The sequence below is a fragment of the Pseudomonas peradeniyensis genome (assembly GCF_014268935.2).
GTDB lineage: Bacteria > Pseudomonadota > Gammaproteobacteria > Pseudomonadales > Pseudomonadaceae > Aquipseudomonas > Aquipseudomonas peradeniyensis.
Genome location: NZ_JABWRJ020000002.1, coordinates 833,165 through 1,061,018 on the forward strand (window position 1 = coordinate 833,165; position 227,854 = coordinate 1,061,018).

Below are 227,854 nucleotides of genomic sequence, written 5' to 3' on the forward strand. Positions count from 1 at the left end.
GCCTTCGACGCAGCAAGCCAGCGCAGTACCCGCCAAGGGAGGGCGAGGTTGATGACGATGCCATTGAGCAAACTGTTCGCCCATGCCAGCCGCGATCCGTTGATCCGCGAGCTGACCCTGGACAGCCGCGCCGTGCGTCCAGGCGACCTGTTCCTGGCCGTGCCGGGGGCCAAGGTCGATGGTCGCGCGCACATCGCCGATGCCCTGGCCCGTGGCGCCGCCGCGGTGGCCTATGAAGAGCAGGGCGCCAGCGTGCTGCCGCTCACCGATGCGCCGCTGATTCCGGTCAAGGGTTTGATTGGCCAGTTGTCGCAGATCGCCGGGCGCTTCTATGGCGAGCCGAGCCGTCAGCTCGACCTGATCGGCGTGACCGGTACCAACGGCAAGACCAGCGTGACCCAGCTGCTGGGCCAGGCGCTCGACGCCTTGGGCAAGCGCTGTGGCCTGATCGGCACCCTCGGCACCGGCTTCTACGGTGAGCTGCAGAGTGGCCGCCTGACCACGCCCGACCCGATCGCCGTGCAGTCGACCCTCGCCGACCTGAAGAGTGCGGGTGCCAAGGCCGTGGCCATGGAGGTGTCGTCCCATGCGCTCGAGCAAGGCCGGGTGGCCGCGCTCGATTTCGATATCGCAGTGATGACCAATCTGTCCCGCGACCACCTGGACTACCATGGCAGCATGGAGGCCTACGAGGCCGCCAAGGCCAAGTTGTTCGCCTGGCCAAGCCTGCGCGCCCGGGTGGTCAACCTGGATGATGAGTTTGGGCGTCGCCTGGCAGACGCTCCAGCCACATCGCGCCTGATCAGCTACAGCCTGCAGGATTCGGCGGCGACGCTGTTCTGCAAAGAGGCTGTCTTCAACGATGATGGCGTGCGCGCCGTGATCGTCACCCCGCAGGGCGAGCATGTGCTGCGCAGCCGCCTGCTGGGGCGTTTCAACCTGAGCAACATGCTGGCGGCGGTAGCCACGCTGATGGCGCTGGATTACCCGCTGGACGAAATTCTCAAGGTCACCCCGCAACTGCATGGGCCGGTCGGCCGCATGCAGCGCCTGGGCGGCGGTGACAAACCGTTGGTGGTGGTCGATTACGCCCACACCCCGGATGCCCTGGAAAAAGTACTCGAAGCCCTGCGCCCGCACGCTCACGGCAAGCTGCTGTGCCTGTTCGGCTGTGGTGGCGATCGTGACGCCGGCAAGCGCCCGCTGATGGCCGAAGTGGCCGAACGCCTGGCCGATCGTGTGCTGGTAACCGACGACAACCCGCGTAGCGAAGATCCCCTGCGGATCTTCGACGATATTCGCCCCGGATTCGCTCAGCCTGCTGCCGTAGCGTTCGTCGCTGGCCGTGGCGCGGCCATTGCCCAACTGATCGCCAGTGCCAGTGTCGACGACGTGATCGTCCTGGCTGGCAAGGGGCACGAGGATTACCAGGAGATCAATGGCCAGCGCCATGACTTCTCCGACCTGGTCGAAGCCGACAAGGCACTTGCAGCCTGGGAGGCGCCACATGCTTAAGCCGATGATCCTCAGCCAACTGACCGGCGCCCTGAGTGCGCGCCTAGCAGGTGCCGACGCCAGCTTCACCGGCGTGAGCATCGACAGCCGCACCGTCGCTGCCGGCCAACTGTTCGTCGCCCTGACCGGCCCGCGCTTCGATGGTCACGACTACCTGGCCGACGTCAAGGCCAAGGGCGCGGTCGCCGCGCTGGTCGAGCGCGAAGTCGCCGGTGTCGACCTGCCGCAGCTGCTGGTCGCCGACTGTCGCGTCGCCCTCGGTCAGCTCGGCGCGTTGAACCGTGCCGCCTTCGACAAGCCGGTGGTGGCCATCACCGGTTCCAGTGGCAAGACCACGGTCAAGGAAATGCTCGCCGCGATCCTGCGTACCCGCGGGCCGGTGCATGCCACCCGGGGCAACCTGAACAACGACCTCGGCGCACCGCTGACCTTGCTGGAGATCGCTCCGGAGCACAGCGCCGCGGTGATCGAGCTGGGCGCCTCGCGCATTGGCGAGATCCGCTACACCGTCGGCCTGACCCGGCCGCAGGTGGTGATCATCAACAACGCCGGTACCGCCCACGTCGGCGAGTTCGGTGGTCCGGAGAAGATCGTCGAAGCCAAGGGCGAGATCCTCGAAGGCCTGGGCGAGGGCGGCACGGCCATCCTCAACCTGGCCGACAAGGCGTTCGAGATCTGGCGCAAGCGGGCGGGCGCTCACCGCATCTTCAGTTTCGCCCTGGACAACCCGCAAGCGGACTTCCACGCCAGCGACATCGGGCGCGACGCCCGTGGCTGCCCGTCGTTCACCCTGCACGGTCCGAGCGGCAGCGTCCCGGTGCAGTTGAACCTGCTCGGCACCCACAACGTCAGCAACGCCCTGGCCGCCGCCGCCGCCGCCCATGCCGTTGGTCTGAGCCTGAGCGGCATCGCTGCGGGCCTTGCCGCCGTGCAACCGGTCAAGGGCCGCACCGTGGCGCAGATTGCGCCCTGCGGCGTGCGGGTCATCGACGACAGCTACAACGCAAATCCCACCTCGATGTGCGCCGCCATTGATATACTCGCCGGCTTTTCCGGACGCACCGTCCTGGTGCTCGGGGATATCGGCGAACTGGGACAATGGGCCGAGGAAGGCCACCGCCAGGTGGGCGACTACGCCCGCGGCAAGGTCGACGCGTTGTACGCGGTGGGCACCAACATGGCCCATGCAGTCAAGGCGTTCGGCGCCAATGGCCGCCATTTCGCTACTCAAGCTGAGCTGATCGCTGCCGTTGGCGCCGAGAATACCAGCGATACCACTATCTTGATCAAGGGCTCGCGCAGCGCTGCGATGGAAAACGTCGTGGCCGCACTGTGTGGTGCCAGCGGGGAGAAACATTAATGCTGCTGCTGTTGGCTGAGTATCTGCAACAGTTCCACAAGGGCTTCGCGGTCTTCCAATACCTGACCCTGCGCGGGATCCTGGGTGTGCTGACCGCGTTGTCCCTGGCCCTGTGGTTGGGCCCGTGGATGATCCGTACCCTGCAGATCCGCCAGATCGGTCAGGCCGTGCGTAACGACGGCCCGCAATCGCACCTGTCCAAATCCGGCACCCCGACCATGGGCGGCGCGCTGATCCTGTCGGCCATCGCCATCAGCACCCTGCTGTGGGCCGACCTGACCAACCGCTACGTATGGGTGGTGCTGATCGTCACCCTGGCGTTCGGCGCCATCGGCTGGGTCGACGACTACCGCAAGGTGATCGAGAAGAACTCCCGTGGCCTGCCGAGCCGCTGGAAGTATTTCTGGCAGTCGGTGTTCGGCCTGGCCGCGGCGATCTTCCTGTACAAGACCGCGCCGACCAGCGTCGAGACCACGCTGATCATCCCGATGCTCAAGGACCTGGCAATTCCGTTGGGTGCCGGGTTCATCGTGCTGACCTATTTCGTCATCGTCGGTTCGAGCAACGCGGTCAACCTGACTGACGGCCTCGATGGCCTGGCGATCATGCCGACGGTGATGGTCGGCGGTGCCCTGGGCATCTTCTGCTACCTGTCGGGTAACGTGAAGTTCGCCGAATACCTGCTGATCCCGTACGTGCCGGGCGCGGGCGAGCTGATCGTGTTCTGCGGCGCGCTGATCGGCGCCGGCCTGGGCTTCCTGTGGTTCAACACCTATCCGGCCCAGGTGTTCATGGGCGACGTCGGCGCCCTGGCGCTGGGCGCGGCCCTGGGCACCATCGCGGTGATCGTCCGCCAGGAGATCGTCCTGTTCATCATGGGCGGCGTGTTCGTGATGGAAACCCTGTCGGTGGTCATCCAGGTGGCGTCGTTCAAGCTCACCGGCAAGCGCGTGTTCCGCATGGCGCCTATCCACCACCACTTTGAACTCAAGGGTTGGCCCGAGCCACGGGTGATCGTCCGCTTCTGGATCATCACCGTGATTCTGGTGCTGATTGGCCTTGCCACCCTGAAACTGAGGTAAACGAGCGTGTCACTGATCGCTTCCGACCAATTCCGCATCGTTGTCGGCCTCGGCAAGAGCGGCATGTCCCTGGTTCGCTTCCTGGCGAACCGGGGCATTGCCTTTGCGGTCGCCGACACCCGTGAGCAACCGCCGGAACTGGACACCCTGCGCCGAGATTACCCGCAGGTGGAAGTGCGCTGTGGCGAGCTGGACGTGGACTTCCTGTGCCGGGCCAACGAGCTCTACGTGAGCCCCGGCCTGGCCCTGGCCACGCCTGCCCTGCAGCAGGCCGCCGCGCGCGGCGTGAAGCTGTCCGGCGACATCGAACTGTTCGCCCGCCACGCCAAGGCACCGATCGTCGCCATCAGCGGCTCCAACGCCAAGAGCACCGTCACCACCCTGGTCGGCGAGATGGCCGCCAAGGCAGGCAAACGTGTGGCGGTCGGCGGCAACCTCGGCACCCCGGCCCTCGACCTGCTGGCCGACGACGTCGAGCTGTACGTGCTGGAGCTGTCGAGCTTCCAGCTGGAGACCACCGACCAGCTCAACGCCGAAGTGGCCACCGTGCTGAACATCAGTGAAGACCACATGGACCGCTACAGCGGCCTGCCGGCCTATCACCTGGCCAAGCACCGGATCTTCCGCGGCGCCCGCCAGGTGGTGGTGAACCGCCAGGATGCCCTGAGCCGTCCGTTGCCGGTCGAAGGCCGGCCGAGCTGGAGCTTCGGTCTCAATGCGCCGGATTTCAAAGCCTTTGGCCTGCGCGAGGTCGAGGGCGAGAAGTACCTGGCGTTCGAATTCCAGACCCTCATGCCGGTGCGTGAGCTGAAGATCCGTGGTGCCCACAACCACAGCAACGCCCTGGCCGCGCTGGCCCTCGGCCATGCCGCCGGCCTGCCCTTCGAGCCGATGCTCGAGGCGCTGCGTGAATTCAAGGGCCTGGCCCATCGCTGCCAGTGGGTGCGCGAGCGCAACGGGGTGAACTGGTACGACGACTCCAAGGCCACCAACGTCGGTGCCGCCCTGGCCGCCATCGAAGGCCTGGGCGCCGATATCGAAGGCAAGCTGGTGCTGATCGCCGGTGGCGATGGCAAGGGCGCCGATTTCGCCGCCCTGCGCGAGCCGATGGCTCAACACTGCCGTGCCGTGGTGCTGCTCGGCCGTGACGCCGAGCGTCTGGCCGAAACCCTGGGCGATGCCGTGGCGCAAGTCCGGGTCAAGACCCTCGACGAAGCCGTGCAGCGTTGCGCCGAGCTGGCCCAGCCGGGTGACGCGGTGCTGCTGTCGCCTGCCTGCGCCAGCCTCGACATGTTCAAGAACTTCGAAGAACGCGGACGCCTGTTCGCCCAGGCGGCGGAGGGGCTGGCATGATCTTCGGCATCCTCAAGCCGTACCCGTCGCCGCTGATCAGCGGCCGTGGCATCGACCTCGACTTCCCGCTGCTGGCCGGTTGCCTGGCGCTGCTCGGCCTGGGCCTGGTGATGATCACCTCGGCGTCCTCGGAAGTGGCCGCAGTGCAGTCGGGCAACCCGCTGTACCACATGTTCCGCCACCTGGTGTACGTCACTCTCGGCCTGGGCGCCGGGCTGATGACCATGCTGGTGCCGATCGCCACCTGGCAGCGCATGGGCTTCCTCATGCTGATCGGTGCCTTCGGCTTGCTGGTGCTGGTACTGGTACCGGGTATTGGCCGCGAAGTGAACGGTTCGATGCGCTGGATCGGCTTCAGCTTCTTCAACGTGCAGCCGTCGGAGATCGCCAAGGTCTTCGTGGTCATCTACCTCGCTGGCTACCTGGTGCGCCGGCAGACCGAGGTGCGCGAGAGCTGGATGGGCTTCTTCAAACCGTTCATCGTGCTGCTGCCGATGGCCGGCCTGCTGCTGATGGAGCCGGACTTCGGCGCCACGGTGGTGATGATGGGCGCCGCGGCGGCCATGCTGTTCCTTGGCGGGGTGGGGTTGTTCCGCTTCTCGCTGATGGTGGTGCTGGCGGTCATTTCGGTGGTGGTGCTGGTCCAGGCCCAGCCATACCGCATGGCGCGACTGATCACCTTCACCGACCCCTGGTCCGACCAGTTCGGTTCCGGCTACCAGCTGACCCAGGCGCTGATCGCCTTCGGCCGCGGCGAGTGGCTGGGCGTGGGCCTGGGCAACAGCGTGCAGAAGCAGTTCTACCTGCCCGAGGCGCATACCGACTTCGTGTTCTCGGTGCTGGCCGAAGAGCTCGGCGTGATCGGCTCGCTGCTGACCATCGCGCTGTTCGTCTTCATTACCGTGCGCGCGCTGTACATCGGCCTGTGGGCCGAGAAGGCCAAGCAGTTCTTCGCCGCCTACATGGCCTTTGGCCTGTCGTTCCTGTGGATCGGCCAGTTCCTGATCAACATCGGCGTGAACGTCGGCCTGCTGCCGACCAAGGGCCTGACCCTGCCGTTCCTCAGCTACGGCGGCAGCTCGCTGGTGATCTGCTGCGCCTGCGTCGGGCTGTTGCTGCGGATCGAGTGGGAGAGCCGCACGCACCTGGGCAGCGAGGAACACGAATTCAAGGAGAGCGATTTTGCCGAGGAGACCAGTCATGGCCGCTGACGGCAAGAACATCCTGATCATGGCCGGCGGTACCGGGGGCCACGTGTTCCCGGCCCTGGCCTGCGCCCGCGAGTTCCAGGCCCGTGGCTACAAGGTGCATTGGCTGGGCACCCCGCGTGGCATCGAGCACGAACTGGTACCCCAGGCCGGCCTGCCGTTGCACCTGATCCAGGTCACCGGCCTGCGCGGCAAGGGCAAGCTGTCGCTGCTCAAGGCGCCGTTCACCCTGATCAAGGCCGTGCTGCAGGCGCGGCGCATCGTGCGTGAGCTCAAGCCGGTCTGCGTGGTCGGCTTCGGTGGTTATGTGACCGGTCCCGGCGGTGTTGCCGCCCGCTTGTGCGGGGTGCCGCTGGTGATCCACGAGCAGAATGCCCGCGCCGGCACCACCAACCGCCTGCTGCTGCCGTTGGCCGCGCGTGTCTGCGAAGCCTTCCCGGACACCTTCGCCGCCAGCGACAAACTGCGCACCACCGGCAATCCGGTGCGCCCGGAGCTGTTCATGGACGCGGCGCGCGCGCCCCTGGCCGAGCGCCGTGCGCGCCTGCTGGTCATGGGCGGTAGCCTGGGTGCGGAACCATTGAACAAATTGTTGCCTAAGGCCCTGTCCGAAGTGCCGGAAAACCTGCGCCCCGAGGTGTTCCACCAGGCCGGGAAAAACCACGCCCCCGTCACCGCCGAGCGTTATCACGAGGCAGGTGTCGAGGCCCAGGTCGAACCGTTCATCAAGGACATGGCCCATGCCTATGGCTGGGCCGATATGGTGGTGTGCCGGGCCGGCGCCCTGACCGTCAGCGAACTCGCGGCGGCGGGCCTGCCCTCGATGCTGGTGCCCTTGCCCCATGCCATCGACGACCACCAGACCCACAACGCCCAATACCTGGCTCGTGAAGGCGCCGCCTTCCTGATGCCACAAGCGACTACTGGCGCAGCGCAGCTCGCTGAACGCCTGAACGAGGTGCTGATGCAACCCGAGAAACTCAACGCCATGGCCGGCACCGCCCGCCGCCTGGCCAAACCTGGCGCAACCAGCACCGTGGTCGATATCTGCCTGGAGGTGGCCCATGGTTGAGAGCCAGAAAGCCATGCCCCACCCGAAAATGGGCCGTATCCGTCGCATCCACTTCGTCGGTATCGGCGGCGTGGGCATGTGCGGCATCGCCGAAGTGCTGCTGAACCTGGGCTATGAAGTGTCCGGTTCCGACCTGAAAGAGTCGCCGGTGACCGAGCGCCTGCAGTCGTTCGGCGCGCAGATCTTCGTCGGCCACCGCGCCGAGAACGCCGCCAACGCCGATGTGCTGGTGGTGTCCAGTGCGATCAACCCGGCCAACCCGGAAGTCGCCACCGCCCTGGAGCGGCGTATTCCCGTGGTGCCGCGCGCCGAGATGCTCGCCGAGCTGATGCGCTATCGCCATGGCGTGGCGGTGGCCGGCACCCACGGCAAGACCACCACCACCAGCCTGCTGGCTTCGGTGTTCGCCGCCGGCGGCCTGGACCCGACTTTCGTCATCGGTGGCCGCCTGACCGCGGCCGGCACCAACGCGCAGCTGGGCACCAGCCGCTACCTGATCGCCGAGGCCGATGAGAGCGACGCCAGTTTCCTGCACCTGCAGCCGATGGTCGCCGTGGTCACCAACATCGACGCCGACCACATGGCCACCTACGAGGGCGACTTCAACAAGCTGAAGAAGACCTTCGTCGAGTTCCTGCACAACCTGCCGTTCTACGGGCTGGCGGTGATGTGCCTGGACGACCCGGTTGTGCGCGAGATCCTGCCGCAGGTCAAGCGTCCGACTGTCACCTACGGCTTCAGCGAAGAGGCCGACATCCGCGCCATCAACGTGCGCCAGCAGGGCATGCAGACTCACTTCACCGTGCTGCGCCGTGACTGCGAGCCGCTCGAGGTGTCGGTGAACATGCCGGGCAACCACAACGTGCTCAACGCCCTGGCCACCATCGCCATCGCCACCGACGAAGGCATCAGCGACGAGGCTATCGTTCAGGGGCTGTCGGGCTTCCAGGGCGTCGGTCGACGCTTCCAGGTGTATGGCGAGCTGCCGGTCGACGGCGGCAGCGTGATGCTGGTCGACGACTACGGCCACCACCCGACCGAAGTCGCCGCGGTGATCAAGGCCGTGCGTGGCGGCTGGCCGAGCCGACGCCTGGTGATCGTCTACCAGCCGCACCGCTACAGCCGCACCCGCGACCTGTACGACGATTTCGTGCAGGTACTGGGCGATGCCAACGTGCTGCTGCTGATGGAGGTCTACCCGGCCGGCGAAGAGCCGATCCCCGGCGCCGACAGCCGCCAGCTGTGCCACAGCATCCGTCAGCGCGGCAAGCTCGACCCGATCTACATCGAACGCGGCGCCGAGCTCGCGCCGCTGGTCAAGCCGCTGCTGCGCGCCGGCGACATCCTGATCTGCCAGGGTGCCGGTGATGTCGGCGGCCTGGCCCCGCAACTGATGAAAAGCCCGCTGTTCGCTGGCGCCAAGCAGGAGAAGTCGAAATGACCAGCGCCTACGACACGCTGCATTCCACCCTCGACGTCAAGGCCTTCGGCCGCGTCGCCGTGCTGTATGGCGGCAAGAGCGCCGAGCGCGAGGTCTCGCTCAAGTCGGGCAAGGCCGTGATCGAGGCGCTGACCAGCGCCGGTGTCGACGTGGTCGCCATCGACGTCGGTGACGACCTGCTGGATCGCCTGCAGCGCGAGAAGATCGACCGCGCCTTCATCATCCTCCACGGCCGTGGCGGCGAGGACGGCAGCATGCAGGGCCTGCTCGAGTGCCTGGGGATTCCCTACACCGGCAGCGGCATCCTTGCCTCGGCGCTGGCCATGGACAAGCTGCGCACCAAGCAGGTGTGGCAGAGCCTGGGCATCCCGACCCCGCGTCACGCGGTACTGGGCAGCGAGCAGGACTGCATTGGCGCCAGTGCGGAACTGGGCTTCCCGTTGATCGTCAAACCTGCCCATGAAGGTTCGAGCATCGGCATGGCCAAGGTGAACAGCGAGCAGGAGCTGGTCGCTGCCTGGAAAGACGCCGCCAAATACGATTCGCAAGTACTGGTCGAGCAGTGGATCCACGGTCCGGAGTTCACCGTCGCCGTGCTGCGTGGCCAGGTACTGCCGCCGATCGCGCTGGGCACCCCGCATGTGTTCTACGACTACGACGCCAAGTACATCGCCAATGACACCCAGTACCGCATCCCGTGCGGCCTGGACAGTGCCAAGGAACAAGAGCTGATCGACCTGACCGCGCGTGCCTGCGATGCCGTTGGCATCGAGGGCTGGGGCCGTCTGGACGTGATGCAGGACGAGCAGGGCCGATTCTGGCTGCTCGAGGTCAACACCGCACCGGGCATGACCGACCATAGCCTGGTGCCCATGGCGGCCCGCGCCGCCGGTCTGGACTTCCAGCAGCTGGTGCTGGCGATCCTGGCCGACAGCGTAGCGAAGCGAGGTTAACCAGCCATGCAAGGCGCGATGATACGTCAGCAACCACCCGTTACCGGCCGCAGCAAGCCGGTGCCACGTGGTGCCAGCCGACTGGTGGCCGACGAGCCCGTATCGGCGCGCCTGCCTCGGCCAAGCTTCGGCGGTCTCAAGCGCCTGTTGTGGCCGGTGCTGCTGGTGGCTGCGGGCTTTGGCGCCTATGAGGGCGCCATCCGCCTGATGCCCTACGCCGACCGGCCGATCACCAAGATCGACGTGCAGGGCGACCTCAGCTACATCAGCCAGCAGTCGGTGCAGCAGCGGATCGCCCCCTATGTGGCGGCGAGCTTCTTCACCGTCGACCTGGCGGCGATGCGCGTGGAACTGGAGCAGATGCCCTGGATCGCCCACGCCGAAGTGCGCCGGGTGTGGCCGGACGAGGTGGTGATCCGCCTGGAAGAACAGTTGCCGGTGGCGCGCTGGGGCGACGAGGCCTTGCTCAACAACCAGGGCCAGGCCTTCACCCCGCGCGAGCTGGCCAACTACGAGCACCTGCCGCAGCTGTTCGGGCCGCAGCGCGCTCAGCAACAAGTCATGCAGCAGTATCAGGTATTGAGCCAGATGCTGCGCCCCATGGGCTTTTCCATCGCTCGCCTGGAGCTGCGCGAGCGAGGCAGCTGGTTCCTGACCACCGGTGCGGGCAGCGCCGGTGCGGGCGTCGAGCTGCTGTTGGGGCGCGACCATCTGGTGGAGAAGATGCGCCGTTTCATTGCCATTTACGACAAATCGCTTAAAGACCAGATCACCAATATCGCCCGCATCGATCTGCGTTATTCCAACGGACTTGCCGTTGGTTGGCGGGAACCGAATGCACCGACGACGGCCCAACCCGCCGTTGCGAAGAATTAGAGAGAGGCAGGACCATGGCAAACGCGCATAGCGGCAAAATGATCGTCGGGCTGGACATCGGCACCTCCAAGGTGGTGGCGCTGGTGGGTGAGGTCGGCGAGGACGGCACCCTGGAGATCGTCGGGATCGGCACCCATCCGTCCCGCGGCCTGAAGAAGGGCGTGGTGGTGAACATCGAATCGACCGTGCAGTCGATTCAGCGCGCCGTCGAAGAGGCCCAGCTGATGGCCGGCTGCCGCATCCACTCGGCGTTCGTCGGCGTGGCCGGCAACCACATCCGCAGCCTGAACTCCCACGGCATCGTCGCCATCCGCGACCGCGAAGTCAGCACCGCCGACCTTGAGCGCGTGCTCGACGCAGCCCAGGCCGTGGCCATTCCGGCTGACCAGCGGGTGCTGCACACCCTGCCGCAGGACTACGTGATCGACAACCAGGAAGGCGTGCGCGAGCCCCTGGGCATGTCGGGCGTGCGCCTGGAAGCCAAGGTCCACGTGGTCACCTGCGCGGTCAACGCGGCGCAGAACATCGAGAAGTGCGTGCGCCGCTGCGGCCTGGAAATCGACGACATCATCCTCGAGCAGCTGGCCTCGGCCTACTCGGTGCTGACCGACGACGAGAAAGAGCTGGGCGTGTGCCTGGTGGACATCGGCGGCGGCACCACCGACATCGCCATCTTCACCGAAGGCGCGATCCGCCACACCGCAGTGATCCCGATCGCCGGTGATCAGGTCACCAACGACATTGCCATGGCCCTGCGCACCCCCACGCAGTACGCCGAGGAAATCAAGATCCGCTACGCCTGCGCCCTGGCCAAGCTGGCCGGCGCCGGCGAGACCATCAAGGTGCCGAGCGTTGGCGACCGCCCGCCGCGCGAGCTGTCGCGCCAGGCCCTGGCCGAAGTGGTGGAGCCGCGTTACGACGAGCTGTTCACCCTGATCCAGGCCGAACTGCGTCGCAGCGGCTTCGAGGACCTGGTGCCGGCCGGCATCGTCCTCACCGGTGGCACCGCGAAGATGGAAGGCGCCGTGGAACTGGCCGAGGAGATCTTCCACATGCCGGTACGCCTGGGCGTGCCGCACAGCGTTCGGGGCCTGAGCGACGTGGTGCGCAACCCGATCTATTCCACCGGCGTGGGCCTGCTCACCTACGGTCTGCAGAAGCAGTCCGAGGACCCGTCCCTGACCGGTATCAGCAACAGCAACAGCAGCAACAACAGCTATGGCGATGAACCGAAGGGCCCTGTGCTTGAACGACTCAAGCGTTGGGTCCAGAGCAACTTCTAAGTTTCAAAGCAGTAGTGGTAGGCGCGACAACTAGAGAACTGTAAGGAGAGGGAAAATGTTCGAGCTCGTAGACAACGTCCCGCAGAGTCCGGTCATCAAGGTGATCGGCGTTGGCGGTGGTGGCGGCAACGCCGTCAACCACATGGTCAAAAGCAACATCGAAGGCGTCGAGTTCATCTGCGCCAACACCGATGCCCAGGCGCTGAAGAACATCGGCGCGCGCACCATCCTGCAACTGGGCACCGGCGTGACCAAGGGCCTGGGTGCCGGCGCCAATCCGGAAGTCGGCCGTCAGGCCGCGCTGGAAGACCGTGAGCGCATCGCCGAAGTGCTGCAAGGCACCAACATGGTGTTCATCACCACCGGCATGGGCGGCGGTACCGGTACCGGCGCGGCGCCGATCATCGCCGAAGTGGCCAAGGAAATGGGCATCCTCACCGTTGCGGTGGTGACCCGTCCGTTCCCGTTCGAGGGCCGCAAGCGCATGCAGATCGCCGACGAAGGCATCCGCATGCTGGCTGAAAGCGTCGACTCGCTGATCACCATCCCCAACGAGAAGCTGCTGACCATCCTGGGCAAGGATGCAAGCCTCTTGTCCGCCTTCGCCAAGGCCGACGACGTGCTGGCCGGTGCCGTTCGCGGTATCTCCGACATCATCAAGCGTCCGGGCATGATCAACGTCGACTTCGCCGACGTGCGCACCGTGATGGGCGAGATGGGCATGGCGATGATGGGGACCGGTTGCGCCAGCGGCCCGAACCGTGCGCGCGAAGCCACCGAGGCGGCGATCCGCAACCCGCTGCTCGAAGACGTCAACCTGCAGGGTGCCCGCGGCATCCTGGTGAACATCACCGCAGGTCCAGACCTGTCGCTGGGCGAGTACTCCGATGTGGGTAGCATCATCGAGGCCTTCGCCTCCGACCACGCGATGGTCAAGGTCGGCACCGTGATCGACCCGGATATGCGTGACGAGCTGCACGTGACCGTGGTGGCCACCGGCCTGGGCGCGCGCATCGAGAAGCCGGTCAAGGTGGTCGACAACACCCTGCAGACCGCCCAGCAGGCGTACGAGGCTTCCAACCCGGCGCCGGTTCGCCAGGAGCAGTCGGCGGTCAACTACCGTGACCTGGAGCGTCCGACCGTGATGCGCAACCAGGCCCACGCGGGTGCCGCGGCGGCAGCTAAACTCAACCCTCAGGATGATCTGGACTACCTGGATATCCCGGCGTTCCTGCGTCGTCAGGCCGATTAATGGAATTTATCAGGGGTATTAGGGTGATTGGTGTTCAGCAAAGGCCGGGTCTGTTATCATCCCCAGCCTTTGTTGATACCTGTTCGCAATTTGCGCTGAAGCGGCCAATGCCATGATTAGACAACGCACCCTGAAGAATACCATCCGTGCCACAGGTGTCGGCCTGCACTCCGGGGAGAAGGTCTACCTGACCCTCAAGCCTGCGCCTGTCGACACCGGCATCGTCTTCCGTCGCGCCGACCTCGACCCTGTGGTCGAAATCCCGGCGCGCGCGGCCAACGTCGGTGAGACCACCATGTCCACGACATTGGTCAACGGTGACGTCAAAGTCGATACGGTCGAGCACCTGCTCTCCGCCATGGCGGGCCTGGGCATCGATAACGCCTACGTCGAGCTCTCCGCCTCGGAAGTGCCGATCATGGATGGCAGCGCCGGACCCTTCGTATTCCTGATCCAATCGGCCGGCCTGGAAGAACAGGACGCAGCCAAGAAGTTCATCCGCATCCTGCGCGAAGTAACAGTGGAAGAGGGCGACAAGCGCGCCACTTTCCTGCCTTTCGACGGGTTCAAGGTGAGCTTCGAGATCGACTTCGATCACCCGGTCCTCAAGGGCCAGACCCAGAGCGCGGTCGTCGATTTCTCCAGCACCTCGTTCGTCAAGGAAGTCAGCCGTGCCCGCACGTTCGGCTTCATGCGTGACATCGAGTACCTGCGCAAGCACAACCTTGCGTTGGGCGGCAGCGTGGAGAACGCCATCGTGGTCGACGAGACCGGCGTGCTTAACGAAGACGGCCTTCGTTCCGATGACGAATTCGTCAAGCACAAGATCCTCGACGCCATCGGCGACCTTTATCTGCTGGGCAACAGCCTGATCGGCGAGTTCAAGGGCTACAAGTCCGGACACGCGCTGAACAACCAGCTGCTGCGCAAGCTGATCGCTGAAACGGACGCTTGGGAAGTGGTCACCTTCGAAGATGCCAGCACGGCACCGATCTCGTACATGCGCCCTGTTGCGGCCGTGTAAGTTCGAACACTCTCTCTAGTGTGATTAAGGCCACCTTCGGGTGGCCTTTTTTATGCCTCGTGAAAACTACAGTGTGTCAGTTGGAGTTCCATAGGCCGTCGGCTGCAGAGGGTACGCTGTTTTACAAATGTTGTATGCGTCTCGTTGCGGACATAGTTTGAATCATGTTGTTTTGGCTGTTTCGGACGCATCCTACATACATTAAACATTTGGCTGTGCAGTCTAGTGAGGTCCATCTACAAGGAGTTTGCGAATGGCTTATCACGGATATATGGCTATCAAGGGGCGGTTCCGAGGGCTGCTTTCGGCAGGATGCTCAACTCAGGACTCTCTTGGCAATCGGTATCAGGCTGGGCACACAGATGAAATCATGGTGCTCTCGTTTTCGCACAATCTCTCGAATATAGATAACACTGATCGGGCGACACATCGTCCCGTTTTAATTACTAAGCATCTCGATAAGTCTACCCCGTTGCTCGCGGAAGCACTGGTCAGTCGTGAAATTGTAGACTGCAAGATTAATTTTTATCGGATAAACGCTAGTGGTAAGCAAGAGCGATTTCTTCACATTGAGCTCACTGGTGGGCTACTTGTTGATCAGCGTATAGAAATGCCGCACTCGGTCTTGCTCAATGATCAGGATCCGCAGGAGTACCTTGCCATTCGCTACAGCTCTATATGTTGGCAACATTTGATCTCTGGCACTAGCGGCTATGCAAACTGGGGTGGAGGAGATTGAACGGGGCGCGGAGAGGCGGCTCTTCGGGGGAACGCGAGCTCTGGGAGTTAAGCCATCTGGCTGGCAGACTTAACAGTTATGCGTGCGAGATTGGTGCTCGATATATCAGTGATGACGGTTTGAGGGTGCAGTTCACCCAAGAGGTCTCATCCAGCTCCAAGGCTGTTGTGGAGGGTGTTCGAAGGGGAGAGCTTACTGCTGAGCAAGCGTCAGTTGCGCTAAGACGTGAACATAGAGAGCTTTATGCGCAAGTTGATGAGTATTTAAAGCTTGTGGCGGGAGTTGCTGCTGGGGTGTTACAGGTAGGTACCGGCTTGGCAGTTTGTAAGCTGTCACTGGGTGTTGGCTGTGTTGCAGGAGGCATACCTCTGATACTGCATGGTGTCAATAATGTCTATGAGAATGGCAGGAATGTTATCAGTAGGCGAAACGACACGGTAGGTCCCATTCGCAGAGGCTATCAAAAGTTTGCGGAATTGTCCGGAGGGCGCGCTTCACATGGTAATGTCGCCTATGGGTCTGCTGATATCGCCTTGTCAGGCTTTGGACTGAGCCGTATGGTTCTGAAAGAGGGGGCTTGGCGACTTTTTAGATATATTCAGGCGGATAAGGTCAGGGCCTATAAGGAAATGGGTAAGGGCGCGATAATGTTCGAAGTTGGCGTTGACATGCTGACGGGGGAACAGGTGCTGATAGAGTTGGGCAAACGATGATGGCTCTGGTCTTTGTCTCGGCTGTCGTTTTGGGGGTGTGGAGTGCTTATGCACTGCGCTTCAAATGTTCGGGTGCGCGACTTGGCTATGGCCTGTTTTTCCTATGCTTTTTCTATAACATGTTTTTTATAACATATTATATGCGCGTGATTGATCGTTCCTATTTTCTGTTCTTTGGATATCATCCGGATTTCTTGAGCGCGAACCCCGTCGTAGGTTGGGGGTGCCTGATCGGGGCCATTCTGCACTGTGGCGCGATGCCCTCCAGGAATGAACCTCGAGGAAAACGGAAAAATGAATTACTTTGAGCAGCTTGGTTAGGGGCTGTTACTTGTGATCTGCAGGCAAAATGCGGATCTGGAGTTTTCAGCACCAAACCTGCTCTGCAAAAGACCGCGTGGGCAATGTAGAAATATACAGGACCTTTCAGCTCTTATCCTTTACCTGCGCATGCGCCGCTAGGCGCTCCAGTGCTGCGCGCAACTTCGGATCGCTGATGCCTTCGGCCGAACCTAGGATGCTGTCTGCGGCAGATTCCGACAGTTCAGGCCCGTGGCCTTCATGTTTTGCCGCCACCAGCGGCGGCTGTACCTTGAACTGGATGCGGCTCAGGTTGGCGAACGCCTCCATGGCTTGCAGCTGGCGTTGCAGGCGCTTCTGCTGGTAGCGCAGGCGGGTGGCCCAATGGCCGTCGGTAACCACCAGCAACAAAGTCCCTTCCTTCCAGGAGGCCACGTGGCAGTGCTCGCGGGCGGCCGGTTGCAGCTGGCTTTCCAGCAGGCGCTGCAGGTGCTCGAGGCGCTCGGCCTGGTTGAGCAGCAGGCGCAGTGGCCGGGCCTTGCGCAGCAGGTCGGCGGGGGGGCGGGCAGGGGTGGGTTTGTAGGCCATGGAGGTCTGCAGAGGGTTACAGGATCGACAGTCTACCAGTTGGGCATTCATCGCGGGGCAAGCCCGCTCCCACGCCAGCGTGTGGCCGGGCGTGGGAGCGGGCTTGCCCCGCGAGCGGTCGCCGGATCTTGATGCAAGTCATTCGCGATACGTTTCATCTTCGCGCACCTTGAACTTGCGCAAAAAGCCCCTATGTTAGTCAGGCCCCCTAAAAGCGCTGTGCCAGCATCGTGGAAATCCACCACTTTCCTCACCATCGTTTCCGGGTAGAATGCTCGTTCGCATGCGGCCTCAGGGCTGCACGGGCGACTCACGGGGCCGCCCTCCATCCCTACGTGTGGAAGATCCTGCCGATATGTTTGCGCCTTTGTTAAAAAAACTTTTTGGAAGCAAGAACGAGCGTGAAATCAAACGCATGCTCAAGACGGTGAGCACCGTCAATGCCTTCGAAGAGAAGATGGTGGCCCTCTCCGACGAGCAGCTGCGGGGCAAGACCGCAGAGTTCAAGGAGCGTCTGGCCAAAGGCGAGACTCTAGACCAGCTGCTGCCCGAAGCCTTCGCCGTGGCCCGCGAGGCCGGCAAGCGCGTGATGGGCATGCGTCACTTCGATGTCCAGCTGATCGGCGGCATGACCTTGCACGAAGGCATGATCGCAGAAATGCGCACCGGTGAAGGCAAGACCTTGGTCGGTACCCTGGCCGTGTACCTCAACGCATTGTCCGGCAAGGGCGTGCACGTGGTCACCGTCAACGACTACCTGGCCCGCCGCGACGCCAACTGGATGCGTCCGCTGTACGAGTTCCTCGGCCTCAACGTCGGCATCGTCTCGGCCTTCCAGCCGCCTGAAGAAAAGCGCGCCGCCTATGCCGCCGATATCACCTACGGCACCAACAACGAATTCGGTTTCGACTACCTGCGCGACAACATGGCGTTCAGCCAGGACGAGAAGTTCCAGCGTGAGCTGAACTTCGCCGTGATCGACGAAGTCGACTCGATCCTCATCGACGAGGCGCGCACCCCGCTGATCATCTCCGGCCAGGCCGAGGACAGCTCCAAGCTGTACATCGAGATCAACCGCCTGATCCCGCGTCTGACCCAGCACATCGAGGAAGTCGAAGGCCAGGTGACCCAAGAGGGCCACTACACCATCGACGAGAAGAGCCGCCAGGTCGAACTGAACGAGGCCGGCCACCAGTTCATCGAGGACATGCTGACCCAGTCCGGCCTGCTGGCCGAGGGCGAGAGCCTGTACTCGGCGCACAACCTGAGCCTGCTGACCCACGTCTACGCCGGCCTGCGCGCGCACAAGCTGTTCCACCGCAACGTCGAGTACATCGTCCAGGAAGGCCAGATCCTCCTGATCGACGAGCACACTGGCCGCACCATGCCGGGCCGCCGCCTGTCCGAAGGCCTGCACCAGGCCATCGAGGCCAAGGAAAACCTGAACATCCAGGCCGAGAGCCAGACCCTGGCCTCGACCACCTTCCAGAACTACTTCCGCCTCTACACCAAGCTGTCCGGCATGACCGGTACCGCCGACACCGAGGCGTTCGAGTTCGCCCAGATCTACAACCTCAACGTGATGGTCATCCCACCGAACAAGCCGTTGGCCCGCAAGGACTTCAACGACCTGGTGTACCTGACCGCCGACGAGAAGTACGCCGCGATCATCGCCGACATCAAGGAAAGCATGGCCCATGGCCGTCCGGTCCTGGTCGGTACCGCGACCATCGAAACCTCCGAGCACATGTCCAACCTGCTCAAGAAGGAAGGTATCGACCACAAGGTCCTGAACGCCAAGTACCACGAGAAAGAAGCCGAGATCATCGCGCAAGCCGGTGCTCCAGGCGCACTGACCATCGCCACCAACATGGCCGGTCGTGGTACCGACATCCTGCTGGGCGGTAACTGGGAGGCCGAAGTGGCCGCCCTGGACAACCCGACCGCCGAGCAGATCGCCCAGATCAAGGCCGACTGGCAGAAACGTCACCAGCAGGTACTGGAAGCCGGTGGCCTGCACGTGATCGCCTCCGAGCGCCATGAGTCGCGCCGTATCGACAACCAGCTGCGTGGCCGTGCCGGCCGTCAGGGTGACGCCGGTTCCAGCCGCTTCTACCTGTCGCTGGAAGACAGCCTGATGCGCATCTTCGCCTCCGACCGGGTGAAGAACTTCATGAAGGCGCTGGGGATGCAGTCCGGCGAGGCCATCGAGCATCGCATGGTGACCAACGCCATCGAGAAGGCACAGCGCAAGGTCGAAGGCCGCAACTTCGACATCCGCAAGCAACTGCTCGAATACGACGACGTGGCCAACGAGCAGCGCAAGGTGATCTACCACATGCGCAACAGCCTGCTGGCCGCCGAGAACATCGGCGACACCATCGCCGAGTTCCGCCAGGAAGTGCTCGATGCCACCATCAGTCAGCACATCCCGCCGCAATCGCTGCCCGAGCAGTGGGACGTGGCCGGCCTGGAAGCTTCGCTGGCCAGCGATTTCGCCATCAAGTTGCCGATCCAGCAGTGGCTCGACGAGGACGACCACCTCTATGAGGAAACCCTGCGCGAGCGGCTGATCAAGGAAATCACCGACGCCTACAACGAGAAGGAAGACCAGGCCGGTATCGACGCCCTGCGCACCTTCGAGAAGCAGATCCTGCTGCGCGTGCTGGACGACCTGTGGAAAGACCACCTGTCGACCATGGACCACCTGCGCCACGGTATCCACCTGCGCGGCTATGCGCAGAAGAACCCGAAGCAAGAGTACAAGCGCGAGTCGTTCACCCTGTTCCAGGAGCTGCTGGAGTCGATCAAGCGCGACACCATCCGCGTGCTCTCGCACGTCCAGGTGCGCCGCGAAGATCCGGCCGAGGAAGAGGCGCGCCTGCGCCGCGAGGCCGAGGAACTGGCCAGCCGCATGCAGTTCCAGCACGCCGCCGCCCCGGGCCTGGAAGGCGAGCAGCTGGCCGAGGAGGGCGCCGAAGTCGCCGTGGCCTCCGCGCCGGTTCGCAACGACATGAAGCTGGGCCGCAACGAGCCGTGCTGGTGTGGTTCGGGCAAGAAATTCAAGCATTGCCACGGTCAGATCGAGTAATCGATCCTGCGTGACATCCGAGGGGCCGCGTTGCGGCCCTTTCGCGACACAAGGCCGCTCCCACAGGTACAGCGCTCGGCTAAAGAGCAGCGCAGTCTCTGTGGGAGCGGCCTTGTGTCGCGATGGGCTGCGAAGCGGCCCCCGCTCTTCCCTCAGGTAACCGGCCGACATTAAGATCGTCCGACGTCGTCACATCCCTTGTTTTCCATAGGAGCGCTCTAATGGCTGTTGGTCTTGGTCCCCTGCCCACCCTGCACCCGGTTCCCGGTTTCGAACTCGGTATCGCCTCGGCGGGCATCAAGCGCCCAGGGCGCAAGGATGTGGTGGTGATGCGCTGCGCCGAAGGCTCCAGCGTCGCCGGCGTGTTCACCCTCAACGCCTTCTGCGCGGCCCCGGTGATCCTTTCCAAGCAGCGTGTGCAGGGCACCGTGCGTTACCTGCTGACCAACACCGGCAACGCCAACGCCGGCACCGGCGCGCCGGGCCTGGCCGCCGCCGAGCGCACCTGCGCCAAGCTGGCGGAGCTTGCCGGCGTGCCGGCTGAATCCGTGCTGCCGTTCTCCACCGGCGTGATCGGCGAGCCGCTGCCGGTCGAGAAGATCGAAGGCGCGCTGCAGGCCGCCCTGGACAACCTGTCGGAAAACCACTGGGCCGAAGCCGCCACCGGCATCATGACCACCGACACCCTGCCCAAGGGCGCCAGCCGCCAGTTCCAGTACGATGGCAAGACCATCACCGTTACTGGCATCAGCAAGGGCGCCGGCATGATCCGCCCGAACATGGCCACCATGCTCGGCTACATCGCCACCGACGCCAAGGTCGCCCCGGCGGTGCTCAAGGACCTGATGCTCGACGGCGCCAACAAGTCGTTCAACCGCATCACCATCGACGGCGACACTTCGACCAACGACTGCTGCATGCTGATCGCCACCGGCAAGGCCGATGTGCCGGAAGTCACCGAGGCCAGCGGCGCACTGTTCGAGGCGCTGAAAAAAGCGGTGTTCGAGGTGTGCATGGAGGTGGCCCAGGCCATCGTCCGTGACGGCGAAGGCGCCACTAAGTTCGTCACCGTGCAGGTCAACGGTGGTGGCAACCATCAGGAGTGCCTGGACGTCGGCTACGCCGTGGCCCACTCGCCGCTGATCAAGACCGCGCTGTTCGCCTCCGACCCCAACTGGGGCCGTATCCTTGCCGCAGTCGGTCGTGCCGGCGTGCCGGCGTTGGACGTCAGCCTGATCGATGTGTACCTGGACAGCGTGTGCATCGCCAGCAAGGGCGGACGCAGCCCGAGCTACACCGAGGACCAGGGCGCCAAGGTGATGGCCCAGGAGGAGATCACCATCCGCATCGAGCTGGGCCGTGGCCAGTGCAGCGAAACCATCTGGACCACTGACCTGTCCCACGAGTACGTGAAGATCAACGCCGAATACCGCACCTGATCCATCGCGGGGCAAGCCCGCTCCCACGCAGACTGTCGTGGGAGCGGGCTTGCCCCGCGACTACTGCACACTGCCCGCAACATGGAGCCGAACCATGAGCTATCACCTGATCATCGGCGACAAGCTGTATTCCTCCTGGTCGCTACGCGGCGCCCTGGCCCTCGAGCTGGCCGGCGTCCCCTACGAAGAAACCCTGGTCAAGCTCAACCAGCCTGACACCCGCCAGCGCCTGCTGGCTTTCTCGGCCACCGCCAAGGTGCCGCTGCTGCAGAGCGAGCACGGCGTGATCGCCGACTCCCTGGCCATCGCCGAATACCTCAACGAACGCCACCCCGAGGCCCGCCTGTGGCCCGAGGACGTCGCCGCCCGTGCCCAGGCCCGTTCGGCCTGCGCGCAGATGCACAGCGGCTTCTTCGCCCTGCGCGGCGCCATGCCGTTCGATATGTCCCGTGACGAAGCACTGGCCGAGGTGCCGCTGGACGTGCAGGTCGATATCGACCGCATCGTCGCCCTGTGGAACGAATGCCGCGTGGTCGCCAAGGACACCGGTCCGTTCCTGTTCGGCCGGCCAACCCTGGCCGATGCATTCTTCGCCCCGGTGGCCGTGCGCCTGCGCACCTACCGCGTCGCGGTGCCGGCCGAAGCGGCCGCCTACATCGAGACCATCTACCAATGGCCGGCCTTCCAGGCCTGGCAACAAGCTGGCCTGGCGGAGCGTGAAGGGTGAAACGGATTCATGTAGTCGCAGCGGTCATTCGTGGTGCCGACGGGCGGATCCTGATCGCCCGCCGCGCCGATACCCAGCACCAGGGCGGCCTGTGGGAGTTCCCCGGCGGCAAGCTGGAGGAGGGCGAGGGCGTCGAGGCGGCGCTGGCCCGCGAGCTGCGCGAGGAGCTGGGTATCGAGGTCGCGGCTTCACGGCCGTTGATCAAGGTCAGTCACGACTATCCGGACAAGCAGGTGCTGCTGGATGTGCGTGAAGTGCACGCCTTTACCGGCGAGCCCCACGGCGCCGAGGGGCAGCCCTTGGCCTGGGTGGCACCGCGTGACCTTGGCCAATATGAGTTCCCCGAGGCCAACAAGCCGATCGTCGCCGCAGCGCGCCTGCCAGACCAGTACCTGATCACGCCGGACGGGCTGGAAGTGCCAGAGCTGCTCAAGGGCATCCAGAAGGCTGTGGCCAGCGGCATCAAGCTGATCCAGCTGCGCGCCCCGGACATGTACGACCCCAAGTACCGCGATGTGGCGGTGGACGCGGTCGGCTTGTGCGCGGGCAAGGCTCAATTGATGCTCAAGGGGCCGTTGGAATGGCTGGGCGACTTCCCGTCGGCCGGCTGGCACCTGACCGCCGCGCAGTTGCGCAAGTACGCGGCCAAGGGGCGTCCATTCCCGAAGGAGCGCTGGCTGGCGGCGTCCTGCCACAGTGCCGAGGAACTGGCGCTGGCTGAGCAGATGGGGGTGGATTTCGTCACCCTGTCACCGGTGCAGGCGACCCAGACTCATCCCGAGGCGGTGCCGTTGGGGTGGGATGAAGCGCAGCGGTTGATCGGCGGGATCAGCCATCCGGTGTTTCTGCTCGGCGGGGTCGGGCCTGGCGAGCGGGAGCGGGCCTGGGAGGTTGGGGCGCAGGGTGTTGCGGGGATCCGGGCGTTCTGGCCTGAGAACTGAGTAATTGGGGCCGCTTTACGGCCTATCGCGACACAAGGCCGCTCCTACAGGGATCGCGCGGTCCTCTGTAGGAGCGGCCTTGTGCCGCGAATGGGCTGCGAAGCAGCCCCAGCAATCTCAAGCCTCAGGTTTAGGCGCAGGCTGCCACAATACCTCGTCCACACCCTGTCGCCGCCCAATGATCCGGGCCGCGACGAACAGCAGGTCCGACACCCGGTTGATATAGGCCAGCCCCACTCCCTCCAACGGTTCCAGCGCATTCAGCTGTTGGCAACGCCGTTCCGCCGCCCGCGCCGCACTGCGGCAGACATGGGCCTGGGCCACCAGCATCGAGCCCCCGGGCAGGATGAAATTCTTCAGCGGCCCCAACTCTTCGTTCCAGCGGTCGATGGCCGCCTCCAGGCGTTCCACCTCGGCAATGTTCAACGCCTGGTAGCTGGGCATCGCCAGCTCCCCGCCGAGGTCGAACAATCGGTGCTGACAAGGCGCCAGCACCTCGATCAGTTCGCCAAGTCCGGCCTCGGCCAGCCCGGCCAGCAGCACGCCCAACTGGCTGTTGAGGCTGTCCACCTCGCCGATCGCCTCGATCCGCGGATGGTCCTTGGGCACCCGGCGGCCGTCGCCCAGGCCGGTTTCGCCTTTGTCGCCGGTGCGGGTGTAGATCTTCGACAGGCGATAGCCCATGTCATGTCTCCGTCTGGATGGTGGTCGGCTGGGCCGGGTTCAGGGGCAGGCGCAGGGTGAAGCAGGTGCCCTGGCCGGGGGTGGACTGCACTTCCATCTGCCCCTTGTGGTTGTTAGTGATGATGAAGTACGACACCGACAGGCCCAGGCCGGTGCCCTGGCCGATTTCCTTGGTGGTGAAGAACGGCTCGAAGGTGCGCTTGCGCACGGTCTCGGGCATGCCGACGCCATTGTCCTCGACCTGGATTTCCGCCCACGGCGGGTTGAGCCGGGTGCGCAGGGTGATGCGCCCTGGTTCGCTGGGCTGCGGGCGCTGGTGGATGGCCTGGGCGGCGTTTTTCAGCAGGTTCAACAGCACCTGTTCGAGTTCGTTGGCGGTGCAGGGCACCGGGCCCAGTTGCGGGTCGAACTGGCGGACGATGGCCTGGCCCTTGAAGTCGAAGCCGATGGCCAGGTCGAAGTCGTTGCCGGCGATCTCCACGGCCTGGTCGATCAGCGCCGGTAGCTCGCAAGGGGCCAGTTGGCGGTTGCTGCGGCGGCTGAAGCTGAGCATGTGGGTGACGATCTTGGCCGCTCGGGCGCCGGCCTGCTGGATGCCGTCGAGCAGTTGCGGCACCTCGCGGCTTTCCAGGTAGCGGTTGACGGCCGGCAGGTCGATGCCCAGCTCGCCGGCCTGTTCCTGGTTGCGCGGCAGGTCCGGCGACAGGCGCCGGCGGATGTTCTGCACGTTGTGCAGGATGGCGCCCAACGGGTTGTTGATCTCGTGGGCCATGCCTGCGGCCAGGCCGCCGACCGAGAGCATCTTCTCCGATTGCACCATCATCTCTTCCAGGGACAGGCGCTGGGTGATGTCGTCGATGCGGATCACCACGCCACGGCCAGCGCCACCCATCAGCGGGTAGAAGGTCAGGGCATAGTGGCGCAGGTCTTCGCCCTTGGGCCAGGTGACCCGTTCGATCTTGGCCACCCGGTGTTTCTCCACGCTCTCCTTGAGCTGCGGCAGGAAGGGCTTGAGCGGCTCAAAGGCGAGGAACACCGGCTGGTTCAGTGCCTCGTCCAGCGGTGTGCCGGAGAGCACCGTGGCCTCGTGGTTCCACTGGGTGACGTAGAGCTGCTCGTCGAGGGCGATCAGCGCCGAAGGCATGGAATCGATAATGCTGTTCAGGTAGTTCTGAAAGCCTGTGAGCTTCTTCTCGATCTTGCTGCGCACCTGGACTTCAAGTTCCAGCTTGCGGTTGGTGTGGCGGGTTTCCTCGGCCAGGCCCTGGGCCTGGTCGTAGGCGTCCTGGAACTCGTCGCGGGTGCGCTTGAGCTGCTGCTCGCGGGCCTCGATGCGCGACAGCATGGTGTTGAACGCCTCGGCCAGGCTGCCGATCTCGTCGTCGTTGCCGCGCTGGGCGCGCAGGGCATAGCTCTCCTCGCGGGTGACCTGGCGGGTCAGCTCTTCGAGGCGATTGATCGGCACGGTGATCAGGCGCTTGATCTGCCGGGCGATGACCAGCCACAGCAGTATGCTGAACACCAGGATGGCCAGGCTGGCGGAGAGGGTGCCGGTGTAGAACGCGGTGGGCAGCTCGCTGCTGGCTACCAGCAGCAGGTGCGCGGGCGGGGCGGCGCTACGCGGCAGGCGGATCAGCTGGGTGCTGCGAAACTCCATCAGGCGCCAGCCGTCGATGTTGCGGTAGCGCTTGGGCAGGGTCAGCGGGTCGCCGTGCTGCAGCTGGGCCAGCATCTGCCCATCGCCGCCATAGATCGCGGCGGCGCGCAACGGCGAGTAGCTGTCGAGCTCCTTGAGCAGCGCCGTGGCGTTCTCCGTCGAGTCGCCGGCGCGCGCGGACAGCTGCGGGTTGGAGACCAGCCGACCGATGGTCTGCAGGGCCTGGGGCGCCATGCTTTCCTGGGTGATCCAGTAGGCGGCGCTGATGAAGGCGAGGTTGGCCACCAGCAGGATGGTCACCAGCAGCACCAGCAGGGCCGCCAGCAGTTTCTGCCCGACCGGGAGGTTTTCCAGGCGTTGACGCAGGGTCATGGGTGAAGAGGTGTCCTGTCCTGTGGATAAGGGGCGTCAGTCGCTGCGCAAGCCGCGTGCCTCGAGGTTTGCCATCAGGCGCCGGCGCAACTTTTCCAGATGCGGCACGCTGGCGCCATGCCGCGCAGCGACACGGCAGGCGTGGCCGAGCAGGTAGTGGACCTCGGTGCGCCGGCGATGGCGGACGTCCTGGTACATGGAAGAGTAGTTGGCCGCGGTGGCGAGGATCACCCGCTGCACTTCCTCGTGCAGGTCGTTGGCGGCCTCGGGCTGGCCGCAGCGGCGCAGCAGGCCGGCCAGTTCGTCGCACAGCTGGTCGACCTCGGCCAGGTGGCCGAGCAGGCCGCCGTTCTGGCAGTCGTGCAGCACGGTGAGCGGGTTGATCGCGCAGTTGAGCGCCAGCTTGCGCCACAGGCGGGTGGGGATATCGAGCGCCCACTGGGCCGGGATGCCGGCGTCGTGCAGATCCTCGAACCAGGATGGGACGTTGGGATTGGCCGGGTCGCCCAGCCAGTTGAAGCCGTGGCCGGCGAAGCGTACCTGCCAGTCGGCTTCGCGGAACGCGCCCTCGGTGCTGGAGGCGAAGATGCAGCGGGCGTGGGGCACCTGGTCGGCGACTTCGTCCTGGCTGCCCAGGCCGTTCTGCAACAGCACCAGCTCGGCGCCGTTGGCCAGCCGCGGGGCCAGGCGGGCCACGGCGGGCGCGGCGTCGTAGGCCTTGCAGGCGACCAGCAGGCGATGGATCGGGCCGGAGGCGTCGGCAGTCTCCGCAGGGATCGCGTAGTGCTGGGCGCCGTCCTGTTCGACCAGGGTCAGTCCGCCGCCGTGCTCATAGGCGGCCAGGCGCTGCTGGTCACGCAGGATCAGGCGGACCGCCTTGCCGGCGCGGGCCAGGCGACAGGCCCAGAGGCTGCCGAGGCTACCGGCGCCGAGAATATGCCAGGTGCTGCTCATCTGCGTTTCGCAACCCGTTATAATGAGTCCGCATTTTAACCATCAAACCCGACGCGCTCCATCTTCAGGCCGAGCGCGCTTTTTTTTCTGGAGATCATCCATGCCTTCGTTCGACGTGGTATCGGAACTGGACAAGCACGAAGTGCAGAACGCCGTCGACAACGCCATCAAGGACCTCGACCGCCGTTACGACCTCAAGGGCAAGGGCACCTTCGAGTTCAAGGACAAGGAGCAGACCGTGCTGCTGACCGCCGAGGAGGAGTTCCAACTCGAGGCGATGCTGGAAATCCTGCGCCTGGCGCTGGTCAAGCGCAAGATCGACGTCAAATGCCTGGAAACCAAGGACCCCTACGCATCCGGCAAGGAAAAGAAACAGGAAGCCAAGTTCCGCGAAGGCATCGACAAGGACCTGGCCAAGAAGATCGTCGCCACCATCAAGGACGGCAAGCTCAAGGTCCAGGCCGCCATCCAGGGCGAGCAGGTTCGCGTGACCGGCAAGAAGCGTGACGACCTGCAGGAAGCCATCGCCCTGCTGCGCACCAAGGAATTCGACATGCCGCTGCAGTTCAACAACTTCCGCGACTGATACTCGGCGGCCCGGAACCTTGATGGCGCAGTGATGTCCATCGGGGTCCGGGCCGCTTGCTTTGCGTTGCCCGCCTCATCGTGTACTTGCCGTTCGGCATCAGGAGATAAACATGGATTTGAACGCTGAAGTCGATCAGCTGGTCCGCCAATCGCAAACCTGGCTCCCCTTGATCATGGAGTACGGCAGCCGCCTGTTGCTGGCGCTGCTGACCCTGGCCATTGGCTGGTGGATCATCAACAAGGTCAGCGCCCGCCTGGGCAAGCTGGTCGGCCTGCGCGCCGACGCGGCGCTGCAGGGCTTCATCAGCACCCTGGCCAACATCGTGCTGAAGGTGCTGCTGATGGTCAGCGTGGCGTCGATGATCGGCATCGAGACCACCTCGTTCGTCGCCGCCATCGGTGCCGCGGGCCTGGCCATCGGCCTGGCCTTGCAGGGGAGCCTGGCGAACTTCGCCGGCGGCGTGCTGATCCTGATGTTCCGTCCGTTCCGCATCGGTGACTGGATCGAGGCGCAAGGTGTCGCGGGCACCGTGGACAGCATCCAGATCTTCCACACCGTGCTGCGCACCGGCGACAACAAGACGGTGATCATGCCCAACGGCAGCCTGTCCAACGGCATCATCACCAACACCAACCGCCAGCCGACCCGCAAGGTGGTGTTCGACGTGGGCGTGGACTACGACGCCGACCTGCAGAAGGCGCGCAACGTGCTGCTGGAGCTGGCCCAGGACCCGCGCGTGCTGCAGGATCCGGCGCCACAGGCGGTGATCTCGACCCTGGGTGACAGCTCGATCACCGTGTCGCTGCGCATCTGGGTCAAGACCGCCGACTACTGGGACGTGTTGTTCATGCTCAACGAGCATGCCCGCGACCGCCTCAAGGCCGAAGGGATCGACATTCCGTTTCCGCAGCGGGTGATCCGCGTGGTGCAGGAGGCGGCGGTCCAGTAACGCCGCGTCGCTTCCCATCGCGGGGCAAGCCCGTTCCCACATGGCCAGTGCCGGTCTTGTGGGAGCGGGCTTGCCCCGCGATGCTTTTCAAGACCCTTACACTTGTTCACAGCCGGGTACTGTCATTTCTGGCATATACCTTGATCCTGCCTACAAACCCGATGTCTGCCATGAAACCTTTGCTGTATATCACTCCCTTGCGCGCCTTGCTGTTCGGCCTGACCCTGGCGCTGTTCGAATTGCTGACCTATCTCGCCAGCGATGCGGTCATGCCCGCCATGCCGGTAGTCGTCGGCGATCTTCAGGCCAGCCCCGAGTACATTCCCCACGCCCTGAACTTGTACCTGCTGGGCGGGGTACTGCTGCAGTGGCTGATCGGCCCGCTGGCGGATCGCTACGGCCGACGCCCGTTGCTGCTGGGCGGCTGCATCTTCTTCGGCCTGGCTTGCCTGGCGACCTTCTGGGTGCAGGACATCGGCCTGTTCAACCTGTTGCGCCTGTTGCAGGGTATCGGCCTGGGTTTCGTGGTCACGGTCAGCTACCCGGCGCTCAACGAAGCGTTCAGCGAAGCAGACGCGGTGCGCATGATGGCGCTGCTGGCCAATATCGCCCTGCTGTCGCCGCTGCTCGGCCCGCTGGTGGGCACCCTGATGCTGCAATGGCTGGACTGGCGCTGGCTGTTCGTGGCGTTTGCCGCGGGCGCGGTGCTGTGCTGGCTGCTGCTCTACCGGCTGATGCCGGAAACCCTGGGTGTGGAGCGTCGCGACGGTTCGCGCCTGCCGTTCACGCCCATCCACCTGCTGCCGTTGCTGGCAGGCTACGGCCAGTTGCTGGGCAATCGGCGCTTCGTGGCCGGCAGTGCGGCGCTGGGGTTGGTGGGGCTGCCGCTGATCGGCTGGATCGGCCTGTCGCCGGTGCTGCTGATCCATGACGAAGGCCTGAGTACCCTGGAATACGCGCTGTGGCAGCTGCCGGTATTCGGTGGGCTGATCATGGGTAACCTGATCATCAACCGCATTGCCGATCGGTATCCGTTGCCGGCGCTGGTTCGCGGGGCCCTTTGGCCATACCTGGCGGGCCTGTCGCTGATGGTCGCGGCGACCTGGTATTGGCCGACGGTGCCCAGCGTGGTGGCCGGCATGTCGCTGTACGCGCTGGGGCTTGGAGTGGCCAACGCGGTGTTGTATCGCATGACGCTGTTCTCCAGCGAGCAGAGCAAGGGCCTGGTCTCGGCGATGCTGGGGATGATCACCATCGCCTTGCTGGGGCTGGGAGGCGCGGTGTTGGCGATGCTCGGAGCGGGTGCCAGCCTGATGCACTTTGCCGTGGCGGCAGGCATTGCAGGGGCGCTGGCGCTTTGGCCGTTGTGGTTCGTGGTGGGCAGGCGCTCCGGGGAAGGGGCTGTGACACAGTAGAAACATCGCGGGGCAAGCCCGCTCCCACGCAGTCAGTCATCATTTAGTCTGGATGCGTGGGAGCGGGCTTGCCCCGCGATAAGGCCGGTGAAGGCCTAGTTTTGTTCAGCCGCCGGACTCTCCACCGGCACCGGCTTTCCCCGACCAACCTCCTGCCGCCAGTGCAGGGCGATCAGCACCAGCGTCGGCACGCCCAGCAGCGCGGTGATCAGGAAGAAGTCGTGGTAGCCGAACTTCTCCACCATCACCCCGGAATAGCCACCGATCAAACGCGGCAGCAACAGCATGATCGAGCTCAGCAGCGCGTACTGGGTAGCCGAAAACTTCAGGTTGGTCAGGCTCGACAGGTAGGCGACGAAGGCTGACGTGGCCAACCCCGAGCTGAAGTTGTCCAGCGAAATGGTCACCACCAGCATTTCCAGGTTCGGGCCCATGTCGGCCAGCATCAGGAACAGGATGTTGGTCGCCGCCGAGGCCGCGCCGCCGATGAACAGGATCGGCAGGATGCCGAAACGCACGATCAGCAGGCCACCGGCACCGGCGCCCACCAGGGTCATGATCAGGCCGAAGATCTTGCTGACGCTGGCGATCTGGTCCTTGGTGAAGCCCATGTCGATGTAGAACACGTTGGCCATCACGCCCATCACTGTGTCGGACATGCGGTAGGTGGCGATCAGTCCGAGCAGCAGCAGGGCCTGCCAGCGGTAGCGCGCGATGAAGTCGTTGACCGGTGTGAGCACCGGCGCCAGGCCGCGACGGCCCAGGGACGACAGGCACGCCCAGGTCAGCAGCACGTAGAGGATCAGGCGCAGGAAGGCGCGGTCCTCGAGCAGCAGGTCGAGCATGGTCGAGTCGCCGAACACCACGCTGGCCCAGTCGGTGTTGAACAGCTGGGTGAAGCTGGCGGGCACCGAGACCAACAGGATGATCAGCACGAACACCGACGCCAGCTGGTGCATCAGGCCGTAGCGGGCCGCCGACAGCTGGGTGCGCAGGGGCACCGGCGGTTCGCGCATCACCAGGGTGGTGAACAGCGCGGGCAGCATCAGTACGCCGAACAGCACGTAGGTGCCGGTCCAGGCCTGGTGCAGGTAGCTGAATCCGGTGGAGCCGAACCACTCGGCGAAGAACAGCGCGCCGGCGGTGGCGAGCAGCGCGGCAACCCGGTATCCGGCCATGTAGCTGGCGGCCAGGGCGGCCTGGCGCTGGTCGTCGGCGATCTCCAGGCGGTAGGCGTCGACGGCGATGTCCTGGGTGGCCGAGGCGAAGGCCACCAGCACCGCCAGGGCGATCAGCCACGACAGGTGTTTCTGCGGGTCGCAGAAGCCCATGCCGACCAGCCCGAGCACCACCAGCACCTGGGACAACAGCAGCCACGAACGACGACGGCCCATGCCACCGAGCAGCGGCAGGCGCCATTGGTCGAGCAGCGGCGACCAGACCCACTTGAAGGCGTAGGCCAGGCCGATCAGGCTGGCATAGCCGATGGTCTCACGCGCCACACCCGCCTCGCGCAGCCAGACCGAAAGCGTCGAGAACACCAGCATGTACGGCAGGCCGGCGGCGAATCCGAGCAGCAAAAGCACCAAAGTTGACGGGCTGGCATAGGCAGCGAGCGCAGCGCGCCAGGTTTTACGGGGCATGGGCCAACATCTGCCTCAAGGTTTGCGAAAACAAAGCGCGCACTCTAACCGCTGTGCTCCATTGGACGCCAGCCATGGCGCGCCATATCCACACGATTATTGGCCACATTCACGCCTTCTGCGCGCAGACGGGCGCGTTGTTCGTCGCCCGACGGCGTGCCAAGGGCCAGGCTCAGCCGACCGCCGGCACCCAGCACCCGGTGCCAGGGTAGGCGAGTGTCCGCTGGCAACTGCCCCAGGGTACGCCCGACCCAGCGTGCGGCACGGCCGAGGCCGGCCAGCTCGGCCAGTTGTCCGTAGCTGACCACCTTGCCGGCGGGCACCTGGCCCAGCACCGAGTACAGTGCCATTCGTCGGGCCTCGGCGTCTTCCGGCGGGGAGGGTGGCGGCATGGACATCACGGAGTACCTGGCCTGCGGATGAAACCGGACAGGCGGTCCGGGCAAATGCGAGTGGAACTCATCGGCATGGTCTGGGTCTGTCCTTGCTCAGGTTGTCGGTATCTGGATAATGCCCGGCTTTTTCGTCGAATCGAACCCGTATTGCGCTTATGTCTTCTAGAACCCTGCTTTGCCTCATCGCCGCGTCCCTCTGTACCCCCGTGCTCGCCGACACCGTGTGGATGAAGAACGGTGACCGCCTGAGTGGCAAGATCAAGGTCTTCGACGGCGGCAAGCTGCTGCTGGAGACGCCCTATGGCGGTTCGATCGCCCTGGACTGGAAACAGGTGCAGACGCTGGAGAGCGACCAGGAACTGCTGGTCAAGCAGGACGCCTACTCCGGCGAGAAGGCCAAGTCGCTCAAGGCTGCCGAACCGGGCAAGGTGACCCTGGCCAACGGCGATGCGCCGAAGACCGTCGAGCTGGCCAGCATCGAGCAGATCATGAAGCCACGGCCGGTGGTCGAGGACTTCCTGTGGAAGGGCAATGTCGATGTGGCCATGGACTACAAGCGCGCCGAGAACAATACCGACGACTACGACGTCAGCTTCAAGACCACCGCCCGCCATGGCCGTTGGCGGCACAACGCCGAGGGCGAGTACAACCGCGAGACCAAGGACGACGTCACCACCACCAACAACTGGAGCGCCGAGTACGCCCTGGACCGCTTCATCACCGAGAAGTGGTTCTGGCAGGGGCGCCTGGAGTACAAGCGCGACCATATCGAAGACCTGGCGCGCCAGCGTACCGTCGGTACCGGCCCGGGCTACCAGTTCTGGGATGACGAACTGGGCGCGTTCTCGCTGGGTTCGCTGATCAACCGAACCGATTTCGAATACCGCGATGGCGGCAAGGACAACTTCTATGCCGCCGCCGTGAAGTGGGACTACAACCGCTACCTGATCGGCAAGAAGGTGGAGTTCTTCACCAATGGTGAGGTTGGCAAGCCGCTGGGTGGGGTGGCCGAGTACGCGCTGGATGCCGAGATGGGGCTGCGCTACAAGGTCACCGAGTGGGCTTCGCTCAACCTGAAGGCGGAGAAGGACCTGATCAAGGGCACCCGCGACAGCGACCTGGACAAGACCCGCTATACCGCCGGGTTTGGTGTTACCTGGTAAGTCGGCAGCGTGCTTTTTGTGTAGGAGCGGCCTTGTGTCGCGATAGGGCCGCAAAGCGGCCCCAGGATCTCGGCAACAAGGCAGACATTGCCGGGGCCGCGTTGCGGCCCTTTCGCGACACAAGGCCGCTCCTACAGGGATATGCATAGATCTACACGGCAGCAGACCCAGTGGCAGACGCAGGTGATAATGCTTATCTTGTCACCCATCCAGTCCGCCGCCAGGAGCCTCTCCAGTGAGTACCAACGCCCTTCGCCCCGCCCGGGAACTGCTGCTCAAGGAGTACCGTGGCGTTCTCTCGACCCACTCCAAGTCCATGCCCGGCTATCCCTTCGGCTCGGTGGTGCCTTATTGCCTGGACGCCGAGGGCCATCCGCTGATCCTCATCAGCCGTATCGCCCAGCACACCCACAACCTGCAGAAAGACCCCAAGTGTTCGCTATTGGTGGGCGAGCGCGACGCCGAGGACGTCCAGGCAGTCGGGCGCCTGACGGTGATGGCCGAGGCGCGCAAGCTGAGCGACGAGACAGCCATCGAGGCTGCCGCGGCCCGCTACTACCGGTACTTCCCTGAATCGGCCAATTACCACAAGGCCCACGACTTCGACTTCTGGGTGCTCGAGCCGGTACGCCACCGCTACATCGGCGGTTTCGGTGCGATCCACTGGCTCGACCAGGTGACCCTGGCCAATCCCTTCGCGGGCAAGGCCGAGGTCAGCATGATCGAGCATATGAACAGCGACCACGCCAATGCCATCGCCCATTACGTCGAACTGACCGATCTGCCGCGCACGGCGCCGGCCGAAATGGTCGGCATCGACAGCGAAGGCATGCACCTGCGTATCGGCCAGGGGGTGTACTGGCTGGCCTTCCCGAACATTTGCAACACGCCGACACAAGTCCGCGAAGCCTTGGTTTTGCTGGCCCGCGCTGACCAGTGGCCGGTTGCGGAAAGCGTCGAGGGTTGAAAACAGGCGTCGAGGCATCCATCTGATGGTCTTACAGGAAGATTCTCTTCCGTCGAGGAACCCTTGATGCGTGCTTTTCTACTGCTGTTACTGCTTTTTCCCGTGCTGGAGCTGTTCGTGTTCGTCAAGGTCAGCGCGGCCATCGGTTTCTTTCCGGCGCTGCTGCTGATCATCGCCGGTTCCGCTCTGGGTGTGCTGGTGATGCGTGTGGCCGGCCTGGCCACCGCCCTGCGTGCCCGGGAGAGCCTGCAGCGCGGCGAACTGCCAGCTGAGGACATGTTCCAAGGCCTGATGCTCACCGTTGGTGGTGGTCTGCTGCTGTTGCCTGGCTTCATCAGCGATGTGCTGGGCCTGCTGTGCCTGTTGCCGTTCACCCGCCGCCTGGTTGCCGGAAAGCTGCGTCGCCGCGCCGAGGAACAGGCCCTGCGCCAGCGTGCGTTCCAGGATGACCCATTCCAGGCCCAGCCCCGCGATGGTGGCCATCGTCCGAACGTGATCGAGGGCGAGTACGAGCGCCGCGACAAATAACACCGATTTTTCGTGGGAGCGGGCTTGCCCCGCGATGGCCTCTGGGTTGGGCTCATCGTGGGGCAGGCCCGCTTCCACGATGACCTTTTGAAAAATTTTCCGCTCAAGCCTTGTAATTGTTTTTAGCGGCCTCATGTATGTGTCACCGCAAGGTTTCTGGTGGCGACACCAGACATGACATAGGTGGTTCGCCCGGTGCGGGCCACGCCCGGCAACGCCGGATCGAATCAACCCGCCGGTGTCGACACCGGCCGATGAAAACCACAATTTGGGAGAGATCGACAATGAAGCTTCGTCCTCTGCATGACCGCGTCGTTATCCGTCGCAGCGAAGAAGAATCGAAAACCGCTGGCGGTATCGTCCTGCCGGGTTCGGCCGCTGAAAAACCAAACCGCGGCGAAGTCGTTGCCGTCGGCACCGGTCGTATCCTGGACAACGGCGAAGTACGCGCGCTGGCCGTGAAAGTGGGTGACAAAGTGGTTTTCGGCCCTTACTCGGGCAGCAACACCGTGAAAGTCGATGGCGAAGACCTGCTGGTCATGGCCGAGAACGAAATCCTGGCCGTTATCGAAGCCTGATTTCTCCCCGACTTCCCGTTATTCCAAAGAATTCCAAGGATTAAACGATCATGGCTGCTAAAGACGTAAAATTCGGCGATTCCGCCCGTAAGAAAATGCTGGTTGGTGTCAACGTTCTGGCTGACGCGGTAAAAGCGACCCTGGGCCCGAAAGGCCGCAATGTGGTCCTGGCCAAGAGCTTCGGCGCGCCGACCATCACCAAGGACGGCGTTTCCGTCGCCAAAGAGATCGAGCTCAAGGACGCTTTCGAGAACATGGGCGCCCAGCTGGTCAAGGAAGTCGCTTCCAAGGCCAACGACGCTGCCGGTGACGGCACCACCACCGCCACCGTCCTGGCCCAGGCCATCGTCAACGAAGGCCTGAAGGCCGTCGCTGCCGGCATGAACCCGATGGATCTGAAGCGCGGTATCGACAAGGCCACTGCTGCCGTTGTTGCCGAACTGAAAAACCTGTCCAAGCCATGCGCCGACTCCAAGGCCATCGCTCAGGTCGGCACCATCTCCGCCAACTCCGACAACTCCATCGGTGAAATCATCGCCGAAGCCATGGAAAAAGTCGGTAAAGAAGGCGTGATCACCGTTGAAGAAGGCTCGGGCCTGGAAAACGAACTGTCCGTCGTAGAAGGCATGCAGTTCGACCGTGGCTACCTGTCGCCGTACTTCGTCAACAAGCCGGACACCATGGTTGCCGAGCTGGAAGGCGCGCTGCTGCTGCTGGTCGACAAGAAGATCTCCAACATCCGCGAGCTACTGCCAGTACTGGAAGCCGTTGCCAAGGCCGGCCGTCCGCTGCTGATCGTTGCCGAGGACGTCGAGGGCGAGGCCCTGGCCACCCTGGTGGTCAACAACATGCGCGGCATCGTCAAGGTTGCCGCGGTCAAGGCCCCGGGCTTCGGCGACCGCCGCAAGGCCATGCTGCAGGACATCGCCGTCCTGACCGGCGGTACCGTAATCTCCGAAGAGATCGGCCTGTCCCTGGAAACCGCCACCCTGGAGCACCTGGGTAACGCCAAGCGCGTGATCCTGTCCAAGGAAAACACCACCATCATCGACGGTGCTGGCGAAGAAGCCGACATCCAGGCTCGCGTCACCCAGATCCGCGCCCAGGTTGCCGACACCACTTCGGACTACGACCGTGAGAAGCTGCAAGAGCGTCTGGCCAAGCTGGCTGGCGGTGTTGCCGTGATCAAGGTCGGTGCCGGTACCGAAGTTGAGATGAAAGAGAAGAAAGCCCGCGTCGAAGACGCCCTGCACGCTACCCGTGCAGCCGTCGAAGAAGGCGTGGTGCCTGGCGGTGGTGTTGCCCTGGTTCGCGCCCTGGCGGCCATTGTCAACCTGAAAGGCGACAACGAAGACCAGAACGTCGGTATCGCCCTGCTGCGTCGCGCCGTCGAAGCCCCGCTGCGTCAGATCACTGCCAACGCCGGCGACGAGCCAAGCGTTGTCGCTGACAAGGTCAAGCAAGGTTCGGGCAACTTCGGCTACAACGCCGCTACCGGCGAATACGGCGACATGATCGAGATGGGTATCCTGGACCCAGCCAAGGTCACCCGTTCGGCCCTGCAAGCCGCAGCTTCGATCGGTGGTCTGATGATCACCACCGAAGCCATGGTTGCCGACCTGCCGGAAGACAAGCCAGCTGCTGGCATGCCTGACATGGGCGGCATGGGTGGCATGGGCGGCATGATGTAAGCCAGCCTTACCCCCTGCACCAAGAAAAAGCCCCGCCTAATGCGGGGCTTTTTCGTTTGCCATGTCTGGCGTTGTCGCAAGCGTGGGAGCGGGCTTGCCCCGCGATTGCTCATCAGACGGCGCGGTGTTCGGCCACTGGTGCCCTGGCAACGCCTCTGCGATACAGCACCAGGTAGTACGACCCCAGCCCGATCAACCAGCAGAACACCGCCGTCCACACGTTATGCGACAGGAAGTGCGCGCCCTGCATCATTCGCCCGATCGAAAGCACCGAGCCGGCCACGAAGGCCATCGCCAGCGCCACCCGTGCCAGGCGCGGACGTCGGTCGCGCAGCATGAAGAACAGGCCGAACAGGCAGAACCCAGTGGCCGCATGGCCACCAGGCCAGCACAATCCGGGCTTGTCAGTGGCTGGGCGCGGTTCCAGCAGCTTGCTGTAGGTTTCCTTGCCGCCGAACTGGGTCAGACTCCACGGGCATTGCACCTGGGTCACCTTCTTCAGCGGCGTGACGAACGCCGTGGAAAGCCCCAGGGCCAGCACCAGGCAGCCCAGTTCGCGGCGCCAGCCGAACAGTCGAGGCCAGAAGAAGCTTGCAACGAATGCAAGGATGCTGAACACGCCAAGGACGATCACGCCCTGCTTGACCCGGTCATGCAGGATGGTCTCCAGCAGGTAGCTGTGACGGCCGATGAACTGACCAACTGCCGGGTCGTAAAACAGGTTGGCCACGTCCATGTCCAGAGAGGTCCATTCGAGCAGGATCAGGGCCACGGCAGTGATGAAAGGGATGCCTAGATACAGCCACGGGTTGATCGGGCGAGGGCGGACGAATACCTGCATGGTGACTCCAGAGGATGGAAAAGACCGCGCATTGTCAGGTGCCCGCTATCCTGTGTGCGTGAATGATCGGTGAAAAAACTGTCAAGTTCGGTGATTTCGAGCCAGGGCATGGCACCATGCAGGCATTGGCCGTAAGCTGCGCCTGCCGCGCCCGGCGAAGCGCCGCACAGGAGACCTCGATGCGCATTCTTTTGGTTGAAGACAACCGCGATATTCTGGCCAACCTGGCCGACTACCTCGGCATGAAGGGCTACACCGTCGACTGTGCCCAGGATGGCCTGTCCGGCCTGCACCTGGCAGCGACCGAACACTACGACCTGATCGTGCTCGACATCATGTTGCCGGGCATCGATGGCTATACGCTGTGCAAGCGCCTGCGCGAGGATGCCCGGCGCGACACGCCGGTGATCATGCTCACCGCCCGCGACCAGCTGGACGACCGTCTGCAGGGCTTCCGCTCGGGAGCGGACGATTACCTGCTCAAGCCGTTCGCGCTGTCCGAACTGGCGGCGCGCATCGAGGCGGTGCTGCGCCGCGCCCAGGGCGGAGGGCGGCGTACCCTGCAGGTCGCCGACCTGAGCTACGACCTCGATACCCTGGAGGTGACCCGCGAGGGGCGCCTGCTCAAGCTCAACCCGGTCGGCCTGAAGCTGCTGGCCGTGTTGATGCAGAAGAGCCCTCATGTGTTGCGTCGGGAAGTGCTCGAGGAAGCGCTGTGGGGCGACGACTGCCCGGACAGTGACAGCCTGCGCAGTCACGTCCACCAGTTGCGCCAGGTGATCGACAAACCGTTCGACAAGCCCCTGCTGCATACCGTCCATGGCGTCGGCTATCGCCTCGCCGAGGGCCGCGATGGAGTTTAAGCAGAGTCTTGCCCAGCGCATCATCATCGCTTTCGCGCTGATGAGCGCGCTGGTGGCCGGGGCCTTCGCCTTCGGCATCGTCGCCACGGTGCACCTGGTCGAGGAACGCTTGATCTCGTCGGTGCTCGGCGGTGACCTGCAGCGCCTGCTGCGCATGGACAGCGTCAGTGACTGGAGCCACCGGCCACGGCCCGACCAGTTGTTCTATTTCAGCGGCGGGCGCGATGACTTCGAGTTGCCCAAGGACCTGCGTCACCTGGATGCGGGCTTCCATGAGGTGTTTCGCGACCAGCTTTCGTACCATGCCATGGTCGAGATCGTCGACGGTCGGCGCTATGTGCTGTTGCAGGACCAGAGCGATTTCGAGGAGCGCGAGCGGGTGCTGTTCGCCGTGGTGGTGGTCGGCTTCGTGCTCAGCCTGGCCCTGGCGGTGATCCTAGGCTGGTTGCTGGCGCGGCGGGTGATGGCGCCGGTGATCCGCCTGGCGCGCCAGGTGCGCCACCGTGACCAGTTGCTGGGCCTGGCGCCGCCGTTGGCGCCGGACTACGCGGCGGACGAGGTCGGCCAGCTGGCCGTCGCCTTCGACGATACCTTGGGGCGCCTGCGTGATGCCCTGACCCGCGAGCGGCTGTTCACCAGCGATGTCAGTCATGAGCTGCGCACGCCGTTGATGGTCCTGGCGACCTCGTGCGAGCTATTGATGGAAAACCCTGGCCTCGATGGGCGGGCGCGCAGCCAGGTCGAACGCATTGCCCGGGCAACCGAGGAAATGCGCGAACTGGTGAAGACCTTCCTGATGCTTGCCCGTGCCCAGCGCGATGAAGGTGCCGTCGCTTCACGGGCAAGCTTGCGCGAGGTGGGCGACGATCTGATAGGGGTATGGCGTGACACCATCGAACAGAAGGGGCTGGCGCTTTACTACGATGGTCGGGTCAGTGCCAGCCCGGTGCTGTACAACGCCACGTTCCTGCAGTCGGTGATGGGTAACCTGCTGCGTAACGCGGCGCACTACACCGACAGCGGTTACATTCGCCTTAGCCTGGAGGCCAATGGCTTCAGTGTCGAGGACAGTGGCGTGGGGATTCCGGAGGAGCAGCGCGAGGCGATGTTCCGGCCGTTCGTGCGTGGCGACGAGCGCCGTGGCGAGGGCCTGGGCCTGGGCTTGTCGCTGGTGCAACGCATCTGTGACGACCAGGGCTGGCGCGTCACCCTGACCGCGACGCTGCCCCATGGCTGCCGCTTCCAGGTCGACCTGAGCCAGGGCACGAAAGTGGTGCAGGACGGTGAAGGCCGGGATGGGCTATTGGATCCTGATTAACGTCCTGTAACACCTGCATTTGACACTGACAGATTTTTCACATCGACATGACCTGATTCCAACGCTTGCCTACCTAAGGTGAGCGCACTGGAGTCAGGAGATGTCCAATGCGTAGTCCCATCAAACTCGAATTCTCGGACAAGTACGACCGCAATCACGCCCGGGAATACTTCCTCAAGCATCAGGATGGCCTGGCTCGACGCCTTTCCCACCAGCGTGACGAGCAACTGGCCCGCCGCGCCCTGGCGCTGGCCGGTGAGCCTGGCCTGGTGCTCGACCTGCCCTGCGGCGCCGGACGGTTCTGGCCACTGCTGGCCGAAAAGGCCAACCGCGTGATCATCGGTGCCGATAATTCGGCGGCGATGATCGAGACAGCCTGTGCGTCACAACCGCCAGAGGTGGTTGCACGGGTACGCCCCTTGCAAACTTCCGCGTTCGCTATCGACCTGCCGGACAACGCGGTCGACAGCATCTTCTGCATGCGCCTGTTTCACCATATCGGTGATCCGGCTCATCGAAAGACGATTCTTTCGGAGTTTCAACGTGTTAGCCGCGACAGCGTGATCCTTTCACTGTGGGTGGATGGCAATTTCAAGGCCTGGCGCCGCCGCAAGCTCGAAGCCAGGCGCAGTGCCCGGGCCGCGCAGGACAGCTACCAGAACCGCTTCGTGTTACCGGCGGCTACAGTTGAAGAAGAATTTGTGTCAGCGGGATTCAGAATCCAGGAACGACTCGACTTTCTGCCGTTCTATGCCATGTGGCGAGTGTACGTATTGCGCAAGGGGTAATGAGTGATGGCGGTAGCCCAGAATCAGTCCAGGCAGTTCGACTACTACTGGCAGCAGCAGGGGGAATGGGTCGAGGAGCCCAACCAGCGGCGTGGTGGCGAGAGTGGCGTGCAGCGCCTGAGCGACGGTGATGGGCATCTGCTGTATGCCAAACGTCAGGTCGGGCACATCTACCGCAGCCTGCTGCATCCGTTCGGGCGACCCACGGTGTTGCGCGAACTCGATGCGCTGAACAGTTTCGAGCAACTGGGCGTGCGGGTACCGCGGATCGTCTATGCCGGGGCCGAGCGGGACGCGGATCATCAGTGGCGGGCGTTGCTGGTCAGTGAGGCGCTGGAGGGCTTCGTCGAACTCGATGCCTGGCATGCCTCCGGGGCTCGTGAGCATTACCCGCAGGCGGTGCACGAACGGATGCTCAAGGACTTGGCCGACAACCTGGCGCGGATGCACCTGGGACATTGGCAGCATGGTTGCCTGTACGGCAAGCATGTGTTCGTCAAGGTGCTGGGCGAGGGCGAGCAGGCGCGGGTGGAGGTGGCGTTGCTGGACCTGGAGAAGTGCCGGCGGCGGATCAGTTGCCAGCGGGCGGCCTATAACGACCTGCGGCAGTTGCGCCGCCACTCGTCGTTCAACGAGGCGGAATGGCAGACCTTGCTCTATTTTTACCAAATGGCGTTTGGCAGCGCGGTCAAAGGTTTAGAGCAATGAAACTAGAAATCGCTCGAGCTTTATTCCTGGTCGCGGCGTTGGCGGTGACCACGGCGGCGGCGGCGGCCTGGGAGCAGCCGCGGCCTACGGTCTTCAGCAAGGCTGAGGTCGGTGGGGTATGTCCGTTGCCACGGGTGGCCAGGGAAGAGCGGGGGCGGGCTGAGCCGGATCATGATCTTCTGTTGTTCTTGTTTGGGATGAGGCAGGGGTTGCGGCCGTTTGGTTGACGTGGGTTTTGTGTTTTGCGCCAGGGGTTTGTTTATGGATCTCTGGCGTTTGTTTATTTTGGGTTCGTAGTTGGTTGGTGTTTGTTTTTGAAGTTTTATGCGCATTCATTTGCGATGTCGACGCTTATTCACCTTTCCGCCCTTACGGCAGGTAACTTTTTGAAGGATCAAAAAGTCACCAAAAAATCCTCGCTCCATTCATCCGGCCCTACGCTTCGCTCCGGGTCCCCTCACTCCGGCCTTGCTCCCGGGAGGACCGCGCTGCAGGGCCCATCCTGGGCCCCAGCGCTTGACGGGCATCCATGCCCGTCACCTCCCTCCGCAAGACCTGCGTTCGGCCTCCTGAAGTCGCGAAGTTACGAGCGGCGCCTGGACTGGCGCAGCTGTCGCTAGTTGGTTTTTAGTTGATCTCTCGATTGTTTCGCGGGGCAAGCCAGCTCCCGCGCAATAGTCGCCGTTATATATAGCCCTGTAGGAGCGGGCTCGTCCCGCGAAAGGGCCGGAACAGCCAATACATAACTAACTGTCAAACAACTAACTTCGCATCTCTTGCTCTTGCTTCTAAGCGCGCGATAGTCCAGGCAACATCAATTGCGACTTCAGGAGGCCGAGCGGAGTTCTTGCGGAGGGAGGTGACGGGCATGGATGCCCGTCAAGCGCTGCGCCCCAGGATGGGGCGTTCAGCGCGGTCCTCCCGGGAGCAAGAACGGAGCGAGGGAACCCCGAAGCGAAGCGTAGGGGCCGGATGAATGGAGCGAGGATTTTTTGGTTCCTTTTTGATCCTTCAAAAAGGGACCCGCCGTAAGGGCGGAAAGGTGACTATGCGTCACCATCGCCAATGAATGCGCATACAAAACCCAAAACAATCACCCACGAACACCAACCCCTCCCTTATGCGCCAAAACACTATAAATACAAGGCAAAACAAACAACGTAAACAACGTCCCAACCGACATCCCGGTAGCAATCACCATCCCGATATCAAACCGGCTGACCGCCCCGGCCCCAGAGGCCAAAATCAGGGGCACCATGCCAAACACCATGGCCGCCGTGGTCATCAGCACCGGCCGCAGGCGAATCGCGGCAGCTTCCTCAATCGCCTCCCGTACCCCAAGCCCCCGCTCGTCCCGTAGCTGATTGGCAAACTCGACAATCAGAATCCCATGCTTGGTGATCAGCCCGATCAGGGTCACCAACCCCACCTGGGTATAGATGTTCATGCTCGAAACTCCCAGGAACAGAGGCAACAACGCCCCGCAGATCGACAACGGCACCGTCACCAGAATCACCAGCGGATCCCGAAAACTCTCGAACTGCGCCGCCAGCACCAGGAAGATGATCGCCAGCGCCAGGCCGAAGGTCACCCACAACGCACTGCCTTCCTGGACGAACTGCCGCGCCGTCCCGGCATAGTCCAGCGAGAACCCCTCGGGCGCTTCCTCGCGAGCGATGGCGCGCACGGTCTCCAGCGCCTCGCCCATGCTCACCAGCGGCACCCCCTGGATGATCGCCGAGTTCAACTGCTGGAACTGGTTGAGCTGGCGCGGCCGGGCACGGTCGCTGAGGGTGATCAGGGTCGCGAGCGGCAGCAGCTGGCCCTGCTCGTTCTTCACGTAGTAGTTGTTCAGCCAGCCAGGGTTGGCCCGGTATGGGCGCTCGACCTGGGCGATGACCTTGTAGCTGCGGCCCTCCAGGGTGAAGCGGTTGATCTCGGCCTCGCCCAGCAAGGTCGCCAGGGTGCTGCCCAGGGTGTCCATCGACACCCCCATCTGCGCCGCCTTGGCGCGGTCGATGTCGATCACCACCTCAGGCTTGTCGAAGGCCAGGTCGATGTCGAGGAAGGCGAACTTGCCCGACGCCTGGGCGCGCTCCTTGACCCGCTGGGCCACCTCCAGCAGGGCCGGGTAGTCATCGGCGGTGTTGATCACCAGCTGGAACGGCAGGCCCTCGCCGGTGCCGGGCAGCGACGGCAGGTTGAAACCGAAGATCTGCAGGCCGCCGATCTGCTCAAGCTCGGCCTGCACCAGCGGCAACAACTGCATCTGCGTACGCCCGCGCTCGTTCCAGGGCTTGAGCAGGAAGCCGCCGATCCCGCTCTGCACACCGTTGAAACCGTTGATCTGGAACGACGAGTAGTACTCGGGGAAGCGCTTGAAGATCGGTGTGAACTGGTCGGTGTAGGCATTGAGGTAGTCCAGGTTGGCGGTCTGCGGCGAGCTGCTCATCATGAAGATCACCCCCTGGTCCTCCTCCGGCGCCAGTTCGTTGCGGGTGAACATCAGCAACACCGGGATCAGGCACAGGATCAGCACGGCGAACACCAGCACCACCGGGCGGCTGTTCAGGGTGCCGTGCAGCAGGCGCTGGTAGCGCACCTTGAGCGCGTCGAAGATCAGATCCAGGCGGTGGGCCAGGCCACTGGGGTTCTGTTCGTGGCGCAACAGCAGGGCGCACATCATCGGCGACAGGGTGAGGGCGACGATGCCGGAAATGACCACCGCCCCGGCCAGGGTCAGGGCGAACTCCTTGAACAAGGCACCGGTCAGCCCGGTGAGAAAACCGATGGGCGCATACACCGCGGCCAGGGTGATGGTCATCGACACCACCGGCAGGGCGATCTCGCGGGCGCCTTCCAGGGCTGCGTCGAAGGGTGTCTTGCCCTCCTCGATATGACGGTGGATGTTTTCCACCACGACGATCGCGTCGTCCACCACCAGACCGATGGCCAGCACCATGGCCAGCAGCGTCAGCAGGTTCAGCGAGTAGCCCATCATCTGCATGAAGAACAGCACGCCGATCATCGACAGCGGGATGGTCACCACCGGGATCACCACCGAGCGCAGGGCGCCGAGGAACAGGAACACCACGACGATGACGATCAGCACCGCTTCGCCGAGGGTCTTGATCACCTCGTCGATGGACGCCTGGATGAACAGGGTGGCGTCGTAGGCGATGGACACCTTGAGGCTCGAAGGCAGTTCCTCTTCCAGCTGCGGCATGATCCGTCGCACTTCCTTGATCACCTCCAGCGGGTTCGCCGCAGGCGTGGCCTTGATGCCGATGTACACCGATGGCGTGCCGTCGAACGAACTGACCGTGTCATAGTTTTCCGCGCCCATTTCCACCCGTGCCACGTCGCCCAGCAACACCCGGCTGTCGCCACTGGTCTTGACCGGCAGGGCGGCGAAGGCCTCGGCGGATTTCAGCTCGGTGGTGGCGTTGATGCTGGTGACCACGTACTCGCCCTTCACCTCGCCGGCGGCGGAAAGGAAGTTGTAGCGGCGCACGGCGTTGGTCACGTCCACCGCCGACAGGCCGAAGCCGGCCAGTTTCACCGGGTCGATCCAGATGCGCATGGCGAACACCTGGTTGCCGAGGATCTCGGCCTCGGCCATGCCGGGCAGGGTGGCCAGCTTGGGCTGGATGACCCGGGACAGGTAGTCGGTGATCTGCGGGTTGCTCATCTCGTTGCTGTAGAAGCTGATGTACATCAGCGCCGAGGCATCGGCGGCCTCCTTGCTCAGCACCGGGTCCTCGGAGTCTTGGGGCAGCTTGTTGCGCACCTCGTTGGCCTTGGCCAGCAACTGGGTGAACAGGCGGTCGGTGTCGGCGCCGATTCGCGCGTAGACCGAAATGATCGAGAAGTTCTGCCGGCTCACCGAGGTCATGTAGTCGATGCCGTCGGCGCTGGCCAGGCTCTGCTGCAAGGGCTGGGTGATGTAGCCCTGGATGGTCTCGGCATTGGCCCCGGGGTAGGCGGTGGTCACGGTGATCAGGGCGTTTTCCATCTGCGGGTACTGGCGGATCTGCAGCTTGCTCCAGGCCTGCAGGCCGAGCAGCAGGATCAGCAGGCTGACCACGCAGGCCAACACCGGGCGGCGGATGAACGGGTCGGTGAACGCCATGGCCGCCTCCCGTTCACTTCGCGCCGGGCGCGGCGGGCTTGAGGGCGGTGTCGGCGCTGATGCGGATCGCCGCGCCGGGGGTCAGTTTGAGCTGGCCGGCGGTGACCACCTGATCGCCGGCCTGCAGCCCCTTGAGCACCACGACCCAGCCCTCGCGGCGCTCGCCGGTCTGCACGGTGAGCTGCTCGGCGATCAGCTGCGGCTGGCCGTTGGCGTCACGCTGGGGCTGGCCGTCCTCGCCCTTTTTCTCGCTGACCCGGTACACCGAGTTGCCATAGAGGGTGTAGGTGATGGCGTTCTCCGGCACCACCACCTGCGGCTGCGGGTCGGGCAACAGCACTTGCAGGCTGGCGAACATGCCCGGCAGCAGCTTGCCATCGGGGTTGGCCAGGGTGGCACGGACCAGCAGGTTGCGGGTGCTTTCCTCGACCTTGGGGTTGATCGCGCTGAGGCTGGCGGGGAAGGTCTGGTCGGGGTAGGCGGCCACCTGTGCCAGCACCCGTTGTCCGAGGCTCAGGTGCGGCAGTGCCTGCTCGGGCACATTGAAATCGACGTAGAGGCTGGACAGGTCCTGCAGGGTGGCGATCACCGTGCCGCTGGCCAGGTAGGCACCGACGTCCACCTGGCGGATGCCGATGGTGCCGCTGAACGGGGCGCTGATGCTCTTTTTCGCCAGCGAGGCCTTGAGCTGTTCGACCACTGCCTGGTTACGCCGGTACTGGGTGGTGAGGCGGTCGAACTCGCCGCGGGAGATGGCTGAATCACCGACCAGCTGGCTGCCCCGGCCGAAGTCGACCTTGGCCAGCCCCAGGTCGGCCTGGGCGGTGCCGAGCAGGGCGGTTTCCTGGTCGCTGTCCAGTTGCAGCAACAACTGGCCGGCCTTCACCTGTTGCCCGGACTCGAAGTGCAGCGACTTCACCGTGCCGGCGACTTCCAGGCTCAGCTCCACGCCTTGATAGGCCTTGAGACTGCCGACCGCCGGCAGGCGCTCCTGCCACTGGCGCAGCTCGGCCTGGGCCGCGGCCACGCTTACCGGCGGCCGGGGCTGCGAGAACATCTGCACCTGCTGGTAGATGGAAAAGGCCTTGATGCCCCCCAGGATCAACACGATCAGCAGGACGACGGCCAACATGATCAGCATGCGGCGGCGCAACATGGTCCGGTTCCCTGGATGTGGGTTTGTTATTCACTGGGCACGACCACGGGCGATCCGGCCCACGTGCGGTGGGGGAAAGTATTGTCGGTTTTTGCGAAAAGGGGAGGGATAAACTTGCCCCGCGATAGCTTTTACGACAAATCAGACCAGATGCAGGTGGTTATCCCAGAAGCCCGAAGGCAGGTTCATCGGCTGGCCGATCAGCTCCGCCTTGCGGCAATCGTAGAACCGGCAACGCCCCTGCCCGGAGGTAACGACGAAGCCATCCTTCACTGCCCCGACCCCAGCGCAATCGGGCATCGGCGCGTCGAGCTTCACCGCGCCGCTGTCGAGGTCCCAGATGAACAGGCGATTGGCCCGTGGCGCGGTCAAGGCCACCAGGCGCAGGTCGCTGTGGATGGCGACGCTGGCGGTGTACTGGGCCATCGACTGGAGCTGGCGCTCCGGCACCGGGAAGGCCTTGAACGGCTCCCCCGGTCGCTTGATCGCCAGCAGCTCGGCGGTCTCTTCCGAGCCACCCATGAACTGCTGGCAGGCGGCGATGGTGCCATCGTCGCCCACCGCCAGGTGGCGCACGCTGTTCATCTGCTGGGCCAGCGTCTCCTTGCTCAGCAGGGTGCCGTCGCGCTGCATCAGCACCAGGCTCGGCTCCATCGCGTCAAGGTTCATTTCCACCCGGCTCTCGGCCTCGGTGCGGATACCGCCGTTGGCCACCACCAGGGTCTCGCCGTCGGGCAGCCAGGCCACCTCATGAGGGCCGATGCCGTGGGTGGAAAGCTCGCCGCTGTGCACCAGACGTTCGCCTTCGAACCGATAGACGCCCAGGACGCCGCGGCCGGGGTCGGTGGTGTCGTTCTCGGTGGTGTACAGCCACTCGCCGTCCTTGTGGATCACCGCATGGCCGTAGAAGTGCCGCTGCGCTTGCGAGGCGAGGGTCTGCAGCAGCCGGCCGTCGCGCAGGTCGACCAGGTAGCTCTCGGTACCGGGCCGGCGCGCGACGAACAAGGCGATCGGCAGCGTCGGGTGGTTGATGATCGCATGGCAACGCTGGGCCACCTGGGTGCTGAACACCTGGGTGCCGTCCAGGCGAAAGCCCACGGCGTAGTGCTTGCCGTCGCCGTCGTCGCGCGCCGACAGCAGCAAAGGTTCGCTGCCTTTGCCGCGGAACAGGCTCCAGCCGCCCAGGGTCAGGGCGCTGAGCAACACGCTACCGAGTTTCAGGGCCTGGCGTCGCAGCATGATCAGTCACCGTCGTTGGCATTGAAGCCCAGCTGGATGTTCAACGCCTTGGCCAGCTCGCCTTCGTGCAGGCGGTGGACGACGTTGAGCGCGTCGTAGATCTGGTTGAGGGTCTGCTTGCCGGCGTCGTCGACCAGCAGCTCGCCCAGGGTCTTCTGGTTGTCGGCCAGCAGCGTGATCGCCGCAGCGTAGGCGTCGTCGATCTTTTGCGCCAGTGCCGCCTGGTCCTTGCCCAGCAGGCCGCGCAGGCCCTGGTTGTCGACCCCGACCCAGACCGTCTGGGCGGCCTTGAGCGAGGCTTCCAGGCTCTTGATCGACGAGTGACTGCGCCAGGCTTCGGCCTGCAGCGGCTGCGCGATTCCCTTGCTCTGCCGGCCCATCGGCGCGCCGAGCTTCTTCTTCAGGGTGTCCAGGGCGGTGACCTGGGCCCGCAGCAGGTCGGCGATCGCCTCGTGGGAGTCGGCGTAGCGCTGGTTGGGGAACTTGGTCATCTGCGACAGCATGCCGTCGGTGCTGTTCCAGCCCTTGAGGATCTCCTCGGCCAGGGCCTTCTGGTGTTCACCGATGGCCACCAGCAGCGGGCAGTAGCGGGCCTTCTGCTCGGCGCTGGCGATGTCCGGCTTGCTGTCGAACAGGATGTATTCGTAGGCCGACAGGCCACGCACCACGACGCTGGCCTTGCCCAGCGACTCGGCGGTGACCGCCTGTTCGCCGTTGACCAGCTGCTCGACCTGGCGACCGACCAGGTTCTTCTTGTCTGGCCAGAACTGTACCTGCCACGGGCGGTTGCCCTCGGCCAGCGGGCCGACCAGCAACGGCTGCAGCTCGGCCCAGGCCTTCTGCGCGTTGAGGAAGTCGGCGCGGGCGGTCTCCAGGGACTGTTTGCCTTCGCAGTAGGCCAGGGCGCTGGCGGCCAGCTGCCGGTCGGCCTCGACCCAGCGGCTGTAGGTCGGCAGGATCACCTGCTTGGCGATGGCCGCGGAGGTCACAGCCTGCGGGTCTTGTGGCGAGCAGGCGCCGAGGGCGAGTGCGGCGAGGCTGGTGAACAACAGTTTGGGTCGGAACATGCCCGGCTCCTTGTGCGGTTTAAAGTGAATTCAGGAACGCCAGCAGCGCGGCGCGCTGCTCGGCATTGAAGGTCAGTACGTGATCGCGCGCCGCCTGGGCCTCGCCACCGTGCCAGAGCACGGCTTCGAGCAGGTTGCGGGCGCGACCGTCGTGGAGGAACTGGCTGTGGCCGCTGACGGTTTCGCTCAGACCGATGCCCCACAGTGGCGGGGTGCGCCAGTCCTGGCCATTGGCGGCGAACTCGGTGCGCTCGTCGCTCAGGCCCGGGCCCATGTCGTGCAGCAGCAGGTCGCTGTAGGGGCGGATCACCTGGCCGGCCAGTTCCGGCTCTGACGCATCGGCGGCGGTGGTGAACTGCGGCGTGTGGCAGCCCTGGCAGCCGGCCTGGTAGAACAGGTTCTTGCCCGCCAGCACCTGCGGCGCATCGACGTTACGTCGGGCCGGCACGGCGAGGTTGCGGGTGTAGAAGGTGACCAGGCGCAGGATGTTGTCGCTGACTTCCTTCTCGCCACCCTGGCCGTCGCCGCTGGGCGCTGCCAGGCAATCGACCTGCGCCGCGGTGCAGTCGTCCTTTGGCAGCAGGGTGGTGGTCAGGCCCATGTCGCCGGCAAAGGCGTGCACGTTCTGCTGGTTGACGTTGGGCTGCCCGGCCTTCCAGCCGAAGCGGCCGACCACGGTCTTGCCCTGGGCATCGTCCCAGACCCGGTTGGCGCGGCCGCGGATGCCGTCGCGGTTGAGGTCGTCCGGGTCCTCGTTGGCCAGCAGGTCGGCCTCGGGGATGGCTTCGAGCAGGCCCAGGCCGATCATCGGCGGGGCGACCCGGGCCGAGAAGCGGGTGTCCGGGTGCAGCGGGCCGTAGCCGAGCTGGGTGATCTGCAGGGTCGGGCGGCGCAGTTCGACCTGATGGCCGTCCTTGAAGGTGACGCTGTGGTTGTCGTAACTCACCCGCACCTTGCCTTCCGGGGCCACGCCGGGGATGGCCATGTCCTGCAGCTGGGTGCCGTAGACCGGTTCGGGGACCACGCCCAGGCGCTCGATCTCACGGGCGTAGTAGGGCTGGTCGGGGATCGACAGGCGCACCAGCATCGACACCGCGTTGCTGTCGTCCGGCTCCGGCGGATGGCCGCGCCCGTCGCGCACGTGGCAGTTCTGGCAGGCGTTGGTGTTGAACAACGGGCCGAGGCCATCGCGGGCGGTGGTGGTGGAGGGGGCGATCACCCAGGGGTTGCGAAAGAAGCTGTTGCCCACGGCGAAATCCAGGCGCCGCTCGGGGGTGAGGTTGGCCGAGGGCAGTGAATAGGCGTTGCGGTCGCTGCGTTGCACCGTGGCCTTGCCGCCGGAGAGGGCTTCGCCGGGCTCGGCCTGGGTGAAACGCGGAGCGTCGTCACAGGCGGCGAGGGCGAGGGCCAGCAGCAGGGGGCTTAGGCGGAGCAAGGACATCGAGGATCCTGGGCATGGGCGAAAAACCGGCGTGCAAGCTTATCAGGCCGGGGGTGATTGAATAAGAGCAATTTGCAATTGCTGGATGAAATCGATGTCAGCTGGCCTATTGGTAGGAGCGGCCTTGTGCCGCGAAAGGGCCGCGAAGCGGCCCCGGGGTTTCGGCGCTGATGCAGAAACTGCCGGGGCTGCGTTGCAGCCCTTTCGCGGCACAAGGCCGCTCCTACAGGGGGCGATGTAGCCCAGGAAATAAAAAAGGCGGCCCGAAGGCCGCCTCTGCTGAACCGCGACGCTGATCAGAACTCGTGATCGGCGGTATCCGGGTTCAGGTTGTCGATGCCCAGCTTGCCCGCGGCCTGCTCGATCGCGCCGGTCTGCTTGACCAGCGAGGCGATGGCGTCACGCACGATCTGGTTGCCGGCGGCGTTGTCGGCGGCGATCAGCTGGTCGTAGTGCTCGCCCTTGAGGGCGTGGTCGACGATCACCTGGATCTTGGCCTCGGTGGCTTCCAGGTCGGCCTTGAGGGTGGCGTCGGTGGCCGGGTCGGCCTTGGCCACCAGCGACGACAGGCTCGGGCCGCTCAGCTTGGTGCCGTCGACACGGGTGTACTCGCCCAGGTAGACGTTGCGGATGCCCTTGGCGTCGTAGAAGTGCGAGTAGTGGGTGTTGTCGCTGAAGCAGTCGTGCTCGTCTTCCGGCGAGTTGGCTTCCAGCGAGACCTTCATGCGCTCGCCGGCCAGTTCACCAAGGGACAGGCTGCCCATGCCGAACAGCATCTTGCGCAGGCCGTCGTTGGCCGGCTCGCCTTCGAGGGTGGCGCGGTAGTTGTCGGCGACGTTCGGCGCCCAGTTGCCGACCATCTCTTCGAGGTCCTTGACCAGCAGGTCGGTGACCGCTTTCAGGTAGGCACGACGACGGTCGTTGTGGCCGCCCGTGGCGCCCTTGCCCTCCAGGTAGTCGGAAGCCGGACGGTTGCCCGCGCCCGGGCCGGTGCCATTGAGGTCCTGGCCCCAGAGCAGGAACTCGATGGCGTGGTAACCGGTGGCGACGTTGGCCTCCGAGCCGCCCAGCTCGTTGAGGGTGGCGAGCTTCTCGGGGGTGATGTCCTTGACGTCGATCTTGTCTTCGCCGACCTGGATCTCGGTGTTGGCGATGATGTTGGCGTTGGCCGCCGGGTTGCCCAGGGCGTGCTCGTAGCTCTTGTCGACGTAGTCGATCAGGCCTTCGTCCAGGGGCCAGGCGTTCACCTGGCCTTCCCAGTCGTCGATGATGGTGTTGCCGAAGCGGAACACTTCGCTCTGCAGGTACGGCACGCGCGAGGCGACCCAGGCGTCACGGGCGGCCTTCAGGGTCTGGTCGTTGGGCTTGGCCAGGAACGCATCGACGGCGGTCTGCAGTTGCTTGGCGGTGCTCAGCGAGTCGCTGTACACGGCATGGACCATGTCGGCGTAGTGCTTGACCACGGCCTTGGCGGCCGCTTCATCGACAGCCCCTGGCGCCGCGGCGGTGCTGCTGGCGGCGGCAGGTGCCTGGGCTTGCGGTGCGGCGGCCTTGTCGTCCTTGCCTTCGCCGCAACCGGCGAGGGCGATGGCGATGGCCAGCAGACTGGCGGAGGCCAGAGGCATTCGAATCATTGTTGGTTTCCTGCGTCGTGTGGTTGGACCAAGGGTGGACCGTGCGCCGTGGCACGCGAAACCGCCACATCATGCGAAAGATTTGCATTTGCTGTAAAGAGCCGGGCGCGCATTTCATGCAAACGCCCGTTCGTCTTCACCGCCAAGGCCGGCGGGGCCTACAGGGCGGAAACCTGGTTGCGTTGCGCCTGTTTGAGGAAACTGGTCAGTTCGCGCGCGGACAACGGCTTGCTGTAGTGGTAGCCCTGACCCTCGTGGCAGCCCTGGGCGATGATGTAGCTCTCCTGTTCGGCGGTCTCGACGCCTTCGGCGATCACCTGCATGCCCAGGCTCTTGCCCAGCTGGATGATGGCGCGAACGATGGTGGCGTCGTCGTCATCGTCGAGCAGGTCCTGGACGAAGCTCTTGTCGATCTTGATCTTGTCCAGCGGCAGCGATTTCAGGTAGCTGAGCGAGGAATAACCGGTGCCGAAGTCGTCGATGGCGATCAAGGCGCCGGAGCGACGCAGGCTCAGCAGGTGCTGGGCGGCGGTGCTGATGTCTTCCATCAGGCCGGTCTCGGTGACTTCCAGTTCCAGGCTGCGCGGCGGCAGGCGGTAGGCCTGCAGCAGGTTGTTGACCACCCGCGGCAGCTCGTTGTGGTGCAGTTGCACGGTGGACAGGTTGACTGCCATGCGCAGCTCGCTGAAGCCCTGGTCGTGCCATTCGCGCAGTTGTCGGCAAGCCTGGTCGAGTACCCATTCGCCGATGCTGATGATGCTGCCGTTCTGCTCGGCCAGGGGGATGAACTGGTCGGGCGGGACCATGCCCAGCTCCGGGTGCTGCCAGCGCAGCAGCGCCTCGACGCCGACCACGCGGTGGTCGCGGTAGCTGATCTGCGGCTGGTACACCAGGTACAGCTGGTTGCGCGGCAGGGCTTCGCGCAGGTCTTTTTCCAGCTCGCGGCGGCGGCGCATCTCGCTGTCGACGCTGGCGATGTAGAACTGGTAGCGGTTGCGCGAGCGGGCCTTGGCCAGGGTCATGGTCTGCTCGGCCTTCTGCAGCAGCTTCTCGGTGCTGTCGCCGTCCTCGGGGAACAGGGTGATGCCGATGGTGGCGCGCAGGCGGATCTGCTGGTGGTCGAGGTCGAAGGGCGCCTCGAGGTCGTCGAGGATGCTCTGGGCCAGTTCGGCGGCTTCGTAGGGCTGTTCGATGTTGGCCTGGACCAGGGCGAACTGGTCGCCACCCAGCCGCGCCAGGGCGCCGAGGCGGCCGCTGTGGGCGCGCAGGCGGTCGGCCAGGGCCAGCAGCAGCTGGTCGCCGACCTGGTAGCTGAACTGCTCGTTGATGCCCTTGAAGTCGTCCAGACCCACGCACAAGACGGCGACGCGGCGTTGCAGGCGGCCACCGTCGTCCAGGATCTTGTCCAGTTGCTGCTGCAACTGCTGGCGGTTGGGCAGGCCGGTGAGGAAGTCGTACTGGGCCATGCGCTGCAGGCTGTTCTCGGCCTCGTGACGCAGGTGGGTGTTACGCTCGATGGAGGCCAGCAGCTGGTTGGCGGTGTTGACCCAGAGGCCCAGCTCGTTGCGCTCGTGGCCCTTGAGTTGCGGGATCTGGTGCTGGCTGGGGCGGTCTGGGTTTATCTGGGTCAGGTGGTCGATGATCTTCGACAGAGGCTTGGTCAGCAGCCAGTGGTACACCAGGTACAGCACCAGGCCCATGGCCAGTGCCCTGAGCACGCCGGAGATGAAGATGATCACGGCGTTGATCAGGAAGTCCTCGCCGTAGGAGGAGGTGTCGAGGGTGATGCTCAGGTCGCCGTAATACTCGCTGTACGGGCCGCGACCGACCAGTTGCGTGGTGTAGGTACGCTCCTGGCCGAGGATCAGGTCGGTCAGCCAGCGCATGGACATGTCCTGTAGCGGCCGGGATTTTTCCGCCAGCATGGTTTCGTTGGGGTGGCCGATGGAGGCCATGCGCACCGACTCGTCCTGGAACAGGCCTTCCATCACCTGCATGCCCATTTCCCGGTCGAGGCTGTACACCGCCTGGGTCGAGGGGTCGCGGAACATGTCGAGGATGCGCTGGGCATCGTTGTTCACGGACTGGCGGGTCTTGTAGGCGTCATAGACGATCTGCGCACAGCTGAGTACGACGCCGACAGCCAGCGCCGAGAGCAGTACGACCCTCAGCAGCTTGACCGATAAGCTGTTTCGAAATTCCAGCTTCAATGGGGTTTCCTTAATCCATGCGCATGCCATTATTTTGCCATCAACCATGGCGGGAGACTATCGACCTGATACCCCGGCAGGCAACCCGTCCGTCGACGGAATTGTCCTTGGCTCTGTATCGGTCGAACGGTCATGCGACTTGAGTGCGCTGCGTCAACTTTCCAGATGGTTGATGTTAGCGCGCTATGCGGTCTGAGCAAGAGCGCGCGGATCGGTTGCAAACATTTCTGTCAGGTATGTCGTTGCCGAATGCGACGGTGTCATGCCAGGCAACAAAAAACCCGGCACTCAGGCCGGGTCTTTTGCATTCAAGGCGAACAATCAGGCCTTGAAGGTCTTGCCTTCGAACTGCTCGGCAACGAAGGTCCAGTTGACCAGGTTCCAGAACGCCTCGACGTACTTCGGACGCAGGTTGCGGTAGTCGATGTAGTAGGCGTGTTCCCAGACGTCGCAGGTCAGCAGCGGGGTGTCGCCGCTGGTCAGCGGGCAGCCGGCGCCGATGGTGCTGGCCAGGGCCAGGGAGCCGTCGGCCTTCTTCACCAGCCAGCCCCAGCCGGAGCCGAAGGTGCCGACCGAAGTCTTGGTGAACTCTTCCTTGAACTTGTCGAACGAACCGAAGGCGGCGGTGATGGCCTCGGCCAGGGCGCCGGTCGGCTGGCCGCCGCCGTTTGGCGACAGGCAGTTCCAGTAGAAGGTGTGGTTCCAGACTTGGGCTGCGTTGTTGAAGATGCCGCCCGAAGAGCTCTTGACGATCTCTTCCAGGGTCTTGCCTTCGAATTCGGTGCCTGGGACCAGGTTGTTCAGGTTCACGACATAGGTGTTGTGGTGCTTGTCGTGGTGAAACTCCAGGGTTTCCTTGGAGATGTGCGGCTGCAGGGCATCGTGGGCGTACGGCAGCGGCGGCAATTCAAAAGCCATGGTGGATCTCCTGATTCAGGTCTGTTTGCGGTTTGCGCCAGGCCTCACGGGTGGCCTGATGAGCGTCGGCGAGTTTGTACCCTTTGCGACGCAAGGGCTGGATCATAGCACCGGCCTGGGCGCTTAACCACGCAACATCTGTGGGGAATAGAGGTTCCAGAGCGGTTGGCGGGGGCCGACCGGTGGTCAGCCAGGAGCATTGCCGCAGACGGTCATCAGTCCATCGGGATACGCATTCGAGCAGGAAGCAGAGTTGCAAGCATTACCAGCGTGGGAGCGGGCTTGCCCCGCGAACACCGGCACAGCCGGTGCCAGGCACCGCATCGCGGGGCAAGCCCGCTCCCACGCTGGTGATCTGGTGTATTCAGTTGAAGATCAACTGCGCCGCCACCGCGAACATCATTACCGCCACCATCAGGTCGAGCATGCGCCAGGTCGCCGGGCGTGCCAGCCACGGCGCCAGCCAGGCGGCGCCGATTGCCAGGGTCGAGAACCACACCAGCGAGGCACTGGCGGCGCCGGCTACATAGGCGCCGGGCACGGTCTGCTGGGCGCCGAGGGAGCCGATCAGCAGCACGGTGTCCAGGTACACATGTGGGTTGAGCAGGGTCACCGCCAGCGCGCTCAGCAACACCGCACGACGCGAGCGCATGCCCTGGCCTTCCCGGTGCTGCAGGCTCTGCTTGGAAAACGCGCTGCGCAGGGCCTTGGCGCCGTACCAGATCAGGAACACCGCGCCGCCCCACCGGGCCACGGCCAGCAGCGTGGGGTTGTGCGCCAGCACGGTGGCCAGGCCGAACACCCCGGCGGCGACCAGCAGCGCGTCGCAGACCACGCACAGCGCCGCCACCGGCAGGTGATGCTCGCGGCGCAAGCTCTGCGCCAGGACGAAGGCGTTCTGCGCGCCGATGGCCATGATCAGGCCGAAGGCCACCAGCATGCCGTTGAGATAGCTTTGCCACATAGCGGGAACACTCCACTGGCACCGATGCGGACATCGGCGCGGATCAACAAGAAAGATGTAGCCATTGTGGCGGCTGCGGCGGTATAAGAAAAACAAATAGAGCTGATCAGTCATTAGAGAAATCGATGTTCGACTACAAGCTGCTCGCCGCCCTCGCCGCGGTGATCGAACAAGGCGGTTTCGAGCGCGCCGCCCAGGTGCTGGGGCTGTCGCAATCGGCCATCTCGCAACGCATCAAGCTGCTCGAGGCGCGGGTCGGCCAGCCGGTGCTGGTGCGCGCCACGCCACCGAGCCCGACTGAGGTCGGGCGGCAGTTGCTCAACCATGTGCAGCAGGTGCGCCTGCTCGAGCGCGACCTGCAGCGCCAGGTGCCAGCGCTGGACGAGGAGGGCATGCCCGAGCGCCTGCGCATCGCCCTCAACGCCGACAGCCTGGCGACCTGGTGGGCAGGTGCCGTGGGCGCTTTCTGCGCGCAGCAGCAGGTCTTGCTCGATTTGGTGGTCGAGGACCAGGAAGTCGGCCTCAAGCGCATGCGCGCAGGCGAGGTGGCGGCGTGCCTGTGTGGCAGCGAACGTCCCGTGGCCGGAGCGCGCAGCCTGCCTCTGGGGTCGATGCGCTACCGGGCGCTGGCCAGCCCCGCGTTCATGGCGCGCTACTTCCCCCAGGGCTTCGCGGTCGAGCGGTTGGCCCGTGCTCCGGCGATCGTGTTCGGGCCGGACGATTTTCTCCAGCATCGCTACCTGGCGTCGCTGGGCGTGCAGGAGGGTTTCCTGCATCACCTGTGTCCCTCGTCCGAAGGTTTCCTGCGCATGACCGAGGCTGGCTTGGGCTGGGGGCTGGTGCCGGAGCGGCAGGTGGCCGAGCAGCTGGCCCGTGGCGAGCTGGTGGAAATCTGCGCCGATACTCCCATCGATGTACCGCTGTACTGGCATCATTGGCGCAATGGCGGGCAGTTGCTCGCCCAGCTGACCGACCACCTGCGCCATTCGGCGCGACAGTGGCTGGTGCCCTTGTAGGCACATCGGGCGTCAGTTGCATCCGAAATCTGGCAAGGCGGAGTCTTACATGCGAATTCTGGTCACCGGCGCGAGCGGCTTCATCGGCGGGCGCTTTGCGCGCTTTGCCCTGGAGCAGGGCCTGGAGGTGCGGGTCAATGGCCGGCGGGCGGAGGGCGTGGAACACCTGGTCAAGCGCGGGGCGCAGTTCATTCCGGGCGACCTGGGTGATGCCGAGCTGGCCCGGCGCCTGTGCCAGGGCGTGGACGCGGTGGTGCATTGCGCCGGCGCCGTGGGCACCTGGGGCCGCTACCAGGACTTCCACCAGGGCAACGTGGTGCTGACCGAAAACGTGGTCGAGGGCTGCATCAAGGAGCATGTGCGGCGCCTGGTGCACCTGTCGTCGCCGTCGATCTACTTCACCGGCCGTTCACGCCTGGATATCCGCGAGGACCAGGTACCGCGCCGCTTCCATGACCATTACGCGCTGACCAAGCACCTGGCCGAGCAGAAGGTATTCGGCGCCCAGGAGTTCGGCCTGGAAGTGTTGGCGCTGCGCCCGCGTTTCGTCACCGGTGCCGGCGACGCGAGCATTTTCCCACGGCTGATGCGCATGCAGGCCAAGGGGCGCGTGGCGATCATCGGCAATGGCCTGAACAAGGTCGACTTCACCAGTGTGCACAACCTCAACGAGGCGTTGCTCAGTGCGTTGTTCGCCGAGGAGCAGGCGCTCGGCCAGGCCTACAACATCAGCAACGGCCAGCCCTTGCCGCTGTGGGACGTGGTCAACTATGTAATGCGTCGCATGCAACTGCCGCAGGTTACCCGCTACCGCTCCCCAAGCCTGGTCTACGGTCTGGCCGCGCTCAACGAGGCCGCCTGCCTGCTCTGGCCCGGGCGCCCGCAGCCGACCCTGAGCCGCACGGCGGTGCAGGTGATGAGCAGCGATTTCACCCTGGATATCAGTCGCGCCCGGCAGTACCTGGACTACCGGCCCAAGGCCGATGTGTGGTCCGCGCTGGATGAATTCTGTGGCTGGTGGCAGGCGCAGGCGGGGCAACGCTGAACCTGTGGGCGGGATGATGGTCATCAGTGCGCCGCCCAGGCGGTTTATACTCATGTCTCTTTGCTACCACCGCGGTTGAATGCACCCATGCGTAATGACGCCCACGACGATTTTGACGATGTGCCCACCCTGCGTGCCGGCACCCCCGATGACGATGAACTGCTGCCCGCCCATGTAGCCCGCAGCCGCCAGAAGGCGGCGCGCCCACGCAGCAACGGCCCGCTGTGGGCCTTGCTCGGCGCCTCGTTCATCGCCCTGGGCGGATTGGGCTGGTGGAGCTTCCAGCAGATCACCCTGATGGAGCAGCAACTGGTCGCGACCCAGGAAAGCTTTGCCCGCATCAGCGAGGAGGCGGCCGGGCGTCTGCAGGCGATCAGCGGCAAGGTTGATGCCAGCGAGTCCAGCAACAGCACCGGCAGCGAGGCGTTGAAGCTGCAGATCCGTCAGTTGCAGGCCTCGCTGACCGAGCAGGGCAAGCAGCAACAGGGCGTTGCCGGGCAGGCGGGGGACCTGGGCAAGCGCCTGGAGCAGGTGCTGTCCGACACCCGCGAGCAGCAGAAGGCGGTGGCCGAGTTGCAGGGCCAGTTGCAGGCTCAGCTCAAGGCGGTCAACGCGGAGCTTGCGGCGCTCAAGTCGGGCCAGGTAGATGGCGGCAAGCTGGATGGTCAGCTCAAGAGCCTGAGCAATGAGGTGGCGGCGCTGAAGAAACAGGGCAACCCGAGCGCGGCCATCGAGAGCCTGGAGCAGGATGTGCTGGTGCTCAAGAGCCAGGTGGACAACCGCCCGGCCACATCGGCCGGCGGCGCCTCGGTACAGGAGTTCGATGCCTTCCGCGGGCAGGTAACGCGCAACATCAATACCCTGCAAAGCCAGATCCAGAACCTGCAGCAGCAGATCAACGCCCGGCCGTGAGCCTGGCAGCTGATTGCCTGTCGGCACGTCACTACTTGATGTGAGGGGGCCTGGCGGAGATTACCCAGTCTCCCGGGCAGCGCTTTCTCACAGGGAGTAGCATTGCAGGCACCACCCGCTCCCACGAAATATGGGGGCGTGCCCTGCACGCGACTCGCCACAGCCGCGACATGTTTGAGTGAAGGGTTCAAACGTGAAGCGGATCGAGCATCCTCCAATACGCACCTCATCTCAATTAAAAGCACGCGTAGTCTGCCACCTAGCATTTTTGCCAGGTGTTGAATGCTTCCAGGTTTGTTAAATCTATTGCATCAAGTCGACAGTGCTGCCAGTAAAGGTCAAGCCTGAAAGTTGATGCAGTCGACCGGCAAGCAGTACTTATCTAATGGCCATGTCTTATGGGGTACGGCCTTGTGCTTCATGAATTGTATTGGTTCGGGAGAGTGCTATGAACAAGCCTGTATCCGCTCACGACAGTGAACAAGTTCGCAAGTCATCAAAGACAACTGGCAAACGCTCTATCGCTATCTATCCCCACGGAGGGTTCCCGGCGGACACCTACAATCCGCTGGAAGTGGCCAGCCTGATCACGGAAGATCCCGATGCCATTCCCGGAACGCCCGGCGTAGTTCTGCCTGTTGCAGAACAGAGCAAGAACCTGGCAGTAGAAGTCCTTATCTGGGAAAACGCCGTGGCGGGTCAGACTATCGCCCTGACGTTGGATGGGGAGCTGTTGCTGGAGGATGAAGATGAGAACATCGCCTGGCACGATGTGCTTCCGGCAGAGGCCGCAGATGATACATTCAGGTTCCAGCTCTCGGTGCCCGTCAAGTACCTGGATGCCATTCTCCCTGGAGAGGATGAAGAGGTCATGCTGGGATATTCTGTCAGGCAAGTCGGCTCCGATGACTGGATCGCCGGCCCTGCTCGGCCCGTGCGTATCGACAAGCACGCCCCGGGGGGAAGCGCGGGTACCCTGGCGAAGATAACGTTCTCTGATGCGATCGAGGCCAGGGGATATATTCTAAAGTCGGACTTCATTTCTGACGTGTTGGAGGCAACCGTTCAGGGGTATACGGACCAGCGGAAATATGATGAAATTGCTGTGAAGATCACCGACGGCACTAACACCAGCCCGCCGGCGATGGCCAAGGTCATCAGCAGTGGTGATGCGACAGTCGTACAGTTGCCATTGACGGCATTTGATACTTTAGAAGATGAAGTGCTCATCACCACCTCATATGTCGTGACTGATCGGCCCGGGAATCCTTCATTCGAGTCCGTACCGCACAACACATTGAAACTCTTGCTGAAGGACATCCCGGTCGCGCTTGATAAACTGGAAGTGCCGAAGTTTGGCGATAACGAGTTAAAACCTCGGCTGCTACTCGACAAACATGCTCGAGCAGGGATCCTGGTTAAGATCCCCGGAATCACAGGCCTTCACGCCAACGACAAGATCGTCGTGCTGTGGAACGGACAACCGTCCGACGAACACAAAGTGCCGTTTCCACCACAGTCAGTCCAGCTGATGAAGATCATGTTGTTGTATGCGCTTACCAGCCGTGGCCCGCAGAACGGTCCTGTCAGTATCGGCTATCAACTGTGGCGCGCGGGCACCATGATCGCCGAAACGGTAACCCCGAACGTGGTCAATGTCGACCTGCAATTGCCTGGCGGGCCTGACCCCGATCCGGAGATTCCGGGGCACGGTAAGCTGAAACAGGCGGTTCTGACGGGCAAGATCTCGGGCAAGGTGGATGAAGTCGCGCCAGAGGATTTCAAGAGTTTCGAGGATGGCGGAGGGGCCACCTTGAGCATCCCTTGGGACGATTCGGATGGCAACCGTCTGTTGCTGGAAGGTGATCGGTTGTGGTTTGTCCTCGGGGACGAGATTGATCCCGTTACTAACAACTTTAAGATTGCCTACCCCCTCGACCCTGTAAGCCCAGGCGAAGCCACAAACGATCGTAACGTAGAGCGTGACCTGGACCCCGACTGGCTGGATGACTTGCCCAGTGGCCAGGTGCCAACGACCTATCTCGTCGCCCGTGATTTTGATGCAGATCCAGACACTGAAGACAACCCTGCGTTCCCGCGCTTCAAAGATGTCAAGGTCACCCTCCCCGGAGACCTGCCGGGCGGTGGCGGTGATCTGGATGTGCTCGAATTCACTCGCCTCAACAGTCAAGGCGCGATCGACCGAACCCAGGCGAAGAACGGCGTGCCGTATCGCATCGCGTTGTATGACGGAGCCGCTCAGGGTCACACGATCCAGATTCACCTTAGGGCGGATGACGGGATGGTGGGCAGTGAGGGCGCTCCGATTAGCGCAGCCACATACGATCTCCCAAAGATCGAGCTTAGTGACGATAACGCGCGCGACAAGGTAATCATTGGCACGATTGATGAGGAATGGGCCTACAAGGTCTGCTTTGGCACCGCGACGGTTGAATATACGGCGGACAACAAGATTGGGACCAAGAGATCCAGCCATGGTCGTGTCTTTGTGGCGATCAGAAAACCAAGCGAAGATTCCTGCCCGTTCCCTGAAAAGCAGCCCCGTGCCGAAGTGTGCCGCTGCTGCGGTCAGGCATTGCCACGTCCATAGGCCGAGAGAACCACGATCCGTGGAGGGTGAGCGCATGGCAGGATCCATTGACGTCACCGGGACGCTCGCACTCCCGGACCTGATTGTCGACTTGCGGGACGACGGTAAGGGAAACGCCGAACTCCTGCCAATTGAAAGGCAGGGCAAGCCACTTGAGGTGAGTGTGCCGTGGTGGGATCAACTTGTTGAGGGCATCGTCATCGCGCTGACATGGGATGGCGAGATCCTTGATCGCGTAACGGGGGCCTTTCATGAGGTAACCAGAGAGGAGGCGAATCCTCCTAGCGAGCCTGGCCCCGACTTCATGCTCGCCATTCCTTCCAGCTACTGGGGCAGCGTTGCTGAAGGGGAGGACAAGCGCTTCCCGCTTGGCTATGGGGCTCGGCTACCTGGAAGTGATGTCTGGGAGCGGCTCGAGGAGCGTAACGTTCGCATCGACAGGCAGGCTCCAGGCGGCTCGGAGGGGGCTCTGGGCAGAGTGGTGTTCCCAGCCGATGTGGAGGCGCGAGGGCACATCCTTGAGTCCGATTTCGTCGGCGGCAAGCTCACGATAAGCGTCAGTGGTTACGACGGGCGGAAGTTGGGTGATCAGATCAGCCTTGCCATGACCGACGGCGTCGAGTCGGTGACCGAAGGCCCGTTCAAGGTCGAGAGCGAGGCTGACCCCACCGAGGCCACTCTATCGTTGACGAACTTGCAGGCCTTGTTCGACAGGATACCAATCAGCTTCACCTACCAGGTGCAAGACCTGACAGGCAATGAGTCCGTGGTCTCCCTTGCCCATGATTCACTGACCCTGTGTCTGACCCAGACGCTGCCTGCGCCCAGGGTGGAGGGCGTCAATGACCGCGATGAGCTCGATTTCAATGCGCTGGGCGATAAGCCCGTCAAGGTCATCATCACGCCTGACCTCACCTGGGATGGCAAGACACTGGAGTTGATCTGGGTTGGGTTGACCGCCGATGGCACGTCACTGCCTCCGGTCTTCGACGGAATCGGAACGCTGGAGGCGGAGGATCTTGAGAAAGATCTGGAGTTCCCGCTGGACAACAGTCACGCGGCGCAGGCGCTGCAGGGCAGCGCCACGGTGCTCTATCGCATCAGCGGCGCGCCCTGGCGCACGTCTGACACCTATACGGTCAAGGTAACCGGAACCTTCGTACTCAAGGCGCCTGAGATCGTCGAGGCCCCCGACCAGTGGCTTGACCCCGAGGCGTTGCCGACTGAGGGGGCGACAGTACGCATCCAGCCTGACAAGCACATATTGGTCGGCGACCAGCTCCTGCTGGAGTGGCACGGGACCGATGCCGAGGGCAATCCTGTCGATGATCAATGGTTGCTGGAGGTAAAGGATGACGGACCTTTCGACCATATTGTCGGCAAGGACAAGGTAGAAGCACTACGGGGCGGGTCGCTCGAATTGTCCTGCACCTTGACCTCCGGGGGCGGTGCAGTCTCGCCTTCACCTTCGCGGGGCTGGCGAGTGCCCAATGTCTTGCGCCGGCCGGAAGTCGAGAAGGCATTCGGTGACGACAAGGACCAGCTGGATTTTCATCGGGACTTTATCGACGCAACCCATGTGAAGGTCACCGTGGCCCGCTACCCCGGAATGAAGGAGAACGAAGAGGTTGCCGTTCGCTGGGTGGGTGAGGAGGAGGAGAGCGGCGTTTGGGCGCGCGTTGTCAGGTGGGCGCGCAAGTGGATCCTCAAACGCACGGACTTCACTTATCAGTCGCCCTGGAAGAGGGTCGCAACACCGGGCGACCTGGTTTTCGAGGTGCCCATCGGCGTACTGATGGCCTTCATCGGCAAGACCGTGTCGGTCAGTTACCTGGTCAAGCCGGCTGGTGGCGGGGACGGAGAGTCCTCCGATGTACTCGCACTCAACGTGTTGGCGCAAGCTCGCGACGATCTGCAGGCGCCGCAGTACATGTCGTTCGGCGGTGATGTGCCCAAGTTCTCCTTGCGCTACGACGGCATCAAGGCCAAGGACAAGGTCGACATCCATTGGCAGGCTGAAGGTGGTGAGTACAGGAGAGCAATCTTCGAGGTCTACCAGGACGGTCGGTACTTCCTGATCCTCGTCGACAAGGCTTGGGCCGAGGCTGATCGCAGGAAAACCGTATTCGCCAACTACTCCTTCCTCGAGGACCCGAGCAAGCCCGAAACCAGGCAGTTTTCACCCGCCTCGAGCTTTCAACCTGATTAGGAAAATACGGCGTATTTCGCTCAATTGAAGAAAAGTCCTACAGAAGTTCCTTGGCTTCTTGCCGACACTGCGCGCTCTTTTTGGCGGTGCCGAGGTCAATCGACTACCCACCGCTCGGTTAACGAGGTCAAACGGGAGAGCAATGTGAAATCGAAGATTTCAGCGATGCCCTTGAGTGTTGTGGTGGGCCTGGTCAGCGCCATGGCCGGGACGGGGCTGGCCGAGGCCAAGGTACTTGATGGTCAGGATGAAACGGTCAGCACACCGGTAGCCGAGGATTATCACCTGATAAATGGGTCGAACCTGGAAGTCACTGCCGGCGGCAGTACCTTGATGATAATTGCTGAGAGCGGTTCGACTGTCACGGTGAACGGAGGGCAGGTAACAGCCTCCGGTGCGCAGACAGGTATCTCAATGCGCGAAGGTACCCAAGCGTCACTCGACGGGGCGACAGTTACAGCGGGAGCGTCCGGCTACGGTGTCGGTGCGGTCAATGCCTCAACCATTGTCGCGAAGGGCAGTACCATCAGTGGTGGCAGCGGGGCGGCACTCAGCCACGGCAGTGTGCTTGAACTCATCGGCGGCACGCTGACCGGCACCCGGCAGATGGGCGCGTACCTCAATGGCTCAACCCTGGTCGCCTCCGGCGGTACCGTCATAAGTGGCAAGACCAATGGCCTGAATGTCACCCAAGACCTGGCCGCCGACGGAGGTGGCGGCTCGCAGGTGAGGCTGGATGGTTCCATGGTCATGAGCGAAACCGCAAGCGCCATACTGGTTCGGGCGGCCGCTGACGGAACCACCGGCACGGCAACTATCGAGGTAAACAACGGCAGCCAGCTGATCGGCGGTAACGGCACGATCCTCGAGGTCACCGGCGGCATGACCGCCGATTTCGCCGCCGATAACAGCCAGTTGTCCGGCGATGTGGTGGTCGATGACATCAGCAGCGCCAACCTGGTCCTGCGTAACAATGCCTCGCTTCGGGGTAACCTGGTCAATGTCCAGAGCCTGGCCCTGCAAAGCGGTGGCCGCTGGACCCTGACCCAGGATGCCCAGGTGGGAGATCTCTCGCTGGACGACGGCACCGTCGATTTCACCGATCGGGATACCACGCCCGGTTTCAAGACGCTGACGCTCGACAGCCTCGAGGGCTCGGGCGTGTTCGTGATGGGCATCGACCTGGCCAGCGGCACCGGCGATCTGCTGAAGATCACGGGCACGGCAGAGGGCAATCATCAGTTGAGCATCGCCAGCACTGGTGTCGATCCGGTGGAAGGGCAGGCGCCGCATCGCATCGTCGAGACCGGTGGCGGCGATGCCACTTTTGGCCTGTTGCACGATATTGATTTCGGAACCTTCCTCTACACCCTGGAAAAAGGCGACGGCGAGGACAACTGGTACCTGAAGCAGAAGCCCGGCAACGTGCTGACCCCGAGCGCCCGTGCGGTGCTGGGCATGTTCAGCGCCGCGCCGACGGTGTGGTACGGCGAACTGTCGTCGTTACGCAGCCGCATGGGCGAGCTGCGCCTTGGCCAGGGCCAGGGCTTGTGGATGCGCGGCTATGGCAACCGCTATAACCTCTCTGCCAGTTCTGCCGTGGCCTACCAGCAGGACCAGAATGGCCTCAGCTTCGGTGCCGACGGCGCGCTGCCGGGCTACGATGGCCGTTGGCTGCTCGGGGTGATGGGCGGCTACAGCGAGTCGGACCTGGACTACAGCCTCGGTTCATCCGGCAAGATCAAGAGCTACTATGCAGGCGCCTACAGCACCTGGATGGCCGACAGTGGTTACTACATCGACGCGGTGCTCAAGTACAACCGCTTCCGTAACCGCAATGACGTGGTGATGAGCGATGGTCGCAAGACCAAGGGCGAGTATCACAACGACGGTCTCGGGGCATCGGTAGAGGTTGGCCGGCACATCAAGCTGGACGATGGCTGGTATGTCGAGCCATTCACCCAGCTGTCCACGCTGAGGGTCGATGGCGACAGCTACACCTTGGACAACGGCCTGCGGGCCGAGAGCAACGGCGCCAATTCGCTGCTGGGCAAGGTCGGGGCCCAGGTCGGGCGCAACCTGGCGCTGGACAGCGGGGCCCTCCTGCAGCCCTACCTGAAAGTCGCGGCCGCCCATGAGTTCATCAACGACAACCGCGTCAAGGTCAACGACAACCGCTTCACCAACGATCTGTCCGGCACCCGGGGCGAGGTGGCGGTGGGCGTGGTGGCGCAGGTGAGCGACGTGCTGCAGCTGCACGGTGAATTCCAGTACAGCAATGGCGAGCACATCGAGCAGCCGTACGGCGTCAACCTGGGCTTGCGTTACAACTTCTGATCGCTCGCAATCGCCTACAGGCGAGGGTAATCGATATACCCCACCGGCCCTTTGCCATAGAACGTCTCCGGACGCGGCGCATTGAGCGGCGCATCGGCGGCCAGGCGCGCGGGCAGGTCGGGGTTGGCGATGAACGGGATGCCGAAGGCCACCGCATCGGCCTTGCCGCTGGCCAGGGCCGCATTGGCGCTGGCCTTGTCGAAGCGCTCGTTGACGATGTAGGGGCCGCCGAACGCCGCCTTGATCAGCGGACCGATGCTGTCGTCGGCTTCCTTCTCCCGCGAGCAGATGAAGGCGATGCCGCGCTTGCCCAGCTCCCGGGCCACGTAGGTGAAGGTCTCGGCACGGTCGGCATCGCCCATGTCGTGGGCATCGGCCCGTGGTGCCAGGTGCACGCCCACGCGGCCCGGGCCCCACACCTCGATGGCGGCGTCGGTGACTTCCAGCAGCAACCGCGCGCGGTTCTCCAGCGAGCCGCCATAGCGGTCGCTGCGCTGGTTGGTGCTGCTCTGTAGGAACTGGTCAAGCAGGTAGCCGTTGGCGCCATGGATCTCCACGCCGTCGAAGCCGGCGGCCTTGGCGTTCTCGGCGCCGCTGCGATAGGCCTCGACGATATCGGCGATCTCCTCGGTTTCCAGGGCCCGTGGGGTCGGGTAGTCGCTCTGTGGGCGCACCAGGCTGACATGGCCCTTGGGCTGGATCGCGCTGGGGGCCACCGGCAGCTCGCCGTTCAGGTACGACGGGTGGGAGATGCGCCCGACATGCCACAGCTGCAGGAAGATTCGCCCGCCCGCGCCGTGGATGGCCTTGGTCACGTTGTGCCAGCCGCGCACCTGCTGGTCGTTCCAGATCCCGGGGGTATCCGGATAGCCGACACCCATCGGCGTGACCGAGGTTGCCTCGCTGAGGATCAGGCCGGCGCTGGCGCGCTGCACGTAGTACTCGGCCATCAGCGCGTTGGGCACGCGGCCTTCGTCGGCGCGGCAACGGGTCAGCGGGGCCATGATGATGCGGTTGGGCAGTTCCAGGTCGCCCAGGGTGATCGGGTCGAACAGCGTAGTCATGTGCAAAGCCTCGCTTGGATCAGGTCAGAGCTCTTGGCTCATTTGCTCGAGGAACGCCTTGATGGTCGCCTCGTTGCGTTTGAAGAAATGCCACTGGCCGATCTTCTGGCTGCTGATCAGGCCGGCGCGCTGCAGGGTGGCCAGGTGGGCGGAGACGGTCGACTGCGACAGGCCGCAGCGTTGGTCGATCTGCCCGGCACACACACCGTGCTCGGTGCTGTGGTGCTGCTCGGGGAACTGCGCGGCCGGGTCTTTCAGCCAGTTGAGGATGTCTCGCCGGACCGGGTGGGCCAGGGCTTTTATGATTTCGTCGAGATCGAGGGGCATGGTTGGCTCGTGGTGTGTAGCGGTATATCGCGATGGAGCGAAATATAAATCGCTGCATCGCGATAGACAAATATGAAAGGGTTCTGAGGCAAGCGTCATTGGCTATATCGGTTCATGACGATATGGGCGCCGGCGGTGCTAGACTGGCGCCATGAACTACCTCGCGCACCTTCACCTGGGCGGCCCCGCGCCGCAACAACTGCTTGGCAGCCTGTATGGCGACTTCGTCAAAGGCACGCTGGAAGGGCGTTTTCCGCCGGCGCTGGAGGCTTCGATCCGGCTGCACCGGCATATCGACAGCTACACCGACAGCCACCCGCTGGTGCTGGCGGCGCTGGCGCGTTTCCCGCGCGAGCGGCGACGCTTCGCCGGGATCGTGCTGGATGTGTTCTTCGATCATTGCCTGGCCAGGCACTGGGGGGAGTACGCAGAGCAGCCGCTGGCGCAGTTCACCGGCGACTTCTACAAAGTGCTGCTGGCCGAGCCGCAACTGCCGGGCCGGCTGGCGCGGATCGCGCCGTTCATGGCGGCGGATGACTGGCTCGGGGCTTATGGCAACTTCGCAACCCTGGAGCAGGTGTTTGGCGGTATTGCCCGGCGCTTGTCGCGGCCCGAGGGGATGGACGGGGTGATGGAAGAGCTGGAGCGCCTGTACGAGCTACTGCTGGCGGATTTTCGCGAGTTCTATCCGCAGTTGCAGGCATTTGCGGCAGCGCGACGAGGCCGGTCCAGCTGACGTCAACTGTTCAAGCTGCCTTGGCCTGGCGGCGCGGCTCGACATCCTCGATGCCGAACAACGCCAGACGCACCGCCTGCTGCGCCTGAAACGCCAGCGCCGCGCGCTCCTGGCCTTCGCTGCCGATCGGCGCTAACAGGTGGATCACCACCTCGCCCCGGTCTCGCCCGAACAGCCGCATCAGATGGGACACCAAATCGTCCTCGCCAATGAACGGCGCAATCGGATCGGGTTGGCCTGCGCGCAGATATTGAATCGCCACTGGCTGCAGCGGCGTGCCCTGGTCGATGGCCCCGGCCAGTAGACGCCCATGGAAGGTGCGCAGGGTGCGACCGTCGGTGGTGGTGCCCTCCGGGAAGATCAGCAGGGGGCGTTGCTCGCCTAATTGATCGCTGATCTGCTGGCGCAGGCGCTGGGCATCGCCACCGCCACGGCGGATGAACAGGGTCCCGGCCTTCTCGGCCAGCCAGCCGGCCACCGGCCAGTGCCGCACCTCGGCCTTGGACAGGAACGACAGCGGCGTGAGCATGCCGAGCAGCGGGATATCGGTCCACGAGACATGATTGCAGACCCAGAGCATCGGCCGTTGTGGCAGTTCACCCCTGACCTTTACGTCGAAGGGCAGGGCGGCAACCAGGCGGCCCATGAACAGGCGTGTCCAGCGCTGGCGGCGTTCGATCGAGGCCTTAAGGCCCAGGCGTTCGCCAAGGGCGATGATGCTGGCCATTGCCAGCCCCAGGGCCAGTACCAGGAGCAGCCGCAGCAGGCGGGCACTGGCCCGCAGGCGCGGCATCAGACCGCCGCCTTGAAGTGACGGGCGTAGCGCGGGCAGAGGTCGTCGCGCTTGAGCAGGATGAACACGTCGGCGACCTGGAAGTCCTCGTCCCAGCAAGGCTCGCCGCAGATCTTCGCGCCCAGGCGCATGTAGGCCTTGAGCAGCGGCGGCATCTCGGCGATGACGTTGTTCGGCAGCGGCAGGCTCGGCAGTGGGTTCTTCGGTTCGGCGCGCAGGTGCTCGGTGCACAGGTAGCGTTCGCGCAGGCGTTGCATGATCGCGTGGGCCTGCACGCCGCCGTCCTGCATGGGGATGCTGGCGCAACCCATCAGGTAGCTGTAGCGGCCTTCGTTGAGCACTTCGGCCAGCTCGCTCCAGAGCACGGCGATGGTGCCGCCGTTGCGGTAGGCCGGGTCGACGCAGGTACGGCCCAGCTCGAGGATCGGGCCTTGCAGCTGCAACAGCCCGTGCAGGCTGAATTCTTCTTCACTGTAGAAGCGGCCCAGGCTGCTGGCGGCCTGGTGGTCGAGCAGGCGGGTGGTGGCGACCAGCTGGCCGGTGGCCAGGTCGCGCACGCCGATGTGGCGGCAGTGGATGTCGTAGTCGTCCATGTCCAGGCCGTGTTCGGCGCCCTTGAGCTTGGCCTTGAATTCGGCGCTGAACACCTTGAAGCGCAGGGCCTGTGCTTCCTGCAGGGCCGCGGCGCCGACCAGGCGTTCGGCTTGCAGACGGCGTTCAGTGCTGTTGTCGCCAGAGCGAGCGATCCGAGTCATTGCGAGTCTCCATAAGCCAGCCAAAGGGTTGCGGCCGGTCGGCTTTGTTGTGCAAAGTCAGCCTAGGTACGCCCGGTGTCACCCCTGTGAATCTTTGGTGATGCTTGCGTGACACCCCTACAAGGAGCTTGCGATGGCCTGGTTGCAACGACTCAACGACCCCTTGCGCCACCCGCTGGCGGCGACCCTGGGTGAAACCTACGCGGCGGTGCTCGAGCACCTGGGCGCGGTCGCGCCGTTCGAGCTGGCGGTGCTGGGCGGGCGCGCCATGGCCACGCCGGGCCTGGCCTTCCTGCTCGGTTACCAGGCGGCGCTGCGCGTGCTCTGGCCCAGCGCGCCCGCCAGCCTGGGGGCGTTGTGCGCCACCGAGCGGCGCAGCGTGCGCCCGGCTGACATGCATACCCGCCTCGATGGCTTGCGCCTGAGCGGCAGCAAGGACTTCGTCACCGCCGGGCTGGACGCCGAATGGCTGTTGGTGGCGGCGCGCCATGAAGCGCCGGGCGAGACGCCGCGGTTGCAACTGGCGGTGGTCTATCCGGGGGAGCCCGGTGTCAGCCTCGAGGCCTTGCCGACCCTGCCGTTGATGCCCGAAGTCGGCCATGGCCGGCTGCTGCTCAAGGAGGCTGCGTGCGAGTTGCTTGCCGGCGATGGCTGGGACGCCTACGTCAAACCCTTCCGCTCCCTTGAAGACCTTTATGTGCTCGCCGCGCTGGTGGCCTGGCTGCACGGCGTGGCCCAGGAGTGCGCCTGGCCGCAGGATCTGCGGCTGCGATTGATCGGGCTGCTGGCCGGTTGTGCCGAGGGCAGCCGGCAATGCCCGGACAGCGTGGCCTGCCACTTGCTGCTGGGAGGCCTATTTGCCCAGTTCCAGGGCTTGCGGGGCGAGATCGACCAGGCGCTGGCAGCAGGTCCAGACCACTGGGCGCAACTCTGGCAGCGCGACCAGGGCCTGCTGGCGCTGGCCGGCGTGGCCCGTGACAAGCGACTGGCCAAGGCATGGAGTGCCGCCGGATTGTCATGAAAGCCTGAGAGGCTGGGGGCACCTTTGAACCTGGGCCGCTGTGCGCCCCATTGCGGGACCTGTGGGAGCGGGCTTGCCCCGCGATGGGCGCACAGCAGCCCTTTGCAGGTTGCTCCCCATGAAGGCACTGTTGCTTGCCCTGTCCATGACCGCCGCCCCGGCCTGGGCCGAAGACTGGCCCTCGGCGCAGTGGCCAGTCGATAACGCCGTTATCGACTGGCAGGCCGTCGACACCTACGCCTTCGCGCCGCGCGCTGCCGAACGCGGAGGCATTCGCACCGACGCGCTGTTGATCATCCGCGATGGCCGTATTCTCCATGAGCGCTATACCGAACCAACCCGCGTCGATACGCCGCACCTGACCTGGTCGGTGAGCAAGGGCGTGCTGGCCACGGTCATGGGAGTGGCCTACGGCGAGGGGCGCTTCAAGCTCGATGACCCGGCCGCCCGCTACTACCCGGCTCTGCAGCGACATCCCGGACTGCGCCTGATCGACCTGCTGCACTGGGCCAGCGGCCTGGCCTGGCAGGAGGATTATGAATACGCGCCCTTGAAGTCGTCGGTGGTGGCCATGCTCTATACCCGCGGCCGCGCCGACATGGCGGCCTACACGGCGGCCATGCCCGCTGTCAGTGCGCCCGGCACGCAATTCGCCTATTCCAGCGGCGACAGCAACCTGCTCGCCGCCAGCCTGCGCGGTATGCTCGACCCCGCGCGCTATGCCGACTACCCCTGGCAGGCCCTGTTCACTCCGCTGGGTATCAAAAGCGCGGTCTGGGAGCGGGATGGCGCGGGAACCTATGTCGGCTCATCCTACCTCTATCTCGACGCCCGCGACCTGGCGCGTATCGGCTTGCTGATGCAGCGCGATGGACGCTGGCGCGAGGGCCGGTTGCTGCCGGCCGAGTGGGTGGCGTTCAATCGAACCCTGTTCAGCGCCGCCCAGCCGGTGCCGGGCGAAGCCAACCCCGGCGGTCACTGGTGGCTCAACCAGCCGCTGCCCGGGCAGCCGGCGCCGTGGCCGGATGCGCCAACGGACACCTTCGCCGCGCTCGGCCATTGGGGCCAGGCGCTCTATGTGCTGCCCTCGCGCAAGCTGGTGATCGTGCGCTATGCCGATGACCGCGACGCCAGCTTCAGTCACAACGAACTGCTCAAGCGGGTGCTGGCCGCCGTGGCCGGGGAGGGGGCATGAAGCGGGTCGTACTCGTGCTGTTGCTGGCCGGGTTGGCCTGGGCCTGGCATGAGCGCCAGGCACTCGCGGACTTCCCGGGCATTCTTTCGGCCTATTCGGCGAAGGAGTACTGCTCGTGCCGCTTCGTCATGGGCTTTGCTGAAACCTACTGCCGAGGCTATGTGCAGCAGTACCTGCCCTTGAGCCTGCTGGAGGAGGACGGCGCCCGGCGCATGGTCACCGCCGAGGGCCTGGGCCGGCGCAACCAGGCCGCCTGGCAGGGCGTGCGCGAGGGTTGCCGCTTGCTGCCGTGAAACCGTGCGGGTAAGGTTGACGGCCTTGATTTACAGGATTTCACATGTTCAAGCCGTCCCGCCTGCTGCCCGCCCTTCTGCTCGCCCTGTGCCTGCCCGCTCATGCCAACTGGCACCTGGACGGCGAGTCCTCGCGCCTGTCCTTCGTCACCGGCAAGAACGGCAATATCGCCGAGGTCAACCGATTCCTGGTGCTGCACGGCAAGGTCGACCGCAAGGGCGCGGCCGAAGTGAGCATCGAGATGGACTCGATCAGCAGCGGTATCCCGCTGCGCGACGAGCGCATGCGTGACAACCTGTTCGCCTTCGAGCAGTTCCCCGAGGCCACGGTACAGGCGCAGATCGACCTGCGTCCGATCAACGACCTGGCCAATGGCGCGCAGCTGGAGCTGCGCCTGCCGGTCAGCGTCACCCTGCATGGCCAGACCCGCAGCTACAACACCCTGCTGCTGGCCACGCGCCTGGACGAGCGACGTTTCCAGGTGGTGACCCTCGAGCCGCTGATCCTGCGCGCCTCGGACTTCGGCCTGCTGCCGGGCCTGGAAAACCTGCGCAAGCTGGCCGGGCTCAAGTCGATCAACCCCTCGGTGCCGGTGAGCGCGGTGCTGATCTTCACCGCCCGCTGACATGCCGGGGCCGGTCTTCCCCTGGCGGGATGGCAACCAGTTCGAACTGCTGATCGACGGCCCCGAGTTCTTTCCGCGCATGCTGCTGGCGATCGTGCGCGCCGAGTTCCAGGTCGACCTGGAGCTGTATCTGGTCGAGGGCGGCGCCTGCGCCGAGGCGGTGGTCGAGGCCCTGGAGCAGGCGGCGCGACGCGGCGTGCGGGTGCGCTGCCTGTTCGACGACTATGGTTCGCTGGCCTTCCCCACGGCCCTGCGCGAGCGTCTGCTGGCGGCGGGTGTCTACCTGCGCTGGTACAATCGCCTGCGCTGGCGCCGGGGCCTGCGCAACCTCTATCGCGATCATCGCAAGCTGCTGCTGGTGGATGAACGGTTGGCGGTGGTCGGCGGCACCGGGGTGACCGATGAGTTCTGGACGCCGGGCGAGGAGGCCAGCGAATGGCACGAGGTGATGGTGCGCATGCAGGGGCCGATCGTCACAGACTGGCAGCTGTTGTTCGATCGCCAGTGGCACGCCAACCAGCGCCGCACCGCCTGGCGTCCACCCGAGGGCTTCGGCCTGCCGCGTCTGCCCCAGGTCCCGGCCCAGGGCCAGGGCATGGGCCGGGTGGCTTACGCCGACGCCCGCCAGCACAAGGACATCCTGCATGCGCTGGTGCGCGCCCTGAACAGCGGCCAGCGCCGTATCTGGCTGGCCACGCCGTACTTCCTGCCGACCTTCAGCGTGCGCCGCTCACTGCGCCGCGCCGCGCAGAAGGGCATCGATGTGCGCCTGCTGCTGACCGGGCCGCGTACCGACCACCCGGCGGTGCGTTATGCCGGGCACCGCTACTACCCGCGACTGCTGCGCGCCGGGGTGCGTATCTTCGAGTACCAGCCGTGCTTCCTGCACCTGAAGATGGTGCTGGTGGATGACTGGGTCAGCGTGGGGTCGTGCAACTTCGATCACTGGAACCTGCGCTTCAACCTCGAAGCCAACGTCGAGGCCCTCGACCCGCCGCTGACCACTGCCGTGGCCGCCAGTTTCGAACGTGATTTCGCCCAGAGCCTGGAAGTCGATCTGGCGCGCTGGCATGCGCGGCCGTTGTGGCGGCGGGTGCAGCAGCGCCTGTGGGGCTGGCTCGACCGGGTGGTGGCCAATCTGTTGGATCGCAGAAACTAGCGTCGTATATCGCCGTCGGGCAAAGCGGACTATCGTGCAGGGATTGTTCCCAGACAACGGAAGGAGTGGATGCGATGACGGCGAAGAAGATTCTCATGCTGGTGGGCGACTACGTCGAGGACTACGAGGTCATGGTGCCATTCCAGGCCCTGGCCATGGTCGGCCATACCGTCCATGCCGTGTGCCCGGAGAAGATTGCCGGGCAGACGGTGCGCACGGCGATCCACGATTTCGAGGGCGAGCAGACCTACAGTGAGAAGCCGGGGCACAACTTCGCCCTGAACTTCGACTTCGTCCAGGTGCGTGCCGAAAGCTATGACGCGTTGCTGATCCCCGGTGGCCGCGCCCCGGAATACCTGCGCCTGAACGACAGGGTACTGGAGCTGGTCAAGGCTTTCGACCAGGCCGGCAAGCCCATTGCGGCGGTGTGCCATGGGGCCCAGTTGCTGGCGGCGGCAGGCGTGCTCGAAGGGCGCGAGTGCAGCGCCTATCCCGCCTGTGCGCCCGAGGTACGGCTGGCGGGTGGGCGGTTCATCGATATCGCGGTGGACCAGGCCCACGTGGATGGCAACTTGGTTACCGCGCCGGCCTGGCCTGCGCATCCGGCGTGGCTGGCAGCGTTTCTGAAGGTGCTGGGCACTCGTATCTCCTGACTGACACGCTGAACTGTAGGAGCGGCACAAGGCCGCTCCTACAGGGATCGAACATTTGTAGCGGTCATGGAGAAATACCTGTCGCGCAGGGGAAAGGCCGTGGGGTAGGGGGGATGCTAGGGTGAACCTCAGTCATGCCCATCGACAGGACGACCGCCCCGCATGGAAATACGTCTGCTCCATGGCGCCGCCATCGCGCCTTACATCGATGACCTCGCGCGCCTGCGTCTGACGCTGTTTCGCGAGTTTCCCTATCTCCTGGACAGCTCCCTGAGCCACCAGGCCGATTACCTGTCCAGTTACGCCGAGTCCGGGCGCAGCCTGGTGGTGCTGGCGCTGGATGGCAGCCAGGTGGTGGGCGCTGCCACCGGCCTGCCGCTGGTGGATGTCGATCCCGAGCTGCAGCAACCGTTTCTCGCCCAGGGGCGTGATCCGGCTTCGGTCTACTACTTCGGCGAGTCGGTGCTGCTGCCGGCTTACCGTGGACAGGGGCTCGGCGTGCGCTTTTTCATCGAGCGCGAATCCTATGCGCACAAGCTGGCCGAGTTCGACTGCTGTGCGTTCTGTGCAGTGGAGCGGCCCTCCGGACATCCGCGGCGCCCGGCGGACTACAAGCCATTGCAGGGCTTCTGGCGAAACCGAGGCTTTCTGCACGAGCCGTCGTTGCGTACCGCCTACCGTTGGCGTGACCTGGATGAGCAGGCGAAGTCGGCCAAGATCATGTCGTTCTGGCTCAAGGCGCTGCCTGTTTGAGATTCAGGGGGCTGTGAAACGACGACGGCCCCGCGATGGGGCCGTCGTTGCTACAGCGGAAGGCTTACTTCACTTCCACTGCCAGGCTCTCGGCGATCTTGCTTTGCCACAGCGCGGGTCCGGTGATGTGCACCGACTCGCCCTTGCTGTCCACCGCGACGGTGACCGGCATGTCCTTTACTTCGAACTCGTAGATCGCTTCCATGCCCAGCTCGGCGAAGGCCAGGACCTTCGACTTGCGGATGGCCTGGGCCACCAGGTAGGCGGCACCGCCGACGGCCATCAGGTACACGGCCTTGTTGTCCTTGATCGCCTCGATGGCGGTCGGGCCGCGCTCGGACTTGCCGATCATGCCCAGCAGACCGGTCTGCTCGAGGATCTGGCGGGTGAACTTGTCCATGCGGGTTGCGGTGGTCGGACCGGCCGGGCCCACCACTTCGTCACCGACCGGGTCGACCGGGCCGACGTAGTAGATGAAGCGGCCCTTGAGGTCGACCGGCAGCTCTTCGCCACGGTTGAGCATCTCGACCATGCGCTTGTGCGCGGCGTCGCGGCCGGTGAGCATCTTGCCGTTGAGCAGGATGGTCTCGCCCGGCTTCCAGCTGGCGACTTCTTCCGGGGTGATGTCGTCGAGGTTGACGCGACGGGCGCTCGGGCCGGCTTCCCAGACGATTTCCGGGTAGGCGTCCAGCGACGGCGCTTCCAGCTCGGCCGGGCCGGAGCCGTCGAGCACGAAGTGGGCGTGACGGGTGGCGGCGCAGTTGGGGATCATGCACACCGGCAGCGAGGCGGCGTGGGTCGGGTAGTCCATGATCTTGACGTCGAGCACGGTGGTCAGGCCGCCCAGGCCCTGAGCGCCGATGCCCAGCTGGTTGACCTTGTCGAACAGCTCCAGGCGGATCTCTTCGAGGCGGTTCTGCGGGCCACGGGCCTTCAGTTCATGGATGTCGATGGATTCCATCAACACTTCCTTGGCCATGACCGCGGCTTTCTCGGCGGTGCCGCCGATGCCGATGCCGAGCATGCCAGGCGGGCACCAGCCGGCGCCCATGGTCGGGACGGTCTTCAGTACCCAGTCGACGATCGAGTCGGACGGGTTGAGCATGGCCATCTTCGACTTGTTCTCCGAGCCGCCGCCCTTGGCCGCGACATCGACCTCGACCTTGTCGCCGGGGACGATGGAGTAGTGGATGACGGCCGGGGTGTTGTCCTTGGTGTTCTTGCGGGCACCGGCCGGGTCGGCCAGGATCGAGGCGCGCAGGACGTTCTCGGGCAGGTTGTAGGCGCGGCGCACACCTTCGTTGATCATGTCGTCGACGCTCAGGGTGGCGCCGTCCCAGCGCACGTCCATGCCCACGCGGATGAACACGGTGACGATACCGGTATCCTGGCAGATCGGGCGGTGGCCGGTGGCGCACATGCGCGAGTTGATCAGGATCTGGGCGATCGAGTCGCGTGCAGCTGGCGATTCTTCACGCAGGTAGGCTTCGTGCATCGCCTGGATGAAATCGACGGGGTGGTAGTACGAGATGAATTGCAGGGCGTCGGCGACGCTCTGAATCAGGTCGTCTTGCTTGATCACGGTCATGCAGCGCGCTCCTCTTAAAGACGGGAACATTCATTACGGCGCTCGACGGTGCCGACCAGCGTGTCGAAGCGCCTGCAAGGCGCCGGCAGGTCAGGCCGACGGAAAAAGGCGCGGCAGTATAGCGCGGCTGACCGTGTGAAACACCTGCGACTGGTCTGGACCATGGTCGGGATGGGGTGGGCATTGATTTTGCCGGGCAGGTGACAGTGCACCTCATGAGGTTTGCAAAAATGACGCTCGGAAAAGCCGAAAAGCGCGGCTGCGCTGCCTTGGATGAGACGGGAGCGCAGCCTTGGAGCGTACACCTAAGTAACAGAGTCCTCAGACCTCTGTTTTACAGCGGAGCAAGTACCCGAAACGAGATAGGGGTGGGTTGTTCAAGAAGCCTGTTCCGTAAACGACGGTCTTACCGGATTCTTCGAGGCTTGAGCGAAAGGCAATATCGAAATTGCCCTTTAGGTCTACGCGTCCCCATCCATTTTTGTCGCCAAAGCTTTGATCGGGCGTGCCATCGAGCTCAAATCGACCTACTACGACGTCCACTTCGTCTGGGTTACCCACTGTCGAACCGGTCGTAATGATTTTCCCTCTGGCCTGGTCTACATGACCGCTAGTCCACTGACCACCACTGCCACCGAAATCGGTATTCTGATCTTTGAAGCCTGGAAGTTTATTACCTTCGAGGTTGAACGCAGTAAGGTGTCCTTTGGTCATGCCATCAGAGGCAATGCAAACAAACTGAGTTTGCTCCTTGTTAATATAGTCAAGATCATGGAAGAGTAGGGGGCTCCCCTGTCCGTACAGGAGGTAGCCGCCATTGCCGAATTTTTTGAATTCTTCTCCCGTACGTTTTACACAGGCAATGTAAGGGGTTAGGCCATTCTTCGTTGAAGTAAGCCCGCACAAGAATATTTCATTGTCGCCAACCAGTGTCACCATTCCGGTGCACTCTACAGTGTCTGGAGGGGTTATTAGTTTAAAGCCATCGCCGTTGAAGCTCCTGTCAAATTCGCCATTACTGTCGAGTTTGATCAGTGACACGAATGAAAAAGCGTACTGATAGGTGATCAGCAACCCATCTCCAGTCGATATGCTGGAAATACCTGAGTCTTTGTTTTTATCCCTTGGAATTGGCTCGAGTAGGGATGGCTGACTGGTGCTGTACATGGATTGAAGTGGAGGGATTTCGATGATTTTGTGCCCGTGATTGCCGAAGTCTGGGTCTAGTCCTCCACTTGCACTGAACCGAGCCAGTGCTGGATAAGTAGAAGACCCCTCGTAGTAAACACCCGTGATTATAATTTTGTCATCTTGTATGTGAATGCCATTGGCAAAAGAATCATGGCCATCAAGGAACGTGCCGACAATCATGCCTCCACTACCAAAGGTCTCATCCAGTACACCCTTGTTATCAACGCGCAATAGCACGTAGCCACGCCCGCCTTCAAATCGGGCCATGCCCACGCACAATCGTTTGTTTCCGATGCTGATTGACTGATTGATCGATATCAGGCTGTCGTCTAGGTAAGCGACTCCGTCCGTCCCGTAAGCAGGATCCAGTATGTTGGATTTAACACTCTCAAATTTCATGATTGAAACACCACGTGCTGGAAGAGATTTGATTGTTTATGGAATGGCAGGGGAGCGAAACTGACATTTATAATAGTTGACACGTAAGTGGCTGTTCAGGCGTGTGTAAATATCGCGTGTCGGTTGTTTTTCATGTTGATGGGCAGGTTGGCAACGTTGTCATGTCAATCCGGAGGCGACCTGCCATTTTCCGGATGGTGGTGGGCATCTTTTTTGCTGCCAGCGGACACTTGGCTTAAAGTGCAAGCCATACGCTTGGAGAATGACCGATCATGCCCGAACTCTGCGTGGGCCAACACCGCTGGACAGTGCCCACCGGCAGCAACTTGCTCGATGCCTTGAACGAAGCAGGCTTGAATGTGCCCTATAGCTGCCGCGCCGGCAGTTGCCACGCCTGCCTGGTGCATTGCCTGGAGGGGCAACCAGTGGATGTGCTTCCCGAAGCCTTGGCCTTTGAAAAGCACGCGCAGGGCTGGCGCCTGGCTTGCCAGTGTCGGGTGGTAAGTGACCTGCGCGTGGCGGTGTTCGATCCACAAGAAGACGGCTTGCCTGCGCAGGTCATATCGGCCGTCTGGATTGGCGATGTACTCCGGCTTCGCCTCAAGCCACAACGGGCGTTGCGTTACCAGGCAGGCCAGCACCTGGTGCTGTGGAACGGCACGGTGGCTCGCCCTTATTCACTGGCCAGTTTGCCGGGTGAGGATGATTTTCTGGAGTTTCACATCGACTGCAAGCGTGCGGGTGAATTCTGTGACAAGGCCCGGTTGTTGAGTGCTGGCGATGAGTTGCGCTTGGGTGAACTTCGCGGTGGGGCACTGCATTACGATGCGGACTGGCAGAACAGGCCGCTTTGGCTGCTGGCGGCAGGCACCGGGCTTGCGCCGCTGTGGGGCATTTTGCGTGAGGCGTTGAGGCAGGAGCACCAAGGCAGTATCAGGTTGATGCATGTGGGAGAACACTACCTCGTCAGCGAACTTGCAAAACTGCAAAATAACTGCCCGCAACTTCAAATCGAGTGGGTCAGTGCCACTGAATTCGAGCAAACCCTTGCCACGCTGCGTCCTGTTTCGCGAGAAACCATTACGCTTGTTTGCGGGGCGCCCAGTCGAGTCGAACAGTTTGCAAGGCGTCTGTTCATTGCTGGCTTGCCACGAAATCAAGTATTCGCTGATGTATTCACCGAGCATGTCTGAGCTTGGAGTTACTGAGTCGTGCGGTAAAACCGGTGAAGGCACCAGGGAGTTGAGTCTGGCCATGGAGCAGAAAATGGCCTTCTTCCGTGATCTCACACCCTGTGGGCATGGTAATCATCCGTGCGTTGAGGGTGTGAAGTGAGGATAAGTCCGGAGTACCGTTTGCACTGAAGCGTGCGAGGATGGTCGGCATGTTGCTGGTCGTCACGGTGTTTTGACCTACGGTGACAAGTTCGCCCGAAGAAAGCATGACTATTCGGTCCCATCGAACCTCGCTACCGTTTTCCGGCATGACGGGCTTTCGCTTGAAATTATTGTCAGGGTCGCCATTTTCATAGTGCACCGCAGAAAGCAGCCCAGCGCGTTCTGCGTTTTGCCCGCAGCCAATGATTCTTTCGCCTGCTATCAGCGCGATATGCCTGATCAATTGCAAGTCGGGGAAGTCTGCGAACCCCTGCTTGCCAAAACCAGGTAAATGGCGCCCATCGAAGGTCAGGCGTGTGACAAAGGCCCCGGTAAATTTCAAATCAGCCGTTTGCCTACTGGCACTGATCAGGATGGAGGTTTCGTCCATGGCGACCGAATGGCCATACACCACACCCGCATTGCCGTCCGGGCGCTCAAGGTATTTGAAGCCATGGCCATTGAAAGATTTGACCAGGTTCCCATCCCAGTCGAACATCATCACCACAAGGTCATGGCCGTAGTAATTGCCGAACACGATGAAGCCGTTTTCAACGGGCTTCATTTGCCAGTTGGCAGTCAGGGCAGTGATCTGTCGTTTCTTTTCTGAAAACCTGGCGAACGCCGGCCTGAATGGGCTTTTCAGTGGTTTGTTGTCGTCGGTGATTATGGGTCGCTTGATTGCAAGATGCCCGCCGGTCTGGAAAGTCTCGTCGAGACTGCCATCTGCATTGAAGCGGGCCAGTGCAGGCATTTGTTCGAAAATGGTGGTGTAGGTCATGCCCAGCACCATGAACTGGTCCTGCCCGTTGTGTATTCGGTGTATGAGGTGATAGCCCGTCGAAATGTAGCCAGGCAAGAAGGTCCCGGTGGTTTTACCATGTTTACCAAAGTTGCTGTCGAAGCAGCAGTCGTCTTTTAGCCGGAAGATGGCGTAACCCGTATTGAAGCCTTCGCCCGTGTAGGCACTGCCCACATAGACGCGGTCATTACCCACTTTCACGGAAGTGGCAATGCCGGCGATGTCGGGTTCGAAGATTTTCAGTGGGTGGAGGGGATCGAATGGAAACGCTGCGCTGCCTTGGGCCTTCATGGCTTTCATCCCGTCGCTGCTGATGCAGGGCCTTGATCATTCATGTGCAGGCGCGGGGCTGACAACTGGCAGAAATAACAGGTGGGAGGGATGTCAGTGCGCAAAAGACCGGGCGTCGCGCGGCGCATCGCGGATGAATCCGGTCCTACAGAGGGCGGTGCAGGAGCGAATTTATTCGCGATGCGGCGCGTCAGCGGCGCTCTTTCGACAATAAAAAAGCCCTGCGACTCTCATCGCAGGGCTCTTGTCTACAGCAGGCTTCAGACCAGCGGGTCACCCACGTGCAGGATCTTCATCCCGTTGGTGCCACCGATGGTGTGGTAGCTGTCGCCCTTGGTCAGGATCACCCAGTCACCTTGCTCGACCAGACCGCGTTTGAGCAGCTCGTCGACCGCCGCCTGGCTCACCTTGTCCGCCGGCAGCGAGGCCGGGTCGAAGGCGATCGGGTAGACGCCGCGGAACATGTTCGCGCGCGCCTGGGTAGCACGGTGCGGCGACAGGGCGAAGATCGGCACGTGCGAACGCAGGCGCGACATGATCAGCGGGGTGTAGCCACTTTCGGTGAGGGCGATGATCGCCTTGACACCGGGGAAGTGGTTGGCGGTGTACATGGCCGCCAGGGCGATGGACTCGTCGCAGCGCTCGAAGGTGGTGTGCAGGCGGTGGCTGGACTTCTGGCTGGTCGGGTGCTTCTCGGCGCCCGAGCAGATACGGGCCATGGCCTGCACGGCTTCGATCGGGTAGGCACCGGCGGCGCTTTCGGCCGACAGCATCACCGCGTCGGTGTTGTCGAGCACGGCGTTGGCCACGTCGGACACTTCGGCGCGGGTCGGCATCGGGTTCTGGATCATCGACTCCATCATCTGGGTCGCCACGATCACCGCCTTGTTGTTGCGGCGGGCGTGCTGGATGATCTTCTTCTGGATGGCGATCAGCTCGGCGTCGCCGATTTCCACGCCCAGGTCGCCACGGGCAACCATGACGGCGTCGGACGCGAGGATCAGCTGGTCGAGGGTCTCGTCGTCGGCGACCGCTTCGGCGCGTTCGATCTTGGCCACCAGCCAGGCGCTGCCGCCGGCTTCGTCACGCAGCTTGCGTGCGTATTCCATGTCGCTGGCGTCACGCGGGAACGACACGGCCAGGTAGTCCAGGTCCATTTCCGCGGCCAGCTTGATGTCGGCCTTGTCTTTTTCGGTCAGGGCCGGTGCGGTCAGGCCGCCACCTTTGCGGTTGATGCCTTTGTGGTCGGACAGCGGGCCACCGATGATCACCACGCAGTGCAGGGCATCGGCGGTGGCGGTTTCGACGCGCATGACCACGCGGCCGTCGTCGAGCAGCAGTTCGTCACCGACGCCGCAGTCCTTGACCAGGTCGGGGTAGTCGATGCCGACGATATCCTGGTTGCCTTCGGTCAGCGGGTGGGCGGTGGAGAAGGTGAACTTGTCACCGACTTTCAGTTCGATGCGCTTGTTGGCGAATTTGGCGATGCGGATCTTCGGACCCTGCAGGTCGCCCAGCAGCGCGACATGGCGGCCGTTCTTGGCGGCGATGTCACGGATCAGGCGGGCGCGGGCCTTGTGCTCGTCCGGGGTGCCGTGGGAGAAGTTCAGGCGTGCCACGTCCAGGCCGGCGAGGATCAGCTGTTCGATCACTTCCGGCGAATTGCTGGCGGGGCCAAGGGTGGCGACGATTTTGGTACGGCGGATGGTCATGCACAGACTCCTATAGTGAAGCGCAGCGAAAGGCTACTCCTCAATTGCGCTGTAGTCATTGTTCCGTTGCACTACCCGCACACGAAGGAGGGTTGCGTTTGAACGGTACGGGTATGCTTGCAAATGGCGGTGAAGATTTGTCGTGAAAGGCCGATACACTGCCCATCAAAGGAGAATTCCCATGCGCACCCTGATCGTTTTGACCATGGCGGCCAGTGTCGTCGGCTGCACCCGCTGGTCCATGGACCACCACCTGAACAACGCCTACCGCGCCTACGACCGTGGCGATTGCGCGAAAGTCATGCTGGAACTGTCGCAGGTCGACCGCACAAGCCGCGCCCGTCCGTTCATCCACCCGGAAGTGTCGCTGCTGCGTGGCCAGTGCCTGGAGCGGCAGAAGCTCTTCGTCGACGCGGCGCAGACCTACCAGTACCTGATCCAGCAGTACCCGCGCAACGAGTACGCCTACCGTGCCCAGGCCCGTCTGCAGACGCTGGAAAAGCTCGGGCACCTGCGCGGCAGCGAGGCGACGGTGGCCAGTCCGGTGAACACTACACCTTGGCGTTAATCCTAATGTGTCGATGATTTCATGTAGTCCGTCCGTCGGACTGGGCTAATCTGTTAGAGAGTTGTCACGATCATCGCCAGTACCTTGTCTTCCTGGCCCCAGGTACAGGATTTCACTGCGATCATGTTTATCGAGCGACACATACAACGTCATCAACTGCCTTGCGTGCTCAAGGTGTTCAACCGCTGCACCGACCAGCAGATCGGCTATCTGGGCAACGCCTCGGAAGACGGCCTGATGCTGATCAGCCAGTTGCCGGTGCTGGTGGGGCCGGATTTCGAGCTGCAATTGCGGGTGCCCCTCGCCGGCGGTGGCCTGCAATTTATCAACCTGACGGCCAGTTGCCTGTGGTGCCGCGAGGATGAGACGCCGGGGCATTTCGATGCCGGCTTCATGCTGCTGCAGGCACCGCAGGAATACGATGAGTTCGTCCGCTCCCTGCGCGACTTCTTCAGCTTCCGGCCCATGAACGCCTCCGCCTGAGGCTGGCCCAGCCCTCCCACGTGCCGTTAGACTCTGGTCGACCTCGATACAGGAAGACCCCGTGAGCTCCAGCATTTTCTGGCACGACTACGAAACCACCGGCATCAACCCGCGCAGCGACCGCCCGCTGCAGGTGGCCGGCGTGCGCACCGATCTCGACCTCAATGAGATCGAGGCGCCGATCAGTCTCTACTGCCGCCCCTCAGACGATATCCTGCCGCACCCCGCGGCCTGCCTGGTGACCGGCATCACTCCCGGGCAACTGGCCGACCAGGGCCTGTGCGAAGCCGAGTTCATGACCCGGGTCCACGATCAGCTGGTCCGCCCTGGCACCTGTGGCGCGGGCTACAACACCCTGCGTTTCGACGATGAGGTCACCCGCTACAGCCTCTACCGCAACTTCTTCGACCCCTACGCTCGGGAATGGCAGGGCGGCAACAGCCGCTGGGACCTGATCGATGTGGTCCGCACCGCTTATGCGCTGCGCCCCGAGGGGATCGTCTGGCCACAGCAGGACGGGCGCACCAGTCTGCGCCTGGAACTGCTGAGCAAGGCCAATGGCATCGACCACGGCCATGCCCACGAGGCGCTTTCCGACGTGCGGGCGACCATTGCCCTTGCCCGCTTGATTCGCGAGAAGCAGCCGCGGTTGTATGACTGGCTGTTCCAGTTGCGCAGCAAGCACAAGGTCATGGAACAGGTTCGGCTATTGCAACCGCTGGTTCATGTATCCGGACGTTTCTCGGCCCAGCGCAACTATATCGGCGTGGTACTGCCTTTGGCCTGGCATCCGCGCAACCGCAACGCGCTGATTGTCTGCGACTTGCAACAAGATGCTTCGCCGCTGCTCCAGGAAAGTGCAGAAGCATTGCGCCAGCGCCTGTATACGCGGCACGAAGACATGGCCCAGGGCGAACTACCGGTGCCGCTGAAGTTGGTGCATGTCAACCGCTGCCCGGTATTGGCGCCCCTGTCGGTGTTGCGCCCGGCCGATCAACAACGCCTGGGGCTCGAGTTGTCGGCATTGCAGACACGGGCAGAGCAGTTGGCCAATCAGCAGGCCATGTGGGGGGACAAGCTGGACATCATTTATCAGGAAGAAGGCTTTGCCCCCAGCGAAGACCCGGAGCAACAGTTGTATGACGGTTTTCTCGGCGACCGCGACAAGCGCCTGAGCGAACAAGTGCGGCGTGTGGATCCGGCGCAATTGGCACATGGACAATGGATGTTCGATGACCCGCGACTGCCGGAACTGTTGTTCCGCTATCGCGCGCGAAACTTTTCCGACACCCTTGATGAACAAGAGCGCGCCCGTTGGCATGCGTTCTGTCAGCAGCGGCTTACTGATCCTACTTGCGGTGCGCCTAATACCCTGGCGGACTTCGAGCAGGCATGCCAGAGCAGTTGGGCCGACGCCAGCGAAGCGGGACGGCAGGTGCTGGAGGCTTGGCAAGCCCATGTCCGGCAACTGAAAGTGCAGTACCAGCTTTGAAATGTGCAGATAAACAAAAAAACGCCGGCAAGTGCCGGCGTTTTTCATGTTGAAACCAATGCGCCTGTCAGGCGAATCAGTCCAGCAGGGTAGCCCAGCTTTCGACGACGTCGCCGCCCCACTTGGCTTTCCACTCTTTCAGGGTCTTGTGGTTGCCACCCTTGGTTTCAATAACCTCGCCGTTGTGCGGGTTCTTGTATTGCTTGACCTTGCGTGCACGCTTGGTGCCGGTGGCCTTGACTGCGCCGCGCGGGGCTTTGCTCAGTTTGCTTTCCGGATCGAGCAGGGCGATCACGTCACGCAGCGACTTGCCGTTTTCGGCCATCAGTTCGCGCAGCTTCTTTTCGAACTCCAGTTCTTTTTGCAGCTTGCCGTCTTGCGACAGGTTGGCCAGGCGGGCTTGAAGTTCCTTGATGGCTTCTTCGGTGGCGCGGTATTCGTTGATCAGGGACATGGTGTGTTCCTTAATGCATGTTCAGAGAGAGGCAGTGGGGGCAATAATAGACAGGCGAAACTCTCAAGTAAACAATTTAATATTGATCACTGATTTAATAGTAGGCACTGACTGCGCAGTCATTAGGTTAAGAAAAATTTACAATTTGTCTGGGCCACTGGCCATTTCCCCTTGGGAAGAAGGGAATAGGCCTGTGCGACTGTGTCCTTGAGCTTGCTGATGCGAGGGTGTAGATGCTTACTGCGTTTTTCCCGGCAGGCCGCTAGAATATGCGCCTTTGCGAAGTTCTGGAGTCTCCCTCATGCGCACCTATCGACTGGTGATTGCCTGCCCCGACCGCGTCGGCATCGTGGCAAAAGTCAGTAATTTCCTGGCCCTCTACAATGGCTGGATCAACGAAGCCAGCCACCACTCCGACGAGCAGAGCGGTTGGTTCTTCATGCGCCATGAGATCCGCGCCGAGTCCCTGCCGTTTGGTATCGAGGCTTTCCGCGAGGCGTTCGCCCCGATCGCCGAAGAGTTCTCCATGACCTGGCGGATCACCGACTCGGCGCAGAAGAAGCGCGTGGTGCTGATGGCAAGCCGTGAGTCGCACTGCCTGGCCGACCTGCTGCACCGCTGGCACACCGACGAGCTGGACTGCGAGATTCCCTGCGTGATCTCCAACCACAATGACCTGCGCAGCATGGTCGAGTGGCACGGCATTCCGTTCCACCATGTGCCGGTCGATCCCAAGGACAAGCAGCCGGCGTTCGCCGAGGTCTCGCGCCTGGTCGCCGAATGCGGCGCCGATGCCGTGGTGCTGGCGCGCTACATGCAGATCCTGCCGCCGCAGCTGTGCCAGGCATACGCGGAAAAGGTCATCAACATCCACCACAGCTTCCTGCCCTCGTTCGTGGGTGCCAAGCCGTACCACCAGGCGGCACTGCGCGGCGTGAAGCTGATCGGCGCGACCTGCCACTACGTGACCGAGGAACTGGACGCCGGCCCGATCATCGAGCAGGACGTGGTGCGTGTCAGCCATGCCGACAGCATCGAGGACATGGTGCGCTTCGGCCGTGACGTGGAAAAGATGGTCCTGGCCCGTGGCCTGCGCTATCACCTGGAAGACCGCGTGCTGGTGCACGGCAACAAGACCGTGGTGTTCAACTGAGTCGAGGGCCATGGCATGGCAGGCCCGCGTGACAAGGCCGGCGCCTCGGCGCCACCGACCTTGGGCGAAGGCTGCCTGGCCCGCTTCGACCCCGAGGCGTTGAGCGATGACGACGGCACCGAGTTTCCCGGTGCCGCCGAACTCTGGGGGCGACTCAACCCGCCTGGCGAAGACGCTCCAGTCGTGGACGCGCCAGCAAGTGCAGGAACACCGGCCCGCCTGCCAGCAGACAGAAGGTATAGGTGACTGCGCGCCAGCAGCAGTGCCAGATGCTGCCTGCCCAGTTGGTTCATCAGGCGGCCTGGCGCGCCAGCCAGGCGGACTTGGTCAGTGGCTCACGACCTTGGGCCAGCAACTGGTGCAGGGTATCGAGCCAGTAATTGCGTGCGCTGGCGTGGCGCATGTCGACCGGATGCAGGCCCAGGCGCAGGGTTTCGGCTTCGCGCCAGCGGCGGCATTGCCAGTCGCTGACCACCCTCGACAGGCCGCGGCGCCAGGCGCTGCGGGCACTCCACACCAGTCCCGGGGCCTCGAAGGCGGTGAAGTCCGGCAGCCGGTACAGGTGACGCGACGAGCTGGTATAGCGCAGTGGCAACTGCCTCAGTGCCTGGCGCGTACCCGCGCTCATCAGCCAGGCGGGGGCAACGAAGCCCGCCACCGGCCAGCCCTGTGTCTCGAACAGGGCCAGCCCGGCCTGCAGGCGTTGCAGGGCGTCTGCCTGGTCCAGTCCATGAAATTCACCTTCGTGGGTATAGATCCGGCGCATGAAATATTCGCCCGGTCCGCGTGGCGGCGGGCCATCGTCGGCGTGGTAGTAGCCATGCAGGGCCAGCTCGTCGCCCTGGGCCAGGCGCCGCTCGAGCAGGCGGCAGAAGGTGGGTGAACGGGTCAGCGGGTTGCGGTGGTGGAAGTCCGGCACCACCAGCCAGGTCATGGGCACCCCGCCCAGTGCGTCGATGGCCTGGACGAAGGGCTGGTAGTCCGGCCAGGTTTCCGGCGCGATATCGTGCAGCACCAGCATCAGGCTGCGCGTGTCGGCCTGGCCCTCAGCCATGGGCGCGCACCGGCAGCGGGTGGCCGAGCACCGCCTGGTAATGCTGGAGCAGGCCGTTGACCACGGTGTCCCAGTTGTAATGGCGCTCCACGTGTTGGCGTGCCTGACGGCCCAGTTGTTCCACACCGCTGTCGAACGCTTCGCGCACGGCTTCGGCCATGGCTTGGCCATCGTTGGGTGGGCACAGCCGGCCGCAGCGCTCGTCGACGATTTCGCTGAAGGCGCCGGCGCGCACGGCCACCACGGGCGTGGCGCTGGCCATGGCTTCGAGGATCACCAGACCGAAGGTTTCCTGGTCGCCGGCATGCACCAGCAGGTCGGCGCTGGCCAGCAGCCGGGCAATCTGCGTGGGCGGACAGAAGTGGTCGATCACGCTGACATTGCCCGGCACGCTGGCCGGCATGTTCGAGCCCACCAGCAGCAGGTGGTAGGGCTGGCCGAGCGCGTGCATGCAGTCGAGCAGCACCGGCAGGTTCTTTTCCCGCGAGCCGCGGCCGGCGAACACCAGCAGGCGGCTGGTATCGGCGATGCCCAGCTCGGCGCGCAGGCCGGGGTCGTGTCGGTCGGGGTTGAACAGCGCCAGGTCCACGCCCAGGCGCTGCACGTGCACGTTCTCCACGCCCAGTCGGCGCAGCTTGTCGGCCATCACCTGGCTGGGTGCCAGGACCCGGTCGAAATGCCCGTAGAGCTTGCTGACATAGGCCTCGACATTGGGGGTGAACCAGTTGCCCATGCGGTTGCTCACCAGCAGGGGCAGGTCGGAGTGATAGAAGCCGATCACTGGCACATCGAGCTTGCGCCGCGCCTCCAGGGCCGCCCAGGCGGTGAGGTAGGGGTCGCCGACCTCGATCAGGTCGGGCCGCAGGCGGCGCAGTTCCTTGCACCAGGGCGCCAGGCGCACCGGGAAGCGGTAGCCGTTGCCGAAGGGCAGGGGTGGGGCGGGTACGTGATAGACACCATCGACCTGGCTGGCATTGGCACCGGGAATCAGCAGGCTGTGGCGAACGCCGGGCATGGCGTCTAGGCGGCGGTGCTTGGCATCAAGGTAGGTTCGCACGCCGCCGCTGGCCGGGGCATAGAACATGGTGATGTCGGCGATGTGCACGATCAGCATCCCTCCGGGATCGTCCTCGGGTGAGTCATTCGGCGGTTATGAACCGGCGATGACGCGCCTGAGGGTTGACCTACCTGAAGGATAGTTTGTTCGATCAGGGTTTGGCGGGGCGCCCTGTCGCGGGGCAAGCCCGCTCCCGCGAGGGGAGCGGGCGGCGGGTCAGATGCGGAAGCTGCCGACCAGTTGCTTGAGGCGACCGGCCTGCTGCTCGAGGTCCGAGCAGGCGCGCAGGGTGGCCTGCAGGTTCTCGACGCCTTCCTGGTTGAGCATGTTGATCTCGTTGATGTCCATGTTGATCGAGTCGACCACGGCGGTCTGCTCTTCGGTGGCGGTGGCCACCGACTGGTTCATGCCGTCGATCTCGCCGATGCGTTGGGTGACGCTGCCCAGGCGTTCGCCGGCCTGGTTGGCGATGTCCATGCTGTCCTGGCTGTGACGCTGGCTCTGGCCCATGGTGTCGACCGACTCGCGGGCGCCGACCTGCAGCTCCTCGATCATGGTCTGCACCTGTTGTGCCGACTCCTGGGTGCGGTGCGCCAGGTTACGCACTTCGTCGGCGACCACGGCAAAACCACGTCCGGCCTCGCCGGCACGGGCAGCCTCGATGGCGGCGTTGAGGGCGAGCAGGTTGGTCTGCTGGGAAATGCTGGTGATCACTTCGAGGATCTGGCCGATGTTGACGGTCTTGTTGTTCAGCGTCTCGATATGCTCGCTGGAGGTGACGATCAGGTCCGACAGGCGGTTCATCGCATCGATGTTGCGCTGCACCACCTGCTGGCCTTCCTCGGCCAGCAGCCGCGCCGAGCTGGCATGCTGCGAGGCCTGGGCGGCGTTGCCGGCGATCTCCTGGGCGGCGGCGCCGAGCTGGTTGATGGCGGCGGCGACGCTGTTGGTGCGGTTGGACTGCTCGTCGGAGTTGCTCATCGACGAGTTCGAGGCGCTGATCACCCGCAGTGCCACTTCGTTGACCTGCTCGGTGGCCGAGGACACCTCGCGGATCGAACCGTGGATGCGCTCGACGAAGCGGTTGAAGGCGGTACCGAGGATGCCGAACTCGTCGTGGTTGTGGATTTCCAGGCGGCGGGTCAGGTCGCCTTCACCCTCGGCGATGTTCGACATGGCGCGGGTCATGGTGTGCAGCGGCTGCATCAGCACGCGGATCAGCAGGCCGAGCAGGGCGATGATGATCACCACCGCCACCAGCGTGGCGATCACTGCCGAAGTGCGGAAGGTGCTGAGCATCGAGAAGGCCTTGTCCTTGTCCACCGACAGGCCGATGTACCAGTTGGCCGAAGGCAGGCCCTTGACCGGAGTGAAGGTCAGCAGGCGGGTTTCGCCGTTGAGCGTCACTTCGGTCAGGTTGCTGGACAGCCTGGGCGTGTTCTGCGGGAACAGGTCCGACAGCGTCTTCATCACCAGGTTCTTGTCCGGGTGCACCAGGATCTTGCCCTGGTCGTTGACCAGGAAGGCGTAGCCCATGCCGCCGAAGTTCAGCGAGTTGATGATCTGCACCAGGCCGTCGAGGGCAAGGTCACCGCCGACCACGCCGACCGAGCGCGAGGCGGTGCTGATGATCGAGATGACCAGCTCGTTGGTGGCCATGTCGATGTAGGGTTCGGTGAGGATCGGGCCGTTGGCGTTCAGGCCGTCCTTGTACCAGGGGCGCACGCGCGGGTCGTAGCCGTCGGGCATCTTGGTGTCCGGGCGCACGGTGAAGGTGCCGTCGGGCTGGCCCAGGTAGATGGTCTGGAAGCTCGAGGTGAGGGCGTTCTGGCCCAGCAGGGTGCCGGTGTTCTGTGGGTACTGGGCAATGTTCTGGGCGACGTTCTCGACCAGTTTGATGCGCCCTTCGAACAGGTTGCGGATATTGGTGGAGGTGGACTCGCCCATCTCAGCCAGGTAGTTCTCCAGGTCTTCGCGAATGGCGTTACGCTGGAGGTAGTCGTTGTAAAGGGTGAAGAGGCTGAAGGCGAGTATCACGATCAGTGATGCCGCCAGAAGAATCTTGTGGCTGAAACGAAGGCTTTTATTCATAACGTGATCGTGTCCGCTAAGGTTTTTTATCGGGTCGTTCGCACAAAGCACGGCTGGAAAACAGTGCAACAATTCCCGTGGGTCCTTTTCGGGTTGTTACTGTCTTTCTGGGTAGAATCATTTTGAAATATCGGCTGTCACGCGACGGAACTTGAGCAGGGGATGAAAGAAGATGTCAGATTCCTTACGAATGGTAGTAGGAGCAGGTCCTGATGGTCAGCCGGTATCCCAGTCCATGCGCCTGGCCAACCGGCATGGCCTGGTGGCCGGCGCCACCGGCACCGGCAAGACGGTCACCCTGCAACACCTGGCCGAGTTGTTCAGCGATGCCGGGGTCGCGGTATTCGCCGCGGATGTGAAGGGCGACCTGTGCGGCCTGGGCGCGGCCGGGGCGCCCCAGGGCAAGGTGGCCGAGCGGATTGCCGGCATGCCCTGGCTGAACCACAAGCCCCAGGCTTATCCGGTAAGTCTTTGGGATATCGCCGGGCAATCGGGGCATCCGTTGCGCACCACCCTGAGCGAAATGGGACCGTTGCTGCTGGGCAACCTGCTGGAGCTCACCGACAGCCAGCAGGCCGCCTTGTATGCGGCGTTCAAGGTGGCCGACCGCGAAGGCCTGCTGCTGCTCGACCTGAAGGACCTCAAGGCCCTGCTTGCGCACCTGAAGGACAACCCCCAGCTGCTGGGCGAAGACAGCGCCTTGATGACCAGCGCTTCCACGCAGGCCTTGCTGCGCCGACTGGCGACTCTGGAACAGCAGGGCGCCGAGGCGCTGTTCGGCGAGCCGGCGCTGCAGCTGGAGGATCTGCTGCGTCCGGAAGGCGACGGTCGCGGGCGTATCCACCTGCTCGACGCCAGCCGCCTTGTACATGACGCGCCCAAGGTCTATGCGACCTTCCTGCTGTGGCTGCTGGCTGAACTGTTCGAGCAGCTGCCGGAGCGCGGCGATGCCGACAAGCCGGTGCTGGCGCTGTTCTTCGACGAAGCGCACCTGCTGTTCAACGGTACGCCCAAGGCGTTGCAGGATCGTCTGGAGCAGGTGGTGCGGCTGATCCGCTCCAAGGGCGTTGGGGTGTATTTCGTCACCCAGTCGCCGGGCGACCTGCCGGATGCGGTACTGGCTCAGTTGGGGCTGCGCATCCAGCACGGCCTGCGGGCATTCACCGCCAAGGAGCAGAAGTCGCTGCGCGCGGTGGCCGATGGTTTCCGACCCAACCCGACGTTCGACAGCCTGGCGGTGCTGACTGAGCTGGGCATTGGTGAGGCTCTGGTCGGGACGTTGGAAGAGAAAGGCACGCCGGCCATGGTCCAGCGGGTGCTGGTCGCGCCACCGCAGTCGCGGATCGGGCCGTTGAGCGCAGTCGAGCGGCAGGCACTGATTGCGGCATCGCCGCTGGCAGGGCGCTATGACAAGCCGGTGGACCGTGAGTCGGCCTATGAAATGCTAACCCAGCGCAAGGGCGAGCCGGTGGAGCCGGCGCCCCAGGCCAAGGCCGATGAGGACAGCTTCGCCGACAAGGCCGGTGAGTTCCTGCAGAGCGCGGCGGGGCAGGCCATCAAGTCGGCGGTGCGCCAGGCGGCCAATCAATTGGGGCGGCAGTTGGTGCGTGGGTTGATGGGGTCGTTGTTGGGAGGAAAGAAACGCTAGGCCCGTTCTGGCCCCTGTCGCGGGGCAAGCCCGCTCCCACGTGTAAACCTTATTCAGGACGGGACAACGGATACAAAAAAGGCGCCCTGTTAGGGGCGCCTTTTTCAGTACTGCATCAGCAATCAACCAATGGCCTTGGTGGCCAGCCAGAACAGGCCGGCGGCCAGGCCCATCGTTGCCGGCAGGGTGAGCACCCAGGCCAGCAGGATGGTCTTCACGGTGCCGCCCTGCAGGCCGCTCTTGTTGGCGACCATGGTACCGGCGACGCCCGACGACAGCACGTGGGTGGTGGACACCGGCAGGCTGAACACGTTGGCCATGCCGATGGCGCAGGCCGCGGTGATCTGGGCCGACATGCCCTGGGCATAGGTCATGCCCTGCTTGCCGATCTTCTCGCCGACGGTCAGCACCACGCGCTTCCAGCCGACCATGGTGCCCAGGCCCAGGGCCAGGGCGACGGCGACGATCACCCAGAACGGTGCGTACTCGGTGGTGGCGGTCAGGTCCTTGCGCAGCTTCTCCAGGTCGGCCTTTTCACGGGCCTGCAGACCCGGCAGCTTGCCGACCTTCTTCGCCGTGTCGTCCAGGCACAGCAGGTAGCGACGCACTTCGACGCGCTTCTCGGCGCTCAGGGCGCGGTAGTCGGTCACCCCGGCGAGCGACGATTGCAGTGCGGCGATGGTCGGCTCGGTCTGCTGCGGGTTGCAGCTGAACTGCTCCGGCAGGTCGCTTGCCTGCGCCTTGCCCAGCGCCAGGAACTCGCCCAGGGTGGCGGCGTTGCGCTGGTAGAACTGGCTCAGGTGCAGGGTGGCGTCGCGGGTGCGTTCGATCTGGTAGGTGGTGCTGTTCAGGTCGAGAACGAACTTGGCCGGGACGATGCCGATCAGCACCAGCATGATCAGGCCGATGCCTTTCTGGCCATCGTTGGAGCCGTGCACGAAGCTCACGCCCATGGCCGAGATCACCAGCACCAGGCGGTTCCAGAACGGTGGGTGCTTCTTGTCGTCGAGCTTGCGGCGCTGGTCCGGGGTTTTGTGCATCTTCGACAGCGGACGCCACCATTTCAGGCCGATCAGCAGCAGGGCGGCGACAGCGAAGCCGGCCATGGGCGAGAGCACCAGGGACATGCCGATGTCGATCGCTTTCTGCCAGTTGACGCCGTCGCCCAGCGGAATGTCGCTGAGCAGGGCATTGGCCAGGCCGACGCCGAGGATCGAGCCGATCAGGGTGTGCGAGCTGGAGGCCGGGATACCGAAGTACCAGGTGCCGAGGTTCCAGGTGATGGCCGCGGCCAGCAGGGAGAAGACCATGGCCAGGCCGTGACCGGTGTTCACATTGATCAGCAGTTCGACCGGCAGCAGGTGGACGATGGCGTAGGCCACCCCGACACCACCGAGCAGAACCCCGAGGAAGTTGAACACACCGGAGAAGAACACGGCCAGGTGCGGTGGCATGGCCTTGGTATAGATGACAGTGGCTACCGCGTTGGCGGTGTCATGAAAGCCATTGATGAACTCGAATGCGAGCACGAAGGTCAGAGCGAGCGTCAGGCTCACGATAACCCAGGCATCCAGTCCGCTGAATAAATCGATCATGAAGGTTGTCTGGCGGTCTTAGGGGGGGCGGATTATGCCAGAAAACCATGGCAATCGATGCACCCGCCACTGACCGATGGCAGGGGAATGGCGACCCTGCACATGCATGGCGCAGGTGAGCTTTCGCGCAAAAACGTCGTAAAAAATCGATAAATTTCAGAAAAATCAGCGATTTGAGACGATTTTCGTAGAGAGCCCGCAATTTAAACGCTTGTATGAAATTTGTGTGATTCCATTTCATATCGAGCATTTTCACCCAGGATGCCTTGCCGCAACCGTTGCTCGATAGTGGCGCTATGGCATCGCTTGACTTCACTCGCCGTCGCTGCGCAGTTCCTTTTCGATCTTCTCGATTTCCTGGGCGAAGGCCTGGTCGAGAATGCTGGCGCGTTTACGCCAAGGTTTGCGTTCCGGGTCGGGTTGTGCGGCATAGGTGGTGACTTCACCACCGTATACATCCTTGTAACGTTCGGCCTGGCGCTCGAGTTCCGCGCGCAGTTCTTCTTTCGTCACAGTAATACCTGAATAGGTTGAAGTTGGGCGTCAGCCGTTAAATGCACACGCAGGATGTGGAAATTCGGCAACGCGAACACATCGTTGCACTGCAAGGACAGGGTGTGGGAGGGCGACCTGCGGCGCACCACACGGCAAGCCACTGCTCAGGCAGCGGGCAGGCGTCAGGAAGGCAACGAAAGTTTGTCGATTGGATCCGTTATACCGCGCAGGCAATCAACATGAGCCGATTATAGCAATCGGCAATTCGAAGGCTATCGTTCTTTACCCGCCATTGACAATAGACCTGAAGTTATTCTTTGCAGACAGAGGCTTTGTCCGAGCGGACTGCTGAAAGTTCAAGTTGTTGTGGTAGGCAAGTTTGCCGGTGGGTGTCGGAAATGAAAACGGCCTCGCTGGGAGGCGAGGCCGTTGCCTGGGACTTCTACGGTGGGTACCTGACCAGTCTCTCCAAAGAAGCCACATGTGGCAGGGGAAAGGTATAAGCAAAAGTGTCAGCGGTCAATTGCGATTATCGGCCGTTCGTTCGATAATCGAACGAGGTAGCGATTTTTTTGAGGCATGTCCATGAGCGAAGAAACCAGCGGCCCGCCAGCGAACGAGCCCGCGCGCAATACCAGCCCCACCCTGGCACCACCGATCGTGGCGTCCGCGGCCAAGCGTATCCAGGCCTTTACCGGCGACCCGGATTTCATGACCTCCCTGGCTCGGGGCCTGGCGGTGATCCAGGCGTTCCAGGAGCGCAAGCGGCACCTGACCATTGCCCAGATCAGCCACCGCACGGAAATACCCCGGGCGGCGGTGCGGCGTTGCCTGCATACCTTGATGAAACTGGGTTACGCCACCACCGACGGGCGCACCTATTCGCTGTTGCCCAAGGTGCTGACCCTTGGCCATGCCTACCTGTCGTCCACACCGCTGGCGGTGTCGGCCCAGCCCTACCTCGACCGGATCAGCGACCAGCTCCACGAAGCGGCCAACATGGCCACGCTGGAAGGCGACGACATCCTTTATATAGCGCGCTCGGCCACGGTCGAACGGTTGATCTCGGTCGACCTGTCGGTCGGCGGGCGGTTACCGGCCTATTGCACGTCGATGGGGCGCATCCTGCTGGCGGCGCTGGACGACGCCAGCCTGCACGAATATCTGGAACGGGCGGACCTCAAGGCGCGGACCAGCCGTACCCTGCACGACCCGGCATCGCTGTTCGCCTGTATCCAACAGGTGCGCGAGCAGGGCTGGTGCGTGGTCGACCAGGAGCTGGAACAGGGGTTGCGTTCGATTGCCGTGCCGATCTATGACGCCTCGGGGCAGGTGCTGGCGGCGTTGAACGTGAGTACCCATGTCGGTCGGGTCAGCCGTGGGGAGCTGGAGCAGCGCTTCCTGCCGATCCTGCTGGCGGCCAGTCGGGACCTGTGTCATCAGTTGTTTGGCTGAAAAACACCGGGGGCGCGCTGCGCCCCATCGCCGGCAAACCGGCTCCTGCGCCGGGTGCGCTGAATAGTCGAACACGGGCTGCCGTTTCCTGTTCGATAAACGCACAGTGTCGTTCCCGACGAATTGCGCCGCCCATGCCTGCTGATTAATGTCTGTCGCACGAGTCGGCTTCGCCGACCGGACAATAACAACAGGCCCGAGGGCATCCCCATGAAGACCATCCCTTCGCTGTCGCGGCCGCACCCGCGCGCAGTGCTGCTTCACGCCGGCTGATCCCAAGCCGTCGTATCCACCGTTTCCTGTTCCTGCGCATCAGCGATGCGCGGTAGCCTGCCTGTGCCCAACTCCCGGATAACAACAATGAACAAGCCACAATCCGCTGTCGGCAACTGCCTCGATGTCCAGTCCCTCATCAATGACCAACCGCTGTCGCGCTATCAATGGCGGGTGGTGATCCTGTGCTTCCTGATCGTCTTCCTCGATGGCCTGGACACCGCCGCCATGGGCTTCATCGCCCCGGCGCTGTCCCAGGAATGGGGCATCGACCGTGCCAGCCTCGGTCCGGTGATGAGCGCCGCGTTGATTGGCATGGTGTTCGGCGCCCTTGGCTCCGGGCCGCTGGCCGACCGCTTCGGGCGCAAGGGCGTGCTGGTGGGGGCGGTGCTGGTGTTCGGCGGGTTCAGCCTGGCCTCGGCCTACGCCACCAATGTCGACCAGTTGCTAGTGCTGCGCTTTCTGACCGGCCTGGGCCTGGGGGCGGGCATGCCCAATGCCACCACCTTGCTCTCCGAGTACACCCCGGAGCGGCTCAAGTCGCTGCTGGTGACCAGCATGTTCTGTGGCTTCAACCTGGGCATGGCCGGGGGCGGCTTCATCTCGGCCAAGCTGATTCCGGCCTACGGCTGGCACAGTCTGTTGGTGATCGGCGGGGTGCTGCCATTGCTGCTGGCGTTGGTGCTGCTGGTCTGGCTGCCGGAGTCGGCGCGGTTCCTGGTGGTGCGCAACCGCGGTACCGAGAAGGTACGCCGGACCCTGGCGCCGATCGCCCCGGCGCTGGTGGCCCAGGCTGCGGGCTTCAGTGTGCCGGAACAGAAGGCGGTGGCGGCGCGCAATGTGTTCGCGGTGATCTTCTCGGGCACCTATGGCCTGGGCACCGTACTGCTGTGGCTGACCTACTTCATGGGCCTGGTGATCGTCTATCTGCTGACCAGCTGGCTGCCGACCCTGATGCGTGACAGCGGCGCGAGCATGGAGCAGGCCGCCTTCATCGGCGCGTTGTTCCAGTTCGGCGGCGTGCTCAGCGCGGTGGCCGTGGGTTGGGCGATGGACCGGTTCAACCCGCACAAGGTGATCGGCGTCTTCTACCTGCTGGCGGGGGTGTTCGCCTATGCCGTGGGGCAGAGCCTGGGCAACATCACCGTGTTGGCCACGCTGGTGCTGGTCGCCGGCATGTGCGTGAACGGCGCGCAATCGGCCATGCCGTCGTTGGCGGCACGGTTCTACCCAACCCAGGGGCGCGCCACCGGGGTGTCGTGGATGCTCGGGATCGGTCGCTTCGGCGCAATCCTCGGTGCCTGGAGCGGGGCGACGCTGCTGGGTCTGGGGTGGACCTTCGAGCAGGTGTTGACCGCACTGCTGGTGCCGGCGGCGCTGGCCACCATCGGCGTGGTGGTGAAGGGGCTTGTGAGCCACGCCGACGCGACCTGAAGCGATAGGGACGCGTTAGATAGCAGAGCAACAAATAGTTCGATAATCGCACGAAAGTGCGATTATCGGATTGTTACCACCCCGACAGCCGCCGTAATCTGGGCCCATCGCAGCGACGCAATGGCCCGCTGCTTACTGACTCGACTCGACCTGACCAGGAGTCTCCAATGGCAGCAATCCTCTCGCTTCACGAGGCCGTGAAGCAGTTCATCCAGGATGGCGACAGCGTCGCCCTTGAAGGTTTCACCCACCTGATCCCGACGGCGGCCGGCCACGAGATCATCCGCCAGGGCAAGCGCGACCTGACCCTGGTGCGCATGACCCCGGACCTGATCTACGACCAGCTGATCGGTGCCGGCTGCGCGCGCAAGCTGATCTTCTCCTGGGGCGGCAACCCCGGCGTCGGTTCACTGCACCGTCTGCGCGACGCGGTGGAGAAACAGTGGCCGCACGCCATCGAGATCGAGGAGCACAGCCACGCCGACCTGGCCAACGCCTATGTCGCCGGCGCCTCCGGCCTGCCGTTCGCGGTGCTGCGTGCCTATGCCGGCTCCGACCTGCCGAAGGTCAATCCGCTGATCAAGAGCGTCACCTGCCCGTTCACCGGCGAGGTGCTCGCCGCCGTGCCGTCGGTGCGCCCGGATGTCACCGTGATCCACGCGCAGAAGGCCGACCGCAAGGGCAACGTGCTGCTGTGGGGCATCCTCGGTGTGCAGAAGGAAGCGGCCCTGGCGGCCAAGCGCTGCATCGTCACCGTCGAGGAGATCGTCGATGACCTGAATGCGCCGATGAATGCCTGCGTGTTGCCGACCTGGGCGCTCAGCGCGGTGTGCCTGGTGCCCGGCGGCGCCCACCCGTCCTACGCCCACGGCTACTACGAGCGCGACAATCGCTTCTACCAGGCCTGGGACCCGATCGCCCGCAACCGCGAGTCGTTCACCGCCTGGATCGACACCTTCATCCGTGGCACCCGGGACTTCACCGAATTCCAGGCCAAGCTGGCCAGCACCGCGGAGGCCGCGCAATGAGCTATTCCACTTCCGAGATGATGACTGTCGCGGCGGCCCGCCGCCTGCGCAACGGTGCCGTGTGCTTCGTCGGCATCGGCCTGCCGTCGAAGGCCGCCAACCTGGCGCGCCTGACCTCCTCGCCCGATGTCGTGCTGATCTACGAGTCCGGCCCGATCGGCGCCAAGCCGAGCGTGCTGCCGCTGTCCATCGGTGACGGCGAGCTGGCCGAAACCGCCGACACCGTGGTGCCGACTGGCGAGATCTTCCGCTACTGGCTGCAGGGCGGGCGCATCGACGTCGGTTTCCTCGGCGCGGCCCAGGTCGACCGCTTCGGCAATATCAACACCACGGTGGTCGGCGACTACCACGCGCCTAAGACTCGTCTGCCGGGTGCCGGCGGCGCGCCGGAGATTGCCGGTTCCGCCAAGCAGGTGCTGATCATCCTCAAGCAGTCGCCGCGCGCCTTCGTCGACAAGCTCGATTTCATCACCTCGGTCGGCCACGGCGAAGGCGGTGACTCGCGCAAGCGCCTGGGCCTGCCTGGCGACGGGCCGGTCGGCATTATCACCGACCTGTGCATCATGGCGCCGGAAGCGGACACCCATGAATTCGTGGTCACCTCGATCCACCCGGGCGTGACCCGCGAGCAGATCGTTGCCGCCACTGGCTGGGCGATTCGCTTCGCCGACGACGTGCAGCAGACCGCGGCACCCAGCGACGTCGAGCTGTCCGCCCTGCGCGACCTCGAAGCGCGCACCGACGCCGCCCATGGCCAGACGGCAGGAGAAGCCTGATGCGTGACGTCTTTATCTGTGACGCCATCCGTACCCCCATTGGCCGCTTTGGCGGCGCCTTGGCCAGTGTGCGCGCCGACGACCTGGCGGCGGTGCCGCTCAAGGCGCTGGTCGAGCGCAATCCGCAGGTGCAGTGGGAGCTGCTCGACGAAGTGTTCCTCGGCTGCGCCAACCAGGCCGGCGAGGACAACCGCAACGTGGCGCGCATGGCGCTGCTGCTGGCCGGCTTGCCGCAGAGCATTCCCGGTGTGACCCTCAACCGCCTGTGCGCCTCGGGCATGGACGCCATCGGCAGTGCGTTTCGCGCCATCGCCAGTGGTGAGATGGAGCTGGCCATCGCCGGTGGCGTCGAGTCGATGTCCCGCGCGCCGTTCGTGATGGGCAAGGCCGAGAGCGGCTACTCGCGCAACATGAAGCTCGAGGACACCACTATCGGCTGGCGCTTCGTCAATCCGTTGATGAAGGCGCAACATGGCGTGGACTCCATGCCAGAGACCGCCGACAACGTCGCTGACGATTACCGGGTGTCGCGCGCGGATCAGGACGCCTTTGCCCTGCGCAGCCAGCAGAAGGCCGCCGCCGCGCAGGCTGCCGGCTACTTCGCCGAAGAGATCGTGCCGGTGCGTATCGCCCATAAAAAAGGCGAGACCGTGGTCGAGCAGGATGAGCACTTGCGCCCGGACACCACGCTGGAGGCGCTGAACAGGCTCAAACCGGTCAATGGCCCTGACAAGACGGTTACCGCAGGCAATGCCTCGGGCGTCAACGATGGCGCCGCCGCACTGATCCTGGCCTCGGCCGATGCCGTGAAGAAACATGGCTTGACTCCGCGGGCCCGGGTGCTGGGCATGGCCAGTGCCGGCGTGGCACCGCGGGTAATGGGCATCGGCCCGGTGCCGGCGGTGCGCAAGCTGACCGAGCGGCTGGGCGTGGCCGTGGCGGATTTCGATGTCATCGAGCTCAACGAGGCGTTTGCCAGCCAGGGACTGGCGGTGCTGCGCGAGCTGGGCGTGGCGGATGATGCGCCGCAGGTCAACCCTAACGGTGGTGCGATTGCCCTGGGGCATCCGCTGGGGATGAGCGGGGCGCGGTTGGTGCTGACGGCGTTGCATCAGCTGGAGAGGAGTGGCGGGCGCAAGGGACTGGCGACCATGTGTGTGGGCGTCGGTCAGGGCCTGGCGTTGGCCATCGAGCGGGTTTGACCGGCATCGGCCCAATCGCGGGGCAAGCCCGCTCCCACGCTGTTTCCAGGCAATTGCGGGGGCAATCGTGGGAGCGGGCTTGCCCCGCGATTGGGCTGACAGCGGAATTAGATTGTTACTGGGTATGTCTAGACTTTGCAGTGACCTCCCAGGAGTGAAAACACCATGACTTCCAGCTATTACACCGGCGAAGAACGCAGCAAGCGGATCTTCGCCATCGTCGGCGCTTCGTCGGGCAACCTGGTGGAATGGTTCGACTTCTATGTCTACGCCTTCTGCGCGATCTACTTTGCCCCGGCCTTCTTCCCCTCCGACGACCCCACCGTGCAGTTGCTCAACACCGCCGGCGTGTTCGCCGCGGGCTTCCTGATGCGCCCCATCGGTGGCTGGATCTTCGGCCGCCTGGCCGACCGCCACGGGCGCAAGAATTCGCTGATGATCTCTGTGCTGATGATGTGCGGCGGCTCGCTGATCATCGCCTGCCTGCCCACCTACGCCAGCATCGGCGCCTGGGCGCCGGCGCTGCTGCTCCTGGCGCGGCTGATCCAGGGCCTGTCGGTGGGCGGCGAGTACGGCACCACCGCCACCTACATGAGCGAAGTGGCCTTGCGCGGCCAGCGCGGCTTCTTCGCCTCGTTCCAGTACGTCACCCTGATCGGCGGCCAGTTGCTGGCGGTGCTGGTGGTGGTGATCCTGCAACAGCTGCTCAGCGAGGAGGAGCTGCGGGCATACGGCTGGCGTATCCCGTTCGTGGTCGGCGCCATCGCCGCGCTGATCTCGCTGATGCTGCGCCGCTCGCTGAAGGAGACCAGCAGCGCCGAGACCCGCCAGGACAAGGAGGCCGGTACCATCCGAGGGTTGTTCCGCAACCATGCCGCCGCCTTCATCACCGTGCTGGGCTACACCGCTGGTGGCTCGCTGATCTTCTACACCTTCACCACCTACATGCAGAAGTACCTGGTCAACACTGCCGGCATGAACGCCAAGAGCGCCAGTTTCGTCATGACCGGCGCGCTGTTCCTGTTCATGATCCTGCAGCCGGTGTTCGGCATGCTCTCCGACCGTATTGGCCGACGCAATTCGATGCTGCTGTTCGGCGCCCTCGGGACGCTCTTCACCGTGCCGTTGCTGATGGCGCTGAAGACCGTGAGCAGCCCGTTCATGGCCTTCGTGCTGGTGACCCTGGCGCTGTGCATCGTCAGTTTCTACACCTCCATCAGCGGCCTGGTAAAGGCCGAGATGTTCCCGCCGCAGGTCCGTGCGCTCGGGGTGGGGCTGGCCTACGCGGTGGCCAACGCGGTGTTCGGCGGCTCGGCCGAATACGTGGCGCTGGGCTTGAAAACGTTAGGGATGGAGAACACCTTCTACTGGTACGTGACCGCGATGATGGCGGTGGCCTTCCTGTTCAGCCTGCGCCTGCCCAAGCAGGCGGCGTACCTGCACCATGACCACTAAGGACGTTGCATGAGCAACCAACTGTTCGATGCCTACTTCACCGCGCCGGCGATGCGCGAGATCTTCTCCGACCGTGGCCGGCTGCAGGGCATGCTCGATTTCGAGGCTGCCCTGGCCCGCGCCGAGGCAGGTGCCGGGCTGGTGCCGCACACGGCGGTGAGCGCCATTGAGACGGCCTGCAAGGCCGAGCGCTATGACGTGCGCGCCTTGGCCGATGCCATCGCCATCGCCGGCAACTCGGCGATTCCCTTGGTCAAGGCCCTGGGCAAGGTGGTCGCCAGCGGCGTGCCCGAGGCCGAGCGCTACGTGCACCTGGGCGCCACCAGCCAGGATGCGATGGACAGCGGCCTGGTGCTGCAACTGCGTGACGCCCTGGCGCTGATCGACCGCGACCTCGGCAAGCTGGCCGACACCCTGGCCCGCCAGGCGCTGCAGCATGCCGACACGCCGCTGGTGGGGCGTACCTGGCTGCAGCATGCGACGCCGGTGACGCTGGGGATGAAGCTGGCCGGTGTGCTCGGCGCCCTGACTCGTCATCGTCAGCGCCTCAAGGAGCTGCGCCCGCGCCTGCTGGTGCTGCAGTTCGGCGGCGCCTCCGGCAGCCTGGCGGCGCTGGGCAGCAAGGCCTTGCCGGTGGCCGAGGCCCTGGCCGCGCAGTTGAAACTGTCCTTGCCCGAACAACCGTGGCACACCCAGCGTGACCGCCTGGTGGAATTCGCCGCGGTACTGGGCCTGGTTGCCGGCAGCCTGGGCAAGTTCGGCCGGGATGTCAGCCTGCTGATGCAGACAGAGGCGGGCGAGCTGTTCGAGCCCGGCGCGCCGGGCAAGGGCGGGTCCTCGACCATGCCGCACAAGCGCAACCCGGTGGGTGCTGCGGTGCTGATCGGTGCCGCCACCCGCGTGCCGGGACTGGTCTCGACACTGTTCGCCGCGATGCCTCAGGAGCACGAGCGCAGCCTCGGCCTGTGGCACGCCGAATGGGAAACCCTGCCGGAAATCTGCTGCCTGGTCTCCGGCGCCCTGCGCCAGGCACAGCTGATCGCCGAGGGCATGGAGGTGGACACTGCCCGTATGCGCCGCAACCTGGACCTGACCCAAGGCCTGGTGCTGGCCGAGGCGGTCAGTATCGTGCTCGCCCAGCGCCTGGGGCGCGAGCGTGCCCATGACCTGCTGGAGCAATGCTGCCAGCGCGCCGTGGCCGAGGGGCGCCACCTGCGTGCCGTGCTCGGCGACGAACCGCAGGTCAGCGCCGAACTGTCCGCTGACGAGCTCGACCGTCTGCTCGACCCTGCCCATTACCTCGGCCAGGCCCGTGTCTGGGTGGCACGGGCCGTGGCCGAACATCAACGATTCACTGCCTGAAAGGAGACCGCTGTGGCGCACCTGCAACTGGCCGATGGCGCATTGCATTACCAACTCGACGGTCCGGCCGATGCGCCGGTGCTGGTCCTGTCCAACTCGCTGGGCACCGACCTGCACATGTGGGATGCGCAGATCCCGGCATGGGCCGGGCATTTCCGTGTGCTGCGCTATGACACCCGGGGGCATGGCGGTTCGCTGGTCACCGAGGGCCCCTACAGCATCGAGCAACTGGGTGGCGACGTGCTGGCCCTGCTCGATGCCCTGGATATCGAGAAGGCCCACTTCATCGGCCTGTCCATGGGTGGTCTGATCGGTCAGTGGCTGGGCATCAGCGCGGGAAACCGCCTGCTCAGCCTGACCCTGTGCAACACCGCGGCGAAGATCGCCAACGACGAGGTGTGGAATACCCGCATCGACACCGTGCTTGCGGGCGGCCGACAGGCCATGGCCGATCTGCGCGATGCGTCCATCGCTCGCTGGTTCACCCCGGCGTTCGCCGCCGCCGAGCCGGAACGCACCCTGCGTATCTGCCAGATGTTGGCGCAGACTTCGCCGGAAGGCTACGCGGCCAATTGCGCCGCGGTGCGCGATGCCGATTTCCGTGACCAGCTCAACCATATTCAGGTGCCGACCCTGATCGTGGCCGGCACCGCCGATGCGGTGACCACACCCGAGCACGGTCGCTTCATGCAGGCCGGGATCCTCGGCGCCGAGTACGTTGAGTTTGCGGCGGCGCACCTGTCCAATGTCGAGATCGGCGCGCCGTTCAGCCGCCGTGTGCTCGACTTCCTGTCGAGTCGCTGAGGAGTACACCGTGGACGAGAAGCAACGCTACGAGGCGGGCATGCAGGTGCGCCGCGCGGTACTGGGCGACGCTCATGTCGACCGCAGCCTGGAGAAACTCAACGACTTCAACGGCGAGTTCCAGGAGATGATCACCCGGCACGCCTGGGGCGATATCTGGACGCGTCCGGGGTTGCCGCGGCATACCCGCAGCCTGATCACCATCGCCATGTTGATCGGCATGAACCGCAATGAAGAGCTCAAGCTGCACCTGCGCGCCGCCGCCAATAATGGCGTGACGCGGGAGGAGATCAAGGAGGTGATCATGCAGAGCGCGATCTACTGCGGGATCCCGGCGGCCAACGCCACGTTCCATCTGGCCGAGTCGGTGTGGGATGAGCTGGGGGTGGAGTCGCGCACTCAGGTGACTTGAGAGATTGCCGGGGCTGCTGCGCAGCCCATCGCGACACAAGGCCGCTCCTACAGGGACTGCGCATGCCTCGAGGTGGGGTCAGATCGCCGCTTTCTTCTGGCGGATGGCCACCGGCCCGGCATTGGCCTCCACGGCTTTTTTCAGCTCAGGGCACAGCCCGGCCATGAACGCCAGCTCCGCCACCACGAACAGCGGCCCGATGATCAACCCGCTCAGGTCATCGACGAACGCCGGCTTGCGCCCCTCATACCAGTGGCCGACAAACTGGATGATCCAGCCTACCACGAACGCCCCCAGCCCGGCGCTCAGCCACAACCCGGTGCTCTGCACGGCCAGTGCCTGGCCGGCCCACAGGCACAGCCCCAGCAGCAGGCCCATCACCAGCCCGAAGCGCAGGTCCAGGCGCAGGTAGAACCACACCGACCAGCCCGCCAGCAACAGCGCCGGCGACAGCCAGATGCCGGCCAGGTCCCAGCCGGGGCGCGACAGCAGGATGGTCACGGCCAGCACGATCAGCGGAATGCCGATGAAGTGGGTGGCGATGTTGCGCGGATCGCGGTGGTAGGCCGCGTATTGACTCAGGTGCTCGACGAGGTTTTTCATTGTTGTTCCTCCATCAGGGGTGGGCGCAGCTTGCCCCTGTTCAGTCACCGTCGTCTGTCGCCTGGCCGACAGAGTTCGTTTTGCGAGGCGCCATGCACGATCCGCGTACCCAGCTGCTGCATGGCCAGTGGTTCCGGCAATTGCCCGCTACCGTTCAGGATAGCCTGCTGGCCCTGGGCCGTGCGCGCGAGCTGGCGCCGGGGCAATGCCTGTTCCAGCGTGGCGATGCGCCCTGTGGCCTGTATGCGGTGCTCGAGGGGGCGATGCGGGTCGGCTCGGTCAGCAGCGAGGGCAAGGAGGCGCTGCTGACGCTGGTCGAGTCGCCCCACTGGTTTGGTGAGATAAGCCTGTTCGACGGTCAGCCGCGTACCCACGACGCCTATGCCGAAGGGCCGACGCGCCTGCTGTGGATCCCCCAGGCGCCGCTGCTCGAGTGGCTGGCGCGCGAGCCTGTGCATTGGCGTGAGCTGGCCTTGCTGATGAGCCACAAGTTGCGCTGGGTGTTCGTTGCCCTGGAGCAGCAGAGCCTGCTGGCCGCCGCGCCGCGGGTGGCCCAGCGTCTGCTGCAGATGGCCGAAGGCTACGGCGAGCGCGATGTCGCCCAGTGGCGGCTGCAGGTGTCCCAGGAACAGCTGGCGCTGATGTTGTCGCTGTCGCGCCAGACCATCAACCAGATCCTCAAGAGCTTCGAGCAGTCCGGCGTGGTGCGCCTGGGCTATGGCGAGGTGGAGATTGTCGATGCCCGGCGTCTGCGGGCGATGGGGCAGCATCCAGGCTGACCAGGGTGTCGATCATCGCCCGCGCCGCCGGTGACAGGCGATAGCCGCTGCGGCTGATCACCCCGCAGCGTACGCTGAGCACTTCCAGGCCCGGGGGCAGGTTGCGCCAGTGCAAGCGCACCAGATCGCCGGCGGCCAGGTCCTCGGCCACCGCCTCTTCGCTGGCCGTGCCGATGGCATCGCTGGCCAGCACCACGCTGCGCAGCACCGCCAGGTGCTCGGTCTGCAGGTGCGGGGTGAAGTCGCTGCGTCCGCTGAGGTTGGCCAGGCGCTTGCGCACGCCCGGCGCCAACAGCGCGCTGGCCAGGGGATAGGCGAACAGGTCGTTGGTTGACAGGCTGTCCTTGGCCAGCAGCGGGTGCCCGGGGCGGCAGAAGAACAGGCCGGGGCGCGGGGTCAGCGCTTCGGTGTGGAAGTTCGGGTCGGCCTCGAACGGGCGCACGTCATCGACGAAGAACTCGATCTGCTCGCGCCGCAGGGCCTGGCCCAGGCGTTCGGCGTTGTCCACCAGCAGCGCGGTGCGGATGCCCGGATGGCGCTCGATGAAGTGTTGCAGGGCCTGGGGCACCAGGCGCACGGCCAGGGCCGGGCCGCTGCCGAAATGCAGTTCGCCGGCATCGAGCTTGGTCATCTGCAGCACTTCGTTGTTCAACTGCGCCGCGCCTTGCACCAGGCGACGGGCGTGTTGCAGTACAACTTGTCCCTCGGGCGTGGGGGGCAGCGACTTGTTGGCGCGATCGACCAGGGCGCAGCCGAAGGCCTGTTCGAGGTTCTGGATGGCGCGGCTGAAGGCGGGTTGGGTGATGCCCATGGCTTCGGCGGCGCGGACGAAACTGCGGTATTCGGTGAGGGCGATGAAATAGCGCAGTTGGCGGAGGTCCATGCTCGGGCTCTGGTGCGGGGGGCGGAGCTTGGTTTTAGCGACTTGTTACATATAGCGTCAAAGAATGTTAATTAATTTGAATATGTCTTTTGGTTATTTGTCTGGTGACAGGCCTAATCGCGGGGCAAGCCCGCTCCCACGCTGCTCCCACGCCATTGCTGGTTTGTGCGGGCGGCGTGGGAGCGGGCTTGCCCCGCGATGGCATCAAAGAAGATTGAGCGGGTAACTGACGATCAACCGGTTCTCGTCGAACGCATTGCTGCTGAAATCCCTGCGCATGGTCGAGTTGCGCCATTTCACCGACAGGTCCTTGAAGGTCCCTGCCTGCACCACATAGGCCAGCTCGGTCTCCCGGGCCCACTCCTTGCCATCGTCCACCCCGCCCGCATGCACGTTGTCACCCTTGATGTAGCGGTTCATCAGGGTCAGTCCGGGAATACCGACAGTGACGAAGTTGAAGTCATGGCGCACCTGCCAGGAGCGCTCCTTGGCATTATCGAAGCTGGCGTTGTAGCTGTCGTTGGCCAGGGTGCCGCCGCTGGTGCCGTTGACCCGCATCCAGGCGTCGTCGCCACTGACCTTCTGCAAGCCGACGTAGAAGGTGTGGCCCTGGTAGCGCGCCGAGAGCATGGCCGAGGCGGTGCGGTTGTCGAGGTCGCCGGCGCGGGCGCTGCCGTCTTCCTTGCCGAGGAAGTAGCCCAGGTTGGCGCCCAGGGTCCAGTCGCCCAGGGGCTGGCTGTGCACCAGGTTCAGGTACTGCTGGCGGTAGATGTCCTTGAGGCGGGCGTCCCACAGGCCGACCGTCGTGCGCTTGTCGTTGAAGCTGTATTCGCCACCGGCGAAGTTGAAGCGGTCGGAGGTGATGCCGGCGCGCCCCTGCATGAACATGTCTTCCATGCTCGCGTCGTTGCGCGGGCTGTTGCCGCGGAACTGGCCGGCATAGAGGGTCAGGCCGTCGATTTCCTTCGAGGTGAGCTGGCCGCCGCGGAACGTCTGCGGCAGCGAGCGTCCATCGTCCGAACGCAGGATCGGCAGCACCGGCATCCACTCGCCGACCTTGAGTTCGGTTTGCGACAGGCGCGCCTTGAACGCCACGCCCAGGCGGCCGAAATCATCGGCCGGGCGGCCATCGTCATGCACCGGCAGCAGGTGGGTGCCGGCCGTGCCTCTGCCACCGTCGAGCTTGACCGAGTACAGCCCCAGCACGTCGATACCGAAGCCGACGGTGCCCTGGGTGAAGCCGGAACGGGCGTCGAGGATGAAGCTCTGGGTCCATTCCTCGGCCTTGCCCTGGGGGTTGGCCGGGTCGACGAAGTTGCGGTTGATGTAGAAGTTGCGCAGGTTGAGGCTGGCCTTGGCGTCCTCCAGAAAGCCGCTTTCGGCGGCGACGGCGGGCAAGGCGCAGGATAGGGCCAACAGGCCCGGCAGCAGCTGGCGTGCGGGTTGCAAAGTGCTCATCTGTCGTGGATCTCTTGTTTTTATTGGGCGAGCCGGTGCGCTGCGGGTGCGGGCCGCAGGGTTGGGCGTCTTTAGAGAGAGCTTGTGCAACGTTGCGTGGGCGATGGTGCGGGGGAGGGTGGGGGCGAGGCAATTCGTGGAACGCGGAATGGGGCGATTATCGAACGTAATGTTGACCGACCGGTATCGCGGGGCAAGCCCGCTCCCACGTTGCGATACCTCAGGTTGAAGAGCAGCGTGGGAGCGGGCTTGCCCCGCGATGTGGCCTGTGCGGGCAACAAAAAGCCCACCGTAAGGGTGGGCTTGATGCGTTAGCGGTCCAATCAGCCTTTCGGCGTCTGGATCGAGGCCTGCTGCTGGGTCTGCTCGTACCAGCCGCCACCGAGGGCCTTGTACAGGTTGACCTCGCTGACCAGCTGCGACAGGCGATCGCCGATCAGCGACTGCTGGGCGCTGAACAGGTTGCGCTGGGCGTCGAGGAAGGTCAGGTTGCTGTCGATACCGATGCGGTAGCGGCGCTCGGCCAGGCGGTAGTAGTCCTGGTTCGCCGCCACCAGGTCGCGTTGCGCCTGCAGCTGCTCTTCGAACGTCTTGCGTGCGGCCAGGCCATCGGCGACTTCCTGGAAGGCGGTCTGGATGGTCTTTTCGTACTTGGCGACGTTGATGTCCTTCTGGATCTTCGAGTAGTCCAGGCTGGCCTTGAGGCTACCGGCATTGAAGATCGGCAGGTTGATCTGCGGCTGGAACAGCCAGGTGCCCGAACCACCCTTGAACAGCCCGCCCATGTCCGGGCTCAGGGTACCGGCGTTGGCGGTCAGGCTGATGCTCGGGAAGAACGCGGCGCGGGCGGCGCCGATGTTGGCGTTGGCGGCCTTGAGCAGGTGCTCGGCTTCCTGGATGTCCGGACGGCGCTGCAGGATGTCGGACGGCAGGCCCGCCGGTACTTCGGCCAACTGGTCGGCATTGAGCTCCAGCGGCTTGGGCAGGGTGGCCGGTACGCCGGTACCCACCAGCACGGTGAGGCTGTTCAGGTCCTGGGCGACCAGGCGCTGGTACTGCGACAGCTTGACCCGCGCGCCTTCGACGGCGGTACGCGCCTGGCTCAGGTCCAGCGCCGAAGCCACGCCCACCTCATTGCTACGGCGGGTCAGGTTGTAGCTCTCTTCGTACGTCTTGAGCGTTTCTTCGGTCAGCTTCAGCAGCGCCTGGTCGGCCTGCCAGGTGTAGTAGGCGTTGGCCACGCTGGCCACCAGGCTGATCTGCGTGGAGCGACGTGCCTGCTCGCTGGACAGGTAGGTTTCCAGGGCCTGCTCGGTCAGGCTGCGTACGCGACCGAACAGGTCCAGCTCATAGGAGCTGACACCCAGGGTGGCCGAGTACTGGCTGCTGATGGTGGATTCGCCGGTCTGCGACATGTTCGCCGGCATCCGCTGGCGGCTGCCGCTGCCATTGGCCGACACGGCCGGGAACAGGTCGGCGCGCTGGATGCGGTACTGGGCGCGGTAGGCGTCGATGTTCAACGCCGCGACGCGCAGGTCGCGGTTGTTTTCCAGCGACGTCTGGATCAGCTGCTGCAGCGCCGGGTCGTGGAAGAACTGGCGCCAGCCCTGTTCGGCCGCGGCGACGTTGGCCGACTCGGTCGGCGAGTACGCAGGGCCTTGCGGCCACTGCGCGGCCACCGGCGCCTCAGGCGTCTGGTAGTCGGGGATCAGCGAGCAGCCGCCGAGGATGAAGGCGGTTACCGCCAGGGACAACAAAGACTTGGTCATTGCCCAGCCTCATAACGTGGAGTTTCAGGGGTGGCGTGTTCTTTCGGCTCTTTGCTGCCGAACAGCGACGACACTGCGACGAAGAATAGCGGTACCCAGAAGATGGCCAGCACGGTCGCACTGATCATGCCGCCGATCACGCCGGTACCGATGGCGTGCTGGCTGCCGGCGCCGGCGCCGCTGGCGATGGTCAACGGTACCACGCCGAGGATGAACGCCAGCGAGGTCATGATGATCGGGCGCAGACGCATGCGGCACGCCTCGATCGCTGCGTCGTACAAGCTGCGGCCTTGCTCGTGCAGTTCCTTGGCGAACTCGACGATCAGGATGGCGTTCTTCGCCGCCAGGCCGATCGTGGTCAGCAAGCCGACCAGGAAGTACACGTCGTTGGACAACCCGCGCAGGCTGGTGGCGAGCAGGGCACCGATGATACCCAGCGGTACCACGAGCACGACCGCGATCGGGATCGACCAGCTTTCGTACAGCGCCGCCAGGCACAGGAACACGAACAGTACCGAGAGGGCGAACAGCGCCGGCATCTGCGAACCGGAGAGTTTTTCCTCGTAGGACATGCCGGTCCAGGAGTAGCCGATACCGGTTGGCAGTTCGCCGGCGATGCGCTCGACTTCGGCCATGGCCTCACCGGTACTGTAGCCCGGGGCCGGGGTACCGAGGATCTCGACCGCTTCCACGCCGTTGTAGCGCGACAGCTTCGGCGAGCCGTAGCTCCACTCGCCCTTGGCGAAGGAGGAGAACGGCACCATCTCGCCCTTGCCGTTGCGCACGTACCACTTCTGCAGGTCTTCCGGGCTCATCCGCGAGTTCGGCTCGCCCTGGATGTAGACCTTCTTGACCCGACCGCGGTCGATGAAGTCGTTGACGTAGCTACCGCCCAGGGCGATCGACAGGGTGTTGTTGATGTCGGCGATGGTCACGCCCAGGGCACTGGCGCGTTCGTCGTCGATGGTCAGCTGGTACTGCGGCTCGTCGTTCAGGCCGTTCGGACGCACGGCGCTGAGGATCTTGCTCTGCGCGGCCTTGGCCAGGAACTGGTTGCGCGCTTCCATCAGTTTCGCGTGGCCGACGCCGGCGCGGTCCTGGAGGAACACGTCGAAGCCGGTGGCGTTACCCAGTTCGAGTACCGCCGGCGGGGCGAAGGCGAACACCATCGCGTCGCGGAAGCTGAAGAAGTGCATCTGCGCGCGCTGGGCGAGGGCGAACACGCTGTTCTCCTTCGAGCGCTCGTCCCACGGCTTGAGCATGATGAACGCCATGCCCGAGCTCTGGCCACGACCGGCGAAGTTGAAGCCGTTGACGGTGAACACCGATGCCACGGTGTCGGCTTCCTTGTCGAGCAGGTACTCACGCATCTGGTCGACCACCACTTGGGTGCGCTCGGCACTGGAGCCGGCCGGGGTCTGCACCTGGGCGAACAGCACGCCCTGGTCTTCTTCCGGCAGGAACGCGGTGGGGATACGGGCGAACAGCCAGATCATGCCGACCACGATCAGGGCGTATGCCAGCAGGAACGGGATCTTGTTACGCAGGATGGTGCCGACGCTGCGCTCGTAGCCGACAACGCTGCGGTCGAAGTTGCGGTTGAACCAGCCGAAGAAGCCGCGCTTGGCCACATGGTGCTCGCCCTTCTTCAGCGGCTTGAGCATGGTGGCGCACAGGGCCGGAGTGAAGATCAGCGCTACCAGCACCGACAGGCCCATGGCCGAGACGATGGTGATGGAGAACTGGCGATAGATCACACCGGTGGAACCGCCGAAGAAGGCCATCGGCAGCAGTACCGCCGACAGTACCAGCGCGATACCCACCAGGGCGCCCTGGATTTGCTCCATGGAGCGCTTGGTTGCCTCCTTGGGCGGCAACCCTTCCTCGGACATCACCCGCTCGACGTTCTCCACCACGACGATGGCATCGTCCACCAGCAGGCCGATGGCCAGGACCATGGCGAACATGGTCAGGGTGTTGATGCTGAACCCGGCGGCGGCAAGGATGCCGAAAGTACCCAGCAACACCACCGGCACGGTCATGGTGGTGATGATGGTGGCGCGGAAGTTCTGCAGGAACAGGTACATCACCAGGAACACCAGGACCACGGCCTCGATCAGGGTGTGGATCACCCCGCTGATCGATTCGGTGACCACCGGCGTGGTGTCATACGGGAACACGGCCTTCACGCCCGGCGGGAAGAACGGCTCCAGGTCGCTGATGGTGGTGCGCAGCGCCTTGGCAGTATCCAGCGCGTTGGCGCCGGTGGCCAGCTTGACCGCCAGGCCCGAGGCCGGCTTGCCGTTGTACTGGGCGCTGATAGCGTAGTTCTCGCCGCCCAGGCCGACCGTGGCGACATCGCCCAGGCGTACTTGGGAACCGTCGTTGTTGACCTTGAGCAGGATCTTCTCGAACTGCTCGGCGGTCTGCAGGCGGGTCTTGCCGATGATGGTGGCGTTGAGCTGGGTACCCGGCAGTGCCGGCAGGCCGCCGAGCTGGCCGGACGAGACCTGGACGTTCTGCGCGGCCACGGCGGTGCGCACATCGACCGGAGTCAGCTGGAACTTGTTCAGCTTGGCCGGATCCAGCCAGATACGCATGGCGTACTGCGCACCGAACACCTGGAAGTCACCGACGCCCGCGGTCCGCGAGATCGGGTCCTGCATGTTGGAGACGATGTAGTTGGCCAGGTCGTCCTTGCTCATGCTGCCGTCTTCGGACACCAGGCCGATCACCAGCAGGAAGTTCTTCACTGCCTTGGTGACGCGGATACCTTGCTGCTGCACTTCCTGCGGCAGCAGCGGGGTGGCCAGGTTCAGCTTGTTCTGTACCTGGACCTGCGCGGTGTCGGAGTTGGTGCCCTGCTCGAAGGTGGCGGTGATGGTCATGCTGCCGTCAGAGTTACTTTCCGACGACACATAACGCAGGTTGTCGATACCGTTGAGCTGCTGCTCGATCACCTGCACCACGGTGTCCTGCACGGTCTGCGCCGAGGCGCCCGGGTAGGTCACGGAGATGGCGATGGCCGGCGGGGCGATGCTCGGGTACTGGTTGATCGGCAGCTTCAGGATCGACAGGGCGCCGACCAGCATGATCACCAGGGCGATCACCCAGGCGAAGATCGGGCGATCGATAAAGAACTTCGACATGGTTTACTCCGCTTTGGCGTCGGCTTTGGCCGTGTTGGCCTGAGCAGGGCCGGCCGGCTTCTTGACGTTGGTGGCTTCGCTGACCTTGACCTCGACACCCGGTCGCACGAACTGCAGCCCTTCGGTGATCAGACGGTCGCCCGGGTTCAGGCCTTCCTCGATCAGCCAGTCGCTGCCCAGGGTGCGGCTGGCCTTGAGCTGGCGCAGTTCGACCTTGTTCTCCTGGTTGACCACCAATGCGGTCGGCGCGCCCTTGAGGTCACGGGTCACGCCCTGTTGCGGGGCCAGGATGGCGTTGGCGTTGACCCCGGCCTTGAGCCGCGCATGGACGAACATGCCGGGCAGCAGGGTGTGGTCGGGGTTGGGGAAGATCGCGCGCAGGGTGACGGAGCCTGTGGTCTCGTCGACCGCGACTTCGGAGAACTCCAGGCGACCCTGTTGCTTGAACAGGCTGCCGTCTTCCAGCACCAGCTGCACCTGGGCGGCGTTGTCGCCGGCCTTTTGCAGTTGGCCGCCTTCCAGGTCACGGCGCAGCTTGAGCAGCTCGGCGGTGGACTGGGTGACGTCGACGTAGATCGGATCGAGCTGCTGGATGGTGGCCATGGCGTTGGTCTGGCCGTTGTTCACCAGGGCGCCTTCAGTGACCGAGGAGCGACCGATACGGCCACTGATCGGCGCCAGCACCTTGGTGTAGCGCAGGTCGATCTGGGCGCTCTTGAGCGAGGCCTCGGCCTGCAATCGTTTGGCATTGGCGTCGTCGTACTCTTGCTTGGAGACGGCCTGCTCGTCGATCAGTTGCTTGTAGCGCTCGGCCAGCGAGCGGGTAGCCTGCAGGTTGGCCTGGGCGTTGGCCAGGGTCGCCTCGTAGACGGCCGGGTCGATCTGGTAGAGCTGCTGCCCTTCCTTGACGTCGGTGCCTTCCTTGAACAGGCGCTTGAGAATGATGCCGTTCACCTGCGGGCGAACCTCGGCCACACGGTAGGCGCTGGTGCGCCCCGGCAGTTCCGAGGTCAGGGTGAAGGCTTGCGGTTGCACGGTCACGACGCCGACCTGAGGAGCCTGCGGCGCAGGCGCTGCTTCCTCTTTCTTACAGCCACTGAGCAGGGTTGCCAGGGCCACGGCGGAAACCAGGGCGGTTACGGCTGGCTTGAATTGCATGAGGATCCTCGGGTCGCAGGAGCAAGGGAGCTCAAGAATATAGTGGAAGAGTCTTAAGAGAAAAACGCTATCCGGTGGATAAATAGCTTGCTAAGGAATATACTTACATTCATGGTTGTTTGTAAATACCGTCGGTGAGTCGCCGCGGATCGTCCACATGCACCCGGGAGTGGCCCATGAAGCGCTCGCCCCGGCCCGATTCCCGTCCGCCAGCTGAGCGGGCGGGGCCTGATGAGGTTGTACTGCCATGGTCCGTCGAACCAAAGAAGAAGCCCAGGAAACCCGTGCCCAGATCATCGAGGCGGCGGAAAAGGCCTTCTACAAGCGCGGGGTCGCGCGTACCACCCTGGCCGACATTGCCGAGCTCGCGGGGGTGACCCGCGGGGCGATCTACTGGCATTTCAGCAACAAGGCGGAACTGGTGCAGGCGCTGCTCGACAGCCTGCACGAAACCCACGACCACCTGGCCCGGGCCAGTGAAAGCGAGGACGAACTCGACCCGCTCGGCTGCATGCGCAAGCTGTTGCTGCAAGTGTTCAACGAGCTGGTGCTCGATGCCCGTACCCGGCGTATCAATGAAATCCTGCATCACAAGTGCGAGTTCACCGACGACATGTGTGAGATTCGCCAACAACGCCAGGGCGCGGTGCTGGACTGCCATCAGAGCGTTGCCCTGGCCTTGGGCAATGCGGTACGTCGTGGCCAGTTGCCCGCCGAGCTCGATATCGAGCGGGCGGCGGTGGCCATGTTTGCCTATGTGGACGGCCTGATCGGCCGCTGGCTGCTGCTGCCGGACAGCTTCGACCTGTTGGGCGATGTCGAAAAATGGGTCGACACCGGGCTGGATATGCTGCGCTTGAGCCCGGGCTTGCGCAAATGACACTTTGTTAAGGATTGTGAGGAAGTGTTACTCCCATCCGATTAACGCAGAATTAATAACGTGGGAGCGACGCACCGCCGCTCCCACAATCCTCAGCGCCCGCGCAACTGCCTGTCTGGCAACGCCAGCGCCGCCAGAAGTCCGATCAGCGACGCCCCGGCACTGACCAGCAGCAGGTCGCGGAAGGTTTCCAGCAAGCGCGCCTGGGTCTGCGGATCCGCCTCTCCCGCTTTGAGGCTGCCCAATAGCGGATTGCCCAACATCTCGAAACCACCCTGGTGCAATAGCGCTAGCAGCAGGCTGGACATGCACGCCACCCCCATTGCCCCGCCGAGCGAGCGGAACAGGTTGGTGGTGCTGGTTGCCACGCCGATGTCCCGGCTGTCCACCGCGCTTTGCGTGCCCACCAGCGAGGTGGGGAACTGCAGGCCGCAGGCGATGCCGGTCAGCAGCATGAACAGCGCGCCGAGCAACCCCGATTGCGGCGGCGTCAGCGCCATGGCGGCGATGGCCAGCGGCATCAGCAGTGCTCCGGTGAGGATCTGCGGCTTGAAGCGGCCGGTGCGGCTGGTCATGCGCCCGCCGGTGAAGGCGCCGATGGGCAGCCCCATGGCCAGCGGCAGCAGGTGCAGCGCCGCGCTGTCGGCGCCGGCACCGGTGATGCCCTGGAAGCGCAGGGGCATGAGCATGGTCAGCGAGATCGACTGGAAGCTGGCGAAGAAGATCACGCACCAGCACAGCACCGCGACCCGGTTGCCAAACAGGCCCAGCGGCAGCAGCGGTTCGCGGCAACGGCGCTCGTGGGCGATGAACGCCAGCAGCCCGAGCAGCGCGCAGCCCAGCAGCGCCAGCACCTGCGACGACAGCCAGGGATGCCCCTGGCCAACCAGGGTAATGCCCAGCAGCAGGCTGCCCAGGCCAAGGATCATCAACACCGCGCCGAGGTAGTCCACCCGGGCCTCGCGGCGCTTGACCGACAAGCCGTCCAGCGCCCGGTGGATCACCCACAGGGCGACCAGCCCCAGCGGCAGGTTGATCCAGAACACCCAGCGCCAGGACAGGTACTCGGTGAGCCAACCGCCAAGCACCGGCCCGGCGACACTGGCCAAGGCATACATGCTGCTGAAATAGCCCTGGTAGCGCCCGCGCTCGCGGGGCGGCACGAAGTCGCCGATGATCGCCTGGCTCACCGACACCATGCCGCCGGCACCGATGCCTTGGAGCACCCGCGCCAGCACCAGCTGCGGCATGTCCTGGGCCAGGCCGCAGGCCACCGAGGCCAGGGTGAACAGGGCAGTGCCGGTGAGGATCATGCGCCGCCGGCCATACAGGTCACCGAGCTTGCCGTAGATCGGCACGGCGATGGTCATGGCCACCATGTAGCCGGAGATGACCCAGGCCAGCAGCCCGACATCATTGAACTGCGCGGAAATCGCCGGCATCGACACGGCGACGATGGTCTGGTCGAGGGCGCCGAGGAAGATCGCCAGCATCAGGGCGGTCAGGACGCTGCGCAGGACGGTGGGGGGCAGGGCGGCGGTCACGGTGGATACCTTGTGGTCAGCGCTGGCGCGATCGCGAGGCATCGTGGGAGCGGCCTTGCCCCGCGATGGGCTCATTAATGGTGGAGCATTGTACCCTGAGTTACATAGCTACCTATGTACTCCATGCATCCCCTATGCAAGATCGGCATTGGCGCATTCATCCAGCGCTGCATGACCGCGTGATATCGTGGCAGGGCCGCAGAGGCTGAAATCCGGGGCCTGCACCAGCATGGTGCAGCCATTTGCCGCAGGATTTCGCGTCGCTGTATGTCCACACCTTCTATTCCTCTGCCTGCATGTCGAGCATGACCGCCCTGATGGCGACGGTTGGAACAGTCAGGTAGACCCGATACAGGGGTCGGTAGTCAGCCGTTCACCATTTTTCATTTTCAAGCGGAGTGATCATGCCCAAGGCTTCCCACCACGATCTGCGTTTTGCCTTCCGCGAACTGCTTGCTTCAGGTTCGTGCTATCACACCGCTTCGGTCTTCGACCCGATGTCCGCCCGTATCGCCGCGGACCTGGGCTTCGAAGTCGGCATCCTCGGCGGCTCGGTCGCCTCGTTGCAGGTCCTGGCCGCGCCGGACTTCGCCCTGATCACCCTCAGCGAGTTCGTCGAGCAGGCCACCCGCATCGGGCGCGTCGCCCAGTTGCCGGTGCTCGCCGATGCCGACCATGGCTACGGCAATGCGCTCAACGTGATGCGCACGGTCATCGAGCTGGAGCGCGCCGGCGTGGCCGCGCTGACCATCGAGGACACCTTGCTGCCGGCCCAGTTCGGCCGCAAGTCCACCGACCTGATCTCGGTGGAGGAGGGCGTGGGCAAGATTCGCGCGGCGCTGGAGGCGCGTGTCGACTCGGCGCTGGCGATCATTGCCAGGACCAATGCCGGCGTGCTCACCACAGAGGAAATCATCGTCCGTACCCAGAGCTACCAGAAGGCCGGCGCCGATGGTATCTGCATGGTGGGGGTGAAGGACTTCGAGCAGTTGGAGCAGATCGCCGAGCACCTGAGCGTGCCGCTGATGCTGGTCACCTACGCCAACCCGAACCTGCGTGACGACGAGCGCCTGGCGCGCCTGGGCGTGCGCATCGTGGTCGATGGCCATGCCGCCTACTTCGCCGCGATCAAGGCCACCTACGACTGCCTGCGCCAGCAGCGTGGCCTGCAGCACAAGTCAGACAGCCTCGGCGCCACCGAGCTTTCGCACACCTACACCCAGCCCGAGGACTACATCCGCTGGGCCAAGGAGTACATGAGCGTCGAAGAGTGATCCACTCTACCTGACGGCGCTCAGCGTGGCGCTGTGGGGAACGCAGTGCTCATGGACGCAGCTGGCGGCCGCGTTGGGCTGGCTGCGCAGCAGCTCGACCCGCCAGCAGGCCGAGCCGTAGAGCCCGGCCACCGCGACCAGGGCGAAGACGAGGGCGCAACGCCTGGATTTGATGCTCATGGTGCGGACCTCCTGTTGGTGCAACAGGTGATACCTTCAAGCATAGGCCTTGTGCGCGGATCTGCATGGCCTGGACTCAGCTCAATCCCTTGTCCCACTCCGGCTCGTCGCCGAACCGCTGCGCCAGGAAGTCCAGCATGCTGCGCAGCGTCGCCGGCATGTGCTTGCGCGAGGTGTACACCGCATTCAGGGTCAGCTCCCGTGGCCTGGCGTGCGGCAACAGCCGCACCAGCTCGCCGCTGCGCAACGCGGCCGCCGCCTGATAGGTGGGCAACATGGCGATGCCGGCGTGGGCCAGGGCGGCTTTCTGCAGGGTCATGGCCTCGTTGGCGCTGATATTGCCCTGCACCGGCACGGCGACGTTCTGCCCATCCACCTCGAAATGCCACAGGTTGTGACCAAAGTAGGCGTGGGTCAGGCAGTTATGCCGGCTCAGTTCCTCGACCTGGCGCGGTGTGCCGTGCTCGCGCAGGTAGGCAGGGCTGGCGCAGACCACCGAGCGGCACACGCTCAGGCGCCGGGCGATGAGGTTGGGGTCGACATCGTTGCTGGTGCGGATGGCCAGGTCGATGCGCTCGTCCACCAGGTTGACGGTGCGGTCGAGCATCTGCAGTTCCACCTTCACCCCGGGGTAGCGTTTGACATAGGCGGCCAGCGCATCCACCAGCTGGGCCTGGCCGAACGAGGTGCTGACACTGATGCGCAGTTCACCACGGGGCGCGTCGTCCGGCTGGCGCACGGCGTTCTGCAGGTCGCCGGCCAGCTCCAGCAACTGGCGGCAGCGGGGCAGGGTTTCGAGACCCGCCGCCGTCAGACTGAGCTTGCGCGTGGTGCGTTGCATCAGGCGCGCGCCGACCCAGTCCTCCAGCTCCGCCAGGTAGCGTGAGACCACGGGCCTGGAAAGCTCCAGATGATCCGCCGCGGCGGACTGGCTGCCCAGGTCGACGACGGTGACGAATACGCGCATGGCGTTGAGGCGGTCCATGATCTGTCCGATTTCAGAAACAAACTATGTCGAAGCATCGCATTTTTTGTATTGGTTCGGGCAACTAAGCTTGCCTGCATCGTCCCACTCACAGGATCTTGCGATGTCTCTTCTCACCCCCCTGCGCGGCCTGCTGCTGGCCTGTCTTACCCTCGGCGGCCAGGCCATGGCCAGCGAACCGCTTAAGCTCGAAGCCTACAACCCTGGTCACGCGGCGATCTTTCCGGTCAGCTCGGTGATCGTCAGCGGCGCCCATGATGCCATCCTGGTCGACGCGCAGTTCGGCAAAGGTCAGGCCGAGCAGGTGGTCGAACGCCTGCGTGCCAGCGGCAAGCAGCTGACCACCATCTATGTCAGCCATGGCGACCCGGATTACTACTTTGGCCTGGACACCATTACCCAGGCGTTTCCCAAGGCGCGGGTGGTCGCCTCGGCCGCCACTGTCGAGCACATCCGCAAGACCATGGACGCCAAGCTGGCCTACTGGGGCCCGCAGATGGGCGCGGACAAGCCGGCACGCCTGGTGGTGCCGCAGGTCCTCAAGGGCAATCGCCTGGAGCTGGAAGGCCAGGCACTGGAGGTTGTCGGTCTGGACGGTCCACAGCCGGACCGCAGCTTCGTCTGGATTCCCTCGATCAAGGCAGTGGTCGGTGGCGTGGTGGTTTCCGAGCACATCCACGTGTGGATGGCCGACACCCAGACCGCGCAATCCCACGCCGACTGGTTGAGCACCCTGGCGAAGATCGAGCAGCTCGCCCCGCGCACGGTGATCCCAGGGCATTACCTGGGCGACAGCAGCCGCTCGCTGGACGCGGTGCGCTTTACCGCCGGCTACATTCGTGACTTCGATACCGAAGCCGCCAAGGCCGCCGATTCCGCCGCGCTGATCGCGGCGATGAAGCAACGCTACCCGAACCTTGGCGACGAGAGCTCCCTGGAACTGGGGGCCAAGGTCGCCAAGGGCGAGATGAAGTGGTAATCCCTTTCAACCTGTTGGAGTGTTTCCCATGAGCAAGATCGCAATCATCGGTGCCACCGGGCGCGCCGGCAGCCAGTTGCTGGAAGAGACCTTGCGCCGTGGCCACAGTGTGGTGGCCATCGCCCGGGATCCGGGCAGCCTGCAAGGGCGTGACGGCGTGACGGTCAAGGCGCTGGATGCCAAGGACAGCGTCGCCCTGCAGGCGGCCGTGGCGGGCTGCGACGCGGTGCTGAGCGCGGCGCATTTTTCCACTATCGAACCGGGCGCGATCATCGAACCGGTCAAGCGGGCCGGGGTCAAGCGCCTGCTGGTGGTGGGCGGGGCCGGCAGCCTGCTGCTGCCGTCCGGGCACCGGGTGATCGACAGCCCGGACTTCCCCGAGGCCTACAAGGCCGAGGCCAGTGCCGGGGTGCGCTTCCTCGAAACGCTGCGCCGCGAGCCGACCCTGGACTGGACCTTCCTGTCGCCGTCGGCGGAGTTCGTCGAAGGTGAGCGCAGCGGGCACTACACCCTGGGCAAGGACCACCTGCTGATCGGTGCAGACGGCAAGAGCTGGATCACCTTTGCCGATTACGCCATCGCCATGCTCGACGAGCTGGAGAAACCGGCGCATTCGCGGGCGCGGTTCACAGTGGGCTACTGAGTCCACCGCGGTACCTGTAGGAGCGGCCTCGTGTCGCGAAAGGGCCGCAAAGCGGCCCCAGCGATTTATGCCATGGCCAAGATCCTGGGGCTGCTGCGCAGCCCTTTCGCGGCACAAGGCCGCTCCTACAGGGGATGTGCAAGGCTTGAGGCACGCGCCTGCAGCCACTCCATCAACTCGACCAGCCCCGCGGGCATGGTCTTCGACGGGCTCACCAGGTAATAGCCCTTCCCGGTCGTCACCTTCAGCTCGAATGGCATGCACAACCGGCCCGTGCGCAGGTCGTCGCCGATCAGCGAGAAATCGCCGATGGCGATTCCCGTCCCTTGAGAGGCCATGGCCATCGCCATGTCCAACGTCTCGAAATGCTGCTTCGGCCCCTGGGGCTCGAACCCGGCATCGGCCGCCTGCAACCACAGTCGCCAGTCATGTTCGTCCCTCGAAGGGTGCAGCAGCATCTGCCGCGCCAGGTCCCGCAACTGCAAGGGGCCGCTCGATAACGATGGCGCGCAGACCGGCGTCAGCTGTTCGTCGAACAGCTTGCGTACCTGCAGCCCATGGTTCGGCGCCGCGCCATAGACCACGGCCGCATCGAAGCCCTCGCGGCGAAAATCCACGCCATGCTGCACCGTGGTGGTCAATTCCACCGGCACATCCGGGCGCAGTGCCTGCCATTCCAGCAAGCGTGGCAGCAGCCAGCGCATCACGCAGGTCGGCGCCTTGAGCTGGAGTGTTGTGCTACGCCCGCCGACCTCACGCACGCCTTGCTCGATCAGGGCAAAGACCTGCTGCACCCGGGGCAGCCAGTCCTGCCCTTCGCGGGTCAGCGCCAGGCCTCGGGCCTGGCGCTGGAACAGCGCGTAGCCCAGGTGCTCCTCGAGCCCGGCGATCTGCCGGCTGACCGCGCCCTGGGTGATATGCAGCTGTTGCGCGGCGCGGGTGAAGTTGCAGTGCTGGGCGGTCACCAGGAAGGTGTGCAGGGCGGGGAGGGGCGGCAGGCGTTTCATCGTGACAAGCCATGATATGGGATCATGGCTAGTATGTGTTTTTTTGCATTGTGGCGGTAGTCGGCGCTTGGTTCCATGAGCACAGGTCTCAACAAGAATCGGGTACTCGATGATGGCAACCTGTGGTGAAGTGCTGGTCAAACTCCTCGAAGGCTATGGCGTCGATCATGTCTTCGGCATTCCCGGTGTGCATACCGTAGAACTCTACCGCGGCCTGGCCGCCTCCTCGATCCGTCACATCACCCCGCGCCACGAGCAGGGGGCCGGGTTCATGGCCGACGGCTACTCGCGTACCCGGGGCAAGCCTGGGGTGTGCTTCATCATCACCGGCCCGGGCATGACCAACATCACCACTGCCATGGGCCAGGCCTACGCCGACTCGATCCCGATGTTGGTGATTTCCAGCGTGCAATCGCGCAGCCAGCTGGGCGGCGGACGCGGCAAACTGCACGAGCTGCCCAACCAGGCCGGCTTGGTCGCGGGGGTGGCGGCGTTCTCGCACACGCTGATGAGCGCCGATGACCTGCCCGAGGTGCTGGCCCGCGCTTTCGCCGTGTTCGATGGCGCCCGACCTCGCCCTGTGCATATCGAGATTCCGCTGGATGTGCTGGTGGAGCCCGCCGATCAGCTGTTGCCGGGCCGGGTGGTGCGCACCACCCGTGCCGGCGCCGCGCCACAGACCGTTCAGCGCATGGCCGTGCGCCTGGCCAAGGCGCGGCGTCCGCTGATCCTCGCTGGTGGCGGTGCGCTGGAGGCGGGCGCCGGGCTGGCGCGGCTGGCCGAGCACCTACAGGCGCCGGTGGCGCTGACCATCAACGCCAAGGGGTTGTTGCCCGCCAACCATCCGCTGCAGATCGGCTCGACCCAGACCCTGCCGGCCACCCGTGCGCTGGTGGCCGAGGCCGACGTGGTGCTGGCCATCGGCACCGAATTGGCCGAAACCGACTACGACGTGACCTTCAAGGGCGGTTTCGAGATTCCCGGCAGCCTGCTGCGGATCGATATCGACCCGGACCAGACGGTGCGCAACTACCTGCCCGAACTGGCCCTGGTGGCCGATGCCGTCCAGGCTACCGAAGCACTGCTGGTGGCCCTGAACCTGCAGGCGCAACCGCCGCGCGAAAGCGATTGGGGAACGGCGCGGGCCGCCCGCCTGCGCCAGGACAATGCGGCCAGCTGGGACCAGCCGACCCTGAGCCAGACCCGTCTGCTGACCAGCATCCTGCAAACCCTGCCGGACGCCATCCTGGTGGGCGATTCGACCCAGCCGGTCTACACCGGCAACCTGACCCTGGACATGGCCAGGCCGCGTCGCTGGTTCAATGCCTCGACCGGTTACGGCACGCTGGGCTACGCGTTGCCAGCCGCCATGGGCGCCTGGCTGGGCAGCGCCGAGTCGCCCGCCGCACGCGCGCCTGCGGTGTGCCTGATCGGTGATGGCGGTCTGCAGTTCACTCTCCCAGAACTGGCCAGCGCGGTCGAGGCGCAGGTGCCGCTGATCGTGCTGCTGTGGAACAACCAGGGGTACGAGGAAATCAAGAAGTACATGGTCAACCGGGCGATCGAGCCGGTCGGCGTGGACATCCATACCCCGGACTTCATTGGCGTGGCGCGGGCGCTGGGGGCCGAAGCCGAGAACGTGGGCGATGTGGCGCAGCTGCAGGCAGCGTTGGGTCGGGCGGTGGAACGCCAGGGTCCAACCTTGATCCAGGTGGATCAAGGTCAGTGGCAGCAGGTGGTACTGGGCTGAGCGTAGTAGCGAGGGCTGCGCCCTCGATCGCGGGGCAAGCCCGCTCCTACAGTCGTCCGATGCTCGTCGTTCTTCAGCTGGCGCTGGCGCGCAGGCGCGCCACGTCACGAATCGGCGGCGCGCCGTACAAGCGGCTGTACTCGCGGCTGAACTGCGACGGGCTTTCATAACCTACCCGGTAGCCGGCCACCGCAGCCTCCAGCCCGTCGTTGAGCATCAGTCGCCGCGCCTCCTGCAGGCGCAGCTGCTTCTGGTACTGCAACGGGCTCATCGAGGTCACCGCCTTGAAGCGGTGGTGCAGGGTCGAGGTGCTGAGGTTGACCTCGCGTGCCAGGTCCTCGATGCGCAAGGGCTCCTGGTAATGCCGGTTGAGCCAGGCGATGGCCTGGCATACCCGGTGGGTCTGGCTGCTGGACAGGGCGATCTCGCACAGGCGCCAGCCCTGGGGGCCGCGCAGCACACGGTACATCAGTTCGCGGCGCACCAGTGGGGCGAGCACGGCGATGTCCCGTGGGCTGTCGAGCAGGCGCACCAGGCGCAGCAGCGTGTCGAGCAGTTGCGGATCGCTTTTCTCCACGAACAGTCCACGGCCGGAAGTCTGGCCAGGGACCAGTATCGGCCCGCTTTCGGCGATCAGCTGGCTGATCTGTGCCGGGTCGATATCCAGGCGCAGGCCCAGACAGGGATTCTCTGGGCTGGCTTCGAGGAGGGCGCCGGTGATGGGCAGCGTCACCGAGACCACCATGTAATGCAGTGGGTCGTAGGTATAGCGTTCGTCGCCCAGAAACAGGGTCTTGCTGCCCTGGGCCAGAATGCACAAGGCTGGTTGCGCCAGGGCCGGCATGCCGCGCACATCCTCTTCGTAGCGCGTCAGGTACAGGTCCTCGATGGCCGACACCGAGCCATGGGGGCCTTGGGCGTGACGCTGGATCAGCCCGGCCAGCTCCTGGCGTTGCTGCTCCAGAAGCGGATCAAGGGGCGTGGATGAAGTCATGGCGGGATTCCTCTGCTGACCGACGCAGCATAGGTTTGGGCAATGGCAGATGCTAGTCGAAAGCTGCAGATCGATTGCCTGATCCTGCCGCGCTGCAGGATCAGGCAATCGGCCGGCAGTAATGGCCTAACGGCCCGCGCGGGCGAACCCCTAACCTTGGCAGCCTGGTTTTCCCGTCCGTAGCGCTTCAAGGAGATCGTTCATGACCCAGCAGCAACCGGTCACACACCTGGCTTTCATCCGCGCCAGCAACGGTCGTTCCGCGGAACTCGGCGTGCGCCTGCGCGACCTGCTCGAGCCGTCGCGACGTGCGCCGGGCTGCCTGAGCTTCAGCGTGCAGCGCTCGCAGGTCGATGCCGACCTGTGGCTGCTCAGCGGCAGCTGGTGCGACCAGCAGGCGATGAGTGGCTATTTCGCCTCGCCCACCCTCGACGTGTTCGGGGAGCTGGTGCAGGAGCAGGTGGTCAGCAGCCTCGACCTGCATACGTTCGCCTAGCGTGTAGAATGCCGCCCTCGATCACACAGGCGCAGAGCGACATGGCACGTAGAGAATTCCCCCACTTCGAAGCGGTTTCGGCAATGGTTCCGGTGCAAGGCGGCGGCTACCACGCGGCGATCGCCGTGAAGGCCTTGGGCATGGGTGGCGCGCCGCGCTTTCACAAAGTGCTGGACGGGCAGGTGTTCCAGTCGGCGATCGCGGCCGACGAGGCCGCTTGTGCCGAACTCGAACGCCTGCAGGGCGTGGGCGAGGAAGGTGAACTGATCTTCTGATCAGACCTGTGGCCGAGCCATCTTGAACAGCTCGCCCAGCGCAAAGTAGTCGGCCGGGCCGCCGCCGCGCAGGATGGGCTCGGCGGCGGCGGTATCGTAGATGCCGTCCTTCAGCAGGTGCTCGGCAATGTGCACCGCCACCACCTCGCCGAGGATCAGCCAGCTGGGCACCAGCTCCTGGTCCGCACGCTTGAGCTGGACGATCTGGCTGACCTTGCATTCGAAACTCACCGGGCTTTCGCCGACACGCGGCACCTTGACCACCTTCGAGGCGGTCGGGGTGAGGCCGCTGAGCACGAACTCGTCGACATCCGCCGCCACGGCGGCGCAGCTCTGGTTCATTCGTTCCGCCAGCGGACGGGTGGCCAGGTTCCAGACGAACTCACCGGTCTGCTCGATGTTGTTGAGGCTGTCTTTGCGCCCGACGCTGCAGAAACCGATGATCGGAGGGATGTAGTTGAAGGCGTTGAAGAAGCTGTAGGGCGCCAGGTTCAGACGGCCTTCGCGGTCGTGGCTGGAGATCCAGCCGATGGGGCGTGGGCCGACGATGGCGTTGAACGGGTCGTGGGGTAGGCCGTGGCCTTTGGCGGGTTCGTAGTAGTACATCTGCGCAAGGCCGCGAGGCCCTTCCTGGTGGGGGACAAGGCGCCTAGTGTGCCAAGGCTTGGCTCGGCTGCAAATGATCAAGCCCGGCCGAAGCCGGGCTGGTTGCGCACATCAGCGATCAGCTGATGCGGTGGCCGTTGGTGCGGTCGAAGCCATCTTCGGCGAAGCGTTGGCCGCCGGTGCGATCAAAGCCGTCTTCGGCGAAGCGTTGGCCGCCGGTGCGATCGAAGCCGTCCTCTGCGAAGCGTTGGCCGCCGGTGCGGTCGAAGCCGTCTTCTGCGAAGCGCTGGCCGCCGGTACGATCAAAGCCATCTTCTGCGTAGGTGGCCGACTGGCTCTGCACGGCAGCGAAGGTGTGGGCGCCGGTACGATCGAAGCCGTCTTCGGCAAAGGCACCAGTGGTCAGAACAGAGAGGGCGAGGGTGAGGATCAGTTTGTTTTTCATGGTCGTTGCTCCGGTGAGTTGCCAGGGGTTGTTGTTTCTATGGGTTCAATGCTACGCCTATAAAATCGATAAAAAAGCGCAAAAAATAGCGCATAAGAATCTGTTTATTCGATTGTTAAGGGTGCGGCTACCCCTGGCTTGCAGTGGGCATCGCGTGTGGCGTGCAGCACGACCGCCAATGATTTTTCCAGTTCGACAAAGATGAAAGGCGGAAATTAATGGGGAGTTAAGGGCACGCGAGCCTGGGGATTAAGCAATCAACGGATTTTTCATACGGCTCAAACCGATTTTTCAGGCTTCGCTCGCCACCATCGCCGCACTTGAACCCCTGGAGCGGCACACCCATGAACAAACTCCCGCAAATCACCTTGGCCTTCTGGGTCATGAAGATCTGCGCCACCACCCTCGGCGAGACGGCCGGCGACCTGCTGTCGATGACCCTGGACATCGGCTACGCCATGAGTTCGCTGTTGCTTATCAGCGTGTTCCTGGTGACCCTGGTCAGCCAGCTCTACTCGCGCCGTTACCACCCGATGCTGTACTGGCTGGTGATCCTCTCCACCAGTACCGCCGGTACCACCATGTCCGACTTCATGGACCGGACCCTGGGCCTGGGCTACGCCATGGGCTCGGCACTGCTGATAGGCATTCTCATGCTGACCTTTGCCCTGTGGCGCCTGAGCGGCAACCCGCTGGACGTCAGCCGCATCCGCAATCGTGGTGGCGAGCTGTTCTATTGGGTAGCGATCCTGTTCTCCAACACCCTGGGCACCGCCCTGGGCGATTACCTGGCCGATGATTCCGGCCTGGGCTTCGCTGGTGGCGCGCTGCTGATCGGCTCGGCGATCGCGCTGGTGGCCGCAGCCCGCTACTGGACGAAGATCTCGGGCGTCGTGCTGTTCTGGATCGCCTTCGTCCTCACCCGTCCGTTCGGTGCCACGCTGGGCGACGTGCTGACCAAGTCACACGAGAAAGGCGGACTGGACTTCGGCACAGTGGGCTCATCGCTGGTGCTTGGCGGCGTGCTGCTGGTACTGGTGCTGATGGCCACCTATTACCAGCGTCGCGAGCCGCAGCGGGTGGCCGAGCTGTCGTAACCGGCCTTGCTCAGGCCTCTCGGGTATCGATCCTGTAGCGGGTGCTGCGCCCACCACCGGGCAGGCGAACCAGGCAGTGCTTATCCAGCAGGTCGGCAAGGTGTCGGGTGGCCGTGGCCTTGGAGACCTTGGCCACAGCCTGGTACTGGCTGGCGCTGATACCGGCCTCGAAACCGCGAGGCCCGCCATCGAGCAGGCGGTTGAGCACCTTGACCTGTTCGGGCAACAAGCCGTCGCCACGATGGATCAGCCAGAAGCGTGCCTTGGCCAGCACCCGGTCGATGCGCACCAGCGCTTGCTGGAGGCTGCGCAGCAAGGTGGCAAGGAACCAGGCCAGCCATTGTGTGACGTCCAGGTCGCCGCGCTGGCTGCTTTCAAGGACTGCATAGTAGCCGGCCCGGTCTTCCAGGATGCTGCTGGACATGGCGTAGAAACGGACCGCCCGCTGCTCACCTTGGGCCAATGCCAGGTCTGTGATGGCGCGGGCCAGGCGGCCATTGCCATCGGCGAAGGGGTGCAAGGTGACGAACCAGAAATGGGCGAGCCCCGCACGTAGCAGGGGGTCGAGTTGCCGATCGCTGCGGCTGTTCTCGAACCAGTCGAGGAACTGCTGCACCTGCTGCTCCAGGCCGGCACGCGGCGGTGCTTCGAAATGCACCCTGGGTTTGTCGATACGCCCCGATACCACTTGCATTGGAGCATCGTCGCGCCATTCACCGACTGGCAGGGGCGGTGCGAGTGAATCGTCATGTTCGGGAAACAGCCAGCAGTGCCACAGGAACAGGCGCTGTTGATCCAGTGGCCGAACATAGCCCATGGCCGCGTCCACCATCAGTTCGGCCAGGCCCTCGCTGCGTGTCGTGGTCGTCCCCGGCTCAGCGATGCCGAGCCGGCGGGCCAGGGAAGAGCGGACGGACTCCACATTGAGCTGCTCGCCCTCGATGGCCGAGGACGTGACAATGTTCTGCAGCAGGGTATCGAGCGTATCGAGGTTGGCATTGGCCTCGGTCACCGCCCCCGCTCTGCCCAGCAGGCAGCCCTGCGCCTGGACGCAGTCCCTGAGCAAGGTTGCCAGTTGTGCCGCCTCCCAACGAAAGTCGGGCCAGTCGGCCTGCTGCCAGACCCAGACGGTGTCTGCAGCCGTGTGCGCTTTTGGGTTCATGAGCCAAATAATAGCGTCATTCGGCTCATGATGTGAGCCGAATGACGCTGTTATTCGGCTCACAGTCCATTAAAAAAGGGGCGCCCGGTTATCCGGAGCGCCCCTTTCAGTTCTGCGAGGAGGGATCAGTCGGTGGTGATCCGCGAATGCTGCTTGGTGTCCTTCATGGTCGCGTACACCAGCAACGAACAGGCGATGCAGGCGGTGACGTACCAGTAGAAGCCGGTCTCCATGCCGATGCTCTTGAACCACAGGGCCACGTACTCGGCGGTGCCACCGAAGATCGAAACAGTCAGCGCGTACGGCAGGCCGACGCCCAGGGCGCGGATTTCGGTGGGGAACAGCTCGGCCTTCACCACGGCGTTGATCGAGGTGTAGCCGCTGACGATGATCAGCGCGGCCATGATCAGGAAGAACGCGCCCCACCAGGTCTGGATGGTGTGCAGGGTGCTGAGGATCGGCACGGTGAAGAGGGTGCCGAGCACGCCGAAGGCGATCAGGATCGGGCGTCGGCCGATCTTGTCGGACAGCCCGCCGATCACCGGCTGCAGGCACATGAACAGGAACAGCGTGGCCGCCGAGATGGTGGTCGAGTCGCTGATGCTCATGCCCACGGTGTTGACCAGGTACTTCTGCATGTAGGTGGTGTAGGTGTAGAAGGCCAGGGTGCCGCCCATGGTCAGGCCGACCACCGTCATCAGCTCCTTGGGATGGCGCAGCAGGGTGCGCATCAGGTTTTCCTTGGACTTCTCCTTCTTGGTGAAGGACGCGGTCTCTTCCATGCCTCGGCGCAGGTACAGGGCGACCACCGCGCACAGCGCGCCGATCACGAACGGTACGCGCCAGCCCCAGGCATACAGCTCCTCGGTGGTCAGGGTGTTCTGCAGGACGATCAGCACTGCCAGGGCGATGAGCTGACCCGAGATCAGGGTGACGTACTGGAAGCTGGAGAAGAAGCCACGGCGTTCCTTGCTGGCCATCTCGCTGAGATAAGTGGCCGAGGTACCGTACTCACCACCTACCGACAGGCCCTGCATCAGGCGGGCGACGACCAGCAGGATCGGCGCGGCGACGCCGATGGTCTCGTAGCCCGGCGTCAGGGCGATGACCAGGGAGCCTGCGCACATCAGCAGCACCGAGGCCATCAGTGCCGCCTTGCGGCCCTTGCGGTCGGCGTACAGGCCCATCAGCCAGCCACCGATCGGGCGCATGAGGAAGCCCACGGCGAAGATCGCGGCGGTGTTGAGCAGTTGGGCGGTGGTGTCGCCGGCGGGGAAGAAGGCCTTGGCGAAGTACAGCGAGAATGCGGCGTAGACGTACCAGTCGTACCATTCGACCATGTTGCCGATGGAACCACTGAAGATCGATTTGAGGCGGCTGGCGGTGGACTTTTCCGCGGCGGGCGCAACGGCCGCCCCGGTGGGCAGAGTGCTGGCGTTATCCATCAGGGATACCTTCTCGTTGTTTTTGTGGAGCGCGCTCGAGGCGCAGCTTGAGAAGGGTTTAGCAGGAGGTGTGCCAGATGAGTGCGTGGTGATCCATTCGAGGGCATCGCGGGGCAGGCCCCCTCCCACGCAAAGCCTGTGCCGCCTGCGTTTCAGAGACCTTCGTGGGAGCGGGCTTGCCCCGCGATGAGGTGTGAAACAACGGCACCGGATAGGCGGTTTTCCGCTTGTTGGCCTGAGTTACTGAGCAATAATCCGCTCATTCGCGCTCAAGAAAATCCTCTCTCACCAACCCATGCCGCTGCATCTTTTCATTGAGTGTACGCCGCGGCAGTTGCAATGCCTCCATCACACCCTTGATCTCGCCCTTGTGCTGGCGCAGTGCTGCGCGCAGGCACTGGGCTTCGAACGCTTCCATCTGCTCGACCAGGGATTGCCCGCCGGACTCGATCTCCAGGGCTGGCGAGCCCAGTCCCAAGGCATGCCGTTCGGCGGCATTGGCCAGCTCGCGCACATTGCCCGGCCAATCGTGGGCCAGCAGGCGCGCCAGCTGCACGCCGCTCAGCGGCGGGGTGCTGCGCCCGAGGCGTTCGGCGGCGGCGCGGGCGAAATGCTCGAACAGCAGCGGGATGTCCTCACGCCGTTCGCGCAGCGGCGCCAGGCGCAACTCGGCGACGTTCAGGCGGTAGGCCAGGTCTTCGCGAAAGCGCCCGGCGCGGGCTTCCTCAAGCAAGTCTGGCTTGGTCGCGGCAATGATGCGCAGGTCGACGCTGATGCTCTGGTTGGCGCCCAGCCGCTCGAGCTTGTGCTCCTGGATCACCCGCAGCAGTTTGGCCTGCTGGGCCAGGGGCATGCTCTCGATTTCGTCGAGGAACACGGTGCCGCCATTGGCGTACTCCAGTTTACCGATACGCTTGCCCTGGGCACCGGTGAACGCGCCGCTCTCATGGCCGAACAGCTCGGCCTCGAACAGCGTCTCGGGAATGGCAGCGCAGTTGAGGGCGACGAAGGGCTTGTCGGCGCGCGGGCCGAAGTCGTGCAGGCAGCGCGCCACGCGCTCCTTGCCGCTGCCGGTTTCACCGCGGATCAGCACGTTGACCGGCAGGCCGGCCAGCTCCAACACCTGGCGGCGCAGTTGCTGCAAGCCCTGGGACATGCCCAGCAGGGTGTTCTCCAGTTGCGCCTTGAGGTCGGCCTGCTCATGCAGGCGGCGGTTCTCCAGGACCAGCTGGCGCTTTTCCAGGGCGCGGCGCAGGCTGCCCATCAGGTGTTGCGGGGTGAAGGGTTTTTCCAGGAAGTCATAGGCGCCATTGCGCATCGCTTCCACGGCCATGGGCACGTCGCCATGGCCGGTGAGCAGGATCACCGGCAGGTCGGGGTCGCTCGCCTGCAACCGTTCGAGCAGCTGCAGGCCGGACATGCCGGGCATGCGCACGTCGCTGAGGATCACCCCGGGGAAGTGCGGCTCGAGCCTGTCCAGGCAGTCCTCGGCGCGGGCGAACAGCTGCACGCTGAAGCCCGACAGGCTCAGCCATTGTTCCACCGCGGTGCGGATGCTCGCTTCGTCGTCGACGACGATCACCGAATTCAACATACAGGCTCCAGGTCGCGGGGCAGGGTGAGGCTGAAGCGGGCACCGCCCGGCAGGTTCTCGACCTGCAGGCGGCCACCGGCGTCGATGACGATGCCATAGGAGATGGCCAGGCCCAGGCCCAGCCCTTCGCCGACCGGCTTGGTGGTGAAGAACGGATCGAAGACCCGGTCCAGGTCGCAGTCGAGGATGCCGCCACCGGAATCGAGCACGCTCAGGCGCCACTGCGCATCGTCGGCCTCGATGCGGATCTCCAGGCGTTTGTAACGCTTGTCGGCCATGGCGTCGATGGCGTTGCGCAGCAGGTTGATCAGCACCTGCTCCAGTCGGATCGCGTCGCCACGAACCCAGGCCGGGCGCGCCAGGTACAGTGCCACTTCGACGCCTTCGGCGCGGATGCGGGTGTCCAGCAGGTGCAGCGCCTGGTCGACCACGGTGGCCAGGTCCAGGCGTTCGCGCAGGCCGCCGGGGCTGTTGCGGGCGAAGGTCTTCAGGTGGCCGGTGAGCGCGGCCATGCGGGTCAGCATCTGTTCCAGCGGTTCCAGGGCCTGGCGCGCCTCGTCATGGCGGCCATGGTCGAGCAGCAGGCGCAGGGTTTCCAGCTGCATGCGCTGGGTGGTCAGCGGCTGGTTGATTTCGTGGGCCAGGGCTGCCGACATCTGCCCCAGTGCCGCCAGCTTGGCCGATTGCACCAGGCCTTCCTGGGCGGTATGCAGTTCGCGGGTGCGCTCCTCGACCAGGCGCTTGAGCTCTTCGCGGCTGCGTTGGCGCAGGCGGGCCAGGCGCAGGCGCTGGCTGACAAACAGCACGGCGAACACCAGGCTTAGCCAGATTGCCGCGGCGGCGAGGGCGGCGTTGCGCCCGTCCTCGGCGACCTGTGGCTTGCGCAGCAGGTGCAGGGTCCAGCCTTCGGCCTCCAGGGGCAGGCGCTCCCACAGGTACTCGGCGGTGCCATCCGGGCCTTGCACGCGGGTCAGGTGGCTGGTGTCGGTGAAGCGGGTCAGGGCCTGGTGCTGCAGGGGCACCAGCGGTTGCTTGTCGTACTGGCGGGTTTCGGCCAGTTCGGCGCGGTCGGCGCCGGACAGCGGTTGTAGCTCGCGGTAGCGCCAGCCGTCCTGGTTGGCGATGAAGGTGATGCCGCGGGCATCGCTGACCAGCAGGATATCGCTGCCCTGACGCCATTCGCGCTCGAGCTCGGGAAACTCCAGCTTGACCACCATGGCGCCGAGGAAGCGGCCGTGTTCGTCGTTCACCGCGCTGGACAGAAAGTAACCCGGCACGCCGCTGGTCACGCCGACGGCGTAGAAGCGGCCGCTGCCCTGGCTGCGGGTCTGCTTGAAGTAGGGGCGAAAGCCGTAGTTGGAGCCGACGTAGGTGGTCGGCAGGCGCCAGTTGCTGGCGGCGATGGCCAGGCCCGTGCGGTCGAGCAGCTCCAGGGTGGAGGAATTGGCGGCACCGTTGATGCGTTCGAGCTTGCGGTTCAGGGCGTCCTGCACCGGCTCGGTGACCGGCCCGCGCAGGGCGGCGATCAGCTCCGGATCCAGCGCCAGCACCGCAGGCAGGGCGCGGTAGCGCTCGATCAGGGTGTGCAGGGCGTTGGCATACAGGCCCAGTTGCTCGCTGGCCCGGCGGGCGTCGGTTTCCATGGCCTGGCGCTTGGCCTGGTGCATGGCCCAGCCGGCGCTGAGGGTGGTGCCGACCAGGATCAGCAGGATGATCAAACCCAGGCGCAGGGCGCGGAAGGATGAGGGCATGGGGCGGATCCGGGATCTCGGTTGTCTGTGCCGGCCTCATCATGGGCAAGCCCGCTCCCACACAGGACATGCATAACCCTGTGGGAGCGGGCTTGCCCGCGAAGGGGCCGAACCTGCTTAACGCAGCTCGAAGCTCTGCTGCTGCACCGCCTGCGAGTCGAGGCCGATCTGCACATTGAACTGGCCAGCTTCGGCGACGTGCTGCAGTTGGCCATTGTAGAACTTCAGGTCCTGCTCACTGATGTCGAAGGTCAAGGTTCGCGCTTCGCCGGCCTTGAGCATGACTTTCTGGAAGTTCTTCAGTTCCTTGACCGGGCGGCTCATCGACGCGCTCTGGTCCTGGATATACAGCTGCACCACGGTCTCGCCGTCACGCTTGCCGGTGTTCTTCACCGTCACCTTGGCCTGCAGGGTGCCGCCACGCTTGAGTTCCTTCTGCGACAGCGCCAGCCCCGACAGCTCGAAGCTGGTGTAGCTCAGGCCGTAGCCGAACGGGTACAGCGGGCCGTTGGGCTCCTCGAAGTACTGCGAGGTGTAGTTGCCCGGCTTGCCCGGGGTGAACGGGCGGCCGATGCGCATGTGGTTGTAGTACATCGGGATCTGCCCGACCGAGCGCGGGAAGGTGATGGCCAGGCGACCGGACGGGTTGTAGTCGCCGAACAGCACGTCAGCGATGGCGTTGCCGCCTTCGGTGCCGCTGAACCAGGTCTCGAGGATGGCGTCGGCCTGCTCGCGCTCCCAGGCGATCGACAGCGGACGGCCGTTCATCAGCACCAGCACCAGGGGCTTGCCGGTGGCCTTCAGCGCCTTGATCAGATCGCGTTGCACCGCCGGGATTTCCAGGGTGGTACGGCTCGACGATTCGTGGGACATGCCACGGGACTCGCCGACCACGGCCACCACCACATCCGACTGCCTGGCGGCCTTGACCGCTTCGTCGATCAGCACGGCGGCCGGGCGTGGGTCATCGACGATTTCCGGCGCGTCGAAGTTGAGGAAGTTCAGGTAGTCGAACATGGCCTTGTCGCCGGTCACGTTCGAGCCCTTGGCATAGACCAGCTTGGCCTTGCCTTCGACGGCGCGGCGCAGGCCCTCGCGCACGGTGACCGAGTGCTGCGGTTTACCGTCGGCGGCCCAGCTGCCCATCATGTCGATCGGTGCATCGGCCAGCGGGCCGACCAGGGCGATGGTGCCGGACTTTTTCAGCGGCAGGGTCTGCTCGCGGTTCTCCAGCAGCACCAGGCCACGGCGTGCCACGTCGCGGGCGGTGTCACGGTGCAAGCGGTCGTCGGCGTAGTAGTCCTTCAGGTCGGTTTCCGGCTTGGGAATACGCACATAGGGGTCCTTGAACAGCCCCATGTCGTACTTGGCGCCCAGCACTTCACGCACCGCCTGGTCCAGCTCGGCCTGGCTGACTTCGCCGGACTTCAGCAGCCCTGGCAGCTCTTCGCCGTAGAGGGTGTCGTTCATGCTCATGTCGATGCCGGCCTTGATCGCCAGCTTGGCCGCTTCCCGGCCGTCGCGGGCCACGCCATGGCGGATCAGCTCCTGAATGGCGCCGTGGTCGCTGATGGTCACGCCCTTGAAGCCCCACTCCTTGCGCAGCAGGTCGTTCATCAGCCAGGTGTTGGAGGTGGCCGGTACGCCGTTGATCGAGTTCAGCGCCACCATCACCCCGCCGGCACCAGCATCGAGTGCGGCGCGGTAGGGCGGCAGGTAGTCGTTGTACATCTTCGGCAGGCTCATATCGACCGTGTTGTAGTCGCGCCCGCCCTCCACCGCGCCGTACAGGGCGAAGTGCTTGACGATGGCCATGATGCTGTCGGCGTTGGCCGGGCTCGAGCCCTGGAACGACTTGACCATCACCTGGCCGATCTTCGAGGTCAGGTAGGTGTCCTCGCCGAAGCCTTCGCTGGTGCGGCCCCAGCGCGGGTCGCGGGCGATGTCGACCATCGGCGCGAAGGTCATGTCCAGGGAATCGGCGGCGGCCTCGATGGCCGAGGTGCGGCCGACCTTGGCGATGGCGTCCATGTCCCAGGACGAAGCCAGGCCCAGGCCGATCGGGAAGATGGTGCGCTCGCCGTGGATGGTGTCGTAGGCGAAGAACATCGGGATCTTCAGGCGGCTGCGCATGGCCGCGTCCTGCATCGGCCGGTTCTCGGGAGCGGTACGCGAGTTGAAGGTGCCACCGATGCGTCCGGCGGCGATTTCCTCACGGATCTTGTCGCGGGGCATCTCGGGGCCGATGCTGATCAGGCGCAACTGGCCGATCTTCTCGGCCTCGGTCATCTGGCCGACCAGATGGTCGATGAACGCCTGCTTGTCTTGCAAGGGCGCGGCGGTAGGGGCGGCAAGGGCCGCCTGACTGGCAAGGCCCATGGCCAGGCCCAGCAAAGACAGTTTCATCATCAATTCCGTTGTCGAGTGATAAGCGGCTGGCCGAGACGTTTCGTACGCCTGTCGTTGTCGCGTCCGCTGGCAGTTCTGTGGATCATTCATCCATGATCCGGCGCAGTCGCGGATTATGCCTTATATGAGGCGTTTGTTGAGATACACTCTCGCCCACCCGATTGCCGGGATAACAACGATAAGAACGCTCGAGAGACGATGGCATGACCGAATACGAACAGCGCCAGATCGCCGAGGCGATCGCCCGCGCCGAGCGGCGTACCGATGCGGAACTGGTGACCGTGCTGGCCCGCCGCGCCGACGACTTCCCCTATTTGCCGTTGCTCTGGGCCGCCCTGTTGGCCTTGCTGATCCCCGGCGCGTTGCATTTGTGGCTGGGCGGTATTGGCGTCAACGGTCTGCTGCTGGCGCAGATGCTGACCTTCATCAGCCTCTGTCTGCTGCTGCGCCACCCGCCCCTGGCGGCCTGGGTGGTGCCGTCGGTGCTGCGGCGCCGGCGCGCGTCGGGCCTGGCCCGCCAGCAGTTTCTCGAACTCAACCTGCAGCGTACCGCCGGTGCCACGGGGGTGCTGATCTTTGTTAGCGAAGCCGAGCGTCATGTCGAGATACTGGTTGACGAAGGCATTGCCCGGCACCTGCCCGAGCAGGCGCGTGAGGCGATCGTCGCCCGCTTCACTGATCAGGTGCGCCAGGGCCATACCCTGCAGGGGTTCGTCGAGTGCATCGAGGCCTGCGGTGAGCTGCTCAGCGAACACGTGCCGCCCACCCATGCGCGCAACGAGCTGCCCAACCGCCTGGTGATTCTCGACTGATTGCTGTGGTCTGAATCAATGCTTGTTGTCGTGGGGGCGGGCTTGTCCCGCGAACACCGGCGAAGCCGGTGTCATGCATCGAGTTATCGGTTTCGCGGGCAAGCCCGCTCCCACAGGGGTTCGCGATGGCCTGACATCGACGTAGAATGCCTGGCATTGCGCATAGCGCCCCCCGCATTCCGAGGCACCCGTTCCCATGTCGTCCCCTTCTTCCGCCCCCACCGCGCCGGACGCGCGTGCCCAGTTCCTGAGCCTGCTCGCCGATGCCCTGGCCGATGGCAGCCTGAGCAAGCTGGTGCTGGCCCGTCATGTCGGCGCCGACCAGACCCTGCAGAGGATCATCGCCAAAGCGGTGCAGATCAAGGGCCAGGCCTGTCTGTCGCTGGTCTACCGTCACCTGACCCGCGACATTACCCGCAACCTGGAGCTGGCCCCGGCGCTGGCGCTGGTGGCCGAACTGCTGCCGGAGAGCTTTCGCAATGCGCACCTGTTCACCGCCGCCGGCGAGGTGCAACTGGAGTTCAGCAAGAAGGGCAAGCCGATGCTGCGCCGCCACCTGGCCCAGGCCCAGCCGGCGCCACGCGAGGCGGGGGCTGGCGGGCACGACCGCGAGAAGAAGCGCTACCTGGAACTGTCGCGACCGTTCCTGCGCGACCTGGGAGTGACCGACGCGCAAGGTGCGCTGATCCCGTCGATGTCGCGCAAGTGGAAGCAGATCAACAAGTTCATCGAAGTCTTCGACCATGCCTTGAGCGGAGCGCCGGTGGACGAACAGCAGTACCTGAAGGTTGCCGACTTCGGCTCGGGCAAGGGATATCTGACCTTCGCCATGCACGACTACCTGCGTAATACCCTCGGGCGTGAGGCGCAGGTCACCGGTGTCGAGTTGCGTGCGGACATGGTCGAGCTGTGCAACGCCGCCGCCGCGCGCCTGGAGCATCCGGGCCTGGTGTTCGAGTGCGGAGATGTGCGCAGCGTGGTGCCTGAGGCCATCGACGTGATGATTGCCCTGCATGCCTGCGACATTGCCACCGACTACGCCATCCACACCGGCATTCGCTGCAACGCCGCGATCATCATGTGCTCGCCGTGCTGCCACAAGCAGGTTCGTCCGCAACTGCGCAGCCCCGGCCTGTTGCAACCGATGCTGCAATACGGGTTGCACCTGGGGCAGCAGGCCGAAATGCTCACCGACAGCCTGCGGGCGCTCTATCTTGAGGCCTGTGGCTACGAGACCAAGGTGTTCGAGTTCATCTCGCTCGAGCACACCAACAAGAACAAGATGATTCTTGCGGTCAAGCGCCGACAGCCCCAGGACAATGCGGCACTGTTGGAGAAGATCGCCGAGCTCAAGGCGTTCTATGGGGTACGCGAGCATTGCCTGGAAACCCTGCTGCAGGCGGATGGCCTGATTGCTGGGTGATTGAACCTACAGCACCTTCCCAGTTTCGGTTAGGCCGTTTCTGAAAGAGCCTTTCTGAGCCTGTTGCAGCCTCCCTGGCACCTAGTCTGGCTTGTGGTGACGCCCGTCGGCGCTGCCTGGTTGTCACTTGACAACCTTTTTCGCATGCCCATACTGGAGCTCAATCGATGGCCCGTCCTCTCCATCCAAACAAGGAAGTCGAGCAGTCCCTGGCACACGCTGAGGCGCAGGGCTGGAAAGTTACAGCGCGGGGCGGCCATTGCTGGGGGCGGATCTATTGCCCCAACAACGACCGCGAATGCCGCTGTGGCGAGTTCTGCATCACCAGCGTGTGGAGCACACCCAGAAACCCGGGCACCTTCGCTCGCCAGTTGCGCCGGATCGTGGACAACTGCACGTCGATGCGCGGGAGCGTCAATCAGCCAGTGGAGCGAAAGTGATGGAGTACGAATTCACCCTCAAGTACCAATTGCACGACGGCGTGGACGTCGATGCACTGATCGAGCTTCTGGGAGAGGCCGGTTGCGATGACGCGGTGGTCGGTAGCGGTCAGCCCGGTCGCCTGGCCCTGGCCTTCGCCCGCGAGGGCAAGACTGCGCGGGAAGCGATGCACAGCGCCCTGGAGGATGTCCGGCAGGTCTTGCCGGAGGCCCGCCTGATCGAGGCCAGTCCCGACCTGGTCGGCCTGACCGATGTGGCGGCGCTGGTGGGGGTGTCCCGACAGAACATGCGCAAGCTCATGCTCACGCATCACCGCACTTTCCCGGCCCCGGTGCATGACGGTAGCCTTTCGCTCTGGCACCTGGCCGACATCCTGGCTTGGATGCAGGAACGGGGTACCCACGCCGTTGTCCAGGCGCTCCATGAACTGGCCGTCGTGGCGATGCAGGTGAATGTCGCCAGGGCCCAGGAACGGGTGGCGAGCGGCAGGTGATGCAGTCCATTGCATCATCGCCGTTGCGCAGGATCAGAAGAACCGGGTCACGCTGATCTTGGCATTGCGCCCCTGGGTGTAGGCGTTCTCGCCCGACAACTCCGGCCGGATGGCCTTGTTGAACAGGTTGTCCACGGTCAGGTTGACCTCGGTGCCCTTGAGGTACGGCTGCTGGGGTTTCCAGTTGGCGAACAGGCCGTGAATCTCGTACTTCTCGTTGCCGAAGTTGTCGTAGTAGCGATCGCCCAGGGCACTGGCCGGGCCCTCGAAGTACTTGTCACTGGGCAGGTGGTGGGTGGCGCCGACGAACTGTGCGGTCCAGCCGACACGGGCGTCCCAGGACGGAATCTTGACCCCCAGGGTGGTGATCCATTTTGGCGCCGGCACATCCTTGGCCCACACGTCGGGGCCCCAAGGGTTGGTGTAGGCGCCCTCGTGGCGGCCTTCCATCCACGAGTAAGAAACCGCCCCGAACCAATAGGTGGCGTCGTAGAAGGTCTCTATCTCGAAGCCCTTGTAGGTCACGTCACCGATATTGCGGTAGTTGCCCATCAGTCCGTCGCCGCAGGTGTTGGCGATGGTGCCGCCGTTTACCAGCTGTTCCTGGCAGCCGATGCCGGTGGCCTTGAAGATCTCGTCAGTGACCTTGTTGTGGAATGCCATGGTGCGAATCTGCGCGCTGTCACCCTGGCTGAACACGTTGGTGAAGGTGCTGATGCTCCCCACCCGTACACCGGTAATGCGCTCGGGGTCGAGGTTGCGGCTGGTGGCGGTGCGGCTGCCGACACCCTGCACTTCATACTGTTCATCAAGCACCGGGGCGCGCCAGGTCTTGCTGTAGTCGGCGAACAGCGCGGTCTGCTCGTTCATTTTCCAGAACAGCGACAGACGTGGCGACCAACCGCTGTAGGTCTTGTCGCTGTAGTCGTGGCCGGCCGCCGGGTTGTTGTAGTACGGCGCCTGGTTGGGCTTGCCCTCGTTAGTCACGTGGTCGTAGCGCAACGACGGGGTGATGGTCAGGTCGCCGAAGGTGATGGCGTCCTGCAGGTAATAACCTTGGCTGTCGACCTGGCCGCTGGGCATGAAGTACGGCTGGTAGTGGCCATAGTTGTACTTGGGTACTTCGTAGGTCTTGCCGGGCATCCACATCTGCGTGTCCCGGTCATGGCGGCGCACCTGCACGCCGGCGGTGAAAGCATGTTCCAGGGGGCCGGTAAGGAAGGTGCTGGTGTTCTTCACATCGAGCATGCGGTCCTTGTACTCGGTATCCATCTTGCGCCCACCGGTGGCGGGCTGGAAGAACGCCGTAGCGTCGCGCTCATCGGTCTGCTTGGTGTCCGATTCGGAGTACTTCACCTGCAGGTCCACCCACGGGTTCTCGATCGGTTGGTACTTGTAGGTGGCCGACCAGGTGGTGTCGATGGTGCGGCGGTTGGCTAGGAAACGCTTGAGGGCAGCTTCGTATCCGTATTTCTTGATATCCGCCGCGGTGGGCGGTGTGCTGAAAGCGGTCGATGAGAACGTGGTCCAGCGCTGGCTTTCCGATTGTGCCCAGGACAGTCCCAGGCTGTGCTCGTCGGTGAAATGGATGTTGGTCTTGAGCAGGGCGCCGTCCAGGTCCAGGGCACTGTAGGGGATGCGCTGAGGGTTGATCGGCCATTTGCCGGTGGGGTCGGGCAGGCTATCGGCCATCTTCAGGTTGCCGCCGTCGCGCTTGGTGTAATACACCAGGCCGTCGATGCGACCGTCGTCGGTACGGCCGAACAATGCCGAGCTGTAGATCTGCTGGTGGTCGTTGCTGCCATAACCGTATTTGAGCATCGCACCGCTGTTGCGACCCTCCTGCAGCAGGTCGCCGGCGTCCTTGGTCTCCATGTTGACGCTGCCGCCAAAACCGCCATTGCCGGTCTTGACCGAGTGCGGTCCTTTTTCGACCTCGATGTGTTTGATCAGCTCGGGCTCGATGAATATGGTGCCTTGTTGATAGCGCTCGAAGCCGCTTTTGGGCGCACCGTCGAGGGTCATTGGCACGTCCTCGGCGTCGCCGAAGCCCCAGATGTTGATGGTCTGACCGCCGGGCTTGGACGAGCCGCCCATGTTCACCCCCGGCAGGGTAGCCAGCACGCTTGGAATGTTGCTGGGCTGGTAGCGGTCGATCTGTTCCTGGTCGAGGGTCGAGCGCCCGACGTTGCCTGCGTCGACTTGCTGGCCGTCACCGACGATGCTCACGGCCCCAAGTTGCAGGCTGTTGTCGGCAGTCGGGTCGTCCTCGCGCAGGCGCACCACGTAGGTGTTGCCCATGCGCACGACACTGAAGCGGCTGCCCAGCAGCAGGCGCCCGATGGCCGCCTCGGCCTCGAAGTCGCCCTTGAGCGCCGGTGCCTGGGCGCTGCCGAGCAGGGCCTCGTCGAACAGCAGCTGGACCTTGGCCTGCTGGGCCAGTTGGCTCAGCGAGCGGGCCAGCGGTTGCGCGGGCAGGTCGAAGGGCACCGGCGCGGCTTCGGCGGCCAGGCTCATGGCCAGGCACAGGGCCAGCAGGGTGGGTCGGGCAGGCAGGCAGTGCAATGGACGCAACGCGGACAACATGGATTCCCCCAAACGGCAAAAGGCCGGAAAAAGCCCGCCATCACGCGGCAGGCGGGGAGGAAGACGCGGCGTTGCGACAAAACCTCACCTGCGAATGATAAAAATTCTCAAATTATTTTTTAGCGTCGTTCGATGCGCAGGCGCCCGTCGGCGAGCAAGGTGGTTTTGACCGGCAACAGCGCGGGCAGGGCATTGAGCAGGGCATCCGGATCGTGCACGTCGAGGTTGCCGGACACCTTGTAGCGGCCGAGCGCCGGATCGGCCAGCACCACCGGGTGCTGGCGATACAGGCCGAGCTCGTCGACCAGGCTGGCCAGTTCGCGGTTGCGAAAGCTCACATGGCCCTCGCGCCAGTCGGCGACCTGCTGCTCGCCGAGTTCGTGGCGGGTCAGGCTGCCGCGCGCCAGGTCGTAGGTGGCGCCCTGACGGGCAGCAAGCAGCACGGGCGGATGTCGTTCCCCCGGCGTATCGAACGCTACCTGGCCGTGGGCGACCGCCACCACCAGTTCGCGCTCGCCACGACGCAGGTCGAAACCGGTGCCGACCACGCGCACCCGGCCACTGCCGGCATCGACGAACAGGGGGCGTTCCTTGTCCGGCGCTACCTCGATGTACAGCTGGCCGTGGTCGAGATGGATCAGCCGGCGCTCGGCGCTGAAGTCCAGGCGTAGGCGGGTCTGGGCGTTGACGAAGAGCTGGCTGCCGTCGGGCAGTTGCAGGGTCTGCAAGGCCTGGCCGGCGGCGATGCGCTGGCTGAAGGCGCTGCTGCCCGCCCCCAGGTTGCCCGCCAGCACCGCGCAGAGCAGCGCCGCCGCGGTTGCCAGGGCCGGGCGCCAGCGTGGCGCGCGGCGCACCGGCAAGGGCACGGGGCGGTTGGCCTGCTTGAGCGCGGCCAGGTCATCCCATAACTGTTCGAACTGGCGGTAGGCGCGGGTGTGCTCGGGCGTCTGCATCCACAGGGCGAACGCCTTGCGCTCCTGGCGCGACGGCTGGTTGCGGTTGCGGCTGAACCAGCTCGCCGCCTGGGCGTCGATCGGGCGCGGGTCGAGCTCGTCGGTGGGGGTCATGGGAACTGCTCCGTGCCGTTGTCACTGTCCAGGCGTTGCTTGCATTGCAGCAGGGCGGCGGCGATGTGCTTCTCGACCATGCTGACGGAAATGTTCATGCGTTCGGCGATCTGGGCCTGGGTCAGGCCTTCGAAACGGTGCAGCATAAGGGCTTCGCGGCGTCGCGGCGAGAGTTCGCTGAGCACCTGGCGTAATTGATTCAGCCGTTGTTGCTGTTGGGCATGGTCCAGCGGGTCATTGGCCGGTGGTTCATGTGCTTCGGGCAGGTTGTCGTCGGCCAGCACTGAGTGGCGGACTTTCTGCCGTCGCCAATGGTCGCTCAGCAGGTTGCGCGCCACCTGGAACAGGAACGCGCGCGGCTGCTCCACCTTGGCCCGGTCCCGATAGCCCAGCCACTGGGCGAACACATCCTGGGTCATGTCCGCGGCATCGCTGGCATTGTCCATGCGCTTGCGCAGGAAATGCAGGATGTCGGCATAGAAACCGTGGGCGACAGGGTCGGGCTTGGGGCGCTGCATGCACGCTTTCCGGGCTGGCGTGGAGGAAAGGGTGCGGATCTTATCGAGAATTATTTACATTTGCAAAGCTGCTGATTCAATGCCGACGAGCGTGGCTGGCAGGTACGACAATCGCCAGTTCGGCCAACCCCAGGGGATGACTGGTTGAATCGAAGAAGTGCAGGGGAACCTGGTCAAGGTCGGCGAAACGGTCGATAAAATGCTGCTTCTGGTTGATGATCGACGCCTCGCTCAATGGCCGGATGGCGATGGCCAGGTGCCGGGGCCGTGCCTGGCGGATGGCCTCGAGCAGGTGCTGGTCGTTGGCGTCCAGGTGCTGGCCGAACAGGCACAGGCCACCCTGTTCGCGGGCCAGCTGGCCCAGGCTCCAGGACAGGTAGTCCGAGTGGCGGATGGCGCGCAGTTTGTCCTCGCTGTGGCTCTCGTTGACGAACAGCGGCACTTCGCCGGGGATGTTGACGGCGAAGCCTTCGAGCAATTCGGCCTGTTCCGCGCCACGCTGGCGGGTGCTGCCGTCGGGTAACTTGAGCAGGTGCATGCCGCCATGCAGGTGCAGCACACGAATGCCTTCGACCTGGCTGCGGCGCACATCGAAGAAGCCCTGCTCGTCGAACAGGCTGGCGAAACCTTGCGCATCCTGGGCCATGGCCCAGGGCAGGATCAGGTCGTAGTTGCTGGTGTAGACGGTGCGGTACTGGCGCAGCGCCTGGTTGATGGCCGTGCGCGTCGCGTCGGGGAACAGCGGCCAGGGCAGGTGCACGGCGCGCACCGCGTGGATCAGCGCTTCCTTGATCGAGTAGTAGCGGTTCAGCGGCGCGGTGGAGTTGATCGCCAGCGCGGCGTTTGCCCGTACCGTGGTGTTCAGGGTGCTGAGCACCGGCTCGAACAGCTCGCTGCCCAGGGCCTTGAACAGCGCCTGGTCGCTCACCCCCAGCGCCTTGTGTCGCACCTGCTGGGCTTGCTCGAACAACGAGAAGTAGCCGAACGGTTTCCACAGCGCGCGGCTGGCGCCGTTGCCCAGCAGCAGGGCCGTGCTGGGGTGGCGCTGGTTGAGGTCGGCCCAGGAGGGCAGGTGGGCGTCGAGAGCGGGCATGGGCGGTCCGTTGGGTGTGGCGGAAAACGCCGGGGACTTTAGCATGTCATGCAGAGTGTGCGAGGCTTGCGCCTTCAAGGACTGCACTGTTGACCTCGCCGGCGTCTTCCAGAGGCCGGCCCCGATCTGCAAAGGACTCCCCATGTACAAGACCCTTCTCCTGGCCACCCTGCTGGCGAGCGCTGCCGCCCATGCCACTGACGGCAAGGCCCTCGCCAGCGCCCAGGACATTCCTCATCCGGCCGTGATCGCCCACCGCGGCGCCTCGTTCGACGCGCCCGAGTCCACCACCCCCGCCTACCTGCTGGCCCGTGAACTGGGCGCCGACTACCTGGAAATGGACCTGCAGCGCACCCGCGATGGCGTGCTGGTGGTGGTCCACGACGATGTGCTGGCGCGCACCAGTGACGTCGCCGAACGTTACCCGGAGCGCAAGGCCAGCCCGGTCAGCGCCTTCACCCTGGCCGAGCTCAAGGCGCTGGACGCTGGCAGCTGGTTCAACAAGGCCTATCCCGAGCGGGCCCGGGATGCGTTCAAGGGCCAGCGCATCCTGACCCTGGACGAGGTGATCGACATCGCCGAAGGCAACCCCGAGCGTCTCCCAGGCCTGTACATCGAGACCAAGGAACCGGCCCAGTTCCCCGGCATCGAGCAGGACCTGAAGAAGCGCCTCGAGGCCCGCGGCTGGCTCGACAAGCCGGGCCGGGTGGTGTTGCAGACCTTCGACCGCAACAGCCTCAAGCTGCTGCACGAAGCCATGCCGCAGGTGCCGAAGATCCTCTTGCTGTGGGTGGCCAAGGGCAGCATCGAACCGGCCTCCGGGCAGGACTTCGCCGAGTCCGGCGAGCAGGACAAGTCGGCCTTCTACGCCCGCCAGCAACCCAAGGACCGCGCCGAGTTCGAGCGCTGGCTCGACTACGCCAAGGCCGGCGGCGCCATCGGTACCGGCCCTTCGGCGATCCGCACCCACCTGGGCGAGCAGAGCTATTCCGACCTGATCCAGCCCTGGATGAACCAGGCCAGCCATGCCAAGGGCCTGCTGGTGCATGTGTACACCCTCGACGAGGCGGTGGACTTCGACAAGGCGATGAAAGCCGGCGTCGATGGCATCTTCACCAACCGCGCCGCTGAGCTGATGCGCTTCTATGGCAGGCCGTTGCCGCAGAACGAGGGCCAGTTGCTGCGCAAGTTGGGTTACTGATCGACACGATGCTGGCGATGGCCGAATGACATGTGTGAGAATGATAGGAATTCCTATTAACGGCCCTCGCCACATCCGCAATGACCTCCCTTTCCAGCGTTTGGCACGCCCAGCCGGCCCTCAAGGCGGCCGTCGAAGATCTGCTTGCCCATTACAGTGATCTGCGCCGCTACCTCTGCGGACGGCTGCGCAATCCTGACGATGCCGCCGACATCGCCCAGTCCAGTTTCGCCCAGGCCTATGCCCATGCGCTCAACGCACCGGTGATCAATGCCCGCGCCTTGCTGTTCCAGGCGGCGCGCAACCTGTGCATCGACCAGTACCGCCGGCGCAGCACCGAACTGGCGGCGTTGGAAGACTGGCTGGCGCGGGCCGATTGGCTCAGCCCCAGCGTGGAAGAGATCATGATCGCGCGCGAACAGTTGCAGCACCTGATCGCCCGCATCGAACGCATGCCCAGGCTGCGTCGCGAGGTGTTCGTCCGCGTGCGCCTGCACGGCCACAGTCATCGAGAGGTGTGCGAGGCCCTGGCGCTGTCGGCCAAGTCGGTCGAGCTGCATATCGCCCGGGCGGTCTTCGACCTGTCCGAGCTGCGCCTGGCGAGCCGTCATGACTGAGGCGGCCGCGTCGCGCAAGGTGCAGCAGGCGCTGGTCTACCTGGCGGCGCTGCAAGGGGACGATCCGGAACGCGTGCGCAAGACACACGGCCTGGCGCAGCGCTGGCGCGGGCGCAGCGCCGAGCATGAGCGCGCCTGGCTGGAGGCCGAGCAGCGCTGGCAGCTGGTTCACCGCCTCGCGCCGCAACTGCGTGGCGCGTTGCAGCCGCAGGCCTGCGATGTCGGTCGTCGGCGGGTGCTGCGCCAGGGCGGCGCGCTGGCCGTGCTGCTGGCCGCAGGGGGCTGGCTGGGCTGGATGTACAAGCGCACCGCGCCGTTCCACCACGACCTGCAGACGGCCCACGCGCAGGCGCCGCAGGCCCTGGCACTGCCCGATGGCAGCCAGTTGCTGGTGGCCGCCGAAAGCAACCTGCGCGTGCGTTTCGATCATGGCCAGCGCCAGGTCCTGCTGCTGCACGGCAACGTGTTCTTCGATGTCGCCCATGAGCTGTGGCGACCGTTCCTGATCAGCACGCGCCTGGGCGTGGTGCAGGTGCTGGGCACCGCCTTCACCGTCAGCGACCGTGGCGACCGGGTCCAGGTGGCGGTGGCCAGGGGGCGGGTCCAGGTGCGCGACCTGCAGGGAGGCGAGCAGGTGCTGCAGGCCGGCGAACGCATCTGCCTGGATGGCCAGGGGCGGCTGGGCAGCTTGCGTGCCGGTGGCCGGTTCGGTCCGGACCTGGCGCACTGGCAGCGGGGTTGGTGGTCGTTCACCGACCAGCCGCTGCTTGAGGTGATCGGCGAGCTCAATGCCTATGTCGGGCGGACTGTCCGGGTCGATCCGGGGGTGGCCAACCTGCGCTTGACGGGCAGTTTCCCGAGCGACCGCCCCGAGGTGTTGCTCGAAGCGTTGCCGGGGATCCTGCCGGTCAGGCTGCTGGAGCAGGGCGCGCAGCGCCTGGTCGCACCGCGCTGAAATACCGCGAAATTGTTTTGAGGGGTAAACCGCCGCTGCCGCGTCATCAGCAGTGAACCCACCTCCTGCAAGGACCGATCATGTCGCTTTTCACCTCCCGCTTCCCCGGCACCCTGCGGCGCCTGGCCCTGGCCTGCGCCCTTGGTGGCAGCGGCCTGGCCCTGGCCGACAGCCAGCCGCTGAACCTCGACCTGCCGGGTCAGTCGCTGGAGGCCACGGTGCATGCCCTGGCCCATGCATCCGGGGTGGCGATAGCCGCCGACAGCCGTGTACTGGTCGGGCGCAGCGCACCAGCCTTGCAGGGCCGCTACACGGTGCTGCAGGCCCTGCGCCAGCTGCTGGCCGGCAGCGACCTGGTGGCGGTGGAAGAAAACGGTGTGATCATCCTGCGCGGCCCGACCGACCAGGGGGTCCTGACCCTGGGGGCGACCACGGTCAATGCCTCGGGCTTCAACAGCGACCTGCCGGAAAGCTACAGCGGTGGCCAGGTGGCCCGTGGCGCGCGCATCGGCATGCTGGGCAACCGCGACTTGATGGACACCCCCTTCAGCGTCACCGCCTACACCGCCAAGACCATCGAGAACCAACAGAGCGGCACGGTCGGCGCGGTATTGCGCAATGACCCGTCGATCCGCTTCAGTACCGGTGAAGGGCATGCCTACGAGAACTTCATGATCCGTGGTTATGCGCTGGACTCCACCGAGCTGGCGCTGGGGGGGCTCTACGGCCTGGCGCCCGATGGCCACGTGCCGACCGAATTCCTCGAACGCGTCGAGGTGCTCAAGGGGCCGGGCGCGCTGCTCAATGGCATGGCGCCCAACGGTGGCGTGGGCGGGGTGGTCAACCTGGTGCCCAAGCGTGCCGGCGACGCACCGTTGACCCGCCTGACCACCAGCTACGTGTCCGATGGCTATGTCGCCGAGCATATCGATGTCGGCCGGCGTTTCGCCGATGGCCGCTTCGGCATTCGTTTCAATGGCGTCTATGGTAGCGGCGACACGGGCGTCGACGAACAGTCCAAGGACCGTACCCTGGCGGCACTGGCCCTGGATTATCGGGGCGACGACTTCAAGCTCGAACTGGATGCCTACGAAAACCACGAGAAACTGGAGAATGGCAGCCCGATGATGGCCGGCTTCAGCGACCTCAAGCATGTGACCCGCGCACCCAAGCCGGACACCAACATCCTCGAAGGTATTCACGCCCGTCAGATCAGCAAGGCCGTGGTGGTGCGTGGCGAATACCAGCTCGATGACAGCTGGACCGCCTACGCCAGCGTCGGTGGCGCGCGCACCCGCTACGACGGGTTTCTCAACGGCACCCGGGTGGTGGTGAACAAGGCCGACGGTACGGCCACGGGGGAAACCTACAACCAGGCCGGATACACCCACAGCCTGTCCACCGAGGCCGGTCTGCGCGGCAACTTCATGACCGGCCCGGTCAGCCACCAGATGGTGCTCAGCACCACCTTGCTGCACCAGGACATCGGCCGTGCGCCGACGGTCACCGGCGCCAAGTACCCCACCAACATCTACCACCCGGGCAAGGCGATCATCGCCGGCGACCACGGCAGCAGCACCAAGACCGGCGACAACACCCTGTCGAGCTTTGCCGTGGCCGATACCCTGGGCTTCATGGACGAGCGTGTGCTGCTCACCCTCGGAGTCCGCTCCCAGCGTGTGCGGCAGAAGATGAGCAACCCTTCGTACGACGAGCAAAAGCTGACCCCGGCCGTGGGTATCGTGCTCAAGCCCTGGGAAGCGCCGGTATCTCTGTATGCCAACTACATCGAGGGCCTGACCCAGGGCGGCATGGTCACCGACCAGAAGGCCGCCAACTACGGCGAGCAGTTCGCGCCCTACGTCGCCAAGCAGATGGAGGCCGGGGTGAAATGGGACCTGGGCGACTTCACCCACACGCTGGCGGTGTTCCAGATCGACAAGCCCAGCATGATCTACGACAAGCCCAGCAATCGCTACAACGATGACGGCGAGCAGCGCAACCGTGGCGTGGAGTGGACGATGTTCGGCGAAGTCGTCCCCAGCGTGCGCCTGCTCGGTGGCGTGACCTACACCCGCGCCGTGCTGAGCAAGACCGCCAATGGCGCCATGGACGGCAACACCGCCCGCGGCGTGCCGGCCTGGTCGGCCAACCTTGGCGCCGAGTGGGACCTGCCTGGGGTCGAGGGCCTGACCTTGACCGCCCTGGGTATCCACAGCAGCTCCCAGTACCTCGATTCCGCCAACCAGCTGAAGATCCCGCAGTGGACCCGCTACGACCTCGGCGCGCGTTATGCGACCAAGGTGCTGAGCAAGGAGGTGACCCTGCGCGCCAGCCTGGAGAACGTCGAGAACCGCGCCTACTGGGCCGGTGTATTCAACGATGGCTACGCCACCGTCAGTGAACCGCGCACGCTCAAACTTTCCGCCAGCGTCGACTTCTGAGGTGGGTATGCAGCGATTCAAGCGCTTGAGTGGTGCATGGCTGCTGGCCGCGATCTGTTCGAATGCGGCCTTGGCGGCCGCGCCCGCCGATCTCGAGGTAGGAAAGCCGGTCGCCGGTCAGGTTGATGCTGCGCATCCGCCAGTCTGGCAGTTGGCCCTCAAAGCCGGGGATCTGGTGCGGGGCCGGATCGACGGTGATGTCAGCCTGCGCCTGCTGGACGCCAAAGGGGGGGCGTTGCGCCTGCTGATCGACGGCCTGGACCAGCCTCGCGAGTTCCTCTTCGTCGCGCCGCAGGACGGTCGCTACGCGGTGCGCGCCGAACCCCTGGCGATCCGCCCGGCGGCGCGCTTCAGCCTGAGCCTGGAGCAGGTCCTGCCGGTCGGCGAGCAACGCCGCACGCCCGCGCCCCTTGCCAGCCCGACCCTGCGCGCCCTGCAGCAGCACCTGGCAACTGGAGGCGCTACCGATGTGTTCTGGCAGGCCCGTGCCAGTGAGGGAACGCCCTTGGTCGAGGCCGTCCCCGGGCAACCCGGCAAGCGCCTGGTCACCTTCCTCTGGCGTGGGGCGCGGGACAACGTGCGGATGTTCGGTGCCCCCACAGGCAATCACGAACCTCTGTCCCGGCTGGGCGCGAGCGATGTCTGGTTCCACAGCTTCGAGGTGCCCGCGGCCACCCGCCTGAGTTATCAGATGGCGCCGGATGTGCCGGTGTCCGACGACCGCCGGGTGATCCTCGCCAGCACCCGGCGCGACCCGCTCAACCCGAACAGCTTCGCCGACGCCAGCGGCGATGCCTGGTTGTCGCGCTCACGGCTGGAGCTTGCGGATGCGGCGCCCCAGCCATGGGTGTCCGAGCGTGCCGGGGTGGCCCGTGGCAGCCTGGAGCGCAAGCGCCTGGCCAGCGAGGTGCTGGGCAACGAGCGCGATATCTACCTCTACCGCCCGGCGGGCTGGCGCCCGGGCAAGGCCGACCAGGCCTTGCTGGTGCTGTTCGATGCCCATGCCTACACCCGCCAGGTGCCGACCCCGACGATACTCGACAACCTGATTGCCGACGGCCTGATCCCGCCCACCGCGGCGCTGATCATCGCCAACCCCAGCAGCGAAAGCCGCGAGCGGGAGTTGCCGCCCAACCCATTGTTCGCCCGGTTCATGGCCGAAGAGTTGATGCCCTGGGCCAGTCGCCAGGGATTGGCGGCGTCGGCTGCGCGCACCGTGGTCGCGGGGTCCAGTTACGGCGGCCTGGCGTCGGCCTACATGGGCCTCAGGCACCCGGAATTGTTCGGTAATGTGCTGAGCATGTCCGGTTCCTTCTGGTGGCCGATGGCCGGCGACGAGCCTGGCTGGTTGACCCGCGAGTACGTCAAGGCGCCGCGACAGCCGTTGCGGTTCTACCTGCAGGCTGGGCTGTTCGAGGGGCCGAGGATCCTCGATACCAACCGCCATCTGCGCGATGTGCTGCTGGCCAAGGGGTACCGGGTGGATCAGGTGGAGTTTCCTGCCGGCCATGACTACCTGCAGTGGCGGGGGAGCCTGCCCTGTGGGTTGATCAGCTTGCTTGGGCAGGGGACACAGGCTGTTGCGCGGGCTTGTGTGCCGTAAGCGTTCGGTGATGGATCCTCTGCGTCTTTGAGATCGAGCGCCACCCGCGCGGCGCTCGATCTCATAGGCGCTGCAAGGCTATCGCCAGGCACCTACTCGCCCAAATGGGTTTCCCTCAATCCGCCTCTCCCTCCCGCCGAGTCCTGTTACGCCACACCCGATACGCCCGAATCCCCGCCCGTACCGAGCCGAACAGCAGCTTGTCCTCCATCTCCCGCGCCATCCCGGAACGCACGAGCATGCGCAGGAAGGTGCCACGGGCGCGGGCGATGGCGAAGTGGATGCCCTGGGCGGCGAGGGTGTCGCGCACTTCGCGCAGGGCCGCCACGCCACTGACGTCGATGCTGGTCACGGCTTCGGCGTCGAACAGCACCACCTGTGGTTTCTCCACGCCCTGCACGGCTTCGAGCAGGCGCATCTTGAAGTAGTCGGCATTGAAGAACAGGATCGCGTCGTCGAAGCGGTACACCACCAGGCCTGGCACGGTGCGGGCGTCCTTGTGCTGGCGCACGTCCACCTGGCCCTCGATGCCCGGCACCCAGCCCAGCACGGCGTCGGTGGGCTGGTAGATGCTGTAGAGCAGGCGCAGGATGGCCAGGGTCACGGCGAACACGATGCCCGGCAACACGCCCAGGCCGAGCACGCCGACCGTGGTCAGCAGGCACAGCCAGAACTCGAAGCGGCTGAGCTTGCGGATGGTCTTGAGCGACTTCACGTCGATCAGCCCCCAGCCGGCCATCAGCAGCACCGCGCCCAGCGCGGCCTGGGGAATCCAGGCCATGGGCGCGGTGAAGAACAGCAGGATCAGGGCGATCACCAGGGCGGCGATGATGCCCACCAGCTGGCTCTTGCCGCCGACCATGTCGTTGACTGCGGTGCGCGAGTCGGCGCCGCTGATGGCAAAGCCTTGCGATATGCCGGCGGCCAGATTGCTCACGCCCAGGGCGAGGAACTCGTGGTTGGCGTTGATCGCGTAGCCGTGGCGGGCGGCAAAGCTGCGGGCAGTGAGCATGGCGCTGCAGAAACTGATGGTGGCGATACCCAGGGCGTCGCGCAGCAGGCTCTTGGTTTCCGCCAGGCTGCTCTGCGGCCAGGCCAGCTCCGGGATGCCCGCCGGCACCGGGCCGAGGATCGCTACCCCGTAACGGTCAAGACCGAACAGCCCGGCCAGCGCGGTGAACACCACCACGGTCACCAGTGCCGCCGGCAGCCGTGGGTAGCGTCGCGGCAGCCAGATCAGCAGGCCCAACCCGGCCAGGCCGATGGCCAGGGTCAGCCAGTGGATCTCGCCCAGACGCTGGAGGAAGTTGATCAGGCTGAGGATGAAGCCGTCGCCTTCGATCTTGAAGCCCACCACCTTCGACAACTGCCCGGCGAGCAGGCTCAGGCCGATGCCGTTGAGGTAGCCGATGAGGATCGGCCGCGAGAAGAAGCTGGCGATGAAACCGGCCCGGGCCACCCCGGCGGCGATCAGCATCACGCCCACCAGCACGGTGACGATCACCGACAGCTCGGCGATGCGGTGCGGGTCGCCCATGGCCAGTGGCGCCACGGCTCCGCCGATCATGGCGCAGGTGGCGGCGTCCGGGCCGACCATCAACTGGCGTGAGCTGCCGACCAGGGCATAGACCATCATCGGCAGCACGCAGGCGTACAAGCCGTACTGTGGCGGCAGGCCGACGATCTGCGCATAGGCGATGGCGATGGGGATCTGGATCGCGGCCACCGACAGGCCGGCCTGCAGGTCAGCGTGGAACCACTCGCGGCGGTAGTGCAACAGGTTGGCCAGGCCTGGTAGCCAGCGGGAGAGAAACATGTGCAATCCTTTGGAGATGTTTCAGAAAGCGTAGCGGTTATGCACCGCGAATCACTGGGCATTCAAGCCAATCGGCGCGGCGCTGGCCATGGGCCAGATCAAGAAAGGAACGCTGGAAACGAAAAAAGGAGCCGAGGCTCCTTTTGACAGCGACGACGTTGTTGGAATGCCGTGCGGGGAATGCGAGTTGGGGTGGGTCGAGGGAGTTGAAATAGTGCTTTCATTAACATTTTTAAGGTGATAGTTGAAATCAGTAGCGAATTTGTGCGTTCTGTAACATTTTTGTATCTCACGGCTGATGGTATTGTTTTAGTGTGATATCTCAATAAGAGTAGCGTTTTTGGGCTTTCGGTAGAGGATTTTCCCATGCAGGTCGGTTTCAAGGCGCTAGCCACTCGGTACGGCATTGATCCGGTGCAGCCTCTACGCGTCGATTCGACCATCGGCACGGTGCGGGCAAGCCGCGACACCGGTAGTCAGGTAGAAAACAAGTATCCGCCCAACTATCGGCCCGACGACGATTTTGCAGGCCACTTCGAATTCGGGCTCAAATACGAAGAGATTCACCTTGAATTCTTCGCCCGCTTGTTTGCAGTCATAGGACCCGAGCCAGTCGAAGCTTGGTGCCGGCGTTCCCCTTTTGGTCAGTACGCACGACGTACCGGTTTTCTGTACGAGTGGCTGACGGGGCAATATCTGGATGTGCCTGATGTGACCAATGGCGCCTATACCAATGCCGTGTCGTCGACCCACTACCTGACCCGCACCACGCCGCTTCGATCTCGCCGCTGGCGGGTCAACAACAATCTGCCAGGCACGCCTGAGTTTTGCCCGCTGATCCGGCGAACCGATGCCGTGCAGCGAGCCTTGCAGTTTGACCTGAGAGCCGCGTTGGCAGAGCTCGATCAGACCTTTGGCCCTGACATCCTGATGCGGACGGCGAGTTGGTTGACGTTGAAAGAGTCGCGCGCGAGCTTTCTGATTGAAAAAGAGGAAGGCCAAGCCCACCGCATCCAGCGCTTCGCACATGTCATTGCGCAACACTGCGGCTATATCGAAGACCCCTTGAGTGATCGAAGTCTGCATCTCTTGCAGGCAGGTATCCTGGGGCGCGATGCGTTTGGCCTTGGGTTGCGGCACTCTCCCGTTTTTGTAGGGCAATCCACGATGCGCGAGAACATCGTGCACTACGTCGCCCCACATTTTGACGACCTGGCTCCGATGCTTGCTGGCCTCAATGAATTCGAGAGGGCCACCCGGGGCGCCGAATCGCTTGCGCGCGCCGCGGCATTGGCGTTCGGCTTCGTCTACATCCATCCGATGAGAGACGGCAATGGGCGAATCCACCGCTTCCTGATCAACGACACCCTGGTTCGGGACCAGGCGGTTCCGAATGGCGTGATATTGCCTGTTTCAGCAACCATTACCAGCTCGACCGAGTTCCGTGCCGGCTATGATGCGACACTGGAGGTGTTCTCTCGCCCCTTCATGCGGCGCTATGCGGCATCCTATCGCTTTGGCAGGCTCGTGACCTACGAAGACGGTACACCGAGCAACTTCGAGTTCGACGACTACGAAGATGCGCGCTTCGCCTGGCGCTATCCGGATCTGACCGCACATGTTCTCTATACGGCGCGCGTCGTCGAGCACACGATTCGAACGCAGATGGCGGACGAAGCCAGGATTCTTGTCATCTTCCAGCTCGCCCAGGAGCGGCTCAAAGACGTCGTGGAGATGCCAGACCAGGATGCAAATCGCATCATTCGCGCGGTCAAGGAGAATGGCTGGAGTGTTTCCGGCAAGCTCAGGAAGCACTATCCGCAGCTCGAGGATGAGCGCTTGGCAGCGCGAATCGTGGAGGCCGTTCGGTCGGCGTTTGAAGACCGAGATAGGCAAGACGAGGAGACTCTCCCATGAGGACAACATCCCGCGCCAGAAAGGCAGAACGCTTTGGCTGCTGGCTGGCGGGGTTAGTCCGGGTCTAGGGGGAGGCCAGATCAATGCTTTGGCGCAGAAACGAAAAAAGGAGCCGAGGCTCCTTTTGACAGCGACGACGTTGTTGGAACGTCGTGCGGGGAATGCGAGTTGGAGCGGGTAGAGGGAATCGAACCCTCCTCAATAGCTTGGGAAGCTATAGTTTTACCAATAAACTATACCCGCTTCGAAGCACGACTTTTTACCAGAACCCTCCCCGAATGAGAAGCCCAAGGCTGTAAAAAAGCCTGTCGGCGGCCCGTAGCCTGCGGTTTTCGAGGGCTACAGGACGCCGATGCGCTCAGATGGCCAGTGCATGCTGCCCCGCTTCCTGTGTGTAGCGGTGGCGGGTTTCGCGCAGCGCCGGCTTGAGGAAACCGAGCATTGCGCTGCGGGTGTCCTCGCAGGCGGTCTTGTGCTCCATGTCGAGGAAGTGGCCGGCGTCACGGATCACGCTGAAGTGGCTGCGTCCGACATGGCGGCTGAACTGGCGGGCATCCTCGACGGTGGTGTACTCGTCACGGTCGCCGTTGATGAACAGCACCGGGATGTCGATGTTGCGCGCGGCCTTCAGCGCCCGCTCCAGGTCATGCTCGAGCACCTGGTTGATGTGGAAGTGCATCTGCGCGTACTCATGGCTGTCCAGGCTGCTGACATGCCGGTAGTTGAAGCGCTTGAACAGCGACGGCAGGTGCTTGCCGATGGTGTCGTTGACCAGGTTGCCCACCTGATAGCGGTCGCAGGCGGCCAGGTACTGGCAACCGCGCTCCAGGTAGTCGCGCATCGGTTCGTTGATCACCGGCGAGAACGAGCTGACGATGGCCTTCTTCACCAGTCGCGGCTGGTGCGCCAGCGCCAGCAGGGTGCAGGCGCCGCCCCAGGAGAACGACATCACGTGGTCGGCACGGAAGTGTTCGATCAGCTCGAGCAGGATGTGTGCCTCGGCTTCCTTGGTCAGCAGCCGTTCATGGCGGTTGTGGGGTTTGGACTTGCCGGCGTACGGCTGGTCGTACAGCACCACGTTGAACTGTGGGTGCAGGTTGCGCACTGTCTGTGCAAAGGACGCCGTGGTGGCCAATGAGCCATTGATCAGGATGATCGTCTTCTCGGCGCCTTCCGCGCGATGGAACTCCGTGTAAACCCGGTACTGCCCTTGGATATCAAGTACAGCGATTTCTGGCCTCATGTCATCGACTCCTGGCGCAAAAAGGGTATTCGCGTCACCTGGTGGCGTGTGCGATCGGCAGGCGGGCTAGGCGCCGAATCGACCGGACAGGCCATTAGGGTGCACGTGCTTTATGACAGGTAGGCATTCGCCTGGAACTGAAACCGGTGGGCCCTTGTGTCGATCCTTGACGCGTGTAGTCGACGGTATTGTTGTGCGGGCGATTACCGTGCCCCAGGGCATCGAGACCCCGGGTGGCCGGTAAAGGGCGTCTTGGACTGCGGTTGTGACCGATGAGTCACATGCAGACCGACGAGTTAGCAGTCAAGCAGGGAGGGCGGGATCGCGCAAGTGCCGTTGAGGCAATCTTTCGTGGGAAACCGCCGAATGGCGAGTCCGCTCAGACCGAGGCGATTTCCTCGTCGGTAAGCGCCCTGAACGCTCCCGGATGCAATATCGGGTCCAGTGTGATCGACCCCATGCTTTCCCGATGCAGTCCCACCACCTTGTTCTGGAAGTGCCCGAACATCCGCTTCACCTGGTGATAGCGGCCCTCGACGATGGCCAGGCGCGCGCTGCGCGGGCCGAGGATGTCCAGCTGCGCGGGCAGGGTGGTGAGGTCTTCGAAGGCGAAGTAGAACCCTTCGCGGAACCGATCGATGTAATGTGCACCAATCTCGTCCTCGGTGTGCACCAGATAGGTCTTGGGCTGCTTGGTCCGTGGCTGGGTCAGGCGCCGCGACCACTGGCCATCGTTGGTCAGGATCATCAGCCCGGTGGTGTTGTAGTCCAGGCGCCCGGCGATGTGCAGATCATTGCGCAGCTCTTCCGGCAGCAGGTCGAGCACGGTGCGGTGCTGCGGGTCCTGGGTTGCGCTGACGCATCCGGCGGGCTTGTGCAGCATCAGGTAGCGCGCCGGACGCCCGGCCTGGTGCACCTGCTGGTCGACCTCGACGCGGTTGAACTCGCGCACCTCCAGCAGCGGGTCGCCGGTCGGCAGGCCATCCACGCGCACGCGCCGCTGCGCCAGCAGCAGGCGCACTTGCTGGCGGTTGTAGCAGGGCAGGTTGCCGAGGAATCGGTCGAGGCGCATGGGACGGGTCGCTTGCGGGAAATCGGCGCGCAGTCTAGCGGATCGTGCGCGCTGGTGCTGCCTTGAGCTGCTCGTCCACCTGCGCGCAGCGCGGGCACAGGCAGGCCTTGTCGCGCAGTTCGGCAGGCAGGGCCTCGATCAGCGCCGGGTCGATGGCCACGTCGAAGCACCAGCAGCCTTGCGCGGCATTGCGCGGGTCGGCCAGGCCGCACTGGTTGAGGGCGCCGCAGGCGGGGCAGTGTCGAGGATCAGGCATGGTCGGGTCCGGGCATTTCGCTGCAGACGCGGTTGCGTCCGCCTTGTTTGGCACGATAGAGCGCGTGGTCGGCGCGGGTCAGCAGGCTGTGCAGGCTGTCGTCGCGCTGCAGGGCGGACAGGCCGATGCTCACGGTCAGGCGCAGTGGCTGGTCGGCATGGCTGAAGGTCAGTTGCTCGGTGCGTCGGCGGATCTTTTCCGCCACTTCGATGGCCTGGCGGCCTTCGGCTTCGCGCAGCAGCACGACGAACTCCTCGCCACCCCAGCGGCACAGTATATCGGACTGGCGCAGGCTGCTCTGCAGCACATTGGCGAACTGGCGCAGCACTTCGTCGCCGGCCAGGTGGCCATGGGTGTCGTTGAGGGTCTTGAAGTGGTCGAGGTCGATCAGCAGGGCGACCAGCGGCGCGCTGTCGCGCTGGGCTTCGATGAGCGCCTGGCCGGCAAGCAGGTCGAAACTGCGGCGATTGGGCAGGCCGGTGAGGCTGTCGAGGGTGGCCAGTGCCTCGGCGTTGTCCTGGTGCCGCTTGATCATGGCATTGAGCAGCGACAGGACCACCAGGGTGATCATGGCGCAGATCACCAGGTTCAGGTACAGCGACTGGCGGATGCGGTCCAGGGCGCCGGTTTCGCGCTTGTCCACCAGCAGGTACCAGTCCAGTTCCGGCAGCAGACGCACATTGAGGAAATGGCTGTGGCCGTCGTTGTCGGTGTACTCGTGGCTGCCGCTGGCCGGTGTCGGCATGCGTGCCAGCAGGTCCTGCCACTGGCTGCTGTCGGCCAGTTGCTGTCCGGCGCGCAGGCCATGAGGGCCGCCGTCGGAGCCGGTCAGCAGGACCTTGCCCCGGGCGTCGGCGAACAGCACCGAGCGCTGGTAGCGCCGTTGGTAGTCGTCGATCAGGCGGACCACCGATTCCACGCTCAAGCCCACGCCGGCGGCGCCGATGAAACGCTGCTGGTAGTCGAGCACCCGGTGGTTGATGAACACGGTGAGCTTGTCCTGGTTGGCCATGTCCAGGTCGACGTTGATCTCGTAGGGCTTGCTCGACTGGCGCAGGCGAAAGTACCAGGCGTCGCGCCAGGCGTCGGCCCGCACCTGCTTGAGCACGCCCTTGGCCTGGTAGTAGGTGAGGCTGCGGTCGGAGACGAAGAAGCTGGTGCAGGTGGCCTGGCTGCCCATCACCGCGCCCAGGTAGCGGGTGATGCGCCCGGTGTCCTGCTCGCCGGCCAGCACCCAGTCGCGCAGGAAGGTGTCCTGGGCCATCATCGAGGCGATCAGCACCGGGCGGATCAGGTCCTTCTGGATCTCCGAGTAGACGTTGTCGGAGGTCAGCGGCAGCTCGGTATTGATGATGCCGTCGCGGATCGCACCGCGCGAGGCGTAGTAGCCGAGCAGCGAGGTGGCGAGGAAGCCGCCGGCCAGCAACAGCAGTAGGGCGAAGATCAGCGAGCGTTGCGAGAACAGGGCGGAAGGCGAGGGCATGATCGTCCCGTGAGGTGTGCCGGTGGCCACATTCTAGTGAGATGACTGAAAAATGACTGCATGTTTTTCAGGGGTATAGGACCTGTTTCAATTTGTTGCGAAAATGGCACTGAACCTTGTTGCGACGGTCTTATCCTGTGTCGACCTACTGCTTGTCGTCGACGCCCGCCAGCGTCGCTGTGCCGGGCACCCCTGCGGTCCAGGAGGCCGCCATGTACCCACGAATCCTGCTCGTCGTCCTGCTCGGACTGCTGACCTCCGCCTGCGCCCCTTACTACGAGAGCGGCGGCTATTACCGCAGCGACTACTACACCAGCGATCGCTACGTTTACCCAGGCTATTACCGCCAGGACCGCTATTACGTGGTACCGCAGACCCGTTACTACTACCAGCCTGCGCCGCGTTACTACAGGCCGGCGCCGGTGCCGCAGTACCGACCTTATCCAGCGCCCGGCATGCAACCGCGCTGGCACGGGAATCCGCGTTACGACTACGGCAACCGCCAGCGCTACGACTACGGTCGGGATCGCGACCGCCACGACTACCGCAATGATGATCGCCGGGGCGATCGCTGGCATTCCAACGGGCAGGGCAACCGTGACCGTCGACCCGATGGGGGCCGGGGTGGCGAGCGGGGCTGGTCGCGGTGACAGGGCACTGACGTCATCCCAGTTCCGCCAACGGATGGCGCCCCTCCCAGACCTCGCTGAAGTGCGCCTCCACCACCGCCGCTGGCACCTGTGCCACATCCGGCCAGTGCCAGTGCGGGGTGTTGTCCTTGTCCAGCAGACGGGCGCGCACCCCTTCGCTGAACTCCGGGTGACGGCAGCAGTTCAGGCTCAGGGTGTATTCCATCTGGAACACCTGCGCCAGCGACAGGTGTCGCGCCCGACGGATCTGCTCCCACACCAGGTGCGCCGTCAGCGGGCAACCCTCGTGCAGGCGCTGGCCGGCCGACGCCAGCAAGGGATCGGCGTGCGTGGCCAGGCCGGCCAGGGCCCGCCAGGCCGCCACCGGATCGGCCACGTCGAGCACTTCGTCGATCACAGCGCGGCGCGTCAGCCACTGGCCTTGCGGCAGTTCGGCGCAGGCGCGGTGCTGCTCGGCCTTGAGCAGGCTGTTAAGCTGCAGGGCGGTCTGCTCCTGCCAGTTCAATTGCAGCAGTTCTTCGATCAGCGCCTCCTGCTGGTGCTCGCCCAGGAAGCGATCGGCCAGGTCCAGGTCCAGCGCATCGCGGGCATTGAGCGGGGCGCCGGTCAGCCCGAGGAACAGGCCGAGCTTGCCCGGCAGGCGGGCGAGGAACCAGCTGGCGCCGACATCCGGGTACAGGCCGATGCTGATTTCCGGCATGGCCAGGCGGCTGCTGGGGGTGACGATACGCACCGCGGCGCCCTGCAGCAGGCCCATGCCGCCGCCCAGTACATGGCCGTGGCCCCAGCACAACAAGGGCTTGGGATAGGTGTGCAGGCGATGGTCGAGGCGGTATTCGCTGGCGAAGAACGTCGCGGCCAGCGGTGGCACGCTGCCGGGGTGTTCGCGACAGGCCTCGACCAGGGCGCGGACATCACCGCCGGCACAGAAGGCCTTCGGCCCGTTGCCGCGCAGCAGCACGCAGACAATCCCGGGATCGCTGGCCCAGGCGCGCAGCCGTTCGTCGAGCACTTCGATCATGGGCAGCGTCAGGGCGTTCAGCGCCTTGGGCGCATCCAGGGTGGCGATGCCGATACGGGCGCCGTCGGCGCCGGTCAGTACCTCGCATTGTATGGACATGGACTACCTCGCGCAGGTCATCCCCTCAGTATGGCCTGCCGCGGCGAAGCTGCCGGTCGTCGGTCGGATCGATTGACAAGCTGGCCCGGCTTTCCTAGTGTCGCGGCACTTTGCTTTTGGATGCCCCCATGACCGACGACGATCGCATCAAACTCGAACCCAGCTGGAAAGCCGCGCTGCGCGCCGAGTTCGACCAGCCCTACATGCAGCAGCTGCGCGAGTTCCTGCGTGCGGAGTACGCCGCCGGCAAGGAGATCTACCCACCTGGGCCGCTGATCTTCAACGCCCTGAATTCCACGCCGCTGGAGCAGGTCAAGGTGGTTATCCTTGGCCAGGACCCGTACCACGGCCCCGGCCAGGCCCATGGCCTGTGCTTCTCGGTGCAGCCGGGCATCCCCACGCCGCCGTCGCTGGTCAACATCTACAAGGAGCTGCAGCGCGACCTCAACCTGCCGATCCCCGCCCATGGCTACCTGCAGAGCTGGGCCGAGCAGGGCGTGCTGCTGCTCAACACCACCATGACCGTGGAGCGCGCCAATGCCGCGTCCCACGCGAAGAAAGGCTGGGAGTTCTTCACCGACCGGATCATCCAGGTGGTCAGCGAACAGTGCCCGAACGTGGTGTTCCTGCTGTGGGGCTCCCATGCGCAGAGCAAGCAGAAGCTGATCGATGCCAGCAAGCACCTGGTGCTCAAATCGGTGCATCCGTCACCGCTGTCGGCCTACCGTGGGTTCTTTGGTTGCGGGCATTTCAGCCGTACCAACAGCTTCCTGGAGCAACGCGGGATGGCGCCGATCGATTGGGCGTTGCCACCGTTGTGACATGAAATCAAAGGGCCGCTTCGCGGCCCTTTGATTTCATGACCTGGCCCAGCGCCTGAACAGCGGCTCGGCCAGGAACAGCACGAACAACAGCCTCATCACCTGCAACGCCGTCACCAGCGGCACGGACAGTTGCAAGGTCTCCGCCGTCAGGCTCATCTCGGCGATGCCCCCGGGCATCATCCCCAGCGTCAGCGAGCGCAGGTCCAGGTGCGTCAGCAGGCTCAACCCCCAGGCCGCGCCTGCGGCGATCAGCATGCACAGCGCCGTGGCCAGCAATGTCCGGCCAAGGAACGACGGCGCCCGGCGGAAGAACGCACGGTTGAAATGACAAGCCAGGCCGCTACCGATCAGCCACTGACCGATCTGGCTGGCGCCGTTGGGCAGGCCGATCTGCAGGTTGCCCGCCAGGCTCACGCTGGCTGCCACCAGCAACGGCCCGAACAACCAGGGATTGGGCTGGCGCAGGCGCTGCCAGAGCAGCGCCACCAGCACCCCCAGCGGTGCGATCAACGCCAGCCAGCCCCAGCTCACGCTGCCGGCATGGTTCAGCGGCACGCCATCGCCGAGCAAGAACTTGAACAGCGCCGGCACGCACAGCACCACCGCCAGCACCCGCAGGCTCTGCGCCGCGGCCACCTGGCTGAGCACCGCGCCGTTGCGCGCGCCAAGATTGACCATCTCGCCCGAGCCGCCCGGCATGCTGGCGAAGAACGCCGTAGCGCGGTCTTCACCGGTGCGCCGCAGCAGCCACACGCTGATCACGCTGGAGAGGGTGGTGAACAATGCACCGAAGAAGATCAGCGCGAAGTGGCTGGCCACCTGCTCGATCACCGCCGGGGTGAAGTGCAGGCCGATACCGATGCCGATGATCCATTGCCCGCATTTGCGGCCATTGGGGATTTCGCTGAGCTGCCAGGGGGTCAGGCAGCGCACCAGGATGATCGCCAGCAACGAGCCGACCATCCACGGCAAGGGCCAGCCGACCTTGCTGGCGAGAAATCCGCCGGCAAGACCGACCAGCCCGGTGGCCCAGAACAGTGGCAACGACCGGTCAGGCATCGGCCATGGCCCGGCGCTGCAGGGCACGTTTGCGCCAGATGCGCAGCAGCGGCAGGCTCAGCATGCACACCACCAGCACCCATACGCCCATGCTGATCGGGCTCGACCAGAGGATGCCCAGTTCACCGTTGGAGATCGACAGCGCGCGGCGCAGGTTCTGTTCCATCAGCCCGCCGAGGATGAAGCCCAGCAGGATCGGCGACAGCGGGAAGTCCAGCTTGCGCAGGATGTAACCCATGATGCCGATGCCGACCATCAGGAACAGGTCGAAGGTGGTGGCATGCACCGCGTACACACCGATCGCGGTGATGATCGCGATCACCGGCACCAGCGCCCAGTTCGGCACGGCGAGGATGCGGGTGAACACGCGGATCATCGGCACGTTGAGGATGATCAGCATCAGGTTGGCGATGAACAGCGAGGCGATCAGGCCCCAGACGATGTCCGGCTGTTGTTCGAACAGCAGCGGGCCGGGGGTGATGTTGTACAGGGTCAGCGCGCCGATCATCACCGCGGTGGTGCCCGAGCCTGGCACGCCGAGGGTCAGCATCGGCACCAGGGCGCCGCAGCAGGAGGCGCCGATGGCGGTTTCCGGCGCGGCCAGGCCACGGGCGTCGCCCTTGCCGAACTTGCCTTTGTCGCCGGCGATGCGTTTTTCGGTCATGTAGGCCACGGCACTGGCCAGGGTCGCGCCGGCACCCGGCAATACGCCCATGAAGAAGCCCAACAGGCCGCAACGGATGTTGACGAAGAACACCGAGGCCGCTTCCTTGAAGTTGAACAGCATGCGCCCGGTGGCCTTGACCGCCACGTGACCGTGGTGGGTCTTTTCCAGCAGCAGGAGGATCTCGCTGATGGAGAACAGGCCCAGCACCAGCACCACGAACTGGATGCCGTCGGCCAGGTGCACGCTGTCGCCGGTGAAGCGGTACACGCCGCTGTTGGCGTCGATGCCCACCGCCGAGAGGAACAGGCCGATCAGCGCGGCGATGAAGGTCTTCAGCGGCTTGTCGCCGGCCATGCCGCCGAGGGCGACGATGGCGAACACCATCAGCACGAAGTACTCCGCCGGCCCGAAGGCGATCGCCCATTTCGCCAGCAGCGGGGCGAACAGCACCATGCCGCAGGTGGCGATGAAGGCGCCGATGAACGAACTCCAGGCCGACAGCGACAGCGCCACGCCGGCCAGGCCCTGGCGGGCCATGGGGTAGCCGTCGAGGGTGGTCATCACGGTGGAGGCTTCGCCGGGGATGTTCAGCAGGATCGAACTGATACGTCCGCCGTATTCGCAGCCCAGGTACACGGCAGCGAGCAGGATCAGCGCCGACTCAGGCGGCAGGCCAAGGGCGAAGGCAATGGGGATCAGCAGGGCCACGCCGTTGATCGGGCCCAGGCCCGGCAGCAGGCCGACCACGGTGCCGATCAGGGTGCCGGTCAGGGCGGTGACCAGGTTGTACGGGCTCAGGGCGACGCCGAAGCCCTGGCCCAGGTAGCTCAAGGTATCCATGTGTCAGTTCTCCAGTACGTCGAGCAGGCCGAGGGGCAGGGGCACGTCCATCACGCGGTCGAATAGCCAGTAGAGGAACAGGCTCATGCCCACCACCACCAGGGCGCTGTGCAGCCAGCGGCCACCGTACAGGCGGGCCATGGGCACGCCGACCAGGATGGCGCTGAGGATGAAGCCCAGGGCTTCGAAGGTGCTGGCGAAGACGAGCAGCAGGCCGACGCAGGCGGCGATCTTGATCAGGCTTTCGCGGTCCAGTTCCGGCTCGTCGTCCTTGCGCACGATGGGCGTGGGGCGGATCGCCAGGTACAAAAGGCCCAGGCTCATCAGGCCGAGCATCAGCAGCGGGTAGGCGCGCGGGCCCACCGGTTCATAGGAGAAGGCGGCCTGGTAGGGCCAGGCCATCACGGCCAGCACGGCGCACAGCGCCAGCAGGGCCAGGGCGAAGAGGCGTTGCAGGATCATGGGAGAATCCTCGGTAATGTTCGACACGGCGCGGCCCCCTGTAGGAGTGGCACAAGGCCGCTCCTACAGAGGGAGCTGTGTGAGTGGCTTACTGGATCAGCCCGAACTCACGGGCCAGCGCCTTGTAGTCCGCCACCTGCTTCTTCACATAGCCGTCCAGCTCCTCGCCGGTCATGGCGAACGGGAACAGCTCGCGCTGGTCACGCAGCTTGGCGAAGTCCTCGGAGGCCAGCAGCTTGTCGAACGAAGCCTTCCACCAGGCATAGTCCTCGTCGCTGACCTTTGGCCCCAGGTAGAAGCCGCGCACCACCGGCCAGACGATGTCGTAGCCTTGTTCCTTGGCGGTGGGGATGTCCTTCATTTCCGGCTCGTCCAGGCGCTTGTCGGAGAACACCGCGAGGATGCGCATGTTGCCGCTCTGGATGTGCGGCATGGAGTCGGAAATGTCGGTGGAGCCGACCTGGATGTGCCCGCCCAGCAGCGCGGTGGCGATCTCGCCGCCGCCCTCGAGTGCCACGTAGCGCAGGTCGCGCGGATTGATCCCGGCGGCCTTGGCGATCAGCGCGGTCTGCATCCAGTCCTGGCTGCCGACGGTGCCGCCGGAGCCGATCACCACCTTGCTCGGGTCTTTCTTCAACGCCGCGACCAGGTCGTCGAGGGTCTTGTAGGGCGAGTCGCTCTTCACCGCGATGGCGCCATAGCTGGTGCCGACCGCCGCCAGCCACTTCACCGCGTTCTCGTCGAAGCGGCCGAACTTGCCCTGGGCCAGGTTCAGCAGCGAGCCGCTGGACCAGGCCACCAGCGTGCCGGCGTCGGCCGGGCGCTGGGCGACCACGGCGTTGTAGGCCACCGCGCCGACGCCGCCGGGCATGTAGGTCACGCGCATGGGCTTGCTGAGGATCTTCTCGTTGACCAGGGCGCTCTGCACCAGCTTGCAGGTCAGGTCGAAACCGCCGCCGGGCGAGGCCGGGGCGATGCATTCGGGGCGTTTCGGTTCGGCGGCCAGGGCGTTGCCGGCCAGCAGCAGGCAACCGGTGGCCAGGACGAGGCGGCGCAGTGAAAAGGTCATCGTCTATCTCCGTGAGCGTTGTTGTTATGGGTTACCACAGAGCCACGCTGTAGCTCACCAGCAGCCGCACCTCGTCCGCGTCGCGGGTGAAGTTGGAGCGGAAGGTGGCGTTGCGCAGGCGCACGGCGACGTTCTTCAACGGGCCGCTTTGTACCACGTACTTCAGTTCGGTGTTGCGTTCCCACTCCTTGCCCTCGCCACCGGCGGCGCGGCTGACGTTGTCGCCGCTGATATAGCGGGTCATGAAGGTCAGGCCGGGGATGCCGAGGGCGGCGAAGTTGTAGTCGTAGCGTGCCTGCCAGGAGCGTTCGTCGGCGCCTGCGAAGTCGTTGATCTGGACGAAGTTGACCAGGTACGGGTCGGCACCATCGACGTAGGGGAAGGCGCTGTCGCCGGACAACTGCTGCCAGGCGCCGCTGACCTTGTGCCCGCCCAGGGTGTAGCTGAGCATGCCGTTGACGGTGGTGTTGTCGATCTTGCCGGCCTTGGCCGCGCCAGCGTCGTCGCTGACTGCCAGGCGCAGGTCGGCGCCGAAGGTGCCCGGGCCCCAGGGCTGGGTGGCGAGCAGGCCGATGAAGTGCTGGCGGTAGATGTCGTCGAGCTGGGCGAAGTGGTAGCTGCCGGTGATGCGGTCGGTGAACTGGTAGTCCAGGCCGCCCATGTCGAAGTTGTCGGCGCTGAAGGTGCCGCCGAAGCGACCGTTCTTGTTGTTCAGGGCCAGGTCTTCCCAGTTGCTGTCGTCGCGGTCCTTGGCCTTTTCCAGGCGCCCGCCGGTGAAGGTCAGGCCCTTGATCTCCTTCGAGGTGACCAGGCCGCCTTCGAAGGTCTGCGGCAGGATGCGCCCGTCGTTGGGCTGCAGGGTGGGCAGCTCGGGAATCAGCGTGCCGATCTTCAGCTCGGTCTGCGAGACCTTGACCTTGCCGGTGAGGCCCAGCTTGGAGTACTCGTCAGCCGCCTTGCCGTTGTCGTGGGTGGGCAGCAGGCCTGTGCCCGTGCGGTCCTTGCTGGAGTCGAGCTTGACCCCGACCATGCCCAGCGCGTCCAGGCCGAAGCCCACGGTGCCCTCGGTGTAGCCGGACTCGAAATTGAGCATGAACCCCTGGGCCCATTCGTCGCGCTTGGATTGCTGCGCGCTGGTGCCGTCGCGGAAGTCGCGGTTGAAGTACATGTTGCGGGTTTCGAAGGTGGCCGTGCTGTCTTCGAAGAAGGCGGCTTGGCTCATGGGCGCGACACCGGCAAGGGCGAAGGCGCTGGCGAGGGCGGAAGGTCGGGCGGCGAACGAACGGGTAGGCGCGAACGCCTGCGGCTGCATGGACAGCATCGTCGGTGACTCCAATTATTGTTCTTATGTGTTGCACCTTGCTGGTGCTTTTTGCGGCGCGCGGGGCGACCGTGGTGCGATGCTAGGCAACCAACCTTTCGCTAACCTTTCAGCATGAAAGGTTTCCGGCGAGGGCTTCACAGCACCCGCCACGGCGTTACACTCCGCGCAAAAAGCCCAGCCGAACAGGGAGAATCCGATGCGTGTGCTGCTGGTCGAAGACCATCTGCAACTGGCCGAAAGCGTTGCCCAGGCCCTCAAGAGCCAGGGCCTGACCGTGGACGTGCTGCATGACGGCGTTGCCGCCGACCTGGCCTTGGCCAGCGAGGACTACGCCGTGGCAGTGCTGGATGTCGGCCTGCCGCGCCTGGACGGCTTCGAGGTGCTGGCGCGCCTGCGCGGGCGCGGCAAGACTCTGCCGGTGCTGATGCTCACCGCCCGCAGCGATGTGAAGGACCGCGTGCATGGCCTGAACCTGGGGGCCGACGACTACCTGGCCAAGCCTTTCGAGCTGACCGAACTGGAGGCGCGGGTCAAGGCCCTGCTGCGCCGCAGCGTGCTCGGCGGCGAGCGCCAGCAGCGCTGCGGCCCGCTGGTCTACGACCTGGATACCCGACGCTTCAGCCTGGGCAGCGAACCGCTGACCCTGACCCAGCGCGAGCAGAGCGTGCTCGAGGCACTGATCGCCCGCCCTGGCCGGGTGATGAGCAAGGAGCAGTTGGCGGCCCAGGTGTTCGGCCTCGACGAGGAGGCCAGCCCCGACGCCATCGAGATCTACATCCACCGCCTGCGCAAGAAGCTCGACGGCCACCCGGTGGCCATCGTCACCTTCCGTGGCCTGGGCTACCTGCTCGAGCACCGCGATGCGTGACAACGGCAGCCTGCGTGGGCGCTTGCTGGGCAACCTGGCGCTGCTGCTGGTGGTGCTGATGCTGGCCAGCGGCCTGAGCGCCTACTGGAACGGTCGCGAAGCCGCCGACACCGCCTATGACCGGACCCTGCTGGCCTCGGCACGGACCATCGCCGCCGGCCTGTCGCAGCGCGACGGCACCCTCAGCGCCGACGTGCCCTACGTGGCACTGGACACCTTCGCCTACGACAGCGCCGGGCGCATCTACTACCAGGTGCTGGACATCCACCAGAAGCTGATTTCCGGCTACGAGAACCTGCCGCCCCCGCCACCGGGCACGCCGCGCACCGACGACTATCCGGCGCTGGCGCGTTTCTACAACGCCACCTACCTGGGCCAGGACGTGCGTGTGGTCAGCCTGCTCAAGGCGGTGAGCGAACCGAACATGAACGGTATGGCCGAGATCCGCGTGGCCGAGACCGAGGAGGCGCGGGTGCGCATGGCCCGCGGGCTGATGGCCGATACCCTGCTGCGCCTGGGCATGCTGGCCTTTGGTGCACTGGTGATGGTGTGGTTCGCGGTGAGTGCCGCGCTGCGCCCGCTGGAGCGCTTGCGCACGGCGGTGGAGGAGCGCCAGCCGGACGACTTGCGCGCCCTGCCGGTGGTCCAGGTGCAGCGCGAGCTGGGGCCGCTGGTGCGCGGCCTCAATCATTTCACCGAGCGCTTGCGGGGCCAGTTCGAACGCCAGGCGCAGTTCATCGCCGACGCCGCCCACGAGCTGCGCACGCCGCTGGCGGCGCTCAAGGCACGTGTCGAACTGGGGCTGCGCTCACGGGAGCCGGATGAATGGCGCAAGACCTTGGAGGCAGCGGCCCAGGGCACCGACCGGCTGACCCACCTGGCCAACCAGCTGCTGTCGTTGGCGCGGGTGGAAAACGGCGCCCGCGCCATCGCCGAGGGCGGCGCCCAGCGTCTGGACCTGAGCCAGCTGGCTCGAGAACTGGGCATGGCCATGGCGCCCCTGGCCCATGCCCGCGGCGTCGCCCTGGCGCTGGAGGCCGAGGCGCCGGTGTGGCTCAAGGGCGAGCCGACCCTGCTCAACGAACTGCTCAGCAACCTGGTGGACAACGCCCTGGCCCACACCCCGCCCGGTGGCGATGTGGTCCTGCGGGTACTGGCGCCGGCCGTGCTCGAAGTCGAGGACGACGGGCCGGGGATTCCCGAGGACGAGCGTGAGCGGGTGTTCGAGCGCTTCTACCGGCGCAGTGCCCAGGGCAGCGGGCTGGGGCTGGCCATCGTCGGCGAGATCTGCCGGGCGCATCTGGCGCAGATCAGCCTGCACGACGGCGAGCGGGGCGGGCTGAAGGTGCGGGTGAGTTTTATCGCGGATTGAAGGTCATCGTGGGGCAAGTCGATTCAGCGCAGCATGCTCCGCGCATCCAGCAGTTCGGCGATATCCAGCTCGGTGCCATAGGGCAGCCCCAGGTGGCGGTAGGCGGGCAGGGCCGCCAGGGGCCGACTGCGTTCGCGCTGGCTGATGCAGCGGGCGATCTGCACGATGTCGATGTAGTCGATCTGGTCGGTGCGCCGATCCAGGTCCTGCACCTGGCTGGGTACGTTGACCAACTGCTCGGGGAATTCCCAGGCGCTGAGGATCTTGTCACCCAGCACCGGCTGGATCTGCTCGATCACGAAATGCAGGCAGATCGGATCGGACAGCAGCTCATTGTGCTCCTCGGCATAGATCAGTACCGGCAAGGCGCCGATCTGGTGCACCAGGCCGCCGAGGGTGGCCTGGTCGGGCTTGAGCTGGGTGTAGCGTCGGCACAGTTCATAGCTGATGCCCGCGACTTCCAGACTGTTGGCCCAGATATCCCGCAGCTTGTGCTCCACCGCCGGTGCGCGGGCATGGAAGATCTGCTCGATCACCAGGCCGATGGCCAGGTTGCAGCTGTAGTTGATGCCCAGGCGGGTGATGGCGGTGTGCAGGTCGGTGACTTCGACGGCGGCGCGCATCAGCGGGCTGTTGACCACCTTGATCAGGCGGGCCGACAGCGCGGCGTCGCGGCCGATCACCTTGCTCAGGGCGGAAACGCTGATCTCGCTGTCTTCGGCGGCTTCGCGGATGCTCAGGGCGACTTCCGGCAGCGTCGGCAGGACCAGGTCGTCCCGGTCGATGGCGGCGAGCAGTTGCGCTTGGACCTTCTCGGCCAGCTTGTTCATGGACTTCTCTACGGCAAAGGTGGTGCAACCCCGGCATGCCGCCGGGGCGGGCTGGTCAGCGCTGGATTTCCCGGTCGCGGTCCAGTTCGTAAGGCAGGTCGAGCAGCGTCAGGCGCGGGCCTTCCAGGCTGCCCAGGTGCAGGTTGTCGTCCGCCACCGCTTCGGCGCTGAGCACGGCCAGCAGTTCGACGGCGCTGCCGGTACTGGCCCCGATCACCACCTCGCCGACCGACGAGCCGTGGGTCGGCGAGAAGATCTCGGCGCCCGGCTGGGGTACCGCTGTCTCGGCCAGCGCCAGGCGATATTGGCGGCGCTTGAGCTTGCCCAGGTACTGCATGCGGGCGACGATTTCCTGGCCGGTGTAGCAGCCTTTCTTGAAGCTCACGCCATCGACGGCCTGCAGGTTGATCATCTGCGGGATGAACAACTCGCGGGTCGGGCCCATGACCTGGCCGATGCCGGCGCGGACCTGGCCCAGCAGCCAGTCGTTGAGCGTGCCTTCGGGCAGTGTGGCGGCGAGTTTTTCACGAACGGCGCCAGCCTGATCGGCGGGTACCCACAGTTCGACCCGGCCGGCCGAGGCGCGGACGGCGATCTGGCCATCATGACGGGCGGTCGCGCCGGCCTCGTCCGCCACGGACAGGCCCAGCGCCTGCAGGGTGGCGTCGCCCTGCTGCAGGCCGAAGCGCGTCCAGGCGGCGCTGTCGTCGCTCAGCGTGGCCTTGGAGAACACCGCGTACTTCTTCAGGTCGGCCAGTTGCGCCTCGAGCAGCTCGCTGGCCATGGCCAGCAGGTAGCCATTGCCCTCGGGCAGGATACGGAAGCTCGACTGCATGCGGCCCTTGACCATGCAACGGGCGCCAAGGCTCGCATGCTGGTCACTGAGGTAACCGATGTTGCAGGTCAGCTGACCTTGCAGGAACTTGCCGGCGTCGGAGCCGCGGACGGCGAGGATGCCCTCATGGGAGAGGGTACAGAAGAAAGCGGAATCGGCCATGGGTCATCGCGGTAGCTAAAGACTGGCGGCCATCATAGAACGCCGGTAACAAAATAGGTAGGTGACTAGACCAACGCCTTGTGCCGCTTCGTTCACTGCGCGGTATACTGCGCGACCACTCGAGGAGGGCCCCATGGTCGAACAAACTGAACTCAACCGGCTTTTCTGGCACAGCCGCCGCGGCATGCTGGAACTGGACGTGCTGCTGGTACCTTTCACCCAGGAGGTCTACCCGAGCCTGAGCGAAGCGGACCGCGAGCTGTATCGTCGCCTGCTGACCTGCGAGGATCAGGACATGTTCGGCTGGTTCATGGAGCGCAGCGAGTCCGAGGACCCGGAGCTGCAGCGCATGGTCCGCATCATCCTGGACCGTGTCCAGCCCAAGTGAATGCTTCGAGTGCCGTTGGCAAGGCTCGCGCCTGCTGCTGACGGCCTACCTCGCCAGCCTGGCGCTGGCACTGCTTACCCTCGCGCTGATAGCGCTGCCCGGATGGCTGTGCGGCCTGCTGGCCGTCTCCTGTCTTGCCCATGCCTGCTGGGCCGTTCCCCGGCGAATCCTGCTGATACATCCCGAGGCCATCACCGGCCTGCGCCGTGACCTGCGTGGTTGGCGTATATATAGCCGCGCCCGGGGCTGGCAGCCGGCGCGTCTGTGCCGGGATAGCGTCGCCCTGCCGAGCATGGTGGTTTTGCGGTTCGTGCCCAAGGGGCGCAGGTTAAGCCAGAGCCAGTGCATCCCCAGGGACGCACTGGATCGTGAGGCGCACCGGCGATTGCGGGTGCGCCTGAAGTTCAGCCGGCGCCGCTGGGCCGCGCCGGCCTGACCCTCAGACCCCCTGCGGGATCTCTTCGCCGCCCAGGGCTTCGAACAGCACCGGCAGGAACTCGGTGAAGGTCATCATCATCAGCTGGAAGCTGGCGTCGAACTGTTGCTGGGCCTCGTCGCCGCCATCCTGTTCGGCCTGCTCCTGCAGCAGCTCCTCGAACTTCAGACGCTTGATCACCATCTTGTCGTCGAGCACGAACGACAGCTTGTCCTGCCAGGCCAGGGCCAGCTGGGTGACCAGCTTGCCGGTGCTCAGGTGCAGCTGGATTTCCTCGCTGGTCAGGTCCTGGCGTTTGCAGCGCACGATGCCGCCGTCCTCTGCGGTGTCGCGCAGTTCGCACTCGTCGAGGACGAAGAAGCCCTCGGCGGCCTGTTGCGACTTGACCCAGTCGGTCATGGTCGCGCTCGGTGCGATCTTCACGGTGGCCGGGCGCACCGGCAGCGAGCCGATCACTTCACGCAGGGTCGACAGCAGGTCTTCGGCGCGCTTGGCGCTGGCCGAGTTGACCAGGATCATGCCCAGGCGTGGGGCGATGGCGGCGAAGATCATCGAACGACGGATGAAGGCGCGCGGCAGGAAGGCCTGGATGATCTCGTCCTTGATCTGGTCGCGTTCCTTTTTATAGACCTTGCGCATCTGCTCGGTCTCGATCTCCTCGACCTTCTCCTTGACCGCGTCGTTGACCACGCTGCTGGGCAGGATGCGTTCTTCCTTGCGGGCAGCAATCAGCATGAACTCGCCACTGACGTGGACCAGGGGGGCGTCCTCGCCCTTGCCGAACGGCGCGACGAAACCGTAGGTGGTCAGTTCCTGGCTGGCGCAGGGGCGGGCCGGCTTGCTGGCCAGGGCGGCCTCCAGGGCCTCTGCCTCGAACGGTACTTCCTGGGTCAGGCGATAGGACAGCAGGTTCTTGAACCACATGAGGGGGAATCTCTCCTTAATACATAAGGCGGGCATTATTCTCCGAGGGGCGCTTCCAGGCCAACCCTGTCATAGGGCCAGCAGTCCTATATGGAGGAAGAAAATCGTGGCGCGGCTAGGTCTTTGAAAGGCCTGGAAATTTTTTTCAAAAATTTTGAAAAAAGTGCTTGCCAGGGTAGGAGGTCCTCCGTAGAATGCGCGCCACACCGAGACGAAGGGTGATTAGCTCAGCCGGGAGAGCATCTGCCTTACAAGCAGAGGGTCGGCGGTTCGATCCCGTCATCACCCACCACTCGATGTATAGCGCGGCGGTAGTTCAGTCGGTTAGAATACCGGCCTGTCACGCCGGGGGTCGCGGGTTCGAGTCCCGTCCGCCGCGCCATATTTAGCTTCCAGGGCCCACTGAACACTCGGAAGCAACAGAGAAAGCGACCTTAGGGTCGCTTTTTTTGTTTCTGGCATTGCGCCAGAATGCCCCTGTCCGCCGCATGTGGCCAGCAGGCCCCGCGTCGGTTCCTATCGCAAGCCAGAGACCGATCATGCAGGATGCCAGCCTCTCCAACGCCCCCACCTATTCCACGCCACTGCTCGGTATCGACCTCGGCACCACCAACAGCCTGATTGCCGTCTGGCAGGACGGTGAAGCTCGGCTGATCCCCAATGCCGTGGGTGAAGTGCTCACCCCCTCGGTGGTCAGTGTCGATGACGACGGCTCGATCCTGGTCGGACAGGCCGCCCGGGCGCGTTTGACCACGCACCCCGAGCGCACCGCCGCGGCGTTCAAGCGTTTCATGGGCAGCGACAAGCGTTATGAGCTGGGGGAGCATCGATTCACGCCTGAAGAATTGTCGGCACTGGTGCTGGGCGCGTTGAAGCAGGATGCCGAGGCGTACCTGGGCTGCGCGGTCGATGAAGCCGTGATATCGGTGCCGGCGTATTTCAGCGACGAGCAGCGCAAGCGCACGGTGTTCGCGGCTGAATTGGCCGGGCTGAAGGTCCAGCGGCTGATCAACGAGCCGACTGCCGCGGCCATGGCCTATGGCCTGCACGAGCAGAAGTTCGAGCGCACCCTGGTGTTCGACCTGGGCGGCGGCACCTTCGATGTCACCGTGCTGGAGTACGCCTTGCCGCTGATCGAGGTGCATGCTTCCACCGGCGACAATTATCTGGGCGGCGAGGATTTTACCGACGCGTTGTTGCAGGCCTGCCTGCGCGACTGGAATCTCAAGGCCGAGGAGCTTGCACCCCAGGCCCTGGCCAGCCTGCATGACGCCATCGAACAGCTCAAGCGCGAGGCGGGCGAGGGCAGCCGCGTGCTGGACTGGCACGATGGAGTGCAGTCACGCGAGTGGCGGTTGGACGACCTCAAGCTGCAGGCGATCTGGGCGCCCTTGCTGACCCGGGTGCGAGCGCCCATCGAACAGGCCCTGCGCGATGCCCGGTTGAGCCCGCGCGAGCTGGACAGCCTGGTGCTGGTCGGCGGCGCCACGCGCATGCCGCAGGTGCAGCAACTGGTGGCCAAGCTGTTCGGCCGCCTGCCGTACCGGCACCTGGACCCGGACACCATCGTCGCCCTCGGCGCGGCCAGCCAGGCCGCCTGCAAGGCCCGCGACGCAGCCATCGACGAATTGATCCTGACCGATGTCTGCCCCTACACCCTCGGTGTGGCCTCGTCCCGGGGCGAGGACGTCACCGGGGCGTTCTCGCCGATCATCGAGCGCAATACGGTGATCCCCACCTCGAAGGTGCAGCGCTTCTACAGCAGCCACCCGGAACAGAAGTTCGTGCGCATCGCCGTGTACCAGGGCGAGCGGCCGTGGGTGCGTGACAACATCCTGGTGGACAGTTTCGAGATCCCCTTGCAGTCGACCGGCGAGATCCAGTCACTGGACGTGCGTTTCAGCTACGACATCAACGGTCTGCTGGAAGTGGACGTGACCTTCCTCGAAAGCGGCCAGAAGCACAGCCACAGCATCGACCGCAGCCCCACCGGGCTGGATGCCGAGGCGCGCCTGGCCAGCGAGGAACGACTGGCGCGGCTGAAGATCCACCCGCGTGACACGTTGCCCAACCGGACCTTGCTTGCCCGCCTGGAGCGGGCCTGGATGCAGAGCCTGGGCGACGAGCGCGAGCTGATCGGCAACTGGCTGGACGCCTTCAACGCCGTGCTCGCCGGGCAGCAGGCCGGTGAGATCAGCCGTGAGCGCCAGGCGTTGAGCCAGGCGCTGGACGAACTGCGCTACTGACCGTTGAGCCGGCGCAAGGTGGCCTGCAGGCCACCTTCCAGTGCCGGGCCCTTGCCGGGTACCGGGCCGTAGCGGTTCGGCAGCTTGTCCCCGGGCAGGCCCAGCAGCACCAGTGACGAGAAGGGCAGCACCCGGGTCAGCAGCATCACCACCATCAGGGTCGGCACACCGTGGCCGAGATCGCGCAGGCGACGCAGGAAGCCGCTGATTGCCAACACGCTGATCACCACCATCACGCCCGGTACATGGAGCATCAGGCTGGCGCACAAGGCGATGAGCGCGACATGCGCCGCCAGGCCGGTGCGGTTCAGGCGACTCTTGAGCTTCCAGAAGGCCCATATCGGCGCCGGTGGCTCCTTGACCTCATTGAGCAGCATGCGTTCGCTCCAGGACAGTACGGCCATGATCGCGCAGCGCAGGCCGGGATCCTGCTCGGGATCATCCTTGACCTTCTGCAGGGCGCGCAGCAACCGGGTCCTGGGTGGCGTGCACTCGCCGAGCAGGCTGCGCAGCGCATCCTGCACGTCGGTGAACGCACGGCTGTCGATGCCTTGAGCGCCAAGCACGCCGATCGGCGGCCGCCTGGGTCGGCCGTCCAGCAATGCCTGGCGCCATGCGTCGAACCAGGCATCCTCAAGCTGTGCGGCTTCAATGCGTTGGTGCAACCGCGCGCGTTGTTGTTCGTCCAGTGATCGGTCGTGGTACAGCACCGCGCAGAACAGCAGGTAGCCCAACGGATAGTCGCTGCGCAGGGTGCCGTCGTCGTTTTCCAGGCAGGCCAGCAGTTGCTGGGCGCTTGGCAGGCGGGTGCTGTTGAGCGCCTGCTGCAGGGTCAGCAGGCGAGCCGAGATCATCGCCTGCACAGGGTCGTGGATGTCCAGGCTGCCGAGCAACCCAATGCAGCCGTCAGGGCTGGCCAATTGTTGGCAGAGCAGGGCGTGTGCCGCGGCGAACGGGTGTTCTACCGGGTAGTGCAATTGCCCGGGCAGCACGGGATCGATCAGTGCCAGCCAGCGCGAGGGCTGCTCCAGCAGGGCAAGCATGAACAAGTGCTGGCGGTGCCAGTTCCACAGCGCGTCACCCTCGGGCATGGCTGGCAGCATTACGCCGGTCTCGGCGAGCGTGTCCTGCAGTTGCAGGGCGAACGGCGTGGTGAACAGGCGGCGCATGTCGAATTGCGCATTCAGGGCGTGCAGGGCGTGGGCCGGGTAGACCCGCATGCGCCGCAGCCATTCGCGGCAGACCGGGCGAATGGCGTCTTCGGTCAAGGCCTCGGGCAGGACCGCCACCGGGTCCTCGCTGGCGCAGAAGTCCACCAGCACCTTGACCACCGGGGCCTGTTCAAGCCAGTGCAACTGTTGGCTGGCCTGGCGCTGGAAGCCTTCGAGAATCAGCGCGTCGAGGGCATCTTCGGCGAGCGGTTGGGCGAGCACCTGGCGTAGCAGGCCGGCTTCCCCGCGTTGCAGCGCCCAGGCCTGCCAGTAGAGGCGGTGCAGGTCGTGGTCCTGCTGGTCCTGCAACAGCCAGGCGAGCAGCGGCAGTTCGTCGTCGCCGTCCAGCCGCCAGTCGACGAAGGTCGCGGCGATGCCTTGCAGTTCCAGGCGCGAGGCTTCGGACCAGCGCGCCAGGGTCTGCGGGGACTGCCCGGGGCTGCCCCAGTTCTGCGCGGGGTCGTCCAGCTCGGCGGGCCAGCCGGCCGGGGTGTGCAGGCGGTCGAAGGCCTGGATCAGCAACGGCAGGCGCTGGGGCTGGTGACGGGCGCAGAGGTCGATCAGCCAGCGTTCGGCCTGGGGGTGCTGGTGTTCGCGATACAGCCGCAACCAGCAGTCCAGGGCCTGTTGCTCGGCGCCCAGGGCATCGGCCTGGCGAGCCAGCAGGTAGAGCAGGTCGGCATCGTCCGGGGCCTGTTGCTGGCGTGCCTGGAGCAGGTCGTGGAAGGTCCGGCTGGGGATGCCGGCCTGGCTGAACTGCACCAGCAGGCGTTGTACCAGGGCGGGGTCATCCGGCATGGCCAGGCAGGTATGCACGCCGGCAAATTGCTCGTATTCGAACAGTGGGCGTTGCTGGTAGCAGTACTCGAGGCTGCGGAAATACCACAGGCTTTCCATCTGTGCGCTGGCCGGCCAGTCGCGCATGCAGGCGGTGTCGAAGGGGTCGGGCTCTTCCAGGCGGTCGAGGAAAGCCTCCACTTCGTGGCGGTCGTCCAGGCGCAGCAGCTGTTCGGCCCAGCCCAGGCGCCGGGCCAGCAGGCCCGCGCAGTGGTGGGACAGCGGTCCGCAGTCGCGCAGGGTGTGCAGCAGTTGCCAGCCGAGGTCGTCCAGTTCGTCCAGCGGCAACTCGTCCAGTTCGGCGATATAGCGCTGCCAGGCTTGTGGGTCGAAGCGCAGGGACGGCTCCTCGAGCAGGGTGTGGAACTGCTTGAGTGCCGGATGGGGGGCGTCTTCCTCGGCGACGGGCTCGGCCTCCCGGGGCGCCTGATCGCGGGCCAGGCGCAACGCTTCCTCGTAGGCTGCCCGCAATGCCTGGAACCCTTCGGGGTCGGTTTCCGGGTGGTGCGAGGGCAGGCGGCCGCGATAGGCCAGGCGGATGGTGTCCAGGTCCTGGGTCGGTTCGATTCCCAGGCGAATCCAGCAACTCATGACCAGCAGTCCTCTTCCAGCGTGGTGGGCCGTACGGGCTCGGGCAGGGGCATGTCCCAGGGCAGCCCGGCCAGCAGGTCATGGGCGCCGAGGCGCAGGTTGAGCACGATGCAGCGGTTCCAGTGCTCGCAGCCCTGGCGCTCGAGGTTGGCGGCCAGGGTCTCGTCGCTGCTGTCGCTGGCATTCCACAGCGCCTTGCCGAACAGGTAGCCGGCCAGGTAGCCGTCCCAGCGGTTGTAGTAATGGCGGGCGCGCAGGGCCAGGCGGTAATGCAGGTAGAGGCTCTCGTCGCGATCGATCAGGCCCTTCTTGACCCCGGCACGCAGCAGGAAACCCATGCGCCCCAAGTCCCAGGCACGGGTGCCGCCCGGGCCGCAGTCGGGGAAGGTGCGGGCGGCGTACTCGTGGCGGATGCGCTCGCGCGGGGGCAGGGTGTCGAGCAGGGCCTGCCACTGGCTGGGCAGGCAGCGCTGGTACTGCCAGTAGGCCTCGCTCATCTCGGTGGCGTGGCCGTTGTCGGCCATGCTCAGCATGTCCAGCAACTGGGCGCGGTTGCTGATGCCCCACCAGCGCTCGAGGTCGGTCTGGTCTTCGCCCTCGAAATAGTCGGGGGCGGTGTAGCTGGCGCCGTTGAGGGCGGCCATGGGGGCGGAGAGGGCATGCAGCCAGTGCTGCGCGGTTTCGTCCATGAAAGGGGTCCTGGAGGCGCTGGGAACTGGCGGGGATTGTATAGGAAGATGCCCGCCGGGTTGTCAGGGATAGGTCCCGAGTCGATAGGCCTCAGCCACTTCGCGGAGCACCTCGCACACCCACTGCGCTGGCAGGTTCTGGGGCAGGGCCGCATTGCGGCAGATGCCCACCGACCCGCCCGGTTCGCGCACGCCGAGGTCGAGTTCGGCCAGCTCGCCACGCCCGAGGTCGATCAGCACGGCGTCCCGTGGCGCCACCCAGACCGCCTCGCTGCCCAGCACATAGCGCCTGCTCAGGGCCAGCGACAGGGTTTCCAGGCGCTGCGCCGGCAGCGCAATGGCGCATTGCACGAACAGGCTGTCGGCATGCTGGCGGATGGTCGTCCCCGGCGGTGGCAGCACCAGCGGGTAATCACCGACCTGCCTGCGCTCGACGGGTCGCTGCGCCAGCAGCGGATGCCCCGGGCGCACCACCAGGGTCATCGACTCGCTGTACAGGTGCTCGAACGACAGCCCCTGGATCTGCGGGCTGTCGGTCATCCGCCCGACCACCAGCTCCAGTTCCCCCAGGTGCAACTGGCCGAGCAACTGGGCACTGGCCCCGGTCACCACGCTGATCAGCAACGCTTCGTGACGCTGGTGCAGGCGGCACAGCACCTCGGGCATCAGCAGCCCTTCGACTGTCGACAGCACGCCGATGCGCACCTGCGACGGCGCCCGCGCCTCGCCGCGCACACTGCCGACCCCATCGCGCAACGCCTGCACGCTGGGGCCGGCGTAGCGCATGAAGCGCGTGCCGGCCGGGGTCAGGGTAACGCCGTTATGGCCACGTTCGAACAGGCGTGCCTCGAGCAGCTCCTCCAGTTCCTTGAGGGTCTTGGAGATCGCCGGCTGGCTGATCGCAAGCACGTCGGCGGCCCTGGCCAGGCTGCCCTGCCGGGCAATCTCCAGGAAGCACAGCAGGTGGCGGAACTTGATGCGGGTATCGAGGTTCATGCCCGGCAGTGTATCCGTGCGGGCCAGACCTGCAACGTCTGGGTGATGTTCGTCACCGGGCGGCAGTTCCTCCCTTGCAGGCGAAGCCGTGAAGCTTTAGCGTGTGCCACTTCGATGCATGGAGCTGCGTTATGACCGCCTACCTGACCCAGGATCTGGTCCTCGAACTGGGCGATGAAACACCCGAAGACACCACCATGAACATGCTGACCTTCCGTCAGCGTGGCACCACCCTGGTGATCGCCCGCAGTCCGCTGGCGGCCGGGCAGACGCTGGAGGCGCTTTACCAGCAGCAACTGGCGCAGTTGCGTGAGCGCCTGGGGGCGGTCATCAGCGAACCACAGCCGGTCAGCGCAGGCGTCGATCATGGCATCCACGGCCTGGAAGTCAGCCTGCAGTTCAAGCGCGGCGAAGTGGTCTCGTACCAGCGTCAGTTGGCCTACGCGCCAAGCGGGCAGGCCCGTTTCGTGGCAGTCAGCTATAGCAAGGAAACACCGCTGGAGGCGGTCGACCTCGCCCATTGGGAAGCCATCAAGGCAGGCTTGCGGCTGAACTGATTACCCGCGGCAAGAGCCGGGCACCGGCCGGGGGCATGCCCCGGCAGGCTGATCGTTATCTGAGTCTCTGTCCCAGTTCGACCGTCATCCCACGGATACGCACCGGCCACACCGGTAGGCGCTGTGTCTGATCTTCCAGGCAGTTGCCGTTTTGCAGGCAGAAATGCTGCTTGTACAGCGGTGCCGCTACCACCACGGTTGCTCCCAGGCTGGCCACCAGCCCACGCCCGATGATGTTCGCGCCCGAGCGCGGGTCGCGGTTGCCGACGGCGTACAGCTCCCGCCCCTGTCCCGGCAGGTAGAACAAGGCCACCTGCTCACCCTCGTGCCACACCACCACCCCGGAGTCGGCGACCAGGTCGCCGGCCTGGCACACCGCCTGCCAGCGGGTTTCACTTGCTACTGCCGTGTTGGACAGGCTCATCACATCGCCTCCTCATGGGTGGGAATCAGCTGCAGTGGCGCCGCCGGCCGGCGCTGGCCACGCTCGCGCACGAAGTGCACATCCGGATCGGCGCGCTGGTCGTTGACGAAGGTGCGAAAGCGCTTGAGCTTTTCCGGATCGCCCAGGGCGTTGGCCCATTCGCATTCGTAGCGATCGACCACCTGCTGCATCTGTGCCTCGAGTTCGGCGGCCAGGCCCAGGCTGTCGTCGATCACCACCTGCTTGAGGTACTCGAGGCCGCCTTCGAGGCCCTCGCGCCATACCGAGGTGCGCTGGAGCTTGTCGGCGGTGCGGATGTAGAACATCAGCACGCGGTCGATCAGCCGTACCAGGGTTTCGTCGTCGAGGTCGGTGGCGAACAGTTCGGCGTGGCGCGGGCGCATGCCGCCGTTGCCACACACGTACAGGTTCCAGCCCTTGTCGGTGGCGATCACGCCGATGTCCTTGCTTTGCGCTTCGGCGCATTCGCGGGTGCAGCCGGATACCGCGAACTTGAGCTTGTGCGGTGAGCGCAGGCCCTTGTAGCGATCCTCCAGACGCAGTGCCATGGCCACGCTGTCCTGCACGCCATAGCGGCACCAGGTGCTGCCGACGCAGGATTTCACCGTGCGCGTCGATTTGCCGTAGGCGTGTCCGGTCTCGAAGCCGGCGGCGATCAGTTCACCCCAGATCAGTGGCAGTTCATGCAGCTGGGCGCCGAACAGGTCGATGCGCTGGCCGCCGGTGATCTTGGTGTAGAGGTCGTATTTCTGCGCCACCTGGCCGATCACGATCAATTTCTGCGGGGTGATCTCGCCGCCAGGAATACGCGGCACCACCGAGTAGGTGCCGTTTTTCTGCATATTGGCCATGAAGGTGTCGTTGGTGTCCTGCAGCGGCACCAGTGCCGGGTCCATGATCGGCTGGTTCCAGCATGAAGCGAGGATGTTGCCCACCGCCGGTTTGCAGATGTCGCAACCGACGTGGCCTTTGCCATGGCGTTCGAGCAGCTCGCCGAAGGTGCGGATGCCTTCCACCCGCACCAGCCCGTAGAGTTCCTGGCGGGTGTAGGCGAAGTGCTCGCACAGGCTCTTGTCGACCGTCACGCCACGGGCGGTCAGTTCGTGCTCGAAGACCTGCTTGAGCAGTGCCGCGCAGCCACCGCAGCCGCTGGCGGCCTTGGTGCAGCCCTTGACGGCGGCGAGGTCGCCGCAGCCACTGTCGATGGCGGCGCACACCGCGCCCTTGCTGACGTTGTGGCAGGAGCAGATGGTCGCGCTGTCGGGCAGCGCATCGGCGCCCAGGGCCGGCGCGCCACCGCCTTGCGGCAGGATCAGCGCGGCCGGGTCGGCCGGCAGGGCGATGCCGTTCTGGGCATACTGCAGCAAGGTGTCGTAGTAGCTGTTGTCGCCCACCAGCACCGCGCCGAGCACGTGCTTGCCGCTGGCATCCACCACCAGCCGGCGGTAGGCGCTGTTGGCCTCGTCGATGAAGCGGTAGCTGCGTGAGCCGGGCGTGGCGCCGTGGGCATCGCCGATCGAGCCGACATCCACGCCCAGCAGCTTGAGCTTGGTTGACATGTCGGCGCCGGTGAAGTCGTCCGCCGCCTCGCCCAGCAGCCGCGCGGCCAGGTTGCGCGCCATGGCGTAGCCGGGGGCGACCAGGCCGAACACGCTGCCGTTCCACGACGCGCACTCGCCGATGGCGAAGATCCGTGGATCGCAGGTCCCGCACTGGCTGTCGATCACAACACCTCCGCGCGCGGCGATTTCCAGGCCACAGGCCCGGCCAAGGGCGTCCTGTGGGCGGATGCCGGCGGAAAAGACGATCAGATCGGTCTCCAGGTGTTCGCCACCGTCGAAGTTCATTCGGTAGCGGTACTGCTCGCCTGGGCTGATCGACTGGGTCGCGCGGGACAGGTGCACGCCCACGCCGAGGGCCTCGATCCGTGCCTTGAGTGCCGCGCCGCCTTCGCTGTCCAGCTGTACCGGCATCAGGCGTGGGGCGAACTCCACCACATGTGCCTCCAGGCCCAGGGACTTCAGGGCGTTGGCTGCCTCGAGGCCGAGCAGGCCGCCGCCGACCACCACGCCACGGCGGGCATCCGCGGCGGCGGCGCGGATCGCGTCGAGGTCCTCGAGGGTGCGGTAGACCAGGCGTGCATTGCCGCTGGAACCTTCGATTGGCGGCACGAACGGATAGGAACCGGTAGCCAGGATCAACTGGTCATAGCCCAGGCGGCCCTCGGCGGTGACCAGCTCCCGGCGCTCGCGATCGATGTCCAGCACCGTCTCGCCCAGGTGCAGGTGCACGCCGTGGCGGCTGTAGTAATCCGGGGCGCACAGGGCCAGGGTCTCGGCGCAGCTACCGGTGAAATACTCCGACAGGTGTACCCGGTCGTAGGCGCGCTGGCGCTCCTCGCCGAACACATGCAGCTCGAAGTGTGCCGTGGCGCCGCGTTCGATCAGCTGCTCGACGCAGTGATGGCCGACCATGCCATTGCCGACGATGACCAGTCGTGCTCGTTGTGCCCCGTTCGCTGTTGCCTGCATAGCCGATCCTCGATCACGGAAAACGAAAAAGGCGCCTGGAGCGGAAGCTCCAGGCGCCTTTGCCTGTACTCATCAGTGTGAGGCCCCTGTTGACCGCCGTTGGTCGTTGGGGCTGTTGTGCATTGGGTAAAGCAGGGAGTGTGCCAGGCTCCCGGTCATCGCGGGGCAAGCCCGCTCCCACAAGGCTTGCAGCGTGTCACGCTGCCTTTGGGCATCAGTTGGCCAGGTGATGTGGCCGCACAAGCAGGGTGCAGTACTCACCACCGTGGTGCATCAGTACACATCCCGCCGGTAGCGCTTGTCCCGCCCCAACCCTTCGACATAGGCCGCTGCCGTGGTCTCGTCCAGGCCGCCGTGCTGCGCCACTACCCGGCGCAAGGCCGCATCCACATCCCGGGCCATGCGCTGGGCATCGCCACAGACATACACATGCGCGCCGTCCTGCAGCCAGCGCCACAGTTCGGCGCCCTGTTCCAGCAGGCGTTGCTGCACATAGATCTTCTCCGGCTGGTCGCGGGAGAACGCGGTGCTCAGGCGTACATGGCCCTGCGCTTCCCAGGCCAGCAACTGCTCGCGATAGTAGAAGTCGTGCTGCGCGTGCTGCTCGCCGAAGAACAGCCAGTTGCGGCCAGGCGCTGCACGTGCCCGGCGCTCTTCGAGGAAAGCCCGGAAGGGCGCGATGCCGGTGCCGGGGCCGATCATGACGATGGGCGTGCCGTCGTCGTCGGGCAGGTGGAAGTGTTTGGATGGTTGGGCAAAGATGGCCACTTCGACATTCGCCGCACGGTCGGCGAGAAAGGCCGAGCAGACCCCCTTGCGTTCGCCGTAGCGCACTGTGGACACCGTCAGGTGCACCTGCCCTGGGTGTGCCTTGGGGCTCGAGCTGATCGAGTACAGCCGTGGCTGAAGGGGCTTGAGCAGTTCCAGCCAGCGGGCCAGAGGCCATTGCCGGGGGAACTCGCGCAGTACATCGGCCAGTTGCCGGCCCCACAGCCAGTCCTTGAGCGCGGTCTGGCATTCAGGCTGCAGCAGCTGTTGCAGAGAGGGCGCGTTTTCGCTGAACGCCTCGAGCTGTCGTGGCGTGACACGGGCAATCTCCAGATGCCGTTCCAAGGCCAGGCTCAGGGGCATTGGCTGCTGGCCTTCAAGCTCGACCACGGCCTGGCCATCGAGCTGCATCAGGCCGAGCAGTTCCTCGACCAGCGCCGGGCAGTTGCGCGGCCACACCCCCAGCGCATCGCCGGGCTGGTAGTCCAGGCCGCTACCTGCGAGGTCGAACACCAGTTGGCGGGTCTCCTTGGTCGAGCCGTGGCCATTGAGCAGGCGGTTCTGCACCAGGCGCGCAGGCCATGGCTGGTGTCTGCCGTGAGATTCGACGGTTGCGGGTGCCGATGTCGCGGGGGTGCTTGCGCCGAGGGCCGCCAGCAGGGCCTCGAGCCACGCACTGAATGCGGCATCGAAATCCGGCTCGCAGTCGACCCGCTCCAGCAGGCGCTGGCCGCCCAGTTCCGCCAGGCGCTGGTCGAGCTTGCGGCCGAAGCCGCAGAACTGATCGTAGCTGGAGTCGCCCAGGGCCAGCACCGCATAGGGCAGCTTGGCGCAGTCGGCGTCGCTCGCACCCTGCAGGGCCTGCCAGAACGCGGCGCCACTGTCCGGGGCGTCGCCGTCGCCGAAGGTGCTGGCAATCAGCAGTACGCTGGCGCAGCCGCGCAGTTGTGTCGGGCTGACGCTTTCCATGCTGCTGAGCTCCACCTTCAGCCCCGCCTCGCGTAGGCGTCTGGCGCAGCGCTCGGCCAGCGCCTCGCCGTTGCCGGTCTGCGAGGCCCACAACACGCGATGGCAAGGTACTGCCGCCTGTGCTTGGGGCTGGGCGAACAGCCCCGCCAGCAGGCCATCGACGAACAGGCGCCGGGCTGGCGCCAATGGTGCGGTGGCCGGCAGGCTTGGCACACCCTCGGCCCGTGTCTGCTGCAGGCCAAGCAGGAAGCCTTGCAGGTAATGGCGCTCCTCTTCGACAAGCACCGGAGCAGGTCGTGTCTCCAGGCCCAGCAGGCGGGCGAGGGTGGCGGTCGGCATGGTGACGGGCTCCGCAGGAATGGTGACGTTCAGGTCGAGGATCTCGATGCGTTCGCCCGCGACCCGTTCGAGGGTTACGGCGCAGTACTTGAAGGCCGGTTGCAGCGAGGTGGGGTCGACGGCGTCGCTGGTCACCGCGTTGATCGCCAACTGCTCGCCGTACAGGTCGTTCCAGTGGAACGGCGCGAAGCAGCCGCCGGGCAGCACCCGGTCGCTGAGGCGGGCCGGCAGCAGCGCCTGGCCTCGGCGTGAACGGATCGCCACCTGGTCCTTGTCGCCGATGCCCAGGCGCCGGGCATCGTCGGGATGGATCTCGACGAAGGGGGCGGGTTCGAGGCGGTTCAGGCTTGGGACCTTGCCGGTCTTGGTCAGGGTGTGCCACTGGTGTTGCACGCGGCCGGTGTTGAGGACGAAGGGGTAGACGTCGTCCGGCAGCTCGGCGGGCGCCAGCCAGGGCCGCGCATGAAAACGCGCCTTGCCGGTGGCGGTCGGAAAGGCCAGCGCCGCTGGTTGGCCGTGTTCGTCGTAGCGATAGCGCAGCGGGCTGCGGTCATCCTCGCGCCCCGGCGCGCAGGGCCACTGCCGGGGGCTGGCGCGCAGCCCGGCATAGTCGATGCCGCGCAGGTCGTAGCCGGTGTCCGGGTTATGGAAGCGGCGGATCTCATCGAACACCGCCTCGGCGTCGGGGTAGTCGAAGGCATGCGCGTAGCCCAGGGCACAGGCGATGCGCGCGATCAGGCGCCAGTCCTCAAGGCTCTCGCCGGGCGGTTCGACGGCGCGGGGCATCAGGGTCAGGTTGCGCTCGCTGTTGATCATCACCCCTTCACCCTCGGCCCACAGCGCCGCCGGCAGGAGAATGTCGGCATAGCGGTTGGTCTCGGTGTCGAGGAAGGCGTCCTGGCTGATCACCAGTTGCGCCTGGTTCAGGCCGTCGATCACTTGCTGGCGATTGGCGACGCTGGCCACCGGGTTGCTGCAGATGATCCAGCAGGCCTTCACCTCGCCGCTCTTGAGCTGTTCGAACAGCGCCACCGTGCCTTCACCGCCCTCGCTGCGCAATGTGCCGGGTGCCAGCTGCCATTGCCGCTCGACGAAGGCGCGGTCCGCCGCCACCTGCGCCGAACGCTGGCCCGGCAGGCCCGGCCCCATGTAGCCCATCTCGCGGCCGCCCATGGCGTTGGGCTGGCCGGTCAGCGAGAACGGCCCGCTGCCGGGGCGGCAGATGGCGCCGGTGGCCAGGTGCAGGTTGCACAGGGCATTTGTGTGCCAGGTGCCGTGGATGCTCTGGTTCAGGCCCATGGTCCAGCAGCTCATCCATTCACCGGCCTCGCCGATCAGGCGGGCGGCTTCGCGGATGTCGGCCTCGTCCAACCCGGTGATGGCCGCGACCCGTTGCGGGGTGTAGTCCTCGAGAAACGCCGGCAGGTCTTCCCAGCCCTCGGTGTGGCGAGCGATGAAATCCGCGTCGGTGTGGCCGTTGGCATGCAGCAGGTATAAAAGACCATTGAGCAGCGCCAGGTCGGTACCCGGGCGCAGTTGCAGGAACAGGTCGGCCTTGTCGGCGGTGGCGCTGCGCCGGGGATCGACGACGATCAGCCTGGCCCCTGCCTTGAGCCGGTCGAGCAGGCGCAGGAACAGGATCGGGTGGCAGTCGGCCATGTTCGCGCCGATCACCAGGAACACCTCGGCGCGTTCGAAGTCCTGATAGCTGCCCGGCGGTCCGTCCGCCCCCAGCGACTGCTTGTAGCCGCTGCCGGCACTGGCCATGCACAGCCGCGAGTTGGACTCGATATGGCGGGTACGGATGAAGCCCTTGGCCAGTTTGTTGGCCAGGTACTGGGCTTCCAGCGACATCTGCCCGGACACGTACAAGGCCAAGGCATCCGCGCCATGGGTGTCGATGATCGCGCGCAACCGCGCGGCGGTTTCGCTGATGGCGGTGTCCAGGCTGCGGCGCGCCGGCTGCTGGCTGCGCTGGTCGCGCACGAAGGCGTGGGCCATGCGTCCGACCTGCAGCGGCACATGGGCGCTCTGGCCCTTGGTGCACAGGCGACCGAAGTTGCTCGGGTGCTGCTTGTCGCCACTGACCTTGATCACCTTGCCATCGCTCACGTGCATGACGATGCCGCAGCCGACCCCGCAATACGGGCACACACTGCGCTCTTGGCTGTCGCTCATCGGCAATCTCCTGCTGATGAAACGACAAAGGCGCCGGCTGCCCGGCCTGCAAACGGCAAGCGGGGCAACACGGCGCCTTCGTCGTGATGGGAGGGGACCATCGGCGTTGATGGTCTCGATGGCGTATGAGCAGCAAATCCCGGGCCATGTCATCGCGGGGCAAGCCCGCGCCCACGCTCAGCGAGGTGGCATGGGCTTGACCTGTGACGGGTGTGCACCGATACGGGGAGCCACGCACCAACGGATGACACATGCAAACGGACGGATATATGATTCGAATACGTTTCATATATAGGTAACCACACATGGGCATCGTCAAGATCTCCGACGACCTCCACGAAGACCTGCGCGTGGCCAGCGCCGCGCTGTCGCGTTCGATCAACGCCCAGGCCGAGCACTGGATCCGCATCGGCATGCTGGCCGAACTGCACCCGCAAGCGACCTACCAGGAACTGCTGCGCCAGTTGCTGCGCCAGGAACAGGCCAACCTCAAGGAGTTGCTGCAATGAGCAAGGTCATCCTCAAGGACGCCGCCGAGCTCGAGCTGATGCGCAACGCCGGCCAACTGCTGGCCCGGGTGTTCGCCGACCTCGACGGTTTCATTCGCCCCGGTGTGACCACGATGCAGATCAACGACCGCGCCGAGGCCTTCATCGTCGAAACCCTCAAGGCCCGCCCGGCGAGCAAGGGCCAGTACGGTTTCCCCTATTCGCTGAACACCTCGGTGGACCATGTGGTCTGCCATGGCATGCCCAAGGTCGACGAAGTGCTCAAGGAAGGCTCGATCGTCAACGTCGACATCACCCTGGAGCAGGGCGGCTACATTGCCGACTCGTCGAAGATGTACTGCATCGGCAAGATCGGCGACGAGGCCAGGCGCCTGGTCGACACCACCTATGCCGCCTTGTGGAAGGGCATCGAGCAGGTGCGCCCCGGCGCGACGCTCGGCGATATCGGCCATGCCATCCAGGCCCACGCCGAGGCCGCCGGCTACAGCGTGGTGCGCGAGTACTGCGGGCACGGCATCGGCCGGCAGATGCACGAGGCACCGGAGGTGCTGCACTACGGCCAGCGCGGCCTGGGCATGGCGCTGCAAGCGGGGATGGTGTTCACCATCGAGCCGATGATCAACCAGGGCGGGCGTGGTACGCGCGGGTTGCGCGATGGTTGGACGGTGATCACCCGTGACCACAGCCTGTCGGCGCAGTGGGAGCACACGGTGGCGGTGACCGAAAGCGGGTTCGAGGTGCTGACGCTGCGAGAGGAAGAGCAGCGGCCTGTATGAAATTCATCCGGCAACACGCCCTTGAACCGTCAATACTGGCCATTGGCTTCAAGCGCCGAGGATGAACAACCTTTCACCCAGGAACTTCCTGCGCGCAACCCGCTCTTATGCCGGTAGCCATTGGTCGCGGCCGCCTGCTAAGCTCGCGGCTTTACCCTGATTGCCCTCATGGCGCATGAACAAGGAAATTACATGAAACAGCATCGTTTGGCGGCTGCGGTTGCCCTGGTAGGCCTGGTCCTCGCGGGCTGCGACGCCCAGACCAGCAGCGTCGAGCTGAAGACTCCGGCACAGAAGGCCTCCTACGGTATCGGCCTGAACATGGGCAAGAGCCTGGCCCAGGAAGGCATGGACGACCTGGACTCGAAAGCCGTCGCCCAGGGCATCGAGGACGCGGTAGGCAAGAAAGAGCAGCGCATCAAGGACGAAGAGCTGGTCGAAGCCTTCACCGCCTTGCAGAAGCGCGCCGAGGAACGCCTGGCCAAGGCCAGCGAGGAAGCTGCCGCCGCCGGCAAGAAGTTCCTCGAGGAAAACGCCAAGAAGCCTGGCGTGATCACCACCGCTTCGGGCCTGCAGTATGAAGTGGTCAAGAAGGCCGACGGCCCGCAACCCAAGCCGACCGACGTGGTCACCGTCCACTACGAAGGCAAGCTGACCGACGGCAAGGTCTTCGACAGCTCCGTCGAGCGCGGCAGCCCCATCGACCTGCCGGTCAGCGGCGTGATCCCGGGCTGGGTCGAAGGTCTGCAACTGATGCACGTCGGCGAGAAGTACAAGCTGTACATCCCGGCTGAGCTGGCCTATGGCGCCCAGAGCCCGAGCCCGCTGATCCCGGCCAACTCGGTCCTGGTCTTCGACCTGGAACTGATTGCCATCAAGGATCCGGCCAAGGCCGACCAGGCACCGGCCAAGTAATACCCGGCCCGTTGCAAGAAGACGCCCCGTTTCGACGGGGCGTCGTCGTTTTCAGTCCGGCTTGACGCGAACCGTCGGCGTCATTCACTGTCGCAAGCAGTAGCCGCGCAGACGCGGGTGCCGGTGTCGCAAAACGTTTGCGCGGTTGAAACGGTTGTGTAAAAAACGCCCGATTCGTACCTGGCCCTTGCCCGGCGGGCACCACGCGGCGTCAATGTCGCCCTGTTCACAAGGTTATCCACAATAAATGTGGATAACCCCTGCTCCTCTGGAGGTCCCATGAGCGCACCCTGGAATTTCGCCCGCTTCCTGCCCTTGGCCGAGCGCCTGCTCAGTCGTGGCCGGCTGCCGGCCCTGCTGTTCGCGGTAGCCCGCAAGGGGCCGAAGCTGGGCCAATTACGCGAGGACCTGCGCCTGATGCAGGCGCTGTGCCTGGCCTGGTGGCGTGGCGAGTACCGCGCCGTCAGCCCCAGGGCGCTGGTGACCATCGTTGCCGGGCTGCTGTATTTCGTCAGCCCCCTGGACGCCATCCCCGACTGGTTGCTGGGTGTCGGCCTGCTCGATGACATCGCCGTGCTGGGCTGGGTGCTCAAGACCGTGGCCGATGAGCTGGGCCGTTTCAAGGCCTGGCGCGATGCCCAGTCGCCGGAACGGCTGCGGGTGGTCGAGCGTCTGCCTGATACTCCCGAGGCCCTGCGCCTTGAGCGTCCTGGCAGCTGATTCCGCACAGACCCCCGAGGTTGGTAATATAATTGGCATAAGGGTTATGCCTACGGATTACATGCCGTAATCCAACGTCAAGGGGGTTGTATGGGTATTCAGGTCATCAGCCGGGACGGTCAGCCCGAGTACGCAGTGGTTCCCTGGGAGCACTATCAGAAGTTGCTGGCGGCCGCAGGCCAGGCGCCGGCCGTAGCTCCCGACTCAGTCAGTCACAACGAGAGCACTCAACCGAGTACCAGCCAGTCCTCCCTGGACCAGCTGGCGTCCTTGCGTCAGGCCAAGGGCCTGGCCCCGGAGCAACTGGCACGCAGTGTCGGCATTAGCCCGGCCTACCTGGCGATGATCGAGTCCGGGGAGCGACGCCCGGACGCTGCGATCCTGCGCAGCCTGGCCTGGCACCTGGGCGTGTCCGGCTGGAGCGAGCCGTCATGAGTCAGGTCAGGATCAGCCGTCAGCAGTGGCAGAGCCTGCTGACCGAGCTCGACCTGGCCCGCCGTCAACGCCACCTGCTCACGTACCGTGCGCTGCTCGAGCGTCTGCAATTGCCCAGCCCGGCCATGCAGACCCTGACGGCGGCCCTCGAGTACCTGGCGACGCTCGACGCCCGCGCCGAGCAGCCGCTGCGCAGCTCGCTGGTGATCAGCCAGGGGGCCAGCCGTCTGCCGCGTACCGGGTTCTTCGAGTGTGTCGAGCGCCTGGGGCGGTTTTCCGGGCCGGTGGATGGCATGGAGGCGGCATCCTGGCATGCCTCGGAAGTGGTGCGGGTGTTCGAGTATCGCTACCCGGAAGAAGCCTGAAATTGGGGCTGTAGGCTGGATTGTGGGAGCCGGCTTGCCGGCGAAAGGACCGCATAGCGGTCCCCTGGTTTAACTCAGCACAGTCGTATCGATCAGGCTCAGGCCTGAGCCACCGCCATCCTTGGCCTGGCGCTTGGCCTGGGAGGCGAGCTCGGCCAGTTGACCGGCATCCAGCCCGTCGCAGCTGCCGGGCTCCAGCCAGACCACGCCGATCGACAGTGACAGCAAGGCGAACGTCTCCCGCTGCCCCTGGCGGTTGTGGGCGATGAAGCACCCGGCCTCCAGGTGTTCGCTACGGTAGAAGCGCCGGCATTGCCGGCCAAAAGCCTCCAGCAGCAATTGCAGGCGCTCGCGCCAGTCCGCCGAGCCCAGCACCAGCATGAAGTCATCCCCGCCGATATGGCCGACGAAATCCCGACTCGGATCGACGCGGTCGTTCAGGCACTGGGCCAGGCACAACAGCACTTCATCGCCTCGGGCGTAGCCATAGATATCGTTGAAGGGCTTGAAACTGTCGATGTCCACGTAGCACACAGCTGCCTTGCGCCGCTGCAACAGCAGGCGCGCCAGGCACTGCTGGATCGGCACGTTGCCCGGCAGCAAGGTGAGCGGATTGGCATGCCGTGCCTGCTGGATCTTCTGCTCGGTGATCAGCTTGAGCACGTCGATCACCCGCCCCAGCCCCAGGTAACGCCCATTCTGGGTGATGATGAAGTCCTCCTCGATACGCTGGCGCGCACGGCTGGTAAGCAGGCGGCTGACCTGCTGCAACGACTGGCCACGCTCGACGGCGAGAAAGTCCTGGCTCATCAGGCGGCTGATCGGCTTGCGCGCGAACAGGTCGGTGCCGAAGGGCTGGAGCAGGGCGTCGGCGAGCGAGTGGCGGTGGACGATGCCACAGGGGCGGCCTTGCTCGTCCAGCACGGCGAGGGAATTGAGGTTGGCCTGTCGACGGAAAGCGTCGAGCACCTGTTGCGTGGCGGTGTCGAGGGTGACCGAGGGTTGCTGGATAAGCAGGGCGCTGAGGTCGCGGCTGTCCTCGCACAACGCAACGCCCGAGCTTGTCATTGGGGGCGGCAGGCCGAGGCTGTCCACGACCGGAAACTCCTGGGGGCGGCCGAGCAGGTAGCCCTGGACCAGGTTCACGCCCATGTCGCCCAGTACCGCCAGTTCCTCGGCCAACTCGATGCCCTCGGCGATCACCTGGGCACGGGAGGCACGGGCAATTTGCAGGATGGAGCCGACGAATTCGCGCTTGAGCGGGTCCTGGTGGATGCCGTCGATGAAGTGGCGGTCGATCTTCACATAGTCCGGACGCAGCTCCGACCACAGGCGCAGGCTCGAGTAGCCGGCGCCCAGGTCGTCCAGGGCAATGGAAAAGCCCATGTCGCGGTAGTGGTGCAGGGCGTTGTACAGCAGCTGGAAATCTTCGGTGGGCGTTTGCTCGGTCAGTTCGATGACTACCCGGCTGGGCGCCAGGCCGAGCTGTTCGAGCATTTTCAGGGTGCGCCCGGACGGGTAGTCGGGCTCGACCAGGGACTCGGGCGAGACGTTGAGGAACAACTGTCCCGGCAGGTTCAGCTCGCTGAAACGGCGGCAGGCAGTTTCCCGGCACAGCACCTCCAGTTCGGCGAGGCGGCCCGCCTGGCGGGCGATGGCGAACAGGTTCAGCGGCGAGTGCAGCGGGCTGTTGGATGGCCCGCGGCTCAGGGCCTCGTAGCCGAGGATGCGCCGTTCGGAAAGGCAGACGATGGGTTGGAACAGACAGTGGACGCTGCGTTGAGCCAGGATGGCGCTCAATGCGCTGAGCTGTTCGGTGACGGTCATGGACTGCTTCCTGAAGTGAAAAAGGCCGGACGCTTGCACGTCCGGCCCTTCCATTTCACGACAGTCCGGTGACTGTTTGATGACAGGTCACATTATTTCGCCATCATTTCAGTGCTTGGCCACCGACGTGCTGAGGCCCAGATAGTCGAGCAGGATGCGACCGGTCTCGGACAGGTAGGCATCGTCCTCGGGCTTGGTGTCGTCCGGCTCGGCGGGCAGGGCGTCCTCGTCTTCCTTTTTAAGTTCCTTGAGCGGCTCTTCGCCCTTGGCCTTGCGGCGGATGTTCTCCAGCGCCAGCTGCTTGGCCTCGATCTCATCGTGGCGGGCGCGACGTTGCTGCTCGTTGAGGCTGACGGTCTTCTCGTTCATCAGCTTCTGGGTCAGCGCCAGGCGGTCGCGGATGTAGACGAACTCGGCATCCTTGTCGCTGCGCGCCTCATGCTGCGCCTTGAGTTGGGCCAGGAACGGCTTGAACGGATCGGAAGCCGGTTTGACCACCGGGCGGATGGTGTCCCACGGCATGGCCTCCGGCAGGGCGCTTTCGCCGATTTCCTTGGTGTCGATGATCGACGGATAGGCGATGTCCGGCAGCACGCCCTGGTGCTGGGTGCTCTGTCCGGAAACCCGGTAGAACTTGGCCAGGGTCAGCTTGAGCTCACCGTGGTTGAGCGGCTGGATGGTCTGCACGGTACCCTTGCCGAAGGTCTGGCCGCCGATGATCAGCGCGCGGTGGTAGTCCTGCATGGCACCGGCGAAGATCTCCGAGGCCGAGGCCGACAGGCGGTTTACCAGCAGCGCCAGCGGGCCTTTGTAGAAGGCGCCCGGGTTCTCGTCCTCGAGCACGTCGACACGGCCGTCGGCGTTGCGCACCAGTACGGTCGGGCCCTTCTCGATGAACAGGCTGGTCAGCTCGGTGGCTTCCTGCAACGAGCCGCCACCATTGTTGCGCAGGTCGATGACCACGCCGTCGACTTTTTCCTTCTGCAGCTCGGTGAGCAGCTTCTTCACGTCGCGGGTGGTGCTCTTGTAGTCCGGATCGCCAGCGCGATAGGCCTTGAAGTCCAGGTAGAACGCCGGGATCTCGATGATGCCCAGCTTGTAGTCACGCCCGTCCTGCTTGAGCTTGAGCACCGACTTCTTCGCCGCCTGCTCTTCGAGCTTGACCGCTTCGCGGGTGATCGAGACGATCTTGCTGGTCTGGTCGTTCGGCGCGTTGCTGGCCGGAATCACCTCCAGGCGCACCACCGAGCCTTTCGGGCCGCGGATCAGCTTGACCACTTCGTCCAGGCGCCAGCCGACCACGTCGACCATTTCCTTGTTGCCCTGGGCCACGCCGATGATCTTGTCGGCCGGGGCCACCTGCTTGGTCTTGGCGGCAGGGCCTGCCGGCACCAGGCGCACGATCTTGACCTGGTCGTTGTCGCTCTGCAGCACCGCGCCGATGCCTTCCAGCGACAGGCTCATGTTGATGTCGAAGTTCTCGGCGTTGTCCGGCGACAGGTAGTTGGTGTGCGGGTCGTAGGACTGGGCGAAGGTGTTGATGTAGGCCTGGAAGATGTCTTCCGCGCGGGTCTGGTCCAGGCGCGCCAGCTGGTTCTTGTAGCGCTTGATCAGGGTTTCCTGGACCTGCTTGAGTTCCTTGCCGGAGATCTTCTGGCGCAGCACCTCGTCTTTCACGCGCTTGCGCCACAGGTCGTCGAGTTCGGCCTGGTTCTTCATCCACGGCGCGTCCTTGCGGTCGACCAGCAGGTCTTCCTTGACGCTGAAGTCGATCTTGTCGACGCCCTTGTTCAGTTCGCCCAGGGCATAGTCCAGACGCTGCTTCACGCGGTCCAGGTAGCGCTTGTAGATGGTGAAGCCGGGCTCGAGGTTGCCGCTCTTGAGGAAGTCGTCGAACTGGGTCTTCCACTTGTCGAATTCGGCGATGTCGGTCGCGGTGAAATAGCTGCGCGACGGGTCGAGCAGCTTGATGTAGCTGTCGTAGATGATGACCGAACGGGCGTCGTCCAGCGGCGGCTTGCTGTAGTGATGGCGTTTGAGCAGCTCGACGATGTTGAGGCTGGCCACGACCTCGTCGCGGTCCGGCTGCAGGCTGTCCCACTTGTTGGCGGCGGCCGCATTGCCACCGAGCGTGAGGCTGCCCAGGCCGATCATGAGGGCGAGGGCGGTGCTGGGGAGGAAATGCTTCATGCTGATTCGACGTGGAGGCAATTGATCACGCATAGTAGGCCGTCTTATCCGTTCGCCGGTTCCATCGGAGCCGGACGCATACTGCAAAAAGCCTGGGACTTGGCGTTCCCAGGCTCGGTCATATGATTCAACTATGGAGGCACTGTGAAGGCATTGCAAGGCGTTGACGGACATGTGGCGTGGGTCGAGGCCGAGCGCCCGGCCTGCGATGCCGGGCAGGTGCGCATTCGCGTGGCCGCCGCCGGGTTGAATCGTGCCGACCTGCTGCAGCGGGCCGGGCTGTACCCGCCACCGCCCGGCGCCAGCCCTTATATGGGCCTGGAGTGCTCGGGGATCATCGAGGAGGTGGGTGCCGGCGCCGACTGGCGCGTGGGCGACCGGGTTTGCGCGCTGCTGGCCGGTGGCGGCATGGCCGAGGAGGTCGTGGTCGACGCCCGGCATGTGTTGCCGGTGCCTGAGGGCCTGAGCCTGCACGAGGCGGCGGCGGTGCCGGAGGTGTATGCCACGGCCTGGCTAAACATCTTCCAGTTGGGCGCGTTGAAAGCCGGTGAGAAGGTGCTGGTGCATGCCGGTGCCAGTGGCGTGGGCTCCGCGGCGATCCAGTTGTGCAAGGCGTTCGGTAACCCGGTGTGGGTCAGCGTTGGCTCAGCGGAGCGCCTGGCCTATTGTCAGTCCCTTGGCGCCGCAGGCGGCGTGGTGCGCAATGGCAACCTCGACGACCTGGAACTGCTTGGGCCGTTCGATGTGATCCTCGATCCGGTGGGCGCCAGCTATGGCCCGCTCAACCTCAAGCTGCTGGCCCGTGACGGGCGTTGGGTGATCATCGGCCTGATGGGCGGTCGCAAGGTCGAGCTGGACCTGGCGCTGGTGCTGGGCAAGCGCCTGGAGATTACCGGTTCGACCTTGCGCAACCGCGATGACGCGTTCAAGGCAGAGTTGTTGCGTGAGCTGCGCCAGCAGGTGTGGCCGCTGTTCGCCGAGGGGCGCCTGTCGCCACAGCTGGTCGACACCTACCCGGTGGCGTTCGCCGAGGCGGCCTATGCGGAGCTGGCGAGCAATCAAGTGTCCGGCAAGCTGGTGTTGGTGATTGATCCGACGCTCGTGTGATCTGGCGCATGCCCCTGTAGGAGCGGCCTTGTGTCGCGAAAGGGGTGCGAAGCACCCCCATCGATTGATGCGTTATCGCTGATATCCTGGGGCCGCTTCGCGACCCTTTCGCGACACAAGGCCGCTCCTACAGGGATCGCGCAGGCCGCAACCTCACTCGTGGTTCTGCGGCACCAGGATGGTATCCCGGGCCTCGGGCATCATCCCCGGGTAGTCCAGGGTGTAGTGCAGCCCCCGGCTTTCCTTGCGCTGCATGGCCGAGCGGATCATCAGCTCGGCCACCTGCGCCAGGTTGCGCAGCTCGATCAGATCGCGGCTGACCTTGTAGTTGCTGTAGAACTCATCGATCTCGTCCAGCAGCATGCGTACCCGGTGCTCGGCGCGCTGCAGGCGCTTGCTGGTGCGCACGATGCCGACGTAGTCCCACATGAACCGCCGCAGCTCGTCCCAGTTGTGGGCGATGATCACGTCCTCGTCCGAGTCGGTCACCTGGCTTGCGTCCCAGCAGGGCAGGGCGTGGGGCATGGCCACCTGGTCCAGGCGCGCCTCGATGTCGGCGGCGGCGGCGCGGCCATAGACGAAGCATTCGAGCAGCGAGTTGCTGGCCATGCGGTTGGCGCCGTGCAGGCCGGTGAAGCTGGTTTCACCGATGGCGTACAGGCCGGGCACGTCGGTGTGGCCGTGCTCGTCGATCATTACCCCGCCACAGGTGTAGTGGGCCGCGGGCACCACCGGGATCGGCTGGCGGGTGATGTCGATGCCGAAGGTCAGGCAGCGTTCGTAGACCGTCGGGAAGTGGCTGGTGATGAAGTCGGCCGGCTTGTGGCTGATGTCCAGGTAGACGCAGTCCACGCCCAGGCGCTTCATCTCGTGGTCGATGGCGCGGGCGACGATGTCCCGTGGCGCCAGCTCCTCGCGCGGATCGAAGCGCGGCATGAAGCGCTCGCCGTTGGGCAGGCGCAGCAGGGCGCCCTCGCCGCGCAGGGCCTCGGTGATCAGGAAGCTCTTGGCCTGCGGGTGGTACAGGCAGGTCGGGTGGAACTGGTTGAACTCCAGGTTCGCCACCCGGCAGCCGGCGCGCCAGGCCATGGCGATGCCGTCGCCGCAGGCGCCGTCGGGGTTGCTGGTATACAGGTAGACCTTGGCCGCGCCGCCGGTGGCCAGCACGGTGAAGCGTGCGCCGAAGGTGTCCACCTCACCGGAGTTGCGGTTCAGTACGTAGGCGCCCAGGCAGCGGTCGCCGTCCAGGCCCAGGCGGCGCTCGGTGATCAGGTCGACGGCCACGCGCTGCTCGAGCAGTTCGATGTTCGAACGTTGCCGGGCCTGTTCCAGCAGGGTGGTGAAGATCGCGGCGCCGGTGGCGTCGGCGGCATGGATGATGCGCCGGTGGCTGTGGCCGCCCTCGCGGGTCAGGTGGAATTCGAAGCCGCCGTCGTCGACGCTGTAGTGTTCATCACGGGTGAATGGCACGCCTTGCTCGATCAGCCACTGGATGGCCTCGCGGCTGTGCTCGACGGTGAAGCGCACGGCGTCCTCGTGGCACAGCCCGCCACCGGCGTTGAGGGTGTCCTCGACATGGGACTGCACGGTGTCGGTGTCGTCGAGTACCGCGGCGACGCCGCCCTGGGCCCAGAAGGTCGAGCCGTTGGCCAGGTCGCCCTTACTCAGCACGGCGATGCGCAGGTGGCGCGGAAGGTTCAGTGCCAGGCTGAGACCGGCGGCACCGCTGCCGATCACCAGGACATCATGTTGGAATTGTTGGCTCATGTCGGGACACTAGTAATCTTTGGAAGGGGCACGGCACAATAGTCGAGCGCAGATGGCACTGTGAAACTATCGTGAAACCTGGCCGGGATGCCTTTATAGCAGCCCCGGGCGCCTGATTTCCAATGGCGCATACGGGGTGGTGGCGATCTTTTTAGGAACTTTCCGATACTCTTGGAAATCCTATGAAGGCTGCCCGTACGCCACAGATTGCCGCGGCGACGCAAGGCGGCAGCTCTATCTTGGGCTGACACCTGCGTAACGAAACCAGATTATCGACGCAGCCGGCCGTGACCGCGCTGCGTCTTTCGTGCGAGCCGACCAAGGGCCGCAGGAAACTTGCTTGGAGGGGAGAACTTTTGCGCAAAGCCCGAGTCTATGGTTGCAAGCCTGAACGATGGCTGTTGCAGCGCTCCTTCGAGATCACTGAGGAGTGTTCATGCTAACCCAGGAAGAGGATCAGCAGCTTGTCGAGCGCGTGCAGCGTGGCGACAGGCGAGCGTTCGATCTGTTGGTGCTGAAGTATCAGCACAAGATTCTCGGGTTGATCGTGCGTTTTGTACACGACACCCATGAGGCGCAGGACGTGGCGCAGGAAGCCTTCATCAAGGCATACCGGGCGCTTGGGAATTTTCGCGGTGACAGTGCTTTTTATACCTGGCTGTACCGCATCGCCATCAACACGGCGAAGAACTATCTGGTGTCCCGCGGCAGACGGCCACCAGACAGCGATGTGAGCTCCGAGGATGCGGAGTTTTACGACGGCGATCATGGTCTCAAGGATCTCGAGTCCCCAGAGCGCGCGTTGTTGCGGGATGAAATCGAAGGCACTGTCCATCGCACCATCCAGCAACTGCCGGAAGACCTGCGTACAGCATTGACGCTGCGCGAGTTCGATGGACTGAGTTACGAGGACATTGCCAGCGTCATGCAATGTCCAGTGGGTACCGTGCGCTCTCGAATCTTCCGCGCTCGGGAGGCCATAGACAAAGCCCTGCAACCCTTGTTGCAGGAAACCTGAGACAGCGGCGACAGCCAAGAGAGGAACCGCCATGAGTCGTGAAGCTTTGCAGGAATCGCTGTCCGCGGTGATGGATAACGAAGCGGACGAACTGGAACTGCGTCGCGTGCTGAATGCCGTCGACGATGCCGAAACCCGTGCCACCTGGTCGCGTTACCAGGTCGCCCGCGCAGCCATGCACAAGGAGCTGCTGCTGCCCAAGCTGGACATCGCCTCGGCGGTTTCCGCGGCGCTGGCTGACGAGGCCGTGCCGGCCAAGGTCAAGCAGGGCCCGTGGCGCAGCCTCGGCCGCCTGGCCGTGGCCGCTTCGGTGACCGTTGCCGTGCTGGCCGGCGTGCGTTTCTACAACCAGGACGAGATCACCGGTGCCGAACTGGCCGCCCAGCAGCCTGCCCAGCAGGGCCTGAGCATGCCACAGGCGCAAGGCCCAGCCGTATTGGCAGGCTATAGTGAAGGCAACGAGCAACCGACCGGGCCGATGGCCAACGGTGTGCTGCAGAACCAGGCCGGCTGGGATCAACGCCTGCCGGGCTACCTGCGCCAGCACGCCCAGGAGTCCGCGCTGAAGGGCAACGAGACCGCGCTGCCTTACGCCCGCGCCGCCAGCCTGGAAAACCGCTAAGTTAAGGAGGATCATGCGCGCGCTACCTCTCCTGTCGCTGCTGCTTGGCAGCAGCCTGACGGTGCAGGCCCTGGCCGCCAACTCATCGCCCGAGGCGAGCGAGTGGCTGAACAAGCTGGCACGGGCCGAGCAGCAGCAGAGTTACCAGGGATCCTTCGTCTACGAACGCAACGGCAGCTTCTCATCCCACGATATCTGGCATCGCGTCCAGGACGGCAAGGTCAGCGAGCGGCTGCTGCAGCTCGACGGCTCGGCCCAGGAAATCGTGCGGGTCGATGGCAAGGTGCAGTGCGTCAGTGGCAACCTGGTCAGCAGCGTGGGCACACCGCCGGACAGCGCTCCGCGGGTGCTTGATCCCCTGAAGCTCATGAGCTGGTACGACCTGAGCGTGGCAGGCAAGTCACGCGTCGCCGGGCGCGACGCGGTGATTGTCGCGCTCACCCCGCGTGACCAGCATCGCTATGCCTTCGAATTGCACCTGGACCGCCGCACCGGCTTGCCCCTGCGCTCGTTGATGCTCAACGACAAGGGCCAGTTGCTCGAGCGCTTCCAGATGACCCGCCTGGACACCGACGCTGTGCCAACCGACGCCGAGCTGGCTGCCAGTGCCAGCTGCAAGCCAGTCGAACGTTCGGTGGCCGGCACAGCCGAAACCGTCGCCGGATGGCGTTCGGACTGGCTGCCGCCGGGGTTCGAGCTGGTCAACAGTTCGGTTCGCCGCGACCCTGAGCGCAAGAGCAGCGTCAGCAGCCTCATGTATGACGACGGCCTGGCCCGTTTCTCGGTGTTCCTCGAGCCGATCGGCAACGAGGCCGGTGTCGATACCCGTGCCCAGCTTGGCCCCACCGTCGCGGTGTCGCGGCGCCTGAACACACCCAAGGGCAAGGTAATGGTCACCGTGGTCGGCGAGATCCCGCTGGGCACCGCCGAGCGTGTCGCCCTGTCGATGCGGGCCCAGGATGCCCAGGCGCGTCAATGACGGCGCGCCTTCTGACAGCTCTTGTTACACAGGGCTGACATGAAATTAAGGCATTGTCATTTGCAATCCTGCCGCAAATTTTCTATAGGTCAGGCTTCTCGGAGTCTGGCCTTTCCTGCGTCTGCGGGAACCTTACTGCTAACTACGCTCGTTGTGACGGGAGCCGTATGTCAATACCACGCTTGAAAACCTACCTATCGATGTTCGCCGCCGTGCTCATGCTCGGCCAGGTGCTCAGCGCCCAGGCCGAGGAGTCCCTGCCGGACTTCACCACCTTGGTCGAGCAGGCCTCGCCGGCGGTGGTCAACATCAGTACCAAGCAGAAACTGCCGGACCGCCGCATCGCCGCCGGGCAGATGCCGGACCTCGAAGGCCTGCCGCCGATGTTCCGCGAGTTCTTCGAGCGCAACATGCCGCAGCAGCCGCGTTCGCCCCGTGGCGACCGCCAGCGCGAGGCGCAGTCGCTGGGTTCGGGCTTCATCATCTCCAGCGACGGCTATGTGCTGACCAACAACCACGTGGTGGCCGACGCCGACGAGATCATCGTCCGTCTGTCCGACCGCAGCGAACTGCAGGCCAAGCTGGTAGGCACCGACCCGCGCACCGATGTGGCCCTGCTCAAGGTCGAAGGCAAGAACCTGCCGACCGTCAAGCTGGGCGACTCGGAGAAGCTCAAGGTTGGTGAGTGGGTGCTGGCCATCGGCTCGCCGTTCGGCTTCGACCATTCGGTGACCAAAGGTATCGTCAGCGCCAAGGGCCGTACGCTGCCCAACGACACCTATGTGCCGTTCATCCAGACCGACGTGGCCATCAACCCGGGCAACTCCGGTGGTCCGCTGTTCAACATGAAGGGCGAGGTGGTGGGGATCAACTCGCAGATCTTCACCCGTTCCGGCGGCTTCATGGGCCTGTCGTTCGCCATCCCGATCGACGTGGCGATCGATGTGTCGAACCAGCTGAAGAAAGACGGCAAGGTCAGCCGCGGCTGGCTGGGCGTGGTGATCCAGGAGGTCAACAAGGACCTGGCCGAATCCTTCGGCCTGGACAAGCCGGCCGGCGCCCTGGTGGCCCAGGTCCTGGAAAACGGCCCGGCAGCCAAGGGCGGCCTGCAGGTGGGTGACGTGATCCTGAGCATGAATGGCCAGCCGATCGTCATGTCCGCCGACCTGCCGCACCTGGTTGGCAGCCTCAAGGACGGCGAGAAGGCCAAGCTGGAGATCATCCGCAACGGCAAGCGCCAGAACCTGGATGTCACCATTGGCGCTTTGCCAGAGGATGACGCCGACATCGGCCTGGGCGCGGGTGTCGATGGCAGCGCCGAGCGCAGCAGCAACCGCCTGGGCGTATCCGTGTCCGACCTGACCGCCGAGCAGAAGAAGTCGCTGGAGCTCAAGGGCGGCGTGGTCATCAAGGAAGTCCAGGATGGTCCGGCGGCCATGATCGGCCTGCGTCCGGGTGATGTCATCAGCCACCTGAACAACCAGGCCATCGCCTCGGCCAAGCAGTTCACCGAGATCGCCAAGGAGCTGCCGAAGAACCGTTCGGTGTCCATGCGCGTGCTGCGTCAGGGGCGTGCGAGCTTCATCACGTTCAAGTTGGCTGAATAAGCGGGTTGAATGGTAGGAAAAGGGCAGCTTTGGCTGCCCTTTTTCATGAATATCACAAACTCCCGGGTGGAGATGGGCATTTCTTTGTGGGGCACAGCCGATCCCGATTTCATCTATGGGTGCTCATGGGCCATCAGATCCTATTTTTCACAAGGCGAATAACATAGCCAATATATCCACCGGTACTTCTGAGGTTGGCGGCAAGCACTATTTTCTCATCCTGTTCTAATGCAATCATCGCATTGATTGTATCTTTTATCTCATCCGGAAGAGGGGTAAGAGGATCAGCCGTTCCATTCTTTTCATAACGCTGCAAGTGCGAGGTTCCGAAGGAACCGGCGCCAAATAAGAGTGCTCCGTGATCCTGCTCGATGACCCCTGTCTTCCATTCGACTCCGTCGTTTTCGCGTTCTGTAATCTGCGGATTGCCAGCGTTGAAATGTTCGTCTCGCTGCCCCGTGATCAAAAGTTGCCAGGCCCAGCCGTCCAATTTGACGGTATTCGGTTTATCGGTCTGCTCGAATCGACGACTGCCGGTGGCCAGTATTTCATCCGTGTTGCGAATGCACAGCTGTTGTACTCTCGTTTTATATTGCGTCGCGTGTTTGGATTCACGGTCGATCTGGAATGTAAGGGTTCCATCTTTGCCAAAGGTAGTGTCCAGCTCTCCGTTAGTCTGATAGCGTGCAATAAAACCACTTTCACTATTCTCATTGGACAGGTAGCCGCAGATCAGCAGCGCGTTGTTGCTGACGGCTAGCCCGGTCAGCGTGACGTTTCCGCCTGTATGGGTGATCTCTATAAAAGACAACTCGCCGAATCCCGGTTCGCCGTTGAAACCTTGGCGGTAGAGGCGAGGCGGGATTCCTTGGGTATCAAAGTTTGCAGTTGCAATCAGGTGGTTGTCGTGTACAAGAAGGCTTGATCGGCCCTCCTGTAAACGAAGACCCTGTTCAGCTTCTTTTTCCCATCCTGGACGCGCCACCTGCAAACTCGAGTTGGTTGGCTGGGGAAGGTAATACGGGGTTGGGTCTATTGTTGCATCCTGGTCAAATTTGGCGATGAGAACGCTTTTGGGAGCGTCTCTGTGCTCACTGCTCCAGCCGAGCATCCAGATTGACGAGCCGTCCTTGCCATCTATGGCAATTGATACACAGCCAGAGTCTGACGCCTGGCCATGGTTGCTGCTGGGATCGAATAGCCCGAATACGATGCCTTTGTTTCCCGGCTTACCGAAAGTCGTGTCAATGCTCCCGTCGTTGTCAAAGCGAGTGAGTGCGTAATAGTGGGTAAGCGAGCCATCGCCGTTGATTTTTTCTGTCACGGCGGCTGCCAGTAATTTTTTACCTTGGTGTGTGAGATCGATGACATGTCGGTCAGTAGAATTGTCATACATAGGGAGTTGCGCCAGTCCGCTCCCATTGAATTCAGTGTCTAACACATAGGATGTTGCCATTGTCCTTGCCTCAAGTGTGTGTAGGTTTTCAACCTATACTCGCCCCCGTCACCAGGGTACTGGCAAAAATATCAGGTCACCTCCTGGCTCACCCAGGCACCGAGCGGGCATGGCGATGTATCAGCAAGAATGACGTCGATCTCTCCTCCGCTCTGGGGCGATGGCAGCGCGAACGCAGCAGCAACGCCTGGGGCTGCCTGTGTCGGCAGCCATGATCGGCCTGCGTCCGGGTGATGTCATCAGCCACCTGAACAACCAGGCCATCGCCTGGACCAAGTAGTTCACCGAGATCGCCAAGGAACTGCCGAAGAACCGTTCGGTGTCCATGCGCGTGCTGCGTCAAGGGCGTGCGAGCTTCATCACGTTCAAGTTGGCGGAGTGATTGTGGAGTAAAAAAAGCCGACGCAATGCGTCGGCTTTTTTATTTAAGTGGACTTATGCTTTCCGGAAGCTACTCAAGCTGCCTGCGAACCCTTTGTCGGTGAAAGTGTTGGTTGCAATGATAATGTCCTGGTCGCGCTGAATTGAGAGCAGTGCATTTTCAGTCCAGGGGACTTCAAGGTAAGTAAGTGGTAGTTGAGTACCGTCCAGTCCATAACGACGTGCACAAAAGTCACCGTACTCGCTCCGTCCCCAAGCTATAATGCCATCGTTGTCAGCGGTGACTGTTTTCCACTCGACGCCAAATGGGTTGCCGGCTTCATCGGTGAGGTTGTCGATAACCGCTTTTCCCTCATTGAATCCCGGATCTGCCGCGCCATTCTGCAAGTACTGCTGGATCCATCCAGCATCAGGGTATTCATCGATCTCTCGTAGTGCCCCGGCTACCAGAATCTTCCCGTTTGGAAGAAGGGGCATGTGCCGAATTCTAGTTTTGAAATGTTCAATCTGAAACGTAACGAAGCCTGAAACGCCGAACTTTTTATCCAGCGTCCCATCGGTCAGGTAGCGTGCAATGAATGCAGATTGGCTAACCCCTTTGGTAACGTACCCGCTCACCAGAAGCCCCTGGGTGCTTGCTGCCAGACCGGTGATCGTTACAGGTCCAGCGGGGTGTTCGATTTCTATTTGATCGCGTGAGTCGCCGAAACCCGGCCGACCGTCAAGGGTGAGTCGATACAGACGCGGTGGATAGTGGCGGCGTGTTTTCTGGCGTCGTGCGACCGAAGGCGAACGCTCGATGAATCTTTCGAAGTTCACCGCGGCAACAAGATGGTTCTGATCAACCAGTAAACGAGAAAAGATCGGTCGTTCAGTGCGGCCTTCAGAAGATCTTATTGACGAGCCCTCCGGAAGAGAGAGACGTTGAACGTTACGGAGTGAAGCGGCGTCACGGTCGAGTTCTGCCAGGACGGGTAATCTGCGCGAAAATTGTTCCTCAGCAAGCCATCCCAGCACCCAGATGGAGTTGTCAGAAACCGCAACGGCTTCGCTGGAAGAGTGAAAAATATTCTCCTCGAATTTGCCGAATGCATGACCTTGTGTCTCTTCCTGGTGGAGTATGCTGCTTGAGGGTAGTGAGGAAGGCTTACCAAAACCGAAATCCGGAACGCCTCGGCTGCTGAAACGAGCAAGGGCGAAGTAGTGTTCATCTGTTATGCCGGAGATCGACAGTGCCGAAACGATGATGTCCTGCCCTTGTAGGGCAACATCTGTTACGTGACGATAGTCGGATACGAAGTTGGGGAGTAAAGCAATTCCGTTATTGCCGAATTTTCTATTGAGCTCGCCGAAGGCCATGGCAATCGTCTCCATGCAGGGAGCCTCCAATCTATGACCGCTCCCCCCCACCGCGATACTGGCAAAAATATCAGGTAACCTCCTGCTTCACCCAGGCAACGAGCGGGCATGGCGACGGCCCGTCGCTTGAGGTACAATTCCCGGCTATTTTTCGGCGGGCGTCCGGCTCGCAGCCTTTTCGAGTGTTGACCCGTGAGTGATTTGAGTCATATCCGCAATTTCTCCATCATCGCCCACATCGACCATGGCAAGTCGACGCTGGCCGACCGTTTCATCCAGATGTGCGGTGGCCTGACTGCGCGCGAAATGGAAGCTCAGGTTCTCGACTCCATGGATCTCGAGCGCGAGCGCGGTATCACCATCAAAGCCCACAGCGTCACGCTGCACTACAAGGCTCAGGATGGTAAGACCTACCAGCTGAACTTCATCGATACCCCCGGCCACGTCGACTTCACCTATGAAGTCTCGCGCTCGCTGGCGGCGTGCGAAGGTGCGCTGCTGGTGGTCGATGCCGGTCAAGGTGTCGAGGCCCAGTCCGTGGCCAACTGCTACACCGCCATCGAGCAGGGCCTGGAAGTCATGCCCGTACTGAACAAGATGGACCTGCCCCAGGCCGACCCGGACCGCGTCAAGGACGAGATCGAGAAGATCATCGGCATCGACGCCACCGACGCCGTGGCCTGCAGCGCCAAGAGCGGCATGGGCGTCGACGAGGTACTCGAGCGCCTGGTGCAGACCATCCCCGCGCCGGAAGGCGAGATCGATGCGCCGCTGCAGGCGCTGATCATCGACTCCTGGTTCGACAACTACCTGGGCGTGGTCTCGCTGGTGCGCGTGCGCCAGGGCCGCGTCAAGAAAGGCGACAAGATCCTGGTCAAGTCCACCGGCAAGGTGCACCTGGTCGACAGTGTCGGCGTGTTCACGCCCAAGCACACCCAGACCGCCGACCTGAAAGCCGGTGAAGTGGGCTTCATCATCGCCAGCATCAAGGACATTCACGGCGCGCCGGTGGGTGACACCCTGACCCTGTCCAACACCCCTGAAGTCGAAGTGCTGCCAGGCTTCAAGAAGATCCAGCCGCAGGTCTACGCCGGCTTGTTCCCGGTCAGCTCCGACGACTTCGAGGATTTCCGCGACGCCCTGCAGAAGCTCACGCTGAACGACTCGTCGCTGCAGTACATGCCGGAAAGCTCCGACGCCCTGGGCTTCGGCTTCCGTTGCGGCTTCCTCGGCATGCTGCACATGGAGATCATCCAGGAGCGCCTGGAGCGCGAATACGACCTGGACCTGATCACCACCGCGCCAAGCGTGATCTACGAGCTCGAACTCAAGACTGGCGAGACCATCACCGTCGACAACCCGTCGAAGCTGCCGGACGTCTCGGCGGTCAACGACTTCCGCGAGCCGATCGTCACCGCGACCATCCTGGTACCCCAGGAGCACCTGGGCAACGTCATCACCCTGTGCATCGAGAAGCGTGGCGTGCAGCGCGACATGCAGTTCCTCGGCAGCCAGGTGCAGGTGCGCTACGACCTGCCGATGAACGAAGTGGTGCTGGACTTCTTCGACCGCCTGAAGTCCACCAGCCGCGGCTACGCCTCGCTGGACTACCATTTCGACCGCTACCAGTCGGCCAACCTGGTCAAGCTGGACGTGCTGATCAACGGCGACAAGGTCGATGCCCTGGCGCTGATCGTGCACCGCGACAACGCCGCCTACAAAGGCCGTGCGTTGACCGAAAAGATGAAGGAACTGATTCCTCGGCAGATGTTCGATGTGGCGATCCAGGCAGCCATTGGCGGCCAGATCATCGCGCGGACAACCGTCAAGGCGCTCAGAAAGAACGTACTGGCCAAGTGCTACGGTGGTGACGTCAGCCGTAAGAAAAAGCTGCTGGAGAAGCAGAAGGCCGGTAAGAAACGCATGAAGCAGGTGGGTAACGTGGAGATTCCACAGGAAGCCTTCCTTGCCGTGCTCAGGTTGGATAGCTAGGTCCTATGTCGCTAAATTTCCCGCTGTTGCTCGTCATCGCCGTCGCCGTCTGCGGTCTGTTGGGTCTGATCGACCTGCTGTTCCTGGCCCCGCGCCGGCGGGCGGCGATCGCCAACTACCAGGGCAGCGTCAGCCAGCCCGAAATGGCCGTGGTTGAACGTCTGAACAAGGAGCCCTTGCTGGTTGAATACGGCAAGTCGTTCTTCCCGGTGCTGTTCATCGTGCTGGTGCTGCGTTCGTTCCTGGTCGAGCCGTTCCAGATCCCGTCGGGGTCGATGAAGCCGACGCTGGAAGTGGGCGACTTCATCCTGGTGAACAAGTTCTCCTACGGCATTCGCCTGCCGGTGATCGACAAGAAGGTCATCGAGGTGGGCGATCCGCAACGCGGGGATGTGATGGTGTTCCGCTACCCAAGCGACCCCAACGTCAACTACATCAAGCGTGTGGTTGGCTTGCCGGGCGACGTGGTGCGCTACACCAGCGACAAGCGACTGTTCGTCAACGGCCAGTCGATCGCCGAGCAATTGGTCGGCAGCGAGCCGGGTACCCTGGGCAGCGCCGAGCTGTACAAGGAAAAACTCGGTGAAGCCGAGCACCTGATCCGCAAGGAAATGACCCGCTACCGCATGCCGCCGGACCAGCAATGGACCGTGCCGGCGGGGCATTACTTCATGATGGGCGACAACCGCGACAACTCCAACGACAGCCGTTTCTGGGATGACCCGAACATTCCCAAGGAGCTGCACGGCATGGTTCCGGACCGCAACATCGTCGGCAAGGCGTTCGCGGTATGGATGAGCTGGCCGGAGCCGAAACTCAGCCACTTCCCGAACCTGTCGCGGGTCGGGCTGATCCATTGAGTAACGACGGCGCTGTCCACGGACAGCGCCGATTGCATTTCTGACATAGGCTGTGTTCTCAGGGAGCGAGAGCTTTCGCCGTTTCCGGCGACAGACCGCAGTCAAACCGTCTTTCAGGATGTTGATTTGAACAACGCGTTGAACATTGCACGGGTGGCCCCATGAGCGCTTCCCTGGCCCGCCTGGAGCGCAAGCTCGGCTACACCTTCAAGAACCAGGACCAGATGCTGCTGGCCCTGACCCATCGCAGCTACGCCGGGCGCAATAACGAGCGCCTGGAATTCCTCGGCGATGCCATCCTCAACTTCGTGGTCGGCGAGGCGCTGTTCGAGCGCTTCCCGCAGGCCCGCGAAGGCCAGCTGTCGCGTCTGCGTGCCCGCCTGGTCAAGGGCGAGACCCTGGCCCGCCTGGCCCGTGGCTTTGACCTGGGCGAGTACCTGCGACTGGGCTCGGGCGAACTCAAGAGCGGGGGCTTTCGTCGCGAGTCGATCCTCGCCGACGCCCTCGAGGCCCTGATCGGCGCCATCTACCAGGACGCCGACATGCAGACCGCCCGCGAGCGCATCCTGGCCTGGCTGACCGATGAATTCGACGGGCTGACCCTGGTCGACACCAACAAGGACCCCAAGACCCGCCTGCAGGAGTTCCTGCAGTCGCGTGCCTGCGAGCTGCCACGTTACGAAGTGGTAGACATCCAGGGCGAACCGCACTGCCGGACCTTCTTCGTCGAATGCGAAGTGGTCCTGCTGAACAAGAAAAGCCGCGGCCAGGGCGTGAGCCGGCGTATCGCCGAGCAGGTCGCCGCTGCCGCCGCATTGATCGCCCTGGGCGTGGAGAATGGCAATGACTGAGAACACTTCGACCCGCTGCGGCTACGTGGCCATTGTCGGTCGCCCGAACGTGGGCAAGTCCACGCTGCTCAACCATATCCTCGGGCAGAAGCTGGCGATCACCTCGCGCAAGCCGCAGACCACCCGTCACAACATGCTCGGCATCAAGACCGAGGGTGACGTGCAGGCGATCTATGTCGATACCCCCGGCATGCACAAGGCCAACGACAAGGCGCTGAACCGCTACATGAACCGCAACGCCTCGGCGGCCCTCAAGGACGTCGACGTGGTTATTTTCGTGGTCGACCGTACCAAGTGGACCGACGAGGACCAGCTTGTGCTGGAGAGAGTGCAGTACGTCACCGGCCCGTTGATCATTGCGGTCAACAAGACCGACCGCATGGAAGAGAAGGCCGAGCTGATCCCGCATCTGCAATGGCTGCAGGAACAACTGCCGAACGCCGAAGTGATGCCGATCTCCGCGCAGCAGGGGCACAACCTCGAAGCGCTGGAAGCCCAGATCGCCAAGCACCTGCCGGAGAACGAACACTTCTTCCCGGAAGACCAGATCACCGACCGCAGCAGCCGCTTCCTCGCCGCCGAACTGGTGCGCGAGAAGATCATGCGCCAGCTCGGTGCGGAGCTTCCGTACCAGATCACCGTGGAGATCGAGGAGTTCAAGCAGCAGGGTCATGTGCTGCACATCCATGCGCTGATCCTGGTCGAGCGTGACGGACAGAAGAAGATCATCATTGGCGACAAGGGCGAGCGTATCAAACGCATCGGTTCCGAGGCGCGCAAGGACATGGAAGTGCTGTTCGACTCCAAGGTCATGCTCAACCTCTGGGTCAAGGTCAAGGGCGGCTGGTCCGATGACGAGCGCGCCCTGCGTTCGCTGGGTTACGGCGACCTGTAAGCCCAAGCACTTCACCTGTAGGAGCGGCCTTGTGTCGCGAAAGGGCTGCGCAGCAGCCCCCAAGATCTCGACTGATACGTAGATCCCTGGGGCCGCTGCGCGGCCCTTTCGCGACACAAGGCCGCTCCTACAGGGGTTCTGTCAAATCTGGGTTTCGAGATTCATCATGGACCAACCCACCCCCCAACCCGCCTACGTGCTGCACAGCCGCGCCTACAAGGAAACCAGCGCGCTGGTGGACTTCCTCACCCCCCAGGGACGGGTGCGGGCGGTGCTGCGCCGGGCGCGAGGCAAGGGTGGCAGTCTGGTGCGGCCGTTCGTGCCGCTGGAAGTCGAACTGCGCGGGCGCGGCGAACTGAAGAACGTCGGTCGCCTGGACAGCATTGGCATCGCGGCCTGGCTGCATGGCGATGCGCTGTTCAGCGGGCTCTATCTCAACGAGCTGTTGATGCGCCTGCTGCCTGCCGAGGCGCCGCATCCGGCGTTGTTCGAGCACTACACCCTGACCTTGCAGGCCCTGGCCGCCGGACGCCCGCTGGAGCCGCTGCTGCGCTCCTTCGAATGGCGCCTGCTGGACGAACTGGGTTATGCCTTCGCTTTGGACCATGACGTCAACGACAATGCCGTTGTCGCCGAAGGGCTCTATCGCCTGCAGGTGGACGCTGGCCTGGAGCGGGTCGAGCTGTTCCAGCCCGGACTGTTCAAGGGTAGCGAGCTGCTGGCCCTGGCCCAGGCCGACTGGGAGGCGCCCGGTGCCCTGCTCGCCGCCAAGCGCCTGATGCGCCAGGCCCTGGCGGTGCATCTGGGGCCCAAGCCGCTGGTCAGCCGGGAACTGTTTCGCAAGCGCTGATCAGCACGTATGCTGTGGCCCTCAACCTTCAGGAGTGCCCCTTCGTGACTCACAGCAACCGCATGCTTCTCGGCGTCAACATCGACCACGTGGCGACTCTGCGCCAGGCCCGGGGCACCCGCTATCCGGATCCGGTCAAGGCCGCCCTGGACGCCGAGGAAGCGGGTGCCGACGGCATCACCGTGCACCTGCGCGAAGACCGCCGGCATATCCAGGAGCGCGACGTGCTGCTGCTCAAGGACGTGCTGCAGACCCGCATGAACTTCGAGATGGGCGTCACCGAAGAGATGATGGCCTTCGCCGAGAAGATCCGCCCGGCGCATATCTGCCTGGTACCGGAAACCCGCCAGGAGCTGACCACCGAGGGCGGCCTCGACGTGGCCGGCCAGGAGGCACGGATCAAGGCGGCGGTCGAGCGCCTGTCGCGCACCGGCGCCGAGGTGTCGCTGTTCATCGATGCCGACGAACGGCAGATCGAGGCTTCGCGTCGCGTCGGCGCGCCGGCCATCGAATTGCACACGGGGCGCTACGCTGACGCCGAGACGCCGACCGAGGTGGCCGAGGAGCTCAAGCGTATTGTCGATGGCGTGGCATTTGGCGTTGGCCAGGGGCTGATCGTCAATGCCGGCCATGGCTTGCACTACCACAACGTCGAGGCCGTCGCGGCAATCAAGGGCATCAATGAACTGAACATTGGCCACGCGCTGGTGGCCCATGCGCTGTTCGTCGGCTTCAAGGCGGCGGTGGCGGAGATGAAGGCGCTGATCGTCGCCGCTTCGCGCTGAGTCGATCGCGGGGCAAGCCCGCTCCCACGCATTGGCTTGAGCTTCTGTGGGAGCGGGCTTGCCCCGCGATAGCTTTATTCGGCCTTGAACACCAAGGTAAACCGAGTCGGCCCTTCGACCTGGCTGCTCACCTCGACCCGCCCCTCATGCAGCTGCATGATCGACTTGACGATCGCCAGCCCCAAGCCCGTCCCACCCTCCAATCGCGAACGCCCGGCCCCGGCCCTGTAGAACCGCTCGAACAGGTGCGGCAAGTGCGCCTCGCCAATTCCCGGCCCGCGATTTTCCACCCACACGCCGATCTGGTCGCCGATTCGCTCGATGCCCACGGCCACCGGCTGACCTTCAGGGCCATGGCGAATCGCATTGCTGAGCAGGTTCGACAGCGCCCGCTGGAACATCAGCTTGTCCGCCATCGCGGTACCCCAGCCTTGCAGGTGCAGGGAGATGCCCTTGAGTTCGGCGCTGAAGGTGAACAGCTCGCTCACCCGCGCCACTTCGTCCGCCAGCGCCACGGGAACCAGGGCAACCTGGGTCTGCGGCTGGCTGACCTGGGCCAGGAACAGCATGTCGTTGATGATGCGGTTGAGCCGAGTCAGTTCCTCGACGCTGTCCTCCAGGGCTTCGCGGTACTTGTCGCCGTCACGCTCGCGGGCCAGGGTCACCTGGGCCTTGCCCATCAGGTTGCCGATGGGCGTGCGCAGTTCGTGGGCCAGATCATCGGAGAACTGCGACAGCTGGCGCACGCCCTGGTCGAGCCGGTCGAGCATGACGTTGATGGCGCGGGCCAGGTCGGCCAGTTCGGCGGGCAGGCCCTCGTCCGGCAGGCGATGCGCCAGGTCCTGGGTCGAAACCTGCCCGGCGATCCGGCGAAAATGCCGCAGCGGACGCAGGCCACGCTGCACCAGCTTCCACGCGGCGATGCCGATCAGCACCAGCAGCAGCGGCAGGGCCAGCAGGGTCGAGTTCAGGTAGGCCTGCAACAGGCTGTTGTCGTCGCTGCGGTTGAGCGACATCAGCACCTTGACCGGGGTGTCGTCGCGCAGGCGCATCAGACGGCTGGCAGTGAGGATCTGATTACCATCATCGTCGCGCCAGGTATGGAAGGTCAGCCGGTTGTCGGCCTCCTGGTTCAACAGGTGCTGTGACTGCAGCGCCGGCCCCAGGCTGAGCAGGGCGGGGTGGCGGCCGTTGACGGCCAGCACGCTGAGGCTGAGGTTGTCGTGGCCCATGACCAGGTCGAGCAGGGGGTGGGCTCGGGCGCCGAGGTCGTCGCTGCGCAGATCGACGCGCAAGTTGTGTTCGACCTGCTGCATCTTGCGCGCCAGGTCCTTGCGCGCCCGGCTGTCCAGTTCATGATCGAGGGCGAACACCGCCAGGCACGCCAGCAGCAAGACCAGCGCTGCCCCCAGCAAGGTGACGGTCAGGCCCAGGCGCAGCGACAGGCTGGAGCGCTTCACGTCCGTGCCTCGAGCACGTAACCGACGCCGCGCAGGGTGTGGATCAGCTTGTCCTCGAACGGGTCGTCGATCTTTGCCCGCAAGCGGCGGATCGACACTTCCACCACGTTGGTGTCGCAATCGAAGTTCATATCCCACACCAGCGAGATGATCTGTGTGCGCGACAGCACCTCGCCGCTCTGGCGCATCAGCAGGTGCAGCAGGGCGAATTCCTTGGCGGTCAGGTCGATACGCTGGCCACCGCGCCAGGCGCGGTGGCGGCCGGGGTCGAGCTCAAGGTCAGCGACTTTCAGCGTGCTCGGCTGCAGGTGCTGGTCGTTGCGTCGCAACAGGCTGCGGATGCGCGCCAGCAGTTCGGGAAACTCGAAGGGCTTGAGCAGGTAGTCGTCGGCGCCCAGGTCCAGCCCCTTGACCCGGTCTGCCAGACGGCCATGGGCGGTGAGCATCATGATCCGCGTCGAGGATTCGGCGCGCAGGCGCTGCAGCACGCCCCAGCCATCGAGCCCGGGCAGGTTGACGTCGAGGATCACCAGGTCGTACGCCTGCTGGCGGGCCAGGTGCAGGCCGTCGGTGCCGGTGTGGGCGCAGTCGACCACGTAGCCGTTCTCGCGCAGGCCCTGTTGCAGGTAGTCGGCGGTGCGGGGTTCGTCCTCGATGATCAGTAGGCGCATGGTCGGGCTCTGTGTGGAAAGGGGGCGATTCTCGACCCTGTAGTGACATCAGGGTCAAGCGGCGAGGATGTTACTGGATGCGAATGGGCAAGCGGCGGGAATAACGGATTTGTAATACGCGGGTCATGTGCCTGACAGGGCCGCCGCCATCATGGGACAAGCCCACTTCCACAAAACCAGCAGGATCCCGTGGGAGCGGGCTTGCCCCGCGATGCGGTTCTCTTGCAAGACTGTAATGTCCGCCTCACCTTGGCGTTAGCTGCCGCTTGCGATGATGGCCCTGTCGAAACGGTTATCACGAGGCAAGCACGATGAACCTGACCAAGTACCTGCTGCTGGCGATTCTCGCCCTGGGCAGCACCAGCGTTTTCGCCGAAGGCGGCGCCGAGCGTTCGAAGCAATTCTGGCAAGCGTTCCGCGACGACCAGGCGCGCCTGTACGGCGACAAGCAGCAGGCGCTGGCCGAGCGCGAGCGCAAGGCCGAGGAAAAGGCCCGCGAACTGGCCAAGGACTGAGTACCACACACCTGCGCCGCGACAGCTCCTCGCCGCTGGTGGACCTGGGCGCCCGAACGGGCGCCTTTTTTTATTTGCGTGCCAGCAATGTGGCGCGGCGCGGGGCCGGCAGGCCTTCGACGGTCTTGCCGTGGTCGTTCGGATCGAGGAAGTCGCCCAGCGACTGGTAGCGCATCCACTCGGTGCTGCGCTGCTCCTCGACGCTGGTGACACTGACATCGACGCAGCGCACATCGCTGAAGCCGGCGCGGCGCAACCAACGCTCCAGGGCCGGCACCGACGGCAGGAACCAGACGTTGCGCATCTGCGCGTAGCGGTCCTCGGGTACCAGCACCTGGTTTTCGTCACCCTCGATCACCAGGGTTTCCAGCACCAGTTCACCGCCCTTGACCAGGCAGTCCTTGAGCGCCAGCAGGTGCTCGATGGGCGAGCGGCGGTGGTAGAACACGCCCATGGAGAACACGGTGTCGAAGCCTTCGAGGTTGGCCGGCAGCTCTTCGAGGGCGAATGGCAGGTGCCAGGCCGGCAGTTCAGGCAGGTACTGCTGCACGGCCTGGAACTGGCAGAAGAACAGCCAGTTGGGGTCGACGCCGATGACCATGTCGGCGCCGGCGCCGAGCATGCGCCATTGGTAATAGCCATTGCCGCAGCCCACGTCGAGCACGCGCTTGCCCTTGAGGTCCAGGTGCGGGCCGACCCGCGACCATTTCCAGTCCGAGCGCCACTCGGTGTCGACATGCACGCCGAACAGGTCGAACGGGCCCTTGCGCCAGGGCGACAGGCCCATCAGGGCCTGGCGCATCTGCGCCCGGGTGGCGTCGTCGCAGGCGCAGTCCAGGCGCAGGCCGTCGACCAGGTCGATTTCGCTGGGGGTCAGCTGCGGTAGTGCCTCGAGGGCGCCGCGCCAGCGGTCGAGGTCGCCGTGGCCCTTTTCCAGCTTGGCTTCGAGTTGCGCCTGCAGGCCCTGGGACCAGGTGGCAAGGGGCGTGCCCGCCAGGCGGCGGACAAGGGGAGACAGATCGATCATGGCAGGGCTATCAGCGAGGCGAAGTTGAGGCATTGGAACCAGGGCACGACCTTGGAGAAGCCGGCGGCGCGCAGGCGCTGCTCATGGGTTTCCAGGGTGTCGGGCTTCATCACGTTCTCGATGGCGCTGCGTTTCTGGGCGATTTCCAGTTCGCTGTAGCCATTGGCACGCTTGAAGTCCAGGTGCAGTTCGTTGAGCAGGTCCTGCTCCTGCGCGTCGGTGAAGCGCAGTTTTTCCGAGAGGATCAGCGCACCGCCCGGCAACAGGGCCTGGCGGATGCGGCCAAGCAGCTCCAGGCGCTGCTCGGGGGCGACGAACTGCAGGGTGAAGTTCATCGCCACCACCGAGGCGGGCTCGAAGGGCAGGGCGAGGATGTCCGCTTCCAGCACCTGCACCGGCAGCAACTCCTGGAACATCGAGTCCTGGGCGGTGAGGTACTGGCGACAGCGCTCGACCATGGCCGCGGAGTTGTCCACCGCGATTACCCGGCAGCCGTCCGTGCGCACATGGCGGCGCAGCGACTGGGTCACCGCACCCAGCGAGGCGCCGAGGTCGTACAGCGCGGAGTTCGGCTGGGCGAAGCGCGCGGCCAGCACGCCGAGGTTCTCGACGATGGTCGGGTAACCGGGCACCGAGCGCTTGATCATGTCCGGGAACACCTGCACCACGTCTTCGTTGAAGACGAAGTCGGGCACCTGCTCCAGGGGTTGGGCGAAAAGGCGGTCGGGTTGTTTGCTCACGGGTGGGTCCAGGCGGCTGGCAATCTACAGGGGCGGCATTCTAGCCAAACCACGGCAAGCTTGCATGACTCACTGACCGGCGCCGTCTGCTCACTTCACCCGGATGGCGCAATCGAAGGTCTGCACCGGCCGCACTTCAGGGGCCCAGGGCTGCTGGTAGACCAGGATCAGGTGACCCTCGCCTGCGGCCTTGGCCTGGAAGCGCCAGGAAGAAAGCCCGCCGCTGCCGACGATGCCGGCCTGTTCCGGGGAGCTGTACACCTCGGGGCCGAGGCTGCGAAGGATCTCCGGAGCCGGGTTCTGCAGCAGCCAGCGGTAGCCGGTGGTGGGGTTGCTGGGCAGGGTGAGGGTCATGGTCTGGCCGACGACCAGGCGTGTGGGGCACTCGCTTTCGCCGTCCAGTTCGACGGTGCGTTGCGGTTGCTGGGCGCAGGCGGTGAGCAGGGCCAGGCCCAGGGGAACGAGCAGGCGAGGGGCGGACATGGTGGCTCCTGAGGCTGAAGTTGCCTGAGGATAACCGAAGCTGACGTTACTTTCCTCATGGCCCCATCGCGGGGCAAGCCCGCTCCCACGCCGGAGGTGGGAGCGGGCTTGCCCCGCGATGGGGGCCTGTCAGAACAGTACTTTCGCCACGTCGGCAAAGCGCTTGGCGAAATGCACGGTCAAGCCGTCTTTCAGGTACTCGGGCAACTCCTCGAAGTCGCCGCGGTTGGCCTCCGGCAGGATCAGTTCGAAGATCTTCTGCCGACGCGCCGCGATCACCTTCTCGCGCACCCCGCCGATCGGCAGTACCTGGCCGGTCAGGGTCAGCTCGCCGGTCATCGCCACGCCCTTTTTCGGCGCCTGGTCCCGGGCCAGGGACAGCAGGGCGCTGGCCATGGTCACGCCGGCGCTGGGGCCATCCTTGGGCGTCGCGCCTTCAGGGACATGCAGGTGGATGAAGGCCTCGTCGAAATAGCCCGGCGTGCCGCCGAACTGCTTGAGGTTCGAGCTGACATAGCTGTAGGCGATCTCCGCCGATTCCTTCATCACATCACCCAGCTTGCCGGTGAGCTTGAGGCCGCGGCCGAGGGTGTGGATGCGCGTGGCCTCGATCGGCAGGGTGGCGCCGCCCATGCTGGTCCAGGCCAGACCTGTGATCACGCCCTTGCCGGCCAGCACCTGCTCGCTGCGGAACAGCGGCATGCCCAGGGCGGGCTCGAGATCCTTGGTGCCGATCTTGAGCTTGGCCTGCGGATCCTCCAGCAGCTTGACCACCGACTTGCGCACCAGCTTGCCCAGCTGTTTCTCCAGCTGGCGCACACCGGCTTCGCGGGCATAACCCTCGATCACCGCGCGCAGGGCGGCGTCGTTGATGCCCAGGCTGGTCTTGGCCACGCCGGCCTTGTCCAGCTGCTTGGGCCACAGGTGGCGCTTGGCGATGGCGAGCTTTTCCTCGGTGATGTAGCCGGACAGGCGGATCACTTCCATGCGGTCGAGCAACGGGCCGGGGATCGAGTCGAGGGTGTTGGCGGTGCAGACGAACAGCACCTTGGACAGGTCCAGGCGCAGGTCCAGGTAATGGTCGAGGAAGTCGACGTTCTGCTCGGGGTCGAGGGTCTCCAGCAGTGCCGAGGCCGGGTCGCCCTGGTAGCTCTGGCCCATCTTGTCGATCTCGTCGAGCATGATCACCGGGTTCATCACCTCGACTTCCTTCAGCGCCTGCACCAGCTTGCCTGGCTGGGCGCCGATGTAGGTGCGGCGGTGGCCCTTGATCTCGGCCTCGTCGCGCATGCCGCCGACACTGAAGCGGTAGAACGGCCGGCCCAGGGATTCGGCGATGGACTTGCCGATGCTGGTCTTGCCCACGCCCGGCGGACCCACCAGCAGCACGATGGAGCCACTGATCTCGCCTTTCCAGGCGCCCACGGCGAGGAACTCGAGGATGCGCTCCTTGATGTCGTCCAGGCCCGCATGGTGACGGTCGAGTACCTTGCGCGCGTGCTTGAGGTCGAGCTTGTCCTTGCCGTACACGCCCCAGGGCAGGGCCGTGGCCCATTCCAGGTAGTTGCGGGTGACGGCGTACTCCGGCGAGCCGGTTTCGAGGATGGCCAGCTTGCCCATCTCCTCGTCGATGCGTTTTTTCGCCTGGTCAGGCAGGGTCTTGCCCTCCAGGCGCTGCTGGAACTGCTCCAGGTCGGCGCTGCGGTCGTCCTTGGTCAGGCCCAGCTCCTGCTGGATGACCTTGAGCTGCTCCTTGAGGAAGAACTCGCGCTGGTGCTCGCCGATCTGCCGGTTCACCTCGGCGGAGATCTCGTTCTGCAGCCGGGCCACCTCGACTTCCTTGCGCAGCATCGGCAGGACCTTTTCCATGCGCTTGAGCATGGGCACGCAGTCGAGCACTTCCTGCAGCTGGTTGCCGGTGGCCGAGGTGAGGGCGGCGGCGAAGTCGGTCAGCGGCGACGGGTCGTTGGGGCTGAAGCGGTTGAGGTAGTTCTTCAGTTCTTCGCTGTACAGCGGGTTGAGCGGCAACAGTTCCTTGATCGCGTTGATCAGGGCCATGCCGTAGGCCTTGACCTCGTCGGTGGGTTCCGCCGGCTGGCGTGGGTAGTCGACTTCCACCAGGTAGGGCGGGCGATGGTGCTTGAGCCAGGTGCGGATGCGCACCCGGGTCAGGCCCTGGGCGACGAACTGCAGCTTGCCGCCTTCGCGGCTGGCGTGGTGCACCTTCACCAGCGTGCCGTACTCGGGCAGGGCCTTGGTGTCGAAATGGCGGTGGTCTTCCGGCGGGGTGTCCATGAAGAACAGCGCCAGGGAGTGGTGCGGGGTCTTGGCGACCAGGTCGAGGGTTTCGGCCCAGGGTTCTTCGTTGACGATCACCGGCAGCACTTGCGCGGGGAAGAACGGGCGGTTGTGGATCGGGATCACGTAGACCTTGTCCGGCAGCTGCTGGCCGGGCAGGGCGAGGTGGTGGCCGGGGGCGGCCTGGGGATCGAGGTGTTCGACTTCGCTGTGTTCGTCGGGATGTTCCGGGAAATCCTGCTGGTCGCTCATGGGGCACCTGCGTGAATGGCTATGGTGCTTAGATGGGGCGGTGGGGGATGGGTTTCAACCCATCCCAGCTGCAAGCTCCAAGCTTCAAGCTGCAAGAAAAAAGCGGGACCGTGCTGGCCCCGCTTTCTCTTGTCGCTTGCAGCTTACTCAGCCAATTTGTAAGCGATGATGTAATCGCCCATGCGGGTGCCCAGCGAGCCATGGCCGCCGGCGGTCACCAGCACGTACTGCTTGCCGTCCTTGCCGGTGTAGGTCATCGGCGTGGCCTGGCCGCCTGCCGGCAGGCGGCCCTTCCACAGCTCCTGGCCGTTCTTCACGTCATAGGCGCGCAGGTACTGGTCCAGGGTGCCGCTGAGGAAGCCCACGCCACCGGCGGTGACGATCGAACCGCCCATGCTCGGCACGCCCACCGGCATGCCGATCGGCACCGGGGTGCTGTCGCGGGTGGTGCCGTTCTTGTGCTTCCACACCACCTTGTTGGTGAACAGGTCGATGGCCGCCACATAGCCCCAGGCTGGCGCCTGGCACGGGATACCGATCGGCGACATGAACGGGTGCATGGTCACCGCGTACGGCGCGCCGGCGTTCGGCTGCACGCCGCTGGTCTCGCTTTCGCGCTTGCTGCCTTCGGCCACCTGCTCGCGCGGGATCATCTTCGACACGAAGGCCATGTAGTTCGGCGAGGTGAAGAGGATCTGGCGCACCGGGTCGACCGACACGCTGCCCCAGTTGAACACGCCGACGTTGCCCGGGTAGACCAGGCTGCCCTGCTCGGACGGCGGGGTGTACTGGCCTTCGTAGCGCAGGCTGCGGAACTGGATGCGGCAGAGCATCTGGTCGAACGGCGTGGCGCCCCACATGGCCTGTTCGGTCAGCTCGGGGCCGAGCAGGTTGAGGTCGGAGCGGGCCTGGGTCGGCGCGGTGTGGTCGCCTTTCACGGCGCCCTGCGGTACCGGGATCTCGCGGATCGGCACGATCGGCGTGCCGTCGCGGCGGTCGAGCACGTACAGGCTGCCTTGCTTGGTCGGCACGATGACCGCCGGCTTGACGCCGTCATCGGTCTTCAGGTGAACCAGGGTCGGCTGGCTGCCGACGTCCATGTCCCACAGGTCGTGGTGGGTGAACTGGTAGTTCCAGCGCGCCTTGCCGGTGGCCAGGTCCAGGGCGACGATGCCGGCGCTGTACTTCTCGGCGCCCGGGGTACGGTCGGCGCCCCACTGGTCGGGGGTCTGGTTGCCCAGCGGCAGGTAGATCATGCCGAGGTCTTCATCGACGCTGGCTATCGACCACATGTTGGCCGAGTTGCGGCTGTACATTTTCCCGTCGGCCAGGGGCTTGGTGTCGTCCGGGTTGTTGCTGTCCCAGTTCCATACCAGGTGGCCGTCGTGCACGTCGTAGGCGCGGATCACGCCGGACGGCTCGTTGGTCGACTCGTTGTCGGTGACGTGGCCACCGATGATCACCAGGCTGCGGGTGATCGCCGCCGGCGAGGTGGAGTAGTAGCCACCGGCGGTGAACGGGCCGATGCCGCGGCTCAGGTCGATCACGCCCTGGTTGGCGAAGCCTTCGCAGACCTTCCCGGTGTCGGCGTTGATGGCGATCAGGCGGGCGTCGGCGGTGGGCAGGTACAGGCGGCGCGGGCAGGCCTGGGCCACGGCCTGGCCTGCGTCGGTGATCTTCGGCGCGGGGCTTCCGTCACGGCTGACGTAGCTGTTCTCGTCATAGTACGAGACGCCGCGGCAGGTCATGTGGGCGAAGCCCTTGAAGGTGCCGGTGGGGCTCTTGACCTGCGGGTCGTAGCGCCAGATCTCGGCGCCGGTGTCCGGGTCCAGCGCCAGCAGGCGGCTGTGGGCGGTGCAGGCATAGAGCATGCCGTTGACCTTCAGCGGGGTGTTCTGGTTGGTCAGCTCCACCGGGTCGTTTTCAGTTGGCAGGTCGCCGGTGCGGATGCGCCAGGCCTCTTCCAGGCGGTAGGCGTTCTGCGGGGTGATCTGGCGCAGCGGCGAGTAGCGGTCACCGTGTTCGCTGCGGCCGTAGGCCTGCCATTCACCGTCCGGCATGGCCGGGGCGGCGCTGCCCATCTCGCTGTTGTCGCGGGTGAACTCGCCACGGATCTCGCCCGGGTGGGTGAACTGGCTGGCCACGGCGGTGGCGCCGGAGGCGACCACGGCGACGCTGAGCAGGGCGGTGTTGACCTTCGACGCCGGGCCGACCAGCGGGCGGCGCGCCCACGGCAGCAGCAGGACCACGCCGATGGCGAACCAGATGGCCAGGCGCGGCACCAGCTGCCACCAGTCCAGGCCGACTTCCAGCAGTGCCCAGGCGGTGCTGCCCAGCAGCACCAGGCCATACAGGCCCAGGGCGATGCGGCGCTTGGCCAGCAGCAGGATGCCGGACAGGGCGAAGCCGATACCGGCAATCAGGTAGTAAAGCGAGCCACCCAGCTGGCTCAGCTTGATGCCGCCGGCCAGCAGGGCCAGGCCCATCAGCAGCAGCAATACGCCCATCAGGCGCGGTAGCCAGCGGGTTCCATTCTTGGCACCGTCAGTGCTCATCGTCTGTTCTCCGTAGTGTGAAAGGGTCGGGTTAGAAACTGCTCTGGATCTTCAGGCCGCCGATCAGGGCGTCGTCGACCCGCGACACCCCGCCCGGATGGCGGATGTACTGCAGGTTCGGGCGCACGGTGAGCCAGTCGGCCAGGTGGATGCCGTAATAGAGTTCGGCGCTGTACTCGGTGTCCTGCACGGGCAGGAAGCCGGGGTTGTCGTAGTCGTCCAGGCCGTTGGCCTGGTTGATGAGGCGGGCGTTCTTGCGGTAGCCGGGATTGACGTGCACACGGGCCAGGGCGAAACCGATGTCGTCCTTGGCGCGGGCATCGAAGGGCCCCTTGTAAACCACACCTGCCTGCACATAGTTGTCGATGGCATTGGTCTTCTTGTCGTGCACCGTGGCATTGGCGAACAGGCTCAGGCCGCGCGACTGGTCCGAGGCCAGCGCGGTCACCTGCTGCTGGGCGCCGAGCCACAGGCCATGCTTGCTCGAGCTGCTGCGGTAGGCGGCGCCGCTGATGGCGGCTGGCGCGCCGTTGCTGTCCTTGAGTACATCCTGTGCCTTGGCATTACTGTAGTAGTAGCCGGCGCGATATTCCCCTTTCAGGCCATTGACCCGCGGGCTCCAGACCAGTTCGACCGGCATCACCGCGCCCTGGGTGCCGCTGCCGCTGAGCTTGAAGCCGTTGCCGCTCTCGAGGTTGGAGGGGTTCTGCTCGAACACGCCGACCTGGGCGTAGAGTTCGTCGTTCAGGTTGTAGCGCACGCGCAGGGCCCACTGGCTGACCGGCCAGTTGTACCAGATGCCACCGACCCAGTTGCCCACCTGCGAGCCGCAGAACGCCAGGTTCTGGAAGTCGCAGGGGAAGCTGTTGAAGTCCTCGCCTTCGCCGAAGCGGCCGAATTTCACGTCCAGCGCGCCATCGAAGTATTTCTGCTTGATCCACATCTGCGTCAGTCGCCAGGTCTCGCCACGGCCCCAGACTTCCTGCGCCGAGGTGAAGCCACCGACCCGCGGGTCGTTGATGCGGTCGTTGCTGATGTTGTCGCCATGGCGTTCGGTGACGGTCAGCTGGAACTCGGTGTCGTGCCAGCCGAGGATCTTCTGCAGGTCCATGTTCACGCCGAAGGTGAACTGGTCGCTGTAGCGCGCCGCGCGGTCATGGCTGTAGCCGCCGTGCAGGTTGCTGCCCATCTCGCCGGTGTAGCCGAGGGTGAAGTCATAGCCTTTCTCCAGCAGCTCGCTGCGGGTCCCGCCCCAGTCGCCGAGCATCCACGGCGAGTCCTTGGCGAACATCTCGCTGGCGCTGGTGGTGGGGGACAGGGCGCCGAGCAGGGTGGCGAGGGCGAGGCCGGAGTAGCGGGTATTGGGCAGCTGGAGCATGAGATAGCGCTATCTTTTGATTGTTGAGGAAACGGCAAGCGCAACGAAGTGCGAGATCTTCGAAGGGAAATGACTGCGTTGGGTATCGAGTGAAGCGATTCAGCTTGCGGCGGGGAGGATATAGGGGAAGTTGTAAGAAAAAAAGACAAAATGTCGCAGGGGATTGTTGCTGATGGGGTAACAGTCAATCAGCCCATCGCGGGGCTAGCCCGCTCCCACGGTGGGAGAAGGCTTACCCCGCGATGACGTCAGAACGAGGTGCGCAAGCCGACCTGCACACTACGCCCCGGCGCCGGCGCGATATCGCGCAGGATCGAGCTGGCATAGCGCACGGTCTGGTCGGTGAGGTTCTCGCCGCGCACGAAGGCCAGCCATTCACTCTGGCCGATGTCGAAGCGATACCCCAGGCTGGCGCCGAGGGTGGTGTAACCGTCTGTGCGGGTCTCGTTGGCCGGTTTGCGGTGCTGTGACGCGGCGTGCTGTACATCGACCCGCGCCTGCCAGCGGTCCAGCTCCCAGACCAGGCCACTGTTCAGACGCAGCGGGGCGATGCGCGGCAGCGGCTCGCCGCTGTCGAGGTTCTTGGCCCGGGTGTAGTCGCCGGACAGTTCCAGGGCGAAGCTGCCGTAGCGGTTTTCCAGCAGTTGCCAGCGGTCCTGGGCCTCGATGCCGTAGAAGCGTGCCCGCACGCCCTGGTAGGCATACTCGGGGATATCGCCGTGGTCATGATCATGATCATGGTCGTGATCGTGGTCATGATCGTCGTGGTCGTGATCATGGCCTTCACGCAGGTTGCCGGTGCCGATCAGGCCGATGTAGTTGCGAAAGTGGCTGTAGAACACGCCGACGCTGCCCTTGTGGGTGCCGTTGTCGAAGCGCAGGGCCAGGTCGGTGGAGATGGCCTTTTCCTTGTTCAGGTTCGGATCGCCGATCTCGTAGGCGCCGGTGGCCACGTGGGCACCGTTGGCGTACAGCTCGTAGAAGGTCGGCGCGCGCTCGGTGTAGCCGAGGTTGGCGGCCAGCGACCAGACCGGGTCGAGCTGATAAACCGCGCCCGAGGACAGGCTGAAGGCGTTGAAGCTGCTGGCGCTGTCGGCGCCGGCGAAGTTCTCGTTGCCCTTGGCGTCCGGATCGACCCGGGTGTGTTCCAGGCGCGCGCCCAGGCTCAGGTTCAGGCGTTCGCTGGCCTGCCATTGCTCGAGCAGGAACAGCGCCAGGCTGTCGGTGTCGGTGTGCGGGACAAAGGCTTCCTCGCCCAGCGCGGAGAATTCGTTGCGGCTGACCTGGGCGCCGACCACGCCCTCGACGGGGCCCAGCGGCTGGTGACGGGCTTCGATGCGCGCCTCGTAGCCCTTGTTCTTGAAGGTGGTGTGCACCTCGCCGCTTTCGATCTCGCGGTGCTGGTAGTCGGTGTAGCCGGCATCGACCTTGAACGAGCTGAACGGCCCGTCGAGGTCGCGCAGTTCCGAGGCGAAGCCATAGTGGTCCTGCTGCATGTCCAGGCGCACGCCGGGCTCGGCCACCGAGCCGTAGTTGCTGTCGTAGCGGCTGTAGGACAGGCCGGTGTAGCCATGCTCCCAGTGATAGGAGCCGCCGATCGCTCCGCCGTCCTGACGCCCGGCGCTGTTTTTCAGGCGATGCTTGCTGCCGGGCTCATCGGCATCGCGGACCTTCGAGCTGCGGGCGTAGCCGGGGATGCGCAGGTCGTTGAACTGGCGGCTGTTGGCGTCCAGGTGCAGGGCGAAGGCGCCGTTGCCGGCCTCCAGCTTGCCGGCGCTGCTGCGGGTGGTGTCGGCGCCGCCGTAGCGCAGCTCGCCCGCGCCGTGGATGCCGTCGATGGGCGAGTCGGGGATGCGGTTGTCGAAGGTGTTGACCACGCCGCCGATGGCATTGCCGCCATACAGCAGCGCGGCCGGACCGCGGACGATCTCGACCCGCTCGACGGTCACCGGGTCCAGGGGCACGGCGTGGTCGTAGGACAGCGACGAGGCGTCCAGGGCGCCGACGCCGTTGCGCAGAATGCGGATACGGTCGCCGTCCAGGCCGCGGATCACCGGGCGGCTGGCGCCGGGGCCGAACCAGGTGGAGGCGACGCCGGGCTGTTTGTTGAGGGTTTCACCGAGGCTGCCGTGCTGCTGTTGCAGCAGGTCGTCGCCTTCGAGGACGGTACTGGGCGCGGCCAGCTGGGCGTTGCCCAGCGGGTTGGCGGTGATCACCTGGGGTTGCAGTTCGACGGCCTGGCTGGAGGTGGAGGCCAGCCAGAGCGCAACGGCAAGGGGGGAGAGGTGCAGCGGCGTGTGACGCATGGGGATGTGGCGTTCCTTGGCAGAATTATTTGTAGTTACAATATAACATTGCTATTTCAGCACAAGGCTTTCTGTGCGTGCCAGTGGTTTTTGTCCAGTGTGCCGGTCGTGCCGCTTGGAAGCCCTTGTATCGGGGCGGGCAACCATGGCCTATCAGGTTCGGCACGTTGCAACGAATGTAGGAGCGGATTCATCCGCGATGCGCCGCGCGGGCGGCGCTCGATTGTCCAGGCGCCGCAGTTTGCTCGACGAACGCATCGCGGATGAATCCGCTCCTACACTCCTGTAAGGTGCGCACCTTCCCGAACCTGGAGCACTGGCATGAGCACGGCCAATCACAACGCGCTGCACGGCAAGACCCTCGAGCAGATCCTCACCGAGCTGGTGGCGCACTACCAATGGCAAGGCCTGGCTGAGCGCGTCGACATCCGCTGCTTCAAGAGCGACCCGAGCATCAAGTCGAGCCTGACCTTCCTGCGCAAGACCCCGTGGGCACGGGAAAAGGTCGAGCAGCTGTATGTGAAGCTGCAGCGCAAAGGCTGATGCCGCGCCGCCCCTGGCTGACCCTGGCGGCCGTCCTCGGCTGGACCGGCCTGGCGATCCAGTTGTATCTGGTGCTGCTGGCGCGCTGGCAGGAGCAGGCCAGCCTGATCGGCGGGCTGGTCAACCTGTTCTGTTATTTCACCGTGCTGAGCAACACGCTGGTGGCCACCGTGCTCAGCCAGGCCGCGTTCGGCCGCGAGTCGGCGGCCAGGCGCTGGTTCCTGTCGCCGGTGGTGAGCTCGTGCATCGCCGCGAGCATCCTGCTGGTGGCGCTGGCCTACAGCCTGTTGCTGCGCCACCTGTGGCAGCCCCAAGGCTGGCAGTGGCTGGCGGACGAACTGCTGCACGATGTGATGCCGCTGGTGTTCGTCCTGTACTGGTGGCTGGAGGTGCCCAAGGGGCGATTGCGGCTCTGGCACCTGGCGGCCTGGGCGTTGTATCCGGCGTTGTACTTTGCCTTCGTGCTGCTGCGCGGGCATGAGATCGGGGTCTATCCCTATCCGTTCATCGATGTGGCACGGTTGGGATATGGGCAGGTGCTGGGCAATGCTCTGATGGTGCTGGCGGGGTTCTGGGGGATCGGGTTGGTATTGCTGGGGTTGGATCGCTGGCGCAGGCTGTCGTGAGGTTGCCGATATGCAATCCGGTGTAGGAGCGGCCTTGCCGAGGCGTCGGACCGGCCGGAAAGGGCCGCTCCTACACCGGGGTGTGCAGATTCTGATCATTCGTCGTCGGCGGTACCGTCAGCTCGCCAGTAAGCCGCTGCCTTGAGGGTATCCTCGGACACGCCTTTTTCCAGCAGCAGCGCCTTGGCCTGGCGGGTCAGTGTCTTCTCCAGCGCCACCCAGCCATACAACCGACCCTGGGGCAACGCCAGGTGCTTGAGCCGCTCCAGTACATCCTCCTGGTGCCGGCGCACCCAGATCACCTCGACCTGGGCCTTGCTCGTCAGCGCCTGGCGCTCCTGCTCGTCCTCGATCTGGATCACCGCCAGCACCTGGCGGCCCGCCGGCAGTTCCTCCAGGCGCCGGGCAATGGCGGGGATCGCCGTCTCGTCGCCGATCAGCAGGTAGCTGTCGAAGATATCCGGAACCACCATCGAGGCCCGCGGGCCGGCGATGTCCAGGGTCTGGCCAGGCGCGGCCTGGGCCGCCCAGGTAGAGGCGGGGCCGTCGCCATGCAGGACGAAATCGATATCCAGCTGGTTGTTCACCAGGTCGATGCGCCGTGGCGTGTACTCGCGCATGGTCGGCCGGGCGCCGCCGTCGCGGCCCAGGTTGCGCGCGTCGATGGCCTGCTGTTCCTCGGCGGTGAGGGCGAACAGCAGCTTGATGTGGTCGTCCGTGCCGACACTGGTGAAACCGGCCAGCTCTGCGCCACCGAGGGTGATGCGGCGCATGCGTGGGGTGAGCTCGGTGACCCGCAGCACTTCGAGGCGGCGCTGGCGGATCTCGTGGTTGACGCGATGAATGGTGTCGCTCATGGGGTGTTCTCCGTAACAGGGGTGGCCGGCCCGGAGGCGATGGCCTTGGCGGTGTCGTTGAGCAGGTTGCGCACCCGCTCGATCTCTTCGCTGGTCCAGCGGCCACTGTGCATGTGCAGGGCGTGGCGCAGGTTGCCGACGGCTTCGTGGATTTCCGGTGGCCGGTCGTGGCCGCGCAGGGCGCGCTTGCTCACCTCGATGCGCATGCGCACGCCGTCGAGGGCGACGGCTTGTTCCTGCAAGGCACTGCGGCCGGCATCGGTGATGGCGTAGAGGCGCTTGCTGCCCTGGATGGCGCCGGTGACCAGTTCGGCTTCCTCGAGATAGCTGAGGGTGGGGTAGATCACCCCGGGGCTGGG

The 227,854-nt window shown here is 64.6% G+C and carries 196 protein-coding genes, 3 tRNA genes and 3 pseudogenes (2 of these 202 cut by a window edge); 111 read left to right on the plus strand and 91 right to left on the minus strand.

The annotated features are described in order from the left end of the window. The 15 genes from HU751_RS13260 to HU751_RS13330 form a co-directional block, all read left to right on the plus strand. A protein-coding gene (locus HU751_RS13260; protein WP_162232950.1) for a peptidoglycan D,D-transpeptidase FtsI family protein crosses the window boundary here: on the plus strand, positions 1-52 show its 3' portion. The gene continues 1,676 nt to the left of window position 1, outside the view; only the last 52 of its 1,728 coding nucleotides appear in the window; its start codon lies beyond the left edge, outside the window; the stop codon is at positions 50-52. Then, the gene (locus HU751_RS13265) at positions 52-1,515 is read left to right on the plus strand and encodes a UDP-N-acetylmuramoyl-L-alanyl-D-glutamate--2,6-diaminopimelate ligase (RefSeq protein WP_186731942.1); all 1,464 of its coding nucleotides are present in this window, start codon (positions 52-54) and stop codon (positions 1,513-1,515) included. Before HU751_RS13260 ends, HU751_RS13265 begins: the two co-directional genes overlap by 1 nt. Continuing rightward, on the plus strand, positions 1,508-2,875 hold the full coding sequence (locus HU751_RS13270; protein ID WP_186731943.1) for a UDP-N-acetylmuramoyl-tripeptide--D-alanyl-D-alanine ligase: 1,368 nt from the start codon (positions 1,508-1,510) through the stop codon (positions 2,873-2,875). Before HU751_RS13265 ends, HU751_RS13270 begins: the two co-directional genes overlap by 8 nt. Continuing rightward, the gene (gene mraY, locus HU751_RS13275) at positions 2,875-3,957 is read left to right on the plus strand and encodes a phospho-N-acetylmuramoyl-pentapeptide-transferase (protein WP_028689742.1); all 1,083 of its coding nucleotides are present in this window, start codon (positions 2,875-2,877) and stop codon (positions 3,955-3,957) included. The genes HU751_RS13270 and mraY overlap by 1 nt, the downstream gene beginning before the upstream one ends. Positions 3,958-3,963: 6 nt before the next feature. Further along, positions 3,964-5,310: a UDP-N-acetylmuramoyl-L-alanine--D-glutamate ligase gene (gene murD / locus HU751_RS13280; RefSeq protein WP_186713254.1), complete on the plus strand. Its 1,347-nt coding sequence runs from the start codon at positions 3,964-3,966 to the stop codon at positions 5,308-5,310. Next, positions 5,307-6,521 (plus strand): putative lipid II flippase FtsW, encoded by a 1,215-nt coding sequence (gene ftsW / locus HU751_RS13285; RefSeq protein WP_189657241.1) that lies wholly within the window; start codon positions 5,307-5,309, stop codon positions 6,519-6,521. The genes murD and ftsW overlap by 4 nt, the downstream gene beginning before the upstream one ends. Further along, positions 6,511-7,590 carry an undecaprenyldiphospho-muramoylpentapeptide beta-N-acetylglucosaminyltransferase gene (gene murG, locus HU751_RS13290; RefSeq protein WP_186731944.1) on the plus strand — a complete coding sequence of 360 codons (1,080 nt, stop codon included), beginning with the start codon at positions 6,511-6,513 and terminating at the stop codon, positions 7,588-7,590. The genes ftsW and murG overlap by 11 nt, the downstream gene beginning before the upstream one ends. Further along, positions 7,583-9,031: a UDP-N-acetylmuramate--L-alanine ligase gene (murC, locus tag HU751_RS13295; protein WP_186713255.1), complete on the plus strand. Its 1,449-nt coding sequence runs from the start codon at positions 7,583-7,585 to the stop codon at positions 9,029-9,031. The genes murG and murC overlap by 8 nt, the downstream gene beginning before the upstream one ends. Next, positions 9,028-9,984 carry a D-alanine--D-alanine ligase gene (locus HU751_RS13300; protein ID WP_110736710.1) on the plus strand — a complete coding sequence of 319 codons (957 nt, stop codon included), beginning with the start codon at positions 9,028-9,030 and terminating at the stop codon, positions 9,982-9,984. Before murC ends, HU751_RS13300 begins: the two co-directional genes overlap by 4 nt. Before the next feature lie 6 nt (positions 9,985-9,990). Then, the gene (locus HU751_RS13305) at positions 9,991-10,860 is read left to right on the plus strand and encodes a cell division protein FtsQ/DivIB (protein WP_062364074.1); all 870 of its coding nucleotides are present in this window, start codon (positions 9,991-9,993) and stop codon (positions 10,858-10,860) included. 14 nt (positions 10,861-10,874) lie between these two features. Further along, complete coding sequence (gene ftsA / locus HU751_RS13310; RefSeq protein WP_028689735.1) at positions 10,875-12,143, plus strand: cell division protein FtsA; 1,269 nt, start codon at positions 10,875-10,877, stop codon at positions 12,141-12,143. 55 nt (positions 12,144-12,198) lie between these two features. Next, a complete protein-coding gene (gene ftsZ, locus HU751_RS13315; RefSeq protein WP_028689734.1) occupies positions 12,199-13,395 on the plus strand; it encodes a cell division protein FtsZ in 1,197 nt (398 codons plus the stop codon). Positions 13,396-13,507: 112 nt separating this feature from the next. Then, positions 13,508-14,419, plus strand: a complete 912-nt coding sequence (gene lpxC, locus HU751_RS13320) for a UDP-3-O-acyl-N-acetylglucosamine deacetylase (protein ID WP_028689733.1) — start codon at positions 13,508-13,510, stop codon at positions 14,417-14,419. A gap of 253 nt (positions 14,420-14,672) precedes the next feature. Further along, positions 14,673-15,158 carry an Hcp family type VI secretion system effector gene (locus HU751_RS13325; protein ID WP_186731945.1) on the plus strand — a complete coding sequence of 162 codons (486 nt, stop codon included), beginning with the start codon at positions 14,673-14,675 and terminating at the stop codon, positions 15,156-15,158. 125 nt (positions 15,159-15,283) lie between these two features. Then, positions 15,284-15,871 (plus strand): DUF4225 domain-containing protein, encoded by a 588-nt coding sequence (locus HU751_RS13330; RefSeq protein WP_186731946.1) that lies wholly within the window; start codon positions 15,284-15,286, stop codon positions 15,869-15,871. Between the two features lie 426 nt (positions 15,872-16,297). Here HU751_RS13330 and HU751_RS13335 read toward each other — a convergent pair whose 3' ends face one another. After that, complete coding sequence (locus HU751_RS13335; RefSeq protein ID WP_186731947.1) at positions 16,298-16,759, minus strand: DUF721 domain-containing protein; 462 nt, start codon at positions 16,757-16,759, stop codon at positions 16,298-16,300. Between the two features lie 355 nt (positions 16,760-17,114). On the opposite strand from HU751_RS13335, the gene secA reads away from it, so the two are divergent. From secA to HU751_RS13355, 4 genes are all read left to right on the plus strand, one after another. After that, on the plus strand, positions 17,115-19,850 hold the full coding sequence (secA, locus tag HU751_RS13340) for a preprotein translocase subunit SecA (RefSeq protein ID WP_028689731.1): 2,736 nt from the start codon (positions 17,115-17,117) through the stop codon (positions 19,848-19,850). 221 nt (positions 19,851-20,071) lie between these two features. Beyond that, positions 20,072-21,289, plus strand: coding sequence for a bifunctional glutamate N-acetyltransferase/amino-acid acetyltransferase ArgJ (gene argJ / locus HU751_RS13345; RefSeq protein WP_062575065.1), 1,218 nt, complete (start codon positions 20,072-20,074; stop codon positions 21,287-21,289). Between the two features lie 94 nt (positions 21,290-21,383). Next, positions 21,384-22,016, plus strand: a complete 633-nt coding sequence (locus tag HU751_RS13350; protein ID WP_186731948.1) for a glutathione S-transferase family protein — start codon at positions 21,384-21,386, stop codon at positions 22,014-22,016. Continuing rightward, positions 22,013-22,957 (plus strand): Nudix family hydrolase, encoded by a 945-nt coding sequence (locus tag HU751_RS13355; RefSeq protein ID WP_186731949.1) that lies wholly within the window; start codon positions 22,013-22,015, stop codon positions 22,955-22,957. Before HU751_RS13350 ends, HU751_RS13355 begins: the two co-directional genes overlap by 4 nt. Positions 22,958-23,074: 117 nt before the next feature. Here the strand turns inward: HU751_RS13355 and HU751_RS13360 are convergent, their stop codons facing one another. The 3 genes from HU751_RS13360 to HU751_RS13370 are packed head-to-tail and all read right to left on the minus strand — an operon-like array spanning position 23,075 to position 26,624. Further along, positions 23,075-23,641 (minus strand): cob(I)yrinic acid a,c-diamide adenosyltransferase, encoded by a 567-nt coding sequence (locus HU751_RS13360; RefSeq protein ID WP_186594287.1) that lies wholly within the window; start codon positions 23,639-23,641, stop codon positions 23,075-23,077. A gap of 1 nt (position 23,642) precedes the next feature. Further along, complete coding sequence (locus HU751_RS13365; protein WP_050703859.1) at positions 23,643-25,670, minus strand: sensor histidine kinase; 2,028 nt, start codon at positions 25,668-25,670, stop codon at positions 23,643-23,645. A gap of 36 nt (positions 25,671-25,706) precedes the next feature. Beyond that, positions 25,707-26,624: a putative 2-dehydropantoate 2-reductase gene (locus tag HU751_RS13370; protein WP_186731950.1), complete on the minus strand. Its 918-nt coding sequence runs from the start codon at positions 26,622-26,624 to the stop codon at positions 25,707-25,709. Between the two features lie 100 nt (positions 26,625-26,724). Between HU751_RS13370 and HU751_RS13375 the strand changes: the two genes are divergently transcribed. The 3 genes from HU751_RS13375 to HU751_RS13385 all read left to right on the plus strand — a co-directional run bounded on the left by HU751_RS13375 (position 26,725) and on the right by HU751_RS13385 (position 29,577). After that, a complete protein-coding gene (locus tag HU751_RS13375) occupies positions 26,725-27,210 on the plus strand; it encodes a YajQ family cyclic di-GMP-binding protein (protein ID WP_011535522.1) in 486 nt (161 codons plus the stop codon). Positions 27,211-27,322: 112 nt separating this feature from the next. Continuing rightward, complete coding sequence (locus HU751_RS13380; RefSeq protein ID WP_186731951.1) at positions 27,323-28,162, plus strand: mechanosensitive ion channel family protein; 840 nt, start codon at positions 27,323-27,325, stop codon at positions 28,160-28,162. Positions 28,163-28,332: 170 nt separating this feature from the next. Then, complete coding sequence (locus HU751_RS13385) at positions 28,333-29,577, plus strand: MFS transporter (protein WP_186731952.1); 1,245 nt, start codon at positions 28,333-28,335, stop codon at positions 29,575-29,577. Positions 29,578-29,672: 95 nt separating this feature from the next. Here HU751_RS13385 and HU751_RS13390 read toward each other — a convergent pair whose 3' ends face one another. Then, positions 29,673-31,220: an AmpG family muropeptide MFS transporter gene (locus HU751_RS13390; RefSeq protein WP_050703863.1), complete on the minus strand. Its 1,548-nt coding sequence runs from the start codon at positions 31,218-31,220 to the stop codon at positions 29,673-29,675. Between the two features lie 44 nt (positions 31,221-31,264). Then, entirely contained in the window at positions 31,265-31,618 is a 354-nt protein-coding gene (locus HU751_RS13395) for an MGMT family protein (RefSeq protein WP_110739830.1), read from the minus strand. A gap of 152 nt (positions 31,619-31,770) precedes the next feature. Here HU751_RS13395 and HU751_RS13400 point away from each other — a divergent pair, with 152 nt between their 5' ends. From HU751_RS13400 to groL, 5 genes are all read left to right on the plus strand, one after another. Beyond that, entirely contained in the window at positions 31,771-32,778 is a 1,008-nt protein-coding gene (locus tag HU751_RS13400) for a DUF481 domain-containing protein (protein ID WP_050703865.1), read from the plus strand. A 235-nt stretch (positions 32,779-33,013) separates the two neighbouring features. Then, positions 33,014-33,745 carry a HugZ family pyridoxamine 5'-phosphate oxidase gene (locus HU751_RS13405; protein WP_186731953.1) on the plus strand — a complete coding sequence of 244 codons (732 nt, stop codon included), beginning with the start codon at positions 33,014-33,016 and terminating at the stop codon, positions 33,743-33,745. A gap of 66 nt (positions 33,746-33,811) precedes the next feature. Further along, positions 33,812-34,273 (plus strand): FxsA family protein, encoded by a 462-nt coding sequence (locus HU751_RS13410; RefSeq protein WP_050703867.1) that lies wholly within the window; start codon positions 33,812-33,814, stop codon positions 34,271-34,273. 284 nt (positions 34,274-34,557) lie between these two features. After that, positions 34,558-34,851 (plus strand): co-chaperone GroES, encoded by a 294-nt coding sequence (locus HU751_RS13415; RefSeq protein ID WP_028689692.1) that lies wholly within the window; start codon positions 34,558-34,560, stop codon positions 34,849-34,851. A gap of 50 nt (positions 34,852-34,901) precedes the next feature. Further along, positions 34,902-36,542: a chaperonin GroEL gene (gene groL, locus HU751_RS13420; RefSeq protein WP_186714038.1), complete on the plus strand. Its 1,641-nt coding sequence runs from the start codon at positions 34,902-34,904 to the stop codon at positions 36,540-36,542. Positions 36,543-36,654: 112 nt separating this feature from the next. On the opposite strand, the gene HU751_RS13425 is transcribed toward groL, so the two are convergent. After that, positions 36,655-37,383 carry a phosphatase PAP2 family protein gene (locus HU751_RS13425; protein WP_186731954.1) on the minus strand — a complete coding sequence of 243 codons (729 nt, stop codon included), beginning with the start codon at positions 37,381-37,383 and terminating at the stop codon, positions 36,655-36,657. Between the two features lie 179 nt (positions 37,384-37,562). Here HU751_RS13425 and colR point away from each other — a divergent pair, with 179 nt between their 5' ends. From colR to HU751_RS26830, 5 genes are all read left to right on the plus strand, one after another. After that, on the plus strand, positions 37,563-38,246 hold the full coding sequence (colR, locus tag HU751_RS13430; protein WP_153788186.1) for a two-component system response regulator ColR: 684 nt from the start codon (positions 37,563-37,565) through the stop codon (positions 38,244-38,246). Continuing rightward, positions 38,236-39,564: a sensor histidine kinase gene (locus HU751_RS13435; protein WP_186731955.1), complete on the plus strand. Its 1,329-nt coding sequence runs from the start codon at positions 38,236-38,238 to the stop codon at positions 39,562-39,564. Before colR ends, HU751_RS13435 begins: the two co-directional genes overlap by 11 nt. 107 nt (positions 39,565-39,671) lie before the next feature. Beyond that, positions 39,672-40,352 carry a class I SAM-dependent methyltransferase gene (locus HU751_RS13440; protein WP_050703871.1) on the plus strand — a complete coding sequence of 227 codons (681 nt, stop codon included), beginning with the start codon at positions 39,672-39,674 and terminating at the stop codon, positions 40,350-40,352. 6 nt (positions 40,353-40,358) lie between these two features. Beyond that, the gene (locus HU751_RS13445; protein WP_186731956.1) at positions 40,359-41,060 is read left to right on the plus strand and encodes a lipopolysaccharide kinase InaA family protein; all 702 of its coding nucleotides are present in this window, start codon (positions 40,359-40,361) and stop codon (positions 41,058-41,060) included. Then, the gene (locus HU751_RS26830) at positions 41,057-41,287 is read left to right on the plus strand and encodes a hypothetical protein (protein WP_050703873.1); all 231 of its coding nucleotides are present in this window, start codon (positions 41,057-41,059) and stop codon (positions 41,285-41,287) included. Before HU751_RS13445 ends, HU751_RS26830 begins: the two co-directional genes overlap by 4 nt. Positions 41,288-42,153: 866 nt before the next feature. Here HU751_RS26830 and HU751_RS13450 read toward each other — a convergent pair. From HU751_RS13450 to HU751_RS13490, 9 genes are all read right to left on the minus strand, one after another. After that, entirely contained in the window at positions 42,154-45,192 is a 3,039-nt protein-coding gene (locus HU751_RS13450) for a multidrug efflux RND transporter permease subunit (protein WP_186731957.1), read from the minus strand. Between the two features lie 13 nt (positions 45,193-45,205). Next, positions 45,206-46,348: an efflux RND transporter periplasmic adaptor subunit gene (locus HU751_RS13455; RefSeq protein ID WP_186731958.1), complete on the minus strand. Its 1,143-nt coding sequence runs from the start codon at positions 46,346-46,348 to the stop codon at positions 45,206-45,208. Between the two features lie 141 nt (positions 46,349-46,489). Further along, positions 46,490-47,587 carry a DUF1513 domain-containing protein gene (locus HU751_RS13460; RefSeq protein WP_050703876.1) on the minus strand — a complete coding sequence of 366 codons (1,098 nt, stop codon included), beginning with the start codon at positions 47,585-47,587 and terminating at the stop codon, positions 46,490-46,492. A 2-nt stretch (positions 47,588-47,589) separates the two neighbouring features. Further along, positions 47,590-48,654, minus strand: coding sequence for an imelysin family protein (locus HU751_RS13465; protein ID WP_186731959.1), 1,065 nt, complete (start codon positions 48,652-48,654; stop codon positions 47,590-47,592). Between the two features lie 19 nt (positions 48,655-48,673). Beyond that, positions 48,674-50,095 (minus strand): di-heme oxidoreductase family protein, encoded by a 1,422-nt coding sequence (locus tag HU751_RS13470; protein WP_186731960.1) that lies wholly within the window; start codon positions 50,093-50,095, stop codon positions 48,674-48,676. A gap of 296 nt (positions 50,096-50,391) precedes the next feature. Then, positions 50,392-51,729, minus strand: a complete 1,338-nt coding sequence (locus HU751_RS13475) for an imelysin family protein (RefSeq protein ID WP_186731961.1) — start codon at positions 51,727-51,729, stop codon at positions 50,392-50,394. Positions 51,730-51,887: 158 nt separating this feature from the next. Further along, positions 51,888-53,939: a putative bifunctional diguanylate cyclase/phosphodiesterase gene (locus HU751_RS13480; RefSeq protein ID WP_050703880.1), complete on the minus strand. Its 2,052-nt coding sequence runs from the start codon at positions 53,937-53,939 to the stop codon at positions 51,888-51,890. Between the two features lie 321 nt (positions 53,940-54,260). Then, on the minus strand, positions 54,261-54,857 hold the full coding sequence (locus tag HU751_RS13485; protein ID WP_050703881.1) for a superoxide dismutase: 597 nt from the start codon (positions 54,855-54,857) through the stop codon (positions 54,261-54,263). A 364-nt stretch (positions 54,858-55,221) separates the two neighbouring features. Then, entirely contained in the window at positions 55,222-55,821 is a 600-nt protein-coding gene (locus HU751_RS13490; protein ID WP_062572928.1) for a LysE/ArgO family amino acid transporter, read from the minus strand. A gap of 125 nt (positions 55,822-55,946) precedes the next feature. Here HU751_RS13490 and HU751_RS13495 point away from each other — a divergent pair, with 125 nt between their 5' ends. From HU751_RS13495 to HU751_RS13520, 6 genes are all read left to right on the plus strand, one after another. After that, entirely contained in the window at positions 55,947-56,837 is an 891-nt protein-coding gene (locus HU751_RS13495; RefSeq protein ID WP_186713153.1) for a LysR family transcriptional regulator ArgP, read from the plus strand. A 49-nt stretch (positions 56,838-56,886) separates the two neighbouring features. Then, complete coding sequence (locus HU751_RS13500) at positions 56,887-57,882, plus strand: NAD-dependent epimerase/dehydratase family protein (protein ID WP_186731962.1); 996 nt, start codon at positions 56,887-56,889, stop codon at positions 57,880-57,882. A gap of 87 nt (positions 57,883-57,969) precedes the next feature. Next, positions 57,970-58,794, plus strand: coding sequence for an ATPase (locus HU751_RS13505; protein WP_186731963.1), 825 nt, complete (start codon positions 57,970-57,972; stop codon positions 58,792-58,794). 448 nt (positions 58,795-59,242) lie between these two features. After that, complete coding sequence (locus HU751_RS13510; RefSeq protein WP_186731964.1) at positions 59,243-61,405, plus strand: hypothetical protein; 2,163 nt, start codon at positions 59,243-59,245, stop codon at positions 61,403-61,405. A gap of 34 nt (positions 61,406-61,439) precedes the next feature. Further along, positions 61,440-63,614 carry an AsmA family protein gene (locus HU751_RS13515; protein WP_186731965.1) on the plus strand — a complete coding sequence of 725 codons (2,175 nt, stop codon included), beginning with the start codon at positions 61,440-61,442 and terminating at the stop codon, positions 63,612-63,614. Positions 63,615-63,779: 165 nt separating this feature from the next. Continuing rightward, positions 63,780-65,951 (plus strand): autotransporter outer membrane beta-barrel domain-containing protein, encoded by a 2,172-nt coding sequence (locus HU751_RS13520; protein ID WP_186731966.1) that lies wholly within the window; start codon positions 63,780-63,782, stop codon positions 65,949-65,951. Between the two features lie 14 nt (positions 65,952-65,965). Here the strand turns inward: HU751_RS13520 and HU751_RS13525 are convergent, their stop codons facing one another. Together HU751_RS13525 and HU751_RS13530 are read right to left on the minus strand one after the other, a co-directional pair. Continuing rightward, on the minus strand, positions 65,966-67,015 hold the full coding sequence (locus HU751_RS13525) for an alkene reductase (protein WP_186731967.1): 1,050 nt from the start codon (positions 67,013-67,015) through the stop codon (positions 65,966-65,968). Positions 67,016-67,039: 24 nt separating this feature from the next. Then, positions 67,040-67,342: an ArsR/SmtB family transcription factor gene (locus tag HU751_RS13530; protein WP_023628827.1), complete on the minus strand. Its 303-nt coding sequence runs from the start codon at positions 67,340-67,342 to the stop codon at positions 67,040-67,042. Between the two features lie 151 nt (positions 67,343-67,493). Here HU751_RS13530 and HU751_RS13535 point away from each other — a divergent pair, with 151 nt between their 5' ends. After that, complete coding sequence (locus HU751_RS13535) at positions 67,494-68,078, plus strand: acyl carrier protein phosphodiesterase (RefSeq protein WP_186731968.1); 585 nt, start codon at positions 67,494-67,496, stop codon at positions 68,076-68,078. A 10-nt stretch (positions 68,079-68,088) separates the two neighbouring features. Here HU751_RS13535 and HU751_RS13540 read toward each other — a convergent pair whose 3' ends face one another. Together HU751_RS13540 and olsB are read right to left on the minus strand one after the other, a co-directional pair. Beyond that, positions 68,089-68,871, minus strand: a complete 783-nt coding sequence (locus HU751_RS13540) for a lysophospholipid acyltransferase family protein (RefSeq protein ID WP_186731969.1) — start codon at positions 68,869-68,871, stop codon at positions 68,089-68,091. Next, positions 68,871-69,626 carry an L-ornithine N(alpha)-acyltransferase gene (gene olsB / locus HU751_RS13545; protein WP_028689712.1) on the minus strand — a complete coding sequence of 252 codons (756 nt, stop codon included), beginning with the start codon at positions 69,624-69,626 and terminating at the stop codon, positions 68,871-68,873. The genes HU751_RS13540 and olsB overlap by 1 nt, the downstream gene beginning before the upstream one ends. A gap of 133 nt (positions 69,627-69,759) precedes the next feature. Between olsB and HU751_RS13550 the strand changes: the two genes are divergently transcribed. From HU751_RS13550 to HU751_RS13580, 7 genes are all read left to right on the plus strand, one after another. Further along, entirely contained in the window at positions 69,760-70,647 is an 888-nt protein-coding gene (locus tag HU751_RS13550; protein ID WP_186731970.1) for an acyl-CoA dehydrogenase middle domain-containing protein, read from the plus strand. Positions 70,648-70,765: 118 nt separating this feature from the next. Continuing rightward, positions 70,766-71,842: a serine hydrolase domain-containing protein gene (locus tag HU751_RS13555; protein WP_186731971.1), complete on the plus strand. Its 1,077-nt coding sequence runs from the start codon at positions 70,766-70,768 to the stop codon at positions 71,840-71,842. Next, positions 71,839-72,135 carry an amidase gene (locus HU751_RS13560; RefSeq protein WP_186731972.1) on the plus strand — a complete coding sequence of 99 codons (297 nt, stop codon included), beginning with the start codon at positions 71,839-71,841 and terminating at the stop codon, positions 72,133-72,135. Before HU751_RS13555 ends, HU751_RS13560 begins: the two co-directional genes overlap by 4 nt. Before the next feature lie 44 nt (positions 72,136-72,179). Further along, entirely contained in the window at positions 72,180-72,761 is a 582-nt protein-coding gene (locus tag HU751_RS13565; RefSeq protein WP_050703892.1) for a YceI family protein, read from the plus strand. Between the two features lies 1 nt (position 72,762). Beyond that, on the plus strand, positions 72,763-73,920 hold the full coding sequence (locus tag HU751_RS13570) for a phospholipase D-like domain-containing protein (RefSeq protein WP_186731973.1): 1,158 nt from the start codon (positions 72,763-72,765) through the stop codon (positions 73,918-73,920). Positions 73,921-73,994: 74 nt separating this feature from the next. Next, positions 73,995-74,573: a DJ-1/PfpI family protein gene (locus HU751_RS13575; protein WP_186731974.1), complete on the plus strand. Its 579-nt coding sequence runs from the start codon at positions 73,995-73,997 to the stop codon at positions 74,571-74,573. A 162-nt stretch (positions 74,574-74,735) separates the two neighbouring features. Then, positions 74,736-75,326, plus strand: coding sequence for a GNAT family acetyltransferase (locus tag HU751_RS13580; protein WP_186731975.1), 591 nt, complete (start codon positions 74,736-74,738; stop codon positions 75,324-75,326). A 64-nt stretch (positions 75,327-75,390) separates the two neighbouring features. Here the strand turns inward: HU751_RS13580 and HU751_RS13585 are convergent, their stop codons facing one another. Together HU751_RS13585 and HU751_RS13590 are read right to left on the minus strand one after the other, a co-directional pair. Next, complete coding sequence (locus HU751_RS13585; protein ID WP_011532463.1) at positions 75,391-76,914, minus strand: fumarate hydratase; 1,524 nt, start codon at positions 76,912-76,914, stop codon at positions 75,391-75,393. Positions 76,915-77,235: 321 nt separating this feature from the next. Then, complete coding sequence (locus HU751_RS13590; RefSeq protein WP_186731976.1) at positions 77,236-78,504, minus strand: NHL repeat-containing protein; 1,269 nt, start codon at positions 78,502-78,504, stop codon at positions 77,236-77,238. Between the two features lie 272 nt (positions 78,505-78,776). On the opposite strand from HU751_RS13590, the gene HU751_RS13595 reads away from it, so the two are divergent. Further along, positions 78,777-79,697: an iron-sulfur-binding ferredoxin reductase gene (locus HU751_RS13595; protein ID WP_186731977.1), complete on the plus strand. Its 921-nt coding sequence runs from the start codon at positions 78,777-78,779 to the stop codon at positions 79,695-79,697. Here HU751_RS13595 and HU751_RS13600 read toward each other — a convergent pair. Continuing rightward, complete coding sequence (locus HU751_RS13600; protein ID WP_186731978.1) at positions 79,681-80,982, minus strand: NHL repeat-containing protein; 1,302 nt, start codon at positions 80,980-80,982, stop codon at positions 79,681-79,683. The two genes, HU751_RS13595 and HU751_RS13600, sit on opposite strands and share 17 nt — an antisense overlap. A 251-nt stretch (positions 80,983-81,233) precedes the next feature. Next, a complete protein-coding gene (pyk, locus tag HU751_RS13605) occupies positions 81,234-82,685 on the minus strand; it encodes a pyruvate kinase (protein WP_186731979.1) in 1,452 nt (483 codons plus the stop codon). Between the two features lie 181 nt (positions 82,686-82,866). Here pyk and HU751_RS13610 point away from each other — a divergent pair, with 181 nt between their 5' ends. The 3 genes from HU751_RS13610 (at position 82,867) to sbcB (ending at position 85,228) form a co-directional block, all read left to right on the plus strand. Next, positions 82,867-83,253 (plus strand): tetratricopeptide repeat protein, encoded by a 387-nt coding sequence (locus HU751_RS13610; protein WP_050703897.1) that lies wholly within the window; start codon positions 82,867-82,869, stop codon positions 83,251-83,253. A gap of 123 nt (positions 83,254-83,376) precedes the next feature. Further along, on the plus strand, positions 83,377-83,736 hold the full coding sequence (locus tag HU751_RS13615; protein ID WP_023631126.1) for a PilZ domain-containing protein: 360 nt from the start codon (positions 83,377-83,379) through the stop codon (positions 83,734-83,736). Between the two features lie 61 nt (positions 83,737-83,797). After that, positions 83,798-85,228, plus strand: coding sequence for an exodeoxyribonuclease I (gene sbcB, locus HU751_RS13620; protein ID WP_186731980.1), 1,431 nt, complete (start codon positions 83,798-83,800; stop codon positions 85,226-85,228). Positions 85,229-85,304: 76 nt separating this feature from the next. On the opposite strand, the gene mvaT is transcribed toward sbcB, so the two are convergent. Beyond that, a complete protein-coding gene (mvaT, locus tag HU751_RS13625; RefSeq protein ID WP_050703899.1) occupies positions 85,305-85,682 on the minus strand; it encodes a histone-like nucleoid-structuring protein MvaT in 378 nt (125 codons plus the stop codon). A 301-nt stretch (positions 85,683-85,983) separates the two neighbouring features. On the opposite strand from mvaT, the gene purU reads away from it, so the two are divergent. Further along, on the plus strand, positions 85,984-86,835 hold the full coding sequence (gene purU / locus HU751_RS13630; RefSeq protein WP_186731981.1) for a formyltetrahydrofolate deformylase: 852 nt from the start codon (positions 85,984-85,986) through the stop codon (positions 86,833-86,835). Between the two features lie 154 nt (positions 86,836-86,989). Here the strand turns inward: purU and HU751_RS27110 are convergent. The 5 genes and pseudogenes from HU751_RS27110 to HU751_RS27335 form a co-directional block, all read right to left on the minus strand. Continuing rightward, positions 86,990-87,091 (minus strand): annotated as a pseudogene (locus HU751_RS27110) (UPF0104 family protein); the annotation flags it as partial. A gap of 36 nt (positions 87,092-87,127) precedes the next feature. Continuing rightward, positions 87,128-87,889 (minus strand): N-acetylglucosaminyl phosphatidylglycerol deacetylase, encoded by a 762-nt coding sequence (gpgD, locus tag HU751_RS13640; RefSeq protein ID WP_186731983.1) that lies wholly within the window; start codon positions 87,887-87,889, stop codon positions 87,128-87,130. Continuing rightward, complete coding sequence (gene gpgS / locus HU751_RS13645; protein WP_186731984.1) at positions 87,882-89,003, minus strand: N-acetylglucosaminyl phosphatidylglycerol synthase; 1,122 nt, start codon at positions 89,001-89,003, stop codon at positions 87,882-87,884. Before gpgS ends, gpgD begins: the two co-directional genes overlap by 8 nt. Before the next feature lie 159 nt (positions 89,004-89,162). Continuing rightward, on the minus strand, positions 89,163-89,927 hold the full coding sequence (locus HU751_RS27330; RefSeq protein WP_371263123.1) for a methyl-accepting chemotaxis protein: 765 nt from the start codon (positions 89,925-89,927) through the stop codon (positions 89,163-89,165). A gap of 93 nt (positions 89,928-90,020) precedes the next feature. Beyond that, positions 90,021-91,037, minus strand: a pseudogene (locus HU751_RS27335) (HAMP domain-containing protein); the annotation flags it as partial. A gap of 172 nt (positions 91,038-91,209) precedes the next feature. On the opposite strand from HU751_RS27335, the gene HU751_RS13655 reads away from it, so the two are divergent. After that, positions 91,210-92,685 carry a helicase HerA-like domain-containing protein gene (locus HU751_RS13655; protein WP_186731986.1) on the plus strand — a complete coding sequence of 492 codons (1,476 nt, stop codon included), beginning with the start codon at positions 91,210-91,212 and terminating at the stop codon, positions 92,683-92,685. Between the two features lie 122 nt (positions 92,686-92,807). Here the strand turns inward: HU751_RS13655 and HU751_RS13660 are convergent, their stop codons facing one another. Beyond that, complete coding sequence (locus HU751_RS13660) at positions 92,808-94,280, minus strand: inorganic phosphate transporter (RefSeq protein ID WP_028690222.1); 1,473 nt, start codon at positions 94,278-94,280, stop codon at positions 92,808-92,810. A gap of 312 nt (positions 94,281-94,592) precedes the next feature. Beyond that, positions 94,593-94,793, minus strand: a complete 201-nt coding sequence (locus tag HU751_RS13665; protein ID WP_050703906.1) for a hypothetical protein — start codon at positions 94,791-94,793, stop codon at positions 94,593-94,595. A 567-nt stretch (positions 94,794-95,360) separates the two neighbouring features. Between HU751_RS13665 and pcaR the strand changes: the two genes are divergently transcribed. The 9 genes from pcaR (at position 95,361) to pcaC (ending at position 104,976) form a co-directional block, all read left to right on the plus strand. Beyond that, the gene (gene pcaR / locus HU751_RS13670; protein WP_050703907.1) at positions 95,361-96,230 is read left to right on the plus strand and encodes a pca regulon transcriptional regulator PcaR; all 870 of its coding nucleotides are present in this window, start codon (positions 95,361-95,363) and stop codon (positions 96,228-96,230) included. Positions 96,231-96,590: 360 nt separating this feature from the next. Further along, positions 96,591-97,937 carry a 4-hydroxybenzoate transporter PcaK gene (gene pcaK, locus HU751_RS13675; protein ID WP_186731987.1) on the plus strand — a complete coding sequence of 449 codons (1,347 nt, stop codon included), beginning with the start codon at positions 96,591-96,593 and terminating at the stop codon, positions 97,935-97,937. 167 nt (positions 97,938-98,104) lie between these two features. Further along, a complete protein-coding gene (locus tag HU751_RS13680) occupies positions 98,105-98,965 on the plus strand; it encodes a CoA transferase subunit A (RefSeq protein WP_028690217.1) in 861 nt (286 codons plus the stop codon). Beyond that, on the plus strand, positions 98,962-99,741 hold the full coding sequence (locus HU751_RS13685; protein ID WP_186731988.1) for a CoA-transferase subunit beta: 780 nt from the start codon (positions 98,962-98,964) through the stop codon (positions 99,739-99,741). The genes HU751_RS13680 and HU751_RS13685 overlap by 4 nt, the downstream gene beginning before the upstream one ends. After that, the gene (gene pcaF, locus HU751_RS13690; RefSeq protein ID WP_186732092.1) at positions 99,738-100,943 is read left to right on the plus strand and encodes a 3-oxoadipyl-CoA thiolase; all 1,206 of its coding nucleotides are present in this window, start codon (positions 99,738-99,740) and stop codon (positions 100,941-100,943) included. The genes HU751_RS13685 and pcaF overlap by 4 nt, the downstream gene beginning before the upstream one ends. A 165-nt stretch (positions 100,944-101,108) precedes the next feature. After that, on the plus strand, positions 101,109-102,398 hold the full coding sequence (locus HU751_RS13695) for an MFS family transporter (protein WP_050703912.1): 1,290 nt from the start codon (positions 101,109-101,111) through the stop codon (positions 102,396-102,398). 9 nt (positions 102,399-102,407) lie between these two features. Continuing rightward, positions 102,408-103,760, plus strand: coding sequence for a 3-carboxy-cis,cis-muconate cycloisomerase (locus tag HU751_RS13700; protein WP_186731989.1), 1,353 nt, complete (start codon positions 102,408-102,410; stop codon positions 103,758-103,760). 12 nt (positions 103,761-103,772) lie between these two features. Next, positions 103,773-104,564, plus strand: coding sequence for a 3-oxoadipate enol-lactonase (pcaD, locus tag HU751_RS13705; protein WP_186731990.1), 792 nt, complete (start codon positions 103,773-103,775; stop codon positions 104,562-104,564). A gap of 10 nt (positions 104,565-104,574) precedes the next feature. Then, entirely contained in the window at positions 104,575-104,976 is a 402-nt protein-coding gene (gene pcaC / locus HU751_RS13710) for a 4-carboxymuconolactone decarboxylase (protein WP_186713129.1), read from the plus strand. A 78-nt stretch (positions 104,977-105,054) separates the two neighbouring features. On the opposite strand, the gene HU751_RS13715 is transcribed toward pcaC, so the two are convergent. Then, positions 105,055-105,579, minus strand: a complete 525-nt coding sequence (locus HU751_RS13715) for an Mpo1 family 2-hydroxy fatty acid dioxygenase (protein ID WP_186731991.1) — start codon at positions 105,577-105,579, stop codon at positions 105,055-105,057. A gap of 92 nt (positions 105,580-105,671) precedes the next feature. On the opposite strand from HU751_RS13715, the gene HU751_RS13720 reads away from it, so the two are divergent. Next, positions 105,672-106,358, plus strand: a complete 687-nt coding sequence (locus tag HU751_RS13720; protein ID WP_186731992.1) for a Crp/Fnr family transcriptional regulator — start codon at positions 105,672-105,674, stop codon at positions 106,356-106,358. Here the strand turns inward: HU751_RS13720 and HU751_RS13725 are convergent. From HU751_RS13725 to ttgA, 5 genes are all read right to left on the minus strand, one after another. Continuing rightward, the gene (locus HU751_RS13725) at positions 106,258-107,241 is read right to left on the minus strand and encodes a LysR family transcriptional regulator (protein ID WP_186731993.1); all 984 of its coding nucleotides are present in this window, start codon (positions 107,239-107,241) and stop codon (positions 106,258-106,260) included. The two genes, HU751_RS13720 and HU751_RS13725, sit on opposite strands and share 101 nt — an antisense overlap. A gap of 204 nt (positions 107,242-107,445) precedes the next feature. Further along, complete coding sequence (locus tag HU751_RS13730; RefSeq protein WP_186731994.1) at positions 107,446-108,699, minus strand: OprD family porin; 1,254 nt, start codon at positions 108,697-108,699, stop codon at positions 107,446-107,448. Between the two features lie 323 nt (positions 108,700-109,022). Then, on the minus strand, positions 109,023-110,468 hold the full coding sequence (locus HU751_RS13735) for an AdeC/AdeK/OprM family multidrug efflux complex outer membrane factor (RefSeq protein ID WP_186731995.1): 1,446 nt from the start codon (positions 110,466-110,468) through the stop codon (positions 109,023-109,025). Then, on the minus strand, positions 110,465-113,617 hold the full coding sequence (gene ttgB / locus HU751_RS13740; RefSeq protein WP_050703921.1) for a multidrug efflux RND transporter permease subunit TtgB: 3,153 nt from the start codon (positions 113,615-113,617) through the stop codon (positions 110,465-110,467). Before ttgB ends, HU751_RS13735 begins: the two co-directional genes overlap by 4 nt. Positions 113,618-113,620: 3 nt before the next feature. Beyond that, positions 113,621-114,775, minus strand: a complete 1,155-nt coding sequence (gene ttgA / locus HU751_RS13745; protein ID WP_011535416.1) for a toluene efflux RND transporter periplasmic adaptor subunit TtgA — start codon at positions 114,773-114,775, stop codon at positions 113,621-113,623. 247 nt (positions 114,776-115,022) lie between these two features. On the opposite strand from ttgA, the gene ttgR reads away from it, so the two are divergent. Then, a complete protein-coding gene (gene ttgR / locus HU751_RS13750) occupies positions 115,023-115,655 on the plus strand; it encodes an efflux transport transcriptional regulator TtgR (protein ID WP_050703922.1) in 633 nt (210 codons plus the stop codon). A gap of 92 nt (positions 115,656-115,747) precedes the next feature. On the opposite strand, the gene HU751_RS13755 is transcribed toward ttgR, so the two are convergent. After that, positions 115,748-117,199, minus strand: a complete 1,452-nt coding sequence (locus HU751_RS13755; protein WP_186732093.1) for an MDR family MFS transporter — start codon at positions 117,197-117,199, stop codon at positions 115,748-115,750. Positions 117,200-117,603: 404 nt separating this feature from the next. Between HU751_RS13755 and HU751_RS13760 the strand changes: the two genes are divergently transcribed. Beyond that, complete coding sequence (locus HU751_RS13760) at positions 117,604-118,473, plus strand: isocitrate lyase/PEP mutase family protein (protein ID WP_023630223.1); 870 nt, start codon at positions 117,604-117,606, stop codon at positions 118,471-118,473. A gap of 6 nt (positions 118,474-118,479) precedes the next feature. On the opposite strand, the gene HU751_RS13765 is transcribed toward HU751_RS13760, so the two are convergent. Both HU751_RS13765 and HU751_RS13770 read right to left on the minus strand, forming a co-directional pair. After that, entirely contained in the window at positions 118,480-118,653 is a 174-nt protein-coding gene (locus HU751_RS13765; RefSeq protein WP_177330819.1) for a hypothetical protein, read from the minus strand. Positions 118,654-118,729: 76 nt separating this feature from the next. Then, on the minus strand, positions 118,730-119,638 hold the full coding sequence (locus HU751_RS13770) for a LysR family transcriptional regulator (RefSeq protein WP_186731996.1): 909 nt from the start codon (positions 119,636-119,638) through the stop codon (positions 118,730-118,732). A 103-nt stretch (positions 119,639-119,741) separates the two neighbouring features. On the opposite strand from HU751_RS13770, the gene HU751_RS13775 reads away from it, so the two are divergent. Beyond that, the gene (locus tag HU751_RS13775; protein ID WP_186731997.1) at positions 119,742-120,617 is read left to right on the plus strand and encodes an MBL fold metallo-hydrolase; all 876 of its coding nucleotides are present in this window, start codon (positions 119,742-119,744) and stop codon (positions 120,615-120,617) included. A gap of 28 nt (positions 120,618-120,645) precedes the next feature. After that, positions 120,646-121,260 (plus strand): NAD(P)-dependent oxidoreductase, encoded by a 615-nt coding sequence (locus tag HU751_RS13780; RefSeq protein WP_186731998.1) that lies wholly within the window; start codon positions 120,646-120,648, stop codon positions 121,258-121,260. 125 nt (positions 121,261-121,385) lie between these two features. Here the strand turns inward: HU751_RS13780 and HU751_RS13785 are convergent, their stop codons facing one another. Beyond that, on the minus strand, positions 121,386-122,267 hold the full coding sequence (locus HU751_RS13785; protein ID WP_186731999.1) for a LysR substrate-binding domain-containing protein: 882 nt from the start codon (positions 122,265-122,267) through the stop codon (positions 121,386-121,388). 112 nt (positions 122,268-122,379) lie between these two features. Between HU751_RS13785 and HU751_RS13790 the strand changes: the two genes are divergently transcribed. After that, positions 122,380-124,017 carry a 5-guanidino-2-oxopentanoate decarboxylase gene (locus HU751_RS13790; RefSeq protein WP_186732094.1) on the plus strand — a complete coding sequence of 546 codons (1,638 nt, stop codon included), beginning with the start codon at positions 122,380-122,382 and terminating at the stop codon, positions 124,015-124,017. 73 nt (positions 124,018-124,090) lie between these two features. Here the strand turns inward: HU751_RS13790 and HU751_RS13795 are convergent, their stop codons facing one another. Next, the gene (locus HU751_RS13795) at positions 124,091-125,011 is read right to left on the minus strand and encodes an AraC family transcriptional regulator (RefSeq protein ID WP_186732000.1); all 921 of its coding nucleotides are present in this window, start codon (positions 125,009-125,011) and stop codon (positions 124,091-124,093) included. A gap of 202 nt (positions 125,012-125,213) precedes the next feature. Here HU751_RS13795 and HU751_RS13800 point away from each other — a divergent pair, with 202 nt between their 5' ends. Both HU751_RS13800 and HU751_RS13805 read left to right on the plus strand, forming a co-directional pair. Next, positions 125,214-125,507 (plus strand): putative quinol monooxygenase, encoded by a 294-nt coding sequence (locus HU751_RS13800; protein WP_050703928.1) that lies wholly within the window; start codon positions 125,214-125,216, stop codon positions 125,505-125,507. A gap of 41 nt (positions 125,508-125,548) precedes the next feature. Beyond that, positions 125,549-125,782 (plus strand): hypothetical protein, encoded by a 234-nt coding sequence (locus tag HU751_RS13805; RefSeq protein ID WP_186713115.1) that lies wholly within the window; start codon positions 125,549-125,551, stop codon positions 125,780-125,782. On the opposite strand, the gene HU751_RS13810 is transcribed toward HU751_RS13805, so the two are convergent. Continuing rightward, positions 125,783-126,388 (minus strand): flavin reductase family protein, encoded by a 606-nt coding sequence (locus tag HU751_RS13810; RefSeq protein WP_186732001.1) that lies wholly within the window; start codon positions 126,386-126,388, stop codon positions 125,783-125,785. It lies immediately after the preceding gene. 118 nt (positions 126,389-126,506) lie between these two features. Beyond that, positions 126,507-126,833, minus strand: coding sequence for a hypothetical protein (locus HU751_RS13815; RefSeq protein ID WP_186713113.1), 327 nt, complete (start codon positions 126,831-126,833; stop codon positions 126,507-126,509). 344 nt (positions 126,834-127,177) lie between these two features. On the opposite strand from HU751_RS13815, the gene HU751_RS13820 reads away from it, so the two are divergent. Then, the gene (locus HU751_RS13820; protein ID WP_186732002.1) at positions 127,178-127,930 is read left to right on the plus strand and encodes a COG4705 family protein; all 753 of its coding nucleotides are present in this window, start codon (positions 127,178-127,180) and stop codon (positions 127,928-127,930) included. Positions 127,931-127,940: 10 nt separating this feature from the next. On the opposite strand, the gene HU751_RS13825 is transcribed toward HU751_RS13820, so the two are convergent. From HU751_RS13825 to bglX, 5 genes are all read right to left on the minus strand, one after another. Then, positions 127,941-129,092 (minus strand): Fic family protein, encoded by a 1,152-nt coding sequence (locus HU751_RS13825; protein ID WP_186732003.1) that lies wholly within the window; start codon positions 129,090-129,092, stop codon positions 127,941-127,943. A gap of 125 nt (positions 129,093-129,217) precedes the next feature. Beyond that, on the minus strand, positions 129,218-130,537 hold the full coding sequence (locus HU751_RS13830) for an MFS transporter (protein ID WP_186732004.1): 1,320 nt from the start codon (positions 130,535-130,537) through the stop codon (positions 129,218-129,220). 259 nt (positions 130,538-130,796) lie between these two features. Then, positions 130,797-132,131, minus strand: a complete 1,335-nt coding sequence (locus HU751_RS13835; protein WP_186732005.1) for a sigma-54-dependent transcriptional regulator — start codon at positions 132,129-132,131, stop codon at positions 130,797-130,799. Next, entirely contained in the window at positions 132,125-133,882 is a 1,758-nt protein-coding gene (locus HU751_RS13840) for a sensor histidine kinase (protein ID WP_050703936.1), read from the minus strand. Before HU751_RS13840 ends, HU751_RS13835 begins: the two co-directional genes overlap by 7 nt. Positions 133,883-133,999: 117 nt before the next feature. Further along, entirely contained in the window at positions 134,000-136,291 is a 2,292-nt protein-coding gene (bglX, locus tag HU751_RS13845; RefSeq protein WP_186732006.1) for a beta-glucosidase BglX, read from the minus strand. 203 nt (positions 136,292-136,494) lie between these two features. Between bglX and HU751_RS13850 the strand changes: the two genes are divergently transcribed. From HU751_RS13850 to HU751_RS13865, 4 genes are all read left to right on the plus strand, one after another. Continuing rightward, positions 136,495-137,103 (plus strand): TPM domain-containing protein, encoded by a 609-nt coding sequence (locus HU751_RS13850; protein WP_186732007.1) that lies wholly within the window; start codon positions 136,495-136,497, stop codon positions 137,101-137,103. A gap of 196 nt (positions 137,104-137,299) precedes the next feature. After that, positions 137,300-138,526 (plus strand): class I SAM-dependent methyltransferase, encoded by a 1,227-nt coding sequence (locus HU751_RS13855; protein WP_186732008.1) that lies wholly within the window; start codon positions 137,300-137,302, stop codon positions 138,524-138,526. A 167-nt stretch (positions 138,527-138,693) separates the two neighbouring features. Continuing rightward, positions 138,694-138,966 carry a hypothetical protein gene (locus HU751_RS13860; protein ID WP_186732009.1) on the plus strand — a complete coding sequence of 91 codons (273 nt, stop codon included), beginning with the start codon at positions 138,694-138,696 and terminating at the stop codon, positions 138,964-138,966. Next, positions 138,966-139,460 carry a helix-turn-helix transcriptional regulator gene (locus HU751_RS13865; RefSeq protein ID WP_186732010.1) on the plus strand — a complete coding sequence of 165 codons (495 nt, stop codon included), beginning with the start codon at positions 138,966-138,968 and terminating at the stop codon, positions 139,458-139,460. Before HU751_RS13860 ends, HU751_RS13865 begins: the two co-directional genes overlap by 1 nt. A 33-nt stretch (positions 139,461-139,493) precedes the next feature. On the opposite strand, the gene HU751_RS13870 is transcribed toward HU751_RS13865, so the two are convergent. From HU751_RS13870 to HU751_RS13885, 4 genes are all read right to left on the minus strand, one after another. Then, on the minus strand, positions 139,494-142,046 hold the full coding sequence (locus tag HU751_RS13870) for a TonB-dependent receptor (RefSeq protein WP_186732011.1): 2,553 nt from the start codon (positions 142,044-142,046) through the stop codon (positions 139,494-139,496). A 119-nt stretch (positions 142,047-142,165) separates the two neighbouring features. Beyond that, positions 142,166-143,113, minus strand: a complete 948-nt coding sequence (locus HU751_RS13875) for a FecR family protein (RefSeq protein ID WP_186732012.1) — start codon at positions 143,111-143,113, stop codon at positions 142,166-142,168. Next, positions 143,110-143,631 carry an RNA polymerase sigma factor gene (locus HU751_RS13880; protein ID WP_186732013.1) on the minus strand — a complete coding sequence of 174 codons (522 nt, stop codon included), beginning with the start codon at positions 143,629-143,631 and terminating at the stop codon, positions 143,110-143,112. Before HU751_RS13880 ends, HU751_RS13875 begins: the two co-directional genes overlap by 4 nt. A 76-nt stretch (positions 143,632-143,707) precedes the next feature. Then, complete coding sequence (locus tag HU751_RS13885) at positions 143,708-144,724, minus strand: DUF4917 family protein (protein ID WP_186732014.1); 1,017 nt, start codon at positions 144,722-144,724, stop codon at positions 143,708-143,710. 142 nt (positions 144,725-144,866) lie between these two features. Here HU751_RS13885 and HU751_RS13890 point away from each other — a divergent pair, with 142 nt between their 5' ends. From HU751_RS13890 to HU751_RS13910, 5 genes are all read left to right on the plus strand, one after another. Beyond that, positions 144,867-145,925 carry a glycerophosphodiester phosphodiesterase family protein gene (locus HU751_RS13890; protein ID WP_186732015.1) on the plus strand — a complete coding sequence of 353 codons (1,059 nt, stop codon included), beginning with the start codon at positions 144,867-144,869 and terminating at the stop codon, positions 145,923-145,925. An 80-nt stretch (positions 145,926-146,005) separates the two neighbouring features. Then, a complete protein-coding gene (locus HU751_RS13895) occupies positions 146,006-146,542 on the plus strand; it encodes an RNA polymerase sigma factor (protein WP_186732016.1) in 537 nt (178 codons plus the stop codon). Continuing rightward, the gene (locus HU751_RS13900; RefSeq protein ID WP_186732017.1) at positions 146,535-147,497 is read left to right on the plus strand and encodes a FecR family protein; all 963 of its coding nucleotides are present in this window, start codon (positions 146,535-146,537) and stop codon (positions 147,495-147,497) included. Before HU751_RS13895 ends, HU751_RS13900 begins: the two co-directional genes overlap by 8 nt. Before the next feature lie 80 nt (positions 147,498-147,577). Beyond that, the gene (locus tag HU751_RS13905; RefSeq protein WP_186732018.1) at positions 147,578-149,941 is read left to right on the plus strand and encodes a TonB-dependent receptor; all 2,364 of its coding nucleotides are present in this window, start codon (positions 147,578-147,580) and stop codon (positions 149,939-149,941) included. 7 nt (positions 149,942-149,948) lie between these two features. Next, on the plus strand, positions 149,949-151,544 hold the full coding sequence (locus HU751_RS13910) for an alpha/beta hydrolase (RefSeq protein ID WP_186732019.1): 1,596 nt from the start codon (positions 149,949-149,951) through the stop codon (positions 151,542-151,544). A gap of 115 nt (positions 151,545-151,659) precedes the next feature. Here the strand turns inward: HU751_RS13910 and HU751_RS13915 are convergent, their stop codons facing one another. After that, positions 151,660-153,360: a SulP family inorganic anion transporter gene (locus tag HU751_RS13915; RefSeq protein WP_186732020.1), complete on the minus strand. Its 1,701-nt coding sequence runs from the start codon at positions 153,358-153,360 to the stop codon at positions 151,660-151,662. A gap of 366 nt (positions 153,361-153,726) precedes the next feature. On the opposite strand from HU751_RS13915, the gene HU751_RS13920 reads away from it, so the two are divergent. After that, positions 153,727-155,277 carry a Fic family protein gene (locus tag HU751_RS13920; RefSeq protein ID WP_186732021.1) on the plus strand — a complete coding sequence of 517 codons (1,551 nt, stop codon included), beginning with the start codon at positions 153,727-153,729 and terminating at the stop codon, positions 155,275-155,277. Between the two features lie 169 nt (positions 155,278-155,446). Here the strand turns inward: HU751_RS13920 and HU751_RS13925 are convergent. The 5 genes from HU751_RS13925 to HU751_RS13945 all read right to left on the minus strand — a co-directional run bounded on the left by HU751_RS13925 (position 155,447) and on the right by HU751_RS13945 (position 159,331). Further along, a tRNA-Gly gene (locus HU751_RS13925) sits at positions 155,447-155,520 on the minus strand. 115 nt (positions 155,521-155,635) lie between these two features. Continuing rightward, the gene (locus HU751_RS13930; RefSeq protein ID WP_186732022.1) at positions 155,636-156,520 is read right to left on the minus strand and encodes an alpha/beta fold hydrolase; all 885 of its coding nucleotides are present in this window, start codon (positions 156,518-156,520) and stop codon (positions 155,636-155,638) included. Between the two features lie 379 nt (positions 156,521-156,899). After that, entirely contained in the window at positions 156,900-157,592 is a 693-nt protein-coding gene (locus tag HU751_RS13935; protein ID WP_186732023.1) for a pseudouridine synthase, read from the minus strand. 34 nt (positions 157,593-157,626) lie between these two features. Next, positions 157,627-157,848 carry a cysteine-rich CWC family protein gene (locus tag HU751_RS13940; RefSeq protein WP_186732024.1) on the minus strand — a complete coding sequence of 74 codons (222 nt, stop codon included), beginning with the start codon at positions 157,846-157,848 and terminating at the stop codon, positions 157,627-157,629. After that, positions 157,841-159,331 (minus strand): sensor domain-containing diguanylate cyclase, encoded by a 1,491-nt coding sequence (locus HU751_RS13945; RefSeq protein WP_186732025.1) that lies wholly within the window; start codon positions 159,329-159,331, stop codon positions 157,841-157,843. The genes HU751_RS13940 and HU751_RS13945 overlap by 8 nt, the downstream gene beginning before the upstream one ends. Before the next feature lie 212 nt (positions 159,332-159,543). Between HU751_RS13945 and HU751_RS13950 the strand changes: the two genes are divergently transcribed. Beyond that, positions 159,544-159,981, plus strand: coding sequence for a hypothetical protein (locus HU751_RS13950; protein WP_062572988.1), 438 nt, complete (start codon positions 159,544-159,546; stop codon positions 159,979-159,981). 13 nt (positions 159,982-159,994) lie between these two features. Here the strand turns inward: HU751_RS13950 and dspII are convergent, their stop codons facing one another. Then, the gene (dspII, locus tag HU751_RS13955; RefSeq protein ID WP_186732026.1) at positions 159,995-161,101 is read right to left on the minus strand and encodes an enoyl-CoA hydratase/isomerase DspII; all 1,107 of its coding nucleotides are present in this window, start codon (positions 161,099-161,101) and stop codon (positions 159,995-159,997) included. 128 nt (positions 161,102-161,229) lie between these two features. On the opposite strand from dspII, the gene ung reads away from it, so the two are divergent. Then, the gene (gene ung / locus HU751_RS13960) at positions 161,230-161,922 is read left to right on the plus strand and encodes a uracil-DNA glycosylase (RefSeq protein ID WP_062572990.1); all 693 of its coding nucleotides are present in this window, start codon (positions 161,230-161,232) and stop codon (positions 161,920-161,922) included. Between the two features lie 36 nt (positions 161,923-161,958). On the opposite strand, the gene HU751_RS13965 is transcribed toward ung, so the two are convergent. The 5 genes from HU751_RS13965 to HU751_RS13985 all read right to left on the minus strand — a co-directional run bounded on the left by HU751_RS13965 (position 161,959) and on the right by HU751_RS13985 (position 167,343). Then, entirely contained in the window at positions 161,959-162,984 is a 1,026-nt protein-coding gene (locus HU751_RS13965; protein ID WP_186732027.1) for an AbrB family transcriptional regulator, read from the minus strand. After that, entirely contained in the window at positions 162,977-164,491 is a 1,515-nt protein-coding gene (locus HU751_RS13970; protein ID WP_186713086.1) for a tripartite tricarboxylate transporter permease, read from the minus strand. The genes HU751_RS13965 and HU751_RS13970 overlap by 8 nt, the downstream gene beginning before the upstream one ends. A gap of 3 nt (positions 164,492-164,494) precedes the next feature. After that, the gene (locus HU751_RS13975) at positions 164,495-164,953 is read right to left on the minus strand and encodes a tripartite tricarboxylate transporter TctB family protein (protein WP_186732028.1); all 459 of its coding nucleotides are present in this window, start codon (positions 164,951-164,953) and stop codon (positions 164,495-164,497) included. Positions 164,954-165,041: 88 nt separating this feature from the next. Then, a complete protein-coding gene (locus HU751_RS13980) occupies positions 165,042-166,022 on the minus strand; it encodes a Bug family tripartite tricarboxylate transporter substrate binding protein (protein WP_028690165.1) in 981 nt (326 codons plus the stop codon). A 31-nt stretch (positions 166,023-166,053) separates the two neighbouring features. Further along, a complete protein-coding gene (locus tag HU751_RS13985) occupies positions 166,054-167,343 on the minus strand; it encodes an OprD family porin (protein WP_186732029.1) in 1,290 nt (429 codons plus the stop codon). Positions 167,344-167,542: 199 nt separating this feature from the next. On the opposite strand from HU751_RS13985, the gene HU751_RS13990 reads away from it, so the two are divergent. Together HU751_RS13990 and HU751_RS13995 are read left to right on the plus strand one after the other, a co-directional pair. After that, on the plus strand, positions 167,543-168,214 hold the full coding sequence (locus HU751_RS13990; RefSeq protein ID WP_028690163.1) for a response regulator: 672 nt from the start codon (positions 167,543-167,545) through the stop codon (positions 168,212-168,214). Next, positions 168,207-169,586 carry a sensor histidine kinase gene (locus HU751_RS13995; protein WP_096048587.1) on the plus strand — a complete coding sequence of 460 codons (1,380 nt, stop codon included), beginning with the start codon at positions 168,207-168,209 and terminating at the stop codon, positions 169,584-169,586. The genes HU751_RS13990 and HU751_RS13995 overlap by 8 nt, the downstream gene beginning before the upstream one ends. Positions 169,587-169,609: 23 nt before the next feature. Here the strand turns inward: HU751_RS13995 and HU751_RS14000 are convergent, their stop codons facing one another. Together HU751_RS14000 and ygfZ are read right to left on the minus strand one after the other, a co-directional pair. Then, complete coding sequence (locus tag HU751_RS14000; protein ID WP_050703963.1) at positions 169,610-170,416, minus strand: HDOD domain-containing protein; 807 nt, start codon at positions 170,414-170,416, stop codon at positions 169,610-169,612. A gap of 55 nt (positions 170,417-170,471) precedes the next feature. Further along, a complete protein-coding gene (ygfZ, locus tag HU751_RS14005) occupies positions 170,472-171,413 on the minus strand; it encodes a CAF17-like 4Fe-4S cluster assembly/insertion protein YgfZ (protein WP_186732030.1) in 942 nt (313 codons plus the stop codon). Positions 171,414-171,546: 133 nt separating this feature from the next. Between ygfZ and HU751_RS14010 the strand changes: the two genes are divergently transcribed. Together HU751_RS14010 and HU751_RS14015 are read left to right on the plus strand one after the other, a co-directional pair. Then, a complete protein-coding gene (locus tag HU751_RS14010; protein WP_028690159.1) occupies positions 171,547-171,801 on the plus strand; it encodes an FAD assembly factor SdhE in 255 nt (84 codons plus the stop codon). Next, the gene (locus HU751_RS14015) at positions 171,785-172,237 is read left to right on the plus strand and encodes a protein YgfX (RefSeq protein ID WP_186732031.1); all 453 of its coding nucleotides are present in this window, start codon (positions 171,785-171,787) and stop codon (positions 172,235-172,237) included. The genes HU751_RS14010 and HU751_RS14015 overlap by 17 nt, the downstream gene beginning before the upstream one ends. Before the next feature lie 3 nt (positions 172,238-172,240). Here HU751_RS14015 and rdgC read toward each other — a convergent pair whose 3' ends face one another. After that, positions 172,241-173,161: a recombination-associated protein RdgC gene (gene rdgC / locus HU751_RS14020; RefSeq protein WP_028690157.1), complete on the minus strand. Its 921-nt coding sequence runs from the start codon at positions 173,159-173,161 to the stop codon at positions 172,241-172,243. Between the two features lie 216 nt (positions 173,162-173,377). On the opposite strand from rdgC, the gene HU751_RS14025 reads away from it, so the two are divergent. The 3 genes from HU751_RS14025 to HU751_RS14035 all read left to right on the plus strand — a co-directional run bounded on the left by HU751_RS14025 (position 173,378) and on the right by HU751_RS14035 (position 175,407). Continuing rightward, positions 173,378-173,453 (plus strand) — tRNA-Val (locus HU751_RS14025). Between the two features lie 13 nt (positions 173,454-173,466). Beyond that, positions 173,467-173,543: transfer RNA gene (locus HU751_RS14030), tRNA-Asp, on the plus strand. 157 nt (positions 173,544-173,700) lie between these two features. Continuing rightward, complete coding sequence (locus HU751_RS14035) at positions 173,701-175,407, plus strand: molecular chaperone HscC (protein WP_186732032.1); 1,707 nt, start codon at positions 173,701-173,703, stop codon at positions 175,405-175,407. On the opposite strand, the gene HU751_RS14040 is transcribed toward HU751_RS14035, so the two are convergent. The 3 genes from HU751_RS14040 to pcaQ form a co-directional block, all read right to left on the minus strand. After that, complete coding sequence (locus tag HU751_RS14040) at positions 175,401-178,046, minus strand: molecular chaperone DnaJ (protein WP_186732033.1); 2,646 nt, start codon at positions 178,044-178,046, stop codon at positions 175,401-175,403. The two genes, HU751_RS14035 and HU751_RS14040, sit on opposite strands and share 7 nt — an antisense overlap. Beyond that, positions 178,043-178,735, minus strand: a complete 693-nt coding sequence (locus HU751_RS14045; protein WP_186732034.1) for a DUF1266 domain-containing protein — start codon at positions 178,733-178,735, stop codon at positions 178,043-178,045. Before HU751_RS14045 ends, HU751_RS14040 begins: the two co-directional genes overlap by 4 nt. Before the next feature lie 63 nt (positions 178,736-178,798). After that, a complete protein-coding gene (pcaQ, locus tag HU751_RS14050; protein ID WP_186732035.1) occupies positions 178,799-179,731 on the minus strand; it encodes a pca operon transcription factor PcaQ in 933 nt (310 codons plus the stop codon). Positions 179,732-179,862: 131 nt separating this feature from the next. Between pcaQ and HU751_RS14055 the strand changes: the two genes are divergently transcribed. Then, complete coding sequence (locus HU751_RS14055) at positions 179,863-180,288, plus strand: DcrB-related protein (RefSeq protein ID WP_186713076.1); 426 nt, start codon at positions 179,863-179,865, stop codon at positions 180,286-180,288. A 55-nt stretch (positions 180,289-180,343) separates the two neighbouring features. On the opposite strand, the gene nirD is transcribed toward HU751_RS14055, so the two are convergent. From nirD to HU751_RS14070, 3 genes are all read right to left on the minus strand, one after another. Then, the gene (gene nirD / locus HU751_RS14060; protein WP_186732036.1) at positions 180,344-180,712 is read right to left on the minus strand and encodes a nitrite reductase small subunit NirD; all 369 of its coding nucleotides are present in this window, start codon (positions 180,710-180,712) and stop codon (positions 180,344-180,346) included. Next, positions 180,712-183,264, minus strand: coding sequence for a nitrite reductase large subunit NirB (gene nirB / locus HU751_RS14065; protein ID WP_186732037.1), 2,553 nt, complete (start codon positions 183,262-183,264; stop codon positions 180,712-180,714). The genes nirD and nirB overlap by 1 nt, the downstream gene beginning before the upstream one ends. A gap of 273 nt (positions 183,265-183,537) precedes the next feature. Further along, positions 183,538-187,518 carry a bifunctional nitrate reductase/sulfite reductase flavoprotein subunit alpha gene (locus tag HU751_RS14070; RefSeq protein WP_186732038.1) on the minus strand — a complete coding sequence of 1,327 codons (3,981 nt, stop codon included), beginning with the start codon at positions 187,516-187,518 and terminating at the stop codon, positions 183,538-183,540. A gap of 305 nt (positions 187,519-187,823) precedes the next feature. Between HU751_RS14070 and HU751_RS14075 the strand changes: the two genes are divergently transcribed. The 6 genes from HU751_RS14075 to HU751_RS14100 all read left to right on the plus strand — a co-directional run bounded on the left by HU751_RS14075 (position 187,824) and on the right by HU751_RS14100 (position 191,238). Continuing rightward, complete coding sequence (locus tag HU751_RS14075; protein ID WP_050703975.1) at positions 187,824-188,027, plus strand: ParD-like family protein; 204 nt, start codon at positions 187,824-187,826, stop codon at positions 188,025-188,027. Continuing rightward, entirely contained in the window at positions 188,024-188,803 is a 780-nt protein-coding gene (gene map, locus HU751_RS14080) for a type I methionyl aminopeptidase (protein WP_050703976.1), read from the plus strand. The genes HU751_RS14075 and map overlap by 4 nt, the downstream gene beginning before the upstream one ends. 192 nt (positions 188,804-188,995) lie before the next feature. Continuing rightward, entirely contained in the window at positions 188,996-189,718 is a 723-nt protein-coding gene (bamJ, locus tag HU751_RS14085; protein WP_050703977.1) for a BamJ family beta-barrel-assembly machinery protein, read from the plus strand. Between the two features lie 279 nt (positions 189,719-189,997). Further along, positions 189,998-190,438 (plus strand): YkvA family protein, encoded by a 441-nt coding sequence (locus HU751_RS14090; protein ID WP_050703978.1) that lies wholly within the window; start codon positions 189,998-190,000, stop codon positions 190,436-190,438. 90 nt (positions 190,439-190,528) lie between these two features. Continuing rightward, the gene (locus HU751_RS14095; RefSeq protein WP_186732039.1) at positions 190,529-190,873 is read left to right on the plus strand and encodes a helix-turn-helix domain-containing protein; all 345 of its coding nucleotides are present in this window, start codon (positions 190,529-190,531) and stop codon (positions 190,871-190,873) included. After that, a complete protein-coding gene (locus HU751_RS14100; RefSeq protein WP_050703980.1) occupies positions 190,870-191,238 on the plus strand; it encodes a hypothetical protein in 369 nt (122 codons plus the stop codon). Before HU751_RS14095 ends, HU751_RS14100 begins: the two co-directional genes overlap by 4 nt. A 69-nt stretch (positions 191,239-191,307) precedes the next feature. On the opposite strand, the gene HU751_RS14105 is transcribed toward HU751_RS14100, so the two are convergent. Continuing rightward, positions 191,308-193,065 carry a GGDEF domain-containing protein gene (locus HU751_RS14105; protein WP_186732040.1) on the minus strand — a complete coding sequence of 586 codons (1,758 nt, stop codon included), beginning with the start codon at positions 193,063-193,065 and terminating at the stop codon, positions 191,308-191,310. Positions 193,066-193,173: 108 nt separating this feature from the next. Further along, positions 193,174-195,255, minus strand: coding sequence for a carboxy terminal-processing peptidase (locus HU751_RS14110; RefSeq protein WP_186732041.1), 2,082 nt, complete (start codon positions 195,253-195,255; stop codon positions 193,174-193,176). A gap of 144 nt (positions 195,256-195,399) precedes the next feature. On the opposite strand from HU751_RS14110, the gene HU751_RS14115 reads away from it, so the two are divergent. Next, positions 195,400-196,362, plus strand: a complete 963-nt coding sequence (locus HU751_RS14115) for an NAD(P)H-quinone oxidoreductase (protein WP_186732042.1) — start codon at positions 195,400-195,402, stop codon at positions 196,360-196,362. A 153-nt stretch (positions 196,363-196,515) separates the two neighbouring features. Here the strand turns inward: HU751_RS14115 and nadB are convergent, their stop codons facing one another. Then, positions 196,516-198,129 (minus strand): L-aspartate oxidase, encoded by a 1,614-nt coding sequence (nadB, locus tag HU751_RS14120; RefSeq protein ID WP_186732043.1) that lies wholly within the window; start codon positions 198,127-198,129, stop codon positions 196,516-196,518. A gap of 436 nt (positions 198,130-198,565) precedes the next feature. Between nadB and rpoE the strand changes: the two genes are divergently transcribed. The 4 genes from rpoE (at position 198,566) to HU751_RS14140 (ending at position 202,355) form a co-directional block, all read left to right on the plus strand. Further along, on the plus strand, positions 198,566-199,147 hold the full coding sequence (rpoE, locus tag HU751_RS14125) for an RNA polymerase sigma factor RpoE/AlgU (RefSeq protein ID WP_010220971.1): 582 nt from the start codon (positions 198,566-198,568) through the stop codon (positions 199,145-199,147). 31 nt (positions 199,148-199,178) lie between these two features. Then, positions 199,179-199,769 (plus strand): sigma-E factor negative regulatory protein, encoded by a 591-nt coding sequence (locus HU751_RS14130; RefSeq protein ID WP_050703985.1) that lies wholly within the window; start codon positions 199,179-199,181, stop codon positions 199,767-199,769. A gap of 13 nt (positions 199,770-199,782) precedes the next feature. After that, positions 199,783-200,748: a MucB/RseB C-terminal domain-containing protein gene (locus HU751_RS14135; protein ID WP_186732044.1), complete on the plus strand. Its 966-nt coding sequence runs from the start codon at positions 199,783-199,785 to the stop codon at positions 200,746-200,748. 200 nt (positions 200,749-200,948) lie between these two features. Continuing rightward, a complete protein-coding gene (locus HU751_RS14140; protein ID WP_437181053.1) occupies positions 200,949-202,355 on the plus strand; it encodes a DegQ family serine endoprotease in 1,407 nt (468 codons plus the stop codon). A 133-nt stretch (positions 202,356-202,488) separates the two neighbouring features. Here the strand turns inward: HU751_RS14140 and HU751_RS14145 are convergent, their stop codons facing one another. After that, positions 202,489-203,811 (minus strand): NHL repeat-containing protein, encoded by a 1,323-nt coding sequence (locus tag HU751_RS14145; RefSeq protein ID WP_186732046.1) that lies wholly within the window; start codon positions 203,809-203,811, stop codon positions 202,489-202,491. 205 nt (positions 203,812-204,016) lie between these two features. Between HU751_RS14145 and HU751_RS14150 the strand changes: the two are divergent. Then, positions 204,017-204,193, plus strand: a pseudogene (locus HU751_RS14150) (serine peptidase); the annotation flags it as partial. Positions 204,194-204,246: 53 nt separating this feature from the next. On the opposite strand, the gene HU751_RS14155 reads toward HU751_RS14150, so the two are convergent. Beyond that, the gene (locus HU751_RS14155; RefSeq protein ID WP_186732047.1) at positions 204,247-205,566 is read right to left on the minus strand and encodes an NHL repeat-containing protein; all 1,320 of its coding nucleotides are present in this window, start codon (positions 205,564-205,566) and stop codon (positions 204,247-204,249) included. 177 nt (positions 205,567-205,743) lie between these two features. Between HU751_RS14155 and lepA the strand changes: the two genes are divergently transcribed. The 6 genes from lepA (at position 205,744) to pdxJ (ending at position 211,784) form a co-directional block, all read left to right on the plus strand. Then, the gene (lepA, locus tag HU751_RS14160; RefSeq protein ID WP_110739522.1) at positions 205,744-207,543 is read left to right on the plus strand and encodes a translation elongation factor 4; all 1,800 of its coding nucleotides are present in this window, start codon (positions 205,744-205,746) and stop codon (positions 207,541-207,543) included. 5 nt (positions 207,544-207,548) lie between these two features. After that, a complete protein-coding gene (lepB, locus tag HU751_RS14165) occupies positions 207,549-208,403 on the plus strand; it encodes a signal peptidase I (RefSeq protein WP_110739523.1) in 855 nt (284 codons plus the stop codon). 161 nt (positions 208,404-208,564) lie between these two features. Beyond that, a complete protein-coding gene (gene rnc / locus HU751_RS14170; RefSeq protein WP_028690123.1) occupies positions 208,565-209,254 on the plus strand; it encodes a ribonuclease III in 690 nt (229 codons plus the stop codon). Then, positions 209,247-210,149 (plus strand): GTPase Era, encoded by a 903-nt coding sequence (era, locus tag HU751_RS14175; protein ID WP_028690122.1) that lies wholly within the window; start codon positions 209,247-209,249, stop codon positions 210,147-210,149. Before rnc ends, era begins: the two co-directional genes overlap by 8 nt. Before the next feature lie 166 nt (positions 210,150-210,315). Then, positions 210,316-210,999 (plus strand): DNA repair protein RecO, encoded by a 684-nt coding sequence (gene recO / locus HU751_RS14180; protein ID WP_186732048.1) that lies wholly within the window; start codon positions 210,316-210,318, stop codon positions 210,997-210,999. Positions 211,000-211,061: 62 nt separating this feature from the next. Further along, positions 211,062-211,784, plus strand: coding sequence for a pyridoxine 5'-phosphate synthase (pdxJ, locus tag HU751_RS14185; protein ID WP_189656959.1), 723 nt, complete (start codon positions 211,062-211,064; stop codon positions 211,782-211,784). Between the two features lie 74 nt (positions 211,785-211,858). Here pdxJ and HU751_RS14190 read toward each other — a convergent pair whose 3' ends face one another. Both HU751_RS14190 and HU751_RS14195 read right to left on the minus strand, forming a co-directional pair. Next, a complete protein-coding gene (locus HU751_RS14190) occupies positions 211,859-213,244 on the minus strand; it encodes a heavy metal sensor histidine kinase (protein ID WP_186732049.1) in 1,386 nt (461 codons plus the stop codon). Further along, positions 213,241-213,915 (minus strand): heavy metal response regulator transcription factor, encoded by a 675-nt coding sequence (locus tag HU751_RS14195; RefSeq protein WP_050703990.1) that lies wholly within the window; start codon positions 213,913-213,915, stop codon positions 213,241-213,243. Before HU751_RS14195 ends, HU751_RS14190 begins: the two co-directional genes overlap by 4 nt. Before the next feature lie 311 nt (positions 213,916-214,226). On the opposite strand from HU751_RS14195, the gene HU751_RS14200 reads away from it, so the two are divergent. Beyond that, positions 214,227-214,430, plus strand: coding sequence for a hypothetical protein (locus tag HU751_RS14200; protein ID WP_062364203.1), 204 nt, complete (start codon positions 214,227-214,229; stop codon positions 214,428-214,430). A 70-nt stretch (positions 214,431-214,500) separates the two neighbouring features. Here HU751_RS14200 and cmoB read toward each other — a convergent pair whose 3' ends face one another. The 7 genes from cmoB to HU751_RS14235 all read right to left on the minus strand — a co-directional run bounded on the left by cmoB (position 214,501) and on the right by HU751_RS14235 (position 225,469). Then, positions 214,501-215,457, minus strand: a complete 957-nt coding sequence (cmoB, locus tag HU751_RS14205; RefSeq protein ID WP_186732050.1) for a tRNA 5-methoxyuridine(34)/uridine 5-oxyacetic acid(34) synthase CmoB — start codon at positions 215,455-215,457, stop codon at positions 214,501-214,503. Further along, a complete protein-coding gene (cmoA, locus tag HU751_RS14210) occupies positions 215,454-216,197 on the minus strand; it encodes a carboxy-S-adenosyl-L-methionine synthase CmoA (RefSeq protein ID WP_186732051.1) in 744 nt (247 codons plus the stop codon). The genes cmoB and cmoA overlap by 4 nt, the downstream gene beginning before the upstream one ends. Positions 216,198-216,287: 90 nt before the next feature. Further along, positions 216,288-216,680, minus strand: coding sequence for a protease inhibitor I42 family protein (locus HU751_RS14215; RefSeq protein ID WP_050703994.1), 393 nt, complete (start codon positions 216,678-216,680; stop codon positions 216,288-216,290). 129 nt (positions 216,681-216,809) lie between these two features. After that, entirely contained in the window at positions 216,810-219,230 is a 2,421-nt protein-coding gene (gene lon, locus HU751_RS14220; RefSeq protein WP_186732052.1) for an endopeptidase La, read from the minus strand. Between the two features lie 143 nt (positions 219,231-219,373). Continuing rightward, positions 219,374-221,785 (minus strand): glucose/quinate/shikimate family membrane-bound PQQ-dependent dehydrogenase, encoded by a 2,412-nt coding sequence (locus HU751_RS14225; RefSeq protein WP_186732053.1) that lies wholly within the window; start codon positions 221,783-221,785, stop codon positions 219,374-219,376. 31 nt (positions 221,786-221,816) lie between these two features. Next, positions 221,817-223,163, minus strand: coding sequence for a carbohydrate porin (locus HU751_RS14230; protein ID WP_186732054.1), 1,347 nt, complete (start codon positions 223,161-223,163; stop codon positions 221,817-221,819). A 248-nt stretch (positions 223,164-223,411) separates the two neighbouring features. Then, a complete protein-coding gene (locus HU751_RS14235) occupies positions 223,412-225,469 on the minus strand; it encodes a TonB-dependent receptor (RefSeq protein ID WP_186732055.1) in 2,058 nt (685 codons plus the stop codon). Between the two features lie 321 nt (positions 225,470-225,790). On the opposite strand from HU751_RS14235, the gene HU751_RS14240 reads away from it, so the two are divergent. Together HU751_RS14240 and HU751_RS14245 are read left to right on the plus strand one after the other, a co-directional pair. Further along, entirely contained in the window at positions 225,791-226,012 is a 222-nt protein-coding gene (locus HU751_RS14240) for a VF530 family protein (protein ID WP_028690109.1), read from the plus strand. After that, complete coding sequence (locus HU751_RS14245) at positions 226,012-226,638, plus strand: Pr6Pr family membrane protein (RefSeq protein WP_186732056.1); 627 nt, start codon at positions 226,012-226,014, stop codon at positions 226,636-226,638. Before HU751_RS14240 ends, HU751_RS14245 begins: the two co-directional genes overlap by 1 nt. Before the next feature lie 95 nt (positions 226,639-226,733). On the opposite strand, the gene HU751_RS14250 is transcribed toward HU751_RS14245, so the two are convergent. Then, the gene (locus HU751_RS14250; RefSeq protein ID WP_186732057.1) at positions 226,734-227,495 is read right to left on the minus strand and encodes a siderophore-interacting protein; all 762 of its coding nucleotides are present in this window, start codon (positions 227,493-227,495) and stop codon (positions 226,734-226,736) included. Beyond that, positions 227,492-227,854, minus strand: the 3' portion of a protein-coding gene (locus tag HU751_RS14255) for a PadR family transcriptional regulator (protein ID WP_050704003.1). It continues 171 nt past the right edge of the window; the window shows 363 of its 534 coding nt (coding positions 172-534); its start codon lies off the right edge, out of view — the gene reads right to left on this strand; it ends in the stop codon at positions 227,492-227,494. Before HU751_RS14255 ends, HU751_RS14250 begins: the two co-directional genes overlap by 4 nt.

Excerpts from the sequence above, each read along its gene's own strand:
- HU751_RS13410 (WP_050703867.1), top strand. The coding sequence starts at position 33,812 with ATGCGTGCTTTTCTACTGCTGTTACTGCTTTTTCCCGTGCTGGAGCTG.
- HU751_RS13450 (WP_186731957.1), bottom strand. The coding sequence starts at position 45,192 with ATGGCGTTCACCGACCCGTTCATCCGCCGCCCGGTGTTGGCCTGCGTG.
- HU751_RS13900 (WP_186732017.1), top strand. The coding sequence starts at position 146,535 with ATGACTGAGGCGGCCGCGTCGCGCAAGGTGCAGCAGGCGCTGGTCTAC.
- secA (WP_028689731.1), top strand. The coding sequence starts at position 17,115 with ATGTTTGCGCCTTTGTTAAAAAAACTTTTTGGAAGCAAGAACGAGCGT.
- purU (WP_186731981.1), top strand. The coding sequence starts at position 85,984 with ATGCGCACCTATCGACTGGTGATTGCCTGCCCCGACCGCGTCGGCATC.
- nadB (WP_186732043.1), bottom strand. The coding sequence starts at position 198,129 with ATGAGCCAACAATTCCAACATGATGTCCTGGTGATCGGCAGCGGTGCC.
- HU751_RS13415 (WP_028689692.1), top strand. The coding sequence starts at position 34,558 with ATGAAGCTTCGTCCTCTGCATGACCGCGTCGTTATCCGTCGCAGCGAA.
- HU751_RS13560 (WP_186731972.1), top strand. The coding sequence starts at position 71,839 with ATGAAGCGGGTCGTACTCGTGCTGTTGCTGGCCGGGTTGGCCTGGGCC.
- HU751_RS13350 (WP_186731948.1), top strand. The coding sequence starts at position 21,384 with ATGAGCTATCACCTGATCATCGGCGACAAGCTGTATTCCTCCTGGTCG.
- pcaQ (WP_186732035.1), bottom strand. The coding sequence starts at position 179,731 with ATGAACCTCGATACCCGCATCAAGTTCCGCCACCTGCTGTGCTTCCTG.
- ung (WP_062572990.1), top strand. The coding sequence starts at position 161,230 with ATGACCGACGACGATCGCATCAAACTCGAACCCAGCTGGAAAGCCGCG.
- HU751_RS13390 (WP_050703863.1), bottom strand. The coding sequence starts at position 31,220 with ATGCCCCGTAAAACCTGGCGCGCTGCGCTCGCTGCCTATGCCAGCCCG.
- HU751_RS13790 (WP_186732094.1), top strand. The coding sequence starts at position 122,380 with ATGGCAACCTGTGGTGAAGTGCTGGTCAAACTCCTCGAAGGCTATGGC.
- ygfZ (WP_186732030.1), bottom strand. The coding sequence starts at position 171,413 with ATGGCCGATTCCGCTTTCTTCTGTACCCTCTCCCATGAGGGCATCCTC.
- HU751_RS14100 (WP_050703980.1), top strand. The coding sequence starts at position 190,870 with ATGAGTCAGGTCAGGATCAGCCGTCAGCAGTGGCAGAGCCTGCTGACC.
- HU751_RS14140 (WP_437181053.1), top strand. The coding sequence starts at position 200,949 with ATGTTCGCCGCCGTGCTCATGCTCGGCCAGGTGCTCAGCGCCCAGGCC.
- pdxJ (WP_189656959.1), top strand. The coding sequence starts at position 211,062 with ATGCTTCTCGGCGTCAACATCGACCACGTGGCGACTCTGCGCCAGGCC.
- HU751_RS14225 (WP_186732053.1), bottom strand. The coding sequence starts at position 221,785 with ATGAGCACTGACGGTGCCAAGAATGGAACCCGCTGGCTACCGCGCCTG.
- HU751_RS14010 (WP_028690159.1), top strand. The coding sequence starts at position 171,547 with ATGGTCGAACAAACTGAACTCAACCGGCTTTTCTGGCACAGCCGCCGC.
- HU751_RS13885 (WP_186732014.1), bottom strand. The coding sequence starts at position 144,724 with ATGCCCGCTCTCGACGCCCACCTGCCCTCCTGGGCCGACCTCAACCAG.
- HU751_RS13525 (WP_186731967.1), bottom strand. The coding sequence starts at position 67,015 with ATGACTACGCTGTTCGACCCGATCACCCTGGGCGACCTGGAACTGCCC.
- HU751_RS13990 (WP_028690163.1), top strand. The coding sequence starts at position 167,543 with ATGCGTGTGCTGCTGGTCGAAGACCATCTGCAACTGGCCGAAAGCGTT.
- argJ (WP_062575065.1), top strand. The coding sequence starts at position 20,072 with ATGGCTGTTGGTCTTGGTCCCCTGCCCACCCTGCACCCGGTTCCCGGT.
- HU751_RS14130 (WP_050703985.1), top strand. The coding sequence starts at position 199,179 with ATGAGTCGTGAAGCTTTGCAGGAATCGCTGTCCGCGGTGATGGATAAC.
- HU751_RS13700 (WP_186731989.1), top strand. The coding sequence starts at position 102,408 with ATGAGCAACCAACTGTTCGATGCCTACTTCACCGCGCCGGCGATGCGC.
- mraY (WP_028689742.1), top strand. The coding sequence starts at position 2,875 with ATGCTGCTGCTGTTGGCTGAGTATCTGCAACAGTTCCACAAGGGCTTC.
- nirB (WP_186732037.1), bottom strand. The coding sequence starts at position 183,264 with ATGCAGGCAACAGCGAACGGGGCACAACGAGCACGACTGGTCATCGTC.
- bamJ (WP_050703977.1), top strand. The coding sequence starts at position 188,996 with ATGAAACAGCATCGTTTGGCGGCTGCGGTTGCCCTGGTAGGCCTGGTC.
- dspII (WP_186732026.1), bottom strand. The coding sequence starts at position 161,101 with ATGTCCATACAATGCGAGGTACTGACCGGCGCCGACGGCGCCCGTATC.
- HU751_RS14135 (WP_186732044.1), top strand. The coding sequence starts at position 199,783 with ATGCGCGCGCTACCTCTCCTGTCGCTGCTGCTTGGCAGCAGCCTGACG.
- HU751_RS13490 (WP_062572928.1), bottom strand. The coding sequence starts at position 55,821 with ATGTGGCAAAGCTATCTCAACGGCATGCTGGTGGCCTTCGGCCTGATC.
- HU751_RS13270 (WP_186731943.1), top strand. The coding sequence starts at position 1,508 with ATGCTTAAGCCGATGATCCTCAGCCAACTGACCGGCGCCCTGAGTGCG.
- HU751_RS13835 (WP_186732005.1), bottom strand. The coding sequence starts at position 132,131 with ATGTTGAATTCGGTGATCGTCGTCGACGACGAAGCGAGCATCCGCACC.
- HU751_RS13425 (WP_186731954.1), bottom strand. The coding sequence starts at position 37,383 with ATGCAGGTATTCGTCCGCCCTCGCCCGATCAACCCGTGGCTGTATCTA.
- HU751_RS13465 (WP_186731959.1), bottom strand. The coding sequence starts at position 48,654 with ATGTTCCGACCCAAACTGTTGTTCACCAGCCTCGCCGCACTCGCCCTC.
- HU751_RS13860 (WP_186732009.1), top strand. The coding sequence starts at position 138,694 with ATGGCCCGTCCTCTCCATCCAAACAAGGAAGTCGAGCAGTCCCTGGCA.
- ftsW (WP_189657241.1), top strand. The coding sequence starts at position 5,307 with ATGATCTTCGGCATCCTCAAGCCGTACCCGTCGCCGCTGATCAGCGGC.
- murG (WP_186731944.1), top strand. The coding sequence starts at position 6,511 with ATGGCCGCTGACGGCAAGAACATCCTGATCATGGCCGGCGGTACCGGG.
- HU751_RS13820 (WP_186732002.1), top strand. The coding sequence starts at position 127,178 with ATGAACAAACTCCCGCAAATCACCTTGGCCTTCTGGGTCATGAAGATC.
- groL (WP_186714038.1), top strand. The coding sequence starts at position 34,902 with ATGGCTGCTAAAGACGTAAAATTCGGCGATTCCGCCCGTAAGAAAATG.
- HU751_RS13850 (WP_186732007.1), top strand. The coding sequence starts at position 136,495 with ATGACCGAATACGAACAGCGCCAGATCGCCGAGGCGATCGCCCGCGCC.
- recO (WP_186732048.1), top strand. The coding sequence starts at position 210,316 with ATGGACCAACCCACCCCCCAACCCGCCTACGTGCTGCACAGCCGCGCC.
- HU751_RS13735 (WP_186731995.1), bottom strand. The coding sequence starts at position 110,468 with ATGACCAAGTCTTTGTTGTCCCTGGCGGTAACCGCCTTCATCCTCGGC.
- HU751_RS14070 (WP_186732038.1), bottom strand. The coding sequence starts at position 187,518 with ATGAGCGACAGCCAAGAGCGCAGTGTGTGCCCGTATTGCGGGGTCGGC.
- HU751_RS13970 (WP_186713086.1), bottom strand. The coding sequence starts at position 164,491 with ATGGATACCTTGAGCTACCTGGGCCAGGGCTTCGGCGTCGCCCTGAGC.
- HU751_RS13570 (WP_186731973.1), top strand. The coding sequence starts at position 72,763 with ATGCCGGGGCCGGTCTTCCCCTGGCGGGATGGCAACCAGTTCGAACTG.
- HU751_RS13780 (WP_186731998.1), top strand. The coding sequence starts at position 120,646 with ATGAGCAAGATCGCAATCATCGGTGCCACCGGGCGCGCCGGCAGCCAG.
- HU751_RS13485 (WP_050703881.1), bottom strand. The coding sequence starts at position 54,857 with ATGGCTTTTGAATTGCCGCCGCTGCCGTACGCCCACGATGCCCTGCAG.
- HU751_RS13475 (WP_186731961.1), bottom strand. The coding sequence starts at position 51,729 with ATGATTCGAATGCCTCTGGCCTCCGCCAGTCTGCTGGCCATCGCCATC.
- HU751_RS13395 (WP_110739830.1), bottom strand. The coding sequence starts at position 31,618 with ATGTCCATGCCGCCACCCTCCCCGCCGGAAGACGCCGAGGCCCGACGA.
- HU751_RS13855 (WP_186732008.1), top strand. The coding sequence starts at position 137,300 with ATGTCGTCCCCTTCTTCCGCCCCCACCGCGCCGGACGCGCGTGCCCAG.
- HU751_RS13810 (WP_186732001.1), bottom strand. The coding sequence starts at position 126,388 with ATGTACTACTACGAACCCGCCAAAGGCCACGGCCTACCCCACGACCCG.
- HU751_RS13825 (WP_186732003.1), bottom strand. The coding sequence starts at position 129,092 with ATGAACCCAAAAGCGCACACGGCTGCAGACACCGTCTGGGTCTGGCAG.
- HU751_RS13660 (WP_028690222.1), bottom strand. The coding sequence starts at position 94,280 with ATGATCGATTTATTCAGCGGACTGGATGCCTGGGTTATCGTGAGCCTG.
- HU751_RS13945 (WP_186732025.1), bottom strand. The coding sequence starts at position 159,331 with ATGCCCTCGCCTTCCGCCCTGTTCTCGCAACGCTCGCTGATCTTCGCC.
- HU751_RS13510 (WP_186731964.1), top strand. The coding sequence starts at position 59,243 with ATGAACAAGCCTGTATCCGCTCACGACAGTGAACAAGTTCGCAAGTCA.
- ttgB (WP_050703921.1), bottom strand. The coding sequence starts at position 113,617 with ATGTCGAAGTTCTTTATCGATCGCCCGATCTTCGCCTGGGTGATCGCC.
- HU751_RS13720 (WP_186731992.1), top strand. The coding sequence starts at position 105,672 with ATGCACGATCCGCGTACCCAGCTGCTGCATGGCCAGTGGTTCCGGCAA.
- HU751_RS14095 (WP_186732039.1), top strand. The coding sequence starts at position 190,529 with ATGGGTATTCAGGTCATCAGCCGGGACGGTCAGCCCGAGTACGCAGTG.
- lepB (WP_110739523.1), top strand. The coding sequence starts at position 207,549 with ATGTCGCTAAATTTCCCGCTGTTGCTCGTCATCGCCGTCGCCGTCTGC.
- HU751_RS13655 (WP_186731986.1), top strand. The coding sequence starts at position 91,210 with ATGTCAGATTCCTTACGAATGGTAGTAGGAGCAGGTCCTGATGGTCAG.
- HU751_RS13795 (WP_186732000.1), bottom strand. The coding sequence starts at position 125,011 with ATGACTTCATCCACGCCCCTTGATCCGCTTCTGGAGCAGCAACGCCAG.
- rpoE (WP_010220971.1), top strand. The coding sequence starts at position 198,566 with ATGCTAACCCAGGAAGAGGATCAGCAGCTTGTCGAGCGCGTGCAGCGT.
- HU751_RS13965 (WP_186732027.1), bottom strand. The coding sequence starts at position 162,984 with ATGCCTGACCGGTCGTTGCCACTGTTCTGGGCCACCGGGCTGGTCGGT.
- HU751_RS13505 (WP_186731963.1), top strand. The coding sequence starts at position 57,970 with ATGCGTAATGACGCCCACGACGATTTTGACGATGTGCCCACCCTGCGT.
- HU751_RS13495 (WP_186713153.1), top strand. The coding sequence starts at position 55,947 with ATGTTCGACTACAAGCTGCTCGCCGCCCTCGCCGCGGTGATCGAACAA.
- HU751_RS13815 (WP_186713113.1), bottom strand. The coding sequence starts at position 126,833 with ATGAAAAACAAACTGATCCTCACCCTCGCCCTCTCTGTTCTGACCACT.
- rdgC (WP_028690157.1), bottom strand. The coding sequence starts at position 173,161 with ATGTGGTTCAAGAACCTGCTGTCCTATCGCCTGACCCAGGAAGTACCG.
- olsB (WP_028689712.1), bottom strand. The coding sequence starts at position 69,626 with ATGACTCGGATCGCTCGCTCTGGCGACAACAGCACTGAACGCCGTCTG.
- HU751_RS14000 (WP_050703963.1), bottom strand. The coding sequence starts at position 170,416 with ATGAACAAGCTGGCCGAGAAGGTCCAAGCGCAACTGCTCGCCGCCATC.
- HU751_RS14145 (WP_186732046.1), bottom strand. The coding sequence starts at position 203,811 with ATGGCAACATCCTATGTGTTAGACACTGAATTCAATGGGAGCGGACTG.
- HU751_RS13615 (WP_023631126.1), top strand. The coding sequence starts at position 83,377 with ATGTTTATCGAGCGACACATACAACGTCATCAACTGCCTTGCGTGCTC.
- HU751_RS13890 (WP_186732015.1), top strand. The coding sequence starts at position 144,867 with ATGTACAAGACCCTTCTCCTGGCCACCCTGCTGGCGAGCGCTGCCGCC.
- ftsZ (WP_028689734.1), top strand. The coding sequence starts at position 12,199 with ATGTTCGAGCTCGTAGACAACGTCCCGCAGAGTCCGGTCATCAAGGTG.
- HU751_RS13580 (WP_186731975.1), top strand. The coding sequence starts at position 74,736 with ATGGAAATACGTCTGCTCCATGGCGCCGCCATCGCGCCTTACATCGAT.
- HU751_RS13935 (WP_186732023.1), bottom strand. The coding sequence starts at position 157,592 with ATGCGCCTCGACCGATTCCTCGGCAACCTGCCCTGCTACAACCGCCAG.
- HU751_RS14110 (WP_186732041.1), bottom strand. The coding sequence starts at position 195,255 with ATGAAGCATTTCCTCCCCAGCACCGCCCTCGCCCTCATGATCGGCCTG.
- map (WP_050703976.1), top strand. The coding sequence starts at position 188,024 with ATGAGCAAGGTCATCCTCAAGGACGCCGCCGAGCTCGAGCTGATGCGC.
- lpxC (WP_028689733.1), top strand. The coding sequence starts at position 13,508 with ATGATTAGACAACGCACCCTGAAGAATACCATCCGTGCCACAGGTGTC.
- HU751_RS13800 (WP_050703928.1), top strand. The coding sequence starts at position 125,214 with ATGACCCAGCAGCAACCGGTCACACACCTGGCTTTCATCCGCGCCAGC.
- HU751_RS13695 (WP_050703912.1), top strand. The coding sequence starts at position 101,109 with ATGACTTCCAGCTATTACACCGGCGAAGAACGCAGCAAGCGGATCTTC.
- HU751_RS14250 (WP_186732057.1), bottom strand. The coding sequence starts at position 227,495 with ATGAGCGACACCATTCATCGCGTCAACCACGAGATCCGCCAGCGCCGC.
- HU751_RS13520 (WP_186731966.1), top strand. The coding sequence starts at position 63,780 with ATGCCCTTGAGTGTTGTGGTGGGCCTGGTCAGCGCCATGGCCGGGACG.
- HU751_RS13770 (WP_186731996.1), bottom strand. The coding sequence starts at position 119,638 with ATGGACCGCCTCAACGCCATGCGCGTATTCGTCACCGTCGTCGACCTG.
- pcaR (WP_050703907.1), top strand. The coding sequence starts at position 95,361 with ATGAGCGAAGAAACCAGCGGCCCGCCAGCGAACGAGCCCGCGCGCAAT.
- HU751_RS13880 (WP_186732013.1), bottom strand. The coding sequence starts at position 143,631 with ATGCAGCGCCCCAAGCCCGACCCTGTCGCCCACGGTTTCTATGCCGAC.
- HU751_RS13360 (WP_186594287.1), bottom strand. The coding sequence starts at position 23,641 with ATGGGCTATCGCCTGTCGAAGATCTACACCCGCACCGGCGACAAAGGC.
- HU751_RS13530 (WP_023628827.1), bottom strand. The coding sequence starts at position 67,342 with ATGCCCCTCGATCTCGACGAAATCATAAAAGCCCTGGCCCACCCGGTC.
- HU751_RS13985 (WP_186732029.1), bottom strand. The coding sequence starts at position 167,343 with ATGCTGTCCATGCAGCCGCAGGCGTTCGCGCCTACCCGTTCGTTCGCC.
- HU751_RS13335 (WP_186731947.1), bottom strand. The coding sequence starts at position 16,759 with ATGGCCTACAAACCCACCCCTGCCCGCCCCCCCGCCGACCTGCTGCGC.
- bglX (WP_186732006.1), bottom strand. The coding sequence starts at position 136,291 with ATGATGAAACTGTCTTTGCTGGGCCTGGCCATGGGCCTTGCCAGTCAG.
- HU751_RS13400 (WP_050703865.1), top strand. The coding sequence starts at position 31,771 with ATGTCTTCTAGAACCCTGCTTTGCCTCATCGCCGCGTCCCTCTGTACC.
- HU751_RS13915 (WP_186732020.1), bottom strand. The coding sequence starts at position 153,360 with ATGTTTCTCTCCCGCTGGCTACCAGGCCTGGCCAACCTGTTGCACTAC.
- HU751_RS13760 (WP_023630223.1), top strand. The coding sequence starts at position 117,604 with ATGCCCAAGGCTTCCCACCACGATCTGCGTTTTGCCTTCCGCGAACTG.
- HU751_RS13905 (WP_186732018.1), top strand. The coding sequence starts at position 147,578 with ATGTCGCTTTTCACCTCCCGCTTCCCCGGCACCCTGCGGCGCCTGGCC.
- gpgS (WP_186731984.1), bottom strand. The coding sequence starts at position 89,003 with ATGCTGATCGTGCACATCGCCGACATCACCATGTTCTATGCCCCGGCC.
- HU751_RS13725 (WP_186731993.1), bottom strand. The coding sequence starts at position 107,241 with ATGGACCTCCGCCAACTGCGCTATTTCATCGCCCTCACCGAATACCGC.
- HU751_RS14055 (WP_186713076.1), top strand. The coding sequence starts at position 179,863 with ATGACCGCCTACCTGACCCAGGATCTGGTCCTCGAACTGGGCGATGAA.
- HU751_RS13930 (WP_186732022.1), bottom strand. The coding sequence starts at position 156,520 with ATGAGGCCAGAAATCGCTGTACTTGATATCCAAGGGCAGTACCGGGTT.
- HU751_RS13775 (WP_186731997.1), top strand. The coding sequence starts at position 119,742 with ATGTCTCTTCTCACCCCCCTGCGCGGCCTGCTGCTGGCCTGTCTTACC.
- ftsA (WP_028689735.1), top strand. The coding sequence starts at position 10,875 with ATGGCAAACGCGCATAGCGGCAAAATGATCGTCGGGCTGGACATCGGC.
- HU751_RS13575 (WP_186731974.1), top strand. The coding sequence starts at position 73,995 with ATGACGGCGAAGAAGATTCTCATGCTGGTGGGCGACTACGTCGAGGAC.
- HU751_RS13375 (WP_011535522.1), top strand. The coding sequence starts at position 26,725 with ATGCCTTCGTTCGACGTGGTATCGGAACTGGACAAGCACGAAGTGCAG.
- HU751_RS13470 (WP_186731960.1), bottom strand. The coding sequence starts at position 50,095 with ATGTCCTTGCTCCGCCTAAGCCCCCTGCTGCTGGCCCTCGCCCTCGCC.
- HU751_RS13365 (WP_050703859.1), bottom strand. The coding sequence starts at position 25,670 with ATGACCCTGCGTCAACGCCTGGAAAACCTCCCGGTCGGGCAGAAACTG.
- nirD (WP_186732036.1), bottom strand. The coding sequence starts at position 180,712 with ATGAGCCTGTCCAACACGGCAGTAGCAAGTGAAACCCGCTGGCAGGCG.
- HU751_RS13910 (WP_186732019.1), top strand. The coding sequence starts at position 149,949 with ATGCAGCGATTCAAGCGCTTGAGTGGTGCATGGCTGCTGGCCGCGATC.
- HU751_RS14195 (WP_050703990.1), bottom strand. The coding sequence starts at position 213,915 with ATGCGCCTACTGATCATCGAGGACGAACCCCGCACCGCCGACTACCTG.
- era (WP_028690122.1), top strand. The coding sequence starts at position 209,247 with ATGACTGAGAACACTTCGACCCGCTGCGGCTACGTGGCCATTGTCGGT.
- HU751_RS13515 (WP_186731965.1), top strand. The coding sequence starts at position 61,440 with ATGGCAGGATCCATTGACGTCACCGGGACGCTCGCACTCCCGGACCTG.
- HU751_RS13805 (WP_186713115.1), top strand. The coding sequence starts at position 125,549 with ATGGCACGTAGAGAATTCCCCCACTTCGAAGCGGTTTCGGCAATGGTT.
- HU751_RS14040 (WP_186732033.1), bottom strand. The coding sequence starts at position 178,046 with ATGAGTTGCTGGATTCGCCTGGGAATCGAACCGACCCAGGACCTGGAC.
- pyk (WP_186731979.1), bottom strand. The coding sequence starts at position 82,685 with ATGACCATCCGCCGTACCAAAATCGTCGCCACCCTTGGCCCCGCCAGC.
- HU751_RS13460 (WP_050703876.1), bottom strand. The coding sequence starts at position 47,587 with ATGCTGCGACGCCAGGCCCTGAAACTCGGTAGCGTGTTGCTCAGCGCC.
- HU751_RS13865 (WP_186732010.1), top strand. The coding sequence starts at position 138,966 with ATGGAGTACGAATTCACCCTCAAGTACCAATTGCACGACGGCGTGGAC.
- HU751_RS13565 (WP_050703892.1), top strand. The coding sequence starts at position 72,180 with ATGTTCAAGCCGTCCCGCCTGCTGCCCGCCCTTCTGCTCGCCCTGTGC.
- HU751_RS14200 (WP_062364203.1), top strand. The coding sequence starts at position 214,227 with ATGAACCTGACCAAGTACCTGCTGCTGGCGATTCTCGCCCTGGGCAGC.
- HU751_RS13975 (WP_186732028.1), bottom strand. The coding sequence starts at position 164,953 with ATGATCCTGCAACGCCTCTTCGCCCTGGCCCTGCTGGCGCTGTGCGCC.
- rnc (WP_028690123.1), top strand. The coding sequence starts at position 208,565 with ATGAGCGCTTCCCTGGCCCGCCTGGAGCGCAAGCTCGGCTACACCTTC.
- HU751_RS13300 (WP_110736710.1), top strand. The coding sequence starts at position 9,028 with ATGACCAGCGCCTACGACACGCTGCATTCCACCCTCGACGTCAAGGCC.
- HU751_RS14075 (WP_050703975.1), top strand. The coding sequence starts at position 187,824 with ATGGGCATCGTCAAGATCTCCGACGACCTCCACGAAGACCTGCGCGTG.
- HU751_RS13585 (WP_011532463.1), bottom strand. The coding sequence starts at position 76,914 with ATGACCGTGATCAAGCAAGACGACCTGATTCAGAGCGTCGCCGACGCC.
- cmoB (WP_186732050.1), bottom strand. The coding sequence starts at position 215,457 with ATGATCGATCTGTCTCCCCTTGTCCGCCGCCTGGCGGGCACGCCCCTT.
- mvaT (WP_050703899.1), bottom strand. The coding sequence starts at position 85,682 with ATGTCCCTGATCAACGAATACCGCGCCACCGAAGAAGCCATCAAGGAA.
- HU751_RS13540 (WP_186731969.1), bottom strand. The coding sequence starts at position 68,871 with ATGCCGCGCCTGCGGGCCAGTGCCCGCCTGCTGCGGCTGCTCCTGGTA.
- HU751_RS13380 (WP_186731951.1), top strand. The coding sequence starts at position 27,323 with ATGGATTTGAACGCTGAAGTCGATCAGCTGGTCCGCCAATCGCAAACC.
- HU751_RS13265 (WP_186731942.1), top strand. The coding sequence starts at position 52 with ATGACGATGCCATTGAGCAAACTGTTCGCCCATGCCAGCCGCGATCCG.
- HU751_RS13895 (WP_186732016.1), top strand. The coding sequence starts at position 146,006 with ATGACCTCCCTTTCCAGCGTTTGGCACGCCCAGCCGGCCCTCAAGGCG.
- HU751_RS14230 (WP_186732054.1), bottom strand. The coding sequence starts at position 223,163 with ATGCTCCAGCTGCCCAATACCCGCTACTCCGGCCTCGCCCTCGCCACC.
- murC (WP_186713255.1), top strand. The coding sequence starts at position 7,583 with ATGGTTGAGAGCCAGAAAGCCATGCCCCACCCGAAAATGGGCCGTATC.
- colR (WP_153788186.1), top strand. The coding sequence starts at position 37,563 with ATGCGCATTCTTTTGGTTGAAGACAACCGCGATATTCTGGCCAACCTG.
- HU751_RS13875 (WP_186732012.1), bottom strand. The coding sequence starts at position 143,113 with ATGACCCCCACCGACGAGCTCGACCCGCGCCCGATCGACGCCCAGGCG.
- HU751_RS13870 (WP_186732011.1), bottom strand. The coding sequence starts at position 142,046 with ATGTTGTCCGCGTTGCGTCCATTGCACTGCCTGCCTGCCCGACCCACC.
- HU751_RS13840 (WP_050703936.1), bottom strand. The coding sequence starts at position 133,882 with ATGCCCTCATCCTTCCGCGCCCTGCGCCTGGGTTTGATCATCCTGCTG.
- HU751_RS13610 (WP_050703897.1), top strand. The coding sequence starts at position 82,867 with ATGCGCACCCTGATCGTTTTGACCATGGCGGCCAGTGTCGTCGGCTGC.
- HU751_RS13370 (WP_186731950.1), bottom strand. The coding sequence starts at position 26,624 with ATGAGCAGCACCTGGCATATTCTCGGCGCCGGTAGCCTCGGCAGCCTC.
- HU751_RS13765 (WP_177330819.1), bottom strand. The coding sequence starts at position 118,653 with ATGAGCATCAAATCCAGGCGTTGCGCCCTCGTCTTCGCCCTGGTCGCG.
- HU751_RS14240 (WP_028690109.1), top strand. The coding sequence starts at position 225,791 with ATGAGCACGGCCAATCACAACGCGCTGCACGGCAAGACCCTCGAGCAG.
- HU751_RS13555 (WP_186731971.1), top strand. The coding sequence starts at position 70,766 with ATGAAGGCACTGTTGCTTGCCCTGTCCATGACCGCCGCCCCGGCCTGG.
- HU751_RS13535 (WP_186731968.1), top strand. The coding sequence starts at position 67,494 with ATGAACTACCTCGCGCACCTTCACCTGGGCGGCCCCGCGCCGCAACAA.
- HU751_RS13455 (WP_186731958.1), bottom strand. The coding sequence starts at position 46,348 with ATGTTGCGCCGCCGCATGCTGATCATGTTGGCCGTCGTCCTGCTGATC.
- HU751_RS14105 (WP_186732040.1), bottom strand. The coding sequence starts at position 193,065 with ATGACCGTCACCGAACAGCTCAGCGCATTGAGCGCCATCCTGGCTCAA.
- HU751_RS14090 (WP_050703978.1), top strand. The coding sequence starts at position 189,998 with ATGAGCGCACCCTGGAATTTCGCCCGCTTCCTGCCCTTGGCCGAGCGC.
- HU751_RS26830 (WP_050703873.1), top strand. The coding sequence starts at position 41,057 with ATGAAACTAGAAATCGCTCGAGCTTTATTCCTGGTCGCGGCGTTGGCG.
- ttgR (WP_050703922.1), top strand. The coding sequence starts at position 115,023 with ATGGTCCGTCGAACCAAAGAAGAAGCCCAGGAAACCCGTGCCCAGATC.
- HU751_RS13980 (WP_028690165.1), bottom strand. The coding sequence starts at position 166,022 with ATGACCTTTTCACTGCGCCGCCTCGTCCTGGCCACCGGTTGCCTGCTG.
- HU751_RS14245 (WP_186732056.1), top strand. The coding sequence starts at position 226,012 with ATGCCGCGCCGCCCCTGGCTGACCCTGGCGGCCGTCCTCGGCTGGACC.
- HU751_RS13830 (WP_186732004.1), bottom strand. The coding sequence starts at position 130,537 with ATGGATAACGCCAGCACTCTGCCCACCGGGGCGGCCGTTGCGCCCGCC.
- HU751_RS13785 (WP_186731999.1), bottom strand. The coding sequence starts at position 122,267 with ATGAAACGCCTGCCGCCCCTCCCCGCCCTGCACACCTTCCTGGTGACC.
- gpgD (WP_186731983.1), bottom strand. The coding sequence starts at position 87,889 with ATGGCTGAGGGCCAGGCCGACACGCGCAGCCTGATGCTGGTGCTGCAC.
- HU751_RS13590 (WP_186731976.1), bottom strand. The coding sequence starts at position 78,504 with ATGAAATTTGAGAGTGTTAAATCCAACATACTGGATCCTGCTTACGGG.
- HU751_RS13500 (WP_186731962.1), top strand. The coding sequence starts at position 56,887 with ATGCGAATTCTGGTCACCGGCGCGAGCGGCTTCATCGGCGGGCGCTTT.
- lon (WP_186732052.1), bottom strand. The coding sequence starts at position 219,230 with ATGAGCGACCAGCAGGATTTCCCGGAACATCCCGACGAACACAGCGAA.
- HU751_RS13600 (WP_186731978.1), bottom strand. The coding sequence starts at position 80,982 with ATGAAAGCCATGAAGGCCCAAGGCAGCGCAGCGTTTCCATTCGATCCC.
- HU751_RS13445 (WP_186731956.1), top strand. The coding sequence starts at position 40,359 with ATGGCGGTAGCCCAGAATCAGTCCAGGCAGTTCGACTACTACTGGCAG.
- HU751_RS13715 (WP_186731991.1), bottom strand. The coding sequence starts at position 105,579 with ATGAAAAACCTCGTCGAGCACCTGAGTCAATACGCGGCCTACCACCGC.
- HU751_RS13440 (WP_050703871.1), top strand. The coding sequence starts at position 39,672 with ATGCGTAGTCCCATCAAACTCGAATTCTCGGACAAGTACGACCGCAAT.
- HU751_RS14045 (WP_186732034.1), bottom strand. The coding sequence starts at position 178,735 with ATGGACGAAACCGCGCAGCACTGGCTGCATGCCCTCTCCGCCCCCATG.
- HU751_RS13595 (WP_186731977.1), top strand. The coding sequence starts at position 78,777 with ATGCCCGAACTCTGCGTGGGCCAACACCGCTGGACAGTGCCCACCGGC.
- HU751_RS13550 (WP_186731970.1), top strand. The coding sequence starts at position 69,760 with ATGGCCTGGTTGCAACGACTCAACGACCCCTTGCGCCACCCGCTGGCG.
- HU751_RS14235 (WP_186732055.1), bottom strand. The coding sequence starts at position 225,469 with ATGCGTCACACGCCGCTGCACCTCTCCCCCCTTGCCGTTGCGCTCTGG.
- HU751_RS13385 (WP_186731952.1), top strand. The coding sequence starts at position 28,333 with ATGAAACCTTTGCTGTATATCACTCCCTTGCGCGCCTTGCTGTTCGGC.
- HU751_RS13680 (WP_028690217.1), top strand. The coding sequence starts at position 98,105 with ATGGCAGCAATCCTCTCGCTTCACGAGGCCGTGAAGCAGTTCATCCAG.
- HU751_RS14215 (WP_050703994.1), bottom strand. The coding sequence starts at position 216,680 with ATGTCCGCCCCTCGCCTGCTCGTTCCCCTGGGCCTGGCCCTGCTCACC.
- ttgA (WP_011535416.1), bottom strand. The coding sequence starts at position 114,775 with ATGCAATTCAAGCCAGCCGTAACCGCCCTGGTTTCCGCCGTGGCCCTG.
- pcaK (WP_186731987.1), top strand. The coding sequence starts at position 96,591 with ATGAACAAGCCACAATCCGCTGTCGGCAACTGCCTCGATGTCCAGTCC.
- HU751_RS13730 (WP_186731994.1), bottom strand. The coding sequence starts at position 108,699 with ATGAGCACTTTGCAACCCGCACGCCAGCTGCTGCCGGGCCTGTTGGCC.
- HU751_RS13940 (WP_186732024.1), bottom strand. The coding sequence starts at position 157,848 with ATGCCTGATCCTCGACACTGCCCCGCCTGCGGCGCCCTCAACCAGTGC.
- HU751_RS14035 (WP_186732032.1), top strand. The coding sequence starts at position 173,701 with ATGCAGGATGCCAGCCTCTCCAACGCCCCCACCTATTCCACGCCACTG.
- HU751_RS13305 (WP_062364074.1), top strand. The coding sequence starts at position 9,991 with ATGCAAGGCGCGATGATACGTCAGCAACCACCCGTTACCGGCCGCAGC.
- HU751_RS13435 (WP_186731955.1), top strand. The coding sequence starts at position 38,236 with ATGGAGTTTAAGCAGAGTCTTGCCCAGCGCATCATCATCGCTTTCGCG.
- HU751_RS13685 (WP_186731988.1), top strand. The coding sequence starts at position 98,962 with ATGAGCTATTCCACTTCCGAGATGATGACTGTCGCGGCGGCCCGCCGC.
- HU751_RS14155 (WP_186732047.1), bottom strand. The coding sequence starts at position 205,566 with ATGGAGACGATTGCCATGGCCTTCGGCGAGCTCAATAGAAAATTCGGC.
- HU751_RS13325 (WP_186731945.1), top strand. The coding sequence starts at position 14,673 with ATGGCTTATCACGGATATATGGCTATCAAGGGGCGGTTCCGAGGGCTG.
- HU751_RS13950 (WP_062572988.1), top strand. The coding sequence starts at position 159,544 with ATGTACCCACGAATCCTGCTCGTCGTCCTGCTCGGACTGCTGACCTCC.
- HU751_RS27330 (WP_371263123.1), bottom strand. The coding sequence starts at position 89,927 with ATGAGCAACTCCGACGAGCAGTCCAACCGCACCAACAGCGTCGCCGCC.
- HU751_RS13920 (WP_186732021.1), top strand. The coding sequence starts at position 153,727 with ATGCAGGTCGGTTTCAAGGCGCTAGCCACTCGGTACGGCATTGATCCG.
- HU751_RS13995 (WP_096048587.1), top strand. The coding sequence starts at position 168,207 with ATGCGTGACAACGGCAGCCTGCGTGGGCGCTTGCTGGGCAACCTGGCG.